203 protein-coding genes and 1 pseudogene (2 of these 204 only partly in view) are annotated in these 230,686 nt (G+C 68.2%); 124 read left to right on the top strand and 80 right to left on the bottom strand.

Annotated features, from left to right (window positions below; translation table 11 throughout):
* The 4 genes in view from MHN80_RS05875 to MHN80_RS05860 are tightly spaced (at most 20 nt apart) and all read left to right on the top strand, a layout consistent with a single transcriptional unit that may run on beyond the window.
* On the top strand, positions 1–322 hold the final stretch of the coding sequence (locus MHN80_RS05875; RefSeq protein ID WP_239400186.1) for an SDR family NAD(P)-dependent oxidoreductase. The gene continues 581 nt to the left of window position 1, outside the view; 322 of the gene's 903 nt are visible here — the last part of the coding sequence; its start codon lies beyond the left edge, outside the window; it ends in the stop codon at positions 320–322.
* Positions 323–342: 20 nt separating this feature from the next.
* A complete protein-coding gene (locus MHN80_RS05870) occupies positions 343–1,227 on the top strand; it encodes an SDR family NAD(P)-dependent oxidoreductase (protein ID WP_239400184.1) in 885 nt (294 codons plus the stop codon).
* The gene (locus MHN80_RS05865; protein ID WP_239400182.1) at positions 1,224–3,230 is read left to right on the top strand and encodes an NAD(P)/FAD-dependent oxidoreductase; all 2,007 of its coding nucleotides are present in this window, start codon (positions 1,224–1,226) and stop codon (positions 3,228–3,230) included. The genes MHN80_RS05870 and MHN80_RS05865 overlap by 4 nt, the downstream gene beginning before the upstream one ends.
* On the top strand, positions 3,227–4,930 hold the full coding sequence (locus tag MHN80_RS05860) for a 3-ketosteroid-delta-1-dehydrogenase (RefSeq protein WP_239400180.1): 1,704 nt from the start codon (positions 3,227–3,229) through the stop codon (positions 4,928–4,930). The genes MHN80_RS05865 and MHN80_RS05860 overlap by 4 nt, the downstream gene beginning before the upstream one ends.
* A 64-nt stretch (positions 4,931–4,994) precedes the next feature.
* Here the strand turns inward: MHN80_RS05860 and MHN80_RS05855 are convergent, their stop codons facing one another.
* The gene (locus MHN80_RS05855) at positions 4,995–5,810 is read right to left on the bottom strand and encodes a mycofactocin-coupled SDR family oxidoreductase (RefSeq protein ID WP_239400178.1); all 816 of its coding nucleotides are present in this window, start codon (positions 5,808–5,810) and stop codon (positions 4,995–4,997) included.
* A 366-nt stretch (positions 5,811–6,176) separates the two neighbouring features.
* Between MHN80_RS05855 and MHN80_RS05850 the strand changes: the two genes are divergently transcribed.
* Together MHN80_RS05850 and MHN80_RS05845 are read left to right on the top strand one after the other, a co-directional pair.
* Entirely contained in the window at positions 6,177–6,647 is a 471-nt protein-coding gene (locus MHN80_RS05850) for a flavin reductase family protein (RefSeq protein WP_374206311.1), read from the top strand.
* A 391-nt stretch (positions 6,648–7,038) separates the two neighbouring features.
* Positions 7,039–7,917 carry an alpha/beta fold hydrolase gene (locus tag MHN80_RS05845; RefSeq protein WP_239400174.1) on the top strand — a complete coding sequence of 293 codons (879 nt, stop codon included), beginning with the start codon at positions 7,039–7,041 and terminating at the stop codon, positions 7,915–7,917.
* Between the two features lie 66 nt (positions 7,918–7,983).
* Here the strand turns inward: MHN80_RS05845 and MHN80_RS05840 are convergent, their stop codons facing one another.
* Positions 7,984–8,682, bottom strand: coding sequence for a Dabb family protein (locus MHN80_RS05840; protein ID WP_239400172.1), 699 nt, complete (start codon positions 8,680–8,682; stop codon positions 7,984–7,986).
* A complete protein-coding gene (locus MHN80_RS05835) occupies positions 8,675–9,022 on the bottom strand; it encodes a hypothetical protein (protein WP_239400170.1) in 348 nt (115 codons plus the stop codon). The genes MHN80_RS05840 and MHN80_RS05835 overlap by 8 nt, the downstream gene beginning before the upstream one ends.
* A gap of 197 nt (positions 9,023–9,219) precedes the next feature.
* Between MHN80_RS05835 and MHN80_RS05830 the strand changes: the two genes are divergently transcribed.
* On the top strand, positions 9,220–9,837 hold the full coding sequence (locus MHN80_RS05830; protein WP_239400344.1) for a PadR family transcriptional regulator: 618 nt from the start codon (positions 9,220–9,222) through the stop codon (positions 9,835–9,837).
* Between the two features lie 34 nt (positions 9,838–9,871).
* On the opposite strand, the gene MHN80_RS05825 is transcribed toward MHN80_RS05830, so the two are convergent.
* The 3 genes from MHN80_RS05825 to MHN80_RS05815 form a co-directional block, all read right to left on the bottom strand.
* Entirely contained in the window at positions 9,872–10,648 is a 777-nt protein-coding gene (locus MHN80_RS05825) for an IclR family transcriptional regulator (protein WP_239400168.1), read from the bottom strand.
* A gap of 135 nt (positions 10,649–10,783) precedes the next feature.
* Positions 10,784–11,992: an NADH:flavin oxidoreductase gene (locus MHN80_RS05820; protein WP_239400166.1), complete on the bottom strand. Its 1,209-nt coding sequence runs from the start codon at positions 11,990–11,992 to the stop codon at positions 10,784–10,786.
* Positions 11,993–12,106: 114 nt separating this feature from the next.
* Positions 12,107–12,745 carry a TetR/AcrR family transcriptional regulator gene (locus MHN80_RS05815; RefSeq protein ID WP_239400164.1) on the bottom strand — a complete coding sequence of 213 codons (639 nt, stop codon included), beginning with the start codon at positions 12,743–12,745 and terminating at the stop codon, positions 12,107–12,109.
* Between the two features lie 84 nt (positions 12,746–12,829).
* Here MHN80_RS05815 and MHN80_RS05810 point away from each other — a divergent pair, with 84 nt between their 5' ends.
* The 12 genes from MHN80_RS05810 to MHN80_RS05755 all read left to right on the top strand — a co-directional run bounded on the left by MHN80_RS05810 (position 12,830) and on the right by MHN80_RS05755 (position 26,703).
* The gene (locus MHN80_RS05810) at positions 12,830–13,699 is read left to right on the top strand and encodes an SDR family oxidoreductase (protein ID WP_239400162.1); all 870 of its coding nucleotides are present in this window, start codon (positions 12,830–12,832) and stop codon (positions 13,697–13,699) included.
* Positions 13,700–13,975: 276 nt separating this feature from the next.
* Positions 13,976–15,232, top strand: coding sequence for an ABC transporter substrate-binding protein (locus tag MHN80_RS05805; protein ID WP_239400160.1), 1,257 nt, complete (start codon positions 13,976–13,978; stop codon positions 15,230–15,232).
* Positions 15,233–15,256: 24 nt separating this feature from the next.
* Positions 15,257–18,097 carry a branched-chain amino acid ABC transporter permease/ATP-binding protein gene (locus tag MHN80_RS05800; protein WP_239400158.1) on the top strand — a complete coding sequence of 947 codons (2,841 nt, stop codon included), beginning with the start codon at positions 15,257–15,259 and terminating at the stop codon, positions 18,095–18,097.
* The gene (locus tag MHN80_RS05795; RefSeq protein ID WP_239400156.1) at positions 18,094–18,822 is read left to right on the top strand and encodes an ABC transporter ATP-binding protein; all 729 of its coding nucleotides are present in this window, start codon (positions 18,094–18,096) and stop codon (positions 18,820–18,822) included. Before MHN80_RS05800 ends, MHN80_RS05795 begins: the two co-directional genes overlap by 4 nt.
* A 200-nt stretch (positions 18,823–19,022) precedes the next feature.
* Positions 19,023–19,811: a 2-keto-4-pentenoate hydratase gene (locus MHN80_RS05790; protein ID WP_239400154.1), complete on the top strand. Its 789-nt coding sequence runs from the start codon at positions 19,023–19,025 to the stop codon at positions 19,809–19,811.
* Between the two features lie 62 nt (positions 19,812–19,873).
* Positions 19,874–20,779 (top strand): acetaldehyde dehydrogenase (acetylating), encoded by a 906-nt coding sequence (locus MHN80_RS05785; protein WP_239400152.1) that lies wholly within the window; start codon positions 19,874–19,876, stop codon positions 20,777–20,779.
* On the top strand, positions 20,776–21,870 hold the full coding sequence (gene dmpG, locus MHN80_RS05780) for a 4-hydroxy-2-oxovalerate aldolase (RefSeq protein WP_239400150.1): 1,095 nt from the start codon (positions 20,776–20,778) through the stop codon (positions 21,868–21,870). The genes MHN80_RS05785 and dmpG overlap by 4 nt, the downstream gene beginning before the upstream one ends.
* 137 nt (positions 21,871–22,007) lie before the next feature.
* Positions 22,008–23,471 (top strand): FAD-dependent oxidoreductase, encoded by a 1,464-nt coding sequence (locus MHN80_RS05775; protein ID WP_239400148.1) that lies wholly within the window; start codon positions 22,008–22,010, stop codon positions 23,469–23,471.
* A 127-nt stretch (positions 23,472–23,598) separates the two neighbouring features.
* Entirely contained in the window at positions 23,599–24,381 is a 783-nt protein-coding gene (locus MHN80_RS05770) for a hypothetical protein (RefSeq protein ID WP_239400146.1), read from the top strand.
* Between the two features lie 83 nt (positions 24,382–24,464).
* A complete protein-coding gene (locus tag MHN80_RS05765; protein WP_239400144.1) occupies positions 24,465–25,319 on the top strand; it encodes an SDR family oxidoreductase in 855 nt (284 codons plus the stop codon).
* A 3-nt stretch (positions 25,320–25,322) separates the two neighbouring features.
* On the top strand, positions 25,323–26,222 hold the full coding sequence (locus tag MHN80_RS05760) for an LLM class F420-dependent oxidoreductase (RefSeq protein WP_239400142.1): 900 nt from the start codon (positions 25,323–25,325) through the stop codon (positions 26,220–26,222).
* Positions 26,209–26,703 carry a nuclear transport factor 2 family protein gene (locus MHN80_RS05755; RefSeq protein WP_239400140.1) on the top strand — a complete coding sequence of 165 codons (495 nt, stop codon included), beginning with the start codon at positions 26,209–26,211 and terminating at the stop codon, positions 26,701–26,703. The genes MHN80_RS05760 and MHN80_RS05755 overlap by 14 nt, the downstream gene beginning before the upstream one ends.
* Positions 26,704–26,790: 87 nt before the next feature.
* On the opposite strand, the gene MHN80_RS05750 is transcribed toward MHN80_RS05755, so the two are convergent.
* The 6 genes and pseudogenes from MHN80_RS05750 to MHN80_RS25870 form a co-directional block, all read right to left on the bottom strand.
* Complete coding sequence (locus MHN80_RS05750; RefSeq protein ID WP_239400138.1) at positions 26,791–27,294, bottom strand: MarR family winged helix-turn-helix transcriptional regulator; 504 nt, start codon at positions 27,292–27,294, stop codon at positions 26,791–26,793.
* Positions 27,294–28,067, bottom strand: a complete 774-nt coding sequence (locus tag MHN80_RS05745; protein ID WP_239400136.1) for a 3'(2'),5'-bisphosphate nucleotidase CysQ — start codon at positions 28,065–28,067, stop codon at positions 27,294–27,296. The genes MHN80_RS05750 and MHN80_RS05745 overlap by 1 nt, the downstream gene beginning before the upstream one ends.
* 8 nt (positions 28,068–28,075) lie before the next feature.
* Positions 28,076–29,968: an adenylyl-sulfate kinase gene (cysC, locus tag MHN80_RS05740; protein WP_239400134.1), complete on the bottom strand. Its 1,893-nt coding sequence runs from the start codon at positions 29,966–29,968 to the stop codon at positions 28,076–28,078.
* The gene (gene cysD, locus MHN80_RS05735) at positions 29,968–30,912 is read right to left on the bottom strand and encodes a sulfate adenylyltransferase subunit CysD (protein ID WP_239400132.1); all 945 of its coding nucleotides are present in this window, start codon (positions 30,910–30,912) and stop codon (positions 29,968–29,970) included. Before cysD (MHN80_RS05735) ends, cysC (MHN80_RS05740) begins: the two co-directional genes overlap by 1 nt.
* A 96-nt stretch (positions 30,913–31,008) precedes the next feature.
* The gene (locus tag MHN80_RS05730; protein ID WP_239400130.1) at positions 31,009–31,536 is read right to left on the bottom strand and encodes a transcriptional regulator; all 528 of its coding nucleotides are present in this window, start codon (positions 31,534–31,536) and stop codon (positions 31,009–31,011) included.
* A gap of 195 nt (positions 31,537–31,731) precedes the next feature.
* Positions 31,732–31,938, bottom strand: a pseudogene (locus MHN80_RS25870) (helix-turn-helix domain-containing protein); the annotation flags it as partial.
* On the opposite strand from MHN80_RS25870, the gene MHN80_RS05725 reads away from it, so the two are divergent.
* The 4 genes from MHN80_RS05725 to MHN80_RS05710 all read left to right on the top strand — a co-directional run bounded on the left by MHN80_RS05725 (position 31,937) and on the right by MHN80_RS05710 (position 36,355).
* Complete coding sequence (locus MHN80_RS05725) at positions 31,937–33,238, top strand: sulfotransferase (RefSeq protein WP_275447410.1); 1,302 nt, start codon at positions 31,937–31,939, stop codon at positions 33,236–33,238. The pseudogene MHN80_RS25870 and the gene MHN80_RS05725 sit on opposite strands and share 2 nt — an antisense overlap.
* Positions 33,235–34,485 carry an MBL fold metallo-hydrolase gene (locus MHN80_RS05720; RefSeq protein ID WP_239400128.1) on the top strand — a complete coding sequence of 417 codons (1,251 nt, stop codon included), beginning with the start codon at positions 33,235–33,237 and terminating at the stop codon, positions 34,483–34,485. Before MHN80_RS05725 ends, MHN80_RS05720 begins: the two co-directional genes overlap by 4 nt.
* Positions 34,482–35,231, top strand: a complete 750-nt coding sequence (locus MHN80_RS05715; protein ID WP_239400126.1) for an SDR family NAD(P)-dependent oxidoreductase — start codon at positions 34,482–34,484, stop codon at positions 35,229–35,231. Before MHN80_RS05720 ends, MHN80_RS05715 begins: the two co-directional genes overlap by 4 nt.
* A gap of 116 nt (positions 35,232–35,347) precedes the next feature.
* Entirely contained in the window at positions 35,348–36,355 is a 1,008-nt protein-coding gene (locus tag MHN80_RS05710; RefSeq protein ID WP_239400124.1) for a zinc-binding dehydrogenase, read from the top strand.
* A 72-nt stretch (positions 36,356–36,427) separates the two neighbouring features.
* Here the strand turns inward: MHN80_RS05710 and MHN80_RS05705 are convergent, their stop codons facing one another.
* Positions 36,428–37,345: a LysR family transcriptional regulator gene (locus tag MHN80_RS05705; RefSeq protein WP_239400122.1), complete on the bottom strand. Its 918-nt coding sequence runs from the start codon at positions 37,343–37,345 to the stop codon at positions 36,428–36,430.
* A 102-nt stretch (positions 37,346–37,447) separates the two neighbouring features.
* On the opposite strand from MHN80_RS05705, the gene MHN80_RS05700 reads away from it, so the two are divergent.
* Both MHN80_RS05700 and MHN80_RS05695 read left to right on the top strand, forming a co-directional pair.
* Entirely contained in the window at positions 37,448–38,602 is a 1,155-nt protein-coding gene (locus tag MHN80_RS05700; protein WP_239400120.1) for a TDT family transporter, read from the top strand.
* 201 nt (positions 38,603–38,803) lie between these two features.
* Positions 38,804–40,048 carry an HNH endonuclease signature motif containing protein gene (locus tag MHN80_RS05695; protein ID WP_239400118.1) on the top strand — a complete coding sequence of 415 codons (1,245 nt, stop codon included), beginning with the start codon at positions 38,804–38,806 and terminating at the stop codon, positions 40,046–40,048.
* A gap of 127 nt (positions 40,049–40,175) precedes the next feature.
* Here MHN80_RS05695 and MHN80_RS05690 read toward each other — a convergent pair whose 3' ends face one another.
* Both MHN80_RS05690 and MHN80_RS05685 read right to left on the bottom strand, forming a co-directional pair.
* Positions 40,176–41,711 carry an MFS transporter gene (locus tag MHN80_RS05690; RefSeq protein ID WP_239400116.1) on the bottom strand — a complete coding sequence of 512 codons (1,536 nt, stop codon included), beginning with the start codon at positions 41,709–41,711 and terminating at the stop codon, positions 40,176–40,178.
* Positions 41,712–41,883: 172 nt separating this feature from the next.
* Complete coding sequence (locus MHN80_RS05685; RefSeq protein ID WP_239400114.1) at positions 41,884–42,678, bottom strand: VOC family protein; 795 nt, start codon at positions 42,676–42,678, stop codon at positions 41,884–41,886.
* Between the two features lie 153 nt (positions 42,679–42,831).
* Here MHN80_RS05685 and MHN80_RS05680 point away from each other — a divergent pair, with 153 nt between their 5' ends.
* On the top strand, positions 42,832–43,401 hold the full coding sequence (locus MHN80_RS05680; RefSeq protein ID WP_239400112.1) for a hypothetical protein: 570 nt from the start codon (positions 42,832–42,834) through the stop codon (positions 43,399–43,401).
* On the opposite strand, the gene MHN80_RS05675 is transcribed toward MHN80_RS05680, so the two are convergent.
* From MHN80_RS05675 to MHN80_RS05665, 3 genes are all read right to left on the bottom strand, one after another.
* Entirely contained in the window at positions 43,376–43,903 is a 528-nt protein-coding gene (locus tag MHN80_RS05675) for a C40 family peptidase (protein ID WP_239400110.1), read from the bottom strand. The two genes, MHN80_RS05680 and MHN80_RS05675, sit on opposite strands and share 26 nt — an antisense overlap.
* A 134-nt stretch (positions 43,904–44,037) precedes the next feature.
* Positions 44,038–44,445, bottom strand: a complete 408-nt coding sequence (locus tag MHN80_RS05670; protein WP_239400108.1) for a hypothetical protein — start codon at positions 44,443–44,445, stop codon at positions 44,038–44,040.
* A 2-nt stretch (positions 44,446–44,447) separates the two neighbouring features.
* Positions 44,448–45,686: a Rieske 2Fe-2S domain-containing protein gene (locus tag MHN80_RS05665; protein ID WP_239400106.1), complete on the bottom strand. Its 1,239-nt coding sequence runs from the start codon at positions 45,684–45,686 to the stop codon at positions 44,448–44,450.
* Positions 45,687–45,911: 225 nt separating this feature from the next.
* Here MHN80_RS05665 and hsaA point away from each other — a divergent pair, with 225 nt between their 5' ends.
* From hsaA to MHN80_RS05630, 7 genes are all read left to right on the top strand, one after another.
* Complete coding sequence (gene hsaA, locus MHN80_RS05660) at positions 45,912–47,096, top strand: 3-hydroxy-9,10-secoandrosta-1,3,5(10)-triene-9,17-dione monooxygenase oxygenase subunit (protein WP_064569517.1); 1,185 nt, start codon at positions 45,912–45,914, stop codon at positions 47,094–47,096.
* Between the two features lie 135 nt (positions 47,097–47,231).
* Positions 47,232–48,143 carry an iron-dependent extradiol dioxygenase HsaC gene (gene hsaC / locus MHN80_RS05655; RefSeq protein ID WP_004023127.1) on the top strand — a complete coding sequence of 304 codons (912 nt, stop codon included), beginning with the start codon at positions 47,232–47,234 and terminating at the stop codon, positions 48,141–48,143.
* A 1-nt stretch (position 48,144) separates the two neighbouring features.
* Complete coding sequence (gene hsaB / locus MHN80_RS05650; protein WP_239400104.1) at positions 48,145–48,741, top strand: 3-hydroxy-9,10-secoandrosta-1,3,5(10)-triene-9,17-dione monooxygenase reductase subunit; 597 nt, start codon at positions 48,145–48,147, stop codon at positions 48,739–48,741.
* Positions 48,738–49,970, top strand: coding sequence for a hypothetical protein (locus MHN80_RS05645; protein ID WP_239400102.1), 1,233 nt, complete (start codon positions 48,738–48,740; stop codon positions 49,968–49,970). The genes hsaB and MHN80_RS05645 overlap by 4 nt, the downstream gene beginning before the upstream one ends.
* Positions 49,967–50,758 (top strand): SDR family oxidoreductase, encoded by a 792-nt coding sequence (locus MHN80_RS05640; RefSeq protein WP_239400100.1) that lies wholly within the window; start codon positions 49,967–49,969, stop codon positions 50,756–50,758. Before MHN80_RS05645 ends, MHN80_RS05640 begins: the two co-directional genes overlap by 4 nt.
* A complete protein-coding gene (locus MHN80_RS05635) occupies positions 50,751–51,893 on the top strand; it encodes a sulfotransferase (RefSeq protein WP_239400098.1) in 1,143 nt (380 codons plus the stop codon). The genes MHN80_RS05640 and MHN80_RS05635 overlap by 8 nt, the downstream gene beginning before the upstream one ends.
* A 69-nt stretch (positions 51,894–51,962) precedes the next feature.
* On the top strand, positions 51,963–52,217 hold the full coding sequence (locus tag MHN80_RS05630; protein ID WP_239400096.1) for a hypothetical protein: 255 nt from the start codon (positions 51,963–51,965) through the stop codon (positions 52,215–52,217).
* A 5-nt stretch (positions 52,218–52,222) separates the two neighbouring features.
* Here the strand turns inward: MHN80_RS05630 and MHN80_RS05625 are convergent, their stop codons facing one another.
* From MHN80_RS05625 to MHN80_RS05590, 8 genes are all read right to left on the bottom strand, one after another.
* Positions 52,223–53,329, bottom strand: coding sequence for an acyl-CoA dehydrogenase family protein (locus tag MHN80_RS05625; protein WP_239400094.1), 1,107 nt, complete (start codon positions 53,327–53,329; stop codon positions 52,223–52,225).
* A complete protein-coding gene (locus MHN80_RS05620; RefSeq protein WP_078111956.1) occupies positions 53,326–54,294 on the bottom strand; it encodes an acyl-CoA dehydrogenase family protein in 969 nt (322 codons plus the stop codon). The genes MHN80_RS05625 and MHN80_RS05620 overlap by 4 nt, the downstream gene beginning before the upstream one ends.
* A gap of 5 nt (positions 54,295–54,299) precedes the next feature.
* Positions 54,300–55,466 (bottom strand): acyl-CoA dehydrogenase family protein, encoded by a 1,167-nt coding sequence (locus MHN80_RS05615; protein ID WP_239400093.1) that lies wholly within the window; start codon positions 55,464–55,466, stop codon positions 54,300–54,302.
* 1 nt (position 55,467) lies between these two features.
* On the bottom strand, positions 55,468–56,391 hold the full coding sequence (locus MHN80_RS05610) for an enoyl-CoA hydratase (RefSeq protein ID WP_239400092.1): 924 nt from the start codon (positions 56,389–56,391) through the stop codon (positions 55,468–55,470).
* A 59-nt stretch (positions 56,392–56,450) separates the two neighbouring features.
* On the bottom strand, positions 56,451–56,597 hold the full coding sequence (locus MHN80_RS05605) for a hypothetical protein (RefSeq protein ID WP_239400091.1): 147 nt from the start codon (positions 56,595–56,597) through the stop codon (positions 56,451–56,453).
* Complete coding sequence (locus MHN80_RS05600) at positions 56,594–56,746, bottom strand: hypothetical protein (RefSeq protein ID WP_239400089.1); 153 nt, start codon at positions 56,744–56,746, stop codon at positions 56,594–56,596. Before MHN80_RS05600 ends, MHN80_RS05605 begins: the two co-directional genes overlap by 4 nt.
* 184 nt (positions 56,747–56,930) lie before the next feature.
* Complete coding sequence (locus MHN80_RS05595) at positions 56,931–57,404, bottom strand: hypothetical protein (protein ID WP_239400087.1); 474 nt, start codon at positions 57,402–57,404, stop codon at positions 56,931–56,933.
* Between the two features lie 97 nt (positions 57,405–57,501).
* Positions 57,502–58,455, bottom strand: coding sequence for an IclR family transcriptional regulator (locus tag MHN80_RS05590; protein WP_239400085.1), 954 nt, complete (start codon positions 58,453–58,455; stop codon positions 57,502–57,504).
* An 86-nt stretch (positions 58,456–58,541) separates the two neighbouring features.
* On the opposite strand from MHN80_RS05590, the gene cysD (MHN80_RS05585) reads away from it, so the two are divergent.
* From cysD (MHN80_RS05585) to MHN80_RS05575, 3 genes are all read left to right on the top strand, one after another.
* Positions 58,542–59,489, top strand: a complete 948-nt coding sequence (gene cysD / locus MHN80_RS05585) for a sulfate adenylyltransferase subunit CysD (RefSeq protein ID WP_239400340.1) — start codon at positions 58,542–58,544, stop codon at positions 59,487–59,489.
* Positions 59,489–61,351, top strand: a complete 1,863-nt coding sequence (gene cysC / locus MHN80_RS05580) for an adenylyl-sulfate kinase (RefSeq protein WP_239400083.1) — start codon at positions 59,489–59,491, stop codon at positions 61,349–61,351. Before cysD (MHN80_RS05585) ends, cysC (MHN80_RS05580) begins: the two co-directional genes overlap by 1 nt.
* Before the next feature lie 64 nt (positions 61,352–61,415).
* Entirely contained in the window at positions 61,416–62,195 is a 780-nt protein-coding gene (locus tag MHN80_RS05575) for a 3'(2'),5'-bisphosphate nucleotidase CysQ (protein WP_239400081.1), read from the top strand.
* Positions 62,196–62,206: 11 nt separating this feature from the next.
* On the opposite strand, the gene MHN80_RS05570 is transcribed toward MHN80_RS05575, so the two are convergent.
* The 3 genes from MHN80_RS05570 to eccA all read right to left on the bottom strand — a co-directional run bounded on the left by MHN80_RS05570 (position 62,207) and on the right by eccA (position 65,245).
* A complete protein-coding gene (locus MHN80_RS05570; RefSeq protein WP_101820923.1) occupies positions 62,207–62,746 on the bottom strand; it encodes a hypothetical protein in 540 nt (179 codons plus the stop codon).
* A gap of 14 nt (positions 62,747–62,760) precedes the next feature.
* Complete coding sequence (locus MHN80_RS05565) at positions 62,761–63,177, bottom strand: hypothetical protein (protein ID WP_239400079.1); 417 nt, start codon at positions 63,175–63,177, stop codon at positions 62,761–62,763.
* Between the two features lie 286 nt (positions 63,178–63,463).
* Positions 63,464–65,245, bottom strand: coding sequence for a type VII secretion AAA-ATPase EccA (gene eccA / locus MHN80_RS05560; protein WP_239400077.1), 1,782 nt, complete (start codon positions 65,243–65,245; stop codon positions 63,464–63,466).
* Positions 65,246–65,430: 185 nt separating this feature from the next.
* On the opposite strand from eccA, the gene purL reads away from it, so the two are divergent.
* From purL to MHN80_RS05545, 3 genes are all read left to right on the top strand, one after another.
* A complete protein-coding gene (purL, locus tag MHN80_RS05555) occupies positions 65,431–67,761 on the top strand; it encodes a phosphoribosylformylglycinamidine synthase subunit PurL (protein WP_239400075.1) in 2,331 nt (776 codons plus the stop codon).
* Between the two features lie 134 nt (positions 67,762–67,895).
* On the top strand, positions 67,896–68,267 hold the full coding sequence (locus tag MHN80_RS05550; protein ID WP_239400073.1) for a CD225/dispanin family protein: 372 nt from the start codon (positions 67,896–67,898) through the stop codon (positions 68,265–68,267).
* 28 nt (positions 68,268–68,295) lie between these two features.
* Positions 68,296–68,712, top strand: a complete 417-nt coding sequence (locus MHN80_RS05545) for a DUF2752 domain-containing protein (RefSeq protein ID WP_239400071.1) — start codon at positions 68,296–68,298, stop codon at positions 68,710–68,712.
* Here the strand turns inward: MHN80_RS05545 and MHN80_RS05540 are convergent.
* On the bottom strand, positions 68,698–69,624 hold the full coding sequence (locus MHN80_RS05540) for a glycerophosphodiester phosphodiesterase family protein (protein WP_239400338.1): 927 nt from the start codon (positions 69,622–69,624) through the stop codon (positions 68,698–68,700). The two genes, MHN80_RS05545 and MHN80_RS05540, sit on opposite strands and share 15 nt — an antisense overlap.
* 79 nt (positions 69,625–69,703) lie before the next feature.
* On the opposite strand from MHN80_RS05540, the gene MHN80_RS05535 reads away from it, so the two are divergent.
* On the top strand, positions 69,704–70,783 hold the full coding sequence (locus MHN80_RS05535; protein WP_239400069.1) for a diacylglycerol kinase: 1,080 nt from the start codon (positions 69,704–69,706) through the stop codon (positions 70,781–70,783).
* Between the two features lie 168 nt (positions 70,784–70,951).
* Here the strand turns inward: MHN80_RS05535 and MHN80_RS05530 are convergent, their stop codons facing one another.
* From MHN80_RS05530 to MHN80_RS05515, 4 genes are all read right to left on the bottom strand, one after another.
* Positions 70,952–72,613, bottom strand: coding sequence for an HNH endonuclease signature motif containing protein (locus MHN80_RS05530; protein WP_239400067.1), 1,662 nt, complete (start codon positions 72,611–72,613; stop codon positions 70,952–70,954).
* Positions 72,614–72,805: 192 nt separating this feature from the next.
* Entirely contained in the window at positions 72,806–73,603 is a 798-nt protein-coding gene (locus MHN80_RS05525; RefSeq protein ID WP_239400065.1) for an NADPH-dependent oxidoreductase, read from the bottom strand.
* A 96-nt stretch (positions 73,604–73,699) separates the two neighbouring features.
* Positions 73,700–73,822 carry a type B 50S ribosomal protein L36 gene (gene ykgO / locus MHN80_RS05520; protein WP_033205406.1) on the bottom strand — a complete coding sequence of 41 codons (123 nt, stop codon included), beginning with the start codon at positions 73,820–73,822 and terminating at the stop codon, positions 73,700–73,702.
* 67 nt (positions 73,823–73,889) lie between these two features.
* A complete protein-coding gene (locus MHN80_RS05515) occupies positions 73,890–75,398 on the bottom strand; it encodes a hypothetical protein (protein WP_004020927.1) in 1,509 nt (502 codons plus the stop codon).
* A 55-nt stretch (positions 75,399–75,453) separates the two neighbouring features.
* Here MHN80_RS05515 and MHN80_RS05510 point away from each other — a divergent pair, with 55 nt between their 5' ends.
* The 3 genes from MHN80_RS05510 (at position 75,454) to purM (ending at position 78,828) form a co-directional block, all read left to right on the top strand.
* Positions 75,454–75,858, top strand: a complete 405-nt coding sequence (locus tag MHN80_RS05510) for a sterol carrier family protein (protein WP_051987072.1) — start codon at positions 75,454–75,456, stop codon at positions 75,856–75,858.
* A gap of 156 nt (positions 75,859–76,014) precedes the next feature.
* The gene (gene purF / locus MHN80_RS05505) at positions 76,015–77,625 is read left to right on the top strand and encodes an amidophosphoribosyltransferase (protein WP_004020925.1); all 1,611 of its coding nucleotides are present in this window, start codon (positions 76,015–76,017) and stop codon (positions 77,623–77,625) included.
* A 96-nt stretch (positions 77,626–77,721) separates the two neighbouring features.
* Positions 77,722–78,828 (top strand): phosphoribosylformylglycinamidine cyclo-ligase, encoded by a 1,107-nt coding sequence (gene purM, locus MHN80_RS05500; protein ID WP_064569499.1) that lies wholly within the window; start codon positions 77,722–77,724, stop codon positions 78,826–78,828.
* 266 nt (positions 78,829–79,094) lie between these two features.
* Here the strand turns inward: purM and MHN80_RS05495 are convergent, their stop codons facing one another.
* The 3 genes from MHN80_RS05495 to MHN80_RS05485 form a co-directional block, all read right to left on the bottom strand.
* Positions 79,095–79,274, bottom strand: a complete 180-nt coding sequence (locus MHN80_RS05495; protein ID WP_004020923.1) for a DUF3073 domain-containing protein — start codon at positions 79,272–79,274, stop codon at positions 79,095–79,097.
* 94 nt (positions 79,275–79,368) lie between these two features.
* On the bottom strand, positions 79,369–80,046 hold the full coding sequence (locus MHN80_RS05490) for an MOSC domain-containing protein (RefSeq protein ID WP_239400063.1): 678 nt from the start codon (positions 80,044–80,046) through the stop codon (positions 79,369–79,371).
* On the bottom strand, positions 80,043–81,224 hold the full coding sequence (locus MHN80_RS05485; protein ID WP_239400061.1) for a folate-binding protein YgfZ: 1,182 nt from the start codon (positions 81,222–81,224) through the stop codon (positions 80,043–80,045). The genes MHN80_RS05490 and MHN80_RS05485 overlap by 4 nt, the downstream gene beginning before the upstream one ends.
* Positions 81,225–81,282: 58 nt before the next feature.
* Here MHN80_RS05485 and MHN80_RS05480 point away from each other — a divergent pair, with 58 nt between their 5' ends.
* From MHN80_RS05480 to cydC, 5 genes are all read left to right on the top strand, one after another.
* Entirely contained in the window at positions 81,283–82,152 is an 870-nt protein-coding gene (locus tag MHN80_RS05480; protein WP_239400059.1) for an aminodeoxychorismate lyase, read from the top strand.
* Between the two features lie 223 nt (positions 82,153–82,375).
* The gene (locus MHN80_RS05475) at positions 82,376–83,959 is read left to right on the top strand and encodes a cytochrome ubiquinol oxidase subunit I (RefSeq protein ID WP_239400057.1); all 1,584 of its coding nucleotides are present in this window, start codon (positions 82,376–82,378) and stop codon (positions 83,957–83,959) included.
* A gap of 12 nt (positions 83,960–83,971) precedes the next feature.
* On the top strand, positions 83,972–85,054 hold the full coding sequence (gene cydB / locus MHN80_RS05470) for a cytochrome d ubiquinol oxidase subunit II (RefSeq protein ID WP_239400055.1): 1,083 nt from the start codon (positions 83,972–83,974) through the stop codon (positions 85,052–85,054).
* Positions 85,051–86,778: a thiol reductant ABC exporter subunit CydD gene (gene cydD / locus MHN80_RS05465; RefSeq protein ID WP_239400053.1), complete on the top strand. Its 1,728-nt coding sequence runs from the start codon at positions 85,051–85,053 to the stop codon at positions 86,776–86,778. The genes cydB and cydD overlap by 4 nt, the downstream gene beginning before the upstream one ends.
* On the top strand, positions 86,768–88,486 hold the full coding sequence (gene cydC / locus MHN80_RS05460; protein WP_239400051.1) for a thiol reductant ABC exporter subunit CydC: 1,719 nt from the start codon (positions 86,768–86,770) through the stop codon (positions 88,484–88,486). Before cydD ends, cydC begins: the two co-directional genes overlap by 11 nt.
* Positions 88,487–88,635: 149 nt before the next feature.
* On the opposite strand, the gene MHN80_RS05455 is transcribed toward cydC, so the two are convergent.
* The 3 genes from MHN80_RS05455 to MHN80_RS05445 all read right to left on the bottom strand — a co-directional run bounded on the left by MHN80_RS05455 (position 88,636) and on the right by MHN80_RS05445 (position 91,263).
* A complete protein-coding gene (locus MHN80_RS05455) occupies positions 88,636–90,135 on the bottom strand; it encodes an aldehyde dehydrogenase (RefSeq protein ID WP_004020915.1) in 1,500 nt (499 codons plus the stop codon).
* A 129-nt stretch (positions 90,136–90,264) separates the two neighbouring features.
* Entirely contained in the window at positions 90,265–90,900 is a 636-nt protein-coding gene (locus MHN80_RS05450) for an LON peptidase substrate-binding domain-containing protein (RefSeq protein ID WP_239400336.1), read from the bottom strand.
* A gap of 54 nt (positions 90,901–90,954) precedes the next feature.
* Complete coding sequence (locus MHN80_RS05445) at positions 90,955–91,263, bottom strand: antibiotic biosynthesis monooxygenase (protein WP_004020913.1); 309 nt, start codon at positions 91,261–91,263, stop codon at positions 90,955–90,957.
* A gap of 109 nt (positions 91,264–91,372) precedes the next feature.
* On the opposite strand from MHN80_RS05445, the gene MHN80_RS05440 reads away from it, so the two are divergent.
* Positions 91,373–92,194 carry an alpha/beta fold hydrolase gene (locus tag MHN80_RS05440; RefSeq protein WP_239400049.1) on the top strand — a complete coding sequence of 274 codons (822 nt, stop codon included), beginning with the start codon at positions 91,373–91,375 and terminating at the stop codon, positions 92,192–92,194.
* Between the two features lie 102 nt (positions 92,195–92,296).
* Here the strand turns inward: MHN80_RS05440 and MHN80_RS05435 are convergent, their stop codons facing one another.
* Together MHN80_RS05435 and MHN80_RS05430 are read right to left on the bottom strand one after the other, a co-directional pair.
* Positions 92,297–93,262, bottom strand: coding sequence for a hypothetical protein (locus tag MHN80_RS05435; protein ID WP_239400047.1), 966 nt, complete (start codon positions 93,260–93,262; stop codon positions 92,297–92,299).
* A 167-nt stretch (positions 93,263–93,429) separates the two neighbouring features.
* Positions 93,430–94,323 (bottom strand): A/G-specific adenine glycosylase, encoded by an 894-nt coding sequence (locus MHN80_RS05430; protein WP_239400045.1) that lies wholly within the window; start codon positions 94,321–94,323, stop codon positions 93,430–93,432.
* Here MHN80_RS05430 and MHN80_RS05425 point away from each other — a divergent pair.
* On the top strand, positions 94,322–94,975 hold the full coding sequence (locus MHN80_RS05425; protein WP_239400043.1) for a carbonic anhydrase: 654 nt from the start codon (positions 94,322–94,324) through the stop codon (positions 94,973–94,975). The two genes, MHN80_RS05430 and MHN80_RS05425, sit on opposite strands and share 2 nt — an antisense overlap.
* Before the next feature lie 121 nt (positions 94,976–95,096).
* On the top strand, positions 95,097–95,876 hold the full coding sequence (locus MHN80_RS05420; RefSeq protein ID WP_239400041.1) for a hypothetical protein: 780 nt from the start codon (positions 95,097–95,099) through the stop codon (positions 95,874–95,876).
* A gap of 11 nt (positions 95,877–95,887) precedes the next feature.
* On the opposite strand, the gene disA is transcribed toward MHN80_RS05420, so the two are convergent.
* A complete protein-coding gene (gene disA / locus MHN80_RS05415) occupies positions 95,888–96,973 on the bottom strand; it encodes a DNA integrity scanning diadenylate cyclase DisA (protein ID WP_064569491.1) in 1,086 nt (361 codons plus the stop codon).
* A 99-nt stretch (positions 96,974–97,072) separates the two neighbouring features.
* On the opposite strand from disA, the gene MHN80_RS05410 reads away from it, so the two are divergent.
* Positions 97,073–97,621, top strand: coding sequence for a PaaI family thioesterase (locus tag MHN80_RS05410; RefSeq protein WP_033205345.1), 549 nt, complete (start codon positions 97,073–97,075; stop codon positions 97,619–97,621).
* 13 nt (positions 97,622–97,634) lie between these two features.
* Here MHN80_RS05410 and radA read toward each other — a convergent pair whose 3' ends face one another.
* A complete protein-coding gene (radA, locus tag MHN80_RS05405) occupies positions 97,635–99,014 on the bottom strand; it encodes a DNA repair protein RadA (protein ID WP_239400039.1) in 1,380 nt (459 codons plus the stop codon).
* Positions 99,015–99,098: 84 nt separating this feature from the next.
* The gene (locus tag MHN80_RS05400) at positions 99,099–99,782 is read right to left on the bottom strand and encodes a hypothetical protein (RefSeq protein WP_004020904.1); all 684 of its coding nucleotides are present in this window, start codon (positions 99,780–99,782) and stop codon (positions 99,099–99,101) included.
* A 435-nt stretch (positions 99,783–100,217) separates the two neighbouring features.
* Here MHN80_RS05400 and MHN80_RS05395 point away from each other — a divergent pair, with 435 nt between their 5' ends.
* The 3 genes from MHN80_RS05395 to ispF are packed head-to-tail and all read left to right on the top strand — an operon-like array spanning position 100,218 to position 101,894.
* On the top strand, positions 100,218–100,706 hold the full coding sequence (locus tag MHN80_RS05395; RefSeq protein ID WP_004020903.1) for a CarD family transcriptional regulator: 489 nt from the start codon (positions 100,218–100,220) through the stop codon (positions 100,704–100,706).
* 31 nt (positions 100,707–100,737) lie between these two features.
* On the top strand, positions 100,738–101,427 hold the full coding sequence (gene ispD / locus MHN80_RS05390; protein WP_239400037.1) for a 2-C-methyl-D-erythritol 4-phosphate cytidylyltransferase: 690 nt from the start codon (positions 100,738–100,740) through the stop codon (positions 101,425–101,427).
* Positions 101,427–101,894: a 2-C-methyl-D-erythritol 2,4-cyclodiphosphate synthase gene (gene ispF / locus MHN80_RS05385; protein WP_033205341.1), complete on the top strand. Its 468-nt coding sequence runs from the start codon at positions 101,427–101,429 to the stop codon at positions 101,892–101,894. The genes ispD and ispF overlap by 1 nt, the downstream gene beginning before the upstream one ends.
* On the opposite strand, the gene MHN80_RS05380 is transcribed toward ispF, so the two are convergent.
* Together MHN80_RS05380 and MHN80_RS05375 are read right to left on the bottom strand one after the other, a co-directional pair.
* Entirely contained in the window at positions 101,891–103,123 is a 1,233-nt protein-coding gene (locus MHN80_RS05380) for a nucleotide disphospho-sugar-binding domain-containing protein (protein WP_239400035.1), read from the bottom strand. The two genes, ispF and MHN80_RS05380, sit on opposite strands and share 4 nt — an antisense overlap.
* Positions 103,120–104,475, bottom strand: coding sequence for a hypothetical protein (locus MHN80_RS05375; protein ID WP_239400033.1), 1,356 nt, complete (start codon positions 104,473–104,475; stop codon positions 103,120–103,122). The genes MHN80_RS05380 and MHN80_RS05375 overlap by 4 nt, the downstream gene beginning before the upstream one ends.
* A 425-nt stretch (positions 104,476–104,900) precedes the next feature.
* Here MHN80_RS05375 and MHN80_RS05370 point away from each other — a divergent pair, with 425 nt between their 5' ends.
* The 6 genes from MHN80_RS05370 to rlmB all read left to right on the top strand — a co-directional run bounded on the left by MHN80_RS05370 (position 104,901) and on the right by rlmB (position 112,671).
* Positions 104,901–105,857, top strand: a complete 957-nt coding sequence (locus MHN80_RS05370) for an alpha/beta hydrolase family protein (protein WP_239400031.1) — start codon at positions 104,901–104,903, stop codon at positions 105,855–105,857.
* 85 nt (positions 105,858–105,942) lie between these two features.
* Positions 105,943–107,451: a condensation domain-containing protein gene (locus tag MHN80_RS05365; RefSeq protein ID WP_239400029.1), complete on the top strand. Its 1,509-nt coding sequence runs from the start codon at positions 105,943–105,945 to the stop codon at positions 107,449–107,451.
* On the top strand, positions 107,451–108,923 hold the full coding sequence (locus MHN80_RS05360) for an acyltransferase (protein ID WP_239400027.1): 1,473 nt from the start codon (positions 107,451–107,453) through the stop codon (positions 108,921–108,923). The genes MHN80_RS05365 and MHN80_RS05360 overlap by 1 nt, the downstream gene beginning before the upstream one ends.
* A complete protein-coding gene (locus MHN80_RS05355) occupies positions 108,920–110,266 on the top strand; it encodes a condensation protein (protein ID WP_239400025.1) in 1,347 nt (448 codons plus the stop codon). The genes MHN80_RS05360 and MHN80_RS05355 overlap by 4 nt, the downstream gene beginning before the upstream one ends.
* A gap of 63 nt (positions 110,267–110,329) precedes the next feature.
* A complete protein-coding gene (cysS, locus tag MHN80_RS05350) occupies positions 110,330–111,721 on the top strand; it encodes a cysteine--tRNA ligase (RefSeq protein WP_064569543.1) in 1,392 nt (463 codons plus the stop codon).
* Positions 111,721–112,671: a 23S rRNA (guanosine(2251)-2'-O)-methyltransferase RlmB gene (rlmB, locus tag MHN80_RS05345; RefSeq protein WP_239400023.1), complete on the top strand. Its 951-nt coding sequence runs from the start codon at positions 111,721–111,723 to the stop codon at positions 112,669–112,671. The genes cysS and rlmB overlap by 1 nt, the downstream gene beginning before the upstream one ends.
* A 16-nt stretch (positions 112,672–112,687) precedes the next feature.
* On the opposite strand, the gene MHN80_RS05340 is transcribed toward rlmB, so the two are convergent.
* Positions 112,688–113,446, bottom strand: a complete 759-nt coding sequence (locus tag MHN80_RS05340) for a LamB/YcsF family protein (protein ID WP_239400021.1) — start codon at positions 113,444–113,446, stop codon at positions 112,688–112,690.
* A gap of 101 nt (positions 113,447–113,547) precedes the next feature.
* On the opposite strand from MHN80_RS05340, the gene MHN80_RS05335 reads away from it, so the two are divergent.
* Positions 113,548–115,095, top strand: coding sequence for a carboxylesterase/lipase family protein (locus MHN80_RS05335; protein ID WP_101820093.1), 1,548 nt, complete (start codon positions 113,548–113,550; stop codon positions 115,093–115,095).
* 3 nt (positions 115,096–115,098) lie between these two features.
* Here the strand turns inward: MHN80_RS05335 and MHN80_RS05330 are convergent, their stop codons facing one another.
* Positions 115,099–115,902 (bottom strand): alpha/beta fold hydrolase, encoded by an 804-nt coding sequence (locus MHN80_RS05330; RefSeq protein ID WP_239400019.1) that lies wholly within the window; start codon positions 115,900–115,902, stop codon positions 115,099–115,101.
* A 245-nt stretch (positions 115,903–116,147) separates the two neighbouring features.
* Here MHN80_RS05330 and MHN80_RS05325 point away from each other — a divergent pair, with 245 nt between their 5' ends.
* From MHN80_RS05325 to MHN80_RS05310, 4 genes are read left to right on the top strand one after another with little or no spacing between them, the layout of a single operon-like run.
* Positions 116,148–118,109, top strand: a complete 1,962-nt coding sequence (locus tag MHN80_RS05325; RefSeq protein WP_239400017.1) for a cellulose biosynthesis cyclic di-GMP-binding regulatory protein BcsB — start codon at positions 116,148–116,150, stop codon at positions 118,107–118,109.
* Between the two features lie 5 nt (positions 118,110–118,114).
* A complete protein-coding gene (locus tag MHN80_RS05320; protein WP_239400015.1) occupies positions 118,115–119,722 on the top strand; it encodes a hypothetical protein in 1,608 nt (535 codons plus the stop codon).
* Positions 119,719–121,287 carry a glycosyltransferase gene (locus MHN80_RS05315; RefSeq protein WP_004020887.1) on the top strand — a complete coding sequence of 523 codons (1,569 nt, stop codon included), beginning with the start codon at positions 119,719–119,721 and terminating at the stop codon, positions 121,285–121,287. The genes MHN80_RS05320 and MHN80_RS05315 overlap by 4 nt, the downstream gene beginning before the upstream one ends.
* A complete protein-coding gene (locus MHN80_RS05310; RefSeq protein ID WP_239400013.1) occupies positions 121,284–122,939 on the top strand; it encodes a glycosyltransferase family 39 protein in 1,656 nt (551 codons plus the stop codon). The genes MHN80_RS05315 and MHN80_RS05310 overlap by 4 nt, the downstream gene beginning before the upstream one ends.
* 12 nt (positions 122,940–122,951) lie before the next feature.
* Here MHN80_RS05310 and MHN80_RS05305 read toward each other — a convergent pair whose 3' ends face one another.
* The gene (locus MHN80_RS05305; RefSeq protein WP_239400011.1) at positions 122,952–124,100 is read right to left on the bottom strand and encodes a beta-mannosidase; all 1,149 of its coding nucleotides are present in this window, start codon (positions 124,098–124,100) and stop codon (positions 122,952–122,954) included.
* 13 nt (positions 124,101–124,113) lie between these two features.
* On the opposite strand from MHN80_RS05305, the gene MHN80_RS05300 reads away from it, so the two are divergent.
* A complete protein-coding gene (locus tag MHN80_RS05300) occupies positions 124,114–124,659 on the top strand; it encodes a DUF2599 domain-containing protein (RefSeq protein ID WP_239400009.1) in 546 nt (181 codons plus the stop codon).
* Positions 124,660–124,686: 27 nt separating this feature from the next.
* Here the strand turns inward: MHN80_RS05300 and MHN80_RS05295 are convergent, their stop codons facing one another.
* From MHN80_RS05295 to MHN80_RS05285, 3 genes are read right to left on the bottom strand one after another with little or no spacing between them, the layout of a single operon-like run.
* The gene (locus MHN80_RS05295; RefSeq protein ID WP_239400007.1) at positions 124,687–125,556 is read right to left on the bottom strand and encodes a metal ABC transporter permease; all 870 of its coding nucleotides are present in this window, start codon (positions 125,554–125,556) and stop codon (positions 124,687–124,689) included.
* Positions 125,553–126,410, bottom strand: a complete 858-nt coding sequence (locus tag MHN80_RS05290) for a metal ABC transporter ATP-binding protein (RefSeq protein ID WP_239400005.1) — start codon at positions 126,408–126,410, stop codon at positions 125,553–125,555. Before MHN80_RS05290 ends, MHN80_RS05295 begins: the two co-directional genes overlap by 4 nt.
* On the bottom strand, positions 126,407–127,393 hold the full coding sequence (locus MHN80_RS05285; RefSeq protein WP_239400003.1) for a metal ABC transporter solute-binding protein, Zn/Mn family: 987 nt from the start codon (positions 127,391–127,393) through the stop codon (positions 126,407–126,409). Before MHN80_RS05285 ends, MHN80_RS05290 begins: the two co-directional genes overlap by 4 nt.
* Before the next feature lie 127 nt (positions 127,394–127,520).
* Between MHN80_RS05285 and mshA the strand changes: the two genes are divergently transcribed.
* The 5 genes from mshA (at position 127,521) to MHN80_RS05260 (ending at position 132,858) form a co-directional block, all read left to right on the top strand.
* Positions 127,521–128,870, top strand: a complete 1,350-nt coding sequence (mshA, locus tag MHN80_RS05280) for a D-inositol-3-phosphate glycosyltransferase (protein WP_101820229.1) — start codon at positions 127,521–127,523, stop codon at positions 128,868–128,870.
* Positions 128,871–128,891: 21 nt separating this feature from the next.
* Positions 128,892–129,506: a YbjN domain-containing protein gene (locus MHN80_RS05275; protein ID WP_004020514.1), complete on the top strand. Its 615-nt coding sequence runs from the start codon at positions 128,892–128,894 to the stop codon at positions 129,504–129,506.
* A gap of 81 nt (positions 129,507–129,587) precedes the next feature.
* The gene (locus MHN80_RS05270) at positions 129,588–131,195 is read left to right on the top strand and encodes a 4-coumarate--CoA ligase family protein (RefSeq protein WP_239400001.1); all 1,608 of its coding nucleotides are present in this window, start codon (positions 129,588–129,590) and stop codon (positions 131,193–131,195) included.
* Between the two features lie 89 nt (positions 131,196–131,284).
* Positions 131,285–131,689, top strand: coding sequence for a YciI family protein (locus MHN80_RS05265; RefSeq protein ID WP_239399999.1), 405 nt, complete (start codon positions 131,285–131,287; stop codon positions 131,687–131,689).
* A gap of 14 nt (positions 131,690–131,703) precedes the next feature.
* Complete coding sequence (locus MHN80_RS05260; RefSeq protein ID WP_239400334.1) at positions 131,704–132,858, top strand: RNA polymerase sigma factor; 1,155 nt, start codon at positions 131,704–131,706, stop codon at positions 132,856–132,858.
* A 43-nt stretch (positions 132,859–132,901) separates the two neighbouring features.
* Here MHN80_RS05260 and MHN80_RS05255 read toward each other — a convergent pair whose 3' ends face one another.
* Positions 132,902–134,350, bottom strand: a complete 1,449-nt coding sequence (locus tag MHN80_RS05255) for an APC family permease (RefSeq protein WP_239399997.1) — start codon at positions 134,348–134,350, stop codon at positions 132,902–132,904.
* Between the two features lie 151 nt (positions 134,351–134,501).
* On the opposite strand from MHN80_RS05255, the gene MHN80_RS05250 reads away from it, so the two are divergent.
* From MHN80_RS05250 to MHN80_RS05235, 4 genes are all read left to right on the top strand, one after another.
* Positions 134,502–135,248, top strand: coding sequence for a phosphoglyceromutase (locus tag MHN80_RS05250; RefSeq protein ID WP_004019975.1), 747 nt, complete (start codon positions 134,502–134,504; stop codon positions 135,246–135,248).
* Positions 135,249–135,329: 81 nt separating this feature from the next.
* Complete coding sequence (locus MHN80_RS05245; protein WP_239399995.1) at positions 135,330–135,650, top strand: GNAT family N-acetyltransferase; 321 nt, start codon at positions 135,330–135,332, stop codon at positions 135,648–135,650.
* 118 nt (positions 135,651–135,768) lie between these two features.
* Positions 135,769–137,184, top strand: a complete 1,416-nt coding sequence (locus tag MHN80_RS05240; protein WP_239399993.1) for a cell wall metabolism sensor histidine kinase WalK — start codon at positions 135,769–135,771, stop codon at positions 137,182–137,184.
* On the top strand, positions 137,181–137,867 hold the full coding sequence (locus tag MHN80_RS05235) for a response regulator transcription factor (protein WP_101820107.1): 687 nt from the start codon (positions 137,181–137,183) through the stop codon (positions 137,865–137,867). Before MHN80_RS05240 ends, MHN80_RS05235 begins: the two co-directional genes overlap by 4 nt.
* Before the next feature lie 27 nt (positions 137,868–137,894).
* Here the strand turns inward: MHN80_RS05235 and MHN80_RS05230 are convergent, their stop codons facing one another.
* Positions 137,895–138,755: a hypothetical protein gene (locus tag MHN80_RS05230; protein ID WP_239399990.1), complete on the bottom strand. Its 861-nt coding sequence runs from the start codon at positions 138,753–138,755 to the stop codon at positions 137,895–137,897.
* A gap of 55 nt (positions 138,756–138,810) precedes the next feature.
* On the opposite strand from MHN80_RS05230, the gene MHN80_RS05225 reads away from it, so the two are divergent.
* The 11 genes from MHN80_RS05225 to MHN80_RS05175 all read left to right on the top strand — a co-directional run bounded on the left by MHN80_RS05225 (position 138,811) and on the right by MHN80_RS05175 (position 150,919).
* On the top strand, positions 138,811–139,788 hold the full coding sequence (locus tag MHN80_RS05225; RefSeq protein WP_172622045.1) for a Ppx/GppA phosphatase family protein: 978 nt from the start codon (positions 138,811–138,813) through the stop codon (positions 139,786–139,788).
* A gap of 51 nt (positions 139,789–139,839) precedes the next feature.
* Positions 139,840–141,615 (top strand): hypothetical protein, encoded by a 1,776-nt coding sequence (locus MHN80_RS05220; protein ID WP_239399988.1) that lies wholly within the window; start codon positions 139,840–139,842, stop codon positions 141,613–141,615.
* A 14-nt stretch (positions 141,616–141,629) separates the two neighbouring features.
* Positions 141,630–142,523 carry a sugar phosphate isomerase/epimerase gene (locus MHN80_RS05215; RefSeq protein ID WP_239400332.1) on the top strand — a complete coding sequence of 298 codons (894 nt, stop codon included), beginning with the start codon at positions 141,630–141,632 and terminating at the stop codon, positions 142,521–142,523.
* 38 nt (positions 142,524–142,561) lie between these two features.
* Positions 142,562–143,419 (top strand): thioesterase family protein, encoded by an 858-nt coding sequence (locus tag MHN80_RS05210; RefSeq protein ID WP_239399986.1) that lies wholly within the window; start codon positions 142,562–142,564, stop codon positions 143,417–143,419.
* A 6-nt stretch (positions 143,420–143,425) separates the two neighbouring features.
* Entirely contained in the window at positions 143,426–144,286 is an 861-nt protein-coding gene (gene proC / locus MHN80_RS05205; RefSeq protein ID WP_101820112.1) for a pyrroline-5-carboxylate reductase, read from the top strand.
* A 188-nt stretch (positions 144,287–144,474) separates the two neighbouring features.
* Positions 144,475–144,708, top strand: coding sequence for a helix-turn-helix domain-containing protein (locus tag MHN80_RS05200; protein ID WP_004019963.1), 234 nt, complete (start codon positions 144,475–144,477; stop codon positions 144,706–144,708).
* Positions 144,709–145,033: 325 nt separating this feature from the next.
* Complete coding sequence (locus MHN80_RS05195) at positions 145,034–145,135, top strand: 30S ribosomal protein bS22 (RefSeq protein WP_003402602.1); 102 nt, start codon at positions 145,034–145,036, stop codon at positions 145,133–145,135.
* A 97-nt stretch (positions 145,136–145,232) separates the two neighbouring features.
* Positions 145,233–146,285: an NAD-dependent epimerase/dehydratase family protein gene (locus tag MHN80_RS05190; RefSeq protein ID WP_004019962.1), complete on the top strand. Its 1,053-nt coding sequence runs from the start codon at positions 145,233–145,235 to the stop codon at positions 146,283–146,285.
* 189 nt (positions 146,286–146,474) lie between these two features.
* Positions 146,475–147,647, top strand: coding sequence for a lysophospholipid acyltransferase family protein (locus tag MHN80_RS05185; RefSeq protein ID WP_239399984.1), 1,173 nt, complete (start codon positions 146,475–146,477; stop codon positions 147,645–147,647).
* 39 nt (positions 147,648–147,686) lie between these two features.
* Positions 147,687–148,850 carry a zinc-binding dehydrogenase gene (locus MHN80_RS05180; protein ID WP_239399982.1) on the top strand — a complete coding sequence of 388 codons (1,164 nt, stop codon included), beginning with the start codon at positions 147,687–147,689 and terminating at the stop codon, positions 148,848–148,850.
* A gap of 395 nt (positions 148,851–149,245) precedes the next feature.
* Entirely contained in the window at positions 149,246–150,919 is a 1,674-nt protein-coding gene (locus MHN80_RS05175; RefSeq protein ID WP_239399980.1) for a DUF222 domain-containing protein, read from the top strand.
* Between the two features lie 21 nt (positions 150,920–150,940).
* Here the strand turns inward: MHN80_RS05175 and MHN80_RS05170 are convergent, their stop codons facing one another.
* Together MHN80_RS05170 and MHN80_RS05165 are read right to left on the bottom strand one after the other, a co-directional pair.
* Entirely contained in the window at positions 150,941–153,307 is a 2,367-nt protein-coding gene (locus tag MHN80_RS05170; RefSeq protein WP_239399978.1) for a pyruvate dehydrogenase, read from the bottom strand.
* 31 nt (positions 153,308–153,338) lie between these two features.
* Entirely contained in the window at positions 153,339–154,466 is a 1,128-nt protein-coding gene (locus MHN80_RS05165) for an HAD family phosphatase (RefSeq protein ID WP_064569619.1), read from the bottom strand.
* Positions 154,467–154,625: 159 nt separating this feature from the next.
* On the opposite strand from MHN80_RS05165, the gene MHN80_RS05160 reads away from it, so the two are divergent.
* The 9 genes from MHN80_RS05160 to MHN80_RS05120 all read left to right on the top strand — a co-directional run bounded on the left by MHN80_RS05160 (position 154,626) and on the right by MHN80_RS05120 (position 162,793).
* The gene (locus MHN80_RS05160; RefSeq protein WP_239399976.1) at positions 154,626–154,880 is read left to right on the top strand and encodes a glutaredoxin family protein; all 255 of its coding nucleotides are present in this window, start codon (positions 154,626–154,628) and stop codon (positions 154,878–154,880) included.
* 152 nt (positions 154,881–155,032) lie between these two features.
* Positions 155,033–155,821, top strand: coding sequence for a redox-sensing transcriptional repressor Rex (locus MHN80_RS05155; RefSeq protein WP_033205317.1), 789 nt, complete (start codon positions 155,033–155,035; stop codon positions 155,819–155,821).
* On the top strand, positions 155,818–157,206 hold the full coding sequence (locus tag MHN80_RS05150; protein ID WP_101820117.1) for a glutamyl-tRNA reductase: 1,389 nt from the start codon (positions 155,818–155,820) through the stop codon (positions 157,204–157,206). Before MHN80_RS05155 ends, MHN80_RS05150 begins: the two co-directional genes overlap by 4 nt.
* Positions 157,203–158,147: a hydroxymethylbilane synthase gene (gene hemC / locus MHN80_RS05145; RefSeq protein WP_004019953.1), complete on the top strand. Its 945-nt coding sequence runs from the start codon at positions 157,203–157,205 to the stop codon at positions 158,145–158,147. The genes MHN80_RS05150 and hemC overlap by 4 nt, the downstream gene beginning before the upstream one ends.
* 49 nt (positions 158,148–158,196) lie before the next feature.
* Positions 158,197–159,888: a bifunctional uroporphyrinogen-III C-methyltransferase/uroporphyrinogen-III synthase gene (locus MHN80_RS05140; protein WP_004019952.1), complete on the top strand. Its 1,692-nt coding sequence runs from the start codon at positions 158,197–158,199 to the stop codon at positions 159,886–159,888.
* A 16-nt stretch (positions 159,889–159,904) separates the two neighbouring features.
* On the top strand, positions 159,905–160,882 hold the full coding sequence (gene hemB, locus MHN80_RS05135) for a porphobilinogen synthase (protein ID WP_004019951.1): 978 nt from the start codon (positions 159,905–159,907) through the stop codon (positions 160,880–160,882).
* Positions 160,883–160,929: 47 nt separating this feature from the next.
* Complete coding sequence (locus tag MHN80_RS05130; RefSeq protein WP_239399974.1) at positions 160,930–161,697, top strand: hypothetical protein; 768 nt, start codon at positions 160,930–160,932, stop codon at positions 161,695–161,697.
* Entirely contained in the window at positions 161,694–162,128 is a 435-nt protein-coding gene (locus tag MHN80_RS05125; RefSeq protein WP_064569615.1) for a hypothetical protein, read from the top strand. The genes MHN80_RS05130 and MHN80_RS05125 overlap by 4 nt, the downstream gene beginning before the upstream one ends.
* Positions 162,125–162,793, top strand: coding sequence for a DUF3093 domain-containing protein (locus MHN80_RS05120; RefSeq protein WP_239399972.1), 669 nt, complete (start codon positions 162,125–162,127; stop codon positions 162,791–162,793). The genes MHN80_RS05125 and MHN80_RS05120 overlap by 4 nt, the downstream gene beginning before the upstream one ends.
* Here MHN80_RS05120 and MHN80_RS05115 read toward each other — a convergent pair.
* Positions 162,775–163,479: a hypothetical protein gene (locus MHN80_RS05115; protein ID WP_239399970.1), complete on the bottom strand. Its 705-nt coding sequence runs from the start codon at positions 163,477–163,479 to the stop codon at positions 162,775–162,777. The two genes, MHN80_RS05120 and MHN80_RS05115, sit on opposite strands and share 19 nt — an antisense overlap.
* Positions 163,480–163,657: 178 nt before the next feature.
* The gene (locus MHN80_RS05110) at positions 163,658–165,751 is read right to left on the bottom strand and encodes an acyl-CoA dehydrogenase (RefSeq protein ID WP_239399968.1); all 2,094 of its coding nucleotides are present in this window, start codon (positions 165,749–165,751) and stop codon (positions 163,658–163,660) included.
* Between the two features lie 157 nt (positions 165,752–165,908).
* Between MHN80_RS05110 and MHN80_RS05105 the strand changes: the two genes are divergently transcribed.
* Positions 165,909–166,604, top strand: coding sequence for a TetR family transcriptional regulator (locus tag MHN80_RS05105; RefSeq protein WP_239399966.1), 696 nt, complete (start codon positions 165,909–165,911; stop codon positions 166,602–166,604).
* Positions 166,605–166,774: 170 nt separating this feature from the next.
* Positions 166,775–167,938 carry an acyl-CoA dehydrogenase gene (locus MHN80_RS05100; protein WP_064569611.1) on the top strand — a complete coding sequence of 388 codons (1,164 nt, stop codon included), beginning with the start codon at positions 166,775–166,777 and terminating at the stop codon, positions 167,936–167,938.
* Between the two features lie 136 nt (positions 167,939–168,074).
* Here the strand turns inward: MHN80_RS05100 and MHN80_RS05095 are convergent, their stop codons facing one another.
* Together MHN80_RS05095 and MHN80_RS05090 are read right to left on the bottom strand one after the other, a co-directional pair.
* The gene (locus MHN80_RS05095; protein ID WP_239399964.1) at positions 168,075–168,677 is read right to left on the bottom strand and encodes a YdcF family protein; all 603 of its coding nucleotides are present in this window, start codon (positions 168,675–168,677) and stop codon (positions 168,075–168,077) included.
* 82 nt (positions 168,678–168,759) lie between these two features.
* Positions 168,760–170,229, bottom strand: coding sequence for an NAD-dependent succinate-semialdehyde dehydrogenase (locus MHN80_RS05090; protein ID WP_239399962.1), 1,470 nt, complete (start codon positions 170,227–170,229; stop codon positions 168,760–168,762).
* Between the two features lie 135 nt (positions 170,230–170,364).
* Here MHN80_RS05090 and MHN80_RS05085 point away from each other — a divergent pair, with 135 nt between their 5' ends.
* The 7 genes from MHN80_RS05085 to ccsB all read left to right on the top strand — a co-directional run bounded on the left by MHN80_RS05085 (position 170,365) and on the right by ccsB (position 177,654).
* Entirely contained in the window at positions 170,365–171,327 is a 963-nt protein-coding gene (locus tag MHN80_RS05085; protein ID WP_239399960.1) for an SGNH/GDSL hydrolase family protein, read from the top strand.
* A gap of 83 nt (positions 171,328–171,410) precedes the next feature.
* Positions 171,411–172,760, top strand: a complete 1,350-nt coding sequence (gene hemL, locus MHN80_RS05080) for a glutamate-1-semialdehyde 2,1-aminomutase (protein WP_239399958.1) — start codon at positions 171,411–171,413, stop codon at positions 172,758–172,760.
* Complete coding sequence (locus tag MHN80_RS05075; protein WP_004019939.1) at positions 172,760–173,386, top strand: histidine phosphatase family protein; 627 nt, start codon at positions 172,760–172,762, stop codon at positions 173,384–173,386. The genes hemL and MHN80_RS05075 overlap by 1 nt, the downstream gene beginning before the upstream one ends.
* Positions 173,387–173,454: 68 nt before the next feature.
* Complete coding sequence (locus MHN80_RS05070) at positions 173,455–174,048, top strand: TlpA disulfide reductase family protein (RefSeq protein WP_004019938.1); 594 nt, start codon at positions 173,455–173,457, stop codon at positions 174,046–174,048.
* The gene (locus tag MHN80_RS05065) at positions 174,048–174,875 is read left to right on the top strand and encodes a cytochrome c biogenesis CcdA family protein (protein ID WP_239399956.1); all 828 of its coding nucleotides are present in this window, start codon (positions 174,048–174,050) and stop codon (positions 174,873–174,875) included. The genes MHN80_RS05070 and MHN80_RS05065 overlap by 1 nt, the downstream gene beginning before the upstream one ends.
* Before the next feature lie 11 nt (positions 174,876–174,886).
* Positions 174,887–176,614 carry a cytochrome c biogenesis protein ResB gene (locus tag MHN80_RS05060; RefSeq protein ID WP_239399954.1) on the top strand — a complete coding sequence of 576 codons (1,728 nt, stop codon included), beginning with the start codon at positions 174,887–174,889 and terminating at the stop codon, positions 176,612–176,614.
* A gap of 20 nt (positions 176,615–176,634) precedes the next feature.
* Entirely contained in the window at positions 176,635–177,654 is a 1,020-nt protein-coding gene (gene ccsB / locus MHN80_RS05055; protein ID WP_101820126.1) for a c-type cytochrome biogenesis protein CcsB, read from the top strand.
* Between the two features lie 18 nt (positions 177,655–177,672).
* Here the strand turns inward: ccsB and MHN80_RS05050 are convergent, their stop codons facing one another.
* The 3 genes from MHN80_RS05050 to MHN80_RS05040 form a co-directional block, all read right to left on the bottom strand.
* Positions 177,673–178,149, bottom strand: a complete 477-nt coding sequence (locus tag MHN80_RS05050) for a helix-turn-helix domain-containing protein (protein WP_004019934.1) — start codon at positions 178,147–178,149, stop codon at positions 177,673–177,675.
* 123 nt (positions 178,150–178,272) lie between these two features.
* Positions 178,273–178,491: a hypothetical protein gene (locus MHN80_RS05045; protein WP_064569605.1), complete on the bottom strand. Its 219-nt coding sequence runs from the start codon at positions 178,489–178,491 to the stop codon at positions 178,273–178,275.
* Positions 178,492–178,574: 83 nt separating this feature from the next.
* The gene (locus MHN80_RS05040; RefSeq protein ID WP_010842012.1) at positions 178,575–178,799 is read right to left on the bottom strand and encodes a BldC family transcriptional regulator; all 225 of its coding nucleotides are present in this window, start codon (positions 178,797–178,799) and stop codon (positions 178,575–178,577) included.
* Between the two features lie 189 nt (positions 178,800–178,988).
* Here MHN80_RS05040 and MHN80_RS05035 point away from each other — a divergent pair, with 189 nt between their 5' ends.
* The 6 genes from MHN80_RS05035 to MHN80_RS05010 all read left to right on the top strand — a co-directional run bounded on the left by MHN80_RS05035 (position 178,989) and on the right by MHN80_RS05010 (position 185,031).
* Positions 178,989–179,366 (top strand): DUF4229 domain-containing protein, encoded by a 378-nt coding sequence (locus MHN80_RS05035; protein ID WP_004019931.1) that lies wholly within the window; start codon positions 178,989–178,991, stop codon positions 179,364–179,366.
* Positions 179,363–180,511: a PLP-dependent cysteine synthase family protein gene (locus MHN80_RS05030; RefSeq protein ID WP_101820128.1), complete on the top strand. Its 1,149-nt coding sequence runs from the start codon at positions 179,363–179,365 to the stop codon at positions 180,509–180,511. The genes MHN80_RS05035 and MHN80_RS05030 overlap by 4 nt, the downstream gene beginning before the upstream one ends.
* A 117-nt stretch (positions 180,512–180,628) precedes the next feature.
* A complete protein-coding gene (locus tag MHN80_RS05025) occupies positions 180,629–181,258 on the top strand; it encodes an ABC transporter ATP-binding protein (RefSeq protein ID WP_239400330.1) in 630 nt (209 codons plus the stop codon).
* On the top strand, positions 181,258–183,822 hold the full coding sequence (locus MHN80_RS05020) for an ABC transporter permease (protein ID WP_239399952.1): 2,565 nt from the start codon (positions 181,258–181,260) through the stop codon (positions 183,820–183,822). The genes MHN80_RS05025 and MHN80_RS05020 overlap by 1 nt, the downstream gene beginning before the upstream one ends.
* A 92-nt stretch (positions 183,823–183,914) precedes the next feature.
* Positions 183,915–184,214 carry a hypothetical protein gene (locus MHN80_RS05015; RefSeq protein ID WP_064569601.1) on the top strand — a complete coding sequence of 100 codons (300 nt, stop codon included), beginning with the start codon at positions 183,915–183,917 and terminating at the stop codon, positions 184,212–184,214.
* On the top strand, positions 184,189–185,031 hold the full coding sequence (locus MHN80_RS05010) for a Clp protease N-terminal domain-containing protein (protein WP_239399950.1): 843 nt from the start codon (positions 184,189–184,191) through the stop codon (positions 185,029–185,031). The genes MHN80_RS05015 and MHN80_RS05010 overlap by 26 nt, the downstream gene beginning before the upstream one ends.
* Before the next feature lie 76 nt (positions 185,032–185,107).
* On the opposite strand, the gene MHN80_RS05005 is transcribed toward MHN80_RS05010, so the two are convergent.
* Positions 185,108–185,977, bottom strand: coding sequence for a 1,4-dihydroxy-2-naphthoate polyprenyltransferase (locus MHN80_RS05005; protein ID WP_239399948.1), 870 nt, complete (start codon positions 185,975–185,977; stop codon positions 185,108–185,110).
* A gap of 146 nt (positions 185,978–186,123) precedes the next feature.
* Between MHN80_RS05005 and MHN80_RS05000 the strand changes: the two genes are divergently transcribed.
* Entirely contained in the window at positions 186,124–186,993 is an 870-nt protein-coding gene (locus tag MHN80_RS05000; protein ID WP_239400328.1) for a type IV toxin-antitoxin system AbiEi family antitoxin domain-containing protein, read from the top strand.
* 35 nt (positions 186,994–187,028) lie between these two features.
* Here the strand turns inward: MHN80_RS05000 and menE are convergent, their stop codons facing one another.
* Genes menE through MHN80_RS04980 form a run of 4 tightly spaced genes read right to left on the bottom strand, consistent with a single transcriptional unit; the run spans position 187,029 to position 190,130 of the window.
* Positions 187,029–188,195, bottom strand: coding sequence for an o-succinylbenzoate--CoA ligase (gene menE, locus MHN80_RS04995; protein ID WP_239399946.1), 1,167 nt, complete (start codon positions 188,193–188,195; stop codon positions 187,029–187,031).
* Positions 188,192–188,521, bottom strand: a complete 330-nt coding sequence (locus MHN80_RS04990) for a DUF3349 domain-containing protein (RefSeq protein WP_004019921.1) — start codon at positions 188,519–188,521, stop codon at positions 188,192–188,194. The genes menE and MHN80_RS04990 overlap by 4 nt, the downstream gene beginning before the upstream one ends.
* A gap of 28 nt (positions 188,522–188,549) precedes the next feature.
* Positions 188,550–188,831, bottom strand: a complete 282-nt coding sequence (locus MHN80_RS04985) for a hypothetical protein (RefSeq protein WP_004019919.1) — start codon at positions 188,829–188,831, stop codon at positions 188,550–188,552.
* Between the two features lie 3 nt (positions 188,832–188,834).
* Positions 188,835–190,130, bottom strand: coding sequence for an inorganic phosphate transporter (locus tag MHN80_RS04980; RefSeq protein WP_004019918.1), 1,296 nt, complete (start codon positions 190,128–190,130; stop codon positions 188,835–188,837).
* A gap of 143 nt (positions 190,131–190,273) precedes the next feature.
* Here MHN80_RS04980 and MHN80_RS04975 point away from each other — a divergent pair, with 143 nt between their 5' ends.
* The 4 genes from MHN80_RS04975 (at position 190,274) to MHN80_RS04960 (ending at position 209,320) form a co-directional block, all read left to right on the top strand.
* Entirely contained in the window at positions 190,274–191,338 is a 1,065-nt protein-coding gene (locus tag MHN80_RS04975) for an LLM class F420-dependent oxidoreductase (protein WP_004019916.1), read from the top strand.
* Positions 191,339–191,979: 641 nt separating this feature from the next.
* Positions 191,980–206,985 carry a non-ribosomal peptide synthetase gene (locus MHN80_RS04970; protein WP_239399944.1) on the top strand — a complete coding sequence of 5,002 codons (15,006 nt, stop codon included), beginning with the start codon at positions 191,980–191,982 and terminating at the stop codon, positions 206,983–206,985.
* A complete protein-coding gene (locus MHN80_RS04965; RefSeq protein ID WP_239399942.1) occupies positions 206,979–207,563 on the top strand; it encodes a low molecular weight protein-tyrosine-phosphatase in 585 nt (194 codons plus the stop codon). The genes MHN80_RS04970 and MHN80_RS04965 overlap by 7 nt, the downstream gene beginning before the upstream one ends.
* Complete coding sequence (locus MHN80_RS04960) at positions 207,560–209,320, top strand: DUF4012 domain-containing protein (RefSeq protein ID WP_239399940.1); 1,761 nt, start codon at positions 207,560–207,562, stop codon at positions 209,318–209,320. The genes MHN80_RS04965 and MHN80_RS04960 overlap by 4 nt, the downstream gene beginning before the upstream one ends.
* A gap of 179 nt (positions 209,321–209,499) precedes the next feature.
* Here MHN80_RS04960 and MHN80_RS04955 read toward each other — a convergent pair whose 3' ends face one another.
* Complete coding sequence (locus MHN80_RS04955) at positions 209,500–210,762, bottom strand: HNH endonuclease signature motif containing protein (protein ID WP_239399938.1); 1,263 nt, start codon at positions 210,760–210,762, stop codon at positions 209,500–209,502.
* 1,089 nt (positions 210,763–211,851) lie between these two features.
* Positions 211,852–212,844, bottom strand: coding sequence for a 1,4-dihydroxy-2-naphthoyl-CoA synthase (locus MHN80_RS04950; protein ID WP_064569586.1), 993 nt, complete (start codon positions 212,842–212,844; stop codon positions 211,852–211,854).
* A 179-nt stretch (positions 212,845–213,023) separates the two neighbouring features.
* Here MHN80_RS04950 and MHN80_RS04945 point away from each other — a divergent pair, with 179 nt between their 5' ends.
* Both MHN80_RS04945 and MHN80_RS04940 read left to right on the top strand, forming a co-directional pair.
* Positions 213,024–213,251 (top strand): hypothetical protein, encoded by a 228-nt coding sequence (locus tag MHN80_RS04945; protein ID WP_180819350.1) that lies wholly within the window; start codon positions 213,024–213,026, stop codon positions 213,249–213,251.
* A gap of 34 nt (positions 213,252–213,285) precedes the next feature.
* Positions 213,286–213,936: a PaaI family thioesterase gene (locus tag MHN80_RS04940; protein WP_064569585.1), complete on the top strand. Its 651-nt coding sequence runs from the start codon at positions 213,286–213,288 to the stop codon at positions 213,934–213,936.
* Between the two features lies 1 nt (position 213,937).
* On the opposite strand, the gene MHN80_RS04935 is transcribed toward MHN80_RS04940, so the two are convergent.
* Positions 213,938–216,067 (bottom strand): Rv1355c family protein, encoded by a 2,130-nt coding sequence (locus tag MHN80_RS04935; RefSeq protein ID WP_239399936.1) that lies wholly within the window; start codon positions 216,065–216,067, stop codon positions 213,938–213,940.
* Positions 216,068–216,237: 170 nt separating this feature from the next.
* Between MHN80_RS04935 and MHN80_RS04930 the strand changes: the two genes are divergently transcribed.
* Positions 216,238–216,996 (top strand): hypothetical protein, encoded by a 759-nt coding sequence (locus MHN80_RS04930; protein WP_033206365.1) that lies wholly within the window; start codon positions 216,238–216,240, stop codon positions 216,994–216,996.
* Here MHN80_RS04930 and MHN80_RS04925 read toward each other — a convergent pair.
* Complete coding sequence (locus tag MHN80_RS04925) at positions 216,942–218,147, bottom strand: diguanylate cyclase (RefSeq protein ID WP_239399934.1); 1,206 nt, start codon at positions 218,145–218,147, stop codon at positions 216,942–216,944. The two genes, MHN80_RS04930 and MHN80_RS04925, sit on opposite strands and share 55 nt — an antisense overlap.
* Positions 218,148–218,608: 461 nt before the next feature.
* On the opposite strand from MHN80_RS04925, the gene MHN80_RS04920 reads away from it, so the two are divergent.
* Complete coding sequence (locus MHN80_RS04920) at positions 218,609–219,814, top strand: EAL domain-containing protein (protein WP_064569584.1); 1,206 nt, start codon at positions 218,609–218,611, stop codon at positions 219,812–219,814.
* A 456-nt stretch (positions 219,815–220,270) separates the two neighbouring features.
* Here the strand turns inward: MHN80_RS04920 and MHN80_RS04915 are convergent, their stop codons facing one another.
* The 4 genes from MHN80_RS04915 to MHN80_RS04900 all read right to left on the bottom strand — a co-directional run bounded on the left by MHN80_RS04915 (position 220,271) and on the right by MHN80_RS04900 (position 224,224).
* On the bottom strand, positions 220,271–220,717 hold the full coding sequence (locus tag MHN80_RS04915) for an Hsp20/alpha crystallin family protein (protein WP_014925585.1): 447 nt from the start codon (positions 220,715–220,717) through the stop codon (positions 220,271–220,273).
* 301 nt (positions 220,718–221,018) lie between these two features.
* Positions 221,019–222,362, bottom strand: a complete 1,344-nt coding sequence (locus MHN80_RS04910; RefSeq protein ID WP_239399932.1) for a trans-acting enoyl reductase family protein — start codon at positions 222,360–222,362, stop codon at positions 221,019–221,021.
* Positions 222,363–222,419: 57 nt separating this feature from the next.
* Positions 222,420–223,523: an AbrB family transcriptional regulator gene (locus MHN80_RS04905; RefSeq protein WP_239399930.1), complete on the bottom strand. Its 1,104-nt coding sequence runs from the start codon at positions 223,521–223,523 to the stop codon at positions 222,420–222,422.
* Positions 223,524–223,606: 83 nt separating this feature from the next.
* Positions 223,607–224,224: a class I SAM-dependent methyltransferase gene (locus tag MHN80_RS04900; RefSeq protein ID WP_239399928.1), complete on the bottom strand. Its 618-nt coding sequence runs from the start codon at positions 224,222–224,224 to the stop codon at positions 223,607–223,609.
* 88 nt (positions 224,225–224,312) lie between these two features.
* Between MHN80_RS04900 and menD the strand changes: the two genes are divergently transcribed.
* Together menD and MHN80_RS04890 are read left to right on the top strand one after the other, a co-directional pair.
* Positions 224,313–226,016 (top strand): 2-succinyl-5-enolpyruvyl-6-hydroxy-3-cyclohexene-1-carboxylic-acid synthase, encoded by a 1,704-nt coding sequence (menD, locus tag MHN80_RS04895; RefSeq protein ID WP_004021750.1) that lies wholly within the window; start codon positions 224,313–224,315, stop codon positions 226,014–226,016.
* 54 nt (positions 226,017–226,070) lie between these two features.
* Positions 226,071–226,583 carry a hypothetical protein gene (locus tag MHN80_RS04890; protein ID WP_004021749.1) on the top strand — a complete coding sequence of 171 codons (513 nt, stop codon included), beginning with the start codon at positions 226,071–226,073 and terminating at the stop codon, positions 226,581–226,583.
* On the opposite strand, the gene MHN80_RS04885 is transcribed toward MHN80_RS04890, so the two are convergent.
* Positions 226,564–227,184 (bottom strand): Type 1 glutamine amidotransferase-like domain-containing protein, encoded by a 621-nt coding sequence (locus tag MHN80_RS04885; protein WP_239399926.1) that lies wholly within the window; start codon positions 227,182–227,184, stop codon positions 226,564–226,566. The genes MHN80_RS04890 and MHN80_RS04885 overlap by 20 nt on opposite strands.
* 108 nt (positions 227,185–227,292) lie before the next feature.
* Here MHN80_RS04885 and MHN80_RS04880 point away from each other — a divergent pair, with 108 nt between their 5' ends.
* Both MHN80_RS04880 and MHN80_RS04875 read left to right on the top strand, forming a co-directional pair.
* Positions 227,293–228,447 carry a glycosyltransferase family 1 protein gene (locus tag MHN80_RS04880; RefSeq protein WP_004021747.1) on the top strand — a complete coding sequence of 385 codons (1,155 nt, stop codon included), beginning with the start codon at positions 227,293–227,295 and terminating at the stop codon, positions 228,445–228,447.
* 72 nt (positions 228,448–228,519) lie between these two features.
* Positions 228,520–229,257 (top strand): demethylmenaquinone methyltransferase, encoded by a 738-nt coding sequence (locus MHN80_RS04875; protein ID WP_239399924.1) that lies wholly within the window; start codon positions 228,520–228,522, stop codon positions 229,255–229,257.
* Here MHN80_RS04875 and MHN80_RS04870 read toward each other — a convergent pair.
* Together MHN80_RS04870 and MHN80_RS04865 are read right to left on the bottom strand one after the other, a co-directional pair.
* The gene (locus tag MHN80_RS04870; RefSeq protein ID WP_239399922.1) at positions 229,254–230,213 is read right to left on the bottom strand and encodes an oxygenase MpaB family protein; all 960 of its coding nucleotides are present in this window, start codon (positions 230,211–230,213) and stop codon (positions 229,254–229,256) included. The two genes, MHN80_RS04875 and MHN80_RS04870, sit on opposite strands and share 4 nt — an antisense overlap.
* 116 nt (positions 230,214–230,329) lie before the next feature.
* On the bottom strand, positions 230,330–230,686 hold the final stretch of the coding sequence (locus tag MHN80_RS04865) for a geranylgeranyl reductase family protein (protein WP_239399920.1). The gene runs 903 nt beyond the window's last position; the window shows 357 of its 1,260 coding nt (coding positions 904–1,260); the start codon falls outside the window, past its right edge — the gene reads right to left on this strand; the stop codon is at positions 230,330–230,332.

The following is a 230,686-nucleotide window of genomic DNA, read 5'->3' as shown; positions in this document are numbered from 1 at the left end:
GTTCACCCAGGGGCTTGCCGCGGAACTGCTCGACGACAACATCGCGGTCAACGCGGTCGGTCCGTCGACCGCCATCCGGACGCCAGGTGCGGCGGCACTGCTCCCCGAGGGTTACGAGACCGAACCGGTCGAGTATCTCGCCCAGACCGTGCTGGAGATGTGCACGGCACCGGCGGCCGAACGAACCGGGTTGATCGCGTTCAGCCTCCACTATCCGTGGGCCACCGGCACTGTCGTCCGCACGCTCGACGGGCGCGACGAGTTGCCGCGCCGCGAGCCACCGTCGTGGAGCAACCCGAACATCCGCCCCACCGGGATCTGACACGAGGAATGAGCACGACGATGGGTGCTGTTGCACAACAGCGGTTCTCGACCGGAACCGCGGTGGTCACCGGAGCGGCCGCGGGAATCGGAGAGGGGTTAGCGCGCCGGCTGGCATCTCTCGGGATGACGGTCGTGGTCGCCGACATCGACGCCGATCGTGCTGCCGCGGTGGCCGCTGACATCTCCTCGGATGGTGGGCGCGCCGAAGGGCGAGGAGTCGACGTGAGTCGCCCCGACGACGTCGAGGCACTCGCCGAGTCGGTCTTCGACCGCCACGGCAGCGTCGAACTGCTCATCAACAACGCTGGGATCGAATCGGCGGGGCTGCTGTGGGAGATCGACGAAGCACGATGGCGACGCCTCATGCAGATCAACGTCGACGGAGTGTTCTACTGCGTCCGGTCCTTCGTACCCCGGATGATCGCGGCGGGATCGCCGGCGTGTGTCGCCAACATGTCATCGGTCGGCGGGCTCAATGCGGTTGCGGTGCAGGGTCCTTACATCGTGAGCAAGCATGCGGTGCTCGCGATGACCGAGTGTCTCCACCAGGACCTGTCGATCGTGGGAGCCCCCATCCAGGTCAGTGCGATCATCCCGCACTCGGTCCGCAGTCAGATCTTCCTCGCGGCTCAGCGGGAGGCACCGACCGACAACGCGACCGCCAACGCGGTCTTCGACGCCATGCAGCGCGACAACGTGACCAAGGGGCTCGATCCGCTCGACGCCGCGGAGCACATGATCGAGCAGATCGCCGAAGGCGAGTTCTGGATCCACTCCGACGACGAGATGTGCACGGCCGCGGCGCAGCGACGTGGCCGCCAGCTCCTCGACCTTCGCCCACCATCAGACCCACGAGACATGCTCACCCGCATGGGTGTGCCGCTCCCGGAAGGCAGACCATGACCGAGACCATCTCCGCAGGAATTCAATCCGACGGAACCGAATCCGACGGGGCCCGTGTCGATCCGGACGCTCTCCGCGACATCCTCGCCGAGTGCGACCCCGCGCCGCTGCTCATGTCACTCGTCCATCTCACCGGTGACACCACGCTTCTCGACGAGTTCGGAGCCAGGCTCGAATACTCCCGTCCCGGAACCCACTACGGCACCCCGGCGCCTGGAGCCCTACCCGCCGGGCAGTATCCGCAGGATGTGGTCGACGACGTCCGGGCCCGCGCCTTCGAGGTCCTCACTCGCTCCGATTTCGTTGCGCAGCTGGACGTACCCGCACCCGACCTCTTCCGCTCGATGGCCCGGGTGGCCACTTCGCAGGAGGTCGACGAGGAGTTCATCCCGCTGCTGCGCGAGCAGGCCGGTTTCGTCACCGACGAGCGGCACGTACCGGTGACGGTGACGCCGCCGACCGATTTCGAGGTGATCGTCGTCGGCGCGGGGATCACCGGTATCAACGCCGCAATCAAGCTGCGGGAGGCGGGTTTCTCCTACACCGTCTTCGAATCCCGTGACGAGATCGGTGGCACGTGGACGCGCAACACCTACCCGGGCGCGGCCGTCGACACGCCGAGCCACTACTACTCATACTCGTTCGAGCTGAACCCGAACTGGTCCCGCTACTACCCGACGGGTCCTGAATACCAGCAGTATCTGCTCGACGTGGTCGCCAAGCACGAGCTCCGCGAACACATTCGGCTGAAGACCTCCGTGCAGTCGATGGCGTGGTCCGAGGAGGATCAGGTCTGGGAGGTCGTGACCCGCGACCGCGCGGGCGCCGTCGAGCATCACCGGGCCAAAGCCGTGATCTCGGCGCTGGGGATGCTGAACTCAGCCAACATTCCCGACGTCCCGGGCCTGGACACCTTCGACGGTCGCGTCGTCCACACCGCCGAATGGGACGCCGACCTCGATGTGACCGGGAAGCGAGTCATCGTGCTGGGCACCGGTTGCACGTCAGTCCAGGTCGTGGCGAGCATCGTCGACAAGGTGTCGGCACTCGACGTGGTTGTCCGCACCCCGCACTGGATCGTCCCCGAGCGCACCGTCGTCCGAGACGTCCCGGCCGGACAGCGCTGGGCGCTCGAACACCTTCCGTTCTACAACCACTGGTTCCGCCTGCGCTCCTACTGGTTCGCCTCGGACAATCTGTACCGGCTGCCGCGAGTCGACCCGGAGTGGGCGGCGAGCCACTTCTCCGCGTCCGCCGAGAACGACATGGTTCTGAAGAACGCCCAGAAGTATCTGCGGGACAGCTTCCCGACCCGTCCTGACCTCATCGAGAAGCTGACGCCGGACTTCCGCCCCTACGCCAAGCGGATCGTCAAGGATCCCGGCTTCTACGCCGCACTGACCCGGGACCATGTCTCGTTACACCGCGCCTCGTTCGAGCGGGTGACCCCCGACGGTGTGCACACCACCACGGGAGAGTTCATCCCGGCCGATGTGATCATCTTGGCCACCGGTTTCACGCTCGACTTCACGACGAAGATCGACATCGTCGGACAGAACGGTGAGAAGCTGGCCGACGTCTGGAAGGGCGGCGAAGACCCGCGCGCCTACAAGGGCGTCCAGGTGTCCGGCTTCCCGAACCTCTTCGTGACATCGGGTCCGAACTCGGCGCCGAATCACGGTGCCGGACACAATATCACGAGCGAGGAGCAGGTCCATTACGTGGTGGAGTGCCTGCAGTATCTGCTGGAGCACGACTACGCCTCGATGGATGTGCGGCCGGAAGTGCTCGAGGAGTACAACGCCGAGGTCGACAAAGCCCTCGACGAGACGGTCTGGGTGCACACCGGTGGACCGGTCAACAGCTACTACCGCAACAGCAGCGGACGTGCCATCGTGCCGTGTCCGTGGCGTCTGGTCGACTACTGGACCATGATGCGCGAACCCAATCCCGCGGACATGACGTTCGTGGCCGATCGAAAGAGTCTGGTGACAGGACGATGACCACCCCCAAGAAGGCAGCGCGGACAGTAGACCTGTTGGTCGTGGGCGCAGGCACCGGGCTGGCGGCAGCACTCGCTGCGAACGAGCTCGGGTTGTCGACCCTGGTGGTCGAGAAGTCGGAGTACGTGGGCGGTTCCACTGCGCGGTCAGGTGGCGCGTTCTGGATACCTGGCAATCCCGTGTTGACGCGCGAGCAGCCGGAGGACACGACCGAGGTGGCGGCGACCTATGTGAGATCGGTCGTCGGCGACACAGCGCCATCGGAACGCGGTGCCGCCTTCTTGGAACACGGATCGGCGACGGTCGAGATGCTCTCGCGGACGACACCGATGAAATTCATGTGGGCAACGGGTTACTCGGACTACCATCCCGAGTTGCCGGGCGGCTCCGCGGTCGGTCGGACCTGCGAGTGCAAGCCGTTCGATGCGGCTCAGCTCGGACCCGAACGCGCGCGTCTGCGTCCGGGCTTGATGGAGGCGTCGCTACCCATGCCCGTCACCGGTGCTGATTACAAGTGGCTCAATCTGCTGACCAGTGTCCCTCGTAAGGCGTTGTGGCGTGCTGTGAAAGCGCTGTCCATCGGGGTCGGCGGACTCGCTCTGAAGAAGGAGTACGTGGCCGGCGGTCAAGCCCTGGCGGCGGGCCTGTTCGCCGGAGTGGTGCGTGCCGGGATCCCGGTGTGGACCGATACGCCGTTGCTACAGCTGCTCTCCGACGAAGACCGGGTGACTGGCGCGGTGGTGTCCCGTAACGGCGTCGAGACGGTCGTGCACGCGCGCAAGGGTGTTGTCCTGGCCGCCGGTGGATTCGATCACGACATGGAGATGCGCCACAAGTTCCAGTCCGATCAGTTGATCGACGGGGTCAGCTTCGGGGCCACGACGAACACCGGTGACGCCATCAAGATCGGCCAGGAGCTCGGAGCCGGACTCGCGTCGATGGACCAGGCGTGGTGGTTTCCCGCGGTGGCGGCGGTCCCAGGTGGGTCGCCGTCGGTCCTGCTCGCCGAGAGGTCCCTACCGGGTTCGTTCATCGTGGACGCCTCGGGCCGCCGGTTCATCAACGAGGCCGTGGACTACATGAGTTTCGGTCAGCGCGTCCTCGAACGAGAGCGTGCGGGGGATCCGGTCGGCGAGATGTGGCTCGTCTTCGATCAGAAGTACCGGAACAGCTATGTGATGGCAGGAGGCTTGTTCCCTCGGCAACCGCTGCCCCAGAGATGGTATGACGAGGGTATCGCGGTCGCCGCGGACGATCCGCGCGATCTGGCGGTACGTATGGGGGTCGACGAGTCCCGCTTCGTCGAAGCTTTCGACTCGTTCAACGCCGCCGCCGAGGTGGGTGTCGACCACGCGTTCGGCCGGGGTGCAAGTGCCTATGATCGCTACTACGGCGATCCGACCGTCACTCCGAATCCCAATCTTCGCGCTCTCCATCGTGATTCGCTCTACGCAGTCCGCGTCGTATTGAGCGATCTGGGTACCTGCGGTGGACTACGTGCCGACGACCGCGCACGGGTTCTACGCGAGGACGGCTCGGTGATCGACGGTTTGTTCGCCATCGGCAACTCGGCTGCCAACGCTTTCGGCGCCACCTATCCCGGCGCTGGTGCGACGATCGGGCAGGGGCTCGTGTACGGGTACATCGCCGCCCTCGCAGCTGCCGGGCGTCTGCCTGAGTCGGCGAAAGTCGCTCACTGACAACCGAACAACGAGAAGGGGCCCCGATGACCAGTCATCGGGGCCCCGTCTCGTGTGACGTGTGTCAGCGTGCGTTGAAGCCCGCGTCGACAGGGAAGGTCACGCCGGTGATGTACTTGCCGGCGTCGCTGACCAGGAAGGCGATCGCGTTGGACACATCGATGGGATCGATGAACGGCACCGGCATGAGGTTGCGGACCGCGTCGAAGTCGGCGTTCGGGTCGCTGTAGAACTGTTCGATGATCGGATTCTGGATCATCGGGGTGGCCACACCCGTGGGGTGGATGGTGTTGACCCGGATGTTCTGCGGGCCCAGCCAATTGGCATAGTTGCGCATGAGGCCGACCACGCCGTGCTTGGCGGCGGTGTAAGCCGCGTTGACCCCTCCCATGCCGCCGGTCCCCTTGAGGCCCTGGCTGGAGCTGGTGATGACGATCGACCCGCCCTTGTTCTCCAGCAGGCTGGGTACGGCTGCCTCGACTGTGTTGTGGACGCCGTTCAGATTGACGTCGATGACATCGAGGAATGCCTCATGGGTGTTCACGTTGACGCCCAGGGGCATGATGCCCGCGTTGGCGAGCACGATGTCGACACGCCGGCCGAGGGTCTCCTCACCGCGTGCGAGTGCCGACGATACCGCCTCCGGGTCGCGGACATCGCCCTGCGAGGCCACGATCTTGCCGCCGGCCGCCTCGACCTCCTTGATCGTGATGTCCAGATCGTCTGGCGTCGACATCGCGTACTCGACAGTGGAGATCTGCGCGCAGAGGTCGATCGCGATGATGCCGGCGCCCTCACTCGCGAGTTTGATCGCGTGACTGCGCCCCTGACCCCGTGCGGCGCCGGTGATGAAGGCTACTTTGCCATCGAGCGTACCCATTTTTTTCCTCTCGGTCCCGACCACGTGACTGATCATTGTCGTGCTGTACACCTGGCGGGCAGATGCTTTGCGCCCCAGGGTCGGTCCTCCGCATAGGAGGGCTCGAGGTAAGGCTACGAGGGTAGGGTTGCCGGGCCGATGCGAGTTCCTGATCAGTGGAACAGGTATGCACCGGTGTTGAGCGATTTCGCACTCACCTGTCCCGGCCAACGGGAACCCCGGCGCGCTGACGGGACGGGGGAACTATGGTCGCCATCACATCGTGTCGACGGAGGAGATGGGTGTGTGATGGCATCAGTTCCGGATCGGACGGCGCGTACGGGCGCTGACGGCGGTGCCGGCTTGCCGGAGGTCGACGGACAGCTCATGCGTCGAGTGCTCGGCCACTTCGCGACCGGTGTGGTTGCGGTGACCGGTGTGGACCCCGGCACCGGGGAACCGACCGGTCTGGCCGCCAATTCGTTCACCTCGGTGTCGTTGGACCCGCCGCTGGTCGCGTTCTGTGTCGCGCAGACGAGTTCGTCGTGGCCCCTTGTCCGCGCGTCAGGGCGGTTCACGATCAACATTCTCGCGGAGGCGCAGGAACACATCTGTCGGCAGTTGGCCGCGCGTGGAACGGAGAAGTTCCGCGGCCTGGGCTGGGACCCGTCGCCGTCCGGTGCGCCGGTATTGACCGGGACCCTGGCCTGGATCGAAGCGGAGATCGAGGACGAACACGAGGCCGGTGACCACACGATCGTGGTGGCCAGGGTTCGTCATCTGCACGCCTCTGATCAGGCCCCGCTGCTGTTCTTCCGTGGCCAGTACGGACGCTTGTCCGCGGTACGGGCGGGTTGAGCGAGGAGAGGGGAGAACACCGTGACGATGACTCCGTTGGACTGCAGGGGTTGCGGTCGGATTGTGCGCGTCGAGAAGTTCAGCGCGGCACACACATCCATCGAATGGACCTTCGACGCGCGAGAATGCCCGTTCATCGCCGCGTTGGCGGATTCCGATGCTTTCGGATCGCACTCGCGACAATGCGGACAGTTGCGAAGGACGATCGATCAAGCCGTCGCCGATCACGAACTGACTGAGTCCGTGCTGGAACTGCCGGCGGCAGAACAGCTCCCGCGGTTGCACTGAGTTCCGACGTCGTCTTCGACGCGGCTGCCGAGACCGGCCCCGCGTGTGCCGGTGAACGGGAACGTCGATCGTCGTGTCGACATGACGGTGGCACGCTCGACTGATGACGATCAACGGCGATACCCGAACCCCAGACCAGACCGCCCTCGAGCTCCGCGAGTTGACCACCGAGCACGGCGTTTTGCGCTACCGCGAGGCGGGTGACGGTCCACCCCTGGTGCTGCTCCACGGATCGGGCCCCGGAGTCACCGGCTGGCGGAACTTTCGCGGAAACCTACCCGCGCTCGCCGCGCACTTCCGCACATTCGTGCTGGAGTTCCCGGGCTTCGGGGTCAGTGACAGCTTCGGGGCTCCCCATCCGATGATGTCCGCGCAGACCGCGGTCACGGCTTTTCTCGACGGGCTGGACCTCGACCGCGTGCGCATGATCGGCAACTCCATGGGCGGGTTCGTCGCCACCGACTTCGCGCTGAGCGCTCCGGACCGCGTCGAGCGGCTGGTGACAGTCGGCGGCGCCGGGACCAATCTGTACGGCCCGCAGCCGGGCGAGGGCATCATCCGTCTGAGCGAGTTCGTCGAGAACCCGACCCGCGAATCGTTGGTCGCCTGGCTCAACTCGATGGTCTATGACCGTTCGCTGATCACCGAGGAGATGATCGAGGAGCGGTGGGAGCAGGCGACGGACCCGGACACGCTGGCGAGTTCGCGCGCGATGTACGGCTCGGCAGCCTTGCAACGAATGTCCGATGCCATGCGGACCTCCGAGGCGACACCCGGGTGGGCGAACCTGCGCAAGCTCCAGGTGCCAACTCTGATCACCTGGGGTCGTGACGACCGGGTCAGCCCCGTGGACATGTCGATAATCCCGATGCGGACTCTGCCCCTCGGCGAGGTCCACATCTTCCCGAACTGCGGCCACTGGGTCATGATCGAGCAGCAGAAGGCATGGGAGTCGGTGGTTCTCGCGTTCTTGACGCGCTGACGGCTCTCGGTGGCGGACTGCGAGCGCCCACGGGACGTCCCGTGGGCGCTCGCACGTCTCGGTGTTCTACCGTGCGGAATCCACCGAGTCGGCCAGCTCGACAGAGGGCACCACGGTTTCGTCGGCGGAGCAAAAACTGTGGCAGACACGCTCTCTCACGATGCACCGTGGGTTCTCAGGGTCGAAGAACGCGTCCACCGACGCCCAGTGGATCGGGTGGTGCATGTATTCTCCGAGCAGCCCGTCGATGTCGGAAAACTCTTGTTCCCAGACGTGCGTCCACCGTGAGTCACCGCCCGCCTCGGCCACGTGGCTGAGCTGCCACGCCCGCATCGAGGTGACATACCGCGGCATCCGCAGGAGCGTGCGCTCGAACTCGTCGATCTGTCGGTCGGATGCCGTCTCGTCAACCCGCAGGAGCAGAGTGCGATAGACGATCCCGTCCCCGGCGCGCTGCCGCCGGCCAGAATCCCCGGGCAGGCGGGTGTTCCCACCGTGATACTCGACCGAGTTGACGCGAGCGACCGATGCCCCCGAGGTCGCCCAATCGACATCGGGGCGGCCCCGCCGCCACTCCTCCTCGGAATCGAACTGTAGGTGGACGATTAAATCTCCGCCGTTGCGGACACCGGCCAGCGTCGGCGACACAAGGGTCCTGCGCGCTTCTGTCGCCGAGGCGGCCACGGTCACGCGGTCGACCACCGCGTCCAGTGCCCGTGGATCGTCGGGGTCGGTCAGGTGGATCAGCCGGGTGATCTCATACATCGCAGAGTCCTTCCACGTCGCCTACATCGGCCGCCATGGAACGGGAGCGCTCGACGATCATCGGCGCCTTGTCGGTCCACCATTGTGCGGGAGCGGGGTCGTGCCGGGCGGCGACCATGGTCTGCCACCAATCGCGTGGTCCCTGCACCGACCAGGTCGCGGTCACGGTGTTGCTGGCGTCGTCGAGCCAGACCGGTGGACTGACGATGATCCGGTCCAAGGTCAACCCCCGGCGCGTGGCGGCAGGTGCGTATTCATCCAGATAGGCGTCGACGAAGTCGCGTGCCGCACCCGGTTTGAGGACGACCTGATCGACAACGAAGATGATTCGGTCGCTCATGGACGATCACGGTATCCGGCCGGTGAACGACCTGCTGGTCGATCTCCCGGTAGCCGGGAGGTGTGCGGATCGGGCGCAGTGCGCTCCCGGTGGCCGGGAAAGCAGACGGCTGATCACGGCCGGCCCGTTGGTAGTGTCGCCTGGTGAGCGACGATCCACATCCGAACCTACCGGCGACGAGCTGGGCGGTGTTGGGCATGTTGTCGTTCGGCGAGGAACTGACCGGCAACGATCTCAAGAAGTGGGCGGACTGGAGTATCGGCTTCTTCTATTGGAGCCCGTCGGTGAGTCAGGTCTACGCCGAACTGAAGAAGCTCGAGGATCAGGCGCTGGTCGTGTCTCGGAAGGTTTCTGACGAGGGGGTCCGGGGACGGCGCGTCTACGGCATCACCGATACAGGTCTCGACGCGCTGCGTAGCTGGTCTCGTTCGGCCGACGTCGAGATCCCCGTACTGAAGCACGGGGTCATGTTACGTCTGTACATGGGGCATCTGCAGACGCCTGGGGAACTCAAACGTGTTGTGCGTGCACACATTGCCAACATTCGAGAGGCCGCCGATCGGGCTGCGCTGCACGCCGAACACTCCGAGGCCGAGCCCGGCTGGGCCTTCTCCCAGATGAGCCTGCGGTGGGCGCAGCGCTATTACCGGTCCGAGATCGAGCTCGCGCAGGAGTTGTTGGACGAGATCGACTCTGCTGCCGAGCGGTTCGAATCGGGCGCCGACCACGACGATCGTGGGCTGCCGATTCCGCGGAATCCCGGGGTCTGGCGCGATGTCCCGGCTGATTCGAGCGACCCCGCGCAGCCGGGCTGACCCCCGCGCCAAGCGGCGCGGGCGGCAAGGGGGATCAGCCCTCGGCGAGTACTCGCGCCGCCGTGGGCATCGACCGCATCAGGTTGCGCCGCTGCAGAGTCGGGGTGACCCGGGTTCCGTCGCACATGCTGCGCCAGATGGCGCCGGCGGTCAGGCGTACCGGGGTGATCATCGTCGAATCGAAAACCAGGTCGCGCAGGGGCCCACACACCGAGACCGCTGTGGTCGCCTCGCCAATCGGCCCGATCGGCGCGGCGATACAACCGAAACCGGCGACGGATTCGTTGCGCTCGACGGCTATTCCATGCTCGAGAATCAGATCGGCGCCGGGAATCCGGTGGCCGCTGTAGGCGAGCAACGCCCGTCCCAGCGCTGATCGACGTGCGTCCCGGCGGCCGCCGATCCGGGTGGGTACGAGGGGTGCCAGGCGACCGCCGATCTTGTCCAGGTAGACGACGTCGCCGCCGTCCAGGACGGCCAGATGAACCACCATCCCGGTTGTCCGGTACAGCTGGTGGAGGTGTTCGGTGGACGCTGCGTGAACGCGGTCCTGGTGAACGGCCAGGGAGCCCAGTTCGACGAGTCGAATTCCGAGGCTGTAGCTGCGGCCGTCTCGGCTCAGCCACCGCAGGGCGACGAGCCGCTCGAGCATCCGATGCGCGGACGACCGCGGTAGGCCGGTCCGCAGGACGATCTCGGCGAGGCTCAGCCGGTCCCGGCCGTCGAAGGCGTCGAGGACGAGCGACAGACGATCGAGAACCGCGCTCGGCGCTGACGGTGCATCATCGGCGACATCGTTCGGGATGGACATGCCGTCGCTCCTCCTCTGGGCTGCATCGCCCTGACGTGGCTATTTCTATTAGGAAGTGTGCCACAGAGGCGGGCCGATGTGAAACGGCTCACGGAAATCTGCACAGAATCGACGGATCGACCGAGCCGTGCTGGGTCATGCCTCGGCGTCGACCACCAGCGGACATCTGGTGCCGGTGAAGATGCTCGCCGCGCACAGGTTGCAGTGGATGCAGAGCGAGGTCGTCGCCAGATCCTTGTGGATGCGGTTGATCAGGTCCGGCTCGCGTAACAGTGCGCGGGCCATGGCCACGTACTCGAAGCCGTCGCGCATCGCTGTGGTCATGCCGTCGTGATCGGTGACTCCACCGAGAAGGATGAGAGGCATGGCCAGTGCCTCGCGGAACTGCCGCGCGTGATCGCGGAAGTAGAGCGGTTCGTATGGGTACTGCTTGAAGACGAACCGGCCGAACATCTTCATACCGAGTTTGACTATGCCCGACTGTGTCTTGGCCATTGCACGAACCGGCACGTCGCCCCGGAACAGGTACATCGGGTCCAGCAGGGACGATCCGCCGGTCAATTCGATCGCGTCGAGGTGCCCGTCCGACTCGAGCATCTGGGCGAACCGCAGCGACTCGTCGAGCCACAGCCCGCCCGGCACACCGTCCGCCATGTTCATCTTGGCGATGACCGCGATCTCCCCGCCGGCCGCCTCGCCGACCTCGGCGACGATACGGCGGGCGAACTCGGCCCGATTGGACAGTGAACCCCCCCAGGAATCCCTGCGGCGGTTGATGTTCGGGCTGAGGAATGAACTAGCGAGGTAGTTGTGACCGAGATGGATCTCGACCGCGTCGAAGCCGACGTTCTTCGCCATGCGGGCGGCATTCCCGTGTGCGACGATTACCCGGGCGATGTCGTCCTGCGTGGCCGCCCGATCGAAACCCATCGCGAGGGGGTTCGGCCTCGTGGACGGGGCGATGGACGGCAGTCCGTTCGATCGGGAGTTGGCCACCGGGCCGGCGTGCCCGATCTGCGCCGACACCTTGGCGCCGGTCGCATGCACGGCGTCGGTGAGTCGTCCGAGGCCGGGGAGGGCGTCGGCCCGCCAGTAGATCTGATCGCGTTCGGTGCGCCCTTCCGGGGCGACGGCGAGGTAGGCGACGGTGGTCATTCCGACACCGCCCCGTCCGACGGCCACATGGAAGTCGATGAGTTCCTCGGTCACCAAGGCGTCGCGGGTGACGCCTTCGAAGGTTGCCGACTTGATGATGCGATTGCGCATCGACACCGGGCCCAGGCGGGCCGGGGCCAGCGGATCCGGTGTGGTCGCAGGGGCAACGGGGGACGCGATGTCGGGCATGGGGTCTCCTTGACGCGGTGGGATTGTCGTGAAACATGAAGGGCTGTTCACATCTGGTGCAGGACTTGTGGGACGGGACGGTTCGGACCGTGTGATCTCGTGTGAGACCCGGCCTCAGGAGCCGGCGGTGAACTCCGGGATGCGGATGTCGATCCAGCCGAGCATCGCGTCGACCGCGTCCGCGGAGTCTCCGTCGGCACCGGAATCGGCCCACTCGGTGAGGGCGGCGAACGCGGCGGCCTGGTACGTCGACGCCAGTGCGCGGCAGATCGCGGGTGGAGCGTGCGGCACCCGCCGGCCGATGAACGCGGCGAGTTCGTCGATCCAGGGGCGATAGGCGCGGGGTGCCATCGCGAGGAGCTCCGGCTCGTCGGCGATCAGCCGCAACCAGGCCGGATTGACGCGCTGCACGCGGGGGTGATGCGACACCGAGCTGACGACGCCGGTGCGAATGGCATCGGCGAGGGAGTCGTCGGCCGAGGTCTTCTCGAGAGCGTCTCGCAGCCGAACGGTGGCCTGTGCGACGCCGGTCCAGGCGATGTCGGCCTTGGTGGGGAAGTGTCGCAGCAGCGTCCGCGCGCTCACTCCGGTGGCCTCGGCCAGGTCGGCCCAGCTCGTATCGGCGAACCCCTGGTTGCGCCACAGTCGGAACGCGGCTTCCGCGACTGCTCCGGCATCGATCACCGACGGTCGCCCGCGCCCCCGCCGGCCGTCGTCGGGGGGCGGGGCGGGCGAATCGCCGAGGGGGAACACCCACTGAGCAGACCATTTTTGTCTTAGTGTGTCAAATATAGGCGGTGGCACGGTGTCGTCGTCACCGTGACGGAGGAGCAAACGATGGGAGAACGAGCGGTGAAGTGTTACGTGGTGACCGGGTCGGCGTCGGGAATGGGCCGTGCGGTCACGGAAAAGCTGCGAGCACAAGGACATACGGTCATCGGCGTCGACCTCGTCGATGCTGAGGTCATCGCGGATCTGTCCACCCCGGGTGGGCGTCGCACGGCAATAGCCGACGTCCTTGCGGCAGCAGATGGGCGGCTCGACGGCGCCGTACTGGCCGCAGGCCTGGGGCCGACGCCCGGCAAAGAGCGTCTCCGTCTGATCGCCGAGGTCAATTACCTCGGCGTCGTGGAATTGCTCGAAGGCTGGCGGTCCGCGCTGGCCGCCGCAGGTGAGGCGAAGGTCGTGGTGTTCTCGAGCAACTCGACCACGACCGTCCCCGCGGTGCCCTCGCGTACCCTCGCGGCGTTCACCGAGCGCGACGTCGAGAAGGTGTGCCGGTCGGTGCGGATCTTCGGCAAGAAGGCCGCGCCCATCGTCTATGCGGGTTCCAAGATCGCGGTCAGTCACTGGGTGCGTCGCGCGGCCGTGTCCCGGGAGTGGGCGGGTGCCGGCATCCGATTGAATGCGCTGGCTCCCGGTGCGATCCTGACCCCCCTCCTCGAGAAGCAGCTGGCGACCCCAACCGAGGCCAAGGCGATACGGAGTTTCCCGGTCCCGATCGGTGGCTTCGGGGATGCCGCTCAGCTCGCCGACTGGGTGCTGTTCATGTTGTCCGAATCGGCGCGATTCCTCTGCGGAAGCGTCATTTTCGTTGACGGAGGTTCGGACGCCTACTTCCGTGCGGAGGACTGGCCGCGGGCGGTGCCGATCCGGCGCGTGATCGGTTACGTCCGGCGGTTCCGGGGATTCGTGGGGAACAGCTGACCCGGCGACCCTCAGTCGCCTCACGAACCGCCCCGCTTCGTCGACACGAACCGGGGCGGTTCGGCGTGCCGGCCCGCGAGTGATCACCATATGGCGCGGACCGCATTGCCCGACGAGTGTCCCGGTCACCGGGAACCGCCGTCTCCGCATGGGCATTGCCTGCGCTCATAATTCACTGCTTGCACCCGAAGGGTGACGCGAATCACGCGGGGGAGCCGATGTGTGGGATGTCCTATCCGATGCGCGGGCCTCGCAGTCTGTGAAGGAGTACCTGACATGAAACTCGGTGGACTGACTCGCCATAGACGAGCCGTTGCCGGCCTGAGCGTGCTTGCGGTGGCGAGCGCGGTGGGCCTCACCGCCTGCGGCAGCGATGACTCTTCGAGTGGTTCCGCGCCTTCGGCGTCCACTACATCGCTACCCGCCGATCCGGCTGACGGCACGCCCGTCAAGATCGGCTTCCTCTCGGCGGAGGGCGGAGCCGCGGTCTCGCTGCCCGAGTATCGACAGGGCGCAGAGGCGGCCGTGCAGTATGTGAACGAGAACGGCGGGGGCCTGGCTGGACATCCGGTCGAACTGGTCGTCTGCAAACATCAGGAAGAGCCGACGTCGGCGACGAAGTGCGCGAACGAACTCGTCGAACAGGGTGTCGCCGCGGTGCTCTCGCCAGGTACGTCGATGGGCCAGGTCTTCGTACCGATCATCTCCGGTGCCAAGATCCCCTACGTCACCCTGAACGCGGTGTCTGCTGCCGAGCTCACATCGCCGGGCGTGTCGGCGCTGTCTGCCGGACTTCCCGGATCCCTCACTGCCACAGCCACCGCGGCGCAAAGCGTCGGCTTGAAAAGCGTCGCGATCTATGTGATGGACGGCGGGGGAATCGCCAACATCGTCGGGCAGATGGGCGGACCGATCTTCAAGGCGATGGGTATCGACATGAACGTCGTCCCGATTCCGATGGGAGTCCCGGACCCGACGCCCATGGTCTCTGCAGGCCTCTCCGACAAGCCGGACGGCATCAGCGTGATCGCCGACGCTCCCACCTGCGCCTCGGTGCTGAAGGCCGTGCAGACCCAGGATCCGACGGTGACGAAGCTGCTCATTCCCACCTGTCTCGACGCGAACGTCACCGAGGTCGTCGGCGTTGACGCGATCAAGGGCAATCCCGGCATCACCGCTACCGACTACCTGTCGGACAATCCCGACTCGGTGCTCTACCGAAGCGTCATGGGCCAGTACGCGCCGGATCTCTCCGTGACCGGCCCGGGCTCGTCCGGGTACCAGGTTGTTCTCGGGCTCGTGCGGGCGGCCGACGGCATCCAAGGGGATGTCGACGCCGCCTCGATCGCCGATTCGCTGAAGACGAGCAAGAACGTGGAGATGCCTGCCGGTGGCGGTATCACCTTCACCTGCAACGGAACCGCCTTCCCGCAGATGCCGTCGCTGTGCTCGAGCCAGATGCTCTACGGGCCGATCAACGATCAGGGTGTCCCGGTCGACCTGAAACTCGCCGGACAGAAGCCGGCCGCGTAAGCGTTCGGCACAAGAGGAATCGACATGACTGACCATCTCTCCTACCTCGTACTCGGTCTCGGAAACGGGGCGGTCTACGCGGCCATCGGGCTCGCGCTCGTGATGACCTTCAAGAGCTCCGGGGTCGTGAACTTCGCGACCGGCGCCGTTGCGCTGTACACCGCGTACACCTACGTCCTGCTGAGAACAGGGGAGTTGATGGTCCCGGTGCCGGGACTCCCCAAGACGATCCACCTCGGTGGACCGCTCGGGGTGGTCCCGGCCATGGCGATTGCGCTGGTCATCGCCGCAGTTCTCGGCGTGCTCTGCTACGCCTTGATCTTCCGTCCGATGCGCAACGCCTCGGTGGTGGCCAAGGCAGTGGCGTCCATCGGTCTGATGATCGTGCTGCAGGCGGTCATCGCCCAGCGCGTCGGTACCCAGATTCCGCTGGTGGAACCGATCTTCCCCTTGAAGACCATCCCCATCGGGGACAGCGTCGCGCCTACCGATCGGCTGTGGCTCGCCGGATGCGTCGTCGGTCTCGCCGTCGTCACTGCTCTGGCGTTCCGGTACACGAGGTTCGGCGTCGCGACCGAGGCGGCGGCCGAATCGGAGAAGGGTGCTTACCTGACCGGGTTGTCGCCGGACAGGATCGCGTTCAGCAACTGGGCGCTGTCCTCGGTGCTTGCGGGCCTCGGCGGTATCCTCATCGCCCCGTTGGTCTCGCTGAACCCGATTGCCTACACGATGTTCATCGTGCCTGCACTCGCTGCGACACTTGTCGGCAACTTCTCGTCCATCTGGCTCACCGTGGCCGCAGGTATCGCGATCGGTGCACTGCAGTCCGAGGCGACGAACTTGCAGAACACCTACGATTGGCTTCCGAAAACCGGTCTCTCCGAGGCTATCCCGCTCATCCTCATCCTCGGCTTCCTGGTGGTGAAGGGCCGGCCGCTACCCGATCGCGGTGCAGTCGTGCGACAAGCGCTGGGCGCAGCGCCGCGTCCGGAGCGAATCCTGCTCCCGGCTCTGGTGTCGGTCACGGTGGCGGTCGTCGCCCTGATGGTGACCACGGGCAGTTATCGAGCGGCCGTCATCACCAGCATCATCTTCGGCGTCGTCGCGCTCTCCCAGGTGGTCGTCACCGGTTATGCCGGTCAGGTGTCGCTGGCCCAGCTGACGCTCGCCGGTGTCGGTGCCTATTCGCTGTCGGTCCTGAACACCCACCTCGGCATCCCGTTCCCTTTCGCGCCCATCATCGCGGCGGTCGTCGCCACCGTGCTGGGTGTCGTCGTCGGTCTGCCGGCCATCCGTGTCCGAGGTCTTCCGCTGACCGTTGTCACACTGGCGCTCGCGGTGTTCCTGGAGGCGTTCTGGTTCCGGAACCCTTCGCTCAACGGCGGGGTCACCGGCGCACCCATCGACACCCCGCGAATCTTCGGGATCGACCTCGGGATCGGAGCCGGGGAGAACTACCCGCGCCTCGCGTTCGGGATCCTGAGTCTGATCGTGCTCGTTCTCGTCGGGCTCGGGGTGGCTTGGTTGCGCCGTAGCACGCTGGGCACCGACATGCTGGCCGTGCGCGCCAACGAGCGGTCGGCGGCGGCCACCGGCATCGACGTGTCGCGAACCAAGCTGGCCGCCTTCGGGATCGGCGCGTTCATCGCCGGACTGGGCGGATCGCTGCTCGGTTACCAGCAGACTCTCGCGACCGCTGAGTCCTTCACGGTGTTTCTGGGGATCAGTCTGTTCGCGGTGATGTACATCGCCGGGATCACCTCGATCACCGGTGGCATCCTGGCCGGCCTCATGGCGCCTGGCGGCCTGCTCTACATCGTTCTCGATCGAGCCGCCGACATCGGCGAGTACTACACACTCATCAGTGGAATCCTGCTCATCGTTTCGGTTATGGCCAACCCGGATGGCATCGCGAGCCGGCTCCCGCACATCCCCTGGCCGGCAGTGCCTGCACTCTGGCAGCGGTCCGCTCACGAGTCGTCGACCGTCGCTGCCACGACCGCCGGCAGTGCCGCGCCGGTCGTCGATCGCACCGACCCGGTCCTCGCCGTCGACGGTGTCGGCGTTCGCTACGGCGCGGTGACCGCCGCCGAGGATGTGTCATTCCACGTCTATCCGGGCGAGATCGTGGGACTCATCGGACCGAACGGCGCCGGCAAGACCACGATCATCGACGCGGTGACCGGATTCGCGCCGTCCACCGGCGCGGTCACACTCGGTGGCCGCGACATCAGCACGCTTCGTCCGCACGTCCGCAGTCGGCTCGGACTGGGGCGGAGCTTCCAGGATGTGGAGCTCTACGACGACCTTTCGGTGGCCGAGAACGTCACCGTCGGGGCGAGTAGGTCCCGTTCGGACGTGCCGGTGGATCGTCGTGTGACGCAGGTGCTGCAGATGGTCGGGCTCGACGAGATGGCCGACACCGAGGTCGCAACCCTGTCGCAGGGCCGCCGCCAGCTGGTGTCGGTGGCACGCGTCCTCGCGGCATCGCCGCGGGTAGCGCTGCTCGACGAGCCGGCTGCCGGTCTGGACTCCTCCGAAAGTCAGTGGCTGGGTGAACGGTTGCGGATGGCACGCAACGCGGGGACCTCGATCCTGATGGTCGATCACGACATGGACCTCGTCCTGTCGATCTGTGACCGCGTGGTGGTTCTCGACCTCGGCAAGGTCATCGCGACCGGAACTCCACAACAGATTCGCACCGATGACGCCGTCATCAGGGCTTACCTCGGGATGCCGACTGGCTCCGTCGACGTCGATCACGAGGCTATCCCGGAACTGCACAGTCCCACCGAATCCTTGACAGGCAGGCCCACCGAATCCCCGACCACCGACACCACGAGCACCCAGGGGGTTCTGTCGTGAGCGCGTTGCACTGCACTGGACTGACAACCGGATACACCAAGCCGCGTCCATGTGTTCGGGACGTCGACCTGACGGTCGAGGCCGGCGAGATCCGGTGCCTGCTCGGTCCGAACGGCGCCGGAAAGACAACTCTGCTGCTGGCGCTGGCGGGAATGCTGCCCCGGTTCGGCGGTGACGTCGCGGTCGACGGGACCGCGCTGACCGGTGGCCGTCCACGCGATGCGGTTCGTGCCGGAATGGTCCTCGTGTCGGACGACCGCGCGTTGTTCCGGCAGCTGTCGACCGTGCAGAACCTCCGACTCGCTGTGCGGGAGCGCAGTCGGCGAGCCGCGGCGGTCGACCAGGTCATCGAGTACTTCCCCGCTCTCGAGAAGCGGCTGAAGATCGACGCGGGGAGACTCTCCGGTGGCGAGCAGCAGATGCTCGCGATCGGCCGTGCCATCGTCCAGCAGCCGAAGGTCCTTCTCATCGACGAGCTGAGCATGGGGCTCGCGCCGGTGATCGTCGACGAGATCCTCGCTGTCCTCCGGCGCCTCGCTGCCGACACCGGGATGGCGGTCGTCCTCGTCGAACAACACGTACACCTGGCTCTGGGAGTCGCGGACACCGCGGCGGTGGTGGTGCACGGGAACGTGGTCATCGACGACTCGGCGTTGGCCCTGCAGGCCGATCCGGCGCGAATTGAGCGCGCGTACATGGGAACCGCGGGCACGGTGGCGGTCTGACCGTGACGGACAACCGGTCCCGCTGAATGGACTCACCGCCCACGTGCGCGCACAGACGTAGTGGAATCAGCATGGTCACGTCGACCCGGATCCGTCCTAACGGGATTCCGGAATACTAGAACGTGTTCTAGAATTTGGTGATGCGCTTGCGCGCCACCTCGTCGGTGGGCGTTCCCCCAGGTGAACGAAAGTGAGACAACATGGCGGTTGACCAGGCGATTCGAGAGCAGATCGCCGCCGATCTGGCGCGGGCCGAGGCGTCGGCGACCGCGATCGACCGCCCTACCGACGCCTACCCTGACCTCGATGTGGTTGACGCGTACGAGATCCAACTGATCAACATCCGCAAGCGGCTCGACACCGGGGCTAAGGTCGCCGGGCACAAGGTCGGCCTCGCTTCCGAGGCCATGCAGAAGATGATGGGCGTCGACGAACCGGATTACGGCCATCTGCTCGACGACATGCAGTACTTCGAACACACCGCGATCGACGCCAAGAAGCTCTGCTTTCCGCGCGTCGAAGTCGAGGTCGGCTTCATCCTGGGTGAGGACCTGCCGGGCGAGGGTTGCACCAACGAAGACGTGATCGACGCGGTGGCCTGGGTGGTTCCTTCGATCGAGTTGATCGACTCGCGGATCAAAGACTGGAAGATCACCCTGTGCGACACGATCGCCGACAACGCGTCGTCGTGTGGCTGGATTCTCGGTCAGCAGCGGGTGCCGATCTCCGAGATCGACACCGGTGACATCGAGGCGACGCTGACGCGCAACGGCGAGATCGTCGCGAAGGGCAACTCGTCTGCGGTGCTCGGTCATCCGCTCAATGCCGTGAGTTGGCTCGCGCGCAAGGTCGAGGGCTTCGGGGTGCGTCTGCGCAAAGGTGATGTCATCCTCCCGGGCACCGCTACGCGGGCCATCGACATCTCGTCGGGTGATCACTTCGTGGCCGATTTCGCCGGACTGGGCAGCGTCACCCTCGATTTCACCTGACACGAAGCGTCCCTCGATTTACCGCGACAACAACAACTTTCACCAAGCAAGAGGAGGAACCCGTGGCAGCCAAACTGACCGCAGCGATCATCGGGTCGGGCAACATCGGCACCGACCTGATGTACAAGCTGGAGCGCTCCGAGGTGATCGAGCCGCGCTGGATGGTCGGCATCGATGCCGCCTCCGAGGGTATGAAGCGCGCGGCCGATCATGGCCTGATCACGATGAGCGGTGGCGCCGACGAGCTACTGGCGTCGTCGGAGCGTCCGGATCTGATCTTCGAGGCGACCTCGGCCTATGTGCACCGCGAGTACGCGCCGAAGTACGAGGAGGCGGGCATCATCGCCGTCGACCTCACCCCGGCCGCGGTTGGCCCCGCGGTGGTGCCGCCGGCCAATCTCCGCGAGCATCTCGACGCACCGAACACCAACATGATCACGTGCGGTGGGCAGGCGACCATCCCGATGGTGCATGCGGTGAGTTCGATCGTGCCGGTCCCTTATGCCGAGATCGTGGCGTCGGTGGCCTCGGTGTCGGCCGGCCCGGGCACCCGCGCGAACATCGACGAGTTCACCGCGACGACCTCCAAGGGTGTGGAGACGATCGGCGGTGCGCAGCGCGGCAAGGCGATCATCATCCTGAACCCGGCCGACCCGCCGATGATCATGCGCGACACCATCTTCTGTGCCATCCCCGAGGACGCGGACACCGATGCGATCGCCGAGTCGATTCATCGGCGGGAGAAAGAGATCCAAGCGTACGTGCCGGGTTACCGGTTGCTGCAGGACCCCCAGTTCGACCCGCCGAGCGTCCTGAACGGCGGACACGCCCGGGTGTCGATCTTCGTCGAGGTCGAGGGTGCGGGCGACTTCCTCCCGCCGTACGCCGGAAATCTGGACATCATGACCGCCGCCGCCACGAAGGTCGGCGAAGAGATCGCAAAGACCAAGTTGGGAGTCCCCGCATGAGCACCAATGTGGTTCTGACACCGCGCGACCCGAAGCTGATGGCGAACGCGCGCAAGTACTCCGACACCCTCGACATCCGCATCACGGACTCGTCGCTGCGTGACGGCAGCCACCACAAACGCCACCAGTTCACCGAGGACGAGGTGCGTGCGATCGTCGGCGCACTCGATCAGGCCGGTGTGCCGGTCATCGAGGTGACCCACGGTGACGGTCTGGGCGGGTCGTCGTTCAACTACGGTTTTTCCAAGACCCCGGAGCAGCAGCTGATCAAGGCTGCTGCCGAGACGGCGAAGCGTGCGAAGATCGCCTTCCTGATGCTGCCGGGGCTCGGCACCAAGGACGACATCCGCGCGGCGCAGGACAACGGCGGTCAGATCTGCCGCATCGCGACGCACTGCACCGAGGCCGATGTCTCGATCCAGCATTTCGGACTCGCGCGCGATCTCGGTCTGGAGACCGTCGGGTTCCTGATGATGAGCCACAGCCAGCCTCCGGAGGTCATTGCCAAGCAGGCCCGCATCATGGCCGATGCCGGGTGTCAGTGTGTGTACGTCGTCGACTCCGCCGGTGCGCTGGTCCTCGAGGACGTGACCGTTCGGGTGCAGGCCCTGGTGGCCGAACTCGGCGATGACGCGCAGGTCGGTTTCCACGGGCACGAGAACCTCGACATCGCGGTCGCCAACTCGGTCAATGCAATCCGCGCGGGCGCGCAGCAGATCGACGGATCGATCCGACGTTTCGGGGCGGGCGCGGGCAACACGCCCACCGAGGCCTTCGTGGGTGTCTGCGACAAGCTCGGCATCACCACCGGCGTCGATTTCATGAAGATCGCCGACGCCGCGCAAGATGTCGTCCGTCCGGCGATGCCGTCGGAGTGCCTGGTCGACCGCTCGGCGATGATGATGGGCTACGCCGGTTGCTACAGCTCGTTCCTGAAGCACGCCGAGGGGCATGCCGAACGCTACGGCGTCTCGGCGGCGGAGATCCTCCTCGAGGCGGGTAGCCGCAAACTGGTCGGCGGCCAGGAGGACCAGCTCATCGACATCGCGCTCGAGCTCAAGAAGAAGCAGGACGCGAACGCCGGGGTCTGAGCCCGCGCCGGCTGACCTCGACCGACTGAAAGATGGACTACCAGAACGACACTGAGGCCTCCCATTGTTCGGGATCCCGACAACCGGTGTGGACCGATCGATGAGTGAATAGCGAGCAACTCATCGAGGAGGTTCACATGACAGATCCCACACTCCGGCCGGTCTCGGCATCTGAAATCGAGTGGTCGCAGGAAGCCGATGTCGTCGTCGCCGGACTCGGCGTCGCCGGCGCCACAGCCGCGATCGAGGCTGCTCGCGCCGGCGCCGAGGTCGTGGCGCTCGAACGACTCGGTGGCGGAGGGGGCGCTGCTGCGATGTCCGGAGGTTTCATCTACCTCGGCGGCGGTACTGCCCTGCAGAAGTCGCTGGGGTTCGAAGACTCGGTCGAGAACATGAAGGCTTTCATGAAAGCCGCCCTCGGACCTGGGGTCGACGAGGCCAAAGTCGATGTCTACTGCGAGGAGAGTGTCGAGCACTACAACTGGCTGGTGGACGCGGGAGTGGTTTTCGACGAGTCGTTCTGGGGTGAGCCCGGTTGGGAGCCGCCCCACGGCGAGGGCCTGATGTATTCCGGCGGGGAGAACGCCGCACCGTTCAATGCCACTATTCCGCCCGCGCCCCGCGGCCATCTCCCACGTCGTGCGACGACCACGGACAGCGAGCAGGCCGGCGGGTACATGTTGATGAAACCGCTTCTCGCGCTGGTCGAAGAGCTCGGTGTCCGAACGCTCTATGACAACCGCGTCCAATCGCTGGTCGTCGACGATGACGAACGGGTCGTCGGTGTGATCGCCCGGAACTACGGTGTGGATCAGGCGATTCGAGCCCGGCGGGGAGTGGTTCTCGCGACCGGGAGTTTCGCCTACGACAACACGATGCTGCACGACCATGCGCCGCATATCGAAGGCCGCCCCGCGGCCTCGATCGAGAGTCACGACGGTCGGGCCATCATGATGGCCCAGGCACTCGGTGCGGCGACGGCGCACATGGACGCCACCGAGGTGGCGATCTTCTGTGACCCGCAGTTGATGGCCCGCGGGATCCTCGTCAACGGACAGGGCCAGCGATTCGTCACCGAGGACACCTACCCCGGCCGGATCGGGCAGGCGACGCTGTTGAACCAAGGGGGTGAGGCCTTCGTGATCATCGACGAGGCATCGTACGAGGAGGCGCTCACCACGGAGTCGACCAGTGCGATGATGCGTGCCACCCCGAAATGGGTGTGCGAGAGTGTCGGTGAACTCGAGTCCGAGATCGGTCTGCCGTCCGGGGCCCTGTCGGCGACGATCGACCTGTACAACACGCACGCCGCGAACGGAACCGATCCGTTGTTCGGCAAGAAGTCGCAGTGGTTGAAGCCCATCGGGACACCCGTCGCCGCATACGATCTCCGCGGAATGATGGGTGGATTCACGCTCGGCGGGCTGAAGACCACCGTCGACTCCGAGGTGCTGCACGTGTCCGGGGCGCCGATCCCGGGGTTGTATGCGGCAGGCCGCTGCACCTCGGGAGTGTGCGCCGGCGGTTACGCGAGCGGTGCGAGTCTGGGAGATGGCAGCTTCTTCGGACGGCGCGCCGGCGTGAGCGCAGCTGCGGGGTAGGTTGCGACTGGTCGGCGTACGGAGTGGCGGTCTCTCCCATTCACCTGGAAGCTCATCCGAAATCAACCTGCGGTACAGCTAACGTGACACACATCACCAAACTGTATCCTCGTTCAGGAGATGGACTTTGACCGGATTCCCGCTGGCGTTCTTCTCGTTCGTCCACCTTGCGGACAACACCCCCGAGAACCATCGGAACTACAACCGATGGCACTTGATGGATCACCGGCCCGAGAACCTTGCACTCCCCGGGGTGGCCTGGGGGGAACGGTGGTCTCACAAGTCGGGAATCGACTATATGAACGCTGCGACAGCGGAATTCGGCTCGATTGACTACGTTGCCATGTACTGGTTCAACGATCCTGTTGAAGAGTCCGTCGCGGAATGGAACCGGCTCGGCGCCGACTCATTCGAATGGGGGCGTGGGCCGTTGATTCCAGGTGTTCAACGGCCACTCCTGGGATTCTTTCGGCCGGTCAAGGGCTACGCGGCCCCATCGGCGCTCGTTTCGGCTGAGGTGTTGCCGTTTCGTCCGAATCGCGGTGTTCACCTCACACTCACCCGATTCGAGGATGCGCGTGGAGTTCTCGCACATGAACACCATGCCGCCGAGGATCGCGAACTGATTCCCGAGCTGCTCGATCTTCCAGGGGTGGCAGGTGTCTGGACGTTCACCTTCAGTCACCATCAGAACATCACCATGCGTCCGCGGACCAATTCCGATGACCCAGAGGGTTCGATGCGGATTCGGCTTGTGTACATCGATGGCGATCCTGACTCCACCACCGATCGAATACGTCATTCACACAATGAATTCGATGCCGCTCGGGGCTTCGACCGAGGAGATTCGAGTGTGGAGACGCTGGCGTGCATGTCGCTGGGCGCCATAGTGCCCTTCGCCGATTGGTGACAAGACGGGCAGGCCACCCCATGCGCTGGTGCTTCGGCGAGCGGCGCTGACGGAAAAACGACTGTAAGTGAACGAGGAGAATGATGAACATCACGACAACTAACGGGTCGAAATCGCTGGATCCGAAGCGGTATGGGCCATGGGCGGTCATCGCGGGTGGATCGGAAGGAGTGGGCGCCTCGTTCGCTCATCAACTCGCCGAAGCCGGGATCAATCTCGTGCTCATCGCACGCAAGCCCGGTCCGCTGGAGGACACCGCCGCGGCTGTTCGGACGCGCGGAGTCGAGGTGCGAACACTGTCCCTCGATCTGACCGATTCCGGATCAATCGGTCAGATCTTCGCTGCGACCGAGGATCTGGACGTCGGATTGCTTGTCTACAACGCGGGCGCGAACAGCTATGGGAGCGATTTCGTCGAAGGCGACCTCGGCCGTTTTCAGAACGTGATCGACCTCAACATCACCGCGCAGCTGACACTCGTCCACTACTTCGGTGCCAAGATGCGTGCGCGGGGTAGTGGCGGTCTGCTGCTGGTCGGCTCGATGAGCGGTTACCTGGGCGGTAGGCATCTGTCGATCTACGGCGCCGTCAAGGCCTTCGGCCGGGTCTTTGCCGAGTCGCTCTGGTTGGAGTTGCGAGACCACGGCGTCGATGTGCTCGAACTCGTGCTCGGCGTCACCCGGACGCCCGCAATGGAACGCGCCGGAATGAATCTCGGTGGGGCGATGAAGGTCAGCGAACCCGACGATGTGGCGCGCGAAGGACTCGACCACCTCGCCGACGGTCCGGTGTGGGTCGCAGGTGGGAATGCGTCTCGTGCCGAGGAGATCAACGGTCCCGACCGTCGGGGGCTGATCCTCAAACAGCACGAGCGGATGTTGAAATTGTTCCCGCAGAGGGCGAAGGCCGATGCTGAAGCCGCTCAGGCCCAGGTCTGAGCGGTGCGAATCGGGATCACCAGCCCGATCGTCACCCAGGTGCCCGGAGTCGCGGGGGAATGGGAGGCGTCAGCGGGTATCGCCGAGCTCGCCGACATCGCCGCGGCGGCCGACCATCTCGGGTTCGAGTATTTGACCTGTAGCGAGCACGTGGCTGTGCCGACCGAGGTGGCGGCCGTCCGAGGCGGGACATACTGGGATCCGCTGGCCACCTTCGGTTTCATCGCTGCACGGACTCGTCGTATCAGGTTGCTGACGCAGGTGCTGGTGCTCGGCTATCACCATCCGCTCGAGATCGCGAAGCGGTACGGAACCCTCGATGCCATCAGCGGTGGCCGGCTCACGCTGGGCGCCGGAGTGGGTTCTCTGCGTGAGGAGTTCGAGCTACTCGGAGCTGACTTCAACGGTCGCGGCGAGGTCGCCGACGATGCGCTGCGCGCGCTTCGCGTCGCGATGTCGCAATCCGAACCGCGGTACGAGGGAACTCACTACCGTTTCGGCGGAATGCTCATCGAGCCCCATGCGGTGCAGAGTGACGTTCCGATCTGGATCGGCGGCCGTACGAAAAGGTCGTTGCGTCGCGCGGTGGAGTTGGGCGACGGGTGGGTACCGTTCGGTCTGAGCCGCCCGCGGCTGCGAGAGATGCTCGACTCGGTCACGTTACCGAAGAACTTCGAGGTGATCCTGTCGGCAGGCAAGATGGACCCGTCCGCCGACCCGGACCGGGCTCGAATCGAGGTGGCTGCAGCATCGGCCGCCGGTGCCACCGTCGTCGGAGTGACCATCGCGGCCTCCTCCGCCGATCACTACATCGAGCAGTTGGCTGCACTGGCCGAATTGCATGATCTGCCGGGTGGCGAGATCTCGACTACGAGGAAAGAGGATTCGCATGACCTCGCATGAGGATCGTTTGTCAGCGATCGAGGCCAGGCTGCGCCTCATGGAGGACGAGCGGGACGTCGCTCGACTGGTGGCCTCGTACGGACCGCTCGTCGACAGCGGAGACGCAGATGCCGTCGCAGCGCTGTGGACGCCTGACGGTGTCTACGACGTCGACGGGTTGTACATGCAGGGACGCGACGACATCGTCGCGATGGTGAGATCCCGCACGCACCAGGGTTTCATCGCTGGTGGATGCGCTCATTTCCAGGGGCCGGTCCACGTGACCGTGAACCGCGACGAGGCGACTGCGGCCAGCTATTCGCTACTGGTCCTCCATGACGAGAACGGGTTTCGAGTCCACCGAGCGACTGCTCACCACTGGCGGCTCGTCCGGACCACTGATGGTTGGAAGGCGGACCGGCGCACGAGCCGCGCGCTCGACGGAAACCCTTACGCCCCTGGGCTGCTCATCGCAGCAGTGAACGGACAGCCGAACCCCTGATGGAGCCCGGGCCTGGCGGCGACACGGAGATGAGTCGCAGTCGCTGACCGTCGCGTAGGGTCTGACGTCGATGCTCTCTCGGAGTCGTCAGGTGTGCCGGTGGCGGTCACACGCCTCGTTGAATGCGTGCAACTCGGCGAGAAGAGCATCGGCACGGCCAGGACTCAGTTCCGCTAGTACTCGCCCGAGTCGTTCGCCGCACCTGCCGACTTCGTGCTCATACCCGCGGCGACCGGAGATCGTCGGCCGGATCAGTCGGCTTCCGGAAGGACCGACCCAGCGCTCGACGTAACCCAGATCGATCGCGGTGTTCACATGTCGGCTCACAGTCGACTGATCCAGTTGCAACGCCGCTTCCAGATCGCGCTGGGTGTACGGGCGCCCGTCCGACAGAACATCCAAGATGGCGAATACCGATTCGTGCAGATGTGTTGCGGCTGTGAGCCGTTGGCAATGCCGATGCGTGATGTAGAGCTCCATTGCCAAGTCACGGTGCAATCCGGGCTTGGCAACATGCTGGTGTTCCGGCTCCATTGCGTGCGCCTGCACCGGGCCGGTCTCGTGAGACCGGCCCGGCGAAAGCGAGGTCATCAGGCGCCCGCAGGGGAGTGTGCTGTGGTCACCGACAGGATCTTTTCGGTGAGTTCGGGGCGGCAGATGATCACGTCGGGCAAGTAGGTGTCGTCCTGGTTGTAGCGGAGTGGGGACCCGTCGATGCGTCCGCACCACAACCCTTTCGCCCGGGCAACGGCCACGGGAGCCGCGGAATCCCATTCATACTGTCCACCGGCGTGGACGTACGCATCGGCCTCGCCCCGTACAACGGCCATGGCTTTGGCCCCCGCCGAGCCCATGGGCAGCACGTCCCCGCCGAGCGCCTGCGCTACTGCATCCGAGAAGAGCGGGGGGCGTGAGGCACTCACCACGATGCGCGGGGCCCTGTCCTTCGGGCAATTGCTCGAGTCGCCCCCGGGTACCGCCGGCGGGTAGTCGTCGGTGTAGACGATTCCCAGTGCCGGCAGTGCCACCGCTCCCGCGATCAGGTCTGCATCTGCCGACCACAGGGCGACATGGACGGCCCAGTCCACGCGACCTTCCGTCCCGTATTCGCGGGTCCCGTCCACCGGATCCACGATCCACACACGGTCGGCGTCGAGTCGGCGCTTGTCGTCAGTGGACTCCTCGGAGAGCACCAGATCGCCGGGGCGCTCCCGGGCGAGGATCTCGAGGAGAAGAGCATTCGAGCGGGCGTCGCCCTCCTTGCCAAGAGCTTTCCCCGACAAGCCGCTTGTCGATCGGAGCCTCACGAGGAGTTCCCCGGCGGAGGATGCCAACTCGCGTGCCAGCCGTCGGTCCGCGGTCATGTCACGCCTCACAATCCGAGAGCGCGCATCACTGCGTCGGCGACTTCGGTCGGCGTCCCGTCCTGGGGGGTGATGACGATGTCGGCATCGGCGGGTCGCTCATAGGGTGAGTCGATGCCGGTGAAGTCGCTGATCTCGCCGCGTCGGGCCTTCGCGTACAACCCTTTCGGATCGCGGCGCTCGCACACTTCGATCGGGGTGTCGACGAAGATCTGGTGGAAGGCCAGACCCCGCTCGGCGTGGATCTCCGCGGCACGTCGACGTTCCTCCGCGAACGGACTGATCAGCGAGACAATGGCCACGGTTCCCGCGTCCGCGAAGAGTGACGCCACCTCGGCAGTACGTCGGACGTTCTCACGCCGGTCGTCGTCGGAGAATTCGAGATCGGCGTTGAGCCCGTGGCGGAGATTGTCGCCATCCATGAGATAGGCGGGACGGCCTGCGGCGACCAGACGACGCTCCAGTTCCATCGCCACCGAAGACTTCCCTGAACCCGACAAGCCGGTCAGCCAGATGGTCGCCCCTTGATGGGCGCGCTGATCGCGCCCGACCTTGGTGTCCTGCCACACCACATGACTGTCCTTGCTGACCGGCGCAGTGATCATCCCGGCGCCAACGGTCTTGTTGGTGGTCTCGTCGATGAGGATGAAACTGCCGGTCTCTCGGTTCCGTCGATAGGAATCGAACATGAGAGGGTGCTGCGTACGGAGAGTGAGTCGCGCGATCTCGTTCAGCTGCAACCGATCCGCGTTTTCATCGCGGTGCAGCGTGTTGACATCGAGTCGGTAGTTGAGGCCGGTGATGTGCGCGCGGGTCGACCGTGTGCCGCACACGATCTGATAGCGGCTCCCCGTCTCCAAGTCGGTGTCGTCGGAGAACCAGCACACCATTGCGTCGATGTCCCTGGCCACGTGCGGCCGGTTGTTCGGGCGCGCCAGCATGTCTCCGCGCACGATGTCGATCTCGTCGGCGAGTTCGATCGACACTGCCATCGCTGCGAACGCCTCGTCGACCTTGTTTCCCCCGGGGCCCCAGATGTCGGTGACCGTGGTGCTGAAACCGCCGGGCAGGACGACCACCTCGTCTCCACGGGAGAACACGCCGCCTGCAACGGTTCCCGAGTAGGCGCGATGATCGAAACCGTCCTTGCGCTGGGGACGGATGACGTACTGCACCGGCATCCGGGCGTCGATCAGATTCCGGTCGGACGCAATGTAGACGTTCTCGAGGTGGCTGAGCAGCGGACGGCCCTCGTACCACGGCATGTTCGTCGAATGCTCGACCACATTGTCACCCTGCAGCGCCGACATGGGGATGAAGGTCAGATCGGTGACATTCAACTTGGCGGCGAACTTGACGAAGTCGTCGCGGATCTCGTCGAACCGGTCACTGCACCAGTCGACGAGATCCATCTTGTTGATACAGATGGTCAGGTGCGGGATGCCGAGCAGCGAGGACAAGAAGGCGTGTCGCCTGGTCTGCTCCAGTACGCCCTTCCGTGCGTCGATGAGGATCATGGCCAGATCGGCGGTCGATGCGCCGGTGACCATGTTGCGGGTGTACTGGACGTGACCAGGGGTGTCGGCAATGATGAATTTACGTCGTGGAGTGGAGAAGTAGCGATATGCGACGTCGATGGTGATGCCCTGTTCGCGCTCCGCGCGTAGGCCGTCGGTGAGAAGGGCCAGATTGGCGTACTCGTCGCCCCGTTCGGCGCTGGTGCGCTCGATGGACTCCATCTGGTCGGTGAAGATGCTCTTCGAATCGAACAGGAGTCGCCCGATCAGGGTTGACTTGCCGTCGTCGACCGATCCCGCAGTGGCCAGCCGGAGTAGCTCGGTGCCGGCTTCGGTGCCGTCGCGCTCTGAGATGGCCTGCGCAGCATGCGAAGTGGTTGTCATCAGAAGTACCCTTCCTTCTTGCGGTCTTCCATCCCTGATTCAGAGATCCGGTCGTCAGCCCTGGTCGCCCCACGCTCGGTCAGCCTGGTGACCTCGATCTCAGCGATGACTTTCTCTACTGTGTCGGCGGTGCTCTGAACGCATCCCGTACACGTTGCATCGCCGACCGTGCGGAAGCGGACGGTCTCGGTGTGCGCCTTCTCGAACGGATGGACTTCGAGAAACCTGTTGAGCGCCAAGAGCATCCCGTCTCGTGGAATGACCTCACGCTTGTGGGCGTAATAGATCGAAGGGAGCTCGATGTTCTCGGCGGCGATGTACTGCCAGATGTCGAGCTCGGTCCAGTTGCTCAGCGGGAACACCCGGATGTGCTCTCCCTTGCGATGCCTGCCGTTGTAGAGTTTCCACAGTTCCGGTCGTTGGGCTCGCGGGTCCCAGGCGCCGAATTCATCCCGGAAGCTGAACACCCGCTCTTTGGCCCGCGCCTTCTCCTCGTCACGTCGGGCACCGCCGAACACGGCGTCGAACCGGTTCTCGGTGATCCCGCGCAGTAGGGCGGCGGTCTGGAGCCGGTTGCGGCTTGCGCCCGGGCCGGTCTGCTCGGTCACTCGACCCGCGTCGATGTCGTCTTGCACGGAACTGACAAGCAGTCGCACGCCGGTGTCGGAGACCACTTGATCGCGGTACTCGATCACCTCGTCGAAGTTGTGTCCGGTGTCCACATGCATGAGCGGGAAGGGGACAGGCGCCGGCCAGAAGGCTTTGCGCGCGATATGGAACATGACCACCGAGTCCTTGCCCCCTGAGAACAGCAGAGCCGGCCGTTCGAAAGTCGCGGCGACTTCGCGGAAAACGTGCACCGACTCGGCCTCGAGCGCGTCCAGATGCGATAGCTCGTATCTCGTGTCTGCGTCACGTGACGCTACGGCGGCGGGAATGTTCACGACTCTACCCTCACTTCGTCAAATAGTCGTCATTTCGTTCGGCTATTCGGAGCAGCGTAGGTGCCGCCGAGTGGGGCGTCCATACCCGATGTCCACTCACCGGGAGGTGCCGTGAAACGGTGTTCCCTCTGAACTGAGGGGTGCCGATGTGGCGCGCGCGAACTCGACCAAGCTGCGGCCGATCTCGTTGACCTCCTCGGCCGAGACGGAACGATAGAGCTGAGCGGAGACCGTTGCGGTGACCGCGTCCCCGTCCTCGTTCAGCAGGGGCGCCGAAATCGTCGCGAGCGGGGTCGGATCGGTATCGGTCAATTCGCCCTCCAGGTAGTCGACCACAGTGAGCTCTGCGACGGCCGCCGCCAGACGTGTCGAGACCGAGTCGGGTTCAGTCCCCGTGTCGAGGGCCTTGAGTGCGGTGAGTACGCGCAACAACGGGTCGCTCAGCCGCTCGATGCCATATCCGCGCCGCCTTATCTCGGCGAGCACCAACTCGACGCGGGAACCGAACTCGACACCGTAATGCACGGTTTCGGATTTCCATTCTTTCGCGAAGGTTTCCGGTGTCCAGGCGACGAACTCCCGGCCGAACGGCGCGACAAAGGGCAAGCGCGTCCCGGTCGGCACCGGAGGACGGGTCCCGTTCGAAGCCAGGGATTCGACGACGACGATGGAGCGCTCGCGGAGCTGGGACACGCAGACCGGCAGACCCAGGGAGTGGCTCAGTTCGTTCAGGGACTCACGAAGTGTTCGGGGCACGACTTCCGGCATGCCGGCGAGGTTCGCCAAACCTGATCCCAGCGCGTATCTCCCACTGACCGGGTTGCGGTGTACCCACCCGCGCGACGCGAGCGTATGCAGTATCGAGTGCCCGGTGGATCTCGTGATCCCCAGTGCGCGACAGATTTCCGCCAGTGCAAGGGGGCCGTCGGGGGTTCGGGCGAGCAGTTCGACGATGTCGATCACCCGACGGGTCGGCGGGGAGGGCTCTTGACCGGACGTGTGACCGTCATCTACGTTCGAATTCATGTATTCGGACACTACTCCGAATATTCGGATACAGCCATCGAAAGGGTGTCCCGTGGCGACCGTGACAATCGACGACCTTGTATCGCCGGTACTGACTCCGCTCCAGCTACAGCTTATTGCGAACGCCGAGGAGGCTCCGGTCGACCTCGATCCGGACGAACTGCTCGCCGAGGCGTCCAAAGCAACCGGTCTCGGTGACTTCGGTTCGGACGACTTCCGCCCGCGCCTCGACATGTATGTCTCGGCAATCAACGCCGACGACGGCTGCAACAACCTCAATCGAATGACTCTGCGCAGGAGAATTATTCGGCTGCTGTCCCAGCGTCTGCTGTTCAACGATCTGTTGCAGCGCCATCCCGAGATCCACGGAATCGAGATCGAACGTCCACTGGTGGTCGTCGGTCTTCCCCGCTCGGGCACAACTCACCTGGTCAACCTGCTCGCTTCTGATCCCCGCCGACGGGCGCTCCCGTATTGGGAGAGCCAGGAACCGTTTCCGCTTCCCGGAGAGGGACCGGGCGTGGACGGAGTCGACCCGCGGTACGCGCGATGCGCGACCTCTCATCAGCAGGCGGGAGCGCTTCTACCGTTCATGGCCGCCATGCACGACCGGTTTCCCTCTGCGATAGAAGAGGAGGTGGAAATCCAGGATCTCGACTTTTCGAGTTATGTGCTCGAGTGGCACGCTCGGGTACCTGCGTGGCGGGATCACTATCTCACTCTTGACCAGACACAGCACTATGCGTATCTGCGTACTGTGCTCCAGGCCCTCACTTTCCTGCGCGGGCCCCGACAATGGGTCCTGAAGTCGCCGCAGCACTGTGAACAACTAGGACCGCTCCTCGCTACGTTTCCGGACGCCACGTTCGCATTCACACACCGCGACCCGGTCGCGGTGATCCAGTCAGCGGTCACGATGCTCGCATACGGCGACCGGATGAGGCGTCATGCCATCGATCCGGATGACCTCGCCGACTACTGGATCGACCGAATCGAGATGCTGTTGCGATCGTGCGTGCGAGACCGGCATCTGATCCCGCCCGAGCAGAGTCTCGACATTGCTTTCCATGAACTCAACGGGCACGAGATGGACATCCTCGACCAGTTGTACCGGCTGAACGGAACAGATCTCACCGAACCGGTCAGGACCGCATTCAACGCCTACCTGAACAGCAATCCTCGTGGCAGCAAGGGACGTATGCGCTATCGACTCCACGAGGACTTCGGCCGGTCACCAGACGAGGTCCGCGCCAGATTCGACTTCTACTTCGATCGGTTCAACGTGAAGAAGGAATCATGAGCGCTTTAGAGCCCGTCTATCGCAGTCGCCCGGGAGCCGAGGACATCGAGGGTGCGAACGCTCTCGCGGCCGAGCAGGTACATCCAGGGATCTGGATGTCTCCGGGACTGTCCAATTCGTTCCTCATCACCACCACTGATGGACGGATCGTGGTGAACACCGGGATGGCGTTCGAGGCGCCGGTGCACCGGGCCAACTACGACGCCGTGGACACCTCGCCGATCCACAGCGTGATCTTCACCCAGGGTCACTACGATCACGTCGGCGGCGTTGATGTGTTGCGCGACCCGGGCACCGAGGTCATCGCACAGGCGAACTGGGCGGACTGGCGCCGGGACAACGAGACTCTGGCTCCCTTCCGCGCGTCCAACGCCGGGTTCGCCTGGGCGGCCAAGACTCGTGCGTCAGCTGCACACACAGTGGAACGATTCGGGGGCCCGCTGCCGACACAAGGCCGGCCCGAGCCAACCCTCGTCTTTGATGATTCGCTCGAGCTCTCGATCGGCGGCCGGCGGCTCGAGCTCATCTCAACGCCCGGGGCCGAGACCACGGACAGTCTGGTGATCTGGCTACCAGACGAAGGTGTATGCCTGTGTGGCAACGTCTTCGGCGCGCTGTTCGGACACATACCCAACCTGGTGACGCTACGTGGGGATCGTTACCGCGACGTAGGGGTTGTCATCGACACTTTCGAACGTATCCGATCTCTCGGCGCGGAGGTTCTGCTGCCCGGGCATTTCGGGCCGATCACCGGGCGGGAGCGGATCGACTGGGAGATCAGCCGGATGTGTGCTGCATTGACCTATATTCACGACGAGACCGTGAAGGGGATGAACGCGGGCGTGGACGTGCAGACCCTGATGCGAGAAGTGACGCTGCCTCCGGAACTCGAGGTGGGAGAAGGCTACGGAAAGGTCAGTTGGAACGTTCGCGCGATCTGGGAGAACTACGCGGGATGGTTCCATCATCGATCGACGACCGAACTCTATCCGTTCGATCCCCTCAGCGTGACCGCTGACCTGTACGCGGCCGTCGGCGTCGAACCCGCGATCAAGCGCGCAGAAGAGCTACTCCTGTCGCAGGACTCGGTAAGGGCGATCGCCCTCGCCGAGTCCGTTCTCGCGGTGGAACCAGAGAACCCCCGTGCCAGTTCGGTACTGGTCGAGGCTCATCGTCGACTCCTGTCGGAGAGCAGCAACTTCTGGGAGTCGGCCTGGCTGAACAAGCAGATCGAGGCGAATTCATGAACAACACACTCTCTTTCGACTTCACCGGGACGTCTGCGATCGTCACGGGTGGTTCGAGTGGAATCGGGTACGTGACGGCGCGACTGCTGTGCACTGCGGGGGCGAATGTCACGGTGACGGGTACGAAACCGGACGCCTCGCACTACTCCGTCGACATGTCGGACCTGACGTACCGGCAGCTCGACCTCTCGGATTCCGAGCAGATCGATTCGTTTGCAGCCGAAATCGACTCGGTTGACGTCCTGATCAACAATGCGGGAGCAAACTTCGCGGCACGCGAGGCGATGACGGCCTTCCCGGAGTTCGAATCGGCTGTCAGAGTGAACCTGCTGGCACCCTTTCGTCTGACCGGCGCGCTACACGACGCGTTGCAGGCCTCCCAGGCGGCCGGCGGCGCCAGCGTGGTCATGTTGACCTCGATGTCGGCCATCCGTGCGTCCACTTCGGTACCGGGTTACGGATCGGCAAAGGCGGGAATCATTTCCCTCACTCAGGATTTGGCGTCCGCCTGGGCCTCCCATGAGATACGCGTGAACGCGGTCATGCCGGGGGTCACCGAGACTCCGATGACTGCCCCAATGGAGCATCGTCCCGAACACAAGCAGGCACAACTCGCACACATCCCGATGGGTCGCTTCGCCACTCCAGAGGAGATAGCCGATGCCATCTTGTTCCTCTGTACCCGTAATGCCGCCTATTGCACCGGCACCGTCCTCACTGTCGACGGTGGGTACAGCACCGTCTGACGACGACCGGGCCCGAGCGGCACCGGCGTCGCCATACCGAGTACTACCGAACAGCATCATCGCCACCCTGCGGGTTGCTGTGCGGCCCAACAAAACACTGCCTGAGGAGAGTGAAGATGCGCGCGCTCATCGTTAGCGGAGCCGGTGCTACGTCGGTCGTGAACAAACCGGTCCCGGAACCAGATCCGCACGACGTACTGGTCAAGATGCGTGCATGTGGGATCTGCGGAAGTGATGCGTTCTACATCTCGATCGGGGGTCTACCCCCTCACGTGGGCTCGATGGCTCTCGGTCACGAGCCGGCCGGTGAGATCGTCGCGGTCGGTGAGAAGGTGGAAGGGCTCGTCGTCGGTGATCGAGTTGTGGTGAATCCCATGGCCTCTGACAGCGATGTCATCGGCAACGGTGGGTCTTCCGGTGCGCTTGCGGAGTACCTTCTGGTCCGGAATGCCAGCCTCGGCGGCAACATTCACACAATGCCTGACCACGTGCCGTTCGAAGTCGCGGCGCTGACCGAGCCCATGGCTGTGGCCGAACACGCGGTCAATCGGGTGTCCCCGCGCATCTCTGACAAGGTCGTGGTGTTCGGTGCGGGCCCGATCGGCTTGGGCGTGACCATCGCCTTGAAACAGGCGGGAGTGCAACACGTCACTGTGGTCGATGTCATCTCCGGCCGGTTGGACAAAGCCTCCCGGATCGGCGCCGATGCGGTGATCGATTCGAGCGAAGTGGATTTCGCCGAAACGCTCATCGCGACGCACGGTCCGGCAGCTTCCCGGGCAGATCGAGCCGACACGGACATCTACATCGACGCGGCCGGCGCGCCGGCGGTGATCGATTCCGCCATGAAGACCGCGAAACGAGGCGCGACTCTCGGAGTGGTCGCGGTGCACAAGCAGCCGGTTCCCATCGACCTTCTCGCAGTGATGGGCAACGAACTGACAATCGTCGGCGCCATGGGCTACCCCACCGAGATCGCGCTGGCGGCAGAGAGAATTGCCGACGACTGGGAAAAGTACGCGGTGATCATCAGTCACACCGTGCCCTTCGATCAGGTCGACGAGGCAGTTCGATTGGCGTCGACGCCGGGAGCTGCCGACAAGGTTGTCGTGACTTTCGACTGATTGACGATACTCGGTTCGAGACGTGTTGTGAGCCGACGTATTCGGGCATCTGCAGCGGGTGCTCGACCGTGCTCAGCTGCGACCGATGTGCGCGAGGAAGTCGCGCGCGGCACCGGCACCCGGTTGGGCGCCCGACAACCAGACCGCGCGCAGGGGCCGGGCGAGGTCGAGGTCGGCGATCGGGATATGGGTCAACCGGTGCCCGAGGTCGTCGGCCACCGAGAGGTTGCTGAGGACCGCCGGACCGGCGCCGGCGATCACCGCCGCTCGCACCGACGCCGTCGTGGACAGTTCCAGGACGGGTGGCGCGGCCTCTCGTCCGAGGCCGAGGGGCCTGGCAAGGGCGCGCTCGAGAAACTCCCGGGTGCCTGAGCCCTCCTCACGCGTCACCAGTGGGGTGCGGGCGAGATCGGCGGCCGTGACCGGCCGCCGCAGCCTCGTCCACGGATGACCCGGTGGTACGACGAGGATCAGCTCGTCGCGCGCGACGGTCCGGCTGCGCAGACCGGTCTGGACGCGGGACCCCTCCACGAAGCCGAGTTCGACGTCGCCGGCACGGACTAGGTCGTACACGTGATCGGAGTTGGTCGCGGTGAACGACACCTTGGGGGCGGGCTGATGCTGGGCGGCGAACGAGACGAGCCAGCGGGGGAGAAGATGCTCGGCCACGGTGAGACTGGCGGCCAGTCGCAGCTGATCGCGCCTCTCGAGGCGTAGGGCGGCCAGCCCAGCGTCGAATTCGCCGGCCAGGGTCAGCAGGCGGTCCGCCCATTCGGCGACAAGTCGCCCGGACTGGGTCGGCGCCGATCCGCGCGGAGTGCGCGTCAGCAGAGCGACGCCGAGCTGCGTTTCCATCGCGCGGACGCGCGCCGACACCGCCTGTTGGGTGACGCCGAGCTGGGCCGCGGCGGCGTTGAGGCTCCCCGTCTTGACCACCGCCTGCAGGGTCTCGAGGGACGCGAGGTCGGGCATCCGCGGACTCAGCACCATCGCTCGAGGATACAAGCACCGTTGGTACCCCGGGTACAAACCACGTTTGTACCCTGCCAACGTTTCGGGTCCTACCGGCGTCGTGGGTTTCGCGAGATCGTGATGGACATGACCACGACCACTGCCTCCGCCGGACTCGCAGCACCGGACCTCGGGACCGCCACCGGCCGTGCAACGGGGCAGCGCCAAGCCTCCTACGTGCCGCCCAACTGGTTCGCCGCGGTGATGGGCACGGGGATCATCGCGATCGCCGCGCACAGCCTGCCCTGGCAGCCCACGGGTCTGGCGGAGGTGGCAACCGTTTTCTGGCTGTTGGCCTCCGCGGTGTTCGGCGTCGTGCTGGTCGCCACGATCCGACACTGGATCCGCGACCCGGAGGTCGCCCGCGGTCATCACGCCCACCGCGTCGTCGCCCACTACTACGGGGCCGTACCGATGGCGATCATGACGGTCGGGACCAGCACGATGGTCGTCGGAGCGACGGTGATCGGCCAGGATCTGGCGCTGGGGATCGACCTCGTGTGCTGGGTCGTCGGCACGATCGGTGGGGTCGTCACCGCGGTGGTCATCCCGTACCGGCATCTCATCGTCGGGCGCCCGTCGGTTGGTGACGCGTTCGGCGGTTGGCTGATGCCGGTCGTCTCCCCGATGGTGTCGGCGTCGGCGGCCGCGGTGCTCACCCCGCAGTTGTCCGCGGGTTGGGCGTCGCATCTGGTGATGGGGATCGGTTGCGCGATGTTCGTGCTGGCCGCACTCGCCTCGCTCCCCATTCTCTGGGTGTTGGCGGCGCGGCTGCGTACCGGCGACGTCGGCGCCGCGCACATGGTCCCCACCTGGTGGATCGTCCTCGGACCGCTCGGCCAGTCGGTCACTGCGGCGTGCCTGCTGGCGCACGTCGCACCCCATGTCGTCGACGCGCCCATGGCTGAGACCTTGCATTCGTTCGCGGTCGGTTATGGCCTCGCCGTCTGGGTGGCGGCCACCCTCTGGATCGGCGTGGCTGCTCGGCTCACCGCGCGGACCCAGAGATCGGGGATGCCGTTCGCGATGACCTGGTGGTCGTTCACGTTCCCGCTCGGCACCTACGTCACGGGTTCGAGTGCGCTGGCCCTCACCGTCGGCGGGACGGTCTTCGAGGTCGTGGCCGTCGCCGGGTTCGCAGTCCTCGTGCTGGCATGGAGCGTCGTGGCGGTCCGCACTGTCCGCGGGGTGGTTTCGGGAGAACTCCGCCGCGCTCCCGCGGTTCCCGTGAAGTAGAGGTGCGCTGAATTCGGTGTTTGTGGGCTACCCGCACGGGACCTCTTGGTTGCTGTGACTGGTGGGGATTCTGTTCACCACAGTTCACCACGGTTCACCGCTGGGACGTGAGTGACAGCTACTGCTGTGCAACCGGATTCGTTGTCATCGCGGTTGTGGATGAATCTCGTCGTCGAACGTTTTGGCGAGTACCTTGGTGTCATGCCCTCGATCAACGCACTCCGCGACACCCTCACCGTCCTGCGACCACCGCCCGACGACGGCAGCGGCCGTGCCCTGCACGAACGACTCGACGAACTACGGATGTTGCGCAACGTGCTCGATCACCAGATCGCAGTGCACGTAGCACTATTCGACGCCACGGGTGCCGCAATACGGGCGGGGTCGACCACACGGAACGCACTGATCGAAATGGGCATGCCACCCGCGGCCGCGCACCGCTATGTGCGCATCGCCGGCGGGCTGGAGTCGGTGCCGAAGGTCGCCGACTGCGCGGCGGAGGGTTATCTGTCTGCCGAGTGTGTCGATGCAGTGATACGCGGACTAGCACTCATCGACAAACGTTCTGCCACAACGCCGTCCGACGACGATCGCAGCGGATACGAGAGTGAGTTGCTTGCGCAAGCGTTCTCCGGCGCCACCCCCGCCCAGATCGACGACCACGCCCGCGGGATCGCCACTCGTCTGGCCGCCACCGACCCCAGCATCGTGGCAGCGGCCGATGACGCATCGCTGAACACCCTGCACACCAGGATCACCGACGAAGGCCGGGTCGCGATCACCGGAGACGTGACGGCGGTGATCGGGGAGAAGTTCGTGTCCATGATCGACGAACGATCCTGCCCGCGTTCGGAACCCGACGGCGCGGCAGATCGTCGCGGTGCAGCCGAGCGCCGCGCAGATGCACTGGAGTTGCTGTTGGATCAAGCCGCGATCGGTGCGGCGATGACCTCTGCGGGTGCACCACGCACCCAACTCTTGGTGACAATCCCCGCCGACGGCACTGATCCGGCACGGCTGCCGTGGATGGGGGCGGTCTCAGAGTCGACGACACGGCGACTGTCCTGTGATGGTGGGGTGGCCGAGATCGTCCTCGACGACGAAGGCGTTCCGCTGCGGATGGGAACCACGAAACGGCTGTTCCCCCACCATCTGCGGCAGGCGATCATCGTGCGCGATCAATGTTGCGTGAAATGTGGTGCCCCCGCAGCACATACTCAGGTTCACCACCTCGTGCACTGGGCCGATGGTGGTCCCACCGATCTCGACAACGGGTGCCTGCTTTGTCAACGCTGTCACACCCAGGTGCATCACCACGGCTGGCAGGTGGTGATGGGACCCGACCGGCACCCCTGGCTGATCCCACCCGCCGACATCGACCCGAAACGCCTACCTCGACCCGCCTACAACCGACGCACCATGCGACTCGACGACGCCCTCGTCTGACCGCCCCGCCCACAGTCCCTTCGGTGTCGACCCCGGCGCCGTACGACCTTTGACAACTCCACAGTGTGTAACAGGCACGCGTCCAATCGATTTCGTAACGCGAGTGGGTCTATGGCGCGCATTCGCGCTACGAGATCCCGGTGGGCGCGGGTTGCGGAGTGTGCGCGGGGACGGCTGGCGGTGGTGCCTCATGCATCCGGTCCACGTCCTCGAGGCTCAGTCCGGTGGTCTCGACACGGAAGGTCCACGTGACGAACGCGCCCAGCAGCGACGTGCCGGCGAGGAGCAGCACGATGATCGCGGTGCCCCAGGCGTCGAGGAGGATCGGGAAGAGGAAGGCGGTGAGAACTGCGCCGATCTTGGCGACCGAGGCGGCGAGGCCCGCGCCGGTCCCGCGCAGCGAGGTGGGGAAGACCTCGCCGGCCAGCAGATACGTCATCGAGTTCGGACCCAGGTTGGTCATGAGATTGAACAGCATGAAGCCGCCGAAGACGAGGACGACCTGCAGGGTGCCGTCGAGCAGGGTGGAGGCGGCGGCGATCACCAATCCGACCGCACAGCCGAGGAAACCGAAGACCTGCAACCGGATTCGGCCGAACCTGTTGACGAGGTAGATCGCCAGCACGATGCCGATGAGCAGGAAGGCGTCGATCAGGACTGCGCCTTCGGCGCCACGCATGTCATCGGCCACCACGCCGCTGACGGTCGAGTCGTCCGCGGCGACCGTTCCGATCGTCGCGGCGATGATGGTCGGGGTGAAGATGCCGATCCCGTATGTTCCGAGGTCCTGGAGAAACCATGGGATCGAGGCCAGGATCGTCGAGCGGCGCCAGGGCCGGCGGAACAGTGCCGTGACATCGGTGGTCGAGGTGGCGCCCGGCCCGGGTCCGTCGTGGCGCGTGAGGGTGACGGTGGTCGGGTACTGCGGTCGGCGAGCCAGTAGACGTTTCAGTTCGTACTCCGCCTCGTCGACCCTGCCCGTCCCGAGAAGCCAGTGCGGGCTCTGCACGACGAAGAGCCGGCCGACGACCACCAGTACGGACGGTACGACGGCCACACCGAACATCCAGCGCCAGTCCGACAACTCGTCGCGATTGCCGAGGATGATCACTCCCACCAGGGTTCCGGCGAGTGCGCCGACGGCTTGGAAACCGAACGCCGCCAGCACCCCTCGATCCCGGATGCTGGTCGGCATGGTCTCGGAGATCATGGTGTGGGCGGTCGGGTAATCGCAGCCCAAGGCCAGTCCCATGCCGATGAGACAGACCACCAGCATCGAAAAGCCGGTGCTGAGCGTGACGCCCACCAGGAAGGCGGTGAACAAGACCATCTCGGCCAAGAACATCTGGCGGCGGCCCCACCGGTCGGAAAGTCCGCCGAGGGCCGACGCGCCGACCATGATGCCCAGCAGCGGCGCGGCCGTTACGACGCCGGACTGGGCTGAGCTGAGCGCGAATTCGTCGATGATCAACGGCAGGGCCACGCCGACCATGAAGACGATCATGCCCTCGAGAAACTTCCCCGCGGACGCGAGCAGCCAGATCCGCTTCTGCATCGCGGTCATCGCACCGGCGGTGGCGGGCGTGCCATCACGCCAGGTGGGGACCTCGTCGAGGTAGCTCTGCACGGAGACGGGAGGGACGGCCGAATCGTGTGCCGACATGCGAATCCTGTTCTACGCCGACGATTTCCACGCGGGATGACGGTGAATCGTGTCTGTGGAAGTCGGACGCTACAGGGTGCCGTCGGCCATCGCGTTGCGGCGGGATGAACGTTTGACGCCGTGCCCTGCGCGGTAGGACTCGGTGCGCACCGAGTCCTACCGCGGCCGCACGTCACATGCCGGCGGGTGGATGTCCCAGACAGATCAGGGCGCCCATCGGATCCTTGATCGCGGCCAGCGTCCCGTACGGGGTGTCCTCGCCGGCCATGAGGATCTCTGCGCCCAGCGATTCGGCCTGCTTCACCGTGGCAGCGACATCGTCGACGGTGATGTAGACCTGCCAGAACGACGGCACCCCGGCCGGGAAGAGCTTGACCGAGTCCATGATCCCCGCGTACGACGCCTCACCGTAGAAGATCTGGCCGTAGCTGTCGGGCCCGACGGCGTCCGGGTCGCCACCGGTGCCGACCTCCTCTATGCGCGCGCCGAGCACGGTCCGGTAGAAGTCGACGGACTTGGCGTAGTCCATGCTCTGACACTCGAACCAGTAGGGCGTGCCGTGGTCGCCGAACTCGGTGTATCCCTGATGATTCTTCGGCTGCCAGAACCCGATCGCCGCACCCGCGGGATCGTTGGCCACCAGCATCGTGCCCTCGTCGCCGATGGCCATCGGCGGCACCATGATCGAGCCACCCGCAGACTCGACGGCCTTGACCGTGGCGTCGGCGTCTTCGGTGTGGAGATACACCGACCAGATGTCGGGCGGCCCGGCGCCTTCCATCACCGGGCTCAGACCGGCCACCCGCTTCCCGTTCTTGTGGAAGTTGCGATAACCGCCCATCTCCTCGTCGGGGGCCTCGGCCTCCCAGCCGAAGATCGCGCCGTAGAACTCTTCGGCCCTCGCGGTGTCACTGCTCATCAGGTCGAACCAGATCGGTGCCCCGGAGGGGGCTGCATACTCGGCCATTGCTGGGTCCTCTTTCTTGCTCCGCGTGAACTGGTGGACGACTGCCCGTCGACACTTCTGACTGACAGGGTCGCGCAAACTCATCGGTCGCGGACGGCGTTGCGAAGAGTACGATTCATATCCACCGACGTCGGCTCATGGCACCCTGATCGGATGACCAAGCATGCAGGGACGGTCGAACGACTCCGCGGCCTCGCGTGGCCGACGATGCTGGCGGGTGGTCTGCTGCTGGTCCTGCTGGCGCAGGTGCAGTGGGGCAGCACCGACGAGGGCGTGGAGCCGTCGATCACCGGGATGGGACGCGTCACGATCCTGGGCGCCAGCGACGACGATGTCGCGTTCTTTTTCGAGGACAACACCGGTCGCCCTGGGCTGAGCGTGGTGGTGCTCGGTGTGGTGATCGCTCTCGTCGGCGCCCTCGGCTGGTGGCGCCCACGCCTGCGGCCCGCCGCCATCGGACTGATCGGACTCGCCTCGATCATCGTGCTCGTCGTCGGCATCCGGACGCTGAACGACCCGGCCGCGCAGCTGTTCTCCGACCGCGTGTCCGAGGCGCTCGACGCCGACCTCCCCGAGATGCAGGCGGGTTATGGATTGATCGGGACCGTCGTGGTCGCGATCCTGCTCCTGGTGGTCGTCGGATTCTGGGTGCTGAGCACGGTGTGGCCGCGTGCGGGTGCCGCCGAGGGAGCCGAGGTCAACCGAACCGACGAATCGTCTTGATGTAGCCCATGTCCTTCAACTTCGTGAAGCCGATGGGGACGCCGTTGGGACCGTACGCGTTGAACACCCGACCGGCGCCCGCGTAGATGCCGACGTGCCCGGCGTCGCGGCCGAAGATGATGATGTCGCCCGGTGCGAGGGCGCGGAACGGGATCGCGTGTCCGACCTTCGCCTGTTGTTGGCTGGTCCGGGGGAGCTGGACGCCGGTCGTGTAGAACGCCCACCGCACCAGCCCGGAGCAGTCCCACGAGTGCGGGCCGACGCCGGCCCACATGTACGGCTTGCCGATCTGGGTGATCGCCGCCCCGAGTGCGTTGAGGCCGACGGTGGTCGGCACCGGCAGATAGATGGGAACCGAGCCGGAGGAATCCGACGAGCCCGCGGCTGCGGCGCGACCGGTGTCGAGGAGAGGGGAGCCGGCAAGGGGAACACCGACCCACAGCGCGGCAGTGAGTGCGATGGTGCAGGTCACGCGCGTGGTGCGCGTCATCGAAACGGACATGACGACAGCTTGGCCGAGGCGGGTCGGTGTGTCGTCGGTCGTTCTCCAGGTGTGACGAACGTGTGACCGCTGTGATGCTTGAGGCTTGTGTTAACTAATGGTGCTGCGGGTGTGATTAATTACCGACGCCCCGATCACCAGTAGCCGTCCGGATCCGACGCGGGCGACTCGGCGGGGATGATGCCCTCGCTGACCCCGTGGTCGATACTCGCCGACAACCGGGCGCAGGTCGGCATCATCGCGCCGGGGAGCAGCGGGCCGTTCCCGTCGTCGCCCCCGGCGCGCATCTGCTCGAGGCCGAGACAGCGGTCCCGGGCGTCGGCATTCCACTGCACGCTGGTGTGAAACGAACTCGTCTTCTTCACCAGCACGCACGCATGGCATGCCCGACACTCGATCTCGCGCATCCCGCCCTGCAGATAGTGCTCGCGGTCGCGGCGGGTGGCCTCGTGAACCCGGGCGAGCCGGTCCGGATCGTCGTGGAAGTCGGGCGCCTTGGCCCAACGGTCGGAACCCACGCGAACCCCTGCTGCCCGGGTCATCGTCAGACCTCGGCCTTTTCGGCGGAGTCCGAGGCCGCGGATTCGGTCGCCTTCTCGGCCTCTTGGCGACGCAGGTTCTCCTGGATCTCCTCGTTCCAGCTCTCGAGGGCCTTGGAGGTGTCGATCTCGTACTCGAACCGGCCGGTCATCTCGTCGGTGACCTCGGCCTTGTCGACGTAGAACTGGTCGTACCAGCGGCGGAGCTGGTAGACCGGGCCGTCCTCCTCGACGAGCAGGGGATTGTCGATACGGGTCTTGTTCTTCCAGATCTCGACGTCCTGCAGGAAGCCCACCTCGACGCCGGCGCTGATCTTCGTCGCCATCTTCGACGCCTGCTCGGCGGTCAGGCCCTCGGGGACCTTCGCCATCACGCCGTACATCAGGACGAAGGAGTTCTCGTCGATGGGGTAGTGGCAGTTGGTGAGGATGGTCTCCACGGCGTATCCGCCGTAGTACTGGATCATCGGATTCAGCATGTACGACGGCCCGTAATACGCTGCGATCGATTCGAGGCGGCTGTCGTCGTAGTTGGTGCCGAGGGTGACATCGGGCCGGCCGTGCGAATTCATGTACTGCGCCGCGATCTCACCCTCGAAGACGTTCTTGAAGTAGTCCGGGAGAGCGAAGTGCACGTAGTAGAAGTGCGCCATGTCGACGACGTTGTCGATGATCTCGCGACAGTTGGACCCTTCGATGACGATGCGGTTCCAGGTCCATGGCGTCCACTCGTCGGACCCGAACTCCTCGAGTTCGGGAATGATGCACTCGTCCGGGGGAGGGTTGCCCTCGGGATCGTTGTAGACGAAGACCTGGCCGTTGCGGACCATCGACGGCCACGAGCGGGTCTTGGCGAGCTTCGGATTGCGCTTGGCGTAGGGCACGCCGGCGCAGCGTCCGTTGCCTTTCCACAGCCAGCCATGGAACGGGCACGCCACGTTGTCGCCGGACAGTCTGCCCTGGGAGAGGTCGCCGCCCATGTGTCGGCAGAAGGCGTCGAGTACGTTGACCTCGCCCTTGGTGTCCACCCACGCCACCAGCTTGGTGCCGAAGATCGTGACCGAGTGGGGCTTGCCGTCGGAGAATTCCTCGAGCAGTCCGAGGCAGTGCCATCCCCGCGCGAAGCGGGTGGGTGGCGCACCCGTGTCGATCTCCCGGATGCCCACGTCCGCCCCGTCGGAGGCGGCGGCTGCGCTCGGCGCACCGGGGCTGCTCGGGGTCATCGTCTCGGGTCCTGAAGACATGTGCCCTCTCCTGTCTGTGGCTCGTGTCGCGTCGAAGAACTGTACCCAATACTAGAACACGTTTCAGATTTGTCAGCCCGATCGCCTCCTTCGAGGGCGATCGGGCCTGTACATGGGCATAAAGTCGCAGTGCTCGACAGAAATGAGAACGTGTTCTAATCTCGAACTCGATGGTTACAGCGGCCGGCGTGCCGGTCGAGGGAGAGACGAGTAGGAGCAGGCGAGATGCCAGCACAACGGAGCGAAGCCGCCGAGCAGGTCCTGGAGAAGATCAACGTCCTGCTCCCGGAACTCGAGCAGCGCGCGCAGTCGACCGAGGATCTGCGCCGCATCCCCGACGAGACCGTGTCGAGCCTCGAGACCGCAGGCTTCTTCAGGCTGCTGCAGCCCGAGCAGTGGGGTGGCTACGAGGTGGACCCGGTCACCTTCTACGAAGCGGTCCGCCGCATCGCGTCGGCGTGCGGGTCCACCGGGTGGGTCTCCGGCATCATCGGCGTGCACAACTGGCACCTCGCGCTGTTCGATCAGCAGGCACAGGAGGACGTTTGGGGTTCGGACACCAACGTCCGCATCTCGTCGTCGTACGCGCCGATGGGTATGGGTGAGGTCGTCGACGGCGGCTACAAGGTCAATGGTTCGTGGGCGTGGTCGTCGGGTTGCGAGACTGCTGACTGGGTCTTTGTCGGGGGTCCGGTCATCAAGAACGGTAAGCCCGTCGACTTCGTCAGCTTCCTGATCCCGCGCGAGGACTACACGATCAAGGACGTGTGGAACGTCGTCGGGCTGCGGGGTACCGGGTCCAACACCATCGAGGTCAAGGACGTGTTCGTGCCTCGGCACCGCATGCTCAGCATGCGCACGATGTCGATGGGGCAGAGTCCGGGCCTGGAGCGGAACACCGCGCCGGTGTACAAGATGCCCTGGGGCACCATCCATCCCAGCACCATCGCGACGCCGATCGTCGGCATGGCGTACGGCGCCTACCGCGCCCACGTCGAGCACCAGGGCAAGCGGGTGCGTGCCGCCTACGCGGGTGAGAAGGCGAAGGAGGATCCGTTCGCGAAGGTCCGGATCGCCGAGGCCGCCAGCGACATCGACGCCGCCTGGCGTCAGCTGTCGGGGAATCTGCAGGCCGAGTACGACCTGATCCTGGCCGGCGAGGAGATCCCCATGGAGCTGCGCCTGTCTGCCCGACGCGACCAGGTGCGTGCGACCGGGCGTGCGATCGCCGCGATCGACCGGCTCTTCGAGAACTCGGGTGCCCACGCGCTGGAGAACGGGACGCCGATCCAGCGCTTCTGGCGCGATGCCCACGCCGGACGCGTGCACGCAGCGAACGACCCCGAACGCGCCTACGTCGCATTCGGCAACGGCGAGTTCGGGATTCCCATCGGCGACACGATGGTGTGACCCCACTCCCCTTGAGGAGCCCGGAGCTTGCGGAGGGCACGACCCCCTGCTCCCTGAGGAGCCCGGAGCTTGCGGAGGGCGTCTCGAAGGGCCTGGTCAGCACCGCCGGCAAGAGCACACAACAGGAGTCAGCAGATGAGTGACAGTCCGATCCGCTCGTTGGGATACATGAGGATCGAGGCCACCGACATCGAGGCGTGGCGGACCTACGGCCTCAAGGTCCTCGGCATGATCGAGGGTTCCGGTCTCACCGAGGGCGCCCTGTACCTCCGGATGGACGACTTCCCCGCCCGGCTGGTCATCGTGCCGTCCGAGCACGACCGGCTCGCGAGCGCCGGCTGGGAGGTCGCGAATGCCGCAGAGCTGCAGGATGTCCGGGATCGCCTGGCACGTGCGGGGGTGGTCTTCCGGGAGGGCAAGGACGAGGAGATCGCCGACCGTCGCGTCGCCGAGATGATCGTCTTCGACGATCCGGCGGACAACACCCTCGAGGTCTTCCACGGCGCCGCGCTGGAGCACCGGCGCGTGGTCAGCCCGTATGGGCACCGATTCGTCACCGAGGAACAGGGCCTGGGCCACGTCGTACTGACCTGCTCCGACGACAAGGCCGCACTCGAGTTCTACCGGGACGTACTGGGATTCAAGCTCCGCGACTCGATGCGGTTGCCTCCGCAGGTGGTCGGCCGCGAAGAGGGCGACGAGGTGCCGTGGCTGCGGTTCCTCGGGTGCAATCCACGTCACCACTCGCTGGCGTTCCTGCCGATCCCGAACAGCACCGGCATCGTGCATCTGATGGTCGAGGTGGAGAACGCCGACGACGTCGGGCTCTGTCTGGACCGGGCGTTGCGCAAGAAGGTGCCGATGTCGGCCACTCTCGGCCGCCACGTCAACGACCTGATGCTGTCCTTTTACATGAAGACGCCCGGCGGCTTCGACGTCGAGTTCGGCTGTGAGGGAAGAACCGTGAAGGACGACGAGTGGATCGCCCGGGAGAGCACGGCCGTGAGTCTGTGGGGGCATGACTTCAGCGTCGGGTTCAAGGGCTGAGATGCCCTCGGACGCCCAGACCCAGCAACCGCGGTCGCCATACGGGTCCGCCGACTTCGATTCCCGCCAGTTCCGGACCGCGATGGGCCAGTTCTGCACCGGGGTCACCGTCATCACCACGCTCGACGACGAGGGCAAGCCGGTCGGTTTCGCCTGCCAGTCCTTTGCCGCGCTGTCGCTCGACCCGCCACTGGTCCTGTTCTGCCCGATGAAGACCTCCCGGAGCTGGAAGGTGATCGAGAAGACGGGCAAGTTCTGCGTGAACGTGCTGTCGAACCGGCAGCAGGACGTCAGCGCGGCGTTCGGCGCCCCCGGTGACGACAAGTTCGCGAACATCACCTGGGACCCGTCGCCGGCCGGCCTTCCGGTCATCCGCCACGGACTCACCTGGGTCGAGTGCGACGTGGACAGCATCACCGACGGCGGCGACCACCACATCGTCATCGGACGAGCGCTGACCCTCGGAGAAGTGCTGCAGGACAAGCCGTTGCTGTTCTACCGTGGCGGCTACCTGTCGACCGAACACCCGCGGGTCACGCCCGCACAGGCAGAGCTGGAGAATTTCCTGACATGGACGGGCGGGGACACCTGGCTATGACCGTCGACGACGCGACGAGCACCCATACGACAAGCACCGACACGGCGAGTTCCGCACCACCACTGGTCACGCAGCCGCTCCTGGACGCGATCGCGGAGGCCGAGAGGCTGGTGGCGTCGGCCGACTTCGCCGAGACCGACCAGGACCTCGCCGAGGGCTACGACTACCTCGCGGGCAGCATCGCCGCGATCGTCCAGCTGGTGCGAGCCCGGTCCCTCTCGCACCCGAACTTCGTGACGTCCACCGGGCCGTCGACGAAGATGGGCCTGGACAACCCGGACACCCTCTACTACCACGCCGACGTCGAGCCCACCGGCACCTATCGCGTGCGCGGACGCCGCGGTAGCACAGCGGATCTGAGCTTTCAGGTGCTGCGCGGGGACTACACGGCGTCGTCGGTGCCGGGCGGCGAGGACGCCTTCGACGACCGCCGACTGACGATCGCCTCCGACGGCTCGTATGAACTGACCTTCGGCCCGCCCATCCCGGACGCGCCGGACGACTACTTCCCGCTCGGCGAGGGCGCCTCGATGCTCGCGGTGCGCGAGGTCTACTCCGACTGGTCCGAACGCAAGGGATCGATCACCATCGAACGGGTGGACACCGTCGGAACCGCGCCGGCGGAGCCGGACCTGGCACGGGTGTCGCGCCGGTACGCGACGGCGGGCAAGATGCTGACGGCCCGCATCAACACCTGGTTCAACTTTCCGAAGTGGTTCTACCTCGACGAGCCGGTCAACACCTTCACCGAGCCGCGGCAGACCCCCGGCGGGCTCAGTACGCAGTTCTCCTCGGTCGGTCATTTCCGGCTCGGTCCGGACGAGGCGATGGTCATCACCATCCCGCGGTCCGACGCCCCGTACCAGGGCTTCCAGCTCGGCAGCATGTGGTACATCTCGCTGGACTACGTCAACCACCAGACCAGCCTGAACTCCGCTCAGGCGCAGGTCGATCCGGACGGCATGATCCGGATGGTGGTGTCGCATCGCGATCCGGGCGTCGCCAACTGGATCGAGACGACGGGCCGGTCGAAGGGCATCCTGCAATTCCGTTGGCAGCGCAGCGATTCGTCGATCGGTCCGGACCTGGGCCCGACCGCGCAGGTCGTCGCCTTCGATGACGTGGCCGACCATCTGCCGCACCTCGACCACAACCGGATCGACGCCGACGGCTGGGCGGAACGCATCGCGGCACGTCAGCGTGCCTTCGCCGAGAGGATGCTGGGATGAGCGCGCAGGGGGGTCTGCTGGCCGACAAGGTGGTCGTGGTCTCGGGCGTCGGTCCGGGACTGGGGCGCTCGATCTGCCTGCGTGCGGCCGCCGAGGGCGCGCGGGTCGTCCTCGCCGCCCGTACGGAATCGCGCCTGAAAGAGGTTGCCGCCGAAATCGACGCGGCCGGCGGGACCAGTCTGGTCGTCCCGGCCGACATCACCGATGACGCCGCCGTCGACAACCTGGTCGCCACCACCGTCGCCGAGTTCGGCCGAGCCGATGTGCTGGTCAACAACGCCTTCGCACTCCCGTCGATGAAGCCGTTGTCCCGCACCGACTTCGACCAGATCGCGAGCAGTATCGACGTCACCGTGCTGGGCACGCTGCGTGTGATCCGCGCGTTCACCGGAGCGCTGGCCGAGGCCGACGGCTCGATCGTGAACATCAACTCGATGGTGATCCGGCACTCCGAACCCCGTTACGGCAGTTACAAGATCGCGAAGTCGGCATTGCTGGCGATGTCGCAGTCGCTGGCCTCCGAGCTCGGCGACAAGGGGATTCGCATCAACTCGGTCGCACCGGGTTACATCTGGGATGACCAGCTGAAGTGGTACTTCGGCGAGGTCGCCAAGAAGTACGGGATCTCACCTGACGACGTCTACGAGCAGACGGCGTCGAAGTCCGACCTCAAGCGATTGCCGGAGCCGGACGAGATCGCCGATGCCGTCGTGTTCCTCGCCTCGCCGATGGCGCGTGCCATCACCGGGCACACCCTGGACGTGAATTGCGGTGAATACCATGACTAGTGCGGCACGTACCGACGTCGGCACGATCGAGGACCTGCATTCCTCGGCGACTCGCGCCACCGGCCTCGACGACTTCGGGGACACCGACTACCTCGAGCCCCTGGGCATCCTGCTCGAGTCGTACCGGTCCGAGGCGGGACTGACCGAACTGGGCAGCAAGATGTTCCGCTTCTTCCTCAAGGGTGCGCTGGTCGCCCGGCTGCTCAGCGAGGCGTCGTGGAAGGCGAACCCCGGGTACGCCGAGGTCGAGGTGACCCGGCCGATCTTCGTGACCGGCCTGCCGCGCACGGGAACGACTGCGCTGCACCGACTCCTGGCCGCCGATCCGGCGCACCAGGGCGTGGAGATGTGGCTCGCCGAGTTCCCGCAGCCCCGGCCGCCGCGCGACACCTGGTCCGACAACCCCGTCTACCAGCAGATCCAGGCCGGGTTCGAGCAACACCACGTCGAGAATCCCGAGTTCATGGGGTTGCACTACATGGACGCCGGCGAGGTCGAGGAGTGCTGGCAGCTGCTCCGGCAGAGCGTCATGTCGATCTCGTACGAGTCACTGGCGCACGTCCCGACCTACTCGCAGTGGCTCAGCCGCCAGGACTGGACGTCGGCGTACCTCCGGCATCGCAAGAACCTGCAGCTGATCGGGCTCAACGATCCCGGGAAACGCTGGGTGCTGAAGAACCCCAGCCATCTCTTCGCGCTCGACGCGCTCATGGCGGCGTATCCGGATGCCCTGGTGATCCAGACGCACCGGCCGCCCAGCACCCTGATCGCGTCGATGTGCAGCCTGGCCGAGCACGCCACCCCGGGATGGTCGACGACGTTCACCGGTGCGCAGGTCGGCCAGGACCAGCTCGAGTTGTGGTCACGCGGACTCCGGGAGTTCTCGGCGGCGCGCAAGCGCTACGACCCCGCCCAGTTCCTGGACATCGACTTCACCGACCTGCGGTCGGACCCGATGGGCACCGTCGAACGCGTCTACGCGGCGCTCGACACCCCGATGTCGGAGGCGGCGCGGGCCGCGGTCACCGCTCTCGACGAGGAGAGCCAGACGGGGGCGCGCAAACCCCAACACCGTTATCAGCTCGCCGATTACGGACTCGACGAGGCGACGGTCGAGGCGGCCTTCGCCGTCTGAACACCCGCGCACGCGACGGCCCTCGTCGACGGCGCGCATGTGGAGCAGGCCAACATTCTCTACATTGGTGTGCTGGCTGTCTCCGTGGGGTCGCTCATCGCGATTGCGGAATGGGGCCGTCGGCATCGGGAACTGCTCGCCGACGACGACGCGACGGACCGGTGGGCGGCGTCGTCGAGCGGAGTCAGCACGCTTCTGATCCTGGCGGTCGCGTTGGTCGTCGCGATCGTGTTCCCGCGCAGCGGAAATCTCCCCCTGGTGCTGCTGGTGCTCACCGACCCGATCGAGCGGACGGTCGCCCGCCGACGCAGCCGGCGGGACTGACCGCGTCAGCGCAGCGAGCGCGCGAGTTCGGCCACGGCGGTGTGCGGCGCGCCGAACATCTGCGAGGTCGCCTGAGCGCGTTTGAAGTACAGCTGGATGTCGTGTTCCCAGGTGATGCCGATCCCGCCGTGCAACTGGATCGCCTCGCCCGCGACACGACGGTAGGCGTCGGAGCAGTACACGTGGGCGGCCAGTGCCAGGTCACCGGCATCGGGATCGTCGGCGGCGATCGCGGCGACGGCGGCCCGGGCGATCGACCGCGCCGTCTCCACCGACACGTACATGTCGGCCATCCGATGTTTGAGTGCCTGAAACGACCCGATGGTGCGGCCGAACTGCTTGCGGGACTTGGTGTAGTCGACGGTGAGGTCGAGGGCTCGCTGGGCGCCCCCGACCTGCTCGGCGGACAGCAGGGCCCACGCGAGCGCGCGGAGGCGGGTCGCGAGATCGTCCGGTGCCGGGATCGCCGTGGATGCGACCTCGTCGAAACGCACCGACGACAGGGCCCGGGTGGGGTCCAGGACGGGCATCGGCGAGACCGACACGCCGTCCGCATCGGCGGCCACCTCGTGCAGGGTCACATGCGTGCCGGGGCCGGCCGCGAGGACGAGGAGCACGTCCGCCGACTCGGCGTCGACGACGAAGTGCGCAGTCCCGGAGAGGAGTCCGGCGTCGGCGCGTACGCCGGGAATCTGCCAGCCGCGTTCGCCGGCCCAGCACACCGCGGCCGTCCGTTCACCGGCGGCCAGGGCGGGGAGCAGTCGCGAGGACGCGTCATCGTCGGCCGCGAGGAGGATCGTGCCGGTGGCCAGCGCGGAACCGAGCGCCGGGACGGGACTCAGTGCGGCGCCCAGTTCCTCGAGTACCGCGGCCGACTCCGCCCACGAGGCCCCGGCGCCGCCGAACTGCTCGGGAATCGCCAGCGCGGCCACGCCGATCTCGGTGCACAGCGTCTGCCACAGGCTCGAGTCGATGCGCCCCGGGGCGGACATGGCCGCGCGGACCGTGGTCGAATCGCCCCGACGGCGCAGGAGATCCCGCACCGCCTCGACGAGTGCCTCCCGTTCCTCGGCACCGATGGCCGGGCTTTCGGTGCCGGTACTGACGGTCACAGCGTCTCCAGGATGCGTTGGCGGTGTACGGCAGGGGAGCCCCAGGCATTGAGCAGCGCCCGGGTCTTGGTGATGTACAGCGAGATGTCGTGCTCGGCGGTGTACCCGATCGCGCCCATCACCTGCAGCGAGCGGCGGGCCGACAGGTCGGCGGCCTCGGCGGCCGCGACCTTCGCCGCCGAGATGTCGCGCGAGACGTCGGTGCCCTCCGGCACCTGGCCGTCGACGCCGAGGGCGGCCGCGTGAACGAGGGGGCGGGCCATCTCGATGGCGATCGCCACGTCGGCGAGATGATGTTTGACGGCCTGGAACGACCCGATCGGTCGGCCGAACTGCTTGCGCGACTGCGCGTATTCCGAGGCGATGGACAGCATCGCCTGACCCAGGCCGAGCAGTTGCGCGGCCGTGGCCAGCGCACCTGCGTCCGCGGCGTCGGACGCATCGACCCCGGTGGCCAGGACGTCGCCGGCGGTGACCCGCGACAACGTCCGGGTGCTGTCGACCGAGGGCTCGGTGCTCTGCACGGTGGCCCGCGAGAGCACTCCGTCCTCGACGAGGTAGACATCGGCGGAGGCGGTGTCGGCGGCCAACGGCTGGAGCGGTCCGATCGCGCAGGTCGCCAGCCGCCCCTCGGCGAGGTCGCTGAGCGGACCCGACACGTCGGCGTCGTGCAGCAGGATCGGCAGCACGGCGACGCTCTCGACGATCGGGCCCGGGGCACAGTGGCGTCCGAGTTGCTCGACGGCGACGACCATCTCGACGGCCCCGGCGCTGCTGCCGCCGTGTGACTCGTCGATCAGGAGTCCGCTGATGCCCGCGTCGGCGAGCTGTGAGTAGACCTTGGCGACGGCCGCACGGTCACCGGCCGCCCAGGCGCGCGTGGCGGTCGGCATGTCGGCCTTGCCGAGCATGGCGTCCACCGTCGAGGCGAGGTCGGTGTGGATGTCTGAGAGTCGGAAGTCCATGATGATCACCGATCTCCACGGGGAAGGCCGAGCAGGCGCTCGGCGATGACATTGCGTTGGATCTCGTTGGTACCCGCGTAGATCGGCCCGGACAACGAGAAGAGGTAGCCGTCGGTCCACCGGTCGTCGAGCTCGGCGGCCGGGCCCTGCAGGTCGAGGGCGGTCTCGTGAGCGGCGATGTCCCACTGGGACCAGAAGACCTTGTTGATCGACGACTCCATGCCGAGCGAACCACCGGCCGCGAGACGACTCACCGTTTGATAGGTGGACAGCTCGTAGGCTCGTGACCCGATCCACGCATCCGCCACGCGCGCATCGGTGTTCGCCGTCGACGGGACGTCGTCCCGGTTCGACCGCCACAGTTCGACGAGGCGGTCGGTGGTGGCCAGGAACCGGCCGGGTGCGCGCAGCGACAGCCCGCGCTCGTTGGCGGCGGTGCTCATCGCGACCCGCCACCCGTTGTCCACCTCGCCGATGACACCCGACTCGCCCGGGTTCGACGGATCGTCGGGGACGAAGACGTTCTCCAAGAACAGCTCTGCGAACCCGGCCTCGCCGTCGAGTTGCGCGATCGGGCGGACGGTCACGCCCTCGCTGCGCAGGTCGAACATGAAGTAGGTGAGACCTTTGTGGCGCTGTGCCTGTTTGTCCGTGCGGAAGAGGCCGAAGGCCCGGTCGGCGAAACTCGACCGCGAACTCCAGGTCTTCTGACCGTTGAGCAGCCAGCCGCCGTCGGTGCGGACGGCGGTCGACCGCAGCGACGCGAGGTCGCTGCCGGCCTCGGGTTCGCTCCAGGCCTGCCCCCAGATGTCGTCGGCGTTGGCCATCCGCGGCAGGATGCGTTCCAGTTGAGCGGGACTCGCGTGCTCGAACAGCGTGGGTGCGAGGAGGAAGATGCCGTTCTGGCTCACGCGTCCGGGCGCGCCCGACCGGTAGTACTCCTCCTCGAAGATGACCCAGTGCAGCAGGGGCGCATCGCGGCCGCCGTACTCCTCCGGCCAGCTGACGACCGACATCCGGTCGGCGGCCATCGTCCGCTCCCACTCGCGGTGCGCCTCGAATCCCTCGGCGGTGTCCATCGACGGGAGTGGTTCGCGCGGAACATGATCGGCCAGCCAAGCGCGGACCTCGGCGCGGAAGGCGTCGGCGGCGTCGTCGAAGAGCAGGTCCACGTCAGCTCCCCGATCCCGCTGCGGTGCCGGTCGATGCCGACGCCTTCATCGACTTCGCGTCCATGCCGCCGAGCGAGTCGCCGCCCGCCTCGGAATTGGCGGCGTGGGCGAAGTGGTGCCAGCCGAAGACCGAGTCCATGGAATTGCGCAGGCCCATCTGGTCTTCGCAGATGTTGACGGCCTTCTTGCTCAGGAACAGACCCTGCATCGGCATGGCGACGGCCTTCTCGGCGATCTCGTCCACCTTGGTCTCGAGCGCCTCACGGGGCACGACGTGGTTGACCATGCCCCAGTCGGCTGCCTGCGTGGCGGTGAAGCGTTCGCCGGTGAACAGGATCTCCTTCGCCCGGCGCGGGCCGAGCACGAAGGCGTGGGCAAAGTACTCGACACCGGGAATCCCCATCCGCGCGACCGGGTCCGAGAAGAACGCGTCGTCGGAGGCGACGATGAAATCGCAGATCCACGCGAGCATGAGGCCGCCGGCGATGCACGCGCCGTGAACCTGTGCGATGAGGGGTTTGGGGATGTCGCGCCAGCGGCGGCACATCCCCATGTAGACCTCCATCTCGCGGGCGAGACGCTGATCGGCCCCGGTCTTGTCGGTGTGGTCCCAGTGCAGGACGGCCGCGTTCTCGTAGAAGGTGTCGAAATCACGCTCGGGCGTACCGATGTCGTGGCCCGCGGAGAAGTGCTTGCCGTTGGCCCGAAGCACGATCACCTTGACCGCGGCGTCGTCGACGGCCTTGCGGAACGCCGCGTCGAGCGAATACGTCATCACCGAGTTCTGAGCGTTGCGGTACTCCGGGCGATTCAGCGTCACATAGGCCACCGCGCCCTCGGGTCCGCCGGTCTCGTAGGCGACCGGTGAGGTGTCCGGGCCGAGATCGTCGGGTCCGAGCGGGGGTGGGATGACGGCGTCACTCATGCCACCGAGCCTAACCTAGCAAGTGCTTGGTTGGTAGTCGGTGACGGCGATCGGCGGCGTCAGGCGTGCGGTGTGGGGCGGTAGGTCAGTTCTTGGATCCGGCCGTCGAGAAGGCGGCTGTCGACGAGATCGAGGTCGAAGTCCGTGGCCGCGCCGAACACCGGCTCGGTGCCGCTCGTGCCGCTGATCACCGGAAAGATCGTCACTCGGACGAAGTCCATGAGGCCGGCGGATGACCGTCGCGGGCATCGCGCATCAGGGTGGGCCACTCATCGATCTCGTCGGTGGCGGTGCCCTCGGGGTCGGCCGGCATCATCTCGACGAACTCGCGGAACGTGGTGGCGCCGAGAACCATCCGATGATCTCTCTGCTCCCTGAGGAGCGAGCTTGCGAGCGTCACGAAGGGTCTCGCAAACCCGGTCGCCGGACCCTTCGTGACGGCCCTCCGCAAGCTCCGGGCCTCCTCAGGGGGCAATGGGGGTCGCTTTTCAGATTGGGGAGCAGGGTGCCGCCGGAAGTCATCGGTGGCCCGAGCGGGGTCAGGAGATGACGACGCTCCCGCTGCAACTCGTCGACGGGATGCTCCAGAGTGCGTTCCGGTTGACCGCGCCGAAGGTGACGTTGACGCGACCCTTGCCGATCTGGCTGACTGGGATCACGAAGTAGTGGACGCCCTGATAGGGCGGGTTCACCCGCACGTTGCTGACCTTCGAACCGCGCTTGCCGGTGGCGAGATTGTGCCAGTCGAGACGGGCGGAGGACTGATACCCGCCGGGGAAGTAACTGGTGAAGTCGCTGGCGATGTAGGCGTTTCCGGCATACGTGCTGACGATGGCGCGACGCGCCAGGAACGGGACGTCGACGACGTTGGGGCTCACGCCGACGCAGTTGGACAGCGGGTACTCGCGAGTCACCGCGTTCGCGTCGCCGGTGGCTGCGACCCCGAGGCCGGCGGCCGAGGTCAGTGCGATGGCGGCGGCGGCCAACCGGGTGATCGTCTTCGTGCCGGGCATGTCTCGACTCCCTTGCTGGTGGCGATGATCGCGTCGCGCGATCATCGGTCAGTTTCCCGCAGAAAGCCCGATTCGTGGCGATTTCGGCGCGGCGAGTTCATTCGATCGGCCGATTGTCTTCTCGTCCGAGGTGGAGCGAGATCCCGTCGGCGGCCGCGCGCGTCTCCTCGCCCAGCGTGCGGAGCTCGTCGACATCGAGGGTCCTGTTCGGGCATACGACGATCGCCGCGACCACTCGCCGGGCGGCGTCGAAGACGGGTGCGCCGATCGTGACCACGGGGACACCCGTGCCGTCGGTCGCGCAGGCGTCGATCTCCTCGGGTAGGTAGTCGATGACCGACAGCTCGGTGAGCAGGTCGCCGACCCGCGCACGCAGGGTGTCCGACATGGTGTCGAGGGAGCTGAGGGCCTCGATCATCGCCACGTGGTCGTCGGTCATCCGCTCGATCGAATAGCCGCGTTCGGCGACGACGTCGAGCACCATGCGGAGGCGGGTCCGGGTGGACTCGGCGGCCTGCGCGATCCAGCTCGAACGGGTCTCGTCCGGGTCGAACGCGATGAACTCTCGGCAGATCGGCGGACGCAATCGGATGCGGCTGCCGTTGCGCAACCAGGGATGTTGCGCGGTCTCCGGTGCGACGTGGGGCGGGAAGGCGTGCGAGGCGAGCGTCACCGCGTCCGCCGAGGTGCGCCGGGCGACGAAGGACGGCACGGCGAAACGGTCGCAGAGCTCGCGCGCCGCCGAGGTGGCCCAGCGAACGAGGTGGTCGGCGCCGTCGGCATTGTGGACGAGACCGACGAAGGCAGGTCCGACGGCGAAGGTGCCTGCCGACGGGTCGCGGATCAGCCAGCCGCACTCCACGAGCTCGGAGACGACGGCATGCGCGGTGGCCCGCGACATCGAGGTCTGACGGACGATCTCGGCCAGGGTCATCGACGGCTGCTCGGCGCCCGCGAGGAGTTCGACGATGCGGACGACCCGGGCAGTGGGCGGTGACGCCGCACGTGCCGGTTGACGCGCGGCAGAGAAGTCACCTACGGTCTGTGTCACATTGTCAACACTTAGTGTCGAATATTCGACATGTCAAGGGGGTTGCTCCGGTGGCCATCACCATCGATGCCGACGGCGAACGTCGTCTGGATCGCACCGAGTCCACAACCGATGGTCGTCCGCACCATCGCGGGTACGAGCTCTCGCACCTCGCGGCGCTCGAGGCCGAATCGGTCCACATCTTCCGTGAGGTCGCCGCGACCTTCGAACGTCCGGTCCTGCTGTTCTCCGGCGGCAAGGACTCCGTGGTGATGTTCCACCTGGCGCGGAAGGCGTTCTGGCCGGCGCCGATCCCGTTCCCGCTCATGCACGTCGACACCGGGCACAACTTCGACGAGGTGATCGAATACCGCGATCGCGTGGTCGCCGAGACCGGGGTCCGCCTTCTCGTCAGCTCGGTGCAGGACGACATCGATGCCGGGCGGGTCGTCGAACAGACCGGGCCGGGCGCCAGCCGCAACCGGCTGCAGACCACGGCGCTGCTGCGCGGCATCACCGAGAACCGCTTCGACGCGGTCTTCGGCGGGGCGCGGCGGGATGAGGAGAAGGCGCGGGCGAAGGAGCGCGTGTTCAGCTTTCGCGACGAGTTCGGTGCATGGAATCCGCGTGAGCAACGACCCGAGCTGTGGCGCCTCTACAACGGACGCCACGCGAAGGGTGAACACATCCGGGTCTTCCCGCTGTCGAACTGGACCGAACTCGACATCTGGCAGTACATCGCCGCCGAGGACATCGATCTGCCGGAGATCTACTACGCGCACCAGCGCGAGGTGATCCCGCGCGACGGCATGCTGCTCGCGAAAACCCGCTTCCTGCGAGAACTCCCGGGTGAGGAGGTGCGGACCGAGACCGTGCGGTTCCGGACCGTCGGCGACGCCACGTGCACCGGTTGTGTGCTGTCCGGCGCGGACGACGTGATGAAGGTGATCGAGGAGATCGAGGTCACCCGGTTGACCGAGCGGGGAGCCACGCGCGCCGACGACCGGATCTCCGAGTCGGGGATGGAAGACCGCAAGAAGGAAGGCTACTTCTGATGGGCGACCTCAACGCCGTCGGCGGCGCGACGGAGATGCTGCGTCTGGCGACCGCGGGCTCGGTGGACGACGGCAAGTCGACACTCATCGGCCGGCTGCTCTACGACTCGAAGGCGATCTTCACCGACCAGCTCGAATCGATCGAGCGCACCAGCGCCGAGCGCGGTGACGAGTACGCGAACCTCGCCCTGCTGACCGACGGGCTGCGTGCCGAACGCGAGCAGGGCATCACCATCGACGTCGCCTATCGGTACTTCGCCACGCCCAGGCGGAAGTTCATCATCGCCGACACGCCGGGCCACGTGCAGTACACGCGCAACATGGTGACCGGCGCCTCGACCGCCGATCTGGCGATGATCCTCATCGACGCGCGCAAGGGCGTGCTGGAACAGACGCGTCGGCATGCGTTCCTGTCGTCGTTGCTCGGCATCCCACATCTGACGGTCTGCGTGAACAAGATGGACCTCGTCGACTGGTCGCAGGAGCGTTTCGACGAGATCTGTGCGGACTTCGTCGATTTCGCGACCAAGCTCAACGTCGTGGATCTCACGTTCATCCCGATGTCGGCGTTGCGCGGCGACAACGTCGTCGAGCAATCCGCGGCGATCCCGTGGTACGAGGGGCGGCCGCTCCTCAATCACCTCGAGCACGTCTACATCGCGTCCGACCGCAATCTGATCGACACCCGTCTCCCCGTCCAATACGTCATCCGGCCGCAGCGCAGCGACGGTGCCGACCATCGGGCCTACGCGGGTACGGTCGCCGGCGGGGTGCTCGCCAAGGGTGACGAGATCGTCGTCCTGCCGAGCGGGTTCAGCACCACGATCACCGAGATCTGGGCGCCGGGAGGCCAGCCGGTCGACGAGGCCTTCGCGTCGATGGCCGTGTCCGTCGAACTCGCCGACGAGATCGACATCGTGCGCGGCGACATGCTGGCGCGGCCCAACAACCGTCCGTACGTCGGGCGCGATCTGGACGCGATGGTGTGCTGGTTCGCCGACGACGCCGAGCTCCGCCCGGGGAACAGGTATCAGCTGCTGTGTGGAACACGGCTGACCCGAGCACAGGTGAACGGGCTCAACTACCGTCTCGACGTCAACTCGCTGCATCGTGACGAGGAGGCAGAGGGACTGTCGCTGAACGAGATCGGGCGCGTCGTCCTGCACACCCAGGAGCCGGTGACCTTCGACTCCTACCGCCGCAACCGGGACACGGGCAGCTTCATCCTGATCGACGAGGCCACCAATCGCACCGTCGGTGCCGGGATGATCACGGCGCCGGTGAGTCACGACAGCCACGTCGTGTGGCAGGCGACGAAGGTCGACCGCGAGCACCGTCCGCACCGCGGCGCCACGATCTGGTTGACGGGACTGTCCGGCTCGGGCAAGTCGTCGCTCGCGGTCGAACTCGAGCGGCGCTTCGTCGCCGAGGGGCGTCCGGCATACCTGATGGACGGCGACAACCTGCGGCACGGGCTGAACTCGGATCTGGGCTTCTCCGATGACGACCGGCGGGAGAACATCCGCCGGACCAGTGAGGTCGCGGCGTTGTTCGCCGACTCGGGATCGGTGGCGATCGTCTCGCTCATCAGCCCCTTCGCCGAAGAACGGCAGCGGGCCCGCGAGATCCACGCCGAGCGCGGGTTGCCGTTCTACGAGATCTTCGTCGACACCCCACTCGCGGAATGCGAGCGACGCGACCCGAAGGGGCTCTACGACCGCGCCCGCCGGGGGGAGATCAGTCAGTTCACCGGCATCGACTCGCCCTACGAGCGGCCGTCGAGTCCGGATCTCCTCATCACGCCCGACGACGGTCCGCCGTCCGAGGTCGCCGACCTCGTCTTGCGTAACCTGGGTCTGTGAGTGCGCTCTGCCACCCGGCGCCGAGCGCTGTTGTGCCACCGGTATCCCGACCGAGAGGAACCCCGTGACCGACGATCGCGCCCTGGCGGGCGAACTGGCCACCGCCGCAGGTGAACTCCTGCTCGACATCCGGCGTTCCAGCGGACTGACGGGGAAGGAGCTCGGTCAGGAGGGCGACCGCCGGTCCGACGAATTCATCCTCGGGCGTCTCGCACAGGAGCGGCCGGAGGATGCCGTGCTGTCCGAGGAGTCGGCCGACGACAAGTCGCGGCTGTCGGCGCCGCGGGTGTGGATCATCGATCCGGTCGACGGCACGCGCGAGTACGGCACCTACGAGCCCGGTGGCGGGCGTACCGACTGGGCGGTGCACGTGGCGCTCTGGTCGGCCGACGACGGGCTGATCGCGGGTGCGGTGGCGCTCCCGGCACTCGGGGTTATCTATCTCGACGACGATTCGACCGTCGAACCGGTGGAGGGCCTGGCCTCGCGGCCCCGCACCGGTGTCCCGCGCGTCGTCGTGAGCGGTTCGCGGCCACCGGCCTTCGCCGACGAGGTGGCCGCGGCCATGGCCGGCGAGGTGCTGCCGATGGGGTCCGCCGGGGCGAAGGCGATGGCGGTCGTGCGCGGCGAGGCCGACGCCTACGTCCATGCCGGCGGCCAGTACGAATGGGATTCGGCCGCGCCCGTCGCGGTCGCGAAGGCGAAGGGCCTGTGGTGCGGGCGGATCGACGGTTCGCCCCTCGTCTACAACAACGAGGACACCTACCTGCCCGACCTCGTCATCTGCCGGCCCGAGTTCACCGAGGTGATCCTCACGGTCACCACCGAGGGTGCCGGCGGCTGAGCCCCGCGGTGCTAGTGCGTGACCACGACCTTGATCACGACGATCACGGTCGCCACCAGCGTGACTGCGCCGGCACTGAGAAGCGTTGCCCGACTGGGTCGTTCGTTGTTGAGTCGATCGATGACGAACACCGTGCCGCCGATGCGCAGCAGGATCACGATCTCGGCGACGAGCTGGGCGGTACGGGGCTCGATCCAGCCGATCAGCCCGATCAGCAGGATCGCGCAGGGCAGGAGTGCCGAGGTCAGGATGGGCACCGAGTCGCGGAGATGGCCGAGCGCCTCTGATCGCGTCGGTTGTACCTTTCCGTCGGAGACCCGGCGGGAGACGCCCTCGGCGAAGACGTGCGCGATGAAGGTCGACGCGGCCGTGCCGGCGAGGATCGCGATCCCCACGAAGTCGTCCTCGACGTGCAGCGGGATGAGTACGGCGAGGATCAGGATGTTGCCGTAGATGTAGGCGCTGATCCGTGGGGCGGCGTGCTTGCGGTCGAGCGGGTTGTCGCGGCTGAACAGCGGGCCGTGCAGCAGGGTCCACGGACGAGTGCTCATAGACGCCGAAACTATCAGCGCGGGACCAGTTCGGCGACGACGGCGGCAATGGTGTCGTCGGGCCGGCTCAGGCAAACCGTCGCCGCCACGGTCGCCACCTGCTGCACATTCGCGGTCACGTCGAGCTCGGTGAGAACCGCCGCCCGCTCCGCGTCGTCGAGTTCGCGGAACTGCGCGCACGTCATCGTCGACGCGGCGCCGGTCCCGGTGTCGGAGCCGCGCGACGGCGATGCAGTCGTCCGGCTGGTGGTCGCGGATGTGGCGGGGCTGCTGGTCTCGGTGGCGCTCGTGGTCGAGATCACGCTCTCGGGTACAGGCGCGGGCGCGGGCTCATCGGACGAGCACGCGCCGACCGCGAGCATCGCCAGCGCGGTCATCGTCAGGCCCGCGGCGAGCCGGGTCGGACGGAAACTGCGGGCGGGTACGGACATGCAGGGCTCCTCGTGGAATGTGCAGCGGTGGTGTTGTGATCGGCGGTCGGTGTGGCTTCGTGGCTTCGTGGCTTCGACTCGGCTCCTCGACCTCGACGCGCTCCTTCGTCGCTTGCTCGGCCCGGCGGCTTCGCTCGGTGCCGGCTCAACCAGCGGATGGGGTCGGTGCCGGCTCAACCAGCGGATGGGGTCGGTGCCGGCTCAACCGGCGGATGGGGTCGGTGCCGGCTCAACCGGCGGATGGGGGCGGTGCTGTCCGGGCCGACGGGGTGGGTCGGTGGGGCATTCAGCGCATGAGCCCGGAGAGGACGCCCGAGATGGCCGACCGGACGTCGGCGGTCTCGATGCGCATGAGGTCGTCCTGGCTGAGTGCGTCGAAATCGCCGGCACCGCTGAGGCGGAACTCGCGCTCCTCCTCGGCCGCCTCGATGATGTTGCGGATGAAGCGACCGTTACCGGCGAGATCGGTGGCGCGCCGCACGGTGCCCTGGTGTTCGCGGACATCGTGGTACAGCGGAGCGCACGCCTGCTCGATCTCGGTCATCGCCTCGCGGGTCAGCGACGAGTCCCGCTTGCGTGCAATGAATTCGGCGATACGAGCGAGCTCGTCGGGAGTGTAGGAGTCGAAGCGCACGCGGCGGGCGAAGCGCGAGGCCAGGCCGTCGTTGGACGCGAGGAACCGATCGATCTCGGAGTCGTAGCCGGCGATGATGACGACGAGCCGGTCGCGGTCGTCCTCCATCCGCGCCAGCAGCGTGTCGACGGCCTCGCGACCGAACGCGTCGCCGCCGGACAATCCCTGCTGGATCAGGGTGTAGGCCTCGTCGATGAACAGAACACCGTCCATCGCGGAGTCGATCAGTGCCGAGGTCTTGATCGCGGTGCTGCCGAGGTGCTCGCCGACCATGTCACGGCGGGTCGCCTCCACCACCTTGTCGGACTTGATGAACCCCAGGCCGCAGTAGATCTTGGCGACGATGCGCGCCACCGTGGTCTTGCCGGTGCCGGGCGGTCCGGTGAAGGCGAGGTGCAGGCTGCGCGCCGACGTCGACAACCCGCGGTCGGCGCGGACCTTCGCCAGCGTCGCGGTCGACTGCAGTTTGGCCACCTGCTGCTTCACCGAGTCGAGCCCGATCTGTTCGGCCAGTTCGCGTTGCGCCTCGGTCACCAGGGAGCTCTGCTCATCCGGATCCCCGGACCCCGACACCAGGGTCTCGGCGCGATCGGGCACCGACTTCGGGTCCCACCGGTCGGTGCGCTCGGCGATCTGCTCGGGAGTCGTCGCGGTCACGCGGAGGGAAGTCGAGCGGATGGCCTCGGCCGCGGCCGCGAGCGACGGGTCGCGGGCATAGGCCTGCTCGAACATCGACTTGGCCTTCTCTTCCTGGCCCTGCTCGCGCAGGGCGAGGCCGTAGACGAATATCGCCTGCGTCGAACAGGCCGCGATCGGGCCGTCGACCGCGTTCTGCAGTCGGCGCATGCCCTCGCCGAGCATGCCGAGGTGCACACACGACGTCCCGGCCATGAAGTCGGCGACGGCCTGCATGTAGGGGTCGTTCCACCGATCCGACCTGGTGAGCGACGTCAGGACGTCGGGCCACCGCTGGGTGGCGAAGTGGAGGAAGGCGCGCACGAAGTCCACGATCGGCACGCGATGGGCCGGGGGCACCTCGTCGAGCACCTCTTCGGCACCGGCGAAATCCGCCCCGCGAACCAGGCTGGCGGCATAGGCCGCGGTCGCCTCGACCGCACTCGACGCCGGGAAGTCGATCATCATGCCCGTGTACCAGCGCCCCGCGATCGTGCCGGGCGGGAGTCCGAGCCGGCGCTGCTCCGCGCCGATCGATCCGCGTGCTCGATAGAGACCCAGAAGGACCTCGTTGCTGTTGTCGCCGCAGGCGAGCCTGCCGATCCAGGCGTCACCCAGGGACGGATCCCACTCCGTCGCGCGGGTGAAGGCCTTGGCGGCCTGGGCGGGATTGTCGACGGGCTCCTGACCCTCGACGGGGATGTTCAGCGACAGGACACCGAGTTCGAAGAGCGCCCTCGCCTTGCGGACATCGGCCATCGCTTCCCCCTGTGTCGTCCCATCGGCGTACCGAAGCCCCTGTACCGATCTCCCCGGGCGCATCCGCGCGGTCGCCGGGGACAGACTATCGCTAGACCGCCCCGGCGCCGGGTGCAGATCTCCCAGGTCCGCACCCGGACCGCCCCGGCGGCCGGAACCGCCCGCGTCCGCCTAGACTGATCAGAGTGAGTGCCCAGGTGGATACCGTCTCAGCCGCTGCCCAGACCCCGGATCATCCGCAACCCTTCCGCGAACTCGGTCTCAAGGACGACGAGTACGCGCGCATCCGCGAGATCCTGGGCCGCCGGCCCACCGACGCGGAACTCGCCATGTATTCGGTGATGTGGTCCGAACACTGCAGCTACAAGTCGTCGAAGGTGCACCTGCGCTACTTCGGCGAGACCACCACCGACGAGATGCGTGCGAGCATGCTGGCCGGTATCGGCGAGAACGCCGGTGTCGTCGACATCGGTGACGGCTGGGCGGTGACCTTCAAGGTCGAATCGCACAACCACCCGAGCTACGTCGAGCCGTACCAGGGCGCCGCGACCGGCGTCGGCGGAATCGTGCGCGACATCATGGCGATGGGTGCGCGTCCCATCGCGGTCATGGATCAGCTGCGCTTCGGCCCGGCCGACGCCCCGGACACCCGCCGCGTCGTCGACGGCGTGGTGCGCGGCGTGGGCGGTTACGGCAACTCGCTCGGCCTGCCGAACGTCGGCGGCGAGACCGTCTTCGACGCCAGCTACGCGGGCAACCCGCTCGTCAACGCGCTGTGTGCCGGTGTGCTGCGCACCGAGGACCTGCACCTGGCCTTCGCCTCGGGCGCGGGCAACAAGATCATCCTGTTCGGCGCGCGTACCGGCCTCGACGGCATCGGTGGTGTGTCGGTGCTGGCGTCGGAGACCTTCGACGACGCGGACGCCGGGAGCGAAGCGAGCGGGTCCAGTGGTGCAGCGGGATCTCGGCCCAACCGCAAGAAGCTGCCGAGCGTGCAGGTCGGCGACCCGTTCACCGAGAAGGTGCTCATCGAGTGCTGTCTCGAGCTCTACCACGCCGGTCTCGTGGTGGGCATCCAGGATCTCGGTGGTGCCGGATTGTCCTGTGCGACCAGCGAACTGGCTGCGGCCGGCGACGGTGGCATGCACATCGACCTGGAGAAGGTGCCGATGCGCGCCGAGGGCATGACCCCGGCGGAGGTGCTCTCCAGCGAGTCGCAGGAACGTATGTGTGCGGTGGTGACGCCGGAGAACGTCGAGAAGTTCCTCGAGGTCTGCCGCAAGTGGGACGTGCTCGCGACCGTCATCGGCGAGGTCACCGACGGTGATCAGCTGGTCATCACCTGGCGCGGTGAGACCGTCGTCGACGTGCCGCCGCGCACCGTCGCCCACGACGGTCCGGTCTACGAGCGCCCGGTCGCCCGACCCGACTGGCAGGACACCGTCATCGCGTCGACCACCGAACCGCTGCAGCGTCCGAGCACACCGGATCAGCTGCGCGAGACGCTGCTGACCATGCTCGCCTCACCCGCGCTGTGCAGCCGCAAGTTCATCACCGACCAGTACGACCGGTACGTCCGCGGCAACACCGTTCTCGCCGAACACGCCGACTCGGGGATGATCCGGATCGACGAGGAGTCCGGGCGCGGGATCGCGCTGGCGACCGACGCCTCGGGCCGTTACACCTTCCTCGATCCGTACCGCGGGGCGCAGCTCGCGCTCGCCGAGGCCTACCGCAACGTCGCCGTCTCCGGTGCGACGCCGAAGGCCGTCACCAACTGCCTCAACTTCGGCTCGCCGGAGGACCCCGCGGTGATGTGGCAGTTCCAGCAGGCGGTCCGCGGACTCGCCGACGGCTGTGCACAGCTCGGGATCCCGGTCACCGGCGGCAACGTGAGCTTCTACAACCAGACCGGGGCGACGGCCATCCTCCCGACCCCGGTGGTCGGTGTGCTCGGCGTGATCGACGACGTGCACCGACGCATCCCGACCGGGATCGGCACCGAACCGGGCGAGACGCTCATCCTCCTGGGTGAGACGCGGGACGAGTTCGACGGCTCGATCTGGGCGCAGGTCAGCCACGATCATCTCGGTGGCGTTCCGCCGCAGGTCGACCTCGAGCGGGAACGACTGCTCGCCGAGATCCTGACCGCGTCGTCGCGTGACGGACTGATCTCCGCGGCACACGATCTCAGCGAGGGTGGGCTGATCCAGACCGTCGTCGAGGCGGCCCTGGCCGGTGAGACCGGCTGCCGGATCCTGCTGCCCGAAGACGCCGACCCGTTCGTCTGGTTGTTCTCCGAATCGGCCGGCCGGGTGCTCGTCGCGGTGCCGCGTACCGAGGAGTCACGGTTCACCGCGATGCTCGACGCACGCACGCTGCCGTGGACGCGGATCGGCGTGGTCGATCAGGGCAGCGACGCGGTCGAGGTCCAGGACTACTTCTCGGTGCCTCTCGCCGAACTCCGCGAGGTCCACGAAGGCACCCTTCCGAGGATGTTCGGCGACGCCGTCTAGTTGCATCTCGCAACGTTGTAGCCTGCGAGGATTCCGTTGTACGTCAATGGAATCAATATCGTTTGCAGACGTGTCGCGGCCGGTGGCGGTCGGTTACGCTCCTTGAGTTCTCTGACCGAGTCGAAAGGGCGCAGATGAGCTACCCCTATGATCCGAACCAGCCGCCGAACTACGGCGCGGGTGGTTACGGACAGCAGCCGTACGGCGGGTTCCCCGGTGGGAATCCGGCCGGTCCGGAGCCGGACAACAACCTCGTCTGGGCGATCCTGTCGACGGTGCTGTGCTGCCTGCCGCTCGGGATCGTGTCGATCGTGAAGTCCACGTCGGTCAGCAAGCTGTGGGCGGCCGGCGATTACGCCGGTGCGCAGAAGGCTGCCGACGAGGCCAAGAAGTGGGCGATGTGGAGCGCGATCTCGTCGGTCATCATCTGGGTTCTGGTCATCATCGTCTATGTCGTCCTCTTCGTCATCCTCCTCGGCGCCTCCGCGTCCACGTCCACGTACTGATCGCTTCGAGAGAGCCGTCCTCGGACGGGTGTCGGCTCTCTCGAACCATCGGTACCTCGGGCCGGCGACCGTTGTCGCCGGTACCGGGTTGGTCTGTGCGGCAGTGTGGTTCGGCGATCCGACGACACCGGGCGGCGCCCTTCCGGTGTGTCCGACCAAGCTCATCTTCGGGGTGACGTGCCCGGGTTGTGGATCGCTCCGGGCGATCTATTCGCTGCTCCACGCTGATGTCCCGGCCGCCCTGCATTACAACGCGGTCGGGGTGCTCGCGATGGGGTTGCTGCTCGTCGCCTTCGGCGCGTACTGCGTGCGGCTGTGGACCGGTCGCCGGGTTCGCAGCTGGCAGCACCTCAGGTACTCCGGAGTCGTCGTGCTCGTGGTCGTCCTGGTCTGGTTCGTGATCCGGAACATCCCGGTCGAACCGTTCTGGTCACTCCACGTCTGAATGTCCTCCCGCCCAGCGGAACCAATGGATCAGCCGGGAGCCGGGATCGCGAACGGGGCCGTCGAGATCGAGCGTCGCCAGGGCCTCGGGATCGTCGGTCGTGATCTGATCGATTCGCAAGTCCAGCAACCGTCTGATGTCCGGGGCGACACGTGGCCCGACCCGCGTGACCGTGTACCCGTCGACCAGACGACGGTTCTCGTGAAAAGCGCCGATCAGATCGTGGCCGCGACGATCGGCCGCCAGGATCAACCGGTTCTCCAGGTAGACCATCTCGGCATCCGGTGATGCCGCCACCGCGCGGTCGACGAAGCCGTCGAAGTCCCTGGATCGGATCGCGGCCTCGGCGGCACCGTGATGGCAAGGGTCGTAACCGATCCGGATGCCCGGCGCGGCCGAGGTCAGCGTCTCGACCGCCGCGGCGTCGCCGCACGACAGGATGTAGTGCCTCGCGTGCGGCGCAACGCTGCGGGCGAACACCGCCACGGCCGCCGGGTCGAGAGCGGCGTCGTCTTCCTTGAAGTCGAGCTGGAGCGACGCGGTGGGCGCGATGTCGACGCCGTCGAAGAGCTCGGTCAGATCCTCGAGCAGGAGCACGCGATCCTCGATGGGTCGGCCGGTGTTGTCCAGCAGGTGCAGGTCGCGCAGGTACGACGCGGGGAGTGCCGACACCGCGCCGGTGCCGGTGGTGGCGTGGTCGACGGTGCGGTCGTGCAGGACGGCGAAGCCGCGCTCGGCGTGGATCACGAGGTCGATCTCGATGCTCGCGCCGAGACGCATGCCCTCGACGATGCGGGTCGCGGTGAACGCCGGATCGTCGGCGCGGCGTCGGCCACGGTGCCACTTGAGCATCGTCCGATGACCGTCGTGGTCGATGGCGATCGGGGCGGCCGCGGGATCTGGGGGCGACATGGCAGTCACAGCTCCGACCTTAGCGATGCATCTCACCGAATCGACGCGCCGAAGTGGAACGTGTTCTAGTTTGGTTCGCATGACATTGCGCGTGGTCGAGTGGTCGACCGGAACCGTCGGACGACATGCCATCGCCGGGATCGACGCCCGGCCCGACCTCGAACTCGTGGGGGTGTGGGTGTCCGACCCCGCCAAGGTCGGCAAGGACGCCGGTGAGCTGGCCGGTCTCGACCGTGAGCTGGGCGTCGCCGCGACCGACGACCGTGATGCGTTGATCGCCCTGAAACCCGACTGCATCGTGCACACGGCGATGACCGACGATCGCGTCATGGAGTCGATCGAAGATCTGATCTTCTTCGTGGAGAACGGGATCAACGTGGTGTCGAGCGGCCCGGTGGTGCTGCAGTTCCCGCAGGGGATTCTGCCGGATTCGCTTCTGGGCCGGATCGCGGCCGCGGGCGAGTCGGGCGGGGCGAGCCTCCACGTCAACGGCATCGACCCGGGATTCGCCAACGACGTGCTGCCGCTGGCGATGACGAGCCTGTCGCAGCGCATCGACGAGGTGCGCTGTCAAGAGATCGCCGACTACTCGACCTACTACCAGCCGGTCGTCATGCGGGATCTGTTCGGCTTCGGGCAGCCCCTGGACACGACACCGCTGATCTTCGCGCCGGGCATCCTGTCGATGGGGTGGGGGAGTGTCGTTCGACAGATCGCCGCCGGCCTCGACCTCGTGCTCGACGAGCCGCTCGTCGAACGTGTCGACCGGGTGGAGGCCGATCGCGACTACTCCACGGTGTCCGTCGAGATCCCCAAGGGGACGATGGCCGCGGTGCGCTTCGAGGTCGTCGGCCAGGTCGACGGCGTGGATCGCGTTGTGCTGGAACACTACACACGCACCCACCCCGATCAGTGCCCGGACTGGCCGTCTCCGACCACGGGGGACGGGTGCTACCGCATCGAGATCTCCGGCGAACCCGAGATGGCCGTCGAGTTCGGGCATCACGGCGAGAACGGTGACCACAACGTGTCCGGCATGATCGTCACCGCGATGCGCCTGGTCAATTCCGTTGCAGCCGTTGTCGATGCGAAGCCAGGCCTGGTCACCGCACTCGATCTCCCGCTCGTGACGGGCCGGGGGCTGTTCGCTCGGAAGTAGTCGCTCTCGACGACGGTGGTCGGGGTGATCCGAACTTGTGCGAGGTGTCGATGGCCTTGATTTCCGCCTGCACCATCGTGGGCGGCCCGCACAGATGGGCCGCATTGGTTACGGCGTATCGCGCCGTCCACTCGCCGTCGGCGCAAAGTCGGTCGAGTTGCGCTGCGATCACACGTGGTCGGTGAGTATGCGTGCGAGTTCTGCTTCGACTGGAGTAAGGGGTCGGGTGATGAGATCTTCCGGCATTGTTCGCGGGTGGACCAATTCGCGGTAGGCGAGTTCGAGACGCCGACCGCTGTCGCCATGACCGACGGCGTCGGCGCGCGACAGGTCTGGGCGTGGTTGATCGCCGGACCGGGTTGGTGGTCCGTGGATCTCGTTGCGCACTGTGTTCAGGTGGGTGGTGAACCGCCGGGGTATGTCGGGCCGGCGGTTGATGTGTTCGGGGTTGGGTGGCGCGCCGGGTTCGGTGTTGAGCCGCCAGAGGCAGCGGCCTTCGTCGGGTCCGGACCGTTCGATGCGGGTGGCGTACTGCCCGGGCTGGTCGCCGACCATTCGGTTGTGTCGGGGGCAGGCGGGTGCGAGGTCGTCGATGTCGGTGAGACCACCTTTGGCCCAGTCTTTCTGGGCGTGGTGGAGTTCGACGTGGGTGGCGGGTTGATCGCACCCGGGCGCCGAGCACACTTCCCCGTCGGGGCGGGCGAAGGAGACGAGGCGTTGTTCGCGGGTGGCCAGACGTTTCCCCCTACCGAAGTACAGCGGCACGGCGGTGGCGTCTTTGAAGATCGCGAGCCACGGTTGCATGTCGCCGGCCATCGCGATCAGGTCGGGGATGGGCAGCAGGGTGCCGGTGGCGGTGGTGGCGAGCCCGGCTTCACGGATCAGATCATTGAGGTCGGCTTTGATGATCAATTGCACGGGCAGGCCGCGGTGCGAGGTTCCGAGCGTGCCGTCGGCGAAACCCGCAGCCAGGGCGGCGTCGAGCGCATCGTGATTCGTCTGGGCGAGGGTGCGGCCGTCACGATCGGCGGCGAGCGCGAGGGCGTCGGGGTCGGCGGTGCCGGCCGGTCCGGACGGCGAGGCGGGGTCGTCGGGGTTGTTGAGTCCGGGTTTGCCCCAGACGGCGAACATCATCGTCAGTCGGGCATTCAGTTCAGGACTGAGGGTGCCGGAGATGGTGGCGGTGCCGTCGGCGCGTTGCCGCCCGATCCACACGCCGCGGCGCCGTTTCTGGTCGGTGTCGTCGGACAGGGTGCCGTCCGGGTCGAGATGGGCCAACAAGCGCGCGCCCAATTGGGTGATGTCGGCGGGTGTGTGGTCGGCGGCGATCTCGGCCATCTGACGTTCCGCAGCGACTTTCACGTCGTGGTCGACAGCGTTCGGGATGCGGTCGAGGACGTCGAGGGCGGCTTGGACGTGTGCGGTGCCGACGGCGCCTCGCGCGAATGCCTCAGCCAGGCAAGGGTGTTCGGGCTCCAAGATGTCACCGCCGAGGCTGGTGCGGGTGGCGGTGGCGTCCATCTGCTTGCGGCGGCGCATTGGGTTGGAGACTCGCAGCCGGTGGGTCATGAACTGCATGAGCGTGCGGCAGCCGGTCTTGCGGGGGAGGTCGCGGGCTTCGACTTGATCGATCTGCCGGTCACCCGCGACGGTCAACCGTGCGATGGCACGTTCGGTATCGGCTGCCAAGTCAGTCAACTCGGCATCGGTACACGGCGACAGGTCCACAGTCTGCAATTTGTCGAGAATCGCATGCAGCTCGGCCACCAGCTCGACGGCACGCGGTTGCGGCGCCGCCGAATCGTCGTCGACGTGTGTCGTGTCGGCCATGACGGTCACCTCCCCCGGGAGCCGTTGCTGCGAATGTACGTTCGAGTGTACACGATCTCGGCGCATCTGGTTGCGAAAAGCGCTGTCCAGCAATCTGTATGGCCTCTTGTGATGGTGAAGGGAGCTTGTCGGTGGCAACAGATATAACCTAGCGGAACAACGAACATCGTCGTTGCAGTCAACGGGGCGTCGTCACCACGACGGCAGCCCGCGCGCTTCTAATTGGGCACGTAGGTTCTCCCGACCGTGCAACGACTCTGCGCCGGCGAGCCGGGCGAGAACCCTTGTGCTCCAGTCGCCGTCGAGGCCATGCCGGCTGTTGTATCCGGTCAGTGTCCCGTCGTAGGCATCGACGTGCGAGTCCGCGGCCGCGGCGTCGTAGGTCTCGCGGTGGAGAACGGCGGCTTGGGGGAGGCGGGGTTTGACGCCCGCAGGCTCGGTGGGGTCGGGTCGGCCGATCGCCAACCCGAAGGTTGCGATCGCATGGTCGGGCAATCTCAGCTCGTCGGCCACCTCTAGGGGGTGATTACGGATTGCGCCGACGAACACCGTGCCGAGGCCCAATGATTCGGCGGCGACGACCGCGTTCTGGGCGGCGAGTGCGGTGTCGACGAACCCGATGATCGTGGATTCCAGATAGTCGGTCGCATCGAGCGGCACTGCCCGGCGCGTAGCGAGGCGCCGGGCACGGCCGAGATCGGCGACCCAGACCAGGAACAGCGGCGCGTCGTCGATGAACCCCTGGTTGCTGGCCAGCATCGACAACCGGCGCTTGCGATCCGGATCTCGCACCGCGATCACGCTCCACGCCTGCAGGTTCGACGATGTCGGGGCCGACTGTGCCGCCGCGACGATGGCGTGGAGCCGGGCATCATCGACGGGATCCGGCAGGAACCGACGGACCGAACGGTGCGCCAGCTGAACGCCGAGGACCTCGCTGACCACGTCGAGGGTGGCTTCGGGGTCGGCGTAGCGTTCGGGGATGGTCATGCCGAGCATGCTGATGCGCGGGGACCGGTGTGACAACCTTCTCGCGCGGACTGGGCGGAAGTCCCCGCGGCGGAACGTCGCCCTCCGCGCCGGCCATCAACCCTGGCGCGCCTTGAATCTGGGGTTGCCCTTGTTGATCACGTAGATGCGTCCCTTGCGCTTGACCACCTGCGAGCCGGGCTGGTTCTTCAACGAACGGATGGATGCACGGACCTTCAACGGAGCCTCCTTAATGGGAATTGTTTCCATTAAAGCAGCTCCGTCGCCACGGGTCGACGGCCGGGTCTCAGACCTCCCAGGTGTGTACCGGCTCGCCCTCGTGCATCTGGGTCACGTAGTCGCGCAGCATTCCCTGCAAGGCCTGCGCCCGGCTCTCGCCCGCGCGTTCGCGGGCCGCCACGGCCTGGCGTTGCCAGACCGACCCGGTCTGACGAGAGATGCAGCGGCCCTCGATGACCGAGAGGTAGCGCTTGCGGGCCTTGTCGGAGACCCCGAACCGGCGCAGTCCGTCCTCGGCGAGCACGAGGAGCCGGCGGAGAACGAGTTCGTCGGGCCGGACCCAGCCGACGTCGGGCCAGTACAACTGGGACTCCATCCCGGCGCGTGCGCCGGACTGCAGGTTCTCGGCGGCGGCATTGAACGACATCCGCGACCACAGCGGGCGGTCGGACTCGACGAGACCGCGGACGACACCGTAGTAGAAGGCGGCATTGGCCATCGTGTCGACGACCGTCGGGCCGGCGGGCAGCACGCGGTTCTCGACGCGGAGGTGGGCCTGGCCCTCGTGGATGTCGTAGACCGGCCGGTTCCAGCGGTACACGGTCCCGTTGTGCAGGCGCAGCTCGTCGAGGGTCGGGATGCGTCCGTCGTCGAGTTCGGCGAGCGGATCGGTGTCGGTGGAGACCGGGAGGAGGGCGGGGAAGTAGCGGGTGTTCTCCTCGAAGAGGTCGAAGATCGTGTTGATCCATCGCTCCCCGAACCACACTCGAGGCCGCACGCCTTGGTTCTTCAGCTCCAGCGGCCGGGTGTCGGTGGCCTGCTCGAAGACCGGGATGCGGCTCTCGTGCCACAGCGCGGTCTCGGCGAGGAACGGCGAGTTGCCGGCCAGTGCGACCTGCACACCGGCGATGGCCTGGGCCGCATTCCAATGCGCGGCAAAGTCTTCCGGCGCCACCCGGAGGTGCAGCTGGAGGGATGTGCAGGCGGCCTCGGGCAGGATCGAGTCGGTCGAGGTGCGCAGATGTTCGGTGTGGTGGGCGTCGGTCAGCGGTACGCCGGTGATGTCGATCTCGAGGTCCTCGCCCCGCGCGGCGAAGATCTGCTCGTTCAGCAGGTCGTACCGTGGGTTCGCCGAGATCCAGTGATGGGCGAAGTGTTCGGACCTCAGCGTCGGGAGCATGCCGATCATCACGAGGTGGCTCGAGGTCTGCGCGGCCCGCTGTTCAGCCCGGTTGAGCGACGTGCGGAGCGCCTGTTCGAGTGAGATCGTGTCGTCGGTGGTGAACGGTCGCGGCGAGACGTTGATCTCGATGTTGAACTGACCGAGTTCGGTCTGGTAGTCGGGATCGGCGATCGCCTCGAGGACGGCGGCGTTGGCCATCGCCGGTCGCATGTCCTCGTCGACGAGGTTCAGCTCGACCTCCATGCCGAGCAGCGGCTTCGGCGGACGCCCCTGGTCGGTGAACAACCCGTCGGCGAGCATCCGGGCGATCGCTTCCGTCCCGCGCCCCACCTGACGCCGGAAACGAACCCGGTCCTCGCCGGTGAACTGCTGCTTGGACACCTCGGCTCCCATGCGGTCAATACTGCCCGATCCGGGCCGCCCCGAACCCTGTTGGGAGAATGGCCGGGTGCCGCCACGCAGGAGAGTGGATCCAGCAGAGGTCCGAGCCGCAGTGCTGGCCGTCTCGGACTGGCTCGTCGACCCGACCGCGCCGCCGCCGGGACGAGCCGCCCTCGCCGACGCCGTCCGACAGTCGGCCCGGACGCTCGAACAACTGGCGCCCGGGAACTCGGTCGAGGTCCGGGTGCCCCCGTTCGTCGCGGTGCAGTGCATCGAGGGTCCCCGCCACACCCGCGGGACGCCGCCGAACGTCGTCGAGATGTCGCCGCGGACCTGGCTGCTGCTCGTCGCGGGCGTCCTGTCCTACGACGACGCGCTCGCCGCGGGCGACATCGACGCCTCCGGACACCGCGCCGGCCTGGTCGCCGACCTGCTCCCACTGGTCCCGATCGGAGCGTCGGGCGACCGGTGAGCCGGAGTGTGATCCGTCACTCGACGCCGGTGTCGAGGAATGACCCGCCGGTCCACACTGCTGCAAGATTCGCATCGGGAGCCGACGGACCCGTAAACTCCGTGATGTCTCCCAGCCCACTCGACTGACCGATCCGCAGCCCCAGGGAGCTAGTCGATGCCTGATCATTCGATCGCCAACATGAACCTGCTCGCTCCCACGACGCCGGCGGGCGGGTGCTCCGCTCGCGGCGCGGGCGCGGTCAACCCGGCTCCGCTGGACGAACCCGAGAACGAACCGCGTGAGGAATGCGGTGTATTCGGGGTCTGGGCGCCCGGTGAGGACGTCGCCAAACTGAGCTATTACGGGCTCTACGCCCTGCAGCATCGCGGCCAGGAGGCCGCCGGTATCGCGGTCGGCGACGGCAGTCAGGTGGTGGTCTTCAAGGACCTCGGACTGGTCAGCCAGGTCTTCGACGAGCAGACCCTCGGTGCGATGAGCGGCCACGTGGCGATCGGCCACTGCCGGTACTCCACGACCGGGTCGACCACCTGGGAGAATTCCCAGCCGATCTTCCGCACCACCGACGCCGGCACCGGCGTCGCGCTGGGCCACAACGGCAATCTGGTCAACACCGCGGACCTCGCGGCTCGTGCGCGTGAGCAGGGGATCAAGAGCTCGGCGGCCACGTCGGACTCCGATGTCGTGGGGGCGCTGCTCGCGCACGGCGCCGCCGACAGCTCCATCGAGCAGGCTGCCATGGAACTGCTGCCGACGCTCAAGGGCGCCTTCTGCCTGACCTTCATGGACGAGCACACGCTCTACGCCGCCCGCGACCCGCACGGGGTGCGTCCGCTGTCGCTCGGCCGTCTCGATCGCGGCTGGGTCGTCGCGTCGGAGACCGCCGCCCTCGACATCGTCGGTGCGTCGTTCGTCCGGGACATCGAGCCGGGTGAGCTGCTGGCGATCGACGCCGACGGGGTCCGCAGCTCCCGCTTCGCCGAGCCCACACCCAGCGGCTGCGTCTTCGAATACGTCTATCTCGCCCGCCCGGACTCGGTGATCCACGGGCGCTCGGTCCACTCGACCCGCGTGGAGATCGGTCGACGCCTCGCCAAGGAGCACCCCGCCGAGGGTGACCTGGTGATCCCGGTACCGGAGTCCGGCGTGCCGGCGGCCGTCGGTTTCGCCCAGGAATCGGGCATCCCCTATGGCCAGGGACTGATGAAGAACGCCTACGTCGGCCGGACCTTCATCCAGCCGTCGCAGACGATCCGCCAACTCGGCATCCGCCTCAAGCTCAACCCGTTGCGCGAGGTCATCCGCGGCAAGAAGCTTGTCGTCGTCGACGACTCCATCGTGCGGGGCAACACCCAGCGCGCGCTCATCCGGATGCTGCGGGAGGCCGGGGCCGCCGAGGTGCATGTTCGCATCGCGTCGAGCCCGGTCCGGTGGCCGTGTTTCTACGGTATCGACTTCGCGTCGCCCGCGGAGCTCATCGCCAACGGCATGGAGTCCGAGGCCGGCATGGTCGAGGGTGTCCGGCAGGCCATCGGCGCCGACTCGCTCGGGTACATCAGCATCGACGAGATGATCAACTCGACCGGTCAGGCCGCGTCGGCCCTGTGTGCGGCCTGCTTCGACGGCAAGTACCCGATCGAGCTGCCCAAGGAGACGTCGATGGGCAAGGCCGTCCTCGAACAGATGCTGGCCAGCGCCGCCGGCGACCGGACGGTGGACCCCCTGACCAAGCCGAACGACAACGTCAGCGCGGTCATGCGGCCCTGATTCCCCGCCATCTGCCCTCCGGTACCGTATGACCCGTCGGCGAACACGCCGGAAACAACGTTCGACCGAGATTCTTGGAACGGGAGTGCTGCGGAGATGACGGAGCGGGATGCTGCTGCCGACGAGACGGCCGGGAGCGCGACACCGGCCTCGTATGCGGCGGCCGGAGTCGACATCGACGCCGGTGAGCGGGCTGTGGAACTCATTGCGCCCCATGCCAAGCGTGCGTCGCGTCCGGAGGTTCTCGGCGGGATCGGTGGCTTCTCCGGTCTGTTCGCACTGAAGGGCAACTACCGGGAGCCGGTCCTGGCCGCCGCCAGCGACGGCGTCGGCACCAAACTGGCCGTGGCACAGGCGATCGACAAGCACGACACCGTCGGTCGCGATCTCGTCGCCATGTGCGTCGACGACCTGGTCGTCTGTGGCGCCGAACCACTGTTCCTGCAGGACTACATCGCCGTGGGCAAGGTGGTCCCCGAGACGGTGGCCCAGATCGTCGCCGGTATCGCCGACGGATGTGTCGAGGCTGGTTGCGCGCTCCTGGGCGGCGAGACCGCCGAGCACCCCGGCCTGATGCAGGACAACCACTACGACATGTCGGCCACCGCGGTGGGCGTCGTCGAGGCCGACAACGTCCTCACCCCCGACCGTGTGCGTGCCGGTGACGTCGTCATCGGCATGGGATCGTCGGGATTGCACTCCAACGGGTACTCGCTCGCCCGCAAGGTGCTGCTCGAGTGGGGCCACATGGATCTGTTCGGCCACGTCGAGGAGTTCGGTCGCACCCTCGGCGAGGAGTTGCTCGAGCCGACCCGGATCTACGCCCGGGACTGCCTGGCACTGATCGCCGAGGCCGATGTCCGCACATTCGCGCACATCACCGGCGGTGGTCTCGCCGAGAACCTGGCTCGGGTGATCCCGAACGGACTCGTCGCGGAACTCGAGCGGAACACCTGGACGCCCGCGCCGATCTTCACCCTGATCGGGCAGCGCGGGCGGGTGGAGCAGCTCGAGATGGAACGCACCTTCAACATGGGCGTCGGCATGGTCGCGGTCGTGGCGCCCGAGGACACCGATCGGGCGCAGGCCGTGCTGACCGCGCGGCATGTCGACAACTGGGTCCTGGGTACGGTCAAACGAGCGAGCGACCGGTCCGACAACGACTCACGTGTCAGCCTCCTCGGGGAGCACCCGCGCTTCTAGCGCCCGCCCGAACTCGCACTGTCGCAAGGACAGTCGTGGCCGACTCAGACAGACAACCGACGCCCGCCGGAGGGGATTCCCTCGGCGGGCGTCGGCGTCTGTCGATGACGAGATCACCCCCGTACCGGCGCACGAGCACGCACCACCCATGTGAAACGGGTGGTGCGTACAAAATCATGGGCCCGCGTCACCGCGGGTCCGCTCATGCGGAGAGTGTGTGGGGTGATCCCAGGCGTCGAGAGATCAACGCCTCAGGAGTGTGCGCGTCAAGCGCGTCGCCACTCCTCTTCGTCCACCCAGTCGTCCACCGGATCCGGTCGATCTACAACCGGATCGCCCTGCCCGGAAAGCTCGCGCTGCAAGCTTTCCAAATCGGTGTTCGGAGTGGAGTACTTCAGCTGACGTGCAACCTTCGTCTGCTTTGCCTTTGCCCGGCCGCGGCCCATATGGGACCCCCTCGCACAATGACGGGGCGGCCAAACGATTGGCGGCCCCGTTCTCTTGAAGTAATTCTGTCGTGCGGACCAGTCTAGCGCGCCTCTAGGATTTGTGTTGTCCACCCTGGGTTGCCGCGCCGACGCGTCTTTCCGACTTGTTCACCATCTTGGTCGCCTCGCGCCGGACCTTGGCGGGCAGATCGTCTCGGGCGAGCAGGGATCGGATCGCCCCGATGTCGCCGCCGGCAAGCAGATCGCGAGAGCGCACCCCGTGGTCGGGACGATGGACGACGGTGATCTGATCGCCCTGCGCCACGCTGCCGTTCTGGACAACGCGCAGGTAGGTGCCGAAATCGGCCTGGTCCAGAAATCGCTTCATCCATCGCGGCTCGCCCGCCCAGACCGCGAAGGTCTTACAGGGGACACGGGGGATGGTCACCTCGAGGATCAACCCGTCGGCGCCCACCTCCCACCGTTCGCCGACCAGCGCGTCGGTGACCGCCATCCCGTCGATGCGCAGGTTCTCGCCGAACCATCCGTAAGGAAGCTCACGTCCGAGCTCTTCGGCCCACCGGCGCGCCTCGTCGTCGGCGTAGGCGTACACGGCCTGATCGACACCGCCGTGGTGCCGCTTGTTGCCCACGTGATCGTCGACGAGGCCGAGCTCGTCGACGGCGAGGCGTCCCTGTCGCGGACGCTTGTCGATGGCGGAGCGGCCGATGCCTTCGAGGATCACGTCTTCGCCGGCGGTGCACACCGCCAGCACCACACCCGTGCTCAACTGTTACGTCCGAGGGCTGTCGAGCCGCTGCGCAGGCGTTCCACGGCGGCGCGTCCGGCCTGGACCCGGTCGTCCTCGAGGATCGAGTCGGGATCGATCCGGGCGCTCACGGCGGACTCGGCGCCCACGGTCAGCTCGACGTCGGCGCCGACGTTGCGTTTCACGAGCGCAAGGGCGATGGGGCCCCACTCGTGGTGGTCGACGACGGTGCCCAGCCGGCCGACGGTGCGGCCGCCGGCACTAACCGGGTCGCCGGGCGCCGGGCGCTGGTCGCTGCTGCCGTCGAGGTGCAGCAGCACCAGCCGGCGGGGCGACTTGCCGAGGTTGTGGACCCGGGCGACGGTCTCCTGGCCCCGGTAGCACCCCTTGTCGAGGTGGACCGCGCCGAGCTCGTCGGGCCCGCCGATCCAGTCGACCTCATGTGGGATGGTGCGCTCGTCGGTGTCGGCGCCCAACCGGGGACGGCGGGCCGCCACGCGCAGGGCGTCGAATGCCCAACTGCCGGCCATCCGCGCGCCGGCCTCGGTCAGGGTGTCCCACCATCGGTTCAGCACGTATTCGGGCACGATGAGGTCGACGACCGGCAGGTCCCGGTGCTCGCCGAGTGAGGGCATGCGCCGCCAGAAGCCGAGCGGCTCGTCCTCGTGGTGTGACTCGGGCAGTCCGCCGGCCTGGTAGACGACGGTGTCGGCACCGATCTCCAGGAGGTCGGCGACGGGTCCGCTGAGGGCCCCCGGGCCGACGAGCGTCACGACCTTCATGTCGGGGCGGGCGGCCGGTTCGGCCTTGGCCCAGAAGACCATCTTGCTCAGGAAACCGAGCAGCGGTTCGCCACGGGAACCCTCGGTGTCGAGCCAGGTGACACCGTCGATGTCGGTGAGGACGAAGTGCTCTTCCACACGGCCGTTGGCGTCGAGGGAGAGGTTCTCGGCGCTCGACCGGTCGGGGAGGGCGGCGATGTGCTGACTGGTGATCGTGTGCAGCCAGGTCAGACGTTCGTCGCCGGCGATCTCGATCACGGCACGGTCGGACCGGTCGACGATGATCACGCCGGCGGCGGCACGTTGCTCACCGAGTGGATCGCCGTAGTGCCATGCGGTGTCAGCGGAGTGGAGGTCGCCGGGGCCGGGCACCGCCCCGCCCTCGGAATGCCTGGTCAGGATGGGTGAACGGCTCACGCGTCGATTCTACGGGTCGATTCGGCGAACGGCCGGGACGCATGGCAGCCTTCTATCCATGGCCGATTCGATCCTTGTCTCGCTCGACGGTACGCAGCACGATGCCGACGCTCCCTTCCTCCATGCCGACGATCTGGCGGCCGTTCGCGGCGACGGCATCTTCGAGACCCTGCTCGTCCGCGCCGGACGGCCGCGATGCGTCCGGCTGCACCTCGAGCGCCTCGCGCGTAGCGCAGCTGCGATGGAGCTCGGGACACCCGATCTCGACGAGTGGCGCGGGGTGATCGAGGCCGCGACGCAGGCGTGGGTCGAGAAGCACGGATCGGCGGGCGAGGCACTGCTCCGGCTCGTGTACACCCGGGGGCGCGAACACGGTTCGGCGCCGACCGCCTATGTCACCGTCGACGCGGTGCCCGACCGGGTGGCGGCCGCGCGCGCGGAGGGGGTGCGGGTGGTCACCCTGGACCGCGGCTTCTCGATCGACCTCGCCGGCTCGGCGCCGTGGCAACTGCTCGGGGCCAAGACCCTCAGCTACGCCACGAACATGGCGGCGCTGCGTCACGCGGCCGCCGAGGGCTACGACGACGTGATCTTCGTCAGCAGCGAGGGCGCGGTCCTCGAGGGTCCCCGGTCCACGGTCGTCGCGGTCTACGGCGACACCCTGGTGACGCCGCCCACCGAGATCGGAATCCTCGAATCGACGACCGTGAGTGCGGTTTTCGACGTGGCGGAGCGGGAGGGTTGGACGACCAAGACCGACCTCCTGCGGCCCGAGGACCTGGTGGCGGCCGATTCGGTCTGGCTTGTCAGCAGTGTCACCCTCGCGGCCCGGGTCACCCATCTCAACCGGTATGTGATGCCGGTTCCGTCGGACTCCGCGAAATTCACCGATCTGGTCGATCGCGCCATCTCCGTGGACGACAATTGATCCCGGTCACCGACACCTGAGATCCGCGGCCTGGAGCACAGGCCCGAGCGGGTGAGAGGGAAGACACCGCTTCGAGCTGGTCAGCGGGACCTTTGGCGCTTGTTAAGGCCGGTGACCAGGCGTAACGTCGCGCCTACGACTTACTACTACCTGTAGTAGTAGGTTCTGGCAGGTTTCGATCTGCCCCCGCAGCCCGGGGGCCGGCAACTCGATTCGAGGCGATATGGACGCTCTGGACGTCTCCAGATGGCAATTCGGGATCACGACCGTCTACCACTTCATCCTGGTGCCCCTGACCATCGGCCTCGCGCCGATGATCGCGGTGATGCAGACGGTGTGGCATGTCACCGGCAACGAGCAGTGGCTGCGCGCCACCAAGTTCTTCGGAAAGCTCTTCCTGATCAACTTCGCGCTCGGTGTCGCGACCGGCATCGTCCAGGAGTTCCAGTTCGGCATGAACTGGAGCGAGTACAGCCGGTTCGTCGCCGATGTCTTCGGCGCACCGCTTGCCCTGGAGGGCCTGGTCGCGTTCTTCCTGGAATCGACCTTCATCGGGCTCTGGATCTTCGGCTGGGACCGCTTGCCGCGCCGGGTGCACCTGGCGTGTATCTGGCTGGCGGCCATCGGCGTCAACGCCTCGGCGTACTTCATCATCGCCGCGAACTCGTGGATGCAGCACCCGGTCGGCGTCGTGTGGGATGACGAACGCGGTCGGCCCGCCATGAACGACTTCGTCGCGGTGCTCACCAACAACACGACCCTCGCGGCCTTCCCGCACGTCATCGCCGGTGCCTTCCTCACCGCGGGCACGTTCGTCGCGGCGATCGGCATCTGGTGGATGGCGCGGAACTCCTGGCGGGCCAAGAAGATCCGCGAGGCCGCCGACACCGGCGACACCGGCGTGATCCCGGAGAGCACGTCCCCGAGCCACGTCGACGCGACGCCCGAAGCCCTCGAGAAGGACGCCCGCGACCTCTGGCGGCCGGTGACGAGACTCGCGCTGTGGGTGACCCTCGTCTCCGGCGTCGCCCTGTTCATCACCGGGGACCTCCAGGCGCAGATCATGTTCAAGCAGCAGCCGATGAAGATGGCCTCGGCCGAGTCGCTGTGTGAGACCGAGACGGGCCCGGGCTTCTCGGTCCTGTCGATCGGGCGCCAGAACAACTGCGACAACATCGAACACGTCATCGAGATACCGAAGATGCTGTCGTTCCTCGCGAACCACGACTTCGACTCGACCCTGCAGGGTGTCGAGGAATTGCAGGAGCAGTACACCGAGGCCTTCGCAGGCCAGCCGAATGTCCCGGCCAACCAGAACTTCGCACCGAACCTCTTCGTGACCTACTGGGGTTTCCGGGCGATGATCACCTGGGCCCTCGGTTCGGTGGTCGTGGCCCTGGGCGGTCTGTGGTTCACCCGCCGCAAGCGGGTGGTCGAATCCAGACGCTTCGGCTTCATCGCCCTGCTGATGATCCCGACGCCGTTCCTGGCGAACAGTTCCGGCTGGATCTTCACCGAGATGGGGCGTCAGCCGTGGGTGGTCGCACCCAACTGGGAGGACGATCTCGATCCGCTCCGGATCAGCATGCTGGTGCAGAACGGCGTCTCCAACCATTCGGCGAGCACGGTGTTGGTCACCCTGATCGGGTTCACGCTGCTCTACGGTGCACTCGGCGTCGTGTGGTTCATGTTGCAGCGGCGCTACGTCATCGAGGGCCCGGCCGCGCACGATTCGCGACCACCAGGCCACACCGACGACGACGAATCCGATTCCGATGAGCCCAAACAGCTCTCGTTCGCCTACTAGAGGAGCGTGATCATGAGTCTCGAAGAAATCTGGTTCCTGGTCATCGCGTTCCTGTTCGTCGGGTATTTCGTACTGGAGGGCTTCGATTTCGGCGTCGGAATGCTGATGCCGATCCTCGGATCGAGTCACACCGGTGGCGACGACAAGGTGGCCGCCGGCGATCCGGAGGCCGATCCCGACAAACGGCGCCGCGCGCTCCTCAACACCATCGGCCCGGTCTGGGACGGCAACGAGGTCTGGCTCATCACCGCGGGTGCGGCGCTGTTCGCCGCCTTCGGCGGTTGGTACGCAACCATGTTCAGTGCGTTCTACCTACCCCTGTTCCTGATCCTCATCGGCCTCATCGTGCGGGTGTGCGCGATCGAGTGGCGGGGCAAGATCAACAATCCCCGCTGGCGTATGTGGTGCGACATCGGAATCGGCCTGGGGTCATGGATTCCGGCGATCCTGTGGGGTGTGGCGTTCGCCAACATCGTGCGCGGTTTGCCGATCGACGCCGACGCCCAGTACACCGGCGGGTTCTTCAACCTCCTCAACCCGTACGCGCTCCTCGGCGGTGCGACCACCCTGCTCGCCTTCCTCACCCACGGCGCGGTGTTCATCTCGCTGAAGACCTCCGGTGTGTTGCAGGAGGATTCCGCTCGCTACGCCGCCCGGCTGGCCTGGCCGACACTGATCGTGGCCGCCGTGTTCCTGCTGTGGACCCAGTTCGCGTATGGCAACTCGTGGACGTGGATTCCGGTGCTCATCGCCGCCGTCGCCGCGGTGGGCATGGTGATCGCCACCCAGATCCGCCGGGAGGGTTACGCTTTCCTGTTCACCTGCATCGCGATCGCCGGCACGGTCGCCGCGCTGTTCGCCGTGTTGTTCCCGAATGCGATTCCGTCCACCCTGAATCCGGAGTGGAACCTCACCATCGAGAACACGGCGTCGAGCGACTACACACTCACGATCATGACGTGGGCGGCTGTGCTCATCACCCCGGTGGTGATGGGCTACCAGGCCTGGACCTACTGGGTGTTCCGCAAGCGGCTGTCGGTCGCGCACATCCCGGACCCGGCCGGACTCCCGTCGCTGCGAATCCCGAGCAAGTGAGTCGCACCGCCGGGCCCCCGGTCGATCCCCGGCTGCTGCGGTATTCGCCGACGACCCGCCGCTACATCGGGGTCACCGCCACGTTCGCGGTTGGCGAGGTGATCGCGATCATCGCGGTGGCGGCGATGGTGGCCTCCATCGTGTCCGAACTGATCGTGTCGCCCGGAGCGCGGTCGTTCGCCGCGCAGGCGGTTCATCTCATGGTGCTCACCGGAGCCCTGGCGCTGCGGGCGGCGATGGCCTACGGGCACGACCGGTACGCGCACCGCGCCGCCGCGCGGGCGATCGCCGAATTGCGGGCCGAGGCCCTCGACGTCCTCACCGATCCGTCCCGCACCTCGCCGCGCTCGCTGACCGCGATCCGCGAACACGCGAGCACCGTCCTCCTGCGCGGACTGGACGCGCTGGGGCCGTACCTGTCGGGCTACCTGCCGGCCCTCGTCGCCGCGGCCATCCTGACCCCGGTCGTCACGGTGGTCATCGCATTCGCCGACTGGCCCTCGGCGCTGATCATCCTCGTCACCCTGCCGCTGATCCCGCTGTTCATGGTTCTCGTCGGACTGATGACGCGAGATCGCACCACGCGCAAGCTGGCGACGATGAGCCGGCTGAGTGCGCAGCTCCTCGACCTCGTCGCGGGGTTGCCGACGCTGCGGGCGCTGAACCGGGCCGGCGCCCCGGCGCAGCGCGTCGGTGAACTCGGTGAGGCGCACCGCCGCAGCACGATGAGTTCACTGCGTGTCGCGTTCCTGTCGGGGGCCGTGCTGGAACTGCTCGCCACGCTCTGCGTCGCACTGGTGGCGGTGAGTATCGGACTGCGCCTGGTGTATGGCGAGATGTCCCTCTACGCAGGTGTTTTCGCGCTGATCCTGGCGCCCGAGGCATACCTGCCGCTGCGTCGCGTCGGGATGCAGTTCCATAACTCGGCGGACGGCCTCACCGCTGCCGAGCAGGTCTTCGGACTCATCGCGCCGGCGACGGTCGGGTCGGTCCAGGCGGTGCCCGCCTCGGGGAGCCGGGGCGTCACCGTTGCCGGGCAGCCGATCACGGTGCTCGACGTCGGGGTCCACGGTCGCGACGGGTGGGCGCCGGAATGCCTTCGCGCGACGATCGAACCGGGTTCGCTCACCGTGTTCACCGGGCCGAATGGGTCGGGGAAGTCGACGGTGCTGGCGGCGATGATGGGTCTGCTCACCCCTGACGAGGGGTCGGTGCTGATCGGGTCCACCCCGGTCGCCGAGGCCGACCCGGCGGCCCTGCACGAACAGATCGCCTGGCTGCCCCAGCAGCCGGTCGTCGTGCCGGGCACGGTCGCGGAGAACCTGGAACTGTTCGGTTCGTTGGATCGCGAATCCTTCGAATCAGCGTCTGCGGCAACCGGTTTCGCGGACCTGATCGTCGAGTTGCCCGAGCGGCTCGACACGGTGCTCGGAACGGGTGGCGTCGGACTGTCCGCGGGACAGCGGCAGCGCCTTGCGCTGACCCGCGTCCTCGCCTCACCGGCACCCCTGCTCCTCCTCGACGAACCGACCGCCCATCTCGACGAGGCGTCCGAACGCGACGTGTTGGCCGCGCTCCGCGATCGTGCTCGTGCCGGAGACACGGTGGTCGTGGTCGCGCACCGGGGCGTCGCCCGCGAATACGCGGACCGGACGGTCGATTTCCTGTCGGCCGCGAGCATGACGTCCGGCGGCGCGGCCGCGGAGGTGGATCATGCGCGATGATCCGTTGATCCGGGCCCTGGGGTTCCTCGGTCTGCGGTGGCGTCCCACTCTGGCCGCGCTCGCTCTCGGCGTCGGCGGTGCACTGTCGGCGCTGTTCCTCGCGGCGCTGTCGGCCTGGCTGATCACCCGCGCCTGGCAGATGCCGCCGGTGCTGTATCTGTCGGTGGCCATCACCGCGGTCCGGGCGCTGGGCATCTCGCGCGGGGTGTTCCGCTACCTCGAACGGCTGGCGACCCACGACCTCGCCCTGGCGGCCATGGCCACTGCGCGTCAGCGGGTGTACGCGGCGCTGGCCTCGGGGTCACCGGGCTACTCGGTCACGCTGCGCCGCAGCGAGCTGCTCAACCGGACCGGGGACGACGTCGACGAGATCGGCAACGCCCTCATCCGGGGCCTGATCCCGATCGGGGTCGGTGCGACGACATCGGTTGCGGCGGTGGTGGTGATGGCCCTGGTGTCGGTGCCCGCCGCCGTCGTGCTCGCGCTCGCACTGGTCGTCAGCGGCGCCGTGGCACCCTGGCTCGCCGCACGCGGTGGTGCCCGGGCCATCCGGGACGGCGCACACGCCGCGTCCGAGGCGACGGAGGCCGCCACGACAACTCTGTGGCACGCGCCCGAGCTCGTCGTCGCACGCCGACGCCAGGGTGCACTGGCCGCGGCCGCCGCGGCCGACCGCCGGCACCTCGACGCCACCGACCGCGGCATCCGGTGGCAGGCGTCCGCCGCAGCGGCGACGCCGCTGGCGCTCGGGGCATCACTCCTCGCAGCGTGTGTGATCGCCATCGAGTTGGCCTCGGGGACCACGGGTTCCCTCGCCGGGGTGAGCTCCGGGGAAGGGCTGACGCCGATGATCCTCGGTGTGCTCGTCCTGCTGCCGCTGTCGGCGTTCGAGTCCACCGCGCCGCTCACCGAGGCCGGACTACAGATCGAACGAAGCCGCCAGAGCGCCGCTCGGGTGATGGCGCTCGTCGACGGGGCGCGTGCCGACGGTGTCGCCGAGGTGACCGACGCCGACATCCACCGCTCCCCGGTGCGCCTGGCCGCCACGGAAGTGCGCTGGGGGCACCCGGGACGAGAGATCCTCGGTCCGGCAACAGGTGTGGACCTCGACCTGCACCCGGGCTCGCGCCTGGTCGTCACCGGCCCGAGCGGGGTGGGGAAGTCGACCCTGCTGTTGACCCTCGCGGGCCTGCTGCCGCCGGTGGCGGGTGAGGTCGCCGCCGTCGACGAAGCCGACCGATCGACGGTCGGGTTACGCTCGGCGTCCTGCTATTTCGCCGAGGAGGCACACATCTTCTCGACGACGGTCCGGGAGAACCTGCGCGTCGCCCGCGGGGATGTCACCGACGAGGAGATCGGCTCCGCGTTGGTGGCCGTCGGCCTCGAGCGCTGGGCTGCAACGCTTCCCGACGGTCTCGACACCGTCCTCGCCGGTGGGGCCGATGCGATGAGCGGCGGGCAGCGGCGCCGGTTGCTCCTCGCCCGCGCACTTCTCCACCCCGCGCCGGTCGTCCTGCTCGACGAGCCGACCGAGCATCTCGACGAGGCGGATTCCGACCGGTTGCTGCGCCGACTCCTCGGGATCGAGCGCGACCTGTTCGGACCCGACCGCATCGTCGTCGTCGTGACCCACCAGCCGCCGGTCGACACCGGTGCGGCAGAGGTGCTCGAGTTGGTGGGCCGGGAGAGCAGCGTCGACCGGGCGTAGCGGGGCCACCGGGTGGTTTCGACTCGGCGCCTCGCTCCGCTCGGTGCCGGCTCAACCAGCGGGGAAGTGGCCTCACCCAGCGGGAAAGAGCCGGGGCCGGACGCACAAGTCGTCCGGCCCCGGCTCCCCCCTGTGAGAGTTCGGGAGGTCTAATTCTCGGACACCTCGTATCCCATCGGCAGCATCGTCGACTTGTGTTCGAGGAAGGACTCGAGGCCTTCGCGGCCGTTCTCGCGGCCGATGCCGGAGTTCTTGTAGCCGCCGAACGGTGACTCGGGATCGATGGCGTACCAATTGATCCCGAAGGTGCCGGTGCGGATCTTGGTGGAGATCTCGATGCCGCGCTCGACATCGTTCGTCCACACCGTGCCGGCGAGTCCGTAGCTCGAGTCGTTGGCGATGGCGATGGCCTCGTCGACGTCGTCGTAGGCGATGACCGACAGCACGGGACCGAAGATCTCCTCCTGCGCGATGGCCATGTCATTGGTGACGCCGGTGAAGATCGTGGGGGTGAGGAAGTAGCCGGAGTCGAGGCCCTCGGGACGCTCGCTCTCGAGAACCGCGGTGGCACCGGCCTTCTTGCCGAGTTCGACGTACTCTTCGACCTTGTTCCGCTGGTTCTCGGTGATCAGGGGTCCGAGCTGGGCCTCGGGATCGGACGGCAAGCCGACCTTCATCGCCTTGGCGGCATCGACCATCGCGGCGACGATCTCGTCCTGCCGGCTGCGCGGCACCAGGATTCGCGTCTGCGCGACGCACGCCTGCCCGGTGTTGAACAGGCCGAGGAAGGTCAGCATGAAGGCGTTCGCGGCGAGATCGACGTCGTCGAGGACGATGGCGGCCGACTTGCCGCCCAGCTCGAGCGAACACCGCTTGAGCGTCTGCGCACAGGCCGCGCCGATCGCCTTGCCGGCCGCGGTCGAGCCGGTGAAGGTGATCTTGTCCACGTCGGGATGCGCGACGAGGGCCTGTCCGGTCTCGGTACCGCCGGTGACCACCGAGATCGCTTCCGCCGGAACACCGGCCTCGATGAACAACTGGGCCACGTAGTTGCCGGTCATCGGGGTCTCTGGTGCGGGCTTGAGCACCACGGAACATCCGGCGGCGAGTGCGGCGCCCATCTTGTTGCAGGTGATGAAGAGCGGGACGTTCCAGGCGCAGATGGCGCCGACCACGCCGACCGGTTCGCGGGTGATCCGGGTCGTCCCGAACAGTCCGGTCCGGTACTCCTCCCACTGGTAGCCGCGGGCCGCGTTCGCGTAGGCGCGCAGCACGCCGGTGCCGGGGAGCTGCTGAAGGGTGCTGATCGCGCTCGGCGGCGCGCCCATCTCGGCGGAGACCAGCGCGGTGATCTCGTCTCCCCGCTCGTCGATCAGGTCGGCGACCCTGGCGATGATGTCGGCACGCTGTGCGGGCGGCGTCGAACTCCAGACCCCGGAGTCGAAGGCCGCGCGTGCGGTGCGAACCGCGGTGTCGACGTCCGTGGCGTCGGCGAGCGGTACGGAACCGACGCGTTCGCCGGTGGCGGGGGAGTGGACCTCGAGGGTCTCGGTGGAATGGGGGTCGACCCACCGGCCGCCGATGAGCAACTGGGGTTGGTCGCCCCCGCCGGTGAGAGTGGCGGGTTGGGACTCCACGGTCTCGGTCATTACGCGTGTGCTCCTCAGAGGACGGGGTCCTGCCCGGGCGCGAGCGGCCGACAGCCGCCGACGGACAGGTGTGAACTACGGCACACGCAATACTAGAACACGTTCTAACTCTGATGCCAGGGGTGGTCGTCAGGAACTGCCGAACGCCACCCTGGCCTCCATCCCCTGCATGACGTCGTCGAGGAGCTCGATCTGGTCGGACGGGTCGTCGGCTTCGAGGATCCGTTGCTGGTCATGTGGCTGTCCCGCCGTCTGCGCCGCCCACCGGTGGATGGGCGAGAGGTCCGCGGCCCGGGGATCGGAGTCGATGAGGGCGAAGGCGGCGATGATCGGCTCGGGGTCCTCACCGGCGGCGCGGAACTTCCGCCGGATCAGCTCACGGTGTCGCTCGGCGAGGTCGCGCAGACGGGCCAGATCGGAGCGGCTCGGGGTCCGCTCGGGCAACACCGTGATGCGGGCGCGCGGATACGGATCGTCGGGCAGCCACTCCTCGACCCGGAACCGGCGGCGGCCGATCGCGGTCAGCGCCGCGCGGCCGTCCGGCAGCCGGCCCGTGATCTCGGCGTGGGCCAGAGTGCCGACCTCGCATCGTGACTCACCGCCGCCGACCTCGGAACCGCGCTCGATCAACACCACCCCGAACCGGATCGTCGGCGGATCGGACGAGGTGTCGACGTGGTCGTCCAGCATCTGTCGATAGCGCGGCTCGAAGATGCGCAACGGCAGTTCCGCGCCCGGCACCAACGCGGTGCCGAGCGGGAACATCGGCGCGACGAGGACCTCGCCGGCCGCCGGATCCACGGTCAGGGTCCGCTCGTCTCAGGCTTTGGGCCGCGCGTCGAGCACGACCTCGAACTCGAGCAGATCGGCGCCCGAGGCGACCGGCTTGGCGCGCTCCCCGGAATGCGCCTCGCGGGCCGGCCCCGCCGACCAGGCCTGGAAATCCTCCTCGGACTCCCATTCGGTGACGACGAAGTATCGGTCGTCGCCCTTGACGGGCCGCAACAGCTGGAACCCGAGGAACCCCTTGGAACCGTCCACCGAGTGGGCGCGATTGGCGAATCGCTTCTCCAGTTCGGGGCCGGCACCCTCGGGGACAGAGATGGCATTGATCTTCACAACAGACATGCGTCCACCATAGGCGCCGCGCATGGGCGGTCGGGGCGAACGTCGACACCGATGTCGACACCAGCGCCGGCGGTCGGTGTCACCACGCCTCTGCGACTACAGTTCTGGCATGTTCGACGGTGAGGTTCCGCAGGAGACCGGGCTCCGCGATCACGGCGGCCCCGACCTCGCCGACGACGCCCACGGTGCGTTCGAGCGCACGTCGCCGCCCATCGTCTTGCTGCACGGCCTGATGGGCCGCGGCCGCACATGGCGGCGTCAGGTCCCCTGGCTGCGCCGGTACGGTCGGGTGTTCACCTTCGACGCCGCCTTCCACACCGGGGCCGAAGCCGAAGATCCCTGCGACGACCGCGAACTCGCGACCGAACGGTTCGTCGCCGACCTCGCCGAGGTGCTCACCTGGATCGACCGCGGGCCCGCGGTCCTCATCGGGCACTCGATGGGGGCCCTGCACGCATGGTGCACCGCGGCGGAGTACCCGGAACTGGTGGCCGCCCTGGTCGTGGAGGACATGGCGCCCGACTTCCGCGGCCGGTCGACGTCGAACTGGACCCCGTGGTTCGAGTCCTGGCCGGAGCGGTTCGCGTCGGAGTCCGAGGCCGTGGCGATGTTCGGCCCGATTGCCGGACGCTATTTCTTCGAGGCCTTCGACGGCGGCCGGTTGCACGGGCGGATTCCGTTGTGGGCCGCGATCGCCGAGGAATGGGGCCGGCGCGACTTCTGGACCCAGTGGCGGTCGGTCGGCGTACCGACGCTGCTGATCGAGGCCGAGCACGGGGTCACCCCGCCCGGACAGATGCGGACGATGTGCGCGGAGAACGACCATGCCCGCCACATCCGCGTGCCGGACGCCGGGCATCTCGTCCACGACGACGCACCGCAGGTCTATCGCGGCGCGGTCGAGGCATTTCTCTCCGGACTCGACCTCTGACACCCCGGTGCACAACGTGTTCTGGTGCACAACGTCGCCTGGCACAACGACATTCGGGGCGCACACGACGAATCGTGTGCGCCCCGAATCGGGTTGGGAGGATCAGGTCGGGTCGGCAGGCGCGATGGGGGCGCCGTTGAGCCGACGCCAGCAGTGCACGAGGAACAGCTGCGCGACCGGGGCCGCGACGATCAGGCCCACGTAGCAGACCAGTACGCCGACGAGGTTGATGGCGTAGGTGACCAGCAGGGTCAGGATCGAGTCGCCGACCTTCGACTTGGTCAGTTCGAAGGACGCCTTCATCGCGTTGATCGGCGAGAGGCTCTTGTCGATGGTCGCGACGACCGAGAACATCAGGAAGAACATCGCGATGATGCCCGGGATGATGCACAACGCGTAGCCGATCCCGGTGATGATGCCGACGAGGATCGCGGTTCCGATGACCGGGCCGAACCGGATCGGGGTGAGGAACGACTTCGCCGTCACCGGCTCACCGTTCGCGACCCGGACCGCGCCCGAGATGATGCTGGCCTGGATGTAGAGGAGGCCAAGGATGAATACGAGATAGACCAAGCCGAAGAGAATCGATCCGCCAACGCCCAGCGATGTCTCGGTATAGGTGAATCCGTATTCGTCGGTGGTCGTCTCGGTGGTGCCGAACAGCGCAGCTGCTGAGAATCCAACCGCGATGAGCGCGGCGCCCAGCAAGAACACCGCGAGTCCGGGCAGGATCATCGCGCCGACGTTGTTCTTGAACTTGCCGAAAGCCCACGAGAACGCGGTGCCCACGTCGATCTTGCCCGAATCGCCTGGTGCGCCGTAGGGGTCGGGGGCTCCGGGGTAGGACCCGGCGTCGCCGTACTGCGGGCCGCCGGGAGGCGGGGGTGCCTGGCCGTACTGGGGTTGCTGCGGCGGCTGCTGGCCGTACGGCGGCTGCTGTGGAGGCTGCTGCCCGTACTGGGGCGGCTGCGGTGGCTGCTGCCCGTACTGCGGCGGCTGCTGACCGGGGAAGCCGCCCGGCTGCTGCGGGTCCGGTGGCGGGACAGGGGGATACGGCGGCTGACTCATGGACCGGGACATTAGCAACTAAGTGACCCCGGCGGGAGACTATCTCTGAACGATCAAACGACTGGTCAATGATCGTGGCACGAATTATGGGTTCGCGGTGGCGGGTTCGCGAACCCGGACCTGGACAGACGTCCCAGAATCGTCGTCCGCGCGTCGACGGACCGGACTCATGCCTCGCCGGCCAGGCAGTACCGGCCGGTGACGGTGATCTCCACCAGTCCGTCCACGAGAAGCGAGTCCAGGGCACGGTCGCGCTGTGCGGTGTCGGAGGTCCACACGACGTCGAGGGCGGCGCGGTCGACCGAATCGTTCGAGTTGCGAAGGACGTCGAGGAGCAGTCCGCGTACCTGACGGTCGGTGCCGGCGAACTTCTGCACCCGGCGCGGTGGCCCGGAATGGGCCGGCCGGCCGAGTCCGACCCAGGTGCAGTCGACGAGAGGACAGTTGTCGCACTTCGGGTTTCGGGCGGTGCAGACGAGAGCGCCCAGCTCCATCAGTGCGGCCGAGAAGCGCGGGGCCGACGCGGCGTAGGTGCCGTCGGGGGACCGGGGGAGCAGGGCCTCGGCGTCGGCGAGATCTCGCCGCGACGGGTTCGCCGGCTGCTCCCGACCGTGGACCGCACGGACGATGACCCGCCGGACGTTCGTGTCCACGACCGGCACGGCCTGACCGTAGGCGAAGCAGGCGACCGCGCGGGCGGTGTAGTCGCCGATCCCGGGCAGGGCCAGCATCGTCTCGACGTCGTCGGGGACGCGGTCGCCGTGCTCGGCGGCGAGCACCTTCGCGCACTCGTGGAGACGAAGCGCGCGGCGGGGGTAGCCGAGCTTGCCCCACGCGCGCAGGACCTCGCCGGCCGGTTCGGCGGCCATCGCCGAGGGGACCGGCCAGCGCCGTACCCACTCCTGCCAGGGTTCGACCACCCTCGACACGGGGGTCTGCTGCAACATGATCTCGCTGATGAGGATCTGCCAGCCGGTGCAGGACGGATCGCGCCAGGGGAGATCTCGTTCGTGGGTATCGAACCAACCGAGCAGACGGCCCGGTGGCACACTATTGGGCATGACCGCAAACACACCACGGGACGCGTGGCGCATCCTGCGCGACGGCAACGACCGATTTGTGACAGGTGAATCTCAGCATCCCAGCCAGGGTATCGAGGACCGCGCGCGACTCGTCGGGGGTCAGCATCCGCACGTCGTGCTGTTCGGCTGCGCGGACTCGCGGCTCTCCGCCGAGATCATCTTCGATCAGGGACTCGGCGACATGTTCGTCGTGCGGACGGCCGGCCACGTGATCGATTCGGCTGTTCTCGGCTCCCTCGAATACGCCGTCGAGGTGCTGCAGGTGCCGCTCATCGTGATCCTCGGGCACGACAGCTGCGGCGCGGTCAAGGCGACTCTCGATGCGCTCGACGACCTGCAGATCCCCGGTGGCTACATCCGTGACGTCGTGGAGCGTGTGACCCCCAGCATCCTCGCCGGTCGCAGTGAAGGGTTGACGCGAGTCGACGAGTTCGAGGCCCGCCACGTGGTCGAGACCGGCCAGCTGCTCATGCAGCGCAGCCGCATCATCGCCGACCGGATCAGCACCGGCCGCCTGGCGATCGTGGGCCTGACCTACCAGCTCAACGAGGGGCAGGTCAACGTCCAGGGCGTCTACGGCGACATCGGCGAGCGTCCGGCGCCCACCGCGGTGGCCGCCGAATCCGCCTGACGCCGGCCCTTCAGAGCCTGAAGGCGAACTCTAGACTTTGCCTGCTCCGGGCCGTTTTTCGGCTGCGACACGCCGCACGTGATCAGCCGGAAGTCAATACCCGGCCGTTAGCGTGGTGGGCGTGATCGAACCCCAGGGCCCGCTGCCACCCGAGATCTACTGGCGACGCCGCGCCGTCGCCGTGGGTGGTGCGGTGGTCGTGGTCGGTCTGGTCGTCGCATTGATCGTCTGGATGACGTCGGGGAGCGGAGATCCCCAGAACACTGCGGCCACGCAGAGTGTCTCGTCGAGTTCGTCGGCATCGTCGACGACGTCGGCACCACCCGCCTCGGAACCGCAGGCCGGTGGCGCCTCGGGCGAACCGGACGCCGGTGGCGGCTCGGGCGGGGGTGCCGGCGGTTCGGATGCACCCGCCGGACCGCCCGCCGGCACGTCGAGTCCCGTCGAATCGGCAAGCCCCGCAGGGGTCCCCGGAGGAGCCGCGGGTCCCGCGCTGTGCCCGGACCAAGCGATCTCGGTGGTCCTGTACACCGACAAGCCGACCTACACGATCGGGCAGAATCCGGTGTTCACCATCGTGACCACCAATGCCGGTCTGTCCGAGTGCACGCGCGATGTCGGCAAGGCCGTCCAGAACGTGATCGTGCGCACCCTGGACGGCACCCGGACACTTTGGTCGGCGCGCGACTGCTCGCCGCTCAACACCGTGAACAACGTCGTCCTCAAGCCCGCACAGCAGGTCAAGGACACCATCACCTGGTCGGGCACCACGAGCAGCCCCGGCTGTGAGCGTCCGCGGACCCAGGTGCCCGCCGGGTCGTACTCGGCCATCGGCAAGATCGGTGAGCGCGAGTCGTTCCCGATCACGTTCAACATGGTGGCGCCTGCTCAGGAGCCCTGAGCGAGCCGCGACTAGTCGTAGCGTTCGATGCTGGTCTCGGCCAGCCGCGACAGACCTTCGCGGATGTGGCGGGCCCAGATGCTGCCGATTCCCTCGACCGCCTGCAGGTCGGCCGACGAACTCGCGAGCAGTGCCTGCAGCGTGCCGAAGCTGCGGACGAGCCGGTCGACGTGCGCGAACTGCAGGCGTGAGATCCGGGCGAGCAGCCGGTAACCGCGAGGACTCATCGCGGTGTCCTGGGCCTCGATGGTGGTCGGGTACCCGAAGGCGCCGGCCAGCAGGGTCAGGTCGAGAAGGTCTGCGTCGCTGAGGTTCTCGACGACCTCCAGCGCCTGGCGGACATCTTCGGCGGTGGCCGGTTCCGGACTGGCGTAGTAGTCGCGGACGAGGAGTTCGCGCATGGTGTCGTTGTCGCTGATCAGTTCCTCGAGCTGCAGGCTGACCTGTCGGCCGTTGACGCCGAGTTCGAGAACGTACTCCTCGATCTCGACCGACACGCGCCGGACCATCTCCATCCGCTGCGCGGTCGACATGGCGTCGCGCAGCAGCACGTAGTCCTCGATCTCCGCACGGGAGAGAGCCGAGATCACCTCGTCCAACCGCGCCTTGTACCGCTCGAGTGTGGCCAGGGCGACGTTCGCTCGGGACAGGATCGGGTCCGGGCTCTCGACGACGCGACGGGCCCCGTCGACGTACACGCTGACGATGGACATCGACGCGCTCACCGAGATCACCGGGTGACCGGTCTGGATGGCGGTTCGTTCGGCCGCACGATGGCGCGTGCCGGACTCCTCGGTCGGTATCGAGGGATCGGGGACCAGCTGGACGTTGGCGCGCACGATGCGCTTGCCGTCGGTCGAGAGCACGACCGCACCGTCCATCTTCGCCAGCTCGCGCAGTCGGGTGGGGGCGAATTCGACGTCGAGGTGGAAACCGCCGTCGCAGATCTTCTCCACGTCGGAGTCGTGTCCCAGCACGATCAGGGCGCCGGTGCCGCCGCGGAGGATGCGCTCGAGACCGTCGCGGAGCCCGGTGCCGGGCGCGACGCGCGCGACCGTCTCGCGCGTCAGCTCGGATCTCACCACTTCGGCGACCATGTCTCCCCTTCTCCGGACCTGTCTGCGGCGACCGGGCGTCGCCACCGGGCCACATGCCCCCTGACATCGGCCATTGCGATGTGACTAGGGTACCGGGGTGTGAAGAGCAGCAGTTTTGTGGTGCCCGACGAGCTGGACGAGGTGGAGCGCCACCCGAAGGCGGCGAAGGCGGGTGAACCCGTGCGGATGCACAACCCGACGTGCTTCGGCTGCGGGCCGGATTCACCGCAGGGCCTGCACCTGGTCGTCCATGCCGGCGAGGGATTCACCGTCGACGCCTCGATGAAGGTCGAGACGCGGATGGAAGGCGGTCCCGGTGTCATCCACGGTGGCATCCTGAGTACCGCCTTCGACGAGGTGATGGGCACCATCCCGCTGCTGGTCGGGCCGTCCGGGGTGACGGTGCATCTCGAGATCGACTACCTCCGGCCGATCCCGGTGGGGTCGACATTGCAGTTCTCGGCCAACCTGCTGGGCCGGCAGCGCCGGAAGATCTACACCGAGGCGAGCGCCCACATCGGAGACCCGGAGAAGCCGGTGGCGACCGCACACGCGATCTTCGTGACGATCGATGTGCGCAAGCACTTCGCCGAGCATGTCGACAAGAGCTCGAGAGCCGAGGAGTACAAGAGCCGGATGTACCCGTAGGGCCGGCTCACCGTCAGAAGGGCGCGTCCACCGGGTCGGCCGCGCGGAGGCCGACGGCGTCACCGATGTTCGCGACGCGCAGGATCCGAATGCCTTTCGGCAGTTCCTCGTCCGTGGCGGCCGGAATGATCGCCTCCCGGAAGCCGAGTCGCTTCGCCTCGGCGAGCCGGCGGGCGACCGCCGAGACGCGTCGGACCTCGCCGCCGAGCCCGACCTCGCCGATGACGACCGTCGACTGCGGGATGGGCTGATTCTTCACCGTCGAGTACACGGCGAGAGCGATGGCGAGATCGGCGGCCGGCTCGGTCACCCGCATCCCGCCGACGGTGGACAGGTAGACCTCGCTCTTCGCGATCTGCTTCAGGCCCCCGCGTGCCTGCAGGACGGCCAGGACCATCGAGACCCGATTCATGTCCAGGCCGGACACTGCGCGCCGCGGGATGTTCATCTCGGTCCCGTTCGCCAGCGCCTGGACCTCGCCGACAAGGGCACGCTTGCCATCCATCGTCACCAGGGTGGCGCTTCCGCTCACGTCTGAATCGCGCTGGTGCAGAAAGATTCCCGACGGGTCGGGCACCTGGTGGATGCCGTCGTCGCGCTGTTCGAAACACCCCACCTCGTCGGCTGCGCCGAAACGGTTCTTGACGCCGCGGACCATACGCAGCGTCGAATGCCGGTCACCCTCGAAGGCGAGTACGACGTCCACGAGGTGCTCGAGCGACCGCGGCCCGGCCACCGCGCCCTCCTTGGTGACGTGACCGACCAGGATGACCGCGACCCCGCGATTCTTGGCCAGCGAGACCAGGGCGGTGGTGACGGCGCGGATCTGGGTGACCCCGCCGGTGACGCCGTCGGCCCCCGATGCGACGAGTGTCTGCACCGAGTCGACGATCATGAGCGAGGGGGCCACCGAGTCGACGTGGCCGAGGATGGTCGCGAGATCGGTCTCCGCCGCCAGATAGACATTCTGGTGAACCGCACCGGTGCGCTCGGCCCGCATGCGGACCTGCCCGGCCGACTCCTCACCGGTGATGTAGAGCGCGGTACGGCCCTGTCCGGCCCAGTGTTTGACGGCCTCGAGCAGCAGCGTGGACTTGCCGACGCCGGGCTCACCGGCCAGCAGGATGACCGAGCCCGGCACGACACCGCGGCCGAGGACCCGGTCGAGCTCGCCGATGCCGGTCGGTACCGCAGCCGACGCTTCGGCGTCGACCTCGGTGATGCGCAGCGCCGGGCTCGACGGTGCGACCGCAGCCGTCGACCGTGACGAGGTCGGGACGCCCGTGACCTCGCCGATCGTGCCCCACTCCCCGCACTCGGGGCATCGGCCCACCCATTTGGGGACCTGATGGCCGCAACCGGTGCAGCGGAAGGAGGACTTGGGTTTGGCCACCCGGTCAGCCTAGGTGGAGCCACCGACAAGACGAACGAGGCCCGGCGTGTGCCGGGCCTCGTTCGTCGAACAGATCATGGGGTTCTAGTGGCCGCCTTCGCCGTGGCCCTCACCGTCGGCGCCGTGTTCGCCGGTGCCTGCGCCGGAGCCCTCTTCGGCGTGGCCCTCGTCGCCGTGGTGCTGGTTGTAGAACGTCGGCTCGGCGTTGCGCGCCACATCCTGGCGTTCGAGCTCTGCGCCGCCGTCGACCGGGGTGTCGACGGTGGTCTGTCCGGCATCGACCCAGCTGCCGTCGGCCTCGCGCTTCTCGAAGACGAACGTCAGCTCGGTGGTCAGACCGGCTGCGACCGTGTCGCCGGTGTTGTCCAGCTTCACGCTCAGGCGCTTCTCGAACTCGGGATTGGCCCCGACCGGAGTGCCACCGCGGAGCGCCCCGTTGGGCGGGATGATGCGGTCGTCGGCCTCGGCGCCCTCGATGAAGGTGACCTGGCCCTCTTCGGGCTTGATCTCCTTGAGGCGGTAGTAGACCAGGGGATCGGCATTGGCGATCACGAAGGCGAGTTCGAACGGCCCGCCGTCACCGAAGACCGTGGACGCGTCGTTCTCGGGGTACAGGACCTGCACGTCGCGGAGCTGCAGCTCGTCGAGGTTGACGTTCGCGCCGTTCACCGCCGGCAGCTGATTGGCGGTCTGCGAGATCTGACCCGCGCCGCACCCGGTGACACCCAGGGCGACGGCGATGCCGATCGCGGCAACCGCGGTCACCATGCGAGATGGCCGAACCGCCGACCGCCGCGCGGAAAGTGAAAGCACTGACACCCGATCCTCCCAGGTCAAACGAAGCCGACATGCAGCGCGCGAAACCCTGCACTACGCAGCGTAGTGGGCGTGGTGCGGAAAAGTCCGGCCGGGTACCCGATTGCTTCGGCGCACGCGTGTCCGGGACGGTCCGGCGACGCCGCCCCGGGGGTGGCCGGGCGGTCCAACGGGGGCCCGGGCAAGTGGTGCCGACGCGTCGCCGACGGCCTGCCGCGAAAGTCGTCCGTCGGGGCCTCCGGTGAGGTAGCCAACCCTCACCGCGCACCCCTCGCGACCTCGAAAGAGCCTGTCATGAAACGCGTTCACCGCGTTGACCTGCACCGTTGGGTGGGTGCCTCGGAACGCCCGTGCTAGACTGGCTCTACTCGAAAGGGGCAAGGAACATTGAATTTCAAAGTTGGCGACACCGTCGTTTACCCCCATCACGGTGCTGCTCGGGTCGAAGACATCGTGACCCGGACCATCAAGGGTGAGCAGATCGAATACCTTGTTCTCAAGGTTGCCGACGGTGACATGACCGTTCAGATTCCCTCGACGAAGCTCGAGTACGTGGGTGTTCGTGATGTGGTCGGCCAGGAGGGTCTCGACCAGGTCTTCCAGGTTCTGCGGGCCCCGCACACCGAGGAGCCGACCAACTGGGCTCGTCGGTTCAAGGCGAACCAGGAGAAGCTGATCTCGGGCGACATCATCAAGGTCGCCGAGATCGTCCGCGACCTCTGGCGTCGCGAGCAGGATCGTGGCCTGTCGGCCGGCGAGAAGCGGATGCTGACCCGCGCCCGTCGCGTTCTGGTCGACGAGCTGTCGCTCGCCCAGAACACCGACGACGAGAAGGCCACCAGCATGCTGGACGAGGTCCTCGCCGCCGCTTCCTGATCGCCGGTCGCATCTGGTACTGGAACTCTCAGTGACCCCCACGCCGGACCGATCCGGCGCTGACGTGTGCGTGATCATCCCGGCCGCCGGGTCGGGGACCCGGCTCGGCGAGCCGGTACCCAAGGCCTTCGTCGATCTATGTGGCCGCACGATCATCGAACGGTGCGTCGAGAACATCCCCGCGGCGTTGGGGGCATCGGTCGTGGTCGTGGTGCCCGCCGACCTCATCGAGCGGGCTCGCATGCTGCTTCCCGGTGTCCGCGTCGTCGCCGGTGGCGCTCATCGGTCCGAGTCGGTGCGTGCCGGGATCGCCGCAGCCGGTGACGCCGGCATCCTGCTCGTGCACGACGCCGCCCGGCCGCTCACTCCCGCACGTGTCTTCGTCGACGTGGTGGACGCGGTTCGCTCCGGGCATCCGGCTGTCGTCCCCGCGATTCCCGTCGTCGACACCCTCAAACAGGTCGTGTCGGTCCCGGGCGGCCTCGAGCGCGTGACCCGAACCGTCGACCGCGACGAGTTGCGCGCCGTCCAGACGCCGCAAGGATTCACCCGCGACACTCTCCTGCGAGCTCATGCCGATGCCTTCGGTCTCGCCACCGACGACGCCGGTCTCGCCGAGAGAATCGGAATCGACGTCCACCTCGTCCCCGGAGACCCACTTGCCATGAAGATCACCACACCCTGGGACCTGCGCATCGTGCGAGATGTGGTGGGTCGATGATGCGGGTCGGCATCGGAACCGACGCCCACCGCGTCGACCCGTCCGCCCAGTGCTGGATGGTCGGCCTGAATTTTCCCGACGAACCCGGGTGCGAAGGGCACTCCGACGGTGATGTCGGTGCGCACGCGCTGTGCGACGCGGTGCTCTCGGCCGCGGGTCTCGGCGACGTGGGTTCGGTGTTCGGGACCGGTCGTCCGGAGTGGGAGGGTGTCTCGGGCGTGCAGATGCTCACCCATGTGCGAACGCTCGTCGAGGCGGAGGGACTGCGCGTCGTGAACGCGGCCGTCCAGGTCGTGGGCAACCGACCCAAGATCGGGCCGCGCCGCGCCGAGGCGCAACAGGTGCTCTCCGACGCGCTCGGCGGACCGGTCTCGGTGTCGGCGACGACCACCGACGGGCTGGGCATGACCGGCCGCGGCGAGGGGATCGCCGCGGTGGCGACCGCCCTGCTGGACGCCGCGGGCTAACCTGCTGCGGCCAGCAGGATGTCGCAGGCCCGGTCGACCGCCGCGGCCGGCGGGGTCAGGCGTTGGGCCAGCCGCGCGGCGCCTGCCGCGATCGCGGGATCGGTGAGCGGGTCGAGATCGTCCGGACCGAATCGGGCGAGACGATTGCCCGCTCCGGCGTTCGCTCTGCGCAGGGCGGCCGCCCAGATCGGCTGGTCGGCACTCAGCCAGGCGATGACCGATGGGATTCCCGCCCGGGTCGCAGCCGCGGTGGTGCCCGCACCACCGTGATGGACCGCGCCGCGGCATCGCGGCAGCAGGACTTCGTGGTCGACGGGTCCGGCGACGTGCAGAAGTCGATCGTCCTGTGGCAGTGCGTGTTCGGTGTGCCCGATCACGCGGAGGCCGCGACCGAGGAGGCTCGTCACGATGCCGGCGATCTGCTCGTCGGTGATCTTCATGCTGCCGAAACCGACGTAGACAGGCGGCTCGCCGTCGGCGATCCAGTCCAGTGCGGACCCCGTGGCGTCGGTGCCGGCCGACATCGCGTGACGGGTCGCGGTGTCGGGCAACAGGAATCCGACCAGCGGGCGCTGTGCACCCCACTCCTCGGCGAGACCCGGGAAGAACGCGGTGTCGTAGGCCTGGATCTCCGGCACACCGCGCGCTCGAAGTCGGCGCCCGAGAGGGCCTTTCACCGCCGGCAGGCCGAGCTGGCCGCGGAGTCGCCGGTCGGCGCCGCGCACCGTCAGCCAGTACGTGCGATCGGCGAGAGACCACATGGCCCGGGAGACGGGCCGGGGATGGTGGCGATAGCGGACGTCGAGACTTCCGCTGGGGCGCAACGGACAGTAGTGCAACGGCACGAACGGGATGCCCCGACTCTGGGCGATGGCCTCGCCGCGGTCCTGGGCGAGTGGAGCGGTGACCAGCAGATCCGAGGCGTCGGCGAGTTCGGCCATCACCCGCTCGGATGTCGCGCGTCCGTGTTCGGCGACTTCGCCGAGTGCCCGCAGGCGCACGCGCGGATTCTTCGACTTCAGACGCTCTTTCACCAGGGGACTGGCCAGGAGTTCAGCGGTGGAGGGGGCGAGGACCTGCGTCGGCAGACCCGAGGCAGCGGTCATGGTGACCAGGTCCTCCGGCACAGCGAGCCGTACCTCGTGTCCGCGTCGGGTGAGTTCGGCACCGAGGGCGATGGCCGGCTGGATGTCCCCGCGGCTGCCGTGCACCGCAAAAGCGAACCTCATGCGCCCCAGGACTTTCCGGAGATTCCCCAGGCATCGAGCTCGTCGGTGACGAGGGTCCGCAAGGATGCGGTGTTGGGAATGCGGACCGGGTCCAGAGAGCTGACGCTGAACATCACATGGTCGTCGTTGACCGCGAGCCACCCGCTGATGCCGCCCTTGCGATCCCGCAGCCGTGCCGGGTCACCGGTGGCGGTGATCGCCCGGATCGACAGTGCCCCGGGCGTTCCGGTGCCGAGGGTCGCGAACTCGTCGGGTGCCTGGCCGACGTTCGACGCCAGACACAGCGGCGTGGTCACGTTCGATGCGAGGCGTCGGGTGATCGGCTTGCTCAGCGCCTGCAGCACGACGGCCCGTTGCGCAACGGCGCCCGAGTTCGCGGCCAGTCGTCCGTAGGCGTCCTTGCAGGCGGTGCGCACCGCCGTGAGGTCGTCGTAGCGTTGCGGGTCCACCTCGACGAAAGCCGTTGCGCCCGAGCTGGCATTCGCGCGCCGGTCATCGAGCGTCCGGGACGAGACGGGCAGCGACACCGGGACGACGTCACCGGGCGACACGCGGCCGCTGCGTTCCAGGACGCCGACCATGAGGGCGGCGAACAGGCTGTTGTCGGTGCCGCCCCGCGTCTTGGCCGCCGCGGTGTAGTCCGCCTGCGGGATCAGGACCGTGACGTTCGGTGCGGTCTCGGCGTCGGAGACGTCGGTCCCGGGTGCCGGCCGACCGGTCACGCGCACCGGCGACGCCGGCGGGGTGGAGCGACTCGCGCGCCAGATCCGCACCGTGGTCCGGCCGGCGGTCCACAGCAGATCGGCGGCATCTCGGACGTCGGAGACCAGGCCGGGTTCGGCACCGGGGACATAGTCGAGGCCGTGGATGGCCTCGATGACCGCCACCGCGCCGGTCCCGCCGTCGGCGATGACATGGGAGATGATCAGCGAGACCAGCACGGAGTCGTCGGCGGCGGCCCGTGCGACGACGAGCCGCCAGGCCGGCCCCTTCTCGAAGTCGAGCGGCGCGTCGGCCTGGGTCCGGCCCCATGCCTCTTCGTCGCCTGCGGGTACCGGGTCGTCCTGCACCTCGACCGCGCCGGCTTCCGGGGTGTAGCGCCAATACGCGCGGCCGGGCCCCCGATGTCGTGTGACCAGCCGGCTCAGGCGTCCGTATCGCAGCTTCTGGCCCAGCGCGGTGATGGTGTCGACATCGACGGAGCCCGGAAACCGCCACAGTGTCTGATTCACGACGGGAAGACCGAGGACGACATCCATCCGGACGAAGAGGTCGTCATCGGCCGTCAACCGGTCGACGACGGGTCCCGGCGACGACTGTTCGTCGTGGCGGACCAGCGATGCGAAGTTCATGTCTGCCCTGCTGTTGATGGATGCACGCCGTTGGTGATGCACGTCGGCGTCGGTCGAGGTCGGTCCCGGCGTCCGGGCCATGCTAAGGTAAGCCAACCCTAGGCCAGGCGACGGGTGTCGACAGCGCCCCGGACGCCGCAGGCTTCTTACCACAGGTCGCACTGCGTCACTTGACTCGCGATCGTTGAGGAGCGGTTTGCTAGTACACGATTAGCTTGCCGAACTATCAATTCGGGTTCGATCCGGTTACTGTCGTGACCATCGTGAGACCCGCCGGGGTGCTGCCACGACGTCTGTCAGCCCCGAAAGCCTTGTCAGAAGATGACTTTCCCGCAGAACTCGGAGGACGCGACGACATGACGGGTATTTCCCGCCGAACACCTCATCGCCGCGGAACACAGCGCACCTTCTTCACTGTCGCAGCCATGACGGCGGTGCTCGGTCTCGCCGGTTCGCTCGCCGCCGCCCCGGCGACAGCAGCGCCGCAACGCCCCGTGATCGAGCGGTCCGTCCCCGACGGTCCCCACACGCATCTTCTCGACGTGTACTCCGCCGCGATGGACAAGACGATCAAGGTGCAGGTCGTGACACCACGCACCGGAACCGGGCCGCGCCCGTCGCTCTATCTGCTCGGCGGTCTCAACGAAGAGGACCCGAACAACAGCATCTGGACACTCAAGACCGACGTGGCCGGGTTCTACGCCGACAAGAACGTCAACGTCGTCATGCCCATCGCGGGTGACGGCAGCTTCTACACCGACTGGCAACGCGACGACCCGACGCTCGGGCGCTACAAGTGGGAGACATTTCTCACGCGGGAACTGCCGTCCCTGATCGACGAGCGCTTCGACGGCAACGGTGTCCGCGGGATCGCCGGTCTGTCCATGGGTGCCGGTGCCGCGCTTGTACTCGCGGTCCGCAACCCGGGCTTCTACGACGCGGTGGCGGCCTACAGCGGCTGCTTCACCACCACGGGTCCGGCCGGTCAGGCCTACCCCCGGGGGATCGTGGCAGCCTTCGGCGGCAACGCCGACAACATGTGGGGCCCGCCGGGCGATCCGGCCTGGGCCGAGCACGACGTCGTCGCCAAGGCGGCCAACCTGCGCGGGTCGACGGTCTACGTCTCCACCGGAACGGGCCGCGCCGGCCGGTACGACGCGCCGGGTTATCCGGGCAACGAGAATCCGACCGACCGCCAGGTCATCGGCGGCGCCATCGAAGTCGGCTCCCTCTGGTGCACGCAGCAGTTGGACGCCCGACTCGATCAGCTGAACGTTCCGGCGACCATCCGCTACGTCGACCCCGGCACGCATTCGTGGCCCTACTGGGTCGATCAGCAACGCGAGAGCTGGCCGACCCTCCGACGCGGACTGGGTCTGTGAAATCCCCGTACCGCACACACTCCTGAACACATCCGAACACCCGCGCCGATGGCGCACGTAGACGACAGAAGGTAGGTGGACTGCAATGGAATACACCGAGCTGACCGACTATTCGATGCCCGGCGGCACCGTCACCGCCTGGGAGCCGCAGGTCGACGCCGAGGAATGGCAGACAGACTCACGCCAGCTGTCCTACATGCATCTCGAGCACGCCCGGCGGGCCGTCCGCGAGGGTTCGGAATGGTACAGCCAGTGGATCGGCACGGCGTTCCGGATCGAACATCGGTTGGACCGGGAAGCACTGTCCCGCACGATCATCGCCTGGTATCGCCGCCATGAGGCATTCCGGACCTCGGTGCGCGTCCACGAGCCGGATCATCCGCAGGGCGACCTGACCCGCATCACCGTTGCCGCCGACGCGATCACCGTGCGCGAGCGGGATTTCGGGGCCGACCTGCCCGCCGGCGAGGTCTCCGACCTGGTCATCGACTACTTCAACCGCACGGTCACCCCGCTCAGCTGGCCGCACTGCATCGCCGTGACGGTGGAGCCGACCGGCGACGACAGCGGGTTCCTGCTGGTGTTCGCAGCCGACCACACCGTGATGGACGCGTACACGCAGGTGTTCGCCATCCGCGAGCTCACCGCGCTCTACGCCGCCGAGGTGACGGGTGAACCGCACGCGCTCAACGACTTCGGCAGCTACCTCGACTTCAGCGACGCCGAACGGAGGCTCGGCGAGCAGATCGACGCGAACAACGCCGCGGTCAGCCAGTGGCGCGACTTCTTCGACGACACCCCGACCGCGGTGCAACCCGAGCCGATCCCGCGTTTCCCGCGGTTCGAGGTCCCGTCCGACTCGCCGCGCACCATCGTCTCGGAGCGACTGCCGGAGAACGGGTTCCAGGCGACTCTGTCGCACTGGTTGCTCGATGCCGCGGACACCAAGCGATTCGACGCCGTCTGCAAGGGGGCCGGGTCGTCGATGACGGCCGGGATCTACACCGCGCTGTCGATGACCTCCGCCGCCCTGTCGGGTAGCGCCGATCTTCGCTTCATCGGGCCGGTGCACACCCGCAACGCCATCGAGTGGGGCGAAGCCGTCGGCTGGTTCGTCGGCATCATCCCGGTCGCGGTCCGGCCCGGCCGCCCGGCGAGGTTCACCGACGCCCTGACGACGGTGGCGGCCACCTCCGCGCAGTACAAGGCCGTGGGGGCCGCCCCGTTCGCGCCGGTGGCCGAACTGATCGGCGGCGACGTGACGCCGCCCGGTTTCGTCGTGTCGTACATCGATCTCCGGCACGCCGAGGGTGCGGCGGAGTGGACCCCGCGCCAGGCGCGGGTGCTGCGCAGCGCGACGCGCGACGCCGACGAGGTCTACTTCTGGATCAACCGGATCCCGACCGGCGTGAACGTGTCCGCACGATTCCCGGCCGACGAGAACGCCGGGGCCGTCGAGGTGTTCCTCTCCACGTTCCAGGCCATCCTCAGGACGATCGTCGCCGACGGTGACTGCGAGTACACCTATCGAGCGGTCGAGTCCGTGCCCGCCGGCGTGCACACCGGAGGGTCGACGGCCGCTCTCGGCAGCTGATGACCGGCGCGCTGCGGTCCGGGTTCGCCACCCCCCGATTCGCCACGCCCCGGTTCGGTACCCCGGGCTCGGTGGTCGTGCCACTTCGCGGGCATCTGACCGGCGGTCGGACCGTCGAATGGGCACTGCGCGATGCCGCGCGCGTGGGCCGGGCCGCGCAGCGGTGGGGTACCGGGGTGTCGTTCCTGCAGTCCGATCACCTGGCGACGATGGGCGACAAGCGGCGACGCGGTGAGATGCACACCGGATTCCTGCTCGCCGCACTGCGATTCGACACCCCGCTCGACGAGGGTGCGATGGCCGCGGCGCTCACCGAGTTCGTCCGTCGGCACGAGGAGCTCCGCGCCCACTACCGGCCGGGACCCGATGGCCCCGAGCGCTGGGTGAGCCCACCGCGGGAGTTCGTGATCGAGGTCGCCGGCACCGAGCCCCTCCTGGTCGACGACGCCGACGTCGGGTCGTGGGTGGGCCGTCGAGCATCGGAATGCGCTCGCGCGGAACTCGTTCCGGGTTCATGGTGGGCGGCGACGGTCGACGACGCCGGGTTCACCTTCTTCGCCGCCACGGATCACGCGCACGGCGACGGATACTCGTCGGTGCTGGCGCTCACCGAGATCACCGCCCTGTACCGGGCGCACCGGGACGGCGCGGGGGCCGATCTGCCTGCACCGGGCGCATTCGGACCTGCGATCCTCGCCGAACGGTCGGCTGCGGCCGCCCTCGCCGCCGACGACGACCGAGTGGCCGTGTGGCGGGAGGCCCTGGCGGACAACGACGGTCGCGCACCGCTGTGCCCTCTCGACCTCGGTCTCGCCGATGACGCCGCCCCGGTTCCCGCGGTCGCGGTGGAACAGTGGCTGCTCGACCCCGATGCGCTGGCGCGCTGCGACGCCCGGCTGGCGGCCACCGGTGGCGGGTTCGCCGGCCTTCTCTACGCCGCGCTGGCCGTGCGGCATCGCGAGATCACCGGGGAGTCGCGCTTCTTCGTCTCCACGGTGCTGGCCACCCGCGACGCCGGGACCGCATGGACCCAGGGCTGGTTGTGCAATTTCGCGCCGATCGTGGTCGACCTCCCCACCGGCGCGCGAGCGACGTTCGACGATGTCGTGCGCACGGCCGGGAACAGCGTTCGCGCCGCTCGGAACGCGAGTTCGGCACCCGCGCACGGGGTCCTGGCGATCCTCGCCGCCGAAGGCGTCTTCCGGGGCCTCGACGGCAGCCCGTACATGGTGTCCTACACCGATCTGGCCCGGCTGCCGATCGGCGACGACCCGGCACTGGCGACGATGCAGACCTCGAGCGGCGTCGGCCCCACCCGAAATGCCAACCTCTGGTTCACACGGACTCCGGCGGGTCTCGTCGTCCGGTGCCATCTCCCCGACAACGACGTCGCGCGCGCATCGGTCGTCGAACACCTCGCGCGTGTCGGCGCCATCTTGAACGACTACGCGAGCGAGGAGACCGTGCGGTGAAGCTCTCGAGTTCGGAGACATGGGAGGTCGAACCGGGGGAACTGGTTCGCTGGCTTCCGGTACCGGCGGGATCCGCGGCGCCGGCGAATGTGCCCGTGTCGGAGAACGAACGGTTCCATCTGGACTCGATCGCGCAGGGGCAGCCCGGCTGGATCGCGCTCACGCTCGACTTCGCCGAGCGGATCGACCTGGGCCGTCTGGGCGCGGTCGTGTCGACGGTCATCGCCCGCCATGACGTCCTGCGCTGCCACTACACCGCGACCGACGCCGGTTATCAGCGACTGAGCCATGGCGGCGTCGACATGACGGAGGGCTCGCACGAGGCGGATGCCGGACTCGGACCCGCGACGTTCGCGGCCGCGCTGGCCGAGCGGATCACGGCGACCTGCAACCCGTTCGAGCCGATGCCGCACTTTCTGGCCGCCGTCCGGAGGTCGTCGAGCACGACACTCGTGTGCGGCTTCGACCATTGCTATGTCGACGCGCGGTCGATGGCGCTGCTGTCCTCGGAGATCTGCGAACTGCTCGCCGGAGCGGCGCCGGCGCCCGCGGAGTCCGGCCTGGACGCGCTGCGTCGGGTGGCCGGGCACGAGGCGGCGGTGACCCCCGACGACGCCCGACTGGGGGAGTGGGAACAGTTCCTCGCCGCGACCGACTGGCAGGTCCCGGAGTTCCCCGTCGACCTCGGTGTACCGGCGGGTGCCGCCGCCGAGATGCGCACGATGGTGACGACCCTGCTGCCCGGTGACTCGGCCCGGGCGTTCAGTTCCGAGGTCCATCGGCACGGCGGGCGGACGTACCCCGCGATCCTCACGTGCGCGGCCAAGGCGGTGAAGTCGATCGGCGGACCCGCCGAGGTGGCAACCGTGGTGCCCACCGGCACCGGCGCCGGGCCCGGGTGTGTCGGTTGGTCGGTCGGCAACGCCCCGCTGCTGATCACCGCCGGCGACGATCTGCTCGAGGCCCTGCCCGTCAACACCGCACGGCTTGCCGCGGCCCTGCCGCTGGCCGAGATCGGCCTGACGCCGGTCTACGCCGCCTTCGGGCATCGGCTTCGCCAGCGTCGCAGCGACGTGTTCATGATGTCCTACGTCGACTACACGCGGCTTCCCGGTCCGCATCCCGGGGTCCGGGCCGAGCAGGTCTCCAGTTCCAAGCCGACCGACACCGCGCAGTGGTGGTTCTGGCGGGATTCCGACGGTATCCACGTCCGGGTGCGGTATCCGCACACCGAGCGTGCGGTGGCCGTTCTGGGCACGATCCTCGACGAGATGCGCTCGCTGGTCGCCGCGGTCGTCGCGCGGACGGCCGAGCCGGTCGCCGCCTCCGGCGAACGTGCGTGAGGTGTACGCACCTGCGGCTCGGGCCGTCGGTGGCCAGGTCAGGGTCCGGTAGGATTGCCGGTCGTGACCCTGCGCCTGTATGACACCGATTCCCGAGAGGTGCGCGACTTCGTGCCGCTGCACCCAGGCCAGGCGTCGGTGTACCTGTGCGGGGCGACGGTGCAGGGTGTGCCGCACATCGGTCACGTGCGCAGCGGCATCGCCTTCGACATCCTCCGACGCTGGCTGACCCACAAGGGGCTCGACGTCCTGTTCGTCCGCAACGTCACCGACATCGACGACAAGATCCTCCGCAAGGCCGCGGACGCCGGCCGGCCCTGGTGGGAGTGGGCCGCGACGCACGAGCGCGCCTTCGACGACGCCTACCGTGCGCTGGGTGTGCTGGCCCCGTCGGCGGAACCCCGCGCGACCGGCTTCGTCACCCAGATGGTCGAGTACATGGAACGGCTCATCGAGCGTGGGCACGCCTACGTCGCCGACGGCAACGTGTATTTCGACGTCCAGAGCCTGCCGGACTACGGCTCGCTGTCCGGGCACCGGCTCGACGACGTGCACCAGGGCGAGAGCGCGGGAACCGGCAAGCGTGACCCTCGCGACTTCACCCTGTGGAAGGCGGCCAAGCCCGACGAGCCGTCCTGGCCGACACCGTGGGGGCCCGGCCGGCCCGGCTGGCACCTCGAGTGTTCGGCGATGGCCACCTCGCTTCTCGGTGCGGAGTTCGACATCCACTGCGGGGGTATGGATCTCATCTTCCCGCATCACGAGAACGAGATCGCGCAGGCGCATGGTGCGGGAGATCCGTTCGCGCGCTACTGGTTACACAACGGCTGGGTGACCATGGGCGGCGAGAAGATGAGCAAGTCGCTGGGCAACGTGGTGTCGATCCCCGCGATGCTGCAGCGTGTCCGGGCCGTCGAACTGCGGTACTACCTCGGCAGCGCGCACTACCGCTCCATGCTGGAGTACTCGCCGGGTGCGCTCACCGAGGCGGCCGCCGGTTACCGACGCGTCGAGTCGTTCGTGGAACGGGTGGGCGCGCGTGCGGGCGAGGTGGTCGTCGGGGACGTCGATCCCGAGTTCGCCGCCGCACTCGACGACGATCTGGGCGTCCCGGCAGCACTCGCGGTCGTGCACAACGTGGTTCGGCAGGGCAACACCGCGCTCGAGTCCGGCGACGGCGCCGGCGCGCTCGCGGCGGCCTCCGCGGTGCGCGCGATGATGGGCATCCTGGGCGTCGACCCCCTCGACGATCGGTGGGCGGGGGCGGCCGACGAGTCGGCGGCCACCTCGGCGCTCGACGTCCTGGTGCGTGCGGAATTACAGCGGCGGGCAGACGCGCGCGCCGCCAAGGACTGGGCGACCGCGGATGCGGTGCGGGATCGACTGGCCGAGGCCGGCATCGAGGTCACCGACACCCCCGACGGTGCGCAATGGGCTCTGAAGGGTGAGGCGTGATGGCAGGCAATTCCAAGCGTAAGGGCGCGATCCGCAAGGACGGCACCAAGAAGGGGCAGACCGTCGGTTCGGGCGGCCAGCGCCGCCGCGGACTCGAGGCTCGCGGTGCGACGCCGAAAGCCGTTGACCGGCCGTATCATCCGGCCCACAAGCGGGCGAAGGCGGCGTCGAAGTCGGCGGCCGGCCGCAGTGGGGCACGGGCGCGGGACGAGGGCCCGGAGTACGTCCTGGGTCGCAATCCGGTCGTGGAGTGCCTCCGGGCGGGTGTGCCGGCCACCGCGCTGTACATCGCCACCAACGCCGAACCCGACGAGCGGGTCGCCGAGGCGGTCAAGATCGCCGGCGACTCGGCGATCTCCATCCTCGAGGTCGGCAAGCCCGAACTGGACCGCCTGTCCATCAACGGGATGCACCAGGGGATCGCCCTGCAGGTGCCGGAGTACCAGTACACCCATCCCGACGACCTGATGGCCGAGGCCAAGGCGAGCGGCACGCCGCCGCTGCTGGTCGCCCTCGACAACATCACCGACCCGCGCAACCTGGGCGCGGTCATCCGGTCGGTCGCGGCCTTCGGCGGACACGGCGTGGTGATCCCGGCGCGTCGCAGCGCGAGCGTGACGGCGGTCGCGTGGCGGACCAGCGCCGGTGCCGCGGCACGTCTACCCGTCGCCCGCGCCACCAACCTGACACGGACGCTGAAGGACTGGGCCGACGCCGGTGCGCAGCTCGTCGGCCTCGACGCGGACGGCGACGTCACGCTCGACGACTACGACGGCAGTGGCCCCACCGTGATCGTGGTGGGGTCGGAGGGCAAGGGGTTGTCCCGCCTCGTCCGCGAGAGCTGCGACTCGATCCTGTCCATCCCGATGGCCGGTGACGTCGAGAGTCTGAACGCCTCGGTCGCCGCGGGTGTGGTTCTCGCCGAGTTCGCGCGCCAGCGACGCCGGTAGCAGCGCCCCCGGCCGGTCAGGCCGGCGTGGTGCCGATCTCGATCCCGGCCGCAGTGAGGGCGGCGCGCACCGCCTGTGCGTGTTCGACAGCGCCCGGGGTGTCGCCGTGCAGACAGACCGACGCGGCGTCCACGTCGATCAGCGTGCCGTCGATCGCGCCGATCCGGCCGGTCGTGACGAGTTCGACCACCCGGCGGGCGATCTCGTCGCTGTCGGAGAGCACGGCACCCCGGGTTCCGCGTGGTACGAGAGTGCCCTCCGGGGTGTAGGCGCGGTCGGCGAACGCCTCGGTGATCGTGTCGAGGCCGGCACGTCGGGCCCGTGCGAGCACCTCCGATCCGGGTAGTCCCATGACGGCCAGCCGGGCGTCGACGCCGGCGACCGCCGTGACCACGGCGTCGGCCTGCTGCGCGTGGTGGACGACCGTGTTGTACAGCGCGCCGTGCGGTTTCACGTAGGTCACGGCGCCTCCCACCGAGCGGGCGAGCGCGTCGAGCGCACCGATCTGGTAGACGAGATCGGCGATGAGATCGGAGGTCGTCATCTCCATGAACCGCCGCCCGAAGCCGCTGCGGTCGGGGTAGGACACCTGGGCGCCGATCCGGACCCCCGCGGCGACCGCGGCCCGGCAGGTGGCGAGCAGGTCGGCCGGGGTGCCGGCGTGGAAGCCGCACGCCACGTTGGCGCTGGTGACGATGCCGAGCATCGCCGCGTCGTCGCCGACGCCCTCGCCGAGGTCGGCATTCAGGTCGATGCGCGCCGCGGCGGAACCCATGAGGGCATTTTAGGGGGTGCGTCGGCGGCCCGGGCCGGCCCGCCGACGGTTGTCCACGCGACCCGGTGGACGGAGTCCCCGTTTCGTCTACGGTGGGGGGTATGGCATTACTCGACAGTAAGGTGACCACCCGCAACGGCGTGGTCGAGGGCGCCCGGGGGAAACGGCTGCGCAAGGGGACCATCAGCTGGCGAGGCATCCCGTTCGCAGCACCGCCGGTGGCTCACCGCCGGTTCCGTGCACCGGAGCCCGCACACGACTGGCCCGGTGTCCGCGACTGCACCAAGGTGGCCAAGGCGGCCATCCAGGAGAAGCGGTTCACCGCCATCGCGCCGGGCAGGTTCGCGCCGATGGCCGAGGACTGCCTGACGCTGAACATCTACTCGCCCGAGACCGCGTCGTCGACGCCGCGGCCCGTGATGGTGTTCATCCACGGCGGCGCATTCATCCTCGGCACGGCGGCCACCCCGCTCTACGACGGCGCCTTCCTCGCCCGTTCCCAGGACGTCGTCGTGGTGACGATCCAGTACCGATTCGGTCCGTTCGGCTTCCTCGATCTCGCCCAGTTCGCCACCGACGACCGACCGTTCGACTCCAACGTCGGCCTCCGCGACCAGATCGCGGCACTGCAGTGGGTCCAGGACAACATCGAGGCCTTCGGCGGCGACGCCGGAAACGTCACCATCTTCGGCGAGAGCGCCGGGGGAACGTCGGTGCTGTCCCTGCTGTCGGCACCGTCGACGACCGGGCTGTACCACCACGCGATCGCGCAGAGCCCCGCTCCGGAGCTGATCGTCGAACAGGACGCCGCGACGATCTACGCGGACGAATTCGTCCGCCTGTTGCGGGACCCGGAACGACGTGCGACCTCGCTCGAGCGCGATGAACCGCCGGTCGACACCGTCCACGCGCAACGCCTGCTCACCTCGCCCAATCCGGCCCTGCTGCTGGCGGCGGGAAACCGGCTGATGCGATTCGCCGCCAAGACCGCCGGCGGTGCGATCCCGTTCGCGCCCGTGGTCGACGGTGATCTGCTGCCACGGTCGCCGCTGGCCGCCGCCGCGTCCGGGCTGACCCAGCCGGTACCGCTCGTGATCGGCAGCAACCGCGACGAGGGCAAGCTGTTCGCCAAACTGTGGAACGTCCTGCCCGACGCCGAACGCACGCTGATGCGGGTCGAAGACGACGAGGTTCGGCGCGAGATCGCCTCGCACTACGAGGACGGCGACCGCGACCGCATCCGGCTGGCCGGCGACTCGATCTTCTGGGCGCCGATGAGCGCCTTCGCCGACGGACACAGCACGGTGGCCCCGACCTACGTGTACCGCTACGACTATCAGACGAAGGTGCTGGAGGCCACGGGCTTCGGCGCCACGCACGCCACCGAGCTGTTCAGCGTCTTCGGCGCATACCGGGCGCCGATGGGGGCGGGTCTGGCCCTCGCGGACTGGCCCGCCACCGGGCGGGTCACGAAGAACGTCCAGACGCGGTGGGGCGGATTCGCCCGCACCGGCGATCCGGGGTTCGGCTGGCCCGCCTACACCACGACCGACCGCAAGGTCCTCGTCCTCGACGACCCCGACCACGTCGAGGCCGACCCGGACACCCTGCGCCGCCAGGCGTGGTACCGCGTGCACTCGCCGGCCTGAGGGTCACCCGAACTCCCACACCGACGGCGGGTCGGCGGCGAGGAACGACAGGACGAGCGGGTTGAACAGCTCCGGTGACTCCACCGGCAGGATGTGGGTGCCCGGGATGACCGCCAGCCGTCCGCGCGGCAACGTCCGGGCGAGTTCCAGCGCGTGTTCGAGGCGGACGAGACCGCGGTCGGCGACCACCACGAGCGTGGGCACCTCGACCCCCGCAAACCCGGCGACGTCACATTCCGGTTCTGTCGTCAGCATCCGGGCCGCCTTGTCGAAGACCGTGTCGAAGTGCTCGGGACCGTCGGGTGAGGTGGTGTCGTAGTAGATCCGCAGGTAGTCCATCGTGACCGGATCTCGCCGCGTGACCTGGTCGATGAAGGCGTCGGCGGTCCGGCCTGCGGCGTTGAGGTAGCCACCGACGACGACCAGCCGCGCGACCAGGTCCGGCCGCTCGCGGGCGACGAGCAACGCGACCGCGGCGCCGTCGGCCCATCCCACCAGATGAGCCGGTCGGCCCACGACACTCTCGAGATAGACGATCGTGCGTTCGACGATCCGCTCGATGCTGAAGTCGCCCGGGAGGTCGGGGCTGTGACCGTGACCGGGCCGTTCGGGCACGAACAACTGCCGGCCGGCGTCGAGGAACGCGGGGATCTGGGTTCCCCACGAGGACGCCGAGGCGAACAGGCCGTGGAGCAGCACCGTCGGCGGGCCATACGCCTCGCCCGCCGTGAAGTGCCAGATGGTCGCGTCGGCGATGTCGACGTAGACGCCGCCGTCGACGTGTTCGCCGGCGTGAACCTGTCGCATCGCGCTCCCTCGAGTTCGCCGGACACCTCGACCTGCAGGACATGGTCCCAGAGTCGGGTGGCGGTTCGTGGCGTCGTTCCCGAATCGACATGGCATCGATCCACCGGATGCACCCACCGGTCCGAGCGCGCGACGTGGGGATCGGGAGCGCGGTCGCGCGAAAATATGTGCCACCACGTTCGGTGCGATAGGTTCTTACGGGGTGGAACTGGGTCGGGCAACGGGGGTCACTCGGAGGGTGACATATGCACGTGTCCTGGAGATTCCGCGCGCGCGGGCACTCGGCGCGACGTCGCGGGCCGGCGGTACTGCTGGCCGGCCTGTTGCTGGCCGGTGTCGCATCGGTGGGGGCGTGGACGGCGCCGCAGGCCGATGCGGCGCCCGGTGATCCGCCTGCGCCGCTGAGCCTTCGGGATCTCGGCTCGTCGTCGACCATCGCGTTCCCCGGTCAGCAGGGCGAGGTGAGCCTGTCGCTGGCCGTCCCGCCGAATCTGACGCCGACCGAGTTGCGTGGTGTCACGCAGTATCCCGCGTTCGTCACCGGTGGGAACATCGACGTGCTGCAGGACGACCGGTTGATCTCCCGAACACCGATCAATCCGACTGTGAACTCGCCGATCTCGCTGTCGTTGCGCGGAGTGCGCGTGGAGCGCAACGCCGCTGACATCGTGCTACGGACCTATCTGCGCACCGCGGGCTCATGCCTGTTCGATCCCGACTCGGGCCTGCGCATCCAGAACGCCACGGTCACCTACGGCGGCCGGGAGGCCGAGCCGAACAGCGTCGCCGAGTTCCTGCCGCCGGTCCTGCGCAAGCTGACCATCTTCGTGCCCGCCGACGTCCGGCCCGCCGAGGGCGCGGCCGCGGTCTCGCTCGCCACCGCGGTGGTCGCGAATTACGGTGCGGCGACGGTGGAGATCGAGACCGGCTCGCTGCCCCGCGGTGTCGCCGCACCCACCGAGGAGATCGAGCCGCTCGAACGACAGGTGGTCATCAACTCGGATCTCCCCGACGGCCTGAGCCTGGGCCCGGGTGCCGGCTGGCCGGTGTTGCGTATCGGCGGCAACGAGGACGAACTCGCCACCCAGGTCGACTTCCTCACCTCCGATCTGTCGTCGATCGCCGTCAGCTCCGCGGCGGTCGCCGGACCGCCCTTTGCCGCACCGCAACTCGCGCCCGAGGTGACCACACTGGCCGAACTGGGCGTCGGAGACCAGCGCGTCTCCGCGACGGGCTGGCCGACCATCTCGTTCGGGATCGACCAGACCCGCCTGGGACGGCCGTCCAAGAACATCCGGATGCAGTTGAAGGGCACCTACACACCGATGGGTGGTCAGATCGCGGTGTCGATCGGTGACCGGGTGATCGCGTCCTGGCCCGCGGATGCCTCCGGCAGCTATGACGCATGGGTCGACGTACCCGCCGACCTGCTGACGCGGTACACCGAGGTCACCGTCACCTACAACCACGGCGACGTCGGCGAACAATGCGGAACGGGAGTGCGTAGCTCGCTGAGCCTGGATTCCTCCGGCGAGGTGCGATCCGAGGTCGCCGACCCGCCGACGCCGTCCGGTTTCGCGTCGCTGCCGCAGGCCCTGATGCCGCGCAACTCGCTGGCCTGGACGACCGGTGACGTCGATGACGTGGCCCGCGCCGTGGCGCTCATGTCCGGCCTGCAGCGACTGTCGGCGGTGCGCCTCGGCGTCGACGTGGTGCCGCTCGACGACGCGATGTCCTCGTCCGCGCCGGCCGTCGTCATCGCGGCCGACGGCGAGGGACTGCCCGACCTCTCGCTCCCGGTGACCGCCGACGGCGGCACGGTCTCGGTGCTCAATCCCGACGGTCAGCGCGCCGAGGTCCTGCTCTCGCCGACCGTGCGTTTCGGCTCACTACAGGTGGCGCGCGACGCCGGACGTACCGTCCTCGTCGCGACCTCGACCCGGGACGCCGCCGACCTCGATGCCCTGCTCGACTGGCTGGCCGCCGACCCCGATCGCTGGCCGTCACTGAACGGGGACGCCCTCCTGCAGGTGTCCGGTCAGGAACCGGTCCTGGTGGTCGACGACAACGCGCAGGACTCGGAATCATCGGCAGGCGGCACGTCGTGGGTGGCGTTCGCCGTGGTCGGGGTGGGCATCGTGGTGGTGGCCGCCGTCGCCGCGACGTTGGTCCTGCGCCGCCGCCGGCACCGGACCGCCGAGGGCTGATCGGCGTGCCCGAGGCGTCTGCGACGACCACGGCCCAGCCCCCGGACGCGGTCCCGGCCGCGGGACCGGGTGCGTCGGCGAGGGCGGTCGACGCGATCGTCGGAGTCCTCACCCGACGCAAACCGGAGACGCCGAATCAGGTGTTCGTCGACCACCCGGAGTATCTGGTCGCTGCCAGATGGCTGTTCCTGATCGGGTGCACGGTACTCGGATTCTGGAACACCATCATCGCGGTCGTCGACGAACTGATGGCGCAGACGCTGATCCTCTACGTCCCGGTGCTGATCGTCCTGTCCCTCGTGGCCGTCATCGGCGTGTCGTGGCGCGACGTCGACGAACTGCCGATCTACGACCGGCAGACCGACGTCATCGTGGGCATCGTGGTGCTGATCCTGGCGCTGGCGATGAAGTACCTGGTCAATCCACGCTATGCGCGCGCGTACCTCACGACCCACATGGACCTGCTGGCCCTGTGGCTGTTCGTCCTCGGCGCCGCGATCTTGCTGTTCGGACTGCGGCCGGTGGGACGCTACCGGTGGGCGTGGCTGCTGCTCCTGCTCATCTTTCCGCCCCCGGTCCGCGCGGTGGTGCTGCTGCTGGGCGGCACGTCGCTCGCCGCCGGTTTCGTCGTGGTCCTGATGGCGGTTGCCGCCACCGCCATCGCCGTGGGCCGGACATGGCAGCGCAAAGTACTGGCTGCGCTGCTGGCCGGCGCCGTCGGCCTGGTCGCGCTGTTCCTGTTCGACGCGCTCGGCGCACCCCGCAGCGTCGTGGTGCCGTTGCCCGCGCTGATCGCGGCGTTCGCGACGTCGGTGTTCATGCTCGTCGACTATCGGCGCCGCGGCGGGCAGAAGTGGTCTCCACCGGTGGCCGGGCAGATCACCCCACCCAAGGTCGCGTTCGTGGGTCGTCCCGGCCTGGTGGTGCTGCTCGCGGCGATCCTGTTGGCCCTCAACCCGGTTCCGCCGGTCGGGAGCAACTACCAGAGCAACCGGTATGCGCAGCTGGGCATCGGATCTCCGCTCGTGGTCCCGGCGGGGTGGCGCCAGGAGTCCTTCGGCGTCTACGGCTGGGTGTCGCGACTGTACGGCCCGGGCTCCGTGCTGATCCGGCAGGTCCTGGTGCAGACCCGTGGCGACCGGGCGTACGACAAGTTCGCCCGCCCCCGACGTGTCGTGGTCGACAGCGTCGACAGTCGTCGACCACTGGTTCTCGACGTCTACCAGGACATCTTCCGATACGACCTCTCCGAGGATCGGACCAGCATCCCGATCGAGGTGGAGCTGTCCAACGGGGTGCGCGGAAGGCTGTGGAGCATCGTCGACGACAAGCGCTATCTCACGTACACGGTGGTGTCGTGGCGGTGGAACAACGGCAACCGAACGCAGCAGATCATGTTGTGGGCGGTCGACAACCACGAACCGGAAGCCTATTTCCCGGAGCCGCGCATCACGATCCTGGCAAACATGAACTCGCTGATGACCATCTTGCTGCGCGGCGACTCGGTGCTGCTGGACACCGACCCTCAGCTGAAGGACCGGGCGCTGCTCGTCGGACTCGGCGGCGCGCTCATCCGGGCCCAACTCGGCGCCGGCCAGGGGGGCGCCTCGTGACCATCGAGGAGGCGGGTTCACGCGATGCCGACGCCGACGCACCGGGAGTCGCACGCAGTACGCGACCGACGCGGCCGGTGCCCGAGTTGCTCGCCGACCCGGTCTATCGCGCTCAGGCCCTCGAAGACGCCGTCAACCGGTTGCGCAACGCCGACGAGGACATGTCGGCGTCGGTGGCCTTCAGCCGGATTCAGAAGATCATCGGATTCACACTGCTCGGCATCATCGCGGTTGCGATGGTGCTCGAGCCGGTCGGGACGTGCGCGACCCTCGTGTCGATCGCGACCGTCGGATACGTGGTCACCCTCGCCGACCGCCTGGTGATCTTCCGGCGCGGACTGGTCAACGGCGCCATCCGGGTCTCCGACGACGAAGCCCGTTCCATCCCCGACGACGAGCTGCCCGCCTACACCGTCTTCGTCCCGGCCTACGGCGAACCCGAGGTGGTCGGCCAGCTGGTGGCCGCGATGGAGACGATCGAGTATCCGCGGGACAAGTTGCAGGTCCTGTTGCTCCTCGAGGAGGACGACGAGCCGACGATCGAAGCGGCACGCGGGGTGGAGGACAACGGGATAGTCACCGTCGTCCTGACACCACCGGCCCAACCCCGGACGAAGCCGAAGGCCTGCAACTACGGCATGCACTTCGCAACCGGCGACATCGTCACCATCTTCGACGCCGAGGACAAACCGGACCCACTGCAGTTGCGTCGGGCGGTCTACGTACTCAACAACTCCGGTGACGACTCGGTGGTCTGCGTCCAGGGAAAGCTGAGCTTCCACAACGTTCGCGACAACATGCTGACCGAGTGGTTCACCGCCGACTACGGGATCTGGTTCGGCTTCCTGTTGCCGGGCATGATGGTCAGCCGGGCGCCGATCCCCCTGGGCGGCACGTCCAATCACTTCCGGCGGGATGTCCTCGACACGATCGGCGCCTGGGATCCGTACAACGTGACCGAGGACGCCGATCTCGGTGTCCGCATCGCCGACCACGGCTACCGCACCCTCGTGCTCGACTCGGTCACGATGGAGGAGGCGAATGTCGACGCCATCAACTGGATTCGTCAGCGCTCCCGTTGGTACAAGGGCTACATGCAGACGTGGCTCGTCCACATGCGTCATCCGGTCAAGCTGTGGCACATCCTCGGACCCGTCGCCTTCGTGCGGTTCACCCTGCTGATCGCCGGCACACCCGTCATCGCCTGTCTCAACATGGTGTTCTGGCTCATCCTGGCGCTGTGGATCGGCGGCCAACCGCCGGTCGTCGCCGAGCTGTTCCCCGGGCCGATCTACTATCTGGCGCTCATCTCGATGCTCCTGGGCAACGGGGCGGCGATCTACATGAACCTCATCGCGATCCGGGAGGACGACCGGAGCGAACTCCTGCTCTCGGCGCTGCTCATCCCGGCGTACTGGGTGATGATGAGCGTCGCCGCCATCAAGGGTATGTGGCAGATCCTGGTGAATCCGTCTTACTGGGAGAAGACCTTTCACGGTCTGTCGACCAGCAGCGCGGCGGAGCCGGCGGACGATGACCCCCAGAAGACCGGAGAGGCCACGTGACCCGCCGCGTCCCGCCCGGGGTGCTCATCTTCCTCGCGACGTGGATTCCGTACCTCGTGATCGGGGTCTACCTCGCCAGCGAGGTGCAGCTGTTCTTCGGCGACGCGCTGTCGCGCGTCCAGTCGGCACAGAGCGTGTTGTTCAGCCGGACACCGCATCTCGCCGCGATCGGTTTCATCTTCACCCCGCTCACCGCGATCGTCCAGCTGCCGCTGACCGCGCTGACTCCGTGGATCCCCGAGATGACGACGCAGGCGCTCTCGGCGGTGATCATGTCCTCGGCCTTCATGGCGGGTTCGGTGGTCCAGGTGTCGGGGATCGCGCGTGATGCTGGCCTGAGACCCCTTGTCGCAGGCACGTTCACGGTGTTCTACGCCATCAACCCGATGATCGTCCTCTACGCCGCCAACGGGATGAGCGAGGCGCCCTACCTGTTCTTCCTGGCCTGGGCGTCGCGTCGCCTGATCCGCTGGGTGTCCTCCGACGACGTCCACGAACTCGTGGTCGCCGGTATCGCACTCGGGCTGTCCTACCTCACCCGCTACGACGGCGGTGCCGCCGCACTGGCCGCGGCCTTCGTCGTCGGCTGGGTGACCTATCGGCGGCACGACCACCGAAAACGGGTGCCGCGCACGCTGCTCGACATCACGTTGGTCGTGGCGCCGAGCGCGCTCGCCTTCCTGGCATGGGCTGCGGCGGGATGGCTCATCACCGGAGACGCCTTCGCCCAGTTCACCTCCGAGTACGGCAACGCCGCGATCATCGCGCAATCCGGCGGCAGCGGGTCGTCGACGACCGGCGATGCGGTCAGGTTCTCGCTGATGGAGATGTTCCTCCTCGCGCCCCTGCTGCCCGTCCTGATCCTCGGGCTGATCGGGGTGCGCGCGCGACGCCACCGCCTCGCCCCGTTGTTGCCGACCCTGCTGATCCTGGCGGTTCTCGCGTTCCAGGTCTTCGGTTACTCGCGTGGCTCGACCTTCGGCTTCCTGCGCTTCTACATGACGGTCATCCTGCTCGCGGCGGTGGTCGCGCTCTTGTCCGTGCCACTACGGCGTCAGGTCCCGATGCGTCGCGAAGGGGCGCACGCCGAACTCCTGCCGGCGCGACCGTACGCCTCGCGGTGGGGATACAAGATCGCCGCCACGGTGGTGATCGTGGTGGTGGCCACCGCGATCCCGGTCACCGCCATCGGGATGACCTCGCCGAAGTACGCGCCGCAGGAGTTCGCTCTCGGCTCGGTGGTCGACCCGCAGCCGGAGTCGGTGGACCAGAAGTACCTCGACGAACAGCGGATCGTGCGGTCCTTCTCCACCGAGCGTGCGCTGGCGCAGTATCTCGACGATCTGGATCTGCCGGACGGCGCCGTCCTGTGCGACACCGTGTACGGCTTCGCGGTGGTGGTCCAGTCCACCCGGCCGCGCCAGTTCGTCATCCCGTCGGACAGTGACTTCACCCAGTTGCTCAACGACCCGGTCGGCGGCGGAGTGCGCTACCTCCTGACCGTTCCCCGGGAGGGGCGAGGTCTCGCCGACGCCATCAACGAGCGCTATCCGACCGTCTACGAGAACGGTGCCCAGATCGCCGTGCTCGAACTCGAGGCCCGCAATCAGGGTGCGGACCTGCCGGACTGGCGCCTGTACCGGCTCGTGTGACGCCAGTCCCGGTCAGGAGGCGTTCTCGCGCACCACGTTCCATGCCGGGTCGTTCGGTCCGATGTCGTAGGTGCATTCCGTCCCGCGCGGATCCGGCACGAAGGACCACAGCAGTGCGCCGGCGACCCCGGCGGCGCGGTGTCGCGCGATGATGGTCTCGAACTGCTGGGCCCGGCTCGCGACGGAGCCACATGAGCCGGCGTGGATCCCGATCTCGTTGACCACGAGTGGTTTACCGAGTTCGCGAGCCTGTTCCAGTCGTGCGCGCAGATTGCTGCCCGCGGGCCCCGATTCGGGATCGACGTCGGAACGGTAGTCGTGGAAGTCGAGCACGTCCAGACCGGCCGAGCGCCCGACCGCGGTGAACCCGGGGCCCGCGAGACCGCACTGGTCGCCGCCCACCAGACCCGAGAAGATCGGGCGGTCCGCGTCGAAGTCGCGGAGGTGGGCACCGGCCTGGTCGAAGAACGATCTCAGCACGGCCGTGGCGTCGGCAGGGCAGGTGCGGTAGCGCCAGTCGCAGGAGGTGGCGCCGCATTCGCTGGCCTCGGGTTCCCCGACCAGTTCCCAGCCGGCGATCGACGGCTCGTCGTGCCACCGCGTCACCGCGATCTCGATCCACTCCGCGTAGGACAATCCGCCGACCCGCTCGTCGGTGCGCCAGCCGTCGACGTAGAAGTCGCGCTCCTTGAACCGCTCGTCCTCACAGTCGCCCGACCCGCCGGTGAGCACCGGCAGCACCATCTGCCGGTGCCGGGCCGCGGCCGCGAAGACGCGGTCGATCGGACCGAAGTCGAGCAGTCCGCTGCGCTTGTCGACGGCGAACACCGAGTACAGGTTGAAGCGGGTGAGTGCTCGGGGCGGGAGTTTGGCGAAGTATCCGTCCGCGTCGACCTGGGCGCCGCAACCGCGGTTGACCGACCAGTCGGTGCTGAGCTGGTAGGCGTTGAAACCGGCGGGCCACCACGGCTTCCCGTCGAGCATCAGACCGTCCGGGGTGGCCGAGGCCCGGTGCGACTGGGTCGACCGGGGAGGTCCCGGATCGGGTGTGCGCGCACACCCGGCAAGGCACAGCAGGGCGACGACGATCGCGGTCAGCAGCACCGCGAGCGCCCGCTTCGTCGTGCGTCGGTGGACCACAAGGAGCAGGCTACCCGTCACCTAAGGTGTCGGTATGTCGACCGGGTTTCACAGGGCGGGTACGGGAGTGGCGGGCGCAGCGCCCAGGTCGTGGCGGGCCGCCGCCGGCGCGCTGGCCGTCGTCGCGGTCCTGTCGGCCTGCGGCACCGACGCCGCCGAGTCCGGACCGCAGGGGACGAGCACGGCCGGCGCGAGCACGACGAGTCCGTCGCCCACCCCGTATTCCTCGGGCCCGTACTCGCCCACCGAGAGCGCGCCGGCGATCGTCTACCGCCCGCCTTACATCGAGCGAACCGAATGGACCGACACCGCAGTCGGCCCGAGCCTCTCGGTGTTCCCCACGAACTCGGGGCGTTACACCACCGAGCCCGGCGCGATGACCGCGGCGTGGGCGGAGGTCGTCGCGCTCGATCCCACCGCCGACACCCCCGGCATGCAGGCCCAATTCGACTGCCACTGGCGGTTCGCGCGCCTCGTCGAACCGGAAAAGCCCAGCTGGAACCTGGAACCCGGCCGCCCCGTCGTCGCCGAGGAGGACATGGTCGGCGCCGGTTGCAATCCCGGCTTCGCCGAGGAGTGACTCAGCGCGTGCGATGCACGCCGTGACTCAGCGCGTGCGATGCACGCGGCGGTTGCCGATGATCCGGCACACGACGTAGATCGCGAACGAGATGATCGTGACGAACACCGACACCGGCAGTTTGGGGGCCAGCGACATCAGCAACCCGCCCACCGCCGCGACTTCGGCGAACACGACCGACAGCACCAGCGTGCGCGTCGGATTCGACGTGACGCGCGCGGCCGCGGCGCCGGGGGTGATCATCAGCGACATCACCAGCAGCGCGCCGATGATCTGCACGCCCTGTGCGGCCGCGAGGCCCATGATGATCGCGAACACCACGGACAGCGTCCGGATGGGTACGCCCTGCGCCTGTGCGACACGGGGGTCGGTCGAGGCGAACAGCAGCGGCCGGTAGATCACGGCCAGCACGACGACGACGATGCCGGTCGTGATGGCGATCGCGACGAGGCCGTTGATGCCCACGCTGACGACCTGCCCGGTCAGCAATGCGAAGCCGGTGCCGATCCGGCCGTACAGGGCCAGGAACAGCACCCCGATGCCGAGGCCGAACGCCATGACGACGCCGATCACCGAGTCGCGCTCCCGCGCCTTGTTGCCGAGGAAGCCGAACACCGCCGCGGCGATGACCGCACCGATGACACCGCCGAGGTTCACGCTGAACCCGATCAGCAGGGCCGCCGCGGCGCCGGTCACCGACAGCTCGCTGGCGCCGTGCACCGCGAACGACATCTGCCGCGCGACGATCAGGGGACCCAGCAGGCCACCGAGGAGGCCGAGCAGCACCATCGCGAGCAGCGCCTGCTGCATGAAGTCGTAACCCAGCAGGTCGACGGTGGTGGAGAAGTCCCAGAGGTCGCTCAACGAGCGATCCGCGGCGGTGTAGGTGATGCTCACGCCGGACCGCCCGAGCGCGCGATACCCGAACCCGTCTCCGCGGCACAGTGATGGGCGTCCTCGCCGCCGATCACGACGAGGCGGCCGTTGACACGGAGCACCTCGACATCGCTGCCGTAGAGCTCGCTCAGTGTCTCCGTCGTCATCACCTCGTGCGGCTCGCCGATGCGGAACCGGCCGTCGACCAGGTACAGGACGCGGTCGACGTAGGGGAGGATCGGGTTGATCTCGTGGGTCACGAAGACCACGGCCGTCCCCGCCTCCCGGCGCCGGCGGTCGATGAGTTCGACGACCACCTGCTGGTTGGTGGGGTCGAGGCTGGCGAGCGGTTCGTCGCAGAGAAGCAGTCCGGGATCGCTCACCACCGCCTGCGCGACCCGCAGCCGCTGCTGCTCACCGCCGGAGAGGACGCCGAGCGGCGCATCGGCGTACGGCAGCGCATCCACCGCGCGCAGAGCGCGGTCGACGAGTTCGCGTCGACGCGACCGTCCGCGCAGACCCACACCCCAGCGACCACCGTCGACTCCGAACCCGACGAGGTCGCGCCCGCGGATGGCCATCGGGTCGGCGTCGTCCTCGGCGTGCTGCTGCGGGATGTAGCCGACCGCGTCGGTGGTGGTGACATTGCCGCGGTCGAGCGCGTACTGGCGCAGCAGGACCCGCAGGAACGAGGTCTTTCCCGAACCGTTCGGCCCCAGGACCGCGATGAATTCGCCGGGCTCGATGGTCAGGTTCAGGTCGTCCCAGAGGATCCGGTCGCCGAACGCGAGTCGGGCGCCGGTGAACGCGACAACGGGCCGGCTGCCCGTCTGCGATCCACCCCGGTCGGCGTCATCGTGGTCTGCCCCGATCAATTGGAACCGGAACCCAGTGCCGCGGTGAGCGCGTCGATCTGGGCGCCCTGCCAGACGAGGTAGTCCGAGACGCCGTCGGGAAGGGTCTCGGTGAACTTCACGACCGGGACGCCCACCGAACCCGCGACGTCGAGCATCGCCTGCGTCACCGGATCCACGGCCTGGGTGTTGTAGATGAGCACCTTCGCGCGGCGGTCGGCGAGGATGTCCTGGAGGGCCGCGCGGTCCGCGGCCGCGGGCGACTGGCCCTCTTCCACGGCCTGGGTGAAACCGGCCGGCGCGATGTCGACGAGTCCGGCCTCGGTCAGCATGTAACCCGCGAGCGGCTCGGTCTGCGCGACCTCGGTGCCCGCATGCTGCTCGCGGATCGTGGTGAGCTTCGCCCGCAGGCCGTCGATGCCCGTGGTGAAGGTCTCGGCGTTGGCGCGATAGGTCTCCGCGTTGGCCGGGTCCTGCTCGGCCAGGGCGTCGGCCACCTTGTCGGCCACCTGGGCGACGACCGGCAGGTCGTAGAAGACGTGCTCGTTCTGGTCGTCGTGCGAGTGGTCGTGGGCGCCGTCGGAGTGGGCACCGTCGGAGTGGTCACCTTCGGAGTGGTCACCTTCGGCGTGGTCGGCCTCGGCGTGCTCGTCGCCCCCGAGCAGGGCGAACGCGTCGACCGCGGTCGCGTCGGAGTTGGCCGCGGCCTCTTCCATGTAGGAGTCGTAGTGGCCGCCGTTGAACACGAGGATGTCGGCGTCGGCGATGGTCGCGGTGTCGGCGGCGGACGGCTCGAACTCATGGGGGTCGCCGTCTGCGTTGTTGTACAGCGCCGTGACCTGGGCCTTGTCCCCGGCGACGGCCGTCGCCACCGAGCCCCACACGTTCGTGGAGGCGACGACGGTCGGCGGGCCGTCGGACCCGCCGGAATCGCTTGAGCAGGCGGACAGCACCAGGGCGGCGGCAGACAGCACGCCGGCCGCGGCCAGCAGGGATTTCTTCATCGACAACCTTTACGCAAATGACAATCGTTACCGAAAACAGTCTAGGTGATCGCGCCGGCGGGCGTGCAGGGTGTCCGCGCGCCGGGGGACGCGTCACCCGATGCGGCGTTTCTCTATGGTGGAGACCATGACCTCCAGCCCGTTCCCGCGGCGTGTCGCGCTGATTTCCGTGCACACCTCGCCGCTGGCGCAACCGGGTACCGGGGACGCGGGGGGAATGAACGTCTACGTGTGGCAGACGGCGACCCGGCTGGCCCGTCGAGGGGTCGAGGTCGAGATCTTCACGCGCGCGACGTCCTCGGCCGACGCACCGTCGGTCGCCGCCGCGCCGGGGGTCACGGTGCGCAATGTGGTCGCCGGACCGTTCGAGGGCCTCGACAAGCGCGACCTGCCCGCCCAGCTGTGCGCGTTCACAGCCGGGGTGCTCCGCGCCGAGGCGGCCCAGGCGCCCGGCCACTACGACGTGATCCACTCGCACTACTGGCTCTCCGGCCAGGTGGGCTGGCTCGCCCGCGACCGGTGGGGGGTTCCACTGGTACACACCGCGCACACCCTCGCCGCGGTCAAGAACGCGTCATTGGCCGAGGGCGACACGGCCGAGCCCCAGCTCCGCGTGATCGGGGAGCAGCAGGTCGTCGGCGAGGCCGATCGGCTGGTCGCGAACACGCAGACCGAGGCGGCCGAACTGCTCTCGATGTACGGCGCCGCCGCCGACCGCATCGATGTCGTGACTCCGGGCGCCGATCTGGACTGCTACACACCGGGATCCGCCTCGGCGGCGCGCGCGGCACTCGGCCTCGATCCCGACGAGATGATCGTGACGTTCGTCGGGCGCATCCAGCCGCTCAAGGCCCCGGATCTCCTCGTGGCCGCTGCCGCGCCGCTCATCCGCGAGTCCGCCGAGTCCGGCCGAAAGCTGCGACTGCTCATCGTCGGCGGCCCCTCGGGGTCGGGCCTGCAACGACCCACCGCACTGATGGACCAGGTCGCCGAACTCGGCATCGCCGATGCGGTGACCTTCCTGCCACCGCAGCCGGCGGATCGTCTGGTGCAGGTCTACCGGGCGTCGGATGTCGTTGCGGTGCCGAGTCATTCGGAGAGCTTCGGGCTGGTCGCGATCGAGGCGCAGGCATGCGGGACGCCCGTCATCGCCGCGAATGTCGGTGGTCTCGGCGTGGCCGTCGACGACGGCCGGACCGGCGTCCTCGTCAACGGGCACGGGGTCGGCGACTGGACGAACGCGCTCGAGAAACTCCTCGCGCAACCCGAACGTCTCGTCGAGCTCGGCCACAACGCCCGTTCCCACGCCGAGCAGTTCTCGTGGGAACACACGGTGGATCAGCTGCTGGAGAGTTATGGCCGCGCCATGCGGTCCTTCGCCGCCCACCGGAGTCCGGAGTCGCCCGACCCGTCGGCGACGGCTGCGGCTCGCGTCCGACGCCGCTGGCGGCGCCGGCGCAACCGGGTGACCGTCTGAATTCACCGAAGAGAGGATGCCGTGAGCCGCACCGAGGTCGTCGACCTGCTCGAGAAGACGCTGGGCGAGAACGAGATCGCCTTCACACGCAAGAGCGGCGGCGGCGCCGACGTCGACCATGTGGTCGTCGAGTTGCCCGGCGAACGCAAACTCAAGACCACCGTGCTGCTGACGGCGAGCGAGCACGGTGTCCGAGTGGAGGCCTTCGTCTGTCGTCGGCCCGACGAGAACCACGCCGGGGTCTACAAACACCTGCTGAAGCGCAATCGCCGGCTGTACGGCGTCGCCTACACCATCGACAACACCGGTGACATCTACCTGGTGGGTCGGATCTCCGCCGATGCGTTGAGTTCCGGCGAGGTCGATCGCATTCTGGGTCAGGTCCTCGAGGCCGCCGACGGCGACTTCAACACCCTGCTCGAACTCGGCTTCCTCACCTCGATCAGGCGCGAGTGGGCGTGGCGGGTGTCGCGCGGTGAGTCCCTGCGCAACCTGCTCGCGTTCGAGCACCTGATCGACAAGGAATCCCTGCCGGAGGCCGGGGCGCCGCTGGAAGGCCGCTACGTGCCCGGCGAGTCGGTCGTCGAGGGTGCAGACCAGGCGACTGACGTCGGGTCGAAATCGGACGAATCGTAGACTCGTCGCGAGAGGTCCACGTCACATCGTGTCAATAGTCGTTGATACGATGCGGGCGAGAAATTCCCCAATGGAGGTGTCATGAGCTTCACGAGTCCGTTCCCTGACGTCGAGATCCCCGATGTGAGCGTGTTCGAGTTCCTGTTCGGTGCGGTGGCCGAGGAGGATCTGGGACGCACCGCTCTGGTCGATCCGAAGTCGGGGGCGACGACGACGTATGCGCAGTTGATCTCGCAGATCGATGCGGCGGCGGGTGCGTTGGCGTCGCGGGGGATCGGTGTGGGTGATGTGGTGGGCATCCTGTCGCCCAACATCCCGGCGTTCGCGACGGTCTTCCACGGCATCTTGCGGGCCGGCGGCACCGCGACGACGATCAACGCGCTGTTCACCGGGCCCGAGATCGCCAAGCAGCTGCGGGATTCGGGCGCGAAGATGCTGGTGACGATCTCGCCGATGCTGGAGCAGGCCAAGGCCGCCGCCGCCGAGGTCGGGCTGGCGGATGCGGATCTGATCGTCCTCGACGGCGAGGGTCAGGACGCCTCGGGGCATCCGAACGCCGCCGATCTGTTGGGGGCGGGACTGTCCGCGCCGGAGGTGTCGTTCGATCCGTCGACGCATGTGGCGGTGCTGCCGTATTCGTCGGGGACGACCGGCAACCCGAAGGGTGTGGCGCTCTCGCACCGCAACCTCGTCGCCAACGTCGCCCAGATCCGTCCGCTGCAGGGCATGGGCGCCGACGACGTGGTGATCGCGGTGCTGCCGTTCTTCCACATCTATGGCATGACGGTGCTGCTCAACGCCGCCCTCTACAACCGGGCGTCGCTGGTGATCATGCCGCGCTTCGATCTGGTCGAGTTCCTGGAGAACATCCAGAACCACAAGGTGACGATGGCCTACATCGCCCCGCCGGTGGCGGTGGCGCTGGCAAAGCACCCGATCATCGACAACTACGACCTGTCCTCGCTGCACACGATGATGTCGGGTGCCGCACCGCTGGATGACGAGCTGGGTCAGGCGGTGGCCAAGCGTCTGGACCTGCACATGCTGCAGGGCTACGGCATGAGCGAGTTGTCACCGGTCAGCCACATCATCCCGGCCGACACCCCGGGTCTGCTGGGGCAGCAGGATCCGCCGCTGTCCTCCACGGGCTGGGCGGTGCCGAACTCGGAGAACAAGATCGTCGACCCGGCCTCGGGCGCGGAGATCGAGCTGCCGAGCGAAGGGCTGTCCGAACCCGGCGAGCTGTGGGTGAAGGGCCCCAACGTGATGCTGGGTTACCTCAACAACGAGCAGGCGACCGCCGACACCATCGACGCCGACGGCTACCTGCACACCGGTGACATGGCGCAGGTCGATCCGACGGGATGTGTGTACATCGTCGATCGGCTCAAGGAGCTGATCAAGTACAAGGGCTACCAGGTGCCGCCGGCCGAGCTCGAGGCGCTGCTGCTGACCAACGACAAGATCGCCGACGCCGCGGTCATCGGCGTCATCGAGCCGGAGTCCGGTGAGGAGATCCCGAAGGCGTTCGTGGTGCGTCAGCCCGATGCCGACATCTCCGCCGAGGAGGTCATCGAGTTCGTGGCGTCGAAGGTCGCCCCGCACAAGAAGGTTCGTGCGGTGGAGTTCATCGAGACGATCCCGAAGTCGGCCTCGGGCAAGATCCTGCGCAAGGACCTCCGGAAGTAATCTCCGCCGGGGTGTCGAGAATGCGGTGCCTGCTCCGTCCCAGGGGTACGAGCGGCCGAGAACGGCCGCACACATCGTGAGGAGACACCATGAAGTACCTGCTGCTCAAGCACTATCGCGGCGCCCCGGCACCGGAGGTCGACGTTCCGATGGATCAGTGGACCCCCGACGAGGTCGACGCGCACATGCGCTACATGTCCGACTTCGCCTCGAAGCTCGAGGGAACAGGTGAGTTCGTCGACGCCCAGGCGCTCGCACCCACTGGAGCATTCGTCCGTTCCGACGGTGTGGGCCGGCCGCCCGTCACCGACGGTCCGTTCGCCGAGACCAAGGACCTGATCGCGGGCTGGATGATCATCGACGTCGAGTCCTGGGACCGAGCCGTCGAGCTCGCGGGGGAACTGTCGGCCGCCCCGGGTAAGGACGGTGAGCCGATTCACGAATGGCTCGAGGTGCGTCCGTTCCTCACCGCGCCGCCGACCGTCACCGAGTGACCGGGTCCCCGGCGGTGGATGATTCCCGGTTGCGAACCCTGGTTCCCGAGGTCATCGGAGTCCTCGTCCGACGCGGAGCGGACTTCGCGTCGGCCGAGGACGCCGTCCAGGATGCGCTGGTCACGGCGCTGCAAACCTGGCCCGACGACCCGCCCCGGGACCAGAAGGCGTGGCTCGTCGCGGTGGCCTGGCGCAAATTCCTGGACAGCGCGCGGGCCGCGTCGTCCCGCCGGGACCGGGAGTCGCAAACGTCAGATGAGCCCCGGGGCGAGGTGTCCTCGTCGGACGATACGCTCGCCCTCTTCTTCCTCTGCGCGAATCCCCGGTTGTCGTCGAACGCTGCTGTGGCACTGACACTGCGCGCGGTCGGCGGCTTGACCACCCGGCAGATCGCCGAAGCGCACCTCGTGCCCGAAGCGACGATGGCGCAGCGGATCAGCCGTGCCAAACGGACCGTCGCGGGGATCCCACTCGACCGGCCCGGCGACCTCGGCACCGTGCTACGCGTTCTCTATCTCGTCTTCAACGAGGGGTACGGCGGCGACGTCGATCTCGCCGCCGAGGCAATCCGCCTCACCCGCCAGTTGGCCTCGCTCACCGATGAACCCGAGGTGGGCGGTCTGCTCGCGTTGATGCTGATCCACCACGCCCGGCGTCCGTCGCGGACCGGGCCCGGCGGGCAGCTGGTCCCGCTCGCCGGGCAGGACCGGTCGCGGTGGGACACCACGCTGATCGCGGCGGGCGTCGAGATCTTGCAGGATGCGCTGGGCCGTGATCGATTGGGCGAATACCAGGCTCAGGCCGCGATTGCCGCTTTACACGCCGACGCACGGACATTCGACGAGACCGACTGGCTTCAGATCGTCGAGTGGTACGACGAACTGTTGCGCCTCACTGACAGCCCGGTGGTGCGTCTCAACCGGGCGGTCGCAGTGGGACACGCCGACGGACCCGCGGCAGGTCTCGCAGCCCTGGCCGATGTGCCGGACGGGATACCACGCCGAGATGCGGTGTCGGCTCACTTGCACGAGCGTGCCGGTGACCCCGTCCTCGCTGCCGACCTGTACGCGCGGGCGTCGCGGGCCGCCACGAGTGCGGCCGAGCGCGATCACCTCACACGAGAAGCCGCCCGTGTGACGGACGGGTTCGATCAGCCGAAATCCGTATGACGGTGTGCCCGGAATCCGGGCACACCGTCATACTTGTCTGTGCTCAGGGGATCTCGTGCGGCGGGATGTCGTCATACGCCGAGGTGGCTGCGGTCCCCGAGCGCTTGTTCCACCAGTAGGTGAGGGCCCACAGGACGATGCCGAGGAGCAGCAGCCAGCCGGCGACGACGTACTGCTCGGGGTCACGTCCGGTGATCGGCAACGTCAGGTAGCCGCAGGTGACCGCGCCGAGGACCGCGATGGGTGTGTAGGTGCGGAAGTGCTTGTGCCCCACCTTGTCCTTGCGCAGCACCAGAACCGACACGTTGACGACGGTGAACACCGCGAGCAGCAACAGTGCGGTGGTGCCGCCGAGCAGGCCGACGATCGAACCCTCGGGATCGGCGCTGACGTAGGTGAGCAGGCACAGCGCGATGACGGTGGTGAAGACGATGGCGGCGAAGGGCGTCCGGCGCCCCGGGTGCACATAGGCGAGGAACTTCGGGAGCACGCCCTGCTTGGCCATGCCGTACAGCAACCGGCTGGCCATCATCATGTTGATGAGCGCGGTGTTGGCGACGGCGAACATCGAGATCCAGGGGAGCAGGTCCGACATCGGGAAGTCCGGGGCCGCGGTCTGCACGACGTCGACCAGCGGGGTCTCGCTCTCGGCGAGGACGCCGACCGGGACGATCGCCACGGCGCAGATCGCGATGAGCACGTAGACGACCGCGGTGATGCCGAGGCCGCTCAGCATGACCTTCGGGAAGATCCGGGTGGGTTCCTTGCACTCCTCGGCCATGTTCACCGAGTCCTCGAACCCGACCAGGGCGAAGAACGCCAGGGACGTCGCCGCGGTGACCGCGATGAAGACGTTCTTGTCGTCGGGACTCTCGAAGGCCACCACCGCATCCCAGTGATCGGCGTTGCCGCCCACGATGAACCAGTAGCCGATGAACAGCACCAGGAGCAGGCCGGTCAGCTCGACGAGGGTCAGGACCACGTTGGTGCCCACACCTTCGGCGACGCCGCGGAAGTTGATGAACATGACCAACAGCAGGAATCCGATGGCGATGGCGAACAGTGCCGGACTCGTGGCATCGGGTTTGTCGCCGCTGAAGGCGGCCAGCATGTTCACCGCGAACGCGCGGGACGCGGTGGTCGCCGACGTGATGCCCGAACACATGACGGTGAACAGCACGATGAACGTGATGAAGTGGACGCCGAATGCCTTGTGCACGTACAGCGCGGCGCCGGCGGCCTGGGGATACTTCGTCACCAGCTCCAGGTAGGAGAACGCCGTCAGCGTCGCCACCGCGAAGGCGATCAGGAACGGCAACCAGGCCGCGCCGCCGACCTCGCCGGCGACCTGACCGGTGAGCGCGTAGACGCCGGTGCCCAGGATGTCGCCGATGATGAACAGCAACAACAGCTTCCAGCCCAACACGCGTTTGAGCTCGGGCTGCTTCTCCGCATTCTGGCCGGTCGCGCCGGCGTCTGTACTGGCTGTCATGCGCTCACGCTAGACCTGCCCTGGTCCGTTCGCGCGGCGAATCGACGGGTTCTTTACCATTTCGCCGATCCGCGGCGTTCACCGGGGGTCGGCCAGGGGCGGGGCCGCCGGTGCGGAGAGGTCGCGCATCGACTGTGGAAAACTATCGGCCATGAGCAACGGCACCTTGATCCTGATGCGTCACGGCGAGAGCGAATGGAATGCGTCCAACCAGTTCACCGGCTGGGTCGATGTGGCGCTCACCGAGAAGGGCAAGGCCGAGGCCGAGCGCGGCGGCGAGCTCCTCGTCGAGCACGACCTGCTGCCCGACGTCGTCTACACATCGCTGTTGCGCCGGGCCATCACGACCGCGCACATCGCGCTCGACCGAGCGGACCGCCTGTGGATTCCGGTGATCCGCGACTGGCGGCTCAACGAGCGGCATTACGGCGCACTGCAGGGCCTCAACAAGGCGGAGACCAAGGAGAAGTTCGGCGACGAGCAGTTCATGCTGTGGCGTCGTAGCTACGACACCCCGCCGCCGGCGATCGAGCCCGACGCGGAGTACAGCCAGGTCGGCGATGCGCGTTACGCCGACCTCGCCGAGGTCCCCCTCACCGAGTGCCTCAAGGACGTGGTCGACCGCTTCATCCCGTACTACCTCGAGACCATCGTGGCCGACGTGAAGGCGGGCAAGAACGTCCTGCTGGCCGCCCACGGCAACTCGCTGCGCGCGCTCGTCAAGCATCTCGACGGGATCTCCGACGACGACATCGCCGGACTGAACATCCCCACCGGCAACCCGTTGCGCTACGACCTCGACGACGACCTGAAGCCGCTGAACCCGGGTGGTACCTACCTCGACCCCGAGGCCGCCGCCGCCGGCGCCGCCGCGGTCGCCGCGCAGGGGCAGAAGTAGGCGTCGGAGTCCGTTCGGACATCCAGACGTGACACGTTTCGCCATGGCGTCGATGGTGTGGCGCGCGCTACATTAGACGGCATGGCGGACGTGGGAAACCTGCGAATCGAGCATTCACCTGCGCGGGAGCGGTACGAGGCGATCCTCGTCGCCGAATCCTCGGGCGAGGACGAGGTCGTCGGATACGTCGACTATGTCTCCGAGCCGTACCAGGTGGTCGTCACGCACACCGTGATCCGGGAACAGTTCAGTGGTCACGGCTATGCGGGACAACTGGTCCGGGCCGTCCTCGAGGACATCCGTGGCAGCGGCAAGCAGGTGGTGCCGGTCTGTTCCTATGTGCAACGTTTCATCGAGCGCCATCCGGAGTTCGCCGCCATGGCGGTACCGGTTCCCCAATGACCGTCCCGGTCGGGCTGATTCCCACGCTCGCGGGGTCTCCGGCCAACTCCGCGTGAACAACTGCCGAACACCTTCGTCAGATGTGCGTTCGGAGTTGGTCGAGCCGTAAGCTGCCCCTGTGACCGCCGCAATCTCCGCCGCGACGATCGCGTTCGTACTCGCGCTCTGCCTCGGTGTCCTGATCGGACGACGCACCCGGGACCCCAAACGGTCTCGCGGATTCGCGTTCATCGATCGCCTCTCACGTGGTTCCGCGTCCGCAGACGCCACCGCGACCGTCCTCCACGGCACCCTCGGCCCCCGTGCTGTGCCGACCTGGGCGGAGGTTCGCGACTCCGATGTCCAGGCGACCACCGATGACGGTCGGATGACCAAGGCCGGACTGCTGAGCATGGTGGTGCGCAACACCGAGACCGCCATCGCCGTCGTCGACGAGTTCCGCGACGTCGTGCTGTACAACCAGCGGGCCGTCGAACTCGGACTCGTGCGCGAGATGCTGCTGGCCGACCCCGTGTGGGATGCGGTGAAGGAAGTCCTCGACACTGGGGTCGCCCGCCGCTTCGAGTTCAGTCCGCCGATGTCGAGTCTCGGCTTCGTCTCGACGGGCCGGACCCCACGGCCCAGCGTCGAACACGTGCGCTGCCACGCCAAGATCGTCGCGCAGGGCGACGAACGCTACGTCGTCGCATACGGGCTCGACGACACCGAACACAAACGCGTGGAGGCCACCCGGCGGGACTTCGTCGCCAACGTCTCACACGAACTCAAGACACCGGTGGGGGCCATCGGCCTGCTCGCCGAGGCGCTGCTGGAGTCGGCCGACGACACCGACTCGGTACAGCACTTCAGCCGTCGCGTGGTCGGCGAGACCAAGCGCATGGGCAACATGGTGAGCGAACTGCTGGCGCTGTCCCGGCTGCAGGACGGCGTCACGCCGGAGTTCACCTGCATCGATGTCGATTCGCTCATCGACGACGCGCTGGCGTCGGCGACCCTCGCCGCCGAGGCGGCGGCGATCGAGTTGCGCGCGGACGACCCGATCGGGGTGATCATCCGCGGTGACCGGCCGCTGCTGCTCACCGCGTTGAACAACCTCATCTCCAACGCCGTCTCGTACTCACCGTCGGACACCGTGGTCTCCATCAGTCGCCGGGTCATCAAGATCGACGGCCGGCCGATGGTGGCCATCGCGGTCACCGACCGCGGGATCGGCATCGAGCCGGACGATCAGCAACGCGTCTTCGAACGGTTCTTCCGGGTCGACAAGGCCCGCTCACGGATGACCGGCGGCACCGGCCTCGGCCTGGCCATCGTCAAGCACGTGGCCGCCAACCACGGCGGCACCATCAACCTGTGGAGCAAGCCCGGTACGGGCTCGACGTTCACGCTCTGCATCCCGGAGGATCTCTCGGACACCGGCTGGCCGGTGGCGGCCGAGCAGGCCCTGTCCGATCCCGATTCCCCGCCCCGCGCACTGCCCTCCGCGGAGGGTGACGACCCATCTGCCCGACCCACCGAAGGACACACGAGTTGACCCACGTTCTGATCGTCGAGGACGAGGAATCGCTGGCGGACCCGCTGGCATTCCTGTTGCGCAAGGAGGGCTTCGAGGCCAGCGTCATCACCGATGGCGCACAAGCCCTGTCGACCTTCGATCGGGTGAGTCCCGACATCGTGCTCCTCGATCTCATGCTGCCCGGGATGTCCGGTACCGAGATCTGCAAGGCCCTGCGCACCAGGTCGAATGTCCCGGTGATCATGGTGACCGCGCGGGACAGCGAGATCGACAAGGTCGTCGGCCTCGAACTCGGCGCGGATGACTATGTGACCAAGCCGTATTCGGCCCGCGAGCTGATCGCCCGGATCCGCGCGGTGCTGCGTCGCGGCGGGGACGTCCCCGACGATGGTCTGGATATCGGGATCCTGGAGGCCGGCCCGGTCCGGATGGACGTCGAACGGCATACCGTGGCGGTCAACGGAACCCCGATCACGTTGCCACTCAAGGAGTTCGATCTCCTCGAATACCTACTGCGCAACGCCGGCCGGGTCCTGACCCGGGGCCAGCTCATCGACCGGGTGTGGGGCGTCGACTACGTCGGCGACACCAAGACGCTCGACGTGCACGTCAAGCGGCTGCGCTCCAAGATCGAGCCGGATCCGGCGAATCCCAAGCACCTCATCACCGTTCGCGGTCTCGGGTACAAACTCGAGGCCTGAGCGGCGGGCCGGACGACCCCCGCTCGACTACTCCGGAGGTTGCAGCTCGTATTTGACGTCGGTCTCGCGACGTCGTGTCGCGGCCTGCGTCGCCGGGTGGACAGCGATGAGGCCCAGTCCGTTTCGGCGCCGGCAGGCAGCCGCGAGGGCGGCGTAGGCGGCTTCGCCGAGCAGGGCGGTGAGCTCGGGTGCATACGATTCCCAGACCTGCTTGGCGCCGACGTGGGCGTCGGGGGAGCCCGAGCAGTACCACTTCAGATCGTGGCCGCCCTCGCCCCACCCGCGCCGGTCGAATTCGGTGATCGTCGTCTGGAGCACCTGTGTGCCGTCCGGCCGTTCCACCCAGTCCTGCTCGCGCCGTACCGGGAGTTGCCAGCACACGTCCGGCTTGACCGTCAGGGGTTCGAGTCCCTTGCGCAGCGCCATCGAGTGCAGCGCGCAGCCGACGCCGCCGGCGAACCCGGGGCGGTTGAGGAAGATGCACGCCCCCTTGTGAAGTCGGGTCTTGAGGGCGGGTTCGTCGTCGAGGTCGCTCTCCTCGAGGTAGCCCTTGGGGCCGACCGGATCCTTGCCCGAGCCCTTCCTGTGGAACTGCCAGTCCGCGGGCGTCAGCATCGCCACCCCGCGGGCGAGGGTCTCGCGATCGTCGTCGTCGGACAGGTACGCGCCGTGACTGCAGCAACCGTCGGTCTCCCGGCCGGGCAGGATGCCCTGACACGCCGGCGTGCCGAACACGCACGTCCAGTGCGAGAGCAGCCAGGTGAGGTCGGCCCTGATTACGTGCTCCGGATCGGCGGGATCGGCGAATTCGTACCATTCGCGCGGAAAGTCGAGTTCGACCTCCGGCGCGGGATCGATGCGGGGCGCGGACGGCGAGATGGCGGTCACCTCTCATACGGTAGCCGGGATCGGGCGGGGGAGGCTGCTGCACTACCGTTGACCCGTGCGCTTAGGAGTCCTAGACGTGGGCAGCAACACAGTCCACCTCCTGGTGGTCGATGCCCACCGTGGCGGCCATCCCACCCCGATGAGTTCGACCAAGGCGGTGCTGCGTCTGGCCGAGCAGATAGACGTCGACGGCCGGATGAGTGACCGGGCCGTCGCCAAGCTCATCGACTCGATCGACGAGTTCACCCATATCGCGCGGACGTCCGGTTGCGAGCAGATGATGGCGTTCGCGACGTCGGCGGTGCGGGACGCGACGAACTCCGACGATCTGCTCGACGAGATCGAGCAGCGGACCGGGGTACGGGTGCTGGTGCTGTCGGGTCGCGACGAGGCCCGCCTCACCTCGCTGGCGGTGCGCCGTTGGCGAGGGTGGAGCGCCGGGCGCATCCTCGCGCTCGACATCGGCGGTGGCTCGCTGGAGATGTCCAACGGTGTCGACGAGGAACCCGACGTGGCGTTGTCGTTGCCGCTGGGTGCCGGACGCCTCACCCGCGAGTGGTTGCCCGACGATCCGCCGGACCGTCGCCGGGTCGGTGTACTGCGCGACTGGCTCGACGCCGAACTGCGTGCGCCGGCGGCACAGCTGCTGGCACCCGGTGCGCCCGATCTGTGCGTCGGGACGTCGAAGACCTTCCGGAGTCTCGCCCGCCTGACCGGGGCGGCGCCGTCGAGTGCCGGACCACGGGTGCGCCGCGAGCTGACGACGAGCGGGCTGCGTCAACTCATCTCGTTCATCTCCCGCATGACCAAGGCCGATCGTGCGGAACTCGAGGGTGTCAGTTCCGACCGCGCCGGGCAGCTCGTCGCCGGTGCGCTGGTCGCCGAGGCGGCGATGCGCGCGTTGCAAGTCGATACACTGGAAATCTGTCCGTGGGCACTTCGCGAGGGTGTGATCCTGCGCAGGCTCGACGCCGAGCAGGCCGACTCGCTGGAGCCGACACCGGCGCGCGGCGTACACGAGGGCGTCGGCTGAGCCAGAGCCCCGGAGCAAGGACGTTCGAGAACGAGGACGGAGAGCCACTTCATGCCGAAGGATTCGGAGCCCGAATCTCGACCCATCTCGGTGTCGGAACTTCTCGCCCGCTCGCAGGGGGCGGAGAAGGACTCGCCGGCACCCTCGCGCGAGGGACGGGGACGCAGGCGCGCCGGACGTGACGGCTCGTTCTCGGTGTCCGCCCTGACCGGTGAGATCCCCAGGGTCACCGACGCCGACCCGGCACCCGAGACCCCGGCCCGGCCCGAGCCGGCCGCCCAACCCGGATCGACCGCCACGCCGGACTCAGCTGCCGAGCCGAAGACCCCGGCCCGGCCCGAGACCCCGACCAGGCCCGAGCCGGCTGCCCGGCCCGAACCGGCCGCACCGGCCGCGCGCGCCGAACGTCCGGCGCGGGTCACCCCGCCCGAGCGGGACACGACCCCCCGGGCCCGGCCGGACGCGACCGCAGCACCGTTCCCGCGTTCCGGGAACCCGATCGCACGTCGCCCGGCCGACGATCAGCCGGTCGTCGACCGCCCGCGTGCCGATCAGCAGCAGGGGCGGCCCGGCGGACGCACCGCCAGCGGGATGCCCGGTTACGGCCAGGGTTCCGTCCCGCCGATGTCGACCCGCGACTTCAGTTCGGAGGCGGTGGCACGCCGTCTCGGCCAGACCCCGCCGCGCGACTCCGCTCCCGTCGACCAGGAGTCGGCGAACGCCGTCACCGGGATCATCCCGGTGGTCGGTGAGAACGGTCAGGATCTGTCCGTCGTGGACTCCGACGATGTGGTCACCTACGACCTCAGCGAGGTCGACGCGGGCCCCGGCGGCCCCCGCGAGCGGGGTGACGGCGGGTTCTCCGAGGTCATGGACTTCGACGCCTACCGCAACTTCGCCGACGTGGAGGGGGACGGCGACAGGACCGGCGGTCGAGACCGTGCCGACGCGGGGGCGCGGAAGAGCGCAGCGGCGAAGAAGTCCAAGACGTCCGGTGTCGGCGGACTGGCACGGAAGCTCTTCGGCACCAAGAAGCGCGACCAGACCCAGAACGAGCGGACTGTCGACGAGCGCCGATCCGAAGAGGACGACCAGCACGACCGTGCCGGTGACGACTCGACGTCCGACTGGGCGGCGACCGCGGCAGCCGCCGCAACCGCGGGCGGGACGACGGCGGCGATCGCCGCGGCGCGGCCCGACGCGCACCCGGCCGACGACGACCTCGCCCACAGCGACCCGACCGATGTCCACGCCGGTGACACCCGAGCGACGGACCGCGCCACCGACGACCACCCGACCGAGGCCATCGCGCCGGTCGCGTCCGAGCAGGAGGTTGCCGGCCGGGTCGACCTCGTGAAGGACGACACTCCCGAGGGGCCCGTCGAGTCGGGGGAGCCGGATGAGTTCGACGCCCTGCACGACACGACGGACATCGACGAGACGCCCGGTGCCGAATCCGGGCACCCGACCCCCGCGGACGATCCGGCCGGGCACGACGCCGGCACGGTCCCGGTTGAGCGTGCCGAGGCCGACGACGCCCCCGACGGGGCAGTAGACGATGCCGAGCAGTCGCCGGTGAAAGCGTGGCTGCTGTTGTTCGGGCAGGCCGTGGCCGGTCTGGCCGTCGGCGTCGGTCTGTTCTGGGGCTTCACCGAACTGTGGCGCTGGAATCCGTACTTCGCGCTGGTGCTCGCCGTGCTGGTGATCTTCGGCATCGTGACGCTCTCGCACGTGGTCCGGCGCACCAAGGACCTGCCGACGACGCTGCTCGCGCTCGGTGTGGGTCTGCTGGTCACCATCGGGCCGCTGGTGTTGTTGGCCGCGTGAGCCGGCCCGAGCCGATGAACCCGCGTCCGGCGGCCGAGATCCCGATCGGGCTCTCGACGGCGTCGGTGTATCCCCAGAACACCGAGGCGGCCTTTGCCTATGCCGCCGAACTGGGGTTCGACGGTGTGGAACTGATGGTGTGGGGTGACTCGCTGAGCCAGGACATCCGGCGCGTCGAATACCTGTCGGACCACTATCAGGTGCCGGTGCTGTCCATCCACGCGCCGTGTCTGCTCATCACCCAGCGGGTCTGGGGGCGCGACCCGGTCGTGAAGCTGGCGCGCGCGGTGGAGGCGGCCGAGGACCTCGGCGCGTCCACCGTCGTCGTGCATCCGCCGTTCCGGTGGCAGCGTGGCTACGTCGCGGCCTTCGACGATCTCGTCGACGAGCTCGAGGCGGACAGCGGCATCGCCGTCGCGGTGGAGAACATGTTCCCGATGCGCGCCGACCGATTGTTCGGCGCGGGTGAACCCTCGGTTCGCCGCCTGGCCAAGCGGGGCGGCGGTCCCGGCCTGGCGGCGTCGGCGTTCGGCAAGTCCATCGACCCGACCGACGACGGTTACGCGCACTACACCCTCGACCTCTCGCACACCGCCACCGCAGGCGTCGACGCCCTCGCCCTTCTCGACCGGATGGGTTCGCGGCTCAACCACCTGCACCTGGCCGACGGCCACGGGGCGGCCACCGACGAGCACCTCATCCCGGGTGACGGCGGCCAGCCCTGCGCGGAGGTGTGCCGGCGCATCGCCGCGAGCGACTTCGCCGGGGCCGTTGTGCTCGAGGTCACCACCGGCAGTGCGCGCACGAAACCCGAACGCAGCGCGCTACTGGCCCGTTCGCTAGATTTTGCGCGGCGGCATCTCAAACGGGAGCTGCACCCCGAGCCGCTCGGCCAGTTCAGCCGCTGACTTCTCGGGGGACGAGTCTCCTCGACGAAGGCGGGACGATGACCAGCAAGATCACCGAGGTGCAGGAGCTGACCGAGGTGGGCCGGGGCGGTCCGGACTCGATCACCCTGCGGGCGCACATCGACGCGACGTTCACCATCGGTCCCAAGGTGCACGGCGGCACGCTGCAGATGGTGGTCGCCAAGGCGGCGCGTACGGCGCTCACCGCACTGACGCCGGACGGTGACCGGCTCGCGGAGTCGGCCGCCGCGATGATCCCGGTGGCGATCTCGAGCGACTACCTCACCGCCCCCGATGCCGCGGACATCGATCTGGAGATCTCCGTGCGCAAACGCGGACGCACCGTCACCGTGCTCACCGTCGACGCGGTCCAGCTCGGCCGTACCGTCGTGTCGTCGTCGGTCACCATGGCCCGGCCCGACAGCGGCCGGCCGCACCACTCCGCCCCCACGGTCCTCGACGCGCTGCCCGTGGAGCCGTCGCCGACGGGTATCCCGCTCGACGGTTCGCCCATCGCCGAGGTCAATCACCTGGGGGCCGCCATCGATCTGGTCCTCGACTCGGCGACGTTCCCCGTTGTCCGCGGTGAGACCGGCGAGCCGCTCGTGCGGGGATGGATCCGGCCGAAGGGTGTCGAACCCGACGAATACTTCACGGTCCTGGTGGGCGACATCTCGCCGCCCGTCGTGATGAACCTGGCCCTGTTCGGGTGGGCACCCACCGTCCAGTTGACCACCTATGTCCGGCGGCATCCCGCGCCCGGCTGGCTGCGATTCGCCGCCACGAGTTCCGAGGTCGGCCCCGGGATGTTCGAGGAGGACCATCTCGTGGTGGACTCGACCGGGACGGTCGTCGCACAGTCCCGCCAGCTCGCCCTCATCCCCTCAGGAAGGTAGACATCCGTGTCCGAACGCATCGCCATCATCGGCGGAGGCAAGATCGGCGAGGCACTGCTCGCCGGTTTGATCGGTGCAGGCACCCCGACCAAGGACCTCGTCGTCGCCGAGCGACTGGAGAGCCGCGCCACCGAGATCGCCGATGAGTACGGCGTGCTGGTCACCGACGTCAAGAGCGCCGCGGAATCGGCGCAGTACGTCTTCTTGGCGATCAAACCGGACGACGTCGACTCGATCCTGCGCATCCTGGCCTCTGCGGAGGACAACGCGGATTCCGAGCGGGTGACCGTGACGCTCGTCGCCGGTCTGCCGCTGTCGCGATACGAGAGCGCGCTGCAGGCCGGGTCGCCGGTCATCCGGGTCATGCCCAACACCCCGATGCTCGTGAACGAGGCGATGTCGGCGGTCTCGGCCGGACGCTACGTCGGTGACGAGCAGCTCCAGGCCGTGGTCAAGATCCTGCAGACGGTCGGCCGCGTCACGGTCGTGCCGGAGAAGCAGATGGACGCGGTCACCGCGGTGTCCGGTTCGGGACCGGCCTATGTCTTCCTGCTCGCCGAGGCGATGATCGACGCCGGCGTGGGCCTCGGCCTGACCCGCGCCCAGGCCTCCGAGATGGCGGTCCAGACCATCCGCGGCGCGGGCATCCTGCTGAGCGACTCCGGTCTGTCCGCGGTCGATCTGCGCGCGGCCGTGACGTCGCCCGGCGGCACCACCGCCGAGGCCATCCGTGAATTCGAGGCCAACGGCCTACGGCACGCCGTCTACCAGGCGACTCGCGCCTGCGCGGCCGCCAGCGCGCGGGGTGGACGTCGAGTGGAAGTCGAGGGTTTGGCGCAGGGACACGCCGTCACCGACACCCCATGAATTGTGGTCCAAGGGCCGACAAACCCCAGCATGTTGGGGTCGAGTCACAGGAATCTCAGAAATACCGGTCTCTCACGTCGCTTTTTTCACATCTGCCACGCTAAGCTTCTTTAAGCACGTGCGTGTCTGATGTCCGCAGGAGGGGAAGCCTGCGGCCGCGACGCGTGCACCGGAGGTATGAGTGATTCATGGCACCTGCAGACACTCCTGGTGACAGGACAGGCGCAGTGAGCAATGCGGCTTCGGCGTCGCAGTTCCTCACTGTCGCCGAGGTTGCATCGTTGATGCGCGTTTCGAAGATGACCGTCTACCGTCTCGTCCACAACGGCGAACTGCCCGCGGTTCGGGTCGGACGCTCGTTCCGTGTGCACGCGAAAGCGGTCCACGACTATCTGGAGACGTCCTACTTCGACGCCGGCTGATCCGGCGCGTTGGACGCCTGAACAGCAGTTTTCTCGACAGACCTCCGTGGCCGGCCCTGTGCCGGCCACGGGGGTCTTCTGCTTCGACGGTGCCGGCGGCGGAGGGTGTGAGTCGCTTCGAAGGCCCGGTTCGGTGCTGTTCGGCGACCGCGATTTCCTGATCCGGCGTGCCGCCCGGTAGGCTCGGTGGTCGCGTACCTGGATGCGCCGGTGAGCCCTACGTGACACACCGCCGCTCGTCGCTTCGCTCCCGGCGCCGTTCCCGGCTGAAGTGCAGACCAGGGCCGAACAAGTACATCAGTGTCAATCGTGAGGAAGCGCCCCGATGGGTTCAGTGATCAAGAAGCGCCGCAAGCGCATGTCGAAGAAGAAGCACCGCAAGCTGCTGCGTAGGACCCGGGTGCAGCGTCGCAAACTCGGCAAATAGGCCTTTCTTCGGCATGGGGACCCGCTTCGGCGGGTCCTTTTGTCGTTCCGGGCGGCCTCGTCGGGCCGAATCGCCGGACTGCCGATAGCCTCGGGGTATGGCCGAACCCACCTCCGCCCCGCCCCGGGTGGTCCTGGTCACCGGGGCGTCGACGTTTCTCGGTGGCTACCTCGTGGCGCGCCTTGCCGCCAACCCCGACATCGAGAAGGTGCTCGCCGTCGATTCGCGGGTGCCGCGCAAGGACCTCCTGCGCCGGATGGGGCGGGCGGAGTTCCTGCGGGTCGACATCCGGCGACCCACCATCGCGAAGGCACTCGCCGCCTACGACGTGGACACCGTCGTGCATGCGGCGACCTCGATCGCCGACACCGCCCCGCACTCGGCGGCGATCAAGGAGTTCAACCTCGTCGGGGCGATGCAGGTGTGCGCCGCTTGCCAGCGCACGCCGTCGGTCAAGCGCCTCGTGCTGCGCTCGACGGCGATGGTCTATGGGGCGAGCAGTCGTGACCCGTCGCACTTCGCCGAGGAGACCCGGGCGCCCCGCGAGCCGAAGCGTGGATACGGTCGAGATCTACTCGACGTCGAGGGTTATGTACGCGGACTCGGCCGTCGGCGGCAGGACATCGACATCACCATCGTCCGCCCCCAGGCGATGTTGGGTCCGCGGATCACCACACGGATGAGTTCGTACCTCTCGCTGCCGGTCGTGCCGACGGTGATCGGTTTCCAGCCGCGTCTGCAGTTCCTGCACGAGGAGGATGCGCTGGCCGCGATGGAGCACGTGACCCTCGCGGGCAAGGTCGGCACGTTCAACATCTCCGGTGAGGGCGTGGTGACCCTCACCCAGGCGATCCGTCGTGTGGGACACGTCGAACTGCCTGTTCCGAGCAGTCTCCTGGCCCCGATCGCGGGTGTGTTCCAGGACCTGCGGTCGGCGAAGTTGAGGTCGTCGCAGACGGAATTCCTCACCTACGGCCGGGTGCTCGACACGACTCGGATGCGTACCGAACTCGGCTTCGTGCCGCGGTACACGACGCTCGAGACGCTGGACGATTTCATCCAGCGCAGCGGGGTGACGCCAGTGATCGGGTCCGATTCGTGGAGATCGCTCGAACAGCGGGTCGTCTCGGCTGCCCATCAGCTGCAGTGAAATTTCGGGTCATGATGGTGACGAAGTCGACGTGGGCATGCGCAACGTGAGTGCAACCTCTAGACTTGGACGTCAGACCCACATCGCGCCTACGCCGCGAATCGTTCTCCGCGACGGCTCGAGCGCGGAACATCAACGCAGATCCGGGCCCGGCCCGGTCCGGATCGCGTACCCAGGAAACAAGTAGGGGTGAGCACTTTGGCAGGTGGCGGAGCGACAGATGCACGTACCGCGAAAGTCATTCAGCTCTACACGTCGCCCTCGGGTCCTGATGCGCGTGGCGTCCGGGAGTCCGGCCGCCGTCGACATCCGAGCCAGCAGGTCGGGCACGATCGATCGAAAACCGCAGCAGCGCAACGTGCTTCGACGCTCGGTCATCCCAACACCGACGGCTTCGGTCGGGCGCCGGCGCGGGTGACCCCGATCAGCGACGAGATCACACTGCCCGACGAGGCGCTGGGTGTCGAGCACCGCGGCCCGTCGAAATCGAGTCCGCTGTTCAGCCTCGGCGCACTCCGCGGTGCGGTCGCCGACACCCTCACCTCGACCGCAGGGTTCATCCGGGAACGGATGGCGGGGGAGTACGAGGTCGACGAGTTCGGTTTCGACCCCCACTTCACCGATTCGGTGTGGTTCCCGGCCGTCCGCCAGGTCTATGAGAAGTGGTTCCGGGTCGAGGTCACCGGCATCGAGAACCTGCCGCGCGAGGGCGGGGCGCTCCTGGTCGCCAACCACGCGGGCACCATCCCGATCGACGCGGTCATCACCTCGCTGGCCGTGCGCGACAATCACCCCGAAGGCCGCTTCCTGCGCGTGCTGGCCGCCGACATGGCCTTCGACACCCCGGGGATCAGCGAGGTGGCCCGGCGGATCGGGGCGACGCTGGCATGCAACTCCGACGCCGACCGGCTCCTTCGCGCCGGCGAGCTGACCGCGGTCTGGCCCGAGGGGTACAAGGGCATCGGCAAGCTGTACAAGGACCGCTACAAGCTCCAGCGATTCGGTCGCGGCGGATTCGTGACCACGGCGCTGCGCAATGCCGCGCCGATCATCCCGGTGTCGATCGTCGGTTCCGAGGAGATCTACCCGATGCTCGCCGATCTCAAGCCCCTCGCCAAGATCCTCGGCCTGCCGTACTTCCCGGTGACCCCGCTGTTCCCGTGGCTCGGTCCGCTGGGCATGGTGCCGTTGCCGTCGAAGTGGCACATCCATTTCGGGCGCCCCATCGAGACCGGGTCCTACGACGAGGCGTCGGCCGACGACCCGATGGTGGTCTTCGACCTCACCGACCACGTGCGCGAAGAGATCCAGCAGACCCTCTTCCGGATGCTCAGCCGACGCGGGAGCGTCTACTTCGGCTGACGGTGCCCGCACCGCTCCGTCAGCTGATAACCATGAAGCATGCGTGCAGTCGTGTGCCGGAACGGCGAACTGACGGTCGAGGAGATCCCCACCCCGGAGCCCGGTGCGGGGCAGGTGTTGCTGCGGGTGCTGCGGGCCGGGATCTGCGGGTCGGATCTGCACGCCCGCGTCCACTGCGATGCCACGGCCGAGGTGTCCGCGGCGGTGGGTTACGACGCCTTCATGCGGTCCGGACAGTCGGTGGTCATGGGACACGAGTTCGCCGGCGAGGTGGTCTCCTACGGGCCCGGGTGCCGTAAGCGGTGGGCGCCCGGCACGCCTGTGGTGTCGGTGCCGATGATCCGGCACGGTTCGGAAGCGCACCTGACCGGACTGTCGGAGTCCGCGGCCGGTGGCTACGCCCAGTTCGTGCTGGTGTCGGAGGACATGACCTTCGAGATCCCGGAGGGTCTGCCGGCCGAGCATGCCGCCCTGACCGAACCGATGGCCGTCGCCCACCACGCGGTCCGGCGCGGCGAGGTCGGGCGCCGCGATGTCGCGGTCGTGATCGGCTGCGGGCCGATCGGCCTCGCGGTCATCACCATGTTGAAGGCGGACGGGGTCCGGACCGTCATCGCGAGCGACCCGTCACCCGGGCGGCGGGTGCTCGCACATCGGGTGGGTGCCGACATCGTGGTCGACCCGGCCACGACCTCGCCCTTCGAGCGGTGCGCCGAGGCGGGCAAGTACATCACCCGGGCCCAGGACCTGCTCGGCGCGGCGTTCGACGCGATGCGGACCCTTCGCCGGATCCCGCTCGTGCCGTGGTCGTCGCTGTTCCGGACGGCCGATCGCCTCGGTGCGACACCGAAGGGCCCGGTCGTCTTCGAATGCGTGGGTACGCCCGGGATGATCGAGCACGTGGTGACCGAGGCGCCGTTCCGGTCACGCATCGTCGTGGTCGGGGTGTGCATGGAACCCGACACCTTCCGTCCGGCCATGGCGCTGAACAAAGAACACGAGTTGCGGTTCGTGTTCGCCTATGACCCGGCCGAGTTCTACGACACCCTGCACATGATGGCTGACGGAGACGTCGACGTCGCACCGCTGATCACCGCGACGGTCGGTCTCGAGGGCGTCGGTGCGGCATTCGACGCCCTCGGCGGTGCCGAGCACCACGCCAAGGTGCTGATCGATCCGATGAGCGAGGTGGCCTCGCTCTAGGCGTTTGGTCGACCGAGCGCACTATTTCGTTCCCCGCTGGTTGAGCCGGCACCGAGCGTAGCCGCCGGGCCGAGCAAGCGACGAAGGAGCGCGTCGAGGTCGAGGCACCGCCCACTGCTGGTTGAGCCGGGCACCGAGCGTAGCCGCCGGGCCGAGCAAGCGACGAAGGAGCGCGTCGAGGTCGAGGCGCCGAGTCGAAACCACCTGGCGACCAGACCATCTCGGCGCAGCCACGGCACCATCGCGCGTGGTGACGAATACGATTGCGTCACAACGCCTACCCTTCACGGATCCACTGTGGATCAGTCTCCGGAATTGTCGGTGGTCGGGTTTAGATTGGTTGGCATCAGATCGCACCCCGGCCGGGGTGGGTCGGGGGCAATGTATCGGGGGGCATGGTGAGGGTGTGGACCGATCTGCCGGGCGAGTTCGTCGCCGGGGTCGATCCTGACCACGTCGGTGAGACCGACATGGTGATGTTGATGGCCGGGTTCGATGCCACACGACGCGGAGAGTCCTACCTGGCGTGGCATCGATATCAGACGATCGCCGTGATGGCCGACCGTCTGGTCACGACCACCGCGGACGGGTTTGTGATGGACGGTCACGCCGACTGCGCCGCCCGCATCGCCCGCCAGGCCGCGGTGTCGCGCCGGCAAGCCGAGAACCTGATCGACGAGGCAATCGCGCTGCGTGACCGGCTCCCCGAGACCGCTGAGACATTGCGCGACGGGATTCTGTCGCAGTGGCAGATCCGGCTGATCATCTCCCGCACCTTGTTGATCCCCGCCGATGACCCGATCACCCCCGCCCTGGATGCCGAGATCGCCGCCACCCTCCGTCGTCGCAAGGGTGTGTGGGACCGGGCCCGGCTACGGGACATGGTCGACCGGCTGGTGTTCCGGCACGATCCGGATGCGGTACGCCAGCGGCGCAAAGACGCGATGGACCAGCGTGGGGTGTGGACCCACGAACTATCTGACGGCACCGCAGAGTTGACCGCGGTGATGTCGGCGGAGAATGTGCGGATCTCCGCGAAAGCCATCGGCATCCTGGCCGATGTTGTCTGCGCGCGGGACGGCCGGACCAAGGACATACGTCAGTCGGATGCGATGTTCGCGCTGTTGACCCGCTCTACGTTCGAGTGTCAGTGCGACGGCGAACAGGAATGCACCGCGCAGATCCCGGACCCGCAGAACCTTCTCGACGCGGTCCGCGCCGAGATAGTGATCCATGTGGTCACCGACGCCGCGACGCTCGCCGGGGCGCCGGGGGTCGGGTTCCTCGACGGCCACGGCATCATCTGCGATGAGCATGTGCGTGACCTCGCCGCTCGCCCGGACGCCACTCTCACCCCGGTCACCCCGGCGCGTACCGCGCCTATCTACGTAGCCGAAACCGCCGACGATGCTCAACGGTGGACCGCCCAGCGCCCGGCGCCAGCCCAGAAGGATTGTGCCGACGACGGAAACGAACCCGCCGCAACGCACTCTGACGAACAGGCCGGTGACACCACAGCGTCGGTAGCCGTGGTCTATCCAGCAACCCATCCCGGTAACGGGTATCGGCCCACCACCGCGTGTGCCGAGTTCGTGCGGGTGCGGGATGGCTATTGCACCGAACCCGGTTCTACTCGTTCGGCCTTCGACTCCGATCTCGACCACGTCACCGAATACGACCACACCGATCCCGCCCGGGGCGGGGCGACGTCGAGTGAGAACATCAACGCCAAATGCCGGCCCGGTCACCTACTCAAAACCTACGGCGACTGGATCGATGAGCAGTACCGCGACGAAGACGGACGCCTGGTCACCGAATACACCACCCCCGAAGGCGTCACTCTGTACGGGGATGCCGAAACACTGGAAGACACCTTTCCCAACCTGCGGCGAATCCGGTTCGAACAAGCCGCCCAAGCACCACCCACACCCCGCGTGATCGCGCCCGCCGACAACCCAGAGCGCACCCACAGCCGACTGGACGCCAAACTCGCCCGCCGGCGAAACGAACGCGCCCGCAACAGACGAGCCCGCGCAGAACTCGACCGCCTCGATCCACCACCCTTCTGACAGTGGGACGGGCGGGGACCGTCAGCGCCGAAGATCCAGTGCCGCCCGGATGATCGATTCGGTGTCGATGCCGTGGAGGCGATAGACATCGTCGAGCGAACCCACCTGGCCGAACCTGCTGACACCCAGGGCGGCCCCCCGAACCGCGTTGACGCCGGTCAGGAACGCGAGGGTGTGCGGGTGGCCGTCGAGGACGGTGACCATCGGTGCCGCGCGGTCGGCGGGGAAGACCTGGTCGAGGATCCACGACGGGGAGTCGGACAGGCCGCGGCGTGCCTGCATCGCCTCGAAGAGCAGCCCGGGGCTGGTGACGCACACGACGTCGGCGTCCACCCCCTGGTCGGCGAGCCGGTCCGCCGCGGCGAGGGTCTCGGTGACCACCGCACCCATCCCGACCAGGGTGACCTGCGGGGAACTCGTGCGCCGCAACAGATATGCGCCCGCGACCGCATGTCGGCGGCGTCGTTCCCGGGCGGCGGGTTCCGTGGGGACGTCGGCGAGCCGCTGGTCGACCGGCCGCGTCGACAGGCGCAGGTACGACGACGTGCCGTCCGGCCGTCCGAGCCGGCCGATGCAGGACAACAGGATCCACTCCACGTCGAGCGCGAAGGCCGGTTCGTAGGTCACACATCCGGGTTGTTCGAGGCCGATCGACGGTGTCGTGATCGACTGGTGCGCACCACCTTCGGCTGCGAGCGTGACCCCCGACGGGGTGCCGACCAGGATCGACTGCCCGCCCGCGTAGATGCCGTACGACCATGGTTCCAGGGTCCGTTCGACGAACGGGTCGTAGAGCACGCCGATCGGGAAGAGTGGTTGACCCCACCTGCTCCACGTCGCACCGAGTTCGCCGATCAGGCCGGCCAGGTTGGTCTCGGCGATCCCGAGTTCCATGTGCTGGCCGGATGGACGTTCCCGCCAGTGCATGATCGTCTCGGAGTCGTCGTCGAACCAGTTGCGCCGCTCGTCCGGCGACCACACGCCGACCTTGTTCAGCCAGCCCGCGAGATTCGTCGTGGAACTGACGTCGGGACTGACCGTGACCACGCGCGCCGACGCCTCGGGCGCAGCCCGCGACAGCGCGAGCAACGCTCGGCCCAGGGCCGCCTGCGTCGTCGATGTCCCCGTCGGGGTCTTGCTGATGTCGGTCGGCACCGCCGGGGGAGGGGTGGGTTCGACGGGGTCGCGACGCAACCTCCGCGCCACCGATTCGCACAATGCGGCGGCCTCGGTGCCATCGGCGAATCCGGACCACGGATCGTCGACAGACGTCCCGAGGGCGGTGGCCAGTTCCCCGTACTGCTCGACCGTCAGCAGCGACGAGTGGTTCTGCGGGTGGCCTTCGGTCGGAAGGCCGTGCCCCTTGATGGTGTAGGCGAGGATGACCGTGGGACGGGTGTCGTCGATCTGGTCGTAGGCCGTGCGCAGGGCGTCGAGGTCGTGACCACCGAGGTTGCGGATCGCGGCGAGGAGGGTTGCGTCGTCGACGTCATCGATGACCCGGGTGACCGATTCGGCGTCGGAGCCCTTGCCCGGCAGCCGCTTTCGCACCTCATCTGCGTCGCAACGCAGGAGCCGCTGATATTCGGGGTTGGGCATGTCGAGGATGCGGCCTCGCAGTGCCGAGCCGCCCTCACGGGCGAAGAGGGTCTCGAGCAGGCGACCGAACTTGACGGCGATGACCTGCCACCCCGCCGCGGCGAACATCGCCTCCAGCCGGCCGGCGGCGATGTTGGGGACGACCCGATCCAGGGACTGCCGGTTGAGGTCGACGATCCACACCAGCTCGCCGAGTTCGGCGACCGACGGATCGAGGATCGCCTCCCACACCGCCCCCTCGTCGAGCTCGGCATCGCCGACGAGCGAGTATTGACGGCCGAGCACTGTTTCCGACCGGCGGTCGGCCCGGACTGCCTCGATGCCCGCGGCGTCGGCGGCCAGCCTGGTGTCGATGTAGCGGCGGGCCATCGCGCCCCAGATCGGCGCGGTGGCGCCGATGCCCACCGATCCCGTCGAATAGTCAACGGGGTCTGGATCTTTGGTGCGACTGGGGTAGGACTGCAGGCCGCCGAACTCGCGCAGCGTCGTCAGGTACGACTCATCGAGCAGTCCCAGCAGGTAGTTGATGCCGTGGAGTACCGGTGCGGCATGGGGTTTCACCGACACGCGGTCGCCGGGTCGGAGTTGTTCGAACCACAACGACGTCATGATCGACACCATCGAGGCACATGACGCCTGATGGCCGCCGACCTTCATTCCGGTCGCATTGCGACGAACGAGGTTGGCGTGGTGGATCATCGAGGTCGACAACCACAGCACGCGGTCCTCGACCTTCCGCAGCGCGTCGGTTGTCGTCCGAGCGTCGCCGGTTGGGCTCGCGATCGTCATGGTGCTCTCCCGGTGGAGTGATCGGCGGAGGTCAGCGCTGGCGTAAGAACCGGGCGGCGGCCGCGGCGCCCCCGCCCGCGGCGCCGAGCACGATCGCGGTCCCGGCCCCGTACTTGGCGGCCTTGCGCGCCGTGCGGAAGTCGTACATCTCCCACCCGCGGACCTTGGCGACGTCGCGCAGGTCGGTGTCGGGGTTGATGGCCACCGCGCGACCGACCAGCGACAGCATCGGCACGTCGTTGTGCGAGTCCGAGTACGCCGTGCAGCGCTTGAGGTTGAGCCCCTCCCGGATCGCGAGGGCGCGGACGGCGTGGGCCTTGCCGGGGCCGTGCAGGATGTCGCCGACGAGCCGACCGGTGAAGACCCCGTCGACGCTCTCGGCGACGGTGCCCAGCGCCCCGGTGAGGCCCAGGCGGTCCGCGATCGTCTGCGCGAGCTCGACCGGCGTCGCGGTCACCAGCCAGACCTGCTGTCCGGCGTCGAGGTGACGCTGGGCGAGGGCCCTGGTGCCCGGCCAGATCTTGTCGGCGATGTAGTCGTCGAAGATCTCCTCGCCGAGTTCGACGAGTTCGGAGGTCGGTTTGCCGGCGATGAAGGACAACGCCTTCTCCCGCCCCTCGGCGACGTCGCGCGCGTTCTCCTTGCCGGTGATCCGGAACTTCGCCTGCGTCCATGCGAAGTCCATGATGTCGCCGTAGGTGAAGTACTTCCGGGCCGCCAGGCCGCGGGCGAAATGCACGATCGAGGCGCCCTGGACCAGGGTGTTGTCGACGTCGAAGAACGCTGCAGCGGTGAGGTCTCGCCGGGGTTCGCCCGGGATGTCGGCCGTCTCGCGCGACCGCAGCGAGTCGACGGCGGCCTTGGCGCTGGCCTCGCCGGCGAGGGTCTGGCGGAGTTCGTGGGCGGTCTGGCGGAAGCGGCCGGTGGCCGCGGTCGCCCGCTGCGAGATCCAGGTCGTGACCCGGTTGTTCTCGTCGTCGCCGAGTTCGTGGAGTTCGGCGTCCTCGTCGAAGTCGTCGGTGAACTCCACTCGGGCGGCGTGCGACTCCCAGTCGTCGCCGGTCGGGCCGTCGCCCTGCATCGGATTGGGCGGGAGATCTGTCGCGTCGTCGGGCGTCTCGTCGTCCTGACGGTCTTCCGGGCCCGGGATCTCGCCCACTGCCCACCTCCCACGCGTAGCGCCAGCACTGCTTGCCCGGTACAGCCTAGTGGTGCCGGGGCCCGAAGTCCGACCCCCGCGCGGTGGCGGATCGCACATCCGCCCCGGGCCGCGTCACCCGGGTGATCGTGCGCGCGTGACGCTGGGAAGATGGTCGCCATGACGGTGGAACTGTTGACCCGTGCCGGCTGTCAGGCCTGCGCGGCGGCCCGAGCCGACCTGACCCGGATCTGCACCGACCTGGGCGTCGGGTTCACCGAGGTCGACGTCGACCGGGCGGCGGACGACGGGCGTGCCGACCTCCGCGCCGAGTTCGGCGACCGGCTGCCCGTGGTCCTGCTCGACGGCGACGAACACAGCTACTGGGAGGTCGACGAACCGCGCCTGCGGGCCGATCTCACCGGCCGTCGGTGAATCTATTCCCACGTCGACGCGGCGTCTAACACAGCACGACCGGTCGCGAGGGGCCGTGTGAACAGATTCACAGGCAAGTTATATCCTCGTTCCCATTGGGAAGAGTCGGGTCTCGGCGTCCGGTCGACGCCGACGAGTGTGCGGGAGTGAGCGTGGGCGCGGAACGTGCGAAGTCGGCTGACGCCGACCCTCCCGCGTCTGCCGTTCCCACCGCCGACATCCCCACCGCCGACATCCCCGGGCCGACGGTGACCCGGCTGGCCACCTACCTGCACGTGCTGCGCTCGTTCAGTCGCCGCGGCATCCTGCTGGCGTCCAGCGGCGAGCTGGCGACGGCCGCCGGGGTCAATCCCGCCATCCTGCGCAAGGACCTCTCCTACGTGGGCGCCAACGGCGTTCGCGGCGTCGGATACGACGTCGGTCGCCTGACCGCGCGGATCTCGATGACCCTGCACACCGACAGCATCCACACCGTCGCGCTCGCCGGTGCCGGTTCGCTCGGCCGCGCGCTGCTGTCACACGCAGGCTTCGGACGTGGGTTCCGGGTCGTGGCGATGTTCGACGCCGATCCCGCCCTGGCCGGCGCGGTCCTCGAGTCGGGGGGTCCGCAGGTGGCGCCCCTGACCGACATCGCGACCGTCTGTGCACGGGCGGTCCCGACGGTCGAGATCGCGGTGATCGCCACGGCCGACGACGACGCCCGGCTCGCCTTCGACGCCTTCGTCGCCGCGGGTGTACGGCAGGTGCTCAACGTCACGCCGGTGTCGCTTCCGGCGGAGTCGGATGTCGTCGTCAGACAGGTTGATCTAGCCTTGGAGCTACAGGTGTTGGCTTTCCAGGCCTCTCGCGGGCCGCGCGACGACGTCAAGGAGCCGCGCGGAACGAAGCGGGCTCGCGGGCACCAGGGAAACGCAATGGGTGAAGAAACGGTGACAGCGTGAGTGTTCTGTTGTTCGGGGTGTCGCACCGCAGTGCTCCGGTCGAGGTGCTCGAGCGGTTGGCGGTCTCCGACCACGACCGTCCCAAATTGATCGACGAGCTGCTCTCCTCGCGAGCGATCTCCGAGGCCATGCTCGTCTCCACCTGCAATCGGGTGGAGATCTACGCCGTCGTCGACGCCTTCCACCCGGCGCTCGAGGCCGTCGGCGCCGTCCTCGGCGACCACTCCGGCATGACCGTCAACGAGATGACCCGCCACGCCTACGTCCGGTACTCCGAGGCCGCCGTCGAGCATCTCTTCACCGTCGCGGCGGGCCTCGATTCGCTGGTCGTCGGCGAGCAGCAGATCCTCGGCCAGATCCGCAACGCCTACCTCAGCGCCGACGCCAACGACTCCGCCGGGCGCGTCCTGCACGAACTGGCCCAGCAGGCACTGCGCGTCGGCAAGCGGGTGCACACCGAGACCGGTATCGACCGGGCGGGTGCCTCGGTGGTCTCCGTCGCACTTCACCGCGCCAAGGCGCTGCTCACCGATCCCGCGACCGGCGCACACCGCCTGCGCCGCGCGGTCGTCGTCGGTGCCGGTGCGATGGGTGGTCTGGCCACCGCGCAGCTGGCCCGTGAGGGCGTCACCGAGATGGTCGTGGTGAACCGGACCGTCGACAAGGCCGACCATCTCGCGGGCAACATCGCCGCCAATCACGGCATCGACGTCCGGGGCGTCGGACTCGACGACCTGCCGGCCGCGATGGCCACCGCCGACGTCGTCGTGACGTGTACGGGTGCGATCGGCGCGGTCGTCGGCGTGGGATCGGTGCACGAGGCTCTCGCGTCTCGCGCCGGCGCCGGGAACGCGGCCGCGCCGCTCGTCATCTGCGACCTCGGTCTCCCGCGCAACGTCGACCCGGCCGCCGCGCGACTTCCGGGCGTGCACATCGTCGACATCGAGGGTCTGCGGGGTGACTCCGAGACCCAGGCCGCCGAGAACGACACCCTCGCGGCGCGGTCGATCGTCGCGTCCGAACTCGCCGACTACCTCACCCACCAGCGTCAGGCCGAGGTCACCCCGACCGTCGCAGCACTGCGCCAGCGCGCCGCCGACGTCGTCGAGGCGGAGATCCTGCGTCTCGAGACCCGGCTTCCCGACCTCGAGGGCGCCCAGCGCGACGAGGTCGCCAAGACCGTCCGTCGCGTCGTCGACAAGCTCCTGCATGCGCCGACCGTTCGGGTCAAGCAACTGGCGTCGACCCCCAACGGGGACCACTACGCCGAGGCGCTGCGCGAACTGTTCGAACTCAAGCCCGGTGCGGCCGAAGCTGTTTCGGCTCCCGACCACATCGGTGGCTTGCCCGCGGGTGACGCGGCGGGCGAGCTGGGCGACCGATGAGCGCAACCTCTCCCGCGCCGATCCGGATCGGCACGCGGGGTTCACTGCTGGCGACCACCCAGTCGCAGACCATCGCCGATGCGTTGACCGCCGCCGGGCATCCCGCCGAACTGGTCATCATCAAGACCGCCGGTGACGCCTCGGCCGCGCCGGTGGCCGAGATCGGCGTCGGGGTGTTCACCACCGCGATCCGCGTGGCGCTCCGGAACGACGAGGTCGACGTCGCCGTGCACTCGTACAAGGACCTCCCGACGGCGCCCGAGGACGACCTCACCATCGCGGCCGTCCCGACGCGCGTCGATCCCCGCGATGCACTGGTCGCACGCGACGGACTGGTGCTCGGCGAGCTCCCACCCGGCTCGGTCATCGGCACCTCGGCCCCGCGACGGGCCGCGCAGCTTAAGGCATTGGGTCTCGGTTTGGAAATCCGCCCCCTACGAGGCAACCTAGATTCTCGGTTGGGCAAAGTCGCCAGCGGCGAACTCGACGCAGTCGTGGTCGCCCGCGCCGGGCTCGTGCGGATCGGACGGACCGAAGTGGTCTCCGAAGCGCTCGAACCGGTGGTCATGCTGCCGGCTCCGGCGCAGGGTGCACTCGCTGTGGAGTGCCGCTCAGACGATGCCGAACTGGTGAGAATTCTCGCCGAGTTGGACGACAAGTCCACCCGCGCGGCCATCGATGCCGAACGGGCGGTACTCGCGGCTCTCGAAGCCGGCTGTACCGCACCGGTCGGAGCGATCGCGGAGGTGGTCGAGTCGATCGACGAGGACGGGCGCATCTTCGCCGAGCTGTCGCTCCGAGCGGCAGTGGCGGCCGAGGACGGATCGGACGTGATCCGCGCTTCGGCGGTGGGTCCGGTCGATCATGCCGTTCAGCTGGGCAAGGATCTCGCCGCCGAACTGCTGGAGCTGGGAGCGGGCGACCTCGTCAACTCTCCCTAGCAGAGAACGAACTGCAGCCCTCGCCGAGAGGGCAGGAGAGTGCGAACCCATGAGCCGTACGAAGAAGGCAAATCCCGGACGGATCCTGTTCGTGGGGTCGGGTCCAGGGGACCCAGACCTGCTCACCGTGCGGGCGCGCACCGTGATCACCAACGCGACCACGGCCTACATCGACCCCGATGTGCCCGCGCCGGTGGTGTCGCTGATCGGTAGTGCGCATCGCGACGAACCCGCCGCCGACACTCGCCGATCCACCAAGAAGGCCGAGAAACCCGCCGACGACGCGGCGTCGGCGCCTGCCGCCCCGGCCGACGAGCCGCAGGCCGTCGGTGACGAGACCGGCAAGGCTGATGCCGGACAGGCCGACGAGGAGTCGGTGGTCCGACCGGCACTCGGCGACCCGGCCGAGGTCGCGAAAACCCTCGTTGCCGCGGCCCGCAACGGCGACGACGTCGTGCGCGTGGTCTCCGGAGATCCGCTGACCACCGACTCGGTCCTCGCCGAGGTGAACGCCGTCGCCCGCACGTCGGTCACCTTCGAGGTCCTGCCGGGCCTGCCCGCCGCCTCCGTCGTGCCGAGCTACGCAGGCATGCCGCTCGGCTCGACCCACACCGAGGCCGACGTCCGCGGCGAGGTCGACTGGGCCGCACTGGCCGCCGCCCCGGGCCCGCTGGTGCTGCACGCGACGTCGGGTCACCTCGCCGAGACCGCGAGTGCGCTGACCGAACACGGCATGGCGCCCCAGACCCCGGCCGCGATCACCATCAACGGCACGACCTGCGCCCAGCGCACCATCGAGGCCACGCTCGCGACGCTCAACGAGCAGGGCAACGCGCTCACCGGCCCGCTGATCGTCACGGTCGGCAAGGTCGTCGGTGCGCGCGGCAAGCTCTCCTGGTGGGAATCGCGCGCCCTGTACGGCTGGACCGTCCTGGTTCCGCGCACCAAGGACCAGGCCGGCGACATGAGCGAGCGGCTCGTCAGCCACGGCGCCATGCCCAAAGAGGTGCCGACCATCGCGGTCGAACCGCCGCGGAGTCCCGCGCAGATGGAACGCGCCGTCAAGGGACTGGTCGACGGGCGTTACCAGTGGGTCGTGTTCACCTCCACCAACGCGGTCCGCGCGGTGTGGGAGAAGTTCGCCGAGTTCGGACTCGATGCCCGCGCGTTCTCCGGCGTCAAGATCGCCTGTGTCGGTGAGGCCACCGCCGAGAAGGTCCGGTCGTTCGGTATCAACCCCGAACTCGTGCCGTCGGGTGAGCAGAGCTCACTGGGACTCCTCGAGGACTTCCCGCCCTACGACGACGTCTTCGACCCGGTGAACCGAGTCCTGTTGCCGCGCGCCGACATCGCCACCGAGACGCTGTCCGAGGGTCTGCGTGACCGCGGTTGGGAGATCGACGACGTGACGGCCTACCGCACCGTGCGCGCGGCACCGCCGCCCGCCGAGACCCGCGAGATGATCAAGACCGGCGGCTTCGATGCGGTCTGCTTCACCTCGAGCTCGACGGTCCGCAACCTCGTCGGTATCGCCGGAAAGCCGCACGCGCGCACCATCGTCGCGTGCATCGGACCCAAGACCGCCGAGACCGCAACCGAATTCGGACTCCGGGTGGATGTGCAGCCGGAGAACGCGTCGGTGCTCGAACTGGTCGACGCGCTCGCCGAGCACGCCGCCCGGCTCCGGGCCGAGGGTGCACTTCCGCCCCCGCGCAAGAAGTCTCGCCGCTCGCGTTCGTGAGTTCGAAGGGACCCCAATGTCACCCGTGATCCGGCCCCGGCGGCTGCGTACCACCCCGGCGATGCGTCGGCTGGTCGCCGAGACCTCGCTCGAGCCGCGACACCTGGTCTTGCCGATGTTCGTCGCCGACGGCATCGACGAGCCGGTGCCGATCTCGTCGATGCCGGGCGTCGTGCAGCACACGATGGACTCGCTGCGCGGTGCCGCGGCCGAGGCGGTCGCGGCCGGCGTCGGCGGGCTGATGCTGTTCGGTGTGCCGCGCGCGGAGGACAAGGACGCCACCGGGTCGGGCGCCGACGCCGAGGACGGGATCCTCAACCGGGCCCTGCGCACCCTCGCCGACGACCTCGGGGACTCGACGGTCCTCATGGCCGACACCTGCCTCGACGAGTTCACCGACCACGGGCACTGCGGCGTCGTCGACGGCCGGGGTCGCGTCGATAACGACGAGACCCTCGAGCGGTACGTGTCGATGTCCCTGGCGCAGGCGCGAGCGGGTGCACATCTCCTCGGGCCGAGCGGGATGATGGACGGTCAGGTCGCCACGATCCGTGCCGCCCTCGACGCGGAGGGCTTCACCGACACGGGGATCCTGGCCTACGCCGCGAAGTACGCCTCGGCGTTCTACGGCCCGTTCCGGGAAGCGGTCGGCTCGTCGTTGCAGGGCGACCGGCGCACCTACCAGCAGGATGCGGCCAACCGGCTGGAGGCGCTGCGCGAGGTCCGTCTCGACCTCGAGGAGGGCGCCGACATCGTGATGGTGAAGCCGGCGATGAGCTACCTCGACATCGTGCGCGACGTCGCCGAGATGAGCGACGTCCCGGTCGCGGCGTATCAGATCAGCGGCGAGTACTCGATGATCTCCGCCGCCGCCGAACGGGGCTGGATCGACCGGGATGCCGCGATCCTGGAGTCACTGACCGGCATCCGGCGGGCCGGCGCGTCGATCGTCCTGACCTACTGGGCGGCCGAGGTGGCACAGCGCCTGTCGTGATCCCGCGCGCAGCGCTCGCGGCGATCCGGGTTCACTAGGCTGGTCCCATGTCCGCACCGTACGGCCCCGCGCCCGAGTCCGACCCCGGCGCGTCGTCGCAACCGAAGATCCCCGACTCCGTCTCCATCGCCGTCGAGCTGTGGGTGGTGGTGATCGTCGGCCAGATCGTGGCGCTGTTCGCGCAGACCGGCACCTTCGTGGACATGATCGGCGAGCAGGTGCGTGCGGCTCCCCAGGAGGGCATCCCACCCGAGCAGGTCGACTTCATTACGTCGTCGGGATTCGTGGTGGGTGTGCTGGTGGTGACCTCGCTGTTCCTGACCGCGATCACCGCGTTGATCGTCTGGTTCACCCGGAAGGGCTACAACTGGGCCCGCGTCGTGCTGTCGGCGATGGGTGTCTATGTCGTGGTCAGCCTGCTGTTCTCGCTGTTCGGTGACACGTCGCCGGCGTGGGCGATGATCCCGCAGGTGATCAGCGGTGTCGCGGCGCTGGGTGCGACGGTGCTGCTGATGCGGGGCGACTCCGAGAAGTACTGCCGGGCCATGGCGCAGGCGCGCAAGCCGCAGCCGGTGCACCCGCCGATGCCGCCCTATCCGTACGGCCAGAACCCGTACAGCCAGAACCCGTACAGCCAGAACCCGTACAGCCAGAATCGGTACGGCCAGAACCCGTACAGCCAGAACACGCCGTATGGTGACAGCGAGTACCGAGGTGAGCGCATCGGCCCGCACCCGGAGAACCCTCACCCGGAGAACCCCCAGCCCGGGAAACCGGCCCCCGAGAACCAGAACGAAGGACCGAAGAACCAGTGACAAGTCCCGATCCGGCGCTGCGTCCGAAACTCGTCGTCTGGGCCTACCGGTGCTGGTTGACCTCGGGTGCGCTCCTGATCGCGCTCGGCGCACTCGTCATCGTCGTGTCCGCGGTCGGCGACTCCGGGACCGTCACGTCCGGAGTGCTGGGCGCCATGGTCGTCGTCGTGGGTGTCGCCTACATCCTGCTGGGCAGCAAGGCGTTCACCGGCGACGCGAGATGGCGCTCGTCGCTGGCGGCGCTGACCCTGGTCGTCGTGGCGATGCTGCTGTTCCTGAGCCTGGGGATGAACTTCTTCGCGTTCCCGTTGCTGGCGGGCATCATCGGCCTGTTCGGGTCGTTGCTCGCCTACCGGCCACCCGCCGAGACCTGGTACACCGGCAAGGAGCCGGAGGCCCCGGCTCGCCGGTCCCGCAAGAAGAACACATGACGGCCGACCCGGCCGGCTCCGAGCCCGACCCCGAAACCGACGCCCCGGAGTCCGACGGCACCGATTCCGACGCCCCGGAGTCCGACGCCCCGGAGTCCGACGGCACCGAATCCGACGTCCCGGCGCCCGACCCGGTCGAACCCGCGGGGGAGGTTCTGTTCGCCGAGTCCGGCGGTAGTTGGTGGGTGGTCCTGATCGGCCCGATCCTGGTCGGCGCGGTCCTGGCCGTGGAGATCACCGGACCGGGTCAGGTGCACTGGCCGGTGCTCATGATCTTCTTCGTGCTGCTTCTCGGGTTCTCCCTGGTGCAGGTGTCCGCTGCCCGCCGCCACGTCAGCGTCGAGCTCACCGAGACCACGCTCCGGCAGGGCGCGGTCACGACCCCGCTCGCGGACATCCGGAAGATCTTCCCGCCCAACCACGGTCACGCCCCGCAGGACTGGGAGAGTGCGTCGGCGCTCGGTGAGCTGCACGGCGTACCCCGGCGGCGTAAGGGGATCGGTGTGGAGCTGACCTCGGGGACCCTCGCGCAGGCGTGGGCCCGGGACGTCGAACGGTTGCGCAGCGAACTCACGCAGGCACACGAGGCCGTCCGGTTGGGTCTGCCGCCCCGCGGCGCCTCGACGACGGGAACCGACCCGGCGGATCAGGAATCGACCGAGTGACGGCCCGCCCGGCTGTCGCGGTAGGCGCGGCGTCGTAGGTCGCCGAGCCAGGACGGCGCGAACTCGACGCCTTCGGGCCGGTGCAGGATCGGGTCGAAGTCGACGTCGAGTCCGGTGAGGACGTGGTCGAGCTCGATCCGGACCACCGGCACGAAGCGTCCGACGCCGGCCTCGAGGACGATCACGATCGGCTGGTTGCGGCGCAGGCGGGCGGCCAGAGCCTCGATCGAGAGTCCCGAGGACTCCGACGGCTCGAGGATGCGGGCCCGAATCCAGTACAGCTCGCCGTCGTAGCGGTACGGAGTCAGGCTCGACACCGCGGTGGCCCAGTGCGTCGTCGGGAGCGGCATGGGCACGCGGCCGGCGAACGGGGCCGGGCCGGCGAGCAGGAGGTCCCAGGCGCCGGTGGCGTTGGTCGAGGACGAGACGCCGCCGCCACCCACCGCGCCAGGGTCGGTCGACGGAAACCGGATGGCGAGCCCCACGATGTCCGGTAGGCCGCCGGGCGTGCCGATCCCCTTTGACACCCGCACCGACACCGGGCCGCTGCGGAAGGGCAGTGGGTGATCCGCGGACAGCGCCGCTCGGCCTCCGCACAGCAGACCGTCGGGATGAAACACCCGGGCATGCCTGAGGGCGCCGAGCCAGCGGAACGGGGTCGTGATGAGGTCGGGTACTGCGGTCATGAGAACTCCGGTTGTCGGGTGGTCGCACGCGCCCGGTCGCGGACCGCGCAGCGTGGTCTCCACAACGGCGTCGGCGGCAGTATGCCCGCTGTGCCGACGACCAAACACCGGCCCGGAAAACGCACTGCGGCCACCGTCTCCTCGACGGTGGCCGCAGGTGGGGCTGTGAGGCGGGCGTTCAGCCGTTCTGCAACATGGGTGCGCGCAGCAGTTCTTCGGGGACGCCGAACGCGTCGACGAGCGACCGCGCGTGCGGGCGCAGCTCCTGGCACAGCTCGTTCACGCCGCGGCGAATCGCCTTGGCGCGCTCCACCGAGATGTGCCGGTGCATCATGAACCACGAGAGGTCGTCTTCGAGTGCGGAGTACACGAAAAGATCGCACACCTTACCCAGAAGCTCTGCCGCGGAACGCGAATCGCAGTTCTCGATCGCTTCGACGAAAGCTTCGAGCACCACGCGCTCGATGTGCGCGTGCCCCACCTTCAACAGGTGGTCCTGGGCATTGTTGAACACCTCGAAGGCGTCGTTGTCGTCGTCGAGGGCGCGGCGCAGACGTTGCGCGCATGTGCGGACGAGGTGGTCCTCACGATTGCGGAACAGTCGGATCTGCGTGCTGCGGTCGGTGAGCGCGGACTTCTCGGTGTCCTCGTCGGAGCCGTCGAGCAGGGTCTGCACGACCTGCCGGACCGCGGTCTTCTCGGCCACCACATCACGTGCCATCCCGGCGATGAACCGTACCCAGCCACCGGCCGAGAGTCCTTGCACGTCTTCGGAGTACGCCGACAGCAGTTCTTTCGCGATCAGCTGCGTCATGATCGTGTTGTCGCCCTCGAAGGTGGTGAACACGTCGATGTCGCCGCGCATGATCGACAGCTGGTTCTCATCGAGATAGCCTGCGCCGCCGCATGCTTCGCGGCTGACATTGATGGCGTGGGAGGCGTGCCAGGTCGCGTAGGCCTTCAATCCGGCGGCCTGCCCCTCCAGCTGGCGCTGACGACCGGCGTCGGAATCGTCGGGCGCGACCGACTGGACCTCGTGCAGCTCGTCGACGATCTCGTTCTGCGCGAAGCCGATCGCGTACGACTTGGCTATGAGCGGCAACAGCTTTCGCTGGTGACCGAGGTAGTCCATCACGGTGATCTCGTCAGTGCCCTCGGGTGCCTCGAACTGCTTGCGGATCAGTCCGTAGCGGGTCGAGAGCACCAGGGCCTTGCGGCCGGCCGCACCCGCCGTCGCGGCCACGCTCACGCGACCGCGGATGAGCGTGCCGAGCATCGTGAAGAAGCGGCGGTTGGTGTTCTCGATCGGGGAGCTGTAGCTGCCGTCGTCGGCGACGTCGGCGTACCGGTTCAGCAGATTCTCCGCGGGGATGCGGACGTCGTCGAACATGATCCGGCCGTTGTCGACGCCGGCCAGTCCGCCCTTGTATCCGCAGTCGCTGGTCGTGACGCCGGGCAGGTCGTTGCCGTCCTCGTCGCGGATCGGCACCACGAAGCAGTGCACGCCGCGGCCCTCGGGTTCCTCGTCGGGCCCGCCGGTGACGAGCTGCGCGAACACCGCGGCGTAGCGGGCGTGTGCGGCGGCGCCACCGATGTAGTCCTTGCGCGACGACGAGGTCGGGGAGTCGATCACGAACTCGCGGGCGTCACGGTCATAGGTCGCGGTGGTCTCGATGGCCTGGACATTCGAGCCGTGTCCGGTCTCGGTCATCGCGAAGCACCCGAGGACGCTGAGATCGATGATCCCGGGCACATACTTCTCGTGATGCCGTGCGGTGCCGAGGTTTTCGACGGCACCGCCGAAGAGGCCCCACTGCACACCGGCCTTGACCATCAGCGACAGGTCCGCGTAACCGAGCATCTCGATGGCGGTGATCGACGCGCCGATGTCCCCGCTGCCGCCGTGGTCTTCGGCGAAACCGGCGGCGGCGAAGCCCTGGGAGGCCAGTTCGCGCATCACCTCGAGGGTGTGGGCGCGCGCCTCGTCGAGGGTCCGGGCCGGGTCGGGCAGGAGGTCGGCGCGATTGGAGTTCTCCCGCACCGTCTCCCTCGTCGCGCGCCAGCGACCGTCGAGGACGAACCGCAGATTGTCGACGAGCAGGGCACGCTCGTCCGCGGACAATTCGTCGTCGGCGGACACCGAGGACGGTGTCACCGGGTCGTCGACGGTCGGCTCGGTGGCGATGGGCGTCGGACTCGTCGTCGACGGGGTCGTCTCGTCCGAGCTCTTCTCGGCCGGAGTCTTCTCGGAGGGAGCGGTGGGGGTTGCCATGGCTCCACCGTACGTAGTGACCCGGCGTCGGACCTAGCTTTTGTGGCGCCTGCTACTGACGAGTAATGATCGCCATCCGGAGTACGGGTCGGCGCCGAACCGCCTTCTCGGGGCCGGTCTGCCGACCACTCCGCCGCGGTGTGGTGATACTTGATCCATGTCAGTCGTGGACACCGATCCGGCCACGTTCCGCATGCGCGTCGTCGCCGAGTCCATCCGGTTGTTCAGCGAGCACGGCTACGAGTCGACGACCGTCGAACAGCTCGCCGCGGCCGCCGGCATGTCACGTCGCACGTTCTTCCGTCAGTTCGGATCCAAAGAGGATGTGATCTTCGCCGACCACGAGTCGTTGCTGACGCAGGTCGGCGACCGGCTCGCCACCGGCGACGACGACCCGTGGCTGGCCGTCTGTGCCGCCGCGGAGCTGGTGTTCGGCCACTTCGTCCGGGACCGGGAACTCGCGGTGCGTCGGGCGCAGGTGGTCCAGGAGGTGCCGGCGTTGCGGGACCGGGAACTGGTCACGACCTATCGCTACCAGGGCGCTTTCGAGGAGTTCTTGCGTGCACGCCTGCCCGAGGAGTCGCCGGTGCACGTCGTGGCCTACGTGGCGGCGGTCACCGGCACCCACAATTTCCTGCTCCGGCAGATGATCCGCGGCGACGCCGGGGCCACGCCGGAACGTCTGCGCGTGGAGCTGGAACGGGTGGCCGTGGCACTCGGTGCCGCACGTGGTGGGACTGCATCGACGCCGGTGGTGGAATCGGGCAGACAGGTCACCGTCGTCACCTACCCGGCGGGCACTCCGCCTGCCGAAGTCGCACGTCGCGTAGCCGAAGAGCTGGGGGAGGCCTGAGCCCGACGAACGGCCGCGGGACAATGGCCGCGGATTCGAGGACAATCGGCCGGGTAAGGGTTCGTGCGGATTGACATGGCACTGAGTGCCGTGCTGCACTGGTCGTCAACATCTGCCGGTACACGCGTGCCGGGAACGAACAGGCACCGCAGGTGCCGTGAGGAGTTGTCATGGGTTACGGAAATCCCGACTTCAACGTCTTCGAGCTCCCGGAAGAGCACATCGCGCTGCGCGAGGCGATCCGTGCTCTCTCGGAGAAGGAGATCGAGCCCCACGCCGCCGACGTCGACGAGAACTCGCGGTTTCCGCAGGAGGCCCTCGACGCCCTCGTCGCCTCGGGCTTCAACGCCATCCACGTGCCCGAGGAGTACGGCGGCCAGGGCGGCGACTCGATCGCGGCATGCATCGTCATCGAAGAGGTCGCCCGTGTCGACGCGTCGTCGTCGCTGATCCCCGCCGTCAACAAGCTGGGCACCATGGGCCTGATCCTGAACGGCTCCGACGAACTCAAGCAGCAGGTGCTGCCGTCCATCGCCTCCGGCGAGGCGATGGCGTCGTACGCACTGTCCGAGCGCGAGGCCGGTTCCGACGCCGCGGGTATGAAGACCCGCGCACGCAAAGACGGCAACAACTGGGTCCTCAACGGCACCAAGTGCTGGATCACCAACGGCGGCAAGTCGTCCTGGTACACGGTGATGGCGGTGACGGACGCCGACAAGAAGGCCAACGGCATCTCCGCGTTCATGGTCCACAAGGACGATCCCGGCTTCACCGTCGGACCGCTGGAGAAGAAGCTCGGTATCAAGGGTTCGCCGACCGCAGAACTGTACTTCGAGGACTGCACGATCCCGCTCGACCGCATCATCGGCGACGAGGGCACCGGCTTCAAGACCGCCCTGCAGACCCTCGACCACACCCGCCCGACCATCGGCGCGCAGGCCGTCGGCATCGCGCAGGGTGCGCTCGATCAGGCGATCGCATATGTCAAGGACCGCAAGCAGTTCGGCAAGCCGATCAGCTCGTTCCAGGGCGTCGAGTTCATGATCGCCGACATGGCGATGAAGGTCGAGGCCGCGCGCCTCATGGTCTACACCTCGGCCGCTCGCGCCGAGCGTGGCGAGAAGAACCTGGGCTTCATCTCCTCGGCGTCGAAGTGCTTCGCGTCTGACGTCGCGATGGAGGTCACCACCGACGCCGTGCAGCTCTTCGGCGGCGCCGGATACACCCGCGACTTCCCGGTCGAGCGCATGATGCGCGACGCCAAGATCACCCAGATCTACGAGGGCACCAACCAGATCCAGCGTGTTGTCATGAGCCGCGCGCTGCTGCGCTGATCGCCCCTACTCACGGATTCGCCCCGTCGGCTTCGGCCGGCGGGGCGAGCTGCGTTCCCGCGGTGCCGTTTCCGTCCCGCTGATGGGATCGAATCAGCGGCACGGAATTGGCGACGCGGAAAGGGTCCGTGAGGTGCTAGGCGTACGCCGACCGGAACTCGATGCGGGCGTGCTGGTTTCGGGCCGCGTCGCGGAAGTTCTTCATCGCACGCTCCATGTGGAAGCCGTTGGTCACGATGATGGCGCCGTTGGCGCCCATGGCCTTGAGCATGCCGACGGTGTAGTGGGCGTTCTGCACGGTCGAGGTCGACCGTCCCTCGTTCACCATCTGCCACATGGGGATTCCGCGACGGATGAGTCCGAGATTCATGAACTGCGCCTCGGTGACTGGCAGCCAGTGGGTGTCGCCGCCGGAGACGATGATGCGGTTGAACGGGTGCTTCTTGCCCAGGTTGGCTGCCACGTTCAGGCGGCGCTTGAGCACGTCCGGGGTCTGGCCGAGAACGCCGAACTTGGCACCGAGTACGACGATGTACCGAGTTCCCGGGCTCTGCCACAGGAAGTTGCTGTTGGGTGTCCCCAGTTCGGAGCTGCCGAGATCGACACTGCCGAAATCGGTGCTGACCGCGGCATTCTGGACATTCGCGACCGGTTCCGATGGTGCGACGGCGATCGCCACCGAAGCGGCGGTGGCGATCGCGGCCGCGGCAGCCGCGGTCGTGAGGGTTCTACGACGCATGGTGACCGAGTGTAGGGATCAGTACGGCCGTGCAGGTATCAGATCGATAACACCTGCATCACTAGTCACATACGTAACACCGTCACGTCAGGGCGATGTACTTCACCGAGAGGTACTCGTCGATGCCCTCGCTACCGCCCTCGCGCCCGATCCCGGACTGCTTGATCCCGCCGAACGGCGCTGCGGCGTCGGAGATCACGCCTCGATTCACCCCCACCATGCCCGAGTCCAGACGCTCCGCGACCCGCATGCAGCGCTCGAGATCGCGACTGTAGAAGTACGACGCCAGGCCGTACTCGGTCGAGTTCGCCGCTTCGATGCCGGCGGATTCGTCGTCGAAGGTGCTGATCACCGCGACGGGGCCGAAGATCTCCTCGCGTGTCACCGGCGCGTACGGGTCGACGTTGTCGAGAACCGTTGCCGGATAGAAGAAGCCTCGACCTTCCGGACGTTCACCACCCAACCGCACCCGGGCGCCGTCGGCGACGGCCTGCTCGACCGCCTCGGCGACCTTGTCCCGCTGATCGGCGTTCACCAACGGTCCCAGGGTCACCCCGTCGGAGTACCCCGGGCCCATGCGGACCTCCGACATCTTCGCCACGAGCTTCTCGGTGAACTCCTCGGCGACGCCGGACTGCACCAGGAATCGGTTGGCCGCGGTGCAGGCCTCACCGCCGTTGCGCATCTTGGCGGCGAATGCGCCCTCGACGGCAGCATCGATGTCGGCGTCGTCGAAGACGAGGAACGGGGCGTTGCCCCCGAGTTCCATCGACGTGCGCAGAACGCGATCGGCGGCCTGGCCGAGCAGGCTGCGGCCCACCGGCGTCGAACCGGTGAAGCTGATCTTGCGGATGCGGTCGTCGGTGATGAGCGTCGACGACACGTCGCCGCTCGACGTGGTGGGCAGGACCGACAGCACGCCGGGTGGGAGGCCGGCCTCGGCGAAGGCCTCGGCCAGCGCGAGCATCGTCAGCGGTGTCTCGCGGGCCGGTTTGACGAGGATGACGTTGCCTGCCGCGAGCGCGGGGCCGATCTTTCGGGTCCCCATCGCGAGCGGGAAGTTCCACGGGGTGATCGCCAGGCACGGCCCGACCGGTTGGTGGGCCACCAGGATGCGCCCGTTGCCGGCCGGTGCCGGACTGAATCGACCCCCCACGCGCACGGCTTCTTCGGCGAACCAGCGCAAGAACTCGAGGCCGTAGGTGGTCTCGGCGCGACTGTCGGGCAGGGCGCGGCCGAGTTCGAGGGTCATCAGCATGGCGATGTCGTCGGCGCGGTCGGTGAGCAGTTCGAAGGTCCGGCGGAGGATCTCCCCGCGCTCACGTGGCGCGGTGGCCGCCCAGTCCGCCGACGCGGCGACGGCGGAATCGAGAGCGCGGCGGGCGTCGGCGACCCCTGCGTCGGCGACCGCGACAAGCGACTCCTCGGTCGCGGCGTCGTGGACCTCGAAGGTCGCGCCGTCGGCGGCCGGGGTGGACCGACCGTCGATCCAGAGTCCGGTGGGCACGCCGTCGAGCACGGCCTGCGGGTCGAGAATCTCTTTGTCGCTCATGCGGATTCACATCCTCGTCACTCGGCTGCGGGACTCCGCCCGGAGCGGAGGTCCCCTCGGCGCACCACGCTACTCGCGTGGGCCGGGGACTGGTCGATGGTTGCCGACGGGCTCCGCCGCACGCAGGATGGCGGGATGAACGCACGCAGGTTCGGCGATCGACGTCCACGGCGACTGATCCGGTCCGGACTCGTGCTGCTCGTGGCGGGCACCGTCCTCGCCGGATGCGCACAGTCGACGCAAACACCTGCACAGTCGACGCAAACACCTGCACGGTCGACGCAAACGCCCGCACGGTCGACGGAAACGTCTGCACAGTCGACGGAAAACGACGCACGGTCGACGAAGCACGTCAACCTCGGCGACAGTTTCAGCGCCGGGACCGGCGTGAGCCCGCTCGAGGCGGACTCACCGATCTACTGCCAGCGGTCGTCGAAGAACTACGCGCACATCGTCGCCGAGGACGAGGACTTCGACCTCACGGACGTCAGCTGCGCGGGCGCCGACACCGACGACTTCCGGGAGGCGCAGCACCAGGGCGTACCGCCGCAGCTCGACGCCCTCGACGACGACACCGACGTGGTGACGCTGATGATCGGCGGCAACGACAAGCAGACCTATGGCCGGGCGATCCGGCTCTGCAGCGAACTCGCCGACGTCGACCGCTCGGGGGCGCCGTGCACCGATCGCTACGGGAGTTCGCTGATCGACCCGGTCGCCGCCGACATCTACCCGGCGGTCCGGCAGGCGTTGCGCGACGTCCGGGACCGCGCGCCGAACGCCCGCATCTTGTTGACCGGTTACCCGTGGCTGCTTCCGCCGACCGTCGGCTGCTACCCCGAGATGCGTCTCGCCGAAGGTGACGTGCCGATGATCCGCGAACTGCAGACGGCGCTGAACACCTACGGGCGGCGGGCGGCGGAGGACGAGGGGGTGGAGTTCGTCGACATGTCCCAGGTGTCCGAAGGTCACGACGCCTGTGCCGGCGACGAACGGTGGATCGAGCCGATGACCACGGCGGGCCCCGGCGCGGTGCACCCCAACGAGCAGGGGCAGGCGGCGATCGCCGAGCAGGTGCGCAAGGCGCTCGCGGGATAGTCCGGCCACCGCACGACCACGTTCCGACCCCTCTGACCAGCGAGGATTTGGGTCACCCGGTGCCGTTTGGAACACTGTAGGCCGTGACTCCTTCCGCTGCTGCCACGCCTGCTCCCGGAACGGCCGCGTCCGCCGCGCTGTTCACCCGTGCGACGCAGGCCATCCCGGGTGGCGTCAACTCCCCGGTGCGCGCGTTCTCCGCGGTCGGCGGGACCCCGCGCTTCATCTCCTCCGCAGCCGGGTGCCGGCTCACCGACGCCGACGGCAACGACTACGTCGACCTCGTCAGCTCGTGGGGTCCGATGATCCTGGGACACGCACACCCGGCCGTCGTCGAGGCGGTCCGTGAGGCGGCCACCGGCGGTCTGTCCTTCGGTGCGCCCACCGAGGCCGAGATCGAACTCGCCGAGGAGATCATCGGCCGCGTCGATCCCGTCGAGCGTGTCCGGCTGGTGAACTCCGGCACCGAGGCGACGATGTCGGCGATCCGGCTCGCCCGCGGGTACACCGGTCGCTCCAAGATCATCAAGTTCGCCGGCTGCTACCACGGTCACGTCGACGCGTTGCTGGCCGGCGCGGGTTCCGGCGTCGCCACGCTCGGCCTGCCGACCAGCCCCGGTGTCACCGGCGCGTCGGCACACGACACCCTCGTCCTGCCCTACAACGACCTCACCGCCGTCGCCGACGCCTTCGCCGAGTTCGGCGACGACATCGCCGCCGTCATCACCGAGGCGGCGGCCGGGAACATGGGCGCGGTCGCGCCGGTGGAGGGTTTCAACGCCGGACTGCGCGACCTGACCCGACGCCACGGCGCGTTGCTCATCATGGACGAGGTCATGACCGGTTTCCGGGTGAGCCCGAGCGGCTGGTACGGGCTCGAGGGCGTCGCCGGCGACCTCTACACCTTCGGCAAGGTCATGAGCGGGGGACTGCCCGCCGCCGCGTTCGGCGGCCGGGCCGACGTGATGGAACGGCTCGCGCCGACCGGGCCGGTCTACCAGGCCGGCACGCTGTCGGGGAATCCCGTCGCGGTCGCCGCCGGGCTCGCGACCCTGCGCCACGCCGACGTCGAGGTCTACCGCACGCTCGACGCCAACGCCGACCGGCTCGGTGCGCTGCTGCACGAGGCCCTGACCGCGGCCGGGGTGGCCCACCGCGTGCAGAAGGCGGGCAGCCTGTTGAGTGTGTTCTTCACTACCGACCCGGAGATCCCGATATTCGACTACGCCGGCGTCTCGGCCACCGAGACCTGGCGGTTTGCGCCCTTCTTCCACGCTCTGCTCGAGCGCGGCGTGTACGCACCACCGAGCGCCTACGAGGCCTGGTTTGTGTCCGCGGCGCTCGACGAGGATGCTTTCTCGCAGATCGCCGATGCGCTGCCCGCGGCAGCGCAGGCGGCCGCGACCGCAGCCACACCGGGGGACAACGCCTGATGCACACGATCGTCCACATGATGCGCCACGGGGAGGTCGACAACCCGGACGGCATCCTCTACGGCCGTCTGCCCGGTTTCCGCCTCTCCGGCGACGGCCAGGCACAGGCACGCAAGGTCGCCGACGCGCTCGCCGACCACGACGTCAAAGCCGTGTTCGCCTCGCCGCTGCAACGTGCGCAGGAGACGGCCACGCCGATCGCCGCCGCACACGGCGTCCCCATCCTGACCAACGACGACCTCATCGAGGCCGAGAACGTCTTCGAGGGCCTCAAGGTCTCGGTCGGCGACGGTGCGCTGAGCAAACCGCGGCACTGGCCGAAGCTGCGTGACCCGTTCACACCGTCCTGGGGTGAGCCCTACATCCAGCTCGCGCACCGCATGCTCGCCGCGGCCAACACGGCGCGCGACGCGGCCCGCGGACACGAAGCCGTCTGCGTCAGTCACCAGCTGCCCGTCTACACGCTGCGCCGGTTCCTCGAAGGTCAGCGTCTGTGGCACGACCCGCGTCGCCGGCAGTGCTCGCTGGCCTCGCTGACCAGCCTGATCTACGACGACGACGCGCTCGTCGACATCATCTACTCCGAACCGGCCGGGGCCTCGGACCCGCTCGCCACCGGTGCGTGAGCCGGCTGTGACAGAAGTCCCGCTCGCTGCGCTCCCGGCGACAGAAAAAGAAGTGAAGGTCTGACGTAGTGCGCAAGTTCCTCCTGCCGGCGATGTTGTCGGCCCTGGTCATGCTGATCGCCGGCTGCAGCACCGGCGACGACGCGGTCGCGCAGGGGAACACCTTCCAGTTCGTCTCGCCGGGCGGACAGACCGTCATCACCTACGTGCCCGACGAGCGCAAGCCGATCGCCGATGTCACCGGCGAGGACCTGGTCTCCGGGCAACCGCTGTCGCTGTCCGATGACCGCTTCGCCGGCAAGGTCGTCGTCGTCAACGTGTGGGGATCATGGTGCGGCCCCTGCCGCGGTGAGGCCGACGACCTCGAGCGCGTCTACGAACGCAACCGCGCCGACGGGGTGGAGTTCCTCGGCATCAACCTGCGTGACGACCGCGAGTCCGCGAAGGACTTCGTCATCGACCGCAACGTCGGATTCCCGTCGATCTACGACTTCCCGGGCATGTCGCTCGCCGCGCTGACCACGCCCACCTCGGTGGTGCCGACGACGATCGTGCTCGATCGGGAGCACCGTCCGGCGGCGGTGTTCCTGAAGGCGATCTCCGACAACGAGCTCGACGAGGTCGTCAAGCGCGTCGCGGCCGAGCCGGCGGGGTCGGTGTGATGCTCGCGTCCACCCTGCAGCCGTCCACCCTGGTACTCGCGTCGTCGATCGGCGACACATTCGCCGACACGGTCTCCAGCGGACCGCTTCTGCTCGCCGTCGCCGCCTGCCTGCTCGCCGGACTCGTGTCCTTCGCCTCTCCGTGCGTCGTCCCGCTCGTCCCGGGTTACCTGTCGTACCTCGCGGGTCTCGTCGGGGCGGAGGCGCCCGCGGTGAAGGTGGGCGAGAGCGCGAAGAGCGGCCGCTCGCGCGTCGCGCTCGCGGCGGGCCTGTTCGTCCTCGGCTTCACCGTCGTCTTCGTCGCCGCCACCGCCACCGTCCTCGGCGTGACGAGCACCTTCGTGCTGAATCGTGAACTGCTGCAACGCATCGGCGGTGTCGTCACCATCGCGATGGGCCTGGTGTTCATCGGTCTCATCCCGGCGCTGCAGCGCGAGGTCCGCTTCGAGCCGCGGCGGGTCTCGAACATCGTCGGGGCGCCGTTGCTCGGTGCGGTCTTCGCGCTCGGCTGGACACCGTGCCTCGGACCGACCCTGGCCGCGGTGATCGCCACCGTCAGCGGAACCGAGGGGTCGACGGCGGCCAAGGGTGTGACCCTCATCGTCGCGTACTGCCTCGGCCTGGGCCTGCCCTTCGTGGTGCTGGCGTTCTCCTCGGCGTGGGCCCTGCGCAGTCTCGGCTGGCTCCGTCGGAACGCCCGCGCGATCCAGGTGGTCGGCGGGGTCCTGCTGATCGGTGTCGGCGTCGCCCTGCTGACCGGCTGGTGGGACCAGTTCATCGTCTGGGTCCAGGTCCGCTTCGTCACCGACACCCAACTACCGATCTGAGTGCTGGACCCATGACCGATCTGACCGACCGCCCGCAGGTGGACACCCCCGAGCCGGCCCCGAAACCCCACTGGGCCCGTCGTCGTCTGCTGTGGCCGCTGCGCAACCTGTGGCGTTCGCTGACCTCGATGCGGACCGCGCTGATCCTGCTGTTCCTGCTCGCGCTCGCCGCGATCCCCGGTGCGCTGCTCCCGCAGCGTGAGCTCAACGAGCAGAAGACCCTCGAGTACATCGCCGCCCGCGGTCAGCTCGGTGTCTGGATGGACCGTCTGCAGCTGTTCGACGTCTTCTCCAGCGCCTGGTTCACCGCCATCTACGTGCTGTTGTTCATCTCGCTGGTCGGCTGTCTGACGCCGCGGATGGTCGAGCACTTCCACAGCCTGCGCGCGAAGCCCGTCGCCGCACCGCGCAACCTGTCCCGTCTGCCGCGGCACGTCACCCACACCGTCGACGGCGACCCCGAAACCGTCGCGCGCCGGATCGACGGCCGGTTGCGCGGCTGGCGACGCGAGGTCGTGGTCCGCGAGCCGAGCAAGGCATACCCGGACGGATGCGTCGAGGTGTCCGCCGAGAGGGGCTACCTCCGCGAGTTCGGCAACCTCGTCTTCCACTTCGCCCTGCTGGCGTTGCTGGTCTCGATCGCGCTGGGCAAGATGTACGGCTACGAGGGCACCCGCAGTCTCGTCGCCGACGGTGAGCAGGGGCTGTGCAACACCTCGACCGCCGTCTACGACTCGTTCCGCGCCGGCAACCTGGTCGACGGCACGGACCTGTCGCCCTTCTGCTTCCGCGTCGACGACTTCTCGGCGACCTTCCTGCCCAGCGGCCAGCCCGACATGTACGACGCCACCATCCGGTACGCCGCGGGCAGCGACGGCAGCGTGGGCAACCTCGGCGACCCCGCCGGCTGGGCGACCACCTCGGTGCGGGTCAACGAACCGCTGCGCGTCGCGGGTGATCGCGTCTACGTGCTGGGCAACGGCTTTGCACCGACGTTCACGGTGACCTTCCCCAACGGGGAGAAGCGCACGCAGACGACGCCGTTCGTCCCCGACGAACTCCAGACGATGCTGTCGTCGGGGGCTGCCCGCTTCGACACCCCGGCGGGCCTCTATCCCGACGCCGACACCCGTCGCAAGAACCAGATCGCCCTCGAGGGCCTGTTCGCGCCGACCGCGTCGTTCCACGGTTCGCTGCTGACCTCGTCGTCGCCGGAACCCGACGACCCCTTCGTCGCCATCCGGATCTTCAAGGGCGACACCGGTCTCGACACCGGCAAGCCCCAGAACGTCTACTCGCTCGACCAGGACCTCATCGAGCAGGGCCGTCTCCAGCGTCAGGCCCAGGTGAACCTCGGCGTCGGCCAGAGCCACACCCTGGCCGACGGCACGACGGTGACCTTCGACGGTTACGAGCGCTGGGTGTCGGTGCAGGTCTCGCACGATCCCGCCCAGGTCTGGGTGCTGGTGAGCTCGATCGTGATGCTCGGCGGCCTGCTGGTGTCGCTGCTGATCCGTCGCCGGCGCATCTGGGCGCGGCTGGTCCCGGTTCCGGCCGCGAGCTCGCACGCCGACGGCGATGGTCGGGCCGATACGCAACGACGTACTGTAGTAGAGATTGCCGGGCTGGCGCGTACCGATCAGGCCGGCTGGGGTGAGGGCTTCGACGAGCAGGCGGCCGATCTCGTGGCCGGCGACGCCGACGCACCCGCCTCGCGGCGGACGACCCGGCGGCTCTAGCAGCCCGCGAAAGGAAGCACATGAACTCCGAAGCTCCGGCGATGCCGATCGACGAGACGCTCGCGCGGTACTCCGACCTGCTGTACGGCACCGCCATGACGGTCTATGTCGTCGCGGTCATCTTGTTCCTGGGTGCGCTCGCCGCGGTCCGGGGTCGGCGTCTCGAGCAGAAGCAGCTGGTCAACGCCGGTGCGAGCGGGACGGAGGCCCGGATGCCGGGTCGCGTCGACGAGTCGTCGCGGCGGACTCTCGGTGAGAAGCTCGGCAACATGGGGCTCCCGGTCGTGGTCGTCGGACTCGCCGCCCACATCGGGTCGATCGTGCTGCGCGGTATCGCGACCGACCGCGCGCCCTGGGGCAACATGTACGAGTTCATCTCGATGACGTGTGCCGCGGGCGTGCTCGCCGGACTGGTCATCCTGCGCAAGCGCGAACACCGTCCGCTGCTCTCGTTCGTGCTGTTGCCCGTGATCCTGCTGATGTTCATCGCCGGCCGGTGGCTCTACACCCAGGCGGCACCCGTTGTGCCCGCCCTGAAGTCGTACTGGCTCGCCGTACACGTGTCGATCATCTCGGTGTCGTCGGGCATCCTCCTGGTGTCGGGTGTCGCGAGCATCCTCTACCTGATCAAGATGCGCTGGGCGGCGAACTCGCCCGACGACTCCGCCGCGGTCTCGACCCGTCCGGGTCTCGCCGGTGCGGTCCGTCGTGTCGTCGAGCACCTGCCGTCGGCCGAACAGCTCGACCGGCTGGCCTACAAGTGCGTGGTGATCGGCTTCCCGCTCTTCGGACTCGGAGTCATCTGCGGTGCCATCTGGGCCGAGGCGGCCTGGGGCCGGTTCTGGGGCTGGGACCCCAAGGAGACGGTGTCCTTCATCGCGTGGGTGATCTACGCGGCCTACCTGCACGCGCGCGCGACAGCGGGCTGGCGCAACAATGCCGCGGCCTGGATCAACGTCGCCGGATTCGTGGCGATGCTGTTCAACCTGTTCATCATCAACCTGGTCGTGTCGGGCCTGCACTCCTACGCGGGTCTGTAGGAGGCCCGGGCGGCGCGGTCAGCCGGGGGTGTCGCTCGGGGTGTTCTCTTCGGCCTTCTTGGCCAGCGCCTGCGCCTTGACCAGTTTGAGCAGATCGATGAGCGCGTCGATGGTGTCCGGGCAGAGCGAACCCATGTCGATCCCGGACAGATGGCTGCCGGTGACCTGGAGCATCTCGACGTAATTCTGTTGCTGCCGAACACGTTCGAGATCTTCGTCGGGGTTCGACAGGAAGTACGTGACGCTCACGTCGAAGGCGCGGGCGATGGCCTCGACCGTCCGGAACGACGGGGTGCGGGCCTTGCCGGTGCGTAGCTGGGAGATATAGGCGTCGGACAGCGAGTAGCCGAGCCGGTTGGCCTTCTCGGCGATCTTCTTGCCGGTATATCGAATGCCGTTCTCGTCACGACTGTGCTCGAACAGGTAACCGATCTTCTCGGCGAAGCTCAGGTCGTCGTCGGTCGACGTCCCTCGCGGAGATCGTCCCGGGTTCAACGGCGCCTTCTCTCGGATCAGCCATCGTGGAATCGATGGTGAAGTGGACGATACCCTACCCATGGGTATGTTCCGCAGAGACGTTCTGAACCTGGTCTCAGCTTTTCTGCCGAGCGTCACGCCTCAGATCTCGTCCCCGTCGGTGCCGTTGGTGCCGCGGGTGCGATTGTCGAGGTCGCGGAGAAAATCGGGGTCGTCGTCGGGGCCGAGAGGGCCGCGCGGACGGGGGCGGCGGGGGCCGGACGAGGGGGTGTCACCGGACTCGTCGGAGTGGGGTCCGAAGGCGCGCCACATGAGGAAACCGATGGCGAGCAGACCCAGAACGGCGAACAGATAGATCATGACAACCTCCCGTCGTCCAGCGTACGTGAGATGCCTGCGAGGTCAGGGCGAACGCCCGGCGGCGAGCGGGCCGTACCCGCGGATCAGTGCGTGCGGCGGTTGAGCAGCGCGACGACGTCCTCTTCGCGGAAGCGTCGATGACCGCCCGGGGTGCGGATCGAGCCGAGGATGCCCGAGCTCGCCCAGCGCGCGACCGTCTTGGGGTTCACGTTGAACATCGCGGCGACCTGGCCGGGGGTCAGCGTGTGCTGGCTGGCGAGTCCCGGGGTGATGTAGGTGGCGGGCGGTGCGGTCTCGATGCTGGTCATGATTCCCCCTGGCGTGTTGGAGTGCTCGGTCGGTGCGCCGAAGCTGGCGAAGCGGCTCTGCACGTGGTGGATGAGTTCTTCATGAATACACGCAAATCGCCCAGGTACTCGAACCGTCAGCGGGAGGTAAAGAGCGTGCAAAGGCCCGCGACCTGCGGGAGCGCGACGACCGCCCAGTACGCTGAGGGGGTGAGTGAAGCGCACGACCCCACCCCAGGCAAGAAGGCCACGCCCGACGAGGCCACCCCCACATCGACCGCCGCGGACACCGCGCCTCAGGCGGGCGGGCGTCCGATGACCCTGGCGGTCGCACTGTTCCTGTACACGTTCGCGCGGCTGCTGCTCGTCACCGCCGTCGTCGTGATCATCATGGTCGGCGGCCGCCTGGTCGACGTCGAGGTGCCCTTCCTGGTGGCCGCGGTGTTCGGTGTGCTGATCGCTCTTCCGCTCGGCATGGTCCTGTTCAAGACCCTGCGTCTCAAGGTGAACAGCGAGATCGCGGCGCTCGAGGCCGGTCGCCGGTCCAAGCACGACGATCTGCAGGCACGGCTCCGCGGCGACAAGTGAGGCCGACGCGGCTCGTCGACCGCCGCGCCGACCGCGCCTGGACGCAGAACGCCATCCGCCTCATCGAGGCCGACGGCCGACGCAGTGCCGACACCCATCTGCTCCGCGTCGCGTTGCCCGCATGGTCGCGCTGGACCGAATCCGAGGACACCGGGCCCGACGGGGACGCGGGTCGCGAGGTCGGCGTGGACCTCTACGTGAAGGACGAGTCGACCCATCCCACGGGATCGCTGAAGCACCGGCTGGCTCGCTCGCTGTTCCTCTATGCGCTGTGCAACGGGTGGGTCGTCGAGGGCACGCCGGTGATCGAGGCCTCGTCGGGGTCGACGGCGGTCAGCGAGGCCTATTTCGCCGAGCTGATCGGCGTGCCGTTCATCGCGGTCATGGCGCGCAGCACCTCGCCCGCGAAGACGGCGCTGATCGAACGCCACGGCGGGCGGTGCCATTTCGTCGACCATCCCGGTGAGGTCTACGCCGAGGCGCTGCGTCTCGAGTCCGAGCTCGGCGGCCACTTCATCGATCAGTTCACGATGGCCGAGCGGGCGACCGACTGGCGCGGCAACAACAACATCGCCGAGTCGATCTTCGCCCAGCTGGCCGAGGAAGAACACCCCGTGCCCACGTGGATCGTCGTCGGGGCCGGTACGGGCGGCACGTCGGCGACCCTGGGCCGATATGTGCGGTACCGACGCCACGACACCTGGCTGGCGGTCGTCGATCCGGAGAACTCGGTGTTCCTGCCGGCCTACGAGTCGGCCGACGGCACACTGACCGCCGAGACCGGCTCGCGCATCGAGGGGATCGGGCGCCCGCGGGTCGAGCCGTCGTTCATCTCGCAGGTCATCGACCGCATGATCGGTGTGCCCGACGAGGCGTCCGTCGCGACCGCCCGCCGCGTGAGCGATCTCCTCGGCCGTCGCGTCGGCGGGTCCACCGGCACCAACATGTGGGGAGCCTTCTCGCTCGTCGCCGAGATGGTCGCGGCGCGTACGCCGGGCAGCATCGTCACGCTGCTCTGTGACTCCGGGGACCGGTACGCGACCACCTATTTCGACGACGACTGGCTGGCCGCCAACGCGTTCGCCCTCGGCCCCGCCGAGGCGGTGCTCGACGAGTTCTTCGCCACCGGTCGCTGGACCGCCTGAGGCCCGGGCCGGACGCCGCGGGTGGGCTACGATCCGGGGGTGTCGAAGGAACCCGGGCGTACGCCCGGCACCGGAAGTGCCCTGGTGGAGGCGGTCGATCTGGTGCGCGAGTACCAGATGGGCGACGAACGGGTCCGCGCCCTGGACGGTCTGAACCTCTCGATCGACGGCGGACAGTTCGTGTCGGTGGTCGGCCCGTCGGGCGCGGGCAAGAGCACCCTGCTGCACGTGCTCGGAGCTCTCGACACCCCGACATCGGGGCGGATCAGCATCGACGGGGTCGACCTCGGCTCTCTCGACGACACCGCCGCCTCGGAGTTCCGGCGCAATCGCGTCGGGTTCATCTTCCAGTTCTTCAACCTCGTGCCGACGATGTCGGCGTGGGAGAACGTCGCGCTGCCGCGCCTGCTGGACAACCAGTCGTTGCGCAAGGCGAAACCTCGTGCGGTGGAACTGCTTCGGCGGGTCGGTCTCGGCGATCGGGTCGATCACCGGCCTTCGGAGCTGTCCGGTGGTCAGATGCAGCGAGTCGCGATCGCCCGCTCGCTCATCATGGACCCGACGATCCTGCTCGCCGACGAACCGACCGGCAACCTGGACTCCAAGACCGGTGAGGCGGTACTCGAACTGCTCTCCGAGGTCGCCCACGACACCCCCGACCGGTTGGTGGTGATGGTGACCCACGATCCGAAGGCGGCCGCGGTCGCCGATACCACCATCACGGTCCGTGACGGAAAGATCGCCTAGTGGCGGGACGGGGTTCCCCGGCGTCCGCCCTGGTCGCCGGCCTCACGCGGATCCGGCTGCTCAACCTGCGCGAGATCCGCACCCACCGGTTGCGCCTGCTCACCTCGCTGGCGGTGGTGGTCGTGTCGTCGGCGCTGCTGATCGCGGTGCTCGGGACGTACGGGTCGGCGTCGGAATCGGTGCGGGACTTCAACAATGCGGTGTCCGGGGTCGCCGACATCGAGGTCGCCGGCATCACCGACACCGGCATCGACGAGTCGCTGGCCGGCGAGATCCGACGCGATGTCGATGCGGCGGCCGCCGTCGTGCCGATGATCCGCGGGTCGGTCGTCGTCGACGGCTCCGCCGTACCGCTGCTCGGCTCCGATCAGCGCGTCACCCAGCTGTCGGGCAGCCTGCGAGGCGCCCTGCAGCAGGAGCGAGCCGGGGCCGGTCCGGGGACCGTCGATCTCGATCGCCTGCGAACCGGTGTCTTCGTCGGTCCCGGCCTCGGTCTCGAGCGCGGAGACCGGTTGACGGTCAACGGGATCGAGGTCGAGGTGCTCGAGGTCGTCGACAACGAGCAGGCCGCCGGTCTCAACAACGGCCGCTTCCTCTTCGCATACGTCGATCTCGCGCAACGACTCGCCGGACTCGACGGCCGGCTCGACTCGATCCTCGTCGTGACCGAACCCGGCGCCGACGTGGGCGCGGTCCGCTCGCAGGTGCAGGGCATCGTGGACGGTCGCGCGGTGGTCGTCGATCCCGACTTCCGCGCCAAGCAGGCCGAGGTCGCGAGTTCGGTGACCCGCGATGCGACGCTGCTGGTCTCGCTGGTGTCATTGGTGATCGCCGCCTTCCTGGTGTTCAACACGATGAACATGGCGGTGGCCTCGCGGCGCCGGTCGCTCGCGATGATCCGTGCGCTGGGCGCCAAGCGATCTCACCTCGTCGGCGACATGCTCGGCGAGGCCGCGCTGATGGGTCTCGTCGGGGGCGTACTCGGCATTCCGCTCGGGATCCTGGCCGGGCGGGCCGTGATCAGCAGTCTGCCGGAACCACCCGCCGACTCCGTCGGCACCGTCATCGAGTATCACTTGCCCGGTTACGCGCCCGCGGCCGCGGTCATCGCCTGTGTGGTGGCGTGTGTCGCGGCCACGACGCTGGCCGCGCGGGCGGTGTTCGCGGTCTCACCGGTGGAGGCGATGGCTCCCGCCGAGGTGTCGGACTCCGCGTCGCGTCGTGGTCCCGCGGTGGTGATCGCCGCCGTGCTCGGCGTCGCCGGTCTCATCGCGTCGTGGGTGGTCGTGTCGACCGTGCCGGGGCGGCCGGCCATCGTCGCCGGGGTCTTCTATCTCGTCGGCGCACTGCTCCTGTGCTTCGCGTTGTCGAAACCGTTGGCCTGGGCGGTGGTTCGGGTCGCGCGCTGGTTCGGCGGTCCCGGACAGCTCGCCTCGGTGAACACCGAGCGTGCCCCGCGGCGCGCATGGGCGACCCTGATGACGGTCGCGGTGGCCATCGCCGTCGGGATGGGGACATCGGGAGCGCTGGACAACCTGGTCTCCTCGATGTCGAAATCGCTCGACGGACTGGGGGATCCGGACTTCTACGTGTCGTCGACGTCGGCCGCGAGCCTGCCCCTCGGGCCGATCCTGCCGGCGGCGCTGGCCGAACGCGTGGCGGCGGTTCCCGGCGTGACCGAGGTGATCGGCGGTCAATGGGCCGCGGTGAACATCGGCGAGAGCAAGGCGAATGTGCAAGGGCTCGAGCCGGGTTCGCGTGCGCCGTTCATGCGCAAGGCGTCCCCGGAAGCGGTGGCCGACGTGCTCGCCGGGGACGGCATCCTGATGTCGAACGTCCTCGCCCGTGCGCTGGACGTGACCACCGGCGACACCGTGGAACTCGCGACACCCAATGGCCCACGGCAGACGGTCGTGCGCGACACCGTCGATTACGTCTCGCTCGACTCCGGGGTGGCGGCGATGTCCCAGGAATTGCTGGGGGAGTGGTTCGATCGCGACGGTGACACCTACCTGCAGGTGATCACCTCGCCCGATGCCGACCCCGATGTCGTCCGCCGGGACCTCGAGTCGTTGGTGGCAGGCGTCCCGACGACGGGCAACAAACCGATCAGTGTCTACAGCGGCGCCGAGGCCCTCGCGGCCACCCAGGCCACCGTCGAGCAGGCGGGCGCATTCGCGGTCGCGATCCAGTGGATCGTCGCCGGCGCGGCCGCGATCGCACTTCTCAACACGTTGCTGCTGTCGGTCCTCGAACGACGCCGCGAACTGGGCGTCCTACGGGCGATGGGCGCCTCCCGCAGGTTCGTCTCCCGCACGGTGCTCGCCGAGGCGGGCGCGGTCGCGCTGGTCGGGTCGGTGGTCGGCGTCGTCCTCGGTGCCGCCATGCATCTGCTCAGCAATGAGATCCTGACCATCACGACGTCGCTGACCGTGCTGTACTCGCCACGACCGTCGGCTCTGCTCTTCGTGAGCATCGCGGTGGCGTTGTGCCTGGTCGGTGCGTTCGTTCCCGCGGTTCGTGCCGGTCGGATGAACATCAGCGAGTCGATTCAGAACGAGTAGTCGGGGCCCGCACACCCGATCGTGGCAGATCCCGCACATCCCGCGTGTCAACAATTCTTGACAGCCGCAAGATGTCAACATAACCTGACACCATGCACGACGACCACAGCACCGACACCGCACCCGACGCATCGAGCGCCGAGCTGGCCGGAGACGCCGCGAGCGGCGATCCGGCGAGGGGTCTGGCCGCGGTACGCGCCCTGCGCACCCTGGCCGACCGACTCGAGGACGTGCAGGTGGCCAACGCCCGTGCCAACGGGTGGAGCTGGCAGGCGATCGCAGAAGTGCTGCAGATCAGCCGACAGGCCGTGCATCAGAAGCACTCACAACGTGAGGCCCGCGCGAGCGGGCCAGAAGGAGACACAGATGTTCGAGCGAATCAGTCGCGATGACAAGATGCTGCTGGCTTTCGCCACGCAGGAGGCCGGCGACCTGGGTCACCGGCAACTCGGTAACGACCACCTGATCCTGGGCATGCTCTGCAACGCCCGCAGTCCGCTGTTCGCGCTGCTCGCCGACCAGGGGTTGGCGCTGTCGTCGGCCCGGGAAGCGGTGCGGAAGCACCATGACGAGCACGCCGATCGATCCGACACACCCGAGACCGCCGACGACGAGTCGGGTCGAGAACGCTACGAGGAGGACCGAGAGGCCCTGCGCAGCATCGGGATCGACCTGGACAAGGTCCGGGAGGCGGTGCGCGGGCGGTTCGGTGAGGACCTGTCCGACGGCTGGGGCGAGCGCGCCGAGCGCGGTCCCCGGGGTCGTGGTCACGGACGCGGTGGGGACGGACGACGGGGCCACGGGCACCGGCACGGCCATGGTCGCGGTCGCGGCCCCCGGCCCGACTGCGGTTCCGAGGGTTTCGGACCGGGCCCCTTCGGTCCCGGTCCCTGGGGCCAGGGTTTCGGCCCGGGTCCGGGCGGACCGTTCGCCGGGGAAGGACCGTGGGAGCCGGGTCGCGGCCGGCGCGGACCGCGGGGCCGGGGCTCCCGGCCGCGTTTCGCGACCGACACCCGGGACGCCTTCGGCCGAGCCATGGAGATCGCGCGCGAACGAGGTGACCGACGCCTCCGCGCCGAGTATCTCCTGCTCGGGATCATCGACACGGCCGACGACGCATCGCAGGCGCTGATCGGGTCCGCGACCACGGTCGCGGAACTCCGCGCCGCCGTCGTGGCGAGCCTGCCCGACGTCGAGGCCCAGGTCTGATCGCGGACAACGCATTCCGGATGTGCCCGTCGCACGAGAACTGGTGCGGCGGGCTCATCCGCGTTGCGGGCCCGGCCTAGGTGAGCGCGAGCGTGACCGCCGTGACGACCGCCCAGGCGAGCATCGCCTTGCCGGTCGTACCGATCGACGGGATCAGCCCGGGGCCGGCCGCGCCCGTGCGCACCGGTGTGTAGGCCTGCCACAGCAGCGGGAACGTCACCAGTCCGAGCAGCGCCCAGGGAGTCGCGAACGCCAGGACCACGCTCATCGCGAGCGGGGTCAGGAGTAGTACCGCGAACAGGATGCGGGTCCGGGCGTCGCCGAGGCGGACGGCGAGCGTGATCTTGCCGGATTCGGTGTCGCTCGGGATGTCTCGGAGATTGTTGACGACCAGCACACTGCTCGAGATCGTGCCGATGCCGACCGCGCAGGCGAGTCCGACCGAGTCGACGCGGCCCGAGGAGACGTACTGGGTGCCGAGCACGGCGACGAGCCCGAAGAAGGTGAACACCGCGACCTCACCCCACCCGGCGTACCCGTAAGGGCGTTTGCCGCCGGTGTAGAACCAGGCGCCGGCGATGCAGATCGCCCCGACCAGCACGAGCCACCAGGCGGTCGCGATCGCGAGGACCAGCCCGCAGACCGCGCCGATCCCGAAGCACAGGAACGCGGCGGTCTTCACCGCCTTCGGCGACGCGGCCCCCGACCCGACCAGGCGCATCGGGCCGACGCGGTCGTCGTCGGTTCCGCGCACACCGTCGGAGTAGTCGTTGGCGAAGTTCACGCCGATGATGAACGCGACGGCCACCGCAAGTGCGAGGACGGACTTCCACCACGTCACGTCGCCGGAGTGCAGCGCCGCGCCGACACCGGCCACGACCGGCGCGATCGCGTTGGGGAGCGTGCGTGGGCGAGCGCCCTGGATCCACTGCTGAGGGGTAGCCACGGAGTTCATCGTGTCACGGGGTCGGACGGGTGCGGCGGCGGCCCGGCAGGTGTAGAGCTTCGTTGCGTCTGGCGCGACGACACACTACATCTGCGAGGGGTCGTCGAGCGATGGAACCAGTTGCGGTGCCGTTGCGTCTGAGTTCCATGCGACTTCCGGCGGAATTTCGGAACCTGGCCCTCGGCCAGGATGGTGTGGTCACCGCGGCCGATGCCCGCGCGCATGGCATCGATCGGTCGACGGTGCACCGTCGGGTGCATGCCGGCGAGTGGATATCCGTGCATCGCAGCATCTACCGACTCGCCGACCATCCGGAGACCGACCGCTCGCGAATCCGGACCGCGACGCTGGCCGTCGGTGTCCACGCGGTCCTCTCGGGGCTCGCTGCGGCGTGGTGGCACGGGATCGTCGATGCCCCGCCCGTCACGCCGACGGTCACCGCACTCCGCGGACGTCACGGTCGTCCGGTGGCGGGAGTGCGAATCCTCAATCGTGCTCTCGACGACGCGGATGTTGCCGTTCGAGAGGGTCTTCCGGTCACCGGGGTGGCGCTGTCCGCCTTGGAGGGCGCGTTGGAGGGCGGCGTCGAGGTCATCGACTCGGCTCTCGTGAAGCGGCGAACGACGGTCGAGCGTCTCGTCGAGGCCTATGGGCGTCGACGACGCTGCATCGGCGCGGCCGACATGGGTGTCCTGATCGCGCTGCTCGAGACCGGTGCGCGGTCTGCTGCCGAGCGTCTCGCGGTGGAGGTGATGCGAGGCGCGGGTCTCAGCGGCTGGGCAGCCAACCATCCGAGTTGCGGGTACGAGATCGACTTCGCCTTCCCGGATCGGATGGTGGCGGTGGAGATCGACGGGTTCGCGTTTCACCGCGACGCCGTCACCTTCCAGCGTGACCGGACTCGACGCAACGCACTCATCGCGGCCGGCTGGACGGTGCTGAACTTCACGTGGGGTGACCTCTGCGACCGAGCCGAGTACGTGGTGACAACGATTCGGCACGCGACCTGCGGGTAGATGTAGTACTTCGTTGCGCCCAGCGCAACGACGCACTACGTCTGGGAACCGAAGCGGGTCCGCAACGCGCGGCGGTCGTACTTGCCGGGCCCGCGGAGGGGGAGCGCGTCGAGTTCGACGATCCGCCGGGGCGCCGCGTAGCGGTCGAGTCGTTCGGTGACCGATCCGCGAATACGGTTGACGTCGAGCCGTTCTCCGGGACGGACCACGACGAACGCGGTCACCGCCTCGCCGAGCCGATCGTCGGGGAGCCCGAGGACGACGCATTCGGCAACGGCGGGGTCGTCGGCGATCACGGCCTCGACGACCTGCGGTACGACGGTCAGCCCGCCGGTCGAGATGGCCTCGTCGGCCCGGCCGACGATGCTGAGCAGCCCGGCCTCGTCGAGGACCCCGAGATCGTCGGTCCGGAACCAGCCCGGCTCGGCGAAGGCCGGATGGTCGGGCAGATTGCGGTATCCGTGGGCCACGACGGGACCACCGAGCAGGACCCGTCCCACCCCGTCGGGTGCCGGATCGGCGATGCGGACCGCGACGCCGTCGAGGGGCTGCCCGTCGTAGACGCAACCGCCTGCGGTCTCGCTCATCCCGTACGTCGCGACGATCGGCAGCCCCTCGTCGACTGCTTTGTCCCACAACGGCTTCGGGGTCGCCGCGCCACCGACGAGGATCGCGTCGAGCGCCCGCGAGGCGGATGTGGCGTCGGGATGGTCGAGAACCTTGACGAGCTGGGTGGGAACCAGCGAGGTGTATCGCCGCGGGCCGTCGAAGTCGCGTACGGCACGGGCGTACACATCGGGGTCGAAACCGGCGCGCATGTCCAGGACAACCGGCGTCTGCCCGGCCGTCAGCGCGCGGAGGAGGACCTGCAGACCGGCGATGTGGTGAGGTGCGAGCGCCAGCAACCAGTTCCCGGGCCCGCCCAGGTGGTCGGCGGTGGCCCGCGACGACGCGGCGAGGGTCGCGGGGGAGTGCTGCGCACCCTTGGGGGTGCCCGTCGATCCCGATGTCGAGACGACGAGGGACACGGGATCGTCGATCGGTGTGTCCGCGTGCAGGGCCGACCCCAGTTCGGAAGCGGCGCGGGCGTCGTCGGGTACGGGTAGGAAGGCCGACGAGCCGTCGAGGATCGCCCGCAGATCGTCGACGCGGTCGAGGACCGCGGGTGTCGACGGCAGGGGCAGCGGTCGCAGGGTTCTCACGACGGTTCCCCGTCGGTCGAACCAGGATCGTCGCTGAACGGCCACCCGCGGGCGACGAGGTGTGCGCGCACCCGCGAGATGTCGTCCTCATGCGGTAGTTCGTGCGTGTAATGGGTGATCTTCACCCCGGCGTCGACCCGGGAGATCGGTTCGGGCGGAGGGGCGGACTCGCGGACCAGCTCCGCGGAGACCTGCGTCACCTCGTCGTCGGTGAGCTGGCGGCGCAGCAATGCCACGAGGGGTATGTAGTCGGTCTGTGGGACGCCGTCGGGGTAGCCGGCGCGCAACCACTCCATGACCTTCTGCAGAAGCGTCGGGCGGTCCACGGGTGTCTCCGATCAGAAGCGGGGACGGTCACTTGTAGCCGAACGGGAAGATCTTCACGCCGGTGTAGTAGAAGATCGTCTGCCGGGTGATCCAGAGGATTCCGACGACGATCACCAGGATGACGACGCCGAAGATCACATACGCCAGGGGCTTCAGCGCAGGATGCGGGCCGGAGGTGGTGCCGTCGGCCTCGACGGACCCGTTGCTCAGCGTCTGCAGGCGCAGTCCGACGGCGAACAGGGCGGGAAGACCGGCTCCCAGCACCAGTCCGACGAGAAGGACCTTACCGATGGCCTCGACGGTCTCCATTTCTCAGGTGCTCCTCTCCGGGTCGTGCTGGACGATGATCTCGGCCGGGATGACCGGCGGCAACGGGAGGCCGGTGTCGCCCTCCTCGGTCGCGACCGCTTCCTCCCACTCCTCTCCGACGCGGGCCTCCCCCTCCCAGGCGTCGTTGACGTTCTCGTGGTCGACCTTGTTCTCCTGCGCGCGCCAGTACATGTAGCCCGACGCGACGACCAGGATCGCGAAGATGATGAGCGCGCCGGTGACGTCCCCGAACAGGTGCGCGATGAAGTAACACGCGGCGCCGACCGCGCCGGCGGCGGGCAGCGTCGTCACCCATGCGACGGCCATCCGGCCGGCCACCGACCAGCGGACCTGGGCGCCCTTGCGGCCCACCCCCGAGCCGAGGATCGAGCCGGTGGCCACCTGGGTGGTCGAGAGCGCCATACCCGCCGCACTCGAGGTGAGGATGATGGCGGCCGACGACGCCTCGGCGGCCATGCCCTGCGGCGAGGTGATCTCCACGAGCCCCTTGCCCAGGGTGCGGATGATCCGCCAACCGCCCAGATAGGTGCCGATCGCGATGGCCGCCGCACAGCTGAAGACCACCCAGAAGGGGAGTCCGTGGCTCACGCTGGACGCGTCGAGGTGCCCGGTCGCGATGAGCGCCATCGCGATGACACCCATCGTCTTCTGGGCGTCGCCGGTGCCGTGCGCGAGGGAGACGAGCGACGCGGTGGCGACCTGTCCGTAGCGGAAGCCGGTCTCTTTCTCCCGATCGACGATCCGGCGGGTGATGGCGAAGACGAGCCAGGTCCCGCAGGCCGCGACGAGGCATGCGATCACGGGCGCGAAGAGTGCCGGGATGAGGATCTTGGAGGTGATCCCGGACCAGTTGATGCCGCTCACCCCGATCGCCGCCAGGCCCGAGCCGATCAGCCCGCCGAACAGGGCATGGGACGAACTCGACGGCAGGCCGAACAGCCACGTGACGAGGTTCCACAGGATGCCGCCGATGAGTCCGGCGAAGATGATCAGCAACGCCGTGGGCGCCGACAGCCCGGGCACCAGTTCGCCTGCCTCCGATCCGGAGGTCTGCTGGATCTTCAGCACGTCCTTGGTGATCGTCGCCGCGACCTCCACGGACAGGAAGGCGCCGACCAGGTTGAGTACGGCCGACAGCCCGACGGCGACCTTGGGCTTGAGGGCGCCGGTGGCGATCGAGGTCGCCATCGCGTTGCCGGTGTCGTGGAAGCCGTTGGTGAAGTCGAAGCCGAGGGCTGTGATCACCAACAGCACCAGGATCAGCATCTCGCCGCTCATGGTGACGATTGTGAGTCCTGACGCCCTCGTTCACCTAAAAACCCGGCACACTTCCGGTGAACGAGACCGGGACCGCGGGCGGGCCTATCGAACGTTCAACAGACCCTCGGAAACCGGTCGTCGCTGTGGAAGAATCCGACGGCATGACACCGATGAAGCTGGGCATGCCGATCAACTACGCGGGCGACTTCCGCGAGACCATCAACAACCTCGCGGACTTCGAGGCCGCGGGTGTGCAGCGCATCGCGGTTCCGGAGGCCTACAGTTTCGACGCCGTCTCCCAGCTCGGGTACATCGCGGCCAAGACCGAGACGATGGAACTGCAGACCGCGATCCTGCCCATGTACTCGCGGACGCCCACCAACCTGGCGATGACCGCGGCGGGCCTGGACTACATCAGCGGCGGCCGCGCGGTGCTCGGCATCGGCGCATCGGGCCCCCAGGTCATCGAGGGGTTCCACGGGGTCAAGTACGACTACCCGCTCGGTCGCGCCCGCGAGCACGCCGAGATCTGCCGAATGGTCTGGCGTCGCGAGAAGCTGGACTACCAGGGCAAGCACTACACACTGCCGCTCGACGAAGAGCACGGCGGCTCGGGTCTCGGCAAGTCACTGAAGATCATCAATCATCCGGTGCGCGACAACATCCCGCTGCTCCTCGCCGCCATCGGCCCGAAGAACATCGAGCTGGCCGCCGAGATGTTCGACGAGCTGCAGCCGATCCTGTTCCACCCTGAGCAGATCGATGCGGCCTTCGGCGAATCGCTCGCGGCGGGCAAGGCCAAGCGGGACGCGTCGCTGGGCGATCTCGGCATTGTCGTCCAGGCGACCGCACGCATCTCCGAGGACGCCGAACAGATCGACAACGCCAAGCAGCTCGTGCGCCATCACGCCGCCCTGTACATCGGCGGGATGGGCGCGCGCGGCAAGAACTTCTACAACCAGCTGGCCATCCGGTACGGCTACGCCGACGAGGCGAAGTTGATCCAGGATCTCTACCTCGACGGCAAGAAGATGGAGGCCGCCGCCGCCGTTCCCGAGGACCTCGTCACGTCCATGTCGCTGATCGGGTCCAAGACACAGGTCGCCGAGCGGGTCGCGGCGTTCCGTGAGGCCGGCGTCACCTGCATCCTCGCCTCGCCCACCGCACCGACCCACGCCGAGCGGGTCGCCGAGGTCGAGCACCTGCGCGACGTCTTCGGCGGCTGATCTCCCTCGACGAGTTTCACCGATCACGGCGGCCTGTCCTGTACAGGCCGCCGTTTTTCGTTTGTCACCGTCATTCGTCGTGTGTGCAATTCCGAGACATTTCATTACCCTTCGACGGTGGTCCGAGAACGTGAATTCCGCAGGCTATTCAAAGCGTTTCTCGAGATTCGTCGCAGGTTGCGGGAAATGGATTTCCGTTTCCTCGAATGGCGTCCGTACCAGTGCTCGCCCCCGAGTTGTGAGCCGCCAACCCGTCCCATAGGCTCTTGTCATCCGCTCGGCGCGCATCGGTTTCGGCCGAAGGTGGCCGATGTGATGGCAGTGTCGGGAAATGACCGTTCGTCCCGGTGAGCGTTGATGTCGACAATTCATGACGCGACACCGCGAGCGGTGTGACAAGAGGACGGCACATGGTGAGTGGTGAGGCAAGGCGTTGAATTCGACGACGCCCGTGTTTCGATCTCGTGGCCGGCGCATGTCATTTTCGTGCACGCCGGGGTGTGGCGGTGTGCGCGTTTCTGCTCGAGTGGATCGATTGACAGTGCTGTTCATGACAGTTCCGGGACCGGGGGGATCAGACGGTCGGCCCGGCCCGTGAGCCCCGGTCTGCCCGGCCGTCGTCGTGAACGCCGGGACGTCGAATGAGCGATTCGTCCAACCCGGAGATCGTGGTGCCGGACGGCCCACGACAGTTCGCGCTCAGCGCGGCCCAGCGTTCGCTGTGGTTCACCCAGCAGGCAGCGCTCGATGTGCCGATCAACGTCGCCCAGTATGTCGAGATCGACGGGCCCATCGACGCCGAACTCTTCGTCGCCGCGACGAGCGCGGTGGTGCAACACGCGCAGTTCACCCAGCTCCGGTTCGTCGACTCCGAGGACGGGCTCGTCGGCGTCTACGACCCCGGCCTGCACTACTGGGCCGACATCATCGATCTCCGTGACCGGCCCGACCCCCGCGCCGTCGCCGAGGAGATGATGGCGCAGGACTATTCGCGTCCGCTCGATCCACGCGTCGACCGGACGGCACGCGGTTGCCTGTTCCGGCTGTCCGACACCAAATCCCTGGTCTACAACCGGGGCCATCACCTGCTCTCGGACGGGATGGGTGGCAAGGACCGGATGGTCGAGGCCCTCGCCGCCTATCACGCCGCGGTGACCGGGGAGCCCGCTCCGGCGCAGAAACCGGTCGACCTGGACCTCCCCGCCCGGGCCGACGCCGAGTACCGCGCGTCGAAACGGTTCGGCACCGACCGCGCGTACTGGCGGGACAACATGGCGGGCGTCGGCATCGCGGCGACCCTGGCGCATCGTCCGGGGCGTCCCGCGGCGGTGGCCCGTCGAGTCGCGTCGGCGGTGCCCCCGGCCACCATGGCGAGGCTGCACGAGGCCGCGCACCGCGGTTCGACGATGCTGCCCAACGTGCTGGTCGCCGCCTTCGCCGCATACCTCGGCCGGGCGGCCGCGCAGGGCGACGAGGTCATCTTCCAGTTCCCGGTCGCCGCACGGACGACCGCGGCGCTGCGGGCCACCCCGCTGCCGGTGGCCAACATCGTGCCGCTGCGCACCGGGGTCACCGGTGCGGGCACCGTCGCCGACGCCCTCCGGACCACCCAGGCCGCGCTCATGGGTGCGCTGCGCCACCAGCGGTACCGCGGGGAGGACATCTGGGCCGACGTCGCCGGAGACGAGTCCTCCGGGGCGACGCCGCGGACGGCGGCCCAGGAACGTTCGGGTCCGATGCTCAACCTGATGCTGTTCGACCGGGAATTCCCCTGCGGCGACGCGCGCGCCACGTTCCACATCCTCACCGTGGGCCCGGCCGACGATCTGACGATCAACATCTACCCCGTACCCGGCGAGGACCAGGATTCCTCGCTGATGATCGGCGTCGAGGCGAATCCCAACCGGTACGACGATGCCGAGGTGGCCGCACACCACGGTCAGTTCCTGTCGATGCTCGACACATTCGCCGATGCGTTCCTCCGCGAGCCGGACACCCGGGTGGACGACCTGCCGCTGCGATTCCCCGAGATCGACACCGACGCCGGCACCGAGACCGACACCGGCGCGAGGCAGGCGGGCACCCTCTGGGAGGCCCTGACCGACGCCGCTGCCCGGCGGCGGCACGAGCCCGCGGTGGAGTACCCCGGGACGTCCGTACCCGCGCTGCTCACCTTCGAGCAGCTGCACGCCCGTGCGGGCCGACTCGGGGCGCAACTGCGCACGGTCGGGGCGCGGCCCGGTGTCACGGTCGCCATCGCGGTCGCGTCGGATGCGGACCGGTTGCTCGCCTGGTGGGCCGTCGCCGCGTCGGGAGCCGCCGCGCTCCTGGTCGATCCCGCAGCACCGCAATCGATTCCGCGCGCCGTGATTAGCGCGCCCGGCGCCCTGCTGGTGATCGCGGACGACGCCACCGATCCGCCCGCCGGCGTCTCCGCCGGTGAGGTGTGGACACTTGCCGGACTGGCCGACGTCGCGCCGGCGCCGGGAACGGCGGCGTCCCGCCCGGACGACACCGCGTGTGTCGTCCACGGAGTCGTCGGAGCTCTCGGGGCCGCGGACGTCGTCGCGATCCCGCAGCATGCCGTCGCGACACTCATCGTCGACGGGGTGTTCGCCCCGGCGGCGTCCGGCCCGGGCTACGGACGACTCGCATGTATGGCGCCGAAGGCCTCCTGGGCGTCGCATCTCGAGATGGCCGCGTGCGCCGCTCACGGGCTGCGCCTCGTCGACCCGGACACCGACCTCGCGACGCACGCCGTCGTCCCTGCCGGACCGCTCGACGAGACCTCGGCCGGCGCGGCGACGACCGTGCTGGTCGTCGACTCGGGCACCATGCCGGCGCCGACCGTGCGGTTCGCGTTCGGGCGGGACGTACGGACCGCCTACAGCCCGGGTGGTGTGCTGGGGCCCTACACCATCACGGACCGCATCCGCCCGGATCGGCCGATCGACCGACCGTTGCCGAGTGGACGGCCGCGACGCGGCGTCGATGTCGCGATCCTCGACCACCGGCTGCGTCCGCTGCCCCCGGGGATCACCGGTGACATCTACATCGCGGGAATCGGTGCGCCACAGTACGTTGTCGGAGACGGCGCCCGGACCGCGACGATGATGGTTGCGTGCCCGTGGCAGCCCGGCCGACGGATGGTGGCCACCGGGGACCGTGGCCATCGCGAGCCGGGAACGGGCGACGTGGTCATCGACCACCGTGCCGGGGACATCGTCGAGATCGACGGGGTCCGGGTCGATCTCGCACTCCTCGAGCGTGCCGCCACCGAGGTGTCCGGTGTCGCCGTGGCGCGCGCGGCAGTGCTCGGCGACGGTGTCGGGATCGCTCTGTGCCTGTCCCCGGCCGGACGCCGAACGGCCGGGGAATCCGAAGACAGTGATCCACACCATGTTCGGGCCTCGGTGCGACGCCGGGTCAATGCGGAACTGCCGACGGTGCTCTGGTTGCGCCGGGTGGCCATCCTGGAGTCGGTGCCGCTCGACGCGGTCGGTGTCGCCGACCGTGCCGACGTCGCCGAGCTGATCGTGGCGGCACCGGAATCCCGGGCCGCGCAACGACGTCCGTCGACGCCGCTCGAACACGCCGTCGCCGACGCGGTGACGCACGTTCTCGGTGTTCCCGATCCCTCGATGGACGACGAACTCGTCCAACTCGGTGCCACGTCACTGGGATTCATGCAACTCGCGACGCACCTCGGTGACTCCCTCCGGGTCGTCGTGAGCATGCGTGATCTCGGCGAGGTCACCACTCTCGCCGAACTCGCCGCGGTACTGGAGGCGGCGGAGCAAGGTCGTTCCGGGCCGGGGGAGTCGCCGGGAAACCCGGGGGTCACCCGCTATCGCCCGACCCGTGCGCAGCAGGAGATCTGGCTGCTCAACCGCGCCGACAGGCATGCGACCGTCTACCACCTCCCGGTGCGACTGGTTCTCGCCGAGGGGATCGCGGCCGACGTCGTCCGTGCCGCGCTCGTCGATGTCGCAGCGCGGCACGAGGCGCTGCGGACGGTCTATCCCGACACCGGCGGGGAACCGGCGGCGGTCGTCCGCGGAGTCGGCGACGCGCGGATGCCAATTCCCATCACCACCGGCACACTCGATGCCACCGGCGTCGAACTCGCGGTCTCGGCGCCCTTCGACCTGACCGTGGACATGCCCTGGCGGGCAGTTGTCGACGAGACCGGCGCACAGACCGAACTCGTGCTCGTCGCGCACCACATCGCGGTCGACGAGTGGTCCCTGCACATCGTGGTCGACGACTTCGCGCATGCACTGCGCGCCCGTCTCGACGGCGGGGAGCCGGTGTGGACCGAGGATGCGGTGGGCTTCGGGGCAGCGCTGAACGCGCGGTCGCACGCGATCGATCCGACCGCAGAGGTCCACTGGGCGAAGGTCATGCGCGAGGCTCCCATGCGCCTCGCATTGCCCGAGCCGGCGCGAGCACTGCCGGCGGGACTCACCTCCGGCCCGGCGACGACCCTTCGTCGGACGATCGGTCGCGACGCCCGCGAACGGGCCTCCGTCCGAGCGCGGAACGCCGGGACGACTCTGAACACCCTTCTGTGCGTGTCACTCTCGGCCACCATGGCCGAGTACTCGGACACCGACGACATCGTGATGTCGGTGCCCGTGTCGGGGCGGTTCACCACCGAGGAACTCCGGCCGGTCGGCATGTTCGTCGAGACGGTGCCGGTGCGCACCATCGGCGTTCGGCACAGCGGCGTCGCCGAGGCCCTCGCCCGCGTCGGAGCAGATCTCACGGCTGCGATCACCCACGCCGATGCGGCGCCGACCGGACTCGCCGACGTCATCTTCGCCTACCACGCCTCCCGGCCGGATCTCCCCGGCGCCGCCGTCTTCGCCGATGTCGAGACGCTGCCGACCGGCCAGGCACGAACCGCGCTGGAACTCACCGTCTTCGACGACCCGGAGGGGCTGTCGGTCGCGCTGACCGTCGCCGGGCGACGCGTCGACACCGTCGCGGCCGAGCACCTGCTCGATCGTTTCGTGGAGACGGTTGTCGCGCTCGGTGTCGCGTCCCCGGAGTCGGTCATCGCCCGATGCCTCCCGGTACCGACCGCTCGGACGAGAAGCGGCGGGGTCCGCCGGACCACGCCCGTCGACCCCATCGCCGCGCTGCGGCGTCAGGCAGACACCCGGCCCGACGCGCCCGCGGTGGTCGCCGGCGACGCGACCCTGACCTACCGGGAACTACGCGACCGGGCCGAAGCCGTCGCGATCAGGCTGCGCGAGAACGGGGTCCGGCCGGGTGATCGGGTCGCACTGATCCTGCCGCGCAGCGCGGACACCGTGGTCGCCATCGTCGCGGTGCTGATGGCCGACGCGGTGTACGTGCCGATCGAACCCGGTGACCCGCCGTCCCGCACGGAGCTGATCCTGGCCGCGACCGCACCCGCCGCGTTCATCGAGGACGGAACCGAGGTCCGTCCGATTGTGGACGGGGTTCGGGCACAGCCGGTTCCGGGCGGGGCGTATGTGATCCACACGTCTGGTTCCACCGGCGTCCCGAAGGCCGTGATGGCGACCCGGGCGAACCTGGCGGCGATGCTCGGAGCGGCGCTGGACACCATCGAGGCGACCGAACGCGACGTGTGGAGTTGGGTTCATTCCTACGCCTTCGACTTCTCGGTCTGGGAGATCCTGGGCCCGTTGGCCTCCGGCGGCCAAGTCGTCGTGCTGCAGCGCGAGACGGTCCTCGACCCGGGGTTGCTGTCCGCGGCGTTGGACCGGTACGGGGTCACCGTCTGCTCGCAGACCCCGACGGCCTTCGGCAACCTCATCGACCCGGCGGTGTCCGCCACCGGTGTGCAACCGGGACCGCGGACGCTGCGGACCGTCGTCTTCGGCGGAGAGCCGTTGTCGCCGAATTCGTTACGGAACTGGGCGGTCGCCCATCCCGAGGTCGGACTCGTGAACATGTACGGCATCACCGAGACGACCGTGCACCTGACGGCCACCGAGGTCGACGTCGACGACGAGCGAAGCGACATCGGAATCCCGCTCGACGGGGTCGCGACGGCCATCCTGGGCCGGGATCTGCGTCCGGTCCCGGTCGGCGCCGTCGGCGAACTGTATGTGAGCGGCGATCAGGTCACCCTCGGTTACCACAACGCGCCGGGAGTCACCGCGATGCGATTCGTCGCGGACCCGAGCGGTTCCGGACGCCGGATGTACCGCACCGGTGATCGCGTGCGCGAACTCGCCGGTGGTCGGATGGTCTATCTCGACCGCACCGACGACCAGGTCCAGATCCGCGGCCACCGTATCGAACTCGGCGAGATCGTGGCCGCGCTCCGTGATGTGCCCGGGGTCGGTGACGCGCGTGTGCTGGTCGATCCGGGGAGCCGTCCCGGCGACGAGCGACTTCTCGCCTTCGTCACCGAGGACGGTCTCGCCGACTTCGACGTCCTGGACGCCCTCGACGAGGACCACCTCCGCACCGCCTGCGCGAACCGGCTTCCGGGCCACATGGTTCCGGTTCGGGTCGCGATCGTCGACGGCTGGCCGATGACGTCGACCGGCAAGCTCGACCGCCGTCGGCTGACCGGCCTGCTACCGCAGGTTCCGGGGACGTCGCCGCGGGCGCTCACGGCGACCGAGCAGTCCATCGTGGGCGCCATGCGGACGGTGATCGGAACCGAGGCCGTGCTCGACGCGGACACCAACTTCTTCGCAGCCGGGGGAACCTCACTGTCGGCGGCGCGGCTCGCGGCCGCGCTCGCCGGAACGGGCGATCACGTCGCCGTCGCCGATGTCTTCGAGTACCCGACGGTGGCCGCCCTCGCCGCGCACATCGAGGCCACGGCGCACACCGTACGTCCGGTCGACGGCGTCCACTCCGGTCTCGCGCCGCTCGCGACCGGGGCAGACCTGACCCTCACACCCGAGCAGATGGACCTGTGGCTCCGGTGGCGGACCGAACCGGACTTCACCGGCTACCTCATGCCCCTCGCGCTTCCCGTCGACGCCCGCCCCGACGCGCTCCGCCGTGCCCTCGTCGAGATCGTGACGCGGCACGACGCGCTGTGCACCGTGTTCCCGGTCGGAGCCGACGGGCCGGTGCAACGCCGCCTCCGCGACGAGTACGTCGTGGAAGTCCTGGAAGAAGCACTGGCGGCGACGATCCCGGTCGCCGACGCCGAGTCGGTGGCAGCGACGCTGGGAACACTGCACGCACCGATCGACCTGGCTGCCGAGCTGCCGTGGCGGGTCCGCATCGGCGAGATGGACGGTCAGAGCTGGCTTCTCGTCGTCGCGCACCACATCGCCGTCGACGGCGAGTCGTTCCCCATCCTGTTCGCGGAACTGGGTTCGGCGTTGGCCGGCACACTCTCCGCACGCGGCGAGATCGACTACCGGGAGTACTCGGCGTGGCGATCGCGAACGCTGGCCGCGCGGCACGCCGAGCTGGTCGCCCACTGGGTCTCGGCGTTCGACCGCGCCGTGGAGCCACTGCGGCTCCCGGAACTCAACCCGGGGAACCAACACCCCTCCGTCCCCGAGGCACACTCCCCAGACCCGCACGCCCCAGACCCGCACTCCCCGGACCGGACAGTGGTGCACCGCACGCACCGAAGCCTCGACCGATCCGAGACTTCGATCCTCGACGAACTCGCCGTGACGAGACGGAGCACGCCGTTCATCGTCGTGCACACCGCACTCGCGGCGGTGCTGGCCAGACAGGCCGGGACCGACGTCGTCACGGTCGGCACGGCACTGTCCGGACGGCTCGATCCGCGACTGCTCGCCGTACCGGGACTGTTCGCCCGCGCCGTGCCGCTGCACACCCCGATCGACCTCGATCTCCGCTTCGTCGACCTCCTGGCGACGGTCACCGCGGTCGATCTCGGCGCGTTCGCGCACGCGGATCTCCCGCTCACCGAGATCACCGAGATCGCCGATCCCGAACGGGTGAAGGCCGGGACCCCGCTCTTCGAGGTCTCGTTCGGCGCCGTCCCGGACGAGCTCGTGGCGGCCGGCGGCGACGGCGGAGGCGCGGGCATGGCGCCCTTCGGCCCTGCGCTGTGGGGTGTTCCGCTCTTCGGTGTGGATGTGTCGATGTTCCGCCGGGACGGTGCACTTCACCTGACCATGGCGTGCACGGGTGCGGTGGCGAGCGCGGCGCGGCTGGATGCGTTGTGCGACCTCGTCATCGAGACGATCCGCCGCGGTGTGCGGGAACCGCTCCGCCCGGTCGCGGCCCTGCTCGCCCCCGCGGTCTCGCCCCCGGACCTCCACGCGCAGAGCCGAACCCGGGGCCCCGAGACGCTCGACGAGCTGCTGACCGGACGTCTCGCCGCCGAACCGGACGCGATCGCGGTCGTCGACCGCCGCCATCTCGGCCCGGGACCCGGTTCCGCACTGACCAACGCCGACCTCGACCGGTCGGCGACGCGTGTCGCCCGCGAGCTCATCGCCTCGGGGATCGGTCCGGGTGACGTCGTGGTCGCCCTGCTGCCGCGTTCGGTCTTCGGCGTCATCGCGACCGTCGCGGCGGCGCGAGCGGGAGCGGCCTTCGCCAACGTCGATCCCGCGGATCCGGCAGGTCGGAAGCAGATGATCGTCGAGCGGTGCCGGCCGCGTGCGGTCCTCACCCTCGCCGCGGAGTCCGTGCCCGCGGGGGTCCGGGCGATCGCGCTCGACGAGATTCTCGCCCGCGACCCCGATCCCAGCGCGCGCACGCCGGGCCCGGCGCCGTTCGACACCACCGAGCGGGTGCGGCCGTTGTCGGTGGACGACGTCGCCTACATCACCTTCACGTCGGGAACCACCGGACGGCCCAAGGGGGTCCAGGTGACCCATCGCGGCCTGTCCGGCTGGGCGCGAGACACCGTGACCCGCCTTCGGCTCGATCCGCCGGACAGGGTGTTGCACACGTACGCAACCGGATTCGACGCCCACCTGATGGGTGTCGTGCCGCCTCTGGTCGCCGGCGCGACCATCGTCATGTGCCCGCCCGACGTCATCGCGGCCGACGAACTGACCGGGTTCGTCGACGCCGAGCGGGTGAGCGTCCTGCTGACCACACCGTCGGTGCTCGCGACCATGCGTTCGCCCGAACTCCCCGGTGTCCGGCACGTGGCGGTCGGCGGTGAGCCGCTCGGCGCGGGGCTGGTCCGCGACTGGACCGTCGGGCACACGCTGAGCAACGAGTACGGTCCGACCGAGGCCACCGTCGCGGTGAGCAGTGCGCGGTTCACCACGGACCCCAGCGGGCCGATCTCCATCGGCTCTCCGCTGCGGGGTGTCGGCATGTACGTGTTGGATTCCGCGCTGCGACCGGTCTCGGACCACACCGTCGGTGAGCTCTACCTCGCCGGAAACTGTCTGGCGCGGGGCTATCTCGGCGACCCGTCGGCCACGGCGCGCGGGTTCGTCGCCGATCCCCACGGCGACGGCGGCCGGATGTACCGGACCGGCGACCTCGTCCACCGCCGCCCGGACGGCACCTTCGTGATCCACGGTCGCACCGATGATCAGGTGAAGATCCGCGGCGTGCGTCTCGAACCGGGCGAGGTCGACGCGGCGCTGTCGGGGTTGCCCGGCGTCGCGACATCGGTGACCGCGACGCGGACCACCCCGGCGGGGGAGAAGATCCTGGTGTCGTGGGTGGTGGCCGAGGACGGCGCACAGGCCGCGGACCTCTCCCGACAACTGGCACACCTGTTGCCCCGCAGCATGATCCCGAGCGCATTCGTGTCGGTGTCGGCGCTGCCGATCGGGCGGAACGGGAAGATCGACGTGGCCGCGTTGCCCGATCCCGACTTCGCCGGCGCCGCGACCGCTCCCGCTGCCCGCGCCGGCCGCCCGCCCGCCGGCGCCACCGAAGAACTGGTGTCGGCGGTATGGGCCGAGGTCCTCGGACGTCCGGTGGCGTCCATGGATGCCGGGTCCGACTTCTTCACCGAGGGTGGCACCTCGCTGTCGGCCACTCAGGTGACGTCGAGGCTCGCCGCGGCGACCGGCGCGGACATCGGGGTCCGCGTGATCTTCGAGGCGCGCACGGTGGCGGGTGTCGCCCGGCGCGTCGATGAGCTGCTCGCCGGCGCCGGCGGCGTTGCCGTGAGCGCAGCGCCCGCACGACTCCCGGTGCCGGAGGTGCTGCCACTGGCATATCCGCAGCGCCGCATGTGGATTCATCACCACGTCGAGCCGCTCTCGACGGCATACCATGTTCCGGTCGTGCTCCGGATCCGCGGACGCGTCGATCTCGCACGCCTGCGAAAGGCCGTCGACGAGGTCGTGGCGGCCCACGCCGTTCTCCGGACGGTCTATCCCGATTCGCCGTCCGGGCCGCGACAGCGGCGTATCGAGCATCGGAGTCCGGTGCTGCGGCATCGCCTCGTCGACGCGGCGGCCGGTCCCGAGGGCCTTCGTCGGGAGATCGAGGGCTTCCTTCGCCTGCCCTTCGACCTCGAGTCCGAGTCGGGGTTCCGGGCCACGGTTTTCGAGCTCGACGCGGCCGACGATCCGCACACTCATCTGGCGGCGGTGTTGCACCACATCGCGATCGACGGATGGTCGACCCGGGTGTTGCTCGCGGACCTGCTCCGCGCATACGACGGCCAGCGGCTCTCGGTGGCGGCCGACGAGGCGTTCACCTACGCCGACTTCACCCAGTGGCAGATCACGCGGCTCGGTGATCCAGCCGATCCGCACAGCAGATACGCGCGAGAACTGCGGTACTGGGCCTCGACGCTCGCCGATGCGCCGGGTCCCCTCCGCTTGCCGGGCAGCGTCGATCCCGGCGGCCCGGGCACCGGCCGGAATGAGGCGGCCGGCCGCGTCGTCGGGCGGTTGTCGGCCTCCATCGTCGGCACCGAAACCCTGCACCAGACCGCGAAGACGCTGTCGGCGAGCGTCTTCCAGGTCGCGCATGCCGCGCTCGCCGCGCTGCTCGGACAGTGGACCGGCGAACGGGACCTGCTCATCGGTGTGCCGGTGCACGGCCGGCATGCGCCGGAATGGGAGTCGGTGGTCGGCATGTTCGTCAACACCGTCGCGCTGCGGACCGATCTGCACCCGGGGTCGACGATCCGCGAAACCGTCGAGCGGGCACGGGATGCCGCCCTGGCCGCACAACTGCACAGCGAGGTCCCGTACGAGGACGTCGCTCGCATGGTTCGCCCTGATGACCGGGCGGCGGGGGACCCGCTGATCTCGGTGTTGCTGGTCAACCAGGACGTCGTGCCCCAGTCGTCGGGCGAGGTCGTGCTCGCCGGGCCGTCGTCGAACGACCGAGGACCCGGCGCGGACTCGGTGGTGGCGACCCTGGTGCCGGAGTTCACGGCCACGGTGGACGCGAAGTACGACCTCGAAGTCGTTCTCGCCGAACAGGACGACGAGTTGCACATCACCGTCGTGCACTCCGCATCCGTGCCGACCGAGGTCGCGCGTGCTCTGCTCGACGACTTCCGCGGATTCCTGCTGGCCGCGGCCGGCGATCCGGGGCAACCGTTCCCCGTCGCCGGTGCGCCGGTCGCCGACGATGTGGTGGCCCACCAGGTGCCGGGAGCGCGGTCGGTCGGTGAGCCGGTACCCGTGGCGTCCGTTCGCCCGGCGTCATCGGCTCCACTCGTCCGGGCGATCACCGAGGTGATGTCGGAGGTGCTCGAGGTGCCGCCGGGATCGGTGGGGGAGGCCGACGACTTCTTCACGCTGGGCGGTACCTCGCTGTCGGCCACCCGGGTGACCTCCGCGCTCGGCCGTCGTCTCGGTGTGCGGGTACCGACCCGCGTGCTCTTCGAGAACCCCACCCCGATCGCACTGGCGCAGGCGCTGACCGAACTCCCCGACGAGCCGGCCGACGCCGACCCCGCCCGGGATGCCGCCGCCGTGCCGACGGTGGGCCCGGCCGAAGGCGAGGCCGACCTCGGCGATCTGCCGCTCGCCCCGACCCAGCGTCGGATGTGGGTGGGCGCGCAGATGCTCGGTGCCGTGCCGATCTACGCGGTGCCCGTGGTGGTACCCGTTCCCACCGGGGTCGGCGAGCCCGCGGTCGTCACCGCGGTGGAGACGCTGATCGACCGTCATCCGGCCCTGCGCACCCGGTACCTCGCCTCACCGGACGGACCTCGGCAGCGGGTTCTGGGTGCGTGGCGGCCGCCCATCCGGCGGGTGGGCACGGCCCGGCTCGCGACCGGCGACGGGATCGGGATGCTCGGGGAGGCCTTCGATCTCAGCGGCGAACCGCCGGTCCGGGTGTGGCTGATCACCGGCGACGACGAGGTGACGCCGGTGGCGACGGTGCTGATCGCGCACCACATCGCGATGGACGGCGAGTCGGCCGCGATCGTGGAGCGCGAACTCACCGCGCTTCTCGCCGGCACCGACCTCGGCCCGGCGCCGACCGGTTTCCCGGTGGTCGCCCGGCAGATGGTGGCCGACGAAGAGCGATCCCGGGGAGATCTGCTGGACTTCTGGCGTCGTGCCCTCGAGGGGTACAGCGGTGAACTCGACCTCGCGCAGCGACGCCCCGCCGTTCGTGACCTCCGGACCGCCACGATCGAGTACCCACTCGAAGCGGTTGTGGGGCAGGCGGTGTCATCAGCCGCTCGGCGGTCGCAGGCAAGCGAGTTCCACATCCTGCACGCGGCGGTGGTACTCGCCCTCGCGGTGCAATCAGGGTCCGACGACATCGCGCTGGCCACCCCCGCGTCCATGCGTCGCGACACCGGCACCGCCGGCACGGTGGGCATGCTCATCTCCACCGTCGTGTTGCGTACCCGGGTCGCCCCCGGCATGACGGTCGGCGACCTGATCACGCGTGTCCGCGACGAAGACCTCGCGGCGCTCGATCATGCCGCCATCGCCTTCGATGATGTCGTCGCGCTGATCGATCCGCCGCGCGTACCCGGACGCCATCCGCTGGTGCAGGTCGCGTTCTCGCTCGCGGACCCGGCCGGCGGGCCGAATCCGGTTGCGAACGAGCCTGATTCCGCGGGCGCCGATGCCGACACCGATTCCGCCGACGCCTGGACCGTGGCGCGCAGCGAGTTCGATCTCCACATCGTGGCGGTGCCCGACGCCGGAGGCTGGCGGTTGCGCGTCCACCATGGCCGGGAACTGTTCGACGAAGCCATGATCCGAGCGCTCGGTGAGCGGCTGGTGGCCGCGGTGACGGCGGTGGTCGGGGAGCCGTCGCACCGCCTCGCGGCGGTCGAACCGCTCACCGGCGCGGAGCGGGGATTCGTCGCAGGCCGGGCGCGGTCGTCGTCGCCGACGGGGGCCGAACCGCTGCTGGCCGAACTCCTCACCGAGGCCGTCGCGGCGTTCGGCGACCGGCCCGGCATCGCCGACGAGAACCGGTCGCTCTCCTACCTCGAGCTCGACGCCTGGGTGTCGGTGACCGCGCGCGCGCTGCGGCGGCGCGGTCTCGGTGCAGGCGACGCCGTGGCCGTGGTGGTGCCGCGATCGATCGAGTCGGTGGTCGCGATCTGGGCGGTGAGCCGGATCGGTGGCGTGTGCGTACCGGTCGACGTCACGTACCCCGCGGCGCGGATCGACCATGTGGTCGCCGGCGCCCGGGCGAGTGTGATCACGTCCGCCGACATCCCCGGACAACCCACGGAACCGGTGATGTCCGAACCGGTCACACCGGTGTCGCGCGATGCGCTGGCCTACATCATCACGACGTCGGGCACCACCGGGACCCCGAATGTCGTCGGGGTGACCCATCGGGGGGTCCACCGGGTGGCCGCGCTCGCCGACGTCGAACCGACGGACCGGGTCGGGATGGCCATCAGTCCCGGATTCGACGCGACGTTCCACGACATGTTGCTGCCGCTCGCCGCGGGTGCAACGCTCGTGGTGGTCCCCGCCGGGATCGCGGGCGGGGACGACCTGACGAGGTTCCTCGACGACACACGCGTCAGCGTGTTCACGGCCACCCCGTCGGTCGTCCGCACGCTACGGCCGGCGGCGATCGGTGCGCTGCGCCTGGTGTACATCGGAGGTGAGGCGCTGTCGGCCGACCTCGCCGCGACGTGGTCCGAGCACGCACAGGTCCGCAACATCTACGGCCCCACCGAGACGACGGTGACGGTGTCCACCTCCGCCCACCGTCGCGGCGACCCGATCCGGCTGGGACATCCGCGCCCCGGCATCGGCGCCGAGGTGCTCGACGCGCAGTTGCGCCACGTCCCGCCGGGCGTCGTGGGAGAGCTGTACATCGGCGGAACCGGGGTTGCCCGAGGCTATCTCGGCGATCCGGCGCTCACCGCGGCGAGTTTCGTCGCCGCCCCCGACGGCAGTCGCCGCTATCGGACCGGCGACCTGGTGCGGTGGGATCGCGACACCGGCGAATTGGTCTACGTCGGGCGGGCGGACCGCCAGGTCAAGATCCGCGGGCAGCGGGTGGAACCCGCCGAGATCGACGCGGTGATCGTGCGGGCGGGTGCCGACCGGTCGGCGACGGTACTACGGTGGGGACCGGTGGGGCCCGCCCTCGTGTCGTACGTGGTGTCGCCGTCGGTGCCGGTCGCCGAACTCCAGGCCGAGTGCCGGTCGTCGCTGCCGCGGCACATGGTGCCGAGCCGGATCGTCGCGCTCGATGACCTGCCCCTCAGCGGTGCGGGCAAGATCGACACACGGCGACTGCCCGAACCCGTCTGGTCGGAGTCGGTGCGCGAACCCGGGACCGACACCGAGGCAGCGGTTCTGGATGCCTTCCGCACCGTCCTCGGCGAGCCGACACCCGAGCATGGCGCGGGCCGCCATGCCGACGGGAGCGCCACCGGGATACACGTCGGCATGGATGACGACTTCTTCGCCGCCGGCGGGCACTCGCTGGCCCTGCTGCAGTTGCGCGACGAGCTGGCGACCCGGACCGGGAGGGTCCTCGACGCGGCGGACCTGTTCGGCCACCGCACGCCGGCCGAGGTCGCCCGGTTGCTGGACGGGATCGCGGCAGTGGATCTCCCGGCGCGACGCGTGTTGCCACTGTCCCCGGGCCCCGCCGAGCGGCGCCCCGAGATCTGGTGTGTGCACACAGCAGCAGGCATCGTCGAACCGTTCCGGGTGCTGGGCGACTCCCTGCGATCGGCCTCCGTGTTCGGGCTGCAGCTGCCCGAACTCGTGCTCGCCGGCCGGGAACTCCCGTCGACGGTCGAGGGCATCGCGGCACTGCACGTCGAGGCCATCCGGTCGACCCAGCCGCAGGGACCGTACCGGCTCGTCGGCTGGTCTGTCGGTGGTGTCATCGCCCACGAGATCGCCCGCCGGCTCGTCGAACTCGGTGCGGAGGTGGCGCTGCTGGTGCTGCTCGACCCCCGGACGCCCGCCGAACTCGCAACGGTCGACGACGAGGAACTGCGCGCCGCCGATCACCCGCTGCGAGAGCTCGCCGAGCGGCACGACCCCGAGGCGCTGCGCCGTTTCGACGAACGGACGCGGAGTCTGGCCGGCGCGGCTCGTTCCTACGACCTGGGTCCGGTCGCCGTCGACAAGGTCGTCTACGTTGCGGCGCAGGACAACCCGGACCCGCAGGAGTGGGCACGGGTGGTCGATCCCGGCGGGCGGGGCGTCGTCGACGTGATGTACACCGACGCGACACATGCGCAGTTGGGAAATTCGGACGTGATGGCGCGGGTGGCCCGCAGAATCGAGGAGGAATGGTGACCGTATCCGATCAGGCGGCGACGCCGCAGATGTCGATCCTGTTCGTGTGTACGGGCAACATCTGCCGTTCGCCGATCGGCGAACGCGTGCTGGCCGGTCTCGCCGGCCGGGCCGGTGTCCCCGTGACGTCGACCAGTGCCGGTGTAGGGGCACTCAACGGCCAGCCCATCCACCCGCACGCCTCGGCCGTACTGGTCGAGAACGGCTACGACGCAGCGGGTTTCGAGTCCCGGTATCTGCGGCCGCCGATGCTCGCGGGGTCCGACCTCGTGCTGTGCATGAGTCGCGAACACCGCGCCGCGGCGCAGCAGATGGCGCCGGCTCGGTGGAAGCGGGTCTTCACACTGACCGAGTTCGCCGCGCTCTGCGACCTCGGTGCGCTGCCGGAGATCATCGCCGGGCGCGGGCGTCTCGACCCCAACGCGGAGCAGCTCGACATCGTGGACCCGATGGGCCGTCCGCGTGAGGACTTCGATCGCGTGTTCGCCGAGGTCGAGCCGAAGGTGGAGGCGGTGGTCGGGTGGTTGGCGGCTAATGCCGGTTTGGCGCCGGCGCCGGGAGCGGGGGAGGTCCGATGATCCGGCGTCTCGCGGGCAACCGCGTCGTTCAGGTCGTCGCGGTCCTGCTGGTCCTCGCCGCGGCGGCCACGGTCTGGCTGGCGTATTCGGCGTTCCAGGTGCGCGACGACCTGGAGTCGGTGCGCACGGACGCGAGCCGAGCCCGGACCCTGATGCTCGACGGCGATCAGGCCGGTGCCCGGCAGGCGGCCGAGGCGGCGTCGGCGAGCGCCCGGGACGCCGAGGACCGGTCCTCGGGCTTCCTGTGGTCGGCGGCAGCGGCCGTGCCGGTCGTCGGTTCGCCGTTGAAGTCGGTACAGCAGATGAGCGATGCCGTCGCGGCGCTCTCGGCCGACGTGCTGGTGCCGGCTGCCGACCTCGCCACCGTCCTCGACCCGAACCGACTGCGTACCGGCAACACCGTCAACCTCGCGTTGCTGCGTGACGCCCAACCCGCACTGAAGTCGGTGGCCGAGAAGTCGGCCGAGGTGGCCGAGCAGGTGTCGGCGATCGAGCCGAGCTGGCTGGGCGTGGTTGCCGATGCCCGCGACCAGCTCGCCGAGCAGGTCGAAGCCGCCGATTCGACGGTGCAGGCCACGAGCATCGCCGCCGAACTCGTCCCGTCGATGCTGGGCGCCGACGGTCCCCGGAACTACTTCATGGCGTTCCAGACGCCGTCCGAGGCACGCGGAACCGGCGGTCTCGTCGGCGGTTTCGCGGTGCTGAACGCGACCGGCGGGCGGGTGACCATCCCGGAGCTCGGCGCCAACTCGGAGTTCCGTGATCCGGCCACCCCGCAGATCGACCTGGGTCCCGAGTACGACGCGATCTACTCGTACTACCGGCCGTACACCGACTTCCGGAACGGCAATCTGAGCGCCCACTTCCCCGACGCCGCGCAGATCTGGCTCGCGAACTGGCGGGCGCAGACCGGCAGGCAGCTCGACGGGGCGATCGCGCTGGACCCGATCGCGCTGAAGTACGTGCTCGAGGTCGTCGGGCCGGTGACGGTGGGCCGCGAGAAGATCACCGCCGACAACGTCGTCCCGATCACGCTGTCGACGGCCTACCAGCGCTTCGCCGACGACAACCAGGCCCGCAAGGACTACCTGCAGTCGATCTCCCAGGCCGTCGTGAACAAGCTCGTCACGTCCGGTGGGAGCACCCGGAACCTGCTCGAGGCGCTCGGTCGTGGCGTCCACGAGCGACGGATCATGATCTACAGCACCGACGACGAGAACCAGCGGATCCTCGAGTCGACCAAGCTGGGGCACCAGATCTCGGACACCTCCTCGCCCTACCTGCAGGTGGCCGTCGGCAACGCGTCCGGGACCAAGCTGGACTACTACCTGCGCCGCGAGATCAGCTATACCTCCGGCGGATGCGACGGTGACACAAGGGAATCGACGATCACGGTGCAGCTCACCAACACCCTCGACACCGCCGACAGGACCGACTACGTCGCCGGAAACCTCGGCACCGAACTCTCGGTGAAGAAGGGCACCAACCTCGCCAACGTCGAGTTCCTCGCGACCAAGGGTGCGGTCCTGAAGGAGATGACCCTCGGCGAGGGCGGGGCGTTCTATGTGGAGCAGGCCCTGCACGGCCGCCCGTACTACTCGACGCGCGTCGGCATCGCCCCGGGGCAGACCGCCACCATCGTCCTGACGATCGACGAGCCCACCTCCGCGCACGGCGACGCCGAGGTCCCGATCCAACCGCTCGTCGACGACCCCACCGTGAACGTCGACGTCCCCGCGTGCGGCCCGGAGGACTAGCCGAAGAAATGGGTGAGGTCGTCAACGCCTCGGCGTTCGATCGGGGAGCAGGTGATCCGCTGCGGGCGCGACGGACTTGAGCGGTATCACTGTGGAGTTGTCAAGGGACGGACGCGATCCCGGGCATCGCCCGGGTGCGGAAGGTGCTGCGCGAGAGTGTGGTGGGCGGGCCCGGTTGGTCAGGCCGCGTCGTCCAGACGCATGGTGCGGCGGTTGTAGGCGGGTAGTGGACGTCGCTGCGGGTCGATGGTGGCAGGCGGAACGAGCCAGGGGTGGCGGTCGAAACCCATCACGACGTCCCAGCCGTGGTGGTGGACCTGGGTGTGGCACCGTTGGCAGAGCAGGCATCCGTTGTCGAGGTCGGTGGGACCGCCGTCGGCCCAGTGCGCGATGTGGTGCACCTGCGTATGTGACGGTGGTGCACCGCATTTGACGCAGCATTGGTCGCGCACGATGACCGCCTTGCGTAAATGCGGCGGGTACAGTCGGTGGGTGTGCCCCATCTGCAGTGGTACGCCTTCGGCGTCGAGGATGATCTCGGTGAGAGATCCGTCGCATGACACCTGACGGGTGGTTGTTCGACTGACCGTTCCGGTCCACGGCAGGGTGGCGGGATCCGCGCCGGTGGCGGGGAGCGTCAGCATCAGCTGCGTGCGTGGTGAACCGACGGTGTCGATGGTGGCACCGATCGCTGCTTGATCGAGGATGAGCTCGAACGCATCAGCGCGGCGCTGTTCGGCCGAACGTCGGTCGTCGGCGCCGTCGGGTTCTGGTCGTGGGCAGGCTCGTTCGTCGATCATGGAGAGGAACTTCTCACCGACCACCTGTGTGAGGTCGGCGCGGATGTCGACCCGTCCGTCGTCGGTGGTGTGGACGTTGACGGTGTTCAGCGTCGAATCATCGGCGGCTGACACACCGGTGTCGGTGGTGTCGGCAATGGTGTTGCCGATGGCGCGGGCGTACTTGTCTACTTCTGTCGGTGTTGCACCTGACAGCGCTTGACCGAGCAGGACAGTCTCGTAACCGGCACGCTCCTCGTCGGAAAGCGCTGTCGGCGAGCGCTTGTCGATCTGCGCCATGCCGCGGATGATGGCGTCGGTGACTTCGCTCGACAGGCGTCCGTCGGCGGCGTTACGGGCCAGGGTGGGCAGTGTGGGGAGAGCGTCGACGCTTCGCATGGCACGTAGAGCCGCAGCGGGTGCGTAACCGATCTCGATCAACACCTTCTTGGTGGTCCCACCGGCCTTCTGTGCGACGCCCAGTTCATCGAGTTGCACTGCGTGCGTGACGATCTGGTGATCGATGGTGTTGCGGAGCAACCGCAAGGTGTTGAGAGCGTCGAATGTCTCTCTGCCAGTGGGGTCGTCGGCGGGCGGGGTGGTCTCGATGAGCTGGTCGAGGAGGGTGGTGAGCTCTGGCATGACTCCAAGGTACCGGAACATTCATTCGATGACGAGCTGTTTCCACAGCCTGATCATCGCGAAATGTGTTGCTGTTGAGTCGTATTCAGGAACTCTAGATGCGTCTGGCAACAACAGTGAACAGAAGTCACGCTCGTTTCGGATGCGGCCGCTCGCACGCCCCTGGGCTCGTTCGCAGGCAAAGGGTTCGGTTCTGGTGGAGCGGTCTCGGTCCGTGCTGTCGGTGGCGGCTGGTAAGGGGCACGTCGGAGGCGGTGCGGAGCTGGCGGTACCGAGGATGTCGGGAGGTGTGATCCGTGTGTCGCGCAAGGGTTAAAGGACTTCATTGCGAGTGCGTGTCCGCCGGTCGAAACCTATCGATTGCGCCGAGGTATCGTCGCGGTTGTGGAACCGCCGTCAGTCAGGTTGCGGTGACGCACTGGACCACACGGTTGCGCGCGGCCCAAGTCGGTGACGGTGATGCCACCGTGGCGGCGGCAAACGTTCACGTTCTCCGCTGATCCCGAGTTGGGGAGTAGCCAAGTCCAAGCTGAGCCGGACGCCACCGATCTTGCCGATGCGACTGGGGGGGTAGCCGCAGAGGCGACTCGCGACCGCAAGCGAAACGGCACCACGATGCTGTTCGCGGCACTGGAGGTAGCCAAGGGCGTCGTGGCTGATCGATGCTACAAGCCGTCACGGCTGCGCCGATCTCCTCGACGTCATGAAACGGTTGCAAGGGCACATCCGCGCAAGATGGCATCGTGTGCGACGTCCGGAGGCATCCACGCCCACGCCAAGACCCCACCGACTTGAGGCGCGCGACACGAAGCACAGTCGCGTGGTGAGTCGAGCATCTGGGCGGTCACAACACCCGATGGATGCGCCGGCACCAGCGCACGTGGGTGTCGGTGAACCATTGACAGACAACGTATTTCACCCGGACCCGACCCCGGATGCCTGGCCGACGGGGTCCAATCGAGGGTTTGCCCGCCGATGTCCGATGAATCCGGTCAAGGCGGTCGACGCAACTATCGACGTACCCCGCCGGCCGCGTTCCGCGGCGAACTCGCGGCCTGCAGCCGGCGGAGGCTCGGGCACCCGCCTCGGTAGTAGTTCAGTAGTGGTGGCTCAGTAGTAGTACGGGTAATCGTCCCAGCGCGGGTCGCGCTTCTCGAGGAAGGCGTCGCGGCCCTCGACCGCCTCGTCGGTCATGTAGGCCAGGCGGGTCGCCTCGCCCGCGAACACCTGCTGGCCCATGAGGCCGTCGTCGGTGAGGTTGAACGCGAACTTCAGCATGCGTTGCGCCGTCGGCGATTTGCTGTTGATCCGACGCGCCCACTCGATGGCGGTGGTCTCCAGGTCGGCGTGCGGGGCGACGCGGTTGACCGCACCCATCCGGTGCATGGTCTCGGCGTCGTAGGCCTCCCCGAGGAAGAAGATCTCGCGCGCGAACTTCTGGCCGACCTGCTTGGCGAGGTAGGCGCTGCCGTACCCGGCGTCGAAGGAGCCCACATCGGCGTCGGTCTGCTTGAACCGGGCGTGTTCGGCGGACGCGAGGGTCAGGTCGCACACGACGTGCAGGGAGTGCCCACCGCCGGCGGCCCAGCCGTTGACGACGGCGATGACGACCTTGGGCATGGTGCGGATGAGTCGCTGGACCTCGAGGATGTGCAGCCGCCCGCCCTCGGCCTTCACCCGCGCCGCGTCGACGGTGTCGGCGCCGGCCGCTGCGACGTCGTCGTCGTGCGAGGTGGCGTACTGGTAGCCCGAACGTCCGCGGATGCGCTGGTCGCCGCCGCTGCAGAACGCCCACCCGCCGTCCTTGGGGCTCGGGCCGTTCCCGGTCAGCAGGATGGTGCCGACATCGGGAGTCCGGCGCGCATGGTCGAGGACGCGATACAGCTCGTCGACGGTGTGCGGTCGGAAGGCGTTGCGGACCTCGGGGCGGTCGAACGCGACGCGCACGATGCCGTGTTCGCGCCCCTCGCCGACATGGCGGTGATACGTGATGTCGGTCAGGTCGTCGAAGCCGGGCACCGCGGCCCACGACGCCGGGTCGAAGGGCTGGCCGGCGGAGTCCTGGGTGCCTGGCGTGCCCGTGGTTTCTGGCGTGGCAGTCATGGAATCAGCCTATCGACGCCACGTCCGGGGAGTTCCCCGCGGCCGACGCCGCGTGGATTGGTGAGCAGAGGTCACGAAGTCGACACAACTCCGACGCGGATTGCATGCAAGTACTGGACTGTGGTCGGCCTTCGCCCCAACATCACCGAAATCTCAGTTTCGGGTGCTTAGCTGTTCGTATGGCTGTATGGGGGTGGATTCTGATCGTCGGGGGCGCGTGGTGTGTGCTGTCCGCGGCGGTCGCGGTGATCGTCGGGAGGGCGGTCCGAATCCGAGACGAGAAAGAGCGCGGACCGCGCGGGGTTCCGGACTACATCCCGGAGTCCACGCGACGGCTGGCCCGCGGAGGGGTCTGCGTGGATCTGGCCGACCGCCGACGAACCGGGCGGAAGACCGACACCGGCTAGGCTCCGGCGTCGCTGCCTCTTATACGGTTGATCGGTGAGTGAAGCGAACGATCGCGCCGTCGAGGCCGTCGAAGAGGACCCGCACGAAGGTGGTTTCCGGGCGCACACGGCCGTCACCACCGAGCGCGGCGGCCCACGCTACGGAGAGTTCAGCGAGCAGGTTCGTCTGCTCATGGACAACGCTCGGTACGCCTGCCCCGACGACGCGCTCGTGGACGAACTCATCGACCACCTCACGGCCGTCAACGAGAAGCTGGCGAAGGTCCGGATCGACGAATGGCATTCACCGGCCGGGACCCGGATCGACCTGCCGTCGCGGGGCAACATCACCTTGCCGCCGTATGAGGTCAAGGAACTGACCGAGACCGGGGTCATCGCCGAGCTGACGTTCCGCGATTTCCACCTCGGCGGGAACAACGCCGCACACGGCGGGCACGTGGCGGTCGCATTCGACGACGTCGGCGGCTTCGCGTCGGCGGTCGCGATCCAGGCCGTCAGCCGGACCGCCTACCTGAACGTGCAGTACCGGTCCATCACGCCGCTGAACACGCCGCTGCGTATCCACGCGTGGGCCGACCGCATCGAGGGCCGCAAGGTGTTCATCAAGGGCACCCTCCACGATGGTGACCGCCTCTGCGCCGAGATGGACGCGCTGTTCATCAAGCTCAACCCCGGGCAGGCCTAGCTCACCCGCGCACGGGCAGCCGCCGGCTGACCTCCACGGGCGAGTCCGCGCGCGAGAGCCGCATCACGATGGTCGGCGCCTCGTCGGCGTCGAGCGGCCACGTCTCGAGCATCTCGCGACGCAGGGCGGCCAGTTCGTCGCCGTGATTGCTCGACAGCGCGCGGGCGGTCTCGTCGTCGTCGGCATAGAGGAATGTCGGCGTCATGGGATGGACCGCGTAGCCGAGCCGCTCGGCGGCCACCCACAACTGTTCCGCGACGATCCCCCCGCGCAGATAGTCCACCGCTGCCGTGCCCCGCTGCACCAGCACGAGGACCGCGGAGGACGACGCGACCCGTGAGCCGGCGTCGGCGCCGAGCGCGGTGCCGCCACCCCATTCGTCGAGCAGGGCCATCACGTCGGCGCGGCGCAGCACGTCGAGCATGCCCGCCATCGCCGGTGGCAGGTCCAGCGAGGCGACGTCGATGCCTTCGGCGGCAGTCCGGTCGGTGGTGAGCTCCAGGAACATCTCGCGGTGCAGTTCGGGCGTCAGGAACCGGGCGCGGTCCGACCGGGAGATGATCGAGGCGTAGCGGTCGATGTCCCTGCGGTCGGTGAGGGCGAGCAGGCGCGTGCGGTCACTCGAGGCGGCGGCGTGCAGCCGACTGCGGTCCGCCGCCGACAGCGGTGACCCGTCCCCGACGCCGCGTCGGGTCCCGCGGGCGAGCAGCGCGCTCAGTTCCGCCTCCGCGTCCGGCGACCGCGAGCCGGTGTCGAGGCCCTTCAACCGTGCCCGACCGGCCAGCGTGCCTGCGTCGTCGATGATCTCGATGTCGTCGAGCACCCCGCGTGCCGTCGCCGCCACGCGGGCGTTGTACAGCGCCGCACCGACCGCCACCGCCGATGCCCGGTGCTCGACATCGAGGGTCGAGGTGCGCGTGCGGTCGAGGGTGATGGTGACGGTGTCGTCGTCGGAGGTGATCTCCCACGGTTGCTGGTTGCCCGCGGACGGCGCACGCCTCGCGGCGTGCACGACGAGTTCGCGGTCGCCCATCGCCTCGACGCGCGAGTCCTCGCACGGCGATGCGAGCGGTTCGGTGCTGCGCGCCGCCTGCGGACCGTCGTCGGCGACGGCTGTGCCGATCGGGTCCTCGAGACCGTCGAGCCAGGAGTCACGATCGAAGCGGACGCGTCCCGAACGCAGCGACTTGCCCTGGACGAGGCGGCGAACCGCCGCCGCCACCGTCGCACCGCCCAGCAGGACATCGCCGCCGAGTTGCGGCCAGGCGGTCACCGTGTGGCCCAGTTCGATGGCCGACGCCGCCATCGGCGCGGTCACCTTCGTCGGCTCGAGCACCCGGACGGCCAGCGGGGTGAGGGCCGCCCGGTCGAGGCCGACGAGATCCTCGATCTGCAGATCGCCCGCCAGACCGTGGAAAAGCGGCCGCTCCGGTTCGAGGTCGAACCTCTCGACATCGAGTGTTCCGCCGTCGCTGGTTTCCATCAGGACCGGAATTCCGCGCGACCGACACTTCTCGCGGATGAGGACCTTCACATCGAAGGAATCGCATTCTTCGACGACAATATCCAGCCCGTCGAGGAATTGATCGATGTTCTCGGTTGTTATTCCCCCCGAGTACACGACGGTGGTGAGATATGGATCGATCTCGGAAATGCGCCGCGCGGCGACCACGGCCTTGTTGTCGTGAATATCCATGAGCGTCGCCGGAATTCGATTCATATTGGTCAGTTCGAGTTCGTCGAAATCGGCGAGACGCATTTCGCCCGCGAGCCCTTCGAGTGCCAGTGTGAGCGATATCGCATGTCCCACACTCAATCCGACGACACCGATGCGGAGCTCGCCGGCGGCGGCCTGCTGAGCCGCGGTCAGCTTGTGCCGGTTGCGGTCGAGTCGGAGGCGCCGGAACGTGCGCGGACCGGGGATCTTGACGAGAGCGTTGCGCCAGGGGAAGTGCGCGAAACGCGGGCTCTCGTCCCGCAGCGCCGGCTCCGCGGGCGGGAGGAGTTCGTCGAGCGCGCGGCTCGTGCGCCCGGTGATGTCGGACACGATCAGGGCGGGTTCCGCGGTCAACTCGACGGGTAGTTCGTCCGGTGAGTAGAGGGTGGCGGCAGTGTCCGGCGGCGTGTTCATACGCCCATCGTGTCGCACGGGATTGCACGACGCCAACCGTCAATGCGGCGGTTCGGGGAAAAGAAGTGTGCTTGTCGGAGTGCATAAATGCGCCCCTGTGGCAGCATTACACGCGGGGTCGGGGGAGATCTCGTCTCTAAATTTCCTAATTACCGGAAGGCAATACTGCGATGAAAAAGATGTCAGCCACCAATGATCAGGTTCGTACCGGCATGCTGCGAGCGGTCGCGCCCGAAACCGGGACGGAGTACTCGGTGGTCGTGGCGAGCCCGCGGTCCGAACCCGAACTCTGGCACGAGTACCTGTCCGGCGCGGACGTGTCCTACCACCGCCACGGGTGCGCGGCCGCGCTCGAGTACGACGAGGTCGCCGGTGGCGACGGCACGGCGATGTTCTTCGCGGTGCTCGACGCCGAGGGCAAGGTCGTCGGCGGCCTGCGGGTCCAGCCCCGTTTCGATGCGGCCGCGCAGTCCCATGCGCTGGTCGAATGGGCCGGCCAGCCTGGCCAGGTGCAGCTCGTCAACGCCATCGAAGAGCGTCTGCACGGCGGCATCGTCGAGGTCAAGACGGCCTGGGTCGACGAGCGTTCGCCGATCGCCGGCTCGGTTGCGGGGCAGCTGTCGCGGCTGGGACTGGTCATCATGGAGCTGTCCGGGGTCGACGCCATGATGGCGACCGCGGCCGACCACGTACTGCGCCGCTGGCAGTCCGGCGGCGGACGCGTCGACGAGTCGGTGCCGGCGACGCCGTTTCCGGACGACCGCTACCGCACCCGACTCATGTGGTGGGATCGTGCCCGGCTGAGCGGCCTCACCAGTCCGGAGACCTGGCGTCGCATGCGGCGGGAGGCCGACGCGCTCCAGGCGGTGACGACTCAACGCCCGCTGGTGCGGCTGTCGATGTCGACGAAGTCGGCCGGCCGGCGGTAGAACACCTCGTACAGGCTCGCCGACGGCGGTGACACCGTCCGTTCCGCGTCGGCGGCATGCGCGCTCGGTGCCCCGTCGTTCCAGATCACCTCGTCGATGGACTTGATCACGGTGGTGTCGCGGCCGTTCTCCTTCGCCTGATACACGCAGTCGTCGGCCTGTCCGAGCAGATTGCCGATCACGTCGTCGGTGGAGAAGGCGGTCTCGAAGTGACCGGAGACCAGGTGGTCGCCCGCGACGCGCAACGGCGCGCAGACACCGCCGACGCTGATGGTCACCGGTGCGGCGGCGGCCACCGCGGCCCGTAGGCGTTCGGCGCTGAGCCACAGCTCGTCCGCATCGTGGACGACGTGGAACATGAGGAACTCCTCGCCGCCGTAGCGACACACCTCCGAACCGACGGGGGCGTGTTCCCGGATCGCGGCCGATGCTGCCAGCAACACACCGTCACCGGCGAGATGGCCGTACTGGTCGTTGATCCGCTTGAAGTGGTCGACATCGAGCAGCAGGATGCCGATCCAGCCCGTGGACGAGCGTGCGGCCGAGAGCAGTTGCGACGCACGGATCAGGAATCCTCGGCGATTGAGCAGGCCCGTCAGCGGATCGATCCCGACGAGGCGGGTCTGCTGGTCCAGGACGGCTTCCATCGACTTCCGCAAGGCGACCACGAGGAAGACCGGCACCACGATCAGGCCGAGCATCGCGCCGAAGCTGATGAGATACGCGGGTAAGGACTCGGTGGTCACCGCGAGGACGACCGCGGCGCAGACGATCGCCAGCGCCAGGTGAGAGAGGATGAGCCGAGTCGTGGCGGAGATCGCGCCGATCGCCGGGATGACCGCGACGATGGCGAGGACCAACGTCGACGACCGCGGCGAGGCGAGGATCATGGACGTGCCGCAGATCCCGACGATGCCCAGGCCACCGAGGAACGCGAACTCGAGGTCGGTCAGCCGAGCACGGATCGCCGTGACCGCGAAGACGACCGCGATGAACGACCAGATGGTCAGCAGGATCGGCATCCCGCCCGGGTAGAGGGTCTCGGGCGCGAGCACGCTGATCACCGGTAGGGGGATGACACCACCGGTGCTGATCAGCGTCGCCATCGACCGGGCGTCGTAGCGACGGAGCACCCTCCTGATCAACCCCATCTCCCACGACCGCTTTCCGTCGGCGGCTGTGGTGTCAACCGCTTGTTCGCCGAACTTCGCTTAAATGCAACTGAGAATCCCTTGGCGAAAATCGCACCGCGGTGTCCTATGCATAGGCAATGAAAGTACCTTACCAGCAGTTTTGAAGCTTCTCCCGGAATCGTTAGCAGAGTTGTCGAAATGAGTCGCGAATCGGCACTGCGGTCGGACTCGGCTTTCTTGAACTTCTCATTACAAAGCAATGTGTCAACCCTTGACGGACCCGACGGGCCACTTTTGTCACCGGATTCGGCGACCGGCGCCGGCGAGGAATGTGAGAACGGTCATATCGGTCGCACGGGCCGCACGCCGGTACCGGGTCGTCTTCTTCCCGGGAGCGGGCCGGCTGAGTAGTATCTCCGCGGTAGAGAACTGTGGCGCCCCGGCGCCGCCCGGGGGGATCGGACTCAGCGAATGACGTCGTGTTGACGCTCGGTAGCTCGGTGATCGCGGTGTCGGTCGACCCGTACCACCGAGCCGTGGTCGCCTACGGTTATGAGGCCTCGGCCGCGGCGTCCGAGCGATTCATCGAGCAGGTGCTGATGCCCATCAGTCCGCAGGCCCGATTCCATCGACGGTCGGACTTCTACTGGCTCATCTACCTTCCGTGGACCGGCGCCGGTGCCGACGAACTCGGACGCAACGCGCTGATCGAGGCCGCGCGCACCAAACTCGGCGCCCACACCGTGAGCGACGGCGATCGAAGTTGGTTCCTCGACGTGTGCATGGGTGTCGCCGTCGGTGACGAGCAACTCGCGGCGAGTTCCGAGGACGATCTGGTCCGCCATGCCGACGCCGCGCTGTGTATCGCGCTCAGCAGCCGACGGGCTGTCGCATTCGCGACACCCACCATGCAGCGCCACATCCGGGCCGAGGTCGATCTGGCCGGCTGGTTGACCAGGTCGGTCGAGCGCGACTTCTCGGTCTTCTACCAGCCGATCGTCGCGGTGCCCGACCGGCGCGTCGTCGGCTACGAGTCACTGCTCCGCTGGCACACCGAGTCCGGCGTTCTGGCTCCGGACGCGTTTCTCTCAGTGGCCGAGGGGATCTCGCTGCTCGCTCCCATCGGGCGGCATGCCATCGGGGAAGCCATCCGGGACCTGTCGGGGACGATCTCCGACAAGGTCGGCCCGGGTACGTTCGTCTCGTTGAACCTGTCCGGGCAGCAGCTGTGGGACGACGGGCTCGTCTCCTACGTGCACGGTCTGATCGACGGGCACGGTGTGGAGCCGTCGAGGGTGTGGGTCGAGGTGCGGGAGGACCAGGCGATCCGGGTCGACACATCAGCGTCCCGCGCGATCGACGCGCTCCACGATCTCGGCTGCACCATCTGCATCGACGACCTCGGTGCCGGCTTCTCGGCACTCCGCTACGTCCGTGATCTCCCGGTCGACGTCCTCAAGGTCGACCGGACCCTGATCGCGCAACTCGCCGACAGCTCCCCGGACCGTGCGGTGGTCCGTGCGATCGGCGAGATGGCCGCCGCCACCGGGGTGAAGATGGTGGCCGAGGGCATCGAATCGGAAGAGGTGCTCCCGATCCTGGAGGAGTTCGGGTTCGACTACGCCCAGGGCTACCTGTTCGGACGGCCCGCGCCGCTGGTGGACCTGTTCGGATCGGATCGATAGACGGCCCGAACATGTTGTGGCCGAGCGAATCTGCTCGCTGAGCAGCCCGAATATGCTGTGGCCGAGCGAATCAGTTCGCTGAGCAGCCCGAACATGTTGTGGCCGAGCGAATCTGATCGCAGATCGGCCCGAACATGCTGTGGCCGAGCAAACCTGATCCTGCTCCCTGAGGTGCGAGCGAAGCGAGCCTCGAAGGGCGTGGTGACTTTTCTCGCCAGGCCCTTCGAGGCTCGTCGCTATCGCTCCTCGCACCTCAGGGAGCGAAAGGCTGTCGCTATCGCTCCTCGCACCTCAGGGAGCGAAAGGCTGTCGCTATCGCTCCTCGCACCTCAGGGAGCGAAAGGCTGTCGCTATCGCTCCTCGTACCTCAGGGAGCGGAATGAATCGTCGTCGATGGCACCTCCCGGTCAGCTCGCGGTTGCCGTGCGAAAAGTGTTGTCGGCAAACAAGATCGACTTATGTGACCGTTCCGGTCTCGATCGCCTGTGGTCGGCCGGAACTCTCGACCTCGATCCGTCGCGGCTTGGCCTTCTCGGCGACCGGGATCGTCACGGTGAGCACGCCGTTGTCGTAGCGCGCCGAGATGGCCGAGCTGTCGATGGCGTCGCCGAGGGTCAGTTGGCGGCGATACGTCCCGGAGAAGCGCTCGCTGGTCAACCACTGCACGCCCTCGTCGGATGGCGTACTGCGCTGGGCGGACAACGTGAGGACGCCGTTGTCGACGCTCACGTCGATGGAGCCGGGATCGGCGCCGGGTAGATCGGCGACGAGCAGATAGTGGTCCTCGACCTTGTACAGGTCCAGGGGCATGAATCGCGGAGTGCGGGCGGTTCCGGCCGCTGAACCGGTCATCATGCCTCGTGTCCAGGCATCCATGTCGGAAAAGGGATCGAAACGAAGCACAGCAGTTCACCTCCTGTTCTCAAGGCTGCTCGCCACCCGTCAGACGAGCAGTTCATCGCTGTACTGCCAACGAAGATAGCACCGGATCCGTGGCTCGTCTAGCACTCTGGAGGGGAGAGTGCCAGAAATTTTCCGGACCCGGAAACGACGGCACCCGACCGCGAGTCCTGCTGTGCCGGAGAAGATCCGGACGGCTGCGGAGAACACGATCGGGTGGCGTCTGGGTGGATCGGGGTCAGCGGTGCGTGGGATGCGGCCCGCTCGCTACGCTCCCGGCGCCGGGTGGGATGCGGCCCGCTCGCTACGCTCCCGGCGCCGAGTCGGTGAGCTCGGTCGCGTCGATGCTGAACCCGGCGTTGCGCAGGCGGTCGATGAGGGCGTCGCCCATCGCCACGGCCGTCGTCAGGACCCCGGAGCGCTTGGGTAGGCGGTCGCGATCGAGGGCCAGTGCCAGCGCGCTCTCGGCGAGCATCACCGCGGTGGCCTTGTATCCGGGGTCGCCCTGGGCGCGCATCCGGGCCCGGTAGCGCCGGCCGGTGGTGGTCCGGGTGAACGTTCCGACCACGAAATAGCCGTTCTCGCGGGCCTTTTCGCTCGGCCCGTCGCCGGGCTTCGGGAGCACGCGGTCGAGGACTCGACGCGTGGGACCGAAACTCATCGCTCCCATGAACGCGCCGGTGCCGACCGCGACCGCACCGGCGAGCAGTGTCGAGACCGCGGGGACGCTGCCGACGCTCATCGTCTCCGCGTAATGGAAGTTCTTGCCATAGGCGTTGTCCAGCAGAGCATTCGAGCGTCGGACGATTCGCGTGTTGTGCGCCGCCATGAAGAAGGGGGCGAGTGTGCCGCGCAGCGACGGGTCGACCTTCTTGGCGTTGATGATGGACAGGTCGCTGGGTTCGTCGGACAGGCTGACCCGGGGCACGTCGCCCGGCCCGCTGGACAGCGCCTGTGGGTTCAGCATGAGTCGTCGGGACTGCGCGTTGCGGGCCTCCTCGGCGATCACTCGCATGGAATCGATTGTCCCGCCGGAGATTCCGCCGCGGAACGACTCGACGACGAGGGTGGTGTCGGTCATCTCGCCCGCGGCGTCGTCGGCGATCTTCTTGAACAGTGCGTAGGTGGTGATGTCGGACGGTACGGAATCGAAGCCGCAGGAGTGGACGATGCGAGCCCCCGAGGCGGCGGCGACATCGTGGACCTTGTCGATGGAGTAGCGCACGAAGGGCACCTCGCCGGTCAGGTCGACGTAGTCGGTGCCTGCGGTCGCCGCCGCCACCACGAGGGCCTCGCCGTACTTCAGGTAGGGACCCACCGTGGTGCAGACGACCTGCGTGCGCGCGACCATGGCGTCGAGTGCCGCGGGCGACTCCGCGTCGGCGATGATCAGGGGCCAGTCGTGCGCGCGTAAGGGCAGACGCTCGCGCGCGGCGGTCAACTTCGACTCGTTGCGTCCCGCCAGCGCGATCTTGGTGCCGATGGGTGCGTGGTCGGCCAGATACCGGGCCGTGAGTTCGCCGACGAAGCCGCTGGCGCCGTAGACCACGACGTCGAATTCGCGACCGTGCCCGCCGTGCCCGCTGGGCCGGCCGTTCGGAGTCGGTTCTGGAGTGGATGTGGTGTCGGTGTTCGATTCCCCGCTCATCTTCCCGACTTTACGTGGGACGCGGGTCACACGTAACCGCCGAGTCGGATGGAACGGTCATGGTGAGCGCCGCGCCGCGAGACGGGCGGCGAAGGGCGCGACGAACAGCATGAGCAGCACGCGCAGGATCTGGGCGGCGACCACGAAGGCGACGTTGCCGCCGGCGCCGGTCGCGGCCGCGAGCACCGCATAGATGCCGCCCGGTGTGGTCGCGAGATAACAGTCGAACATCGACTCGCCGGTCCAGGCGGACAGCGCGACCCCGAGCAGGGCGCAGCCGGCGCCGATGACGAGGATCAGCACCAGCGCGAGGGGCAGGACGCGGCCGATCGCCCGCAGCCGCGGCATCGTGAAACCGAGTCCCGCCTGCCAGCCGATCACGGCGTAGGCGACGGCGAGCAGGGCGGGGGAGACCTCGGCCGAGCCGGCGATCCCGGTCAGCTCGGCCACGGTGGCCAGCGCCAGCGGACCGAGCAGTCCGGCGGCGGGCATGCGCAGCAACCGGCCGAGCGGAATCCCGACGCCGAGGCACACCGCGAGGAGCAGCAGGCCCCAGGCTTGCCCCTGCAGGGTCTCCGCCGACCACGCGTCGGCACCCGGTGCGACGGCATCCCCGTCGGCGCCGAACACGAGCGAGGCGACCAGCGGGATGGTGACGGTGACCAGGGCGACGCGTAGGTATTGGATGACCGCGACCATCCGTTCGTCGCCACCGAACTCGCGGGCCAGCGCGACCAGCCCGGACGCCCCGCCTGCGACGAGTGCGAGGGAGCCGGTCAGCGGGTCGACGTCGCGGTGCAGGCCGAGCAGGGCGCCGCAGGCGATCGAGATGACCAGGGTGCCCACGCCGATGACGAGAACCGGGAACCACGACGAGCCGAGGCCGCTGACGGTCTCGGGCTCGGCCATCGTGCCGATGAAGACACCGAGGACGCCCTGCGACGCCACGAACGCCCATCGCGGGACGATCGGTTCGTCGGCATCGGCCGGTGTTCGGGCGGTTCCGGATTCGGTGCCCGTTCGGCCTGGGGCGCGGCCGGCGATGGCGAGGGCCCCCGCGACCACGAGGCCCGCGAACAGGGCGGCGGCGTCGACGTCGACGACCTCGAGGACCAGCGTCGCGACCGCGGTGAGGAGTACCAGCACAATCCAGCGACGCACTGGCTCCACAGTAAGGCCCGCCGCCGGGAGCGGAGCGAGCGGGGCGAATGGTGCCCGCCACCGGGAGCGGAGCGAGTGGGGCGTCAGGCCGGGCGCGCGGTCCCGAGGCTCAGTGCGCCGAAGGGTTTCGGGACGCCGGGCTGATAGAACGCGTCGACGGGCCCGGGCGCGAAGCCGGCGGCGGTCAGCTCGGCGCGGACGTCGCGGGTGAGGTGGCAGCCGCCCGCGACCCGCTTCTGGATCGGCTCGAGGCGCCGCTGCCATCGACGGACCCGCGCGTCCGGGGCGGATCCGTGCTCGAGGAACGCCAGCTGTCCGTCCGGGCGCAACACGCGACGAAGTTCGCCGAGGGCCGCCCGCACATCGGGGATGGTGCACAGGGTGAAGGTGGTGAGCGCGGCGTCGAAGGAATCGTCGTCGAACTCCAGCCGCTGGCCGTCGAGTCCGGCGCGTTCGATGGGCACCGCGGATGTGGCGACGCGATCGGTGGCCATCGACCATCCGACCGCGGAGGGTTCGACCGCGGCGACCTCGGTGAGAGTGGGCGGGTAGACGCCGACGTTGAGTCCCGAGCCGAATCCGATCTCGATCATCCGACCGGACAGGGGTGCGCAGGCCCGTGCTCGCAGCGGGGTCAATGCGTCCATCCCGCAGGTGCGTTCGATGAGGTGCGGCAGGACCCGGTCGTCGTAAAAGCCCACGTGACGAGGGTAACGCCGCTCCCCGCCGTGATGTCGGGACTCGGGAGTACCCGGTAGTGGTCCCCGGCCCCACCACTAGGCTTGTGGGATGAACCGACCGGCCCAGAACGCCCCGGGGCCCAATCCGTCCACGCTGCAGGCCCGGGTCATCGTCGACGAGATGATCCGCGGCGGTGTCCGTGAGGCCGTCCTGTGTCCGGGGTCGCGCAACGCGCCGCTCGCCTTCGCCCTCCACGCCGCCGACGCCACCGGCCGGTTGCGGTTGCACGTGCGGATCGATGAGCGTTCGGCGGGTTACCTCGCGCTCGGTCTCGCGGTGTCGTCGGGACAGCCCGTGCCCATCGTGATGACCAGTGGCACCGCGGTGGCGAACATGGGGCCTGCGGTCTTCGAGGCGAACTATGCGCGGGTGCCGCTCGTCGTCGTCAGCGCCAACCGTCCGTACGAGCTCCTCGGTTCCGGTGCCAATCAGACCGTCGAGCAGTTCGGCATCTTCGGGACCCAGGTGCGTGCGGCGATCAGCCTCGGCCTCGCCGAACAGGACCTCGACACCAACAGCCAGTGGCGGTCGGCGGTCGGCCGCGTGCTGGCCGCGGCCCGGGGTGCGCGTACCGGCAACGCCGGCCCGGTGCAGTTCGACATCCCGCTGCGCGAACCGCTCGTGCCCGACCCGGACGAGCTCGCGGGCCCCGACCCGACGGCCGATCTCGGAGCGTTCTCGGGCCGGCCGGGCGGGCTGCCCTGGACCCAGGCACCGGTCGGCAAGCTCGACGTCCCGCTGCCCATCGACCTGTCCCTGGACACCGTGGTCGTGTCGGGACACGGGTCGGGTGTCCATCCGGGCCTCGCCGGCGTACCCACGGTCGCCGAACCGACAGCACCGCGGCCGGCGACGCCGCTTCATCCGCTGGGCCTGAACTCGGTCCGACCCCAGCAGGCGATCATCTGTGGCCGGCCGACGTTGCATCGGGGGGTGTCCCGACTGCTCGCCGACCCCGAGGTCCGTGTCTACGCACTCACCACGGGGCCGCGGTGGCCCGATGTGTCGGGCAACGTCTACGCGACCGGCACCCGCATCGAGGTCGTCGGCGAGCCGCGGGAAGACTGGCTCAAGGAATGCGCGGCGGTACAGGAGCGGGTGGCGTTCGCCGTGACCGCCGAACTGGACGAACCGGGCCCGGCCACCGGACTCCACGTCGCCCGCGCGGTCGGCGACGCCATGGCCGCGGGTGACCAGCTCGTCGTCGGGGCCAGCAACCCCATCCGCGACATCGCGCTGGCCGGCCGGATCACCGACGGTGTGCGGGTGCTCTCCAACCGCGGGGTCGCGGGCATCGACGGGACCAACTCGACGGCGATCGGGGCCGCGATGGCCCTCGACCGGGATCGGGCCGGCGCGCGGACCATCGCGTTGATGGGCGACCTGACGTTCGTGCACGACGCGACCGGCCTGGTCGTCGGCCCGGGGGAGCCGCGCCCGTCGTCGCTGCGGATCGTCGTGGCCAACGACGACGGCGGCGGCATCTTCGGCCTGCTGGAACAGGGTGACCCGCGGTACAACACCGGCCTGTACGCCGGGGCGTACGAACGGGTCTTCGGCACACCTCATCGCACCGACATCGCATCGATGTGCGCGGGTTTCCACATCCCGCATCGGCGGGCGACCGTCGCCGAACTGGGCGGGGTGCTCGCGGAGGAGCCTGCTCCCGGCGGGATCGAGGTCGTCGAGGTCGCCACCGACCGCGAGCGGCTACGGGCAGTGCACGCGGCGATCGCCGCACGTCTCCGGTAGCGCGGCACCGGCCGGGCCGCGAACTCCTCGGGGCGCACCACTAGGCTGAACGGCATGAATCCGGTGATCCAGCGACGCGTGCAGCTCGGTTTGCTCGTCGTCGGCGTCACGATCACCTTCATGGCGCTGACCCTCATCGCCGGGTGCTTCAAGAACGATTCGACGATCGAGGCCAGCAAGGCGACCGTGATGGCCGAGGTCGTCTCGGTGGACAGCCTGCACGCCGCGGTGAACTTCCAGACACCGGACGGCTCGTTCCACAGTCCCCGCTTCGGGCTGCTGTACCCGACGGAACTGAGCGAGGGGCAGCGGATCAGCGTCGACTACGCGGTCTACAACCCCGATCTGGCCCGGCCGACCGGCCGCACCGCGGTGCTGTCGATCATCCCGGCACTGTCGGTGATGGTCGGGGCTTGGCTGGTCGTCGGCCTGCTGATGGTCGCGGTCGCGGAGTTCAGCCGCCGCCGGCGACGACGCGACGATGCCGGTGAGAACACGGACGGCCGGGACGCGGACGAGCAAAACGCGGCCGAGCGGGACGAGACGGTCAGCCCGGGATCACCCTGAGCGTGTCGCCGTCGACGACGATCGCCTCGTCGTCACGCAAGAAATGCAGCCGATGGGTCGCGCCGAAGCGTTCCCGCGTCGCCTCGACCGGGCCGCGCCCGCCGACCGTGCCCTCCGCGTGCGGGATCACCGTGGCGTCGATGAGTCCGAGACCGTCGGTCGAGGTCAGGGGCGCGGCCTCCGCGGGATCGTCGAGCAGTGCCAGAGGTGCGATGTCGGGACCGACCACCGCGGCGCCGGCACTGACCCCGATGTAGGGGAGGCCGGCTCGCACCGCATCGACGAGCACACGGTCGGCGCCCGCCAGTCGCAGCGCGCCGAGCAGGTGGAAGGTGTTGCCGCCGGCGACGACGACGGCGTCGACGTCACCGAGTCCCCCGGCGAAGGCGGCGGCCCCGATCAGTTCCGGGTCGAGGTCGGTGACCTCGAAGCCCTGGTGTCGCAGCGTGTCCCGCTCCAGGTCGAGCCAGGCGTGGTCGGGATAGATCGACGCCGCGGTGGGGACGTAGGCGATGCGACGGCCCGGTCCGGTGAGCGGCGCGAGGAAAGCCGGGACGGGGGTGAGCCAGCGACTCAGCAGCAGGAGATGGATGTCGGCCACCCCTCCACTCTCCCCGGTGCGCGGGCCACGGACCGTTCATCCCGAATTGGGCGGTCCGACATGTTCCGGGGTGGAGCCCGGTCAAGTCCCCGGGGGACGATCTCGATCATGCGCGTCGCGATCGTCGCCGAGAGCTTCCTGCCCCAGATGAACGGGGTGGTCAACTCCGTCCTCCGGGTTGTCGACCACCTCGAGTCCACCGGGCACACCGCCGTCGTCATCGCACCCGACACCCCGCGCGGGGTGCCGGGTGGGCCGCGGCTGATCGGCCGCCGGACCCCGGTGCATCTGCTGCCCGCCGTGCAGGTGCCGCGGGTGACCTCGCTGCCGGTGGGCGTGCCGTCGCCGCTGCTGTACCGCACCCTGCGCGACTTCGAGCCGGATGTGGTGCACCTCGCGTCGCCCTTCGTGGTGGGTGCCGCGGGCGCCGTCGCCGCCCGAGCGCTCGGGGTGCCGGTGGTGGCCGTGTTCCAGACCGACGTCGCCGGGTTCGCCGCCGCGTACCGGCTGGGTGCGGTCGAGAAGCTCGCCTGGCGCTACACCCGTCGCCTGCACGAGATGTGCGATCTCACCCTAGCGCCGTCGACGGCGACTCTCGAGGTCCTCGCCGCGCACGGTGTACCCCGGCTCGCACGATGGGGCCGCGGGGTCGACGTCGGGCTCTTCTCCCCGGACAAGCGCGACCTGTCGTTGCGGGCGGACTGGCTGGGTACCGCCGACGACAAACTGGTGGTCGGATTCGTCGGCAGGCTCGCGCCGGAGAAGCACGTCGAGCGGCTCGCCGGACTGTCGGGCAACCCGCGGGTGCAGCTGGTGATCGTGGGCAACGGACCCGAACGGGACCGGCTCGAGCGGTTGATGCCGGATGCGGTGTTCACCGGCGAGCTGCGCGGTGAGGCCCTCGCCCGTGCGTACGCGAGCTTCGACGTGTTCGTGCACGCCGGCGAACACGAGACGTTCTGTCAGGCCATCCAGGAGGCGATGGCCAGCGGACTGCCGGTGATCGGCCCCGACGCGGGCGGCCCCCGCGACCTGGTGTCGGCGTTCCGCACCGGATATCTGCTGGAGGTCGAGGCCTTCGCCGCGAAGCTGCCCGCGATCGTCGAGTCCCTGCACGACGAGTCGGTGCGGTCGGCGTTCGGCCGCGCGGCGGTGCAGGCCGTTCGGGCGAGGACCTGGCCATCGGTCTGCGCGGAACTGGTGAACCACTACGCCGCGGTGACCGGCGGCGGGGTCGTGACCGAGGTGGGGCGACCGGCCTGAGGTGCGGGACCGGCGTCTGGCGCGACCCACCTCACGGCAGTCGGACGCGCATCGCCCGGTAGCGTGATCGGCATGGCATCGACGGGCGCGACACCACCGGAACAAGCGGATCTGGGCGGGACGAGTGTGGGCCGGGCGAGCCTGGAGAAGGACCCGGCCGAGGTCGCCGCGATGTTCGACGGCGTCGCCCGCCGCTACGACCTCACCAACACGGTCCTGTCGTTCGGCCGGGATCGCGGTTGGCGCAAGAAGACCCGTCGGGCCCTCGATCTACACCCGGGCGACATCGTCCTGGACCTCGCGGCGGGCACCGCGGTGTCGACGGTCGAGCTGGCCTCGTCGGGTGCGCACTGTATCGCCGCGGACTTCTCGCTCGGCATGCTCAAGGCCGGAGCCCACCGGGACGTGCCGAAGGTCGCCGCCGACGCCCTGTCGCTCCCGTTCGCCGACGATTCGTTCGACGCCGCGACCATCTCGTTCGGACTCCGCAACGTCAATGATGTGCCCACCGCGCTGGCCGAACTCCGGCGCGTGCTGAAACCCGTTGGGCGGCTGGTGATCTGCGAGTTCTCGACGCCGACGCTGAAACCGTTCCGCACGGTGTACATGGAGTACCTGATGAAGGCGCTGCCCGCGGTCGCCACCAAGGTGTCGAGCAGCCCGGCGGCGTATGTCTATCTCGCCGAGTCGATTCGGGCCTGGCCGGACCAGTTCGCGCTCGGCGACCTGATCCGCGAGGCCGGGTTCTCCGGGGTGCGGTGGGAGAACATGACCGGTGGCATCGCCGCAATCCACTCGGCGCGGGCCTAGGAGTTCGCGGCCCGCGGTGTCCCGGCGTCGTGCGACACCGGGCATCCCGGTGCGAACGTGCCCAGGTCGTCGAGGCGGAAACCGTCGGGGTAGCTGCGGACCTGCTTCGTCTGGCGCCCGAAGAGCGGTTCGGTCCGCGGTGAGGCGAACAGGCGGATGGCGAGCCCGCGTGCCTTGAGTCCGCCCCGCACCAGCACCCGTTCGACCGCCGTCGGCTTCGGGTATCCGAACGCCCCCAGGAGCCGATCGTCCATGAGCGCGAACGACATCCGGCGCACCACCGCACGTGGAAGCAGCTTGTACGGCATGAACGTGCCCAATAGATCCAAGGTGGCGTCGGCGACCGCGAGGGAGTCGGGACTGAACGCGAAATGGGCGGTCTCGTACTCGTCGTAGAACTTCTTGAAGTCGTCGTAGGTCTCGGGGATGTCCTTGATGCCCATCAACTGGCCGAGCCGACGGTAGTAGTTGGTGAGGCCGAGGATCTCGTGGTTGGTCAGTGAACGCCATTCGTAGGAGTTCACCCACTCGACCGGGCAGACGACGAAAGTGGCGAGCACGTAGACGAAGTCGTCGTTCGGGATGTCGTACATGCCGTGCATCTGGTTGATGCGCCGGATGCCCGCGCGGCCGGCCGGGCTGTCGACCCCGTGCTCGATCGGGGCGTCGAGCAGCAGCACGGTGTCGTCGTAGCGCTTCTGGGTCGACTCGGTGAACTGGCTGGTCTTGTAGAGGAGGTCGCCGATCGAGGGCACCGCGTAGGTGCGGAAGAGGGCGAAACTCAACGCCTGCGTGATGCCCCAGGGGAACTCCTGGGTGCCGAGTGCGCGGGCGATGGCGGTCGGATCGCCGACGGCATCCATGCGGTCGATCTCGCCGCGCAGGTGATAGCGCTGGGCCAGTCGGTTCTGGAGGGCGTGCTTGGTCCGGGTGGCGAGAGTGGATGCGGCGGACATCTTCCATCTCCTGGGTCGACTGGTGGCCTGATTCTGTCACAGGTGTGGCAGCGACCACACGGTTGGAACATTATAGCCTGAACGTTCCAATGTGCACATCGGCGGATCCGCGGCGCTCAGGAGAACGGCGGACGCGGGTCGATCTGCCGGGAGATGCGTCCGGCGGTGCGCCACGCGCGGGCCACCAGGTCGGCGTCCTCGGCGGTGATCAGGTTGCCCATGACCCGCACCACCATCGACATCAGTTGGGGGGATCGAATGCCGGGCCGTCCGAGCGTGGGCACGGTCTTGGGCATGGTGAGCAGGCCGGCGAGGCGTCGGGCGGCGGAGAACGCGAGTCCGTAGTGCCCCACCAGGACATCACGCCACCGTTCGGTGTAGTCGTCGGTGCCCAGGAGTTCGACGGCGAGTCGTGCGGTCTCCAGGGCGTAGTCGATGCCCTCGCCGTTGAGTGGATTGACGCATGCGGCGGC

It is taken from the genome of Gordonia sp. McavH-238-E (assembly GCF_022348225.1).
Lineage (GTDB): Bacteria > Actinomycetota > Actinomycetes > Mycobacteriales > Mycobacteriaceae > Gordonia > Gordonia terrae.
This window is presented reverse-complemented; position numbering and strand designations above follow the sequence as displayed.

What these genes read in the sequence shown, in the direction of transcription:
- purF (WP_004020925.1), top strand. Translation starts at nt 76,015, where the DNA reads ATGCCTGATCATTCGATCGCCAACATGAACCTGCTCGCTCCCACGACG.
- MHN80_RS04985 (WP_004019919.1), bottom strand. Translation starts at nt 188,831, where the DNA reads ATGGAGACCGTCGAGGCCATCGGTAAGGTCCTTCTCGTCGGACTGGTG.
- MHN80_RS05200 (WP_004019963.1), top strand. Translation starts at nt 144,475, where the DNA reads ATGGCACCTGCAGACACTCCTGGTGACAGGACAGGCGCAGTGAGCAAT.
- MHN80_RS05250 (WP_004019975.1), top strand. Translation starts at nt 134,502, where the DNA reads ATGAGCAACGGCACCTTGATCCTGATGCGTCACGGCGAGAGCGAATGG.
- MHN80_RS05265 (WP_239399999.1), top strand. Translation starts at nt 131,285, where the DNA reads ATGAAGTACCTGCTGCTCAAGCACTATCGCGGCGCCCCGGCACCGGAG.
- MHN80_RS05565 (WP_239400079.1), bottom strand. Translation starts at nt 63,177, where the DNA reads ATGTCCGTACCCGCCCGCAGTTTCCGTCCGACCCGGCTCGCCGCGGGC.
- MHN80_RS05665 (WP_239400106.1), bottom strand. Translation starts at nt 45,686, where the DNA reads ATGTCTTCAGGACCCGAGACGATGACCCCGAGCAGCCCCGGTGCGCCG.
- MHN80_RS05140 (WP_004019952.1), top strand. Translation starts at nt 158,197, where the DNA reads ATGAGCCGTACGAAGAAGGCAAATCCCGGACGGATCCTGTTCGTGGGG.
- MHN80_RS05435 (WP_239400047.1), bottom strand. Translation starts at nt 93,262, where the DNA reads ATGAGTCAGCCGCCGTATCCCCCTGTCCCGCCACCGGACCCGCAGCAG.
- hsaC (WP_004023127.1), top strand. Translation starts at nt 47,232, where the DNA reads ATGAGTGACAGTCCGATCCGCTCGTTGGGATACATGAGGATCGAGGCC.
- MHN80_RS05820 (WP_239400166.1), bottom strand. Translation starts at nt 11,992, where the DNA reads ATGCCCGACATCGCGTCCCCCGTTGCCCCTGCGACCACACCGGATCCG.
- MHN80_RS05110 (WP_239399968.1), bottom strand. Translation starts at nt 165,751, where the DNA reads ATGGCAACCCCCACCGCTCCCTCCGAGAAGACTCCGGCCGAGAAGAGC.
- MHN80_RS04935 (WP_239399936.1), bottom strand. Translation starts at nt 216,067, where the DNA reads ATGAACACGCCGCCGGACACTGCCGCCACCCTCTACTCACCGGACGAA.
- MHN80_RS05570 (WP_101820923.1), bottom strand. Translation starts at nt 62,746, where the DNA reads ATGAGCACTCGTCCGTGGACCCTGCTGCACGGCCCGCTGTTCAGCCGC.
- MHN80_RS05515 (WP_004020927.1), bottom strand. Translation starts at nt 75,398, where the DNA reads ATGGGAGCCGAGGTGTCCAAGCAGCAGTTCACCGGCGAGGACCGGGTT.
- hemC (WP_004019953.1), top strand. Translation starts at nt 157,203, where the DNA reads ATGAGCGCAACCTCTCCCGCGCCGATCCGGATCGGCACGCGGGGTTCA.
- MHN80_RS05600 (WP_239400089.1), bottom strand. Translation starts at nt 56,746, where the DNA reads ATGGTTCTCGGCGCCACCACGTTCCGCGAGTTCGTCGAGATGATGCCG.
- MHN80_RS05190 (WP_004019962.1), top strand. Translation starts at nt 145,233, where the DNA reads ATGGCCGAACCCACCTCCGCCCCGCCCCGGGTGGTCCTGGTCACCGGG.
- MHN80_RS05210 (WP_239399986.1), top strand. Translation starts at nt 142,562, where the DNA reads ATGACCAGCAAGATCACCGAGGTGCAGGAGCTGACCGAGGTGGGCCGG.
- MHN80_RS05380 (WP_239400035.1), bottom strand. Translation starts at nt 103,123, where the DNA reads ATGAGGTTCGCTTTTGCGGTGCACGGCAGCCGCGGGGACATCCAGCCG.
- MHN80_RS05745 (WP_239400136.1), bottom strand. Translation starts at nt 28,067, where the DNA reads ATGACCGCGGACCGACGGCTGGCACGCGAGTTGGCATCCTCCGCCGGG.
- MHN80_RS04875 (WP_239399924.1), top strand. Translation starts at nt 228,520, where the DNA reads ATGGCATCGACGGGCGCGACACCACCGGAACAAGCGGATCTGGGCGGG.
- MHN80_RS05245 (WP_239399995.1), top strand. Translation starts at nt 135,330, where the DNA reads ATGGCGGACGTGGGAAACCTGCGAATCGAGCATTCACCTGCGCGGGAG.
- MHN80_RS05620 (WP_078111956.1), bottom strand. Translation starts at nt 54,294, where the DNA reads ATGGACTTCCGACTCTCAGACATCCACACCGACCTCGCCTCGACGGTG.
- MHN80_RS05755 (WP_239400140.1), top strand. Translation starts at nt 26,209, where the DNA reads ATGACCTCGCATGAGGATCGTTTGTCAGCGATCGAGGCCAGGCTGCGC.
- MHN80_RS04870 (WP_239399922.1), bottom strand. Translation starts at nt 230,213, where the DNA reads ATGTCCGCCGCATCCACTCTCGCCACCCGGACCAAGCACGCCCTCCAG.
- MHN80_RS04960 (WP_239399940.1), top strand. Translation starts at nt 207,560, where the DNA reads ATGATCCGGCGTCTCGCGGGCAACCGCGTCGTTCAGGTCGTCGCGGTC.
- disA (WP_064569491.1), bottom strand. Translation starts at nt 96,973, where the DNA reads ATGGTCGCCGAAGTGGTGAGATCCGAGCTGACGCGCGAGACGGTCGCG.
- MHN80_RS05195 (WP_003402602.1), top strand. Translation starts at nt 145,034, where the DNA reads ATGGGTTCAGTGATCAAGAAGCGCCGCAAGCGCATGTCGAAGAAGAAG.
- MHN80_RS05180 (WP_239399982.1), top strand. Translation starts at nt 147,687, where the DNA reads ATGCGTGCAGTCGTGTGCCGGAACGGCGAACTGACGGTCGAGGAGATC.
- MHN80_RS05690 (WP_239400116.1), bottom strand. Translation starts at nt 41,711, where the DNA reads ATGTCGGCACACGATTCGGCCGTCCCTCCCGTCTCCGTGCAGAGCTAC.
- MHN80_RS05450 (WP_239400336.1), bottom strand. Translation starts at nt 90,900, where the DNA reads ATGTTCCCGCTCGGCACCGCGTTGGTGCCGGGCGCGGAACTGCCGTTG.
- MHN80_RS05710 (WP_239400124.1), top strand. Translation starts at nt 35,348, where the DNA reads ATGCGCGCGCTCATCGTTAGCGGAGCCGGTGCTACGTCGGTCGTGAAC.
- MHN80_RS04910 (WP_239399932.1), bottom strand. Translation starts at nt 222,362, where the DNA reads ATGAGCGGGGAATCGAACACCGACACCACATCCACTCCAGAACCGACT.
- MHN80_RS04975 (WP_004019916.1), top strand. Translation starts at nt 190,274, where the DNA reads ATGACACCGATGAAGCTGGGCATGCCGATCAACTACGCGGGCGACTTC.
- MHN80_RS05695 (WP_239400118.1), top strand. Translation starts at nt 38,804, where the DNA reads ATGCCCTCGATCAACGCACTCCGCGACACCCTCACCGTCCTGCGACCA.
- MHN80_RS05640 (WP_239400100.1), top strand. Translation starts at nt 49,967, where the DNA reads ATGAGCGCGCAGGGGGGTCTGCTGGCCGACAAGGTGGTCGTGGTCTCG.
- cysC (WP_239400083.1), top strand. Translation starts at nt 59,489, where the DNA reads ATGGGCGACCTCAACGCCGTCGGCGGCGCGACGGAGATGCTGCGTCTG.
- MHN80_RS05075 (WP_004019939.1), top strand. Translation starts at nt 172,760, where the DNA reads ATGCACACGATCGTCCACATGATGCGCCACGGGGAGGTCGACAACCCG.
- MHN80_RS05085 (WP_239399960.1), top strand. Translation starts at nt 170,365, where the DNA reads ATGAACGCACGCAGGTTCGGCGATCGACGTCCACGGCGACTGATCCGG.
- MHN80_RS05455 (WP_004020915.1), bottom strand. Translation starts at nt 90,135, where the DNA reads ATGACCGAGACCGTGGAGTCCCAACCCGCCACTCTCACCGGCGGGGGC.
- MHN80_RS05090 (WP_239399962.1), bottom strand. Translation starts at nt 170,229, where the DNA reads ATGAGCGACAAAGAGATTCTCGACCCGCAGGCCGTGCTCGACGGCGTG.
- MHN80_RS04970 (WP_239399944.1), top strand. Translation starts at nt 191,980, where the DNA reads ATGAGCGATTCGTCCAACCCGGAGATCGTGGTGCCGGACGGCCCACGA.
- MHN80_RS05370 (WP_239400031.1), top strand. Translation starts at nt 104,901, where the DNA reads ATGACGGCGGTGCTCGGTCTCGCCGGTTCGCTCGCCGCCGCCCCGGCG.
- hemB (WP_004019951.1), top strand. Translation starts at nt 159,905, where the DNA reads ATGTCACCCGTGATCCGGCCCCGGCGGCTGCGTACCACCCCGGCGATG.
- MHN80_RS05175 (WP_239399980.1), top strand. Translation starts at nt 149,246, where the DNA reads ATGGTGAGGGTGTGGACCGATCTGCCGGGCGAGTTCGTCGCCGGGGTC.
- MHN80_RS04965 (WP_239399942.1), top strand. Translation starts at nt 206,979, where the DNA reads ATGGTGACCGTATCCGATCAGGCGGCGACGCCGCAGATGTCGATCCTG.
- MHN80_RS05130 (WP_239399974.1), top strand. Translation starts at nt 160,930, where the DNA reads ATGTCCGCACCGTACGGCCCCGCGCCCGAGTCCGACCCCGGCGCGTCG.
- MHN80_RS05635 (WP_239400098.1), top strand. Translation starts at nt 50,751, where the DNA reads ATGACTAGTGCGGCACGTACCGACGTCGGCACGATCGAGGACCTGCAT.
- MHN80_RS05800 (WP_239400158.1), top strand. Translation starts at nt 15,257, where the DNA reads ATGACTGACCATCTCTCCTACCTCGTACTCGGTCTCGGAAACGGGGCG.
- MHN80_RS05360 (WP_239400027.1), top strand. Translation starts at nt 107,451, where the DNA reads ATGACCGGCGCGCTGCGGTCCGGGTTCGCCACCCCCCGATTCGCCACG.
- MHN80_RS05550 (WP_239400073.1), top strand. Translation starts at nt 67,896, where the DNA reads ATGAGCTACCCCTATGATCCGAACCAGCCGCCGAACTACGGCGCGGGT.
- MHN80_RS05645 (WP_239400102.1), top strand. Translation starts at nt 48,738, where the DNA reads ATGACCGTCGACGACGCGACGAGCACCCATACGACAAGCACCGACACG.
- MHN80_RS05120 (WP_239399972.1), top strand. Translation starts at nt 162,125, where the DNA reads ATGACGGCCGACCCGGCCGGCTCCGAGCCCGACCCCGAAACCGACGCC.
- MHN80_RS05285 (WP_239400003.1), bottom strand. Translation starts at nt 127,393, where the DNA reads ATGAAGAAATCCCTGCTGGCCGCGGCCGGCGTGCTGTCTGCCGCCGCC.
- MHN80_RS04890 (WP_004021749.1), top strand. Translation starts at nt 226,071, where the DNA reads ATGAATCCGGTGATCCAGCGACGCGTGCAGCTCGGTTTGCTCGTCGTC.
- MHN80_RS05860 (WP_239400180.1), top strand. Translation starts at nt 3,227, where the DNA reads ATGACCACCCCCAAGAAGGCAGCGCGGACAGTAGACCTGTTGGTCGTG.
- MHN80_RS05115 (WP_239399970.1), bottom strand. Translation starts at nt 163,479, where the DNA reads ATGACCGCAGTACCCGACCTCATCACGACCCCGTTCCGCTGGCTCGGC.
- MHN80_RS05825 (WP_239400168.1), bottom strand. Translation starts at nt 10,648, where the DNA reads ATGTCCATCCCGAACGATGTCGCCGATGATGCACCGTCAGCGCCGAGC.
- MHN80_RS05525 (WP_239400065.1), bottom strand. Translation starts at nt 73,603, where the DNA reads ATGACCATCCCCGAACGCTACGCCGACCCCGAAGCCACCCTCGACGTG.
- MHN80_RS05475 (WP_239400057.1), top strand. Translation starts at nt 82,376, where the DNA reads ATGGACGCTCTGGACGTCTCCAGATGGCAATTCGGGATCACGACCGTC.
- MHN80_RS05675 (WP_239400110.1), bottom strand. Translation starts at nt 43,903, where the DNA reads ATGTCCGTTTCGATGACGCGCACCACGCGCGTGACCTGCACCATCGCA.
- MHN80_RS04880 (WP_004021747.1), top strand. Translation starts at nt 227,293, where the DNA reads ATGCGCGTCGCGATCGTCGCCGAGAGCTTCCTGCCCCAGATGAACGGG.
- MHN80_RS05375 (WP_239400033.1), bottom strand. Translation starts at nt 104,475, where the DNA reads ATGAACTTCGCATCGCTGGTCCGCCACGACGAACAGTCGTCGCCGGGA.
- ccsB (WP_101820126.1), top strand. Translation starts at nt 176,635, where the DNA reads ATGAACTCCGAAGCTCCGGCGATGCCGATCGACGAGACGCTCGCGCGG.
- MHN80_RS05870 (WP_239400184.1), top strand. Translation starts at nt 343, where the DNA reads ATGGGTGCTGTTGCACAACAGCGGTTCTCGACCGGAACCGCGGTGGTC.
- hsaA (WP_064569517.1), top strand. Translation starts at nt 45,912, where the DNA reads ATGCCAGCACAACGGAGCGAAGCCGCCGAGCAGGTCCTGGAGAAGATC.
- MHN80_RS05015 (WP_064569601.1), top strand. Translation starts at nt 183,915, where the DNA reads ATGCACGACGACCACAGCACCGACACCGCACCCGACGCATCGAGCGCC.
- MHN80_RS05045 (WP_064569605.1), bottom strand. Translation starts at nt 178,491, where the DNA reads ATGATCTATCTGTTCGCCGTTCTGGGTCTGCTCGCCATCGGTTTCCTC.
- MHN80_RS05715 (WP_239400126.1), top strand. Translation starts at nt 34,482, where the DNA reads ATGAACAACACACTCTCTTTCGACTTCACCGGGACGTCTGCGATCGTC.
- cydC (WP_239400051.1), top strand. Translation starts at nt 86,768, where the DNA reads ATGCGCGATGATCCGTTGATCCGGGCCCTGGGGTTCCTCGGTCTGCGG.
- MHN80_RS05000 (WP_239400328.1), top strand. Translation starts at nt 186,124, where the DNA reads ATGCGACTTCCGGCGGAATTTCGGAACCTGGCCCTCGGCCAGGATGGT.
- MHN80_RS05065 (WP_239399956.1), top strand. Translation starts at nt 174,048, where the DNA reads ATGCTCGCGTCCACCCTGCAGCCGTCCACCCTGGTACTCGCGTCGTCG.
- MHN80_RS05440 (WP_239400049.1), top strand. Translation starts at nt 91,373, where the DNA reads ATGTTCGACGGTGAGGTTCCGCAGGAGACCGGGCTCCGCGATCACGGC.
- MHN80_RS04930 (WP_033206365.1), top strand. Translation starts at nt 216,238, where the DNA reads ATGAAAAAGATGTCAGCCACCAATGATCAGGTTCGTACCGGCATGCTG.
- mshA (WP_101820229.1), top strand. Translation starts at nt 127,521, where the DNA reads ATGACCTCCAGCCCGTTCCCGCGGCGTGTCGCGCTGATTTCCGTGCAC.
- MHN80_RS05105 (WP_239399966.1), top strand. Translation starts at nt 165,909, where the DNA reads ATGTCAGTCGTGGACACCGATCCGGCCACGTTCCGCATGCGCGTCGTC.
- menD (WP_004021750.1), top strand. Translation starts at nt 224,313, where the DNA reads ATGAACCGACCGGCCCAGAACGCCCCGGGGCCCAATCCGTCCACGCTG.
- MHN80_RS05720 (WP_239400128.1), top strand. Translation starts at nt 33,235, where the DNA reads ATGAGCGCTTTAGAGCCCGTCTATCGCAGTCGCCCGGGAGCCGAGGAC.
- MHN80_RS05060 (WP_239399954.1), top strand. Translation starts at nt 174,887, where the DNA reads ATGACCGATCTGACCGACCGCCCGCAGGTGGACACCCCCGAGCCGGCC.
- MHN80_RS04950 (WP_064569586.1), bottom strand. Translation starts at nt 212,844, where the DNA reads ATGACTGCCACGCCAGAAACCACGGGCACGCCAGGCACCCAGGACTCC.
- MHN80_RS05700 (WP_239400120.1), top strand. Translation starts at nt 37,448, where the DNA reads ATGGACATGACCACGACCACTGCCTCCGCCGGACTCGCAGCACCGGAC.
- MHN80_RS05445 (WP_004020913.1), bottom strand. Translation starts at nt 91,263, where the DNA reads ATGTCTGTTGTGAAGATCAATGCCATCTCTGTCCCCGAGGGTGCCGGC.
- rlmB (WP_239400023.1), top strand. Translation starts at nt 111,721, where the DNA reads ATGGCAGGCAATTCCAAGCGTAAGGGCGCGATCCGCAAGGACGGCACC.
- MHN80_RS05670 (WP_239400108.1), bottom strand. Translation starts at nt 44,445, where the DNA reads ATGACCCGGGCAGCAGGGGTTCGCGTGGGTTCCGACCGTTGGGCCAAG.
- MHN80_RS05535 (WP_239400069.1), top strand. Translation starts at nt 69,704, where the DNA reads ATGACATTGCGCGTGGTCGAGTGGTCGACCGGAACCGTCGGACGACAT.
- cysC (WP_239400134.1), bottom strand. Translation starts at nt 29,968, where the DNA reads ATGACAACCACTTCGCATGCTGCGCAGGCCATCTCAGAGCGCGACGGC.
- MHN80_RS05840 (WP_239400172.1), bottom strand. Translation starts at nt 8,682, where the DNA reads ATGTATGAGATCACCCGGCTGATCCACCTGACCGACCCCGACGATCCA.
- MHN80_RS05540 (WP_239400338.1), bottom strand. Translation starts at nt 69,624, where the DNA reads ATGTCGCCCCCAGATCCCGCGGCCGCCCCGATCGCCATCGACCACGAC.
- MHN80_RS05680 (WP_239400112.1), top strand. Translation starts at nt 42,832, where the DNA reads ATGACCAAGCATGCAGGGACGGTCGAACGACTCCGCGGCCTCGCGTGG.
- eccA (WP_239400077.1), bottom strand. Translation starts at nt 65,245, where the DNA reads ATGGCCGATGTCCGCAAGGCGAGGGCGCTCTTCGAACTCGGTGTCCTG.
- MHN80_RS05365 (WP_239400029.1), top strand. Translation starts at nt 105,943, where the DNA reads ATGGAATACACCGAGCTGACCGACTATTCGATGCCCGGCGGCACCGTC.
- MHN80_RS05805 (WP_239400160.1), top strand. Translation starts at nt 13,976, where the DNA reads ATGAAACTCGGTGGACTGACTCGCCATAGACGAGCCGTTGCCGGCCTG.
- MHN80_RS05790 (WP_239400154.1), top strand. Translation starts at nt 19,023, where the DNA reads ATGGCGGTTGACCAGGCGATTCGAGAGCAGATCGCCGCCGATCTGGCG.
- MHN80_RS05610 (WP_239400092.1), bottom strand. Translation starts at nt 56,391, where the DNA reads ATGAGTGACGCCGTCATCCCACCCCCGCTCGGACCCGACGATCTCGGC.
- MHN80_RS05850 (WP_374206311.1), top strand. Translation starts at nt 6,177, where the DNA reads ATGCGTCGAGTGCTCGGCCACTTCGCGACCGGTGTGGTTGCGGTGACC.
- MHN80_RS05835 (WP_239400170.1), bottom strand. Translation starts at nt 9,022, where the DNA reads ATGAGCGACCGAATCATCTTCGTTGTCGATCAGGTCGTCCTCAAACCG.
- MHN80_RS05340 (WP_239400021.1), bottom strand. Translation starts at nt 113,446, where the DNA reads ATGGGTTCCGCCGCGGCGCGCATCGACCTGAATGCCGACCTCGGCGAG.
- ispF (WP_033205341.1), top strand. Translation starts at nt 101,427, where the DNA reads ATGCGGGTCGGCATCGGAACCGACGCCCACCGCGTCGACCCGTCCGCC.
- MHN80_RS05220 (WP_239399988.1), top strand. Translation starts at nt 139,840, where the DNA reads ATGCCGAAGGATTCGGAGCCCGAATCTCGACCCATCTCGGTGTCGGAA.
- MHN80_RS05430 (WP_239400045.1), bottom strand. Translation starts at nt 94,323, where the DNA reads ATGCCCAATAGTGTGCCACCGGGCCGTCTGCTCGGTTGGTTCGATACC.
- MHN80_RS05215 (WP_239400332.1), top strand. Translation starts at nt 141,630, where the DNA reads ATGAACCCGCGTCCGGCGGCCGAGATCCCGATCGGGCTCTCGACGGCG.
- MHN80_RS05255 (WP_239399997.1), bottom strand. Translation starts at nt 134,350, where the DNA reads ATGACAGCCAGTACAGACGCCGGCGCGACCGGCCAGAATGCGGAGAAG.
- MHN80_RS05425 (WP_239400043.1), top strand. Translation starts at nt 94,322, where the DNA reads ATGACCGCAAACACACCACGGGACGCGTGGCGCATCCTGCGCGACGGC.
- MHN80_RS05595 (WP_239400087.1), bottom strand. Translation starts at nt 57,404, where the DNA reads ATGCCCGGCACGAAGACGATCACCCGGTTGGCCGCCGCCGCCATCGCA.
- MHN80_RS05750 (WP_239400138.1), bottom strand. Translation starts at nt 27,294, where the DNA reads ATGACCTCGCTTTCGCCGGGCCGGTCTCACGAGACCGGCCCGGTGCAG.
- MHN80_RS05400 (WP_004020904.1), bottom strand. Translation starts at nt 99,782, where the DNA reads ATGGTGACCGCGGTTGCCGCGATCGGCATCGCCGTCGCCCTGGGTGTC.
- MHN80_RS05855 (WP_239400178.1), bottom strand. Translation starts at nt 5,810, where the DNA reads ATGGGTACGCTCGATGGCAAAGTAGCCTTCATCACCGGCGCCGCACGG.
- MHN80_RS04945 (WP_180819350.1), top strand. Translation starts at nt 213,024, where the DNA reads ATGGCTGTATGGGGGTGGATTCTGATCGTCGGGGGCGCGTGGTGTGTG.
- MHN80_RS05010 (WP_239399950.1), top strand. Translation starts at nt 184,189, where the DNA reads ATGTTCGAGCGAATCAGTCGCGATGACAAGATGCTGCTGGCTTTCGCC.
- MHN80_RS05100 (WP_064569611.1), top strand. Translation starts at nt 166,775, where the DNA reads ATGGGTTACGGAAATCCCGACTTCAACGTCTTCGAGCTCCCGGAAGAG.
- hsaB (WP_239400104.1), top strand. Translation starts at nt 48,145, where the DNA reads ATGCCCTCGGACGCCCAGACCCAGCAACCGCGGTCGCCATACGGGTCC.
- cydB (WP_239400055.1), top strand. Translation starts at nt 83,972, where the DNA reads ATGAGTCTCGAAGAAATCTGGTTCCTGGTCATCGCGTTCCTGTTCGTC.
- MHN80_RS05330 (WP_239400019.1), bottom strand. Translation starts at nt 115,902, where the DNA reads ATGCGACAGGTTCACGCCGGCGAACACGTCGACGGCGGCGTCTACGTC.
- MHN80_RS05775 (WP_239400148.1), top strand. Translation starts at nt 22,008, where the DNA reads ATGACAGATCCCACACTCCGGCCGGTCTCGGCATCTGAAATCGAGTGG.
- MHN80_RS05300 (WP_239400009.1), top strand. Translation starts at nt 124,114, where the DNA reads ATGTCGACCGGGTTTCACAGGGCGGGTACGGGAGTGGCGGGCGCAGCG.
- MHN80_RS05865 (WP_239400182.1), top strand. Translation starts at nt 1,224, where the DNA reads ATGACCGAGACCATCTCCGCAGGAATTCAATCCGACGGAACCGAATCC.
- MHN80_RS05725 (WP_275447410.1), top strand. Translation starts at nt 31,937, where the DNA reads ATGTATTCGGACACTACTCCGAATATTCGGATACAGCCATCGAAAGGG.
- MHN80_RS04980 (WP_004019918.1), bottom strand. Translation starts at nt 190,130, where the DNA reads ATGAGCGGCGAGATGCTGATCCTGGTGCTGTTGGTGATCACAGCCCTC.
- MHN80_RS05480 (WP_239400059.1), top strand. Translation starts at nt 81,283, where the DNA reads ATGGCCGATTCGATCCTTGTCTCGCTCGACGGTACGCAGCACGATGCC.
- MHN80_RS04925 (WP_239399934.1), bottom strand. Translation starts at nt 218,147, where the DNA reads ATGGGGTTGATCAGGAGGGTGCTCCGTCGCTACGACGCCCGGTCGATG.
- MHN80_RS05040 (WP_010842012.1), bottom strand. Translation starts at nt 178,799, where the DNA reads ATGACCAGCATCGAGACCGCACCGCCCGCCACCTACATCACCCCGGGA.
- MHN80_RS05845 (WP_239400174.1), top strand. Translation starts at nt 7,039, where the DNA reads ATGACGATCAACGGCGATACCCGAACCCCAGACCAGACCGCCCTCGAG.
- MHN80_RS05810 (WP_239400162.1), top strand. Translation starts at nt 12,830, where the DNA reads ATGGGAGAACGAGCGGTGAAGTGTTACGTGGTGACCGGGTCGGCGTCG.
- MHN80_RS05705 (WP_239400122.1), bottom strand. Translation starts at nt 37,345, where the DNA reads ATGGTGCTGAGTCCGCGGATGCCCGACCTCGCGTCCCTCGAGACCCTG.
- MHN80_RS05095 (WP_239399964.1), bottom strand. Translation starts at nt 168,677, where the DNA reads ATGCGTCGTAGAACCCTCACGACCGCGGCTGCCGCGGCCGCGATCGCC.
- MHN80_RS05025 (WP_239400330.1), top strand. Translation starts at nt 180,629, where the DNA reads ATGGGCGACGAACGGGTCCGCGCCCTGGACGGTCTGAACCTCTCGATC.
- MHN80_RS05495 (WP_004020923.1), bottom strand. Translation starts at nt 79,274, where the DNA reads ATGGGCCGCGGCCGGGCAAAGGCAAAGCAGACGAAGGTTGCACGTCAG.
- dmpG (WP_239400150.1), top strand. Translation starts at nt 20,776, where the DNA reads ATGAGCACCAATGTGGTTCTGACACCGCGCGACCCGAAGCTGATGGCG.
- MHN80_RS05270 (WP_239400001.1), top strand. Translation starts at nt 129,588, where the DNA reads ATGAGCTTCACGAGTCCGTTCCCTGACGTCGAGATCCCCGATGTGAGC.
- MHN80_RS05765 (WP_239400144.1), top strand. Translation starts at nt 24,465, where the DNA reads ATGAACATCACGACAACTAACGGGTCGAAATCGCTGGATCCGAAGCGG.
- MHN80_RS05160 (WP_239399976.1), top strand. Translation starts at nt 154,626, where the DNA reads ATGACGGTGGAACTGTTGACCCGTGCCGGCTGTCAGGCCTGCGCGGCG.
- MHN80_RS05170 (WP_239399978.1), bottom strand. Translation starts at nt 153,307, where the DNA reads ATGACGATCGCGAGCCCAACCGGCGACGCTCGGACGACAACCGACGCG.
- MHN80_RS05830 (WP_239400344.1), top strand. Translation starts at nt 9,220, where the DNA reads ATGTTGTCGTTCGGCGAGGAACTGACCGGCAACGATCTCAAGAAGTGG.
- MHN80_RS05530 (WP_239400067.1), bottom strand. Translation starts at nt 72,613, where the DNA reads ATGGCCGACACGACACACGTCGACGACGATTCGGCGGCGCCGCAACCG.
- purM (WP_064569499.1), top strand. Translation starts at nt 77,722, where the DNA reads ATGACGGAGCGGGATGCTGCTGCCGACGAGACGGCCGGGAGCGCGACA.
- MHN80_RS05685 (WP_239400114.1), bottom strand. Translation starts at nt 42,678, where the DNA reads ATGGCCGAGTATGCAGCCCCCTCCGGGGCACCGATCTGGTTCGACCTG.
- MHN80_RS05325 (WP_239400017.1), top strand. Translation starts at nt 116,148, where the DNA reads ATGCACGTGTCCTGGAGATTCCGCGCGCGCGGGCACTCGGCGCGACGT.
- MHN80_RS05335 (WP_101820093.1), top strand. Translation starts at nt 113,548, where the DNA reads ATGGCATTACTCGACAGTAAGGTGACCACCCGCAACGGCGTGGTCGAG.
- MHN80_RS04955 (WP_239399938.1), bottom strand. Translation starts at nt 210,762, where the DNA reads ATGTTCCGGTACCTTGGAGTCATGCCAGAGCTCACCACCCTCCTCGAC.